195 protein-coding genes, 1 tRNA gene and 8 pseudogenes (1 of these 204 only partly in view) are annotated in these 226,823 nt (G+C 72.7%); 121 read left to right on the plus strand and 83 right to left on the minus strand.

Annotated elements, in window-relative coordinates:
- Window positions 1–332 precede the first annotated feature (332 nt).
- The gene (locus AB0I68_RS10025; RefSeq protein ID WP_363176742.1) at window positions 333–2,204 is read left to right on the plus strand and encodes a galactose oxidase-like domain-containing protein; all 1,872 of its coding nucleotides are present in this window, start codon (window positions 333–335) and stop codon (window positions 2,202–2,204) included.
- A gap of 24 nt (window positions 2,205–2,228) precedes the next feature.
- On the opposite strand, the gene AB0I68_RS10030 is transcribed toward AB0I68_RS10025, so the two are convergent.
- Entirely contained in the window at window positions 2,229–2,765 is a 537-nt protein-coding gene (locus AB0I68_RS10030; protein WP_363176743.1) for a MarR family transcriptional regulator, read from the minus strand.
- A gap of 39 nt (window positions 2,766–2,804) precedes the next feature.
- Between AB0I68_RS10030 and AB0I68_RS10035 the strand changes: the two genes are divergently transcribed.
- From AB0I68_RS10035 to AB0I68_RS10060, 6 genes are all read left to right on the plus strand, one after another.
- Window positions 2,805–3,692, plus strand: coding sequence for an EamA family transporter (locus AB0I68_RS10035; protein WP_363176744.1), 888 nt, complete (start codon window positions 2,805–2,807; stop codon window positions 3,690–3,692).
- 262 nt (window positions 3,693–3,954) lie between these two features.
- Window positions 3,955–6,024, plus strand: a complete 2,070-nt coding sequence (locus AB0I68_RS10040; protein WP_363176745.1) for an RICIN domain-containing protein — start codon at window positions 3,955–3,957, stop codon at window positions 6,022–6,024.
- A 120-nt stretch (window positions 6,025–6,144) separates the two neighbouring features.
- Window positions 6,145–6,786 (plus strand): hypothetical protein, encoded by a 642-nt coding sequence (locus tag AB0I68_RS10045; RefSeq protein ID WP_363176746.1) that lies wholly within the window; start codon window positions 6,145–6,147, stop codon window positions 6,784–6,786.
- A 130-nt stretch (window positions 6,787–6,916) separates the two neighbouring features.
- Window positions 6,917–7,798 (plus strand): pirin family protein, encoded by an 882-nt coding sequence (locus tag AB0I68_RS10050; RefSeq protein ID WP_363176747.1) that lies wholly within the window; start codon window positions 6,917–6,919, stop codon window positions 7,796–7,798.
- Between the two features lie 117 nt (window positions 7,799–7,915).
- Complete coding sequence (locus AB0I68_RS10055; protein ID WP_363176748.1) at window positions 7,916–8,215, plus strand: hypothetical protein; 300 nt, start codon at window positions 7,916–7,918, stop codon at window positions 8,213–8,215.
- Between the two features lie 286 nt (window positions 8,216–8,501).
- A complete protein-coding gene (locus AB0I68_RS10060; RefSeq protein WP_363176749.1) occupies window positions 8,502–8,861 on the plus strand; it encodes a DUF6204 family protein in 360 nt (119 codons plus the stop codon).
- 20 nt (window positions 8,862–8,881) lie between these two features.
- On the opposite strand, the gene AB0I68_RS10065 is transcribed toward AB0I68_RS10060, so the two are convergent.
- On the minus strand, window positions 8,882–9,703 hold the full coding sequence (locus AB0I68_RS10065; RefSeq protein ID WP_363176750.1) for a lipase family protein: 822 nt from the start codon (window positions 9,701–9,703) through the stop codon (window positions 8,882–8,884).
- Window positions 9,704–9,858: 155 nt separating this feature from the next.
- Here AB0I68_RS10065 and AB0I68_RS10070 point away from each other — a divergent pair, with 155 nt between their 5' ends.
- Together AB0I68_RS10070 and AB0I68_RS10075 are read left to right on the plus strand one after the other, a co-directional pair.
- Complete coding sequence (locus AB0I68_RS10070; protein ID WP_363176751.1) at window positions 9,859–10,149, plus strand: hypothetical protein; 291 nt, start codon at window positions 9,859–9,861, stop codon at window positions 10,147–10,149.
- A 59-nt stretch (window positions 10,150–10,208) separates the two neighbouring features.
- A complete protein-coding gene (locus AB0I68_RS10075; protein WP_363176752.1) occupies window positions 10,209–10,976 on the plus strand; it encodes a hypothetical protein in 768 nt (255 codons plus the stop codon).
- 131 nt (window positions 10,977–11,107) lie between these two features.
- On the opposite strand, the gene AB0I68_RS10080 is transcribed toward AB0I68_RS10075, so the two are convergent.
- Window positions 11,108–12,616: an MFS transporter gene (locus AB0I68_RS10080; protein WP_363176753.1), complete on the minus strand. Its 1,509-nt coding sequence runs from the start codon at window positions 12,614–12,616 to the stop codon at window positions 11,108–11,110.
- Between the two features lie 138 nt (window positions 12,617–12,754).
- On the opposite strand from AB0I68_RS10080, the gene AB0I68_RS10085 reads away from it, so the two are divergent.
- On the plus strand, window positions 12,755–13,195 hold the full coding sequence (locus AB0I68_RS10085) for a MarR family transcriptional regulator (protein ID WP_363176754.1): 441 nt from the start codon (window positions 12,755–12,757) through the stop codon (window positions 13,193–13,195).
- Between the two features lie 37 nt (window positions 13,196–13,232).
- Here AB0I68_RS10085 and galT (AB0I68_RS10090) read toward each other — a convergent pair whose 3' ends face one another.
- Both galT (AB0I68_RS10090) and AB0I68_RS10095 read right to left on the minus strand, forming a co-directional pair.
- Window positions 13,233–14,267 (minus strand): galactose-1-phosphate uridylyltransferase, encoded by a 1,035-nt coding sequence (gene galT, locus AB0I68_RS10090; protein ID WP_363176950.1) that lies wholly within the window; start codon window positions 14,265–14,267, stop codon window positions 13,233–13,235.
- On the minus strand, window positions 14,264–15,088 hold the full coding sequence (locus tag AB0I68_RS10095) for a DeoR/GlpR family DNA-binding transcription regulator (RefSeq protein WP_363176755.1): 825 nt from the start codon (window positions 15,086–15,088) through the stop codon (window positions 14,264–14,266). The genes galT (AB0I68_RS10090) and AB0I68_RS10095 overlap by 4 nt, the downstream gene beginning before the upstream one ends.
- A 464-nt stretch (window positions 15,089–15,552) precedes the next feature.
- Here AB0I68_RS10095 and AB0I68_RS10100 point away from each other — a divergent pair, with 464 nt between their 5' ends.
- From AB0I68_RS10100 to AB0I68_RS10150, 11 genes are all read left to right on the plus strand, one after another.
- On the plus strand, window positions 15,553–17,079 hold the full coding sequence (locus AB0I68_RS10100) for an NPCBM/NEW2 domain-containing protein (RefSeq protein ID WP_363176951.1): 1,527 nt from the start codon (window positions 15,553–15,555) through the stop codon (window positions 17,077–17,079).
- A 51-nt stretch (window positions 17,080–17,130) separates the two neighbouring features.
- Window positions 17,131–18,180, plus strand: coding sequence for a substrate-binding domain-containing protein (locus AB0I68_RS10105; RefSeq protein ID WP_363176757.1), 1,050 nt, complete (start codon window positions 17,131–17,133; stop codon window positions 18,178–18,180).
- Complete coding sequence (locus AB0I68_RS10110; protein WP_363176759.1) at window positions 18,180–19,751, plus strand: sugar ABC transporter ATP-binding protein; 1,572 nt, start codon at window positions 18,180–18,182, stop codon at window positions 19,749–19,751. Before AB0I68_RS10105 ends, AB0I68_RS10110 begins: the two co-directional genes overlap by 1 nt.
- Window positions 19,748–20,917: an ABC transporter permease gene (locus tag AB0I68_RS10115; RefSeq protein WP_363176760.1), complete on the plus strand. Its 1,170-nt coding sequence runs from the start codon at window positions 19,748–19,750 to the stop codon at window positions 20,915–20,917. Before AB0I68_RS10110 ends, AB0I68_RS10115 begins: the two co-directional genes overlap by 4 nt.
- 242 nt (window positions 20,918–21,159) lie before the next feature.
- On the plus strand, window positions 21,160–22,581 hold the full coding sequence (locus tag AB0I68_RS10120; RefSeq protein ID WP_363176761.1) for a glycoside hydrolase family 16 protein: 1,422 nt from the start codon (window positions 21,160–21,162) through the stop codon (window positions 22,579–22,581).
- Window positions 22,582–22,600: 19 nt separating this feature from the next.
- Window positions 22,601–22,981 (plus strand): hypothetical protein, encoded by a 381-nt coding sequence (locus tag AB0I68_RS10125; protein WP_363176762.1) that lies wholly within the window; start codon window positions 22,601–22,603, stop codon window positions 22,979–22,981.
- Between the two features lie 101 nt (window positions 22,982–23,082).
- The gene (locus AB0I68_RS10130) at window positions 23,083–24,126 is read left to right on the plus strand and encodes a LacI family DNA-binding transcriptional regulator (RefSeq protein WP_363176763.1); all 1,044 of its coding nucleotides are present in this window, start codon (window positions 23,083–23,085) and stop codon (window positions 24,124–24,126) included.
- A gap of 206 nt (window positions 24,127–24,332) precedes the next feature.
- The gene (locus AB0I68_RS10135; RefSeq protein ID WP_363176765.1) at window positions 24,333–25,643 is read left to right on the plus strand and encodes an extracellular solute-binding protein; all 1,311 of its coding nucleotides are present in this window, start codon (window positions 24,333–24,335) and stop codon (window positions 25,641–25,643) included.
- Window positions 25,630–26,553 (plus strand): sugar ABC transporter permease, encoded by a 924-nt coding sequence (locus AB0I68_RS10140; RefSeq protein WP_363176766.1) that lies wholly within the window; start codon window positions 25,630–25,632, stop codon window positions 26,551–26,553. The genes AB0I68_RS10135 and AB0I68_RS10140 overlap by 14 nt, the downstream gene beginning before the upstream one ends.
- Window positions 26,550–27,383, plus strand: a complete 834-nt coding sequence (locus AB0I68_RS10145; RefSeq protein WP_363176767.1) for a carbohydrate ABC transporter permease — start codon at window positions 26,550–26,552, stop codon at window positions 27,381–27,383. The genes AB0I68_RS10140 and AB0I68_RS10145 overlap by 4 nt, the downstream gene beginning before the upstream one ends.
- Before the next feature lie 43 nt (window positions 27,384–27,426).
- Complete coding sequence (locus AB0I68_RS10150; protein ID WP_363176768.1) at window positions 27,427–28,845, plus strand: GH1 family beta-glucosidase; 1,419 nt, start codon at window positions 27,427–27,429, stop codon at window positions 28,843–28,845.
- Here the strand turns inward: AB0I68_RS10150 and AB0I68_RS10155 are convergent.
- The 4 genes from AB0I68_RS10155 to AB0I68_RS10170 all read right to left on the minus strand — a co-directional run bounded on the left by AB0I68_RS10155 (window position 28,817) and on the right by AB0I68_RS10170 (window position 32,956).
- Complete coding sequence (locus AB0I68_RS10155) at window positions 28,817–29,455, minus strand: HutD family protein (protein ID WP_363176769.1); 639 nt, start codon at window positions 29,453–29,455, stop codon at window positions 28,817–28,819. The two genes, AB0I68_RS10150 and AB0I68_RS10155, sit on opposite strands and share 29 nt — an antisense overlap.
- A 76-nt stretch (window positions 29,456–29,531) precedes the next feature.
- Complete coding sequence (locus AB0I68_RS10160; RefSeq protein ID WP_363176770.1) at window positions 29,532–31,280, minus strand: glycosyl hydrolase family 18 protein; 1,749 nt, start codon at window positions 31,278–31,280, stop codon at window positions 29,532–29,534.
- 109 nt (window positions 31,281–31,389) lie between these two features.
- The gene (locus tag AB0I68_RS10165; protein WP_363176771.1) at window positions 31,390–32,136 is read right to left on the minus strand and encodes a hypothetical protein; all 747 of its coding nucleotides are present in this window, start codon (window positions 32,134–32,136) and stop codon (window positions 31,390–31,392) included.
- 157 nt (window positions 32,137–32,293) lie between these two features.
- A complete protein-coding gene (locus AB0I68_RS10170; RefSeq protein WP_363176772.1) occupies window positions 32,294–32,956 on the minus strand; it encodes an NAD(P)-binding domain-containing protein in 663 nt (220 codons plus the stop codon).
- Between the two features lie 446 nt (window positions 32,957–33,402).
- Here AB0I68_RS10170 and AB0I68_RS10175 point away from each other — a divergent pair.
- The 6 genes and pseudogenes from AB0I68_RS10175 to AB0I68_RS10200 all read left to right on the plus strand — a co-directional run.
- Window positions 33,403–33,642, plus strand: a pseudogene (locus tag AB0I68_RS10175) (AfsR family transcriptional regulator); the annotation flags it as partial.
- 483 nt (window positions 33,643–34,125) lie between these two features.
- Entirely contained in the window at window positions 34,126–35,604 is a 1,479-nt protein-coding gene (locus tag AB0I68_RS10180; protein ID WP_363176773.1) for a hypothetical protein, read from the plus strand.
- On the plus strand, window positions 35,604–37,544 hold the full coding sequence (locus AB0I68_RS10185) for a hypothetical protein (protein ID WP_363176774.1): 1,941 nt from the start codon (window positions 35,604–35,606) through the stop codon (window positions 37,542–37,544). The genes AB0I68_RS10180 and AB0I68_RS10185 overlap by 1 nt, the downstream gene beginning before the upstream one ends.
- 74 nt (window positions 37,545–37,618) lie before the next feature.
- Entirely contained in the window at window positions 37,619–39,649 is a 2,031-nt protein-coding gene (locus AB0I68_RS10190) for an integrase (RefSeq protein ID WP_363176775.1), read from the plus strand.
- A complete protein-coding gene (locus tag AB0I68_RS10195) occupies window positions 39,646–40,104 on the plus strand; it encodes a hypothetical protein (protein ID WP_363176776.1) in 459 nt (152 codons plus the stop codon). Before AB0I68_RS10190 ends, AB0I68_RS10195 begins: the two co-directional genes overlap by 4 nt.
- A gap of 64 nt (window positions 40,105–40,168) precedes the next feature.
- Window positions 40,169–40,489 (plus strand): thioredoxin family protein, encoded by a 321-nt coding sequence (locus AB0I68_RS10200; protein ID WP_363176777.1) that lies wholly within the window; start codon window positions 40,169–40,171, stop codon window positions 40,487–40,489.
- 322 nt (window positions 40,490–40,811) lie between these two features.
- Here the strand turns inward: AB0I68_RS10200 and AB0I68_RS10205 are convergent, their stop codons facing one another.
- The 7 genes from AB0I68_RS10205 to AB0I68_RS10235 form a co-directional block, all read right to left on the minus strand.
- Complete coding sequence (locus tag AB0I68_RS10205; protein WP_363176778.1) at window positions 40,812–41,687, minus strand: F510_1955 family glycosylhydrolase; 876 nt, start codon at window positions 41,685–41,687, stop codon at window positions 40,812–40,814.
- A 122-nt stretch (window positions 41,688–41,809) separates the two neighbouring features.
- Complete coding sequence (locus AB0I68_RS10210; RefSeq protein WP_363176779.1) at window positions 41,810–42,544, minus strand: hypothetical protein; 735 nt, start codon at window positions 42,542–42,544, stop codon at window positions 41,810–41,812.
- Window positions 42,545–42,671: 127 nt separating this feature from the next.
- A complete protein-coding gene (locus tag AB0I68_RS10215) occupies window positions 42,672–43,085 on the minus strand; it encodes a hypothetical protein (protein ID WP_363176780.1) in 414 nt (137 codons plus the stop codon).
- Window positions 43,086–43,181: 96 nt separating this feature from the next.
- Window positions 43,182–44,780, minus strand: coding sequence for a multicopper oxidase family protein (locus AB0I68_RS10220; RefSeq protein WP_363176782.1), 1,599 nt, complete (start codon window positions 44,778–44,780; stop codon window positions 43,182–43,184).
- A 72-nt stretch (window positions 44,781–44,852) separates the two neighbouring features.
- Window positions 44,853–45,296 (minus strand): hypothetical protein, encoded by a 444-nt coding sequence (locus AB0I68_RS10225; protein ID WP_363176783.1) that lies wholly within the window; start codon window positions 45,294–45,296, stop codon window positions 44,853–44,855.
- Window positions 45,297–45,397: 101 nt separating this feature from the next.
- Window positions 45,398–45,733, minus strand: a complete 336-nt coding sequence (locus tag AB0I68_RS10230) for a metal-sensitive transcriptional regulator (protein ID WP_363176784.1) — start codon at window positions 45,731–45,733, stop codon at window positions 45,398–45,400.
- Window positions 45,730–48,510 carry a heavy metal translocating P-type ATPase gene (locus tag AB0I68_RS10235; RefSeq protein ID WP_363176785.1) on the minus strand — a complete coding sequence of 927 codons (2,781 nt, stop codon included), beginning with the start codon at window positions 48,508–48,510 and terminating at the stop codon, window positions 45,730–45,732. Before AB0I68_RS10235 ends, AB0I68_RS10230 begins: the two co-directional genes overlap by 4 nt.
- A gap of 201 nt (window positions 48,511–48,711) precedes the next feature.
- Between AB0I68_RS10235 and AB0I68_RS10240 the strand changes: the two genes are divergently transcribed.
- From AB0I68_RS10240 to AB0I68_RS10340, 21 genes are all read left to right on the plus strand, one after another.
- Window positions 48,712–48,975 (plus strand): SHOCT domain-containing protein, encoded by a 264-nt coding sequence (locus AB0I68_RS10240; protein WP_363176786.1) that lies wholly within the window; start codon window positions 48,712–48,714, stop codon window positions 48,973–48,975.
- A gap of 27 nt (window positions 48,976–49,002) precedes the next feature.
- Window positions 49,003–49,236, plus strand: a complete 234-nt coding sequence (locus AB0I68_RS10245; protein ID WP_363176787.1) for a DUF2933 domain-containing protein — start codon at window positions 49,003–49,005, stop codon at window positions 49,234–49,236.
- A gap of 284 nt (window positions 49,237–49,520) precedes the next feature.
- Window positions 49,521–50,249 (plus strand): isoprenylcysteine carboxylmethyltransferase family protein, encoded by a 729-nt coding sequence (locus AB0I68_RS10250; RefSeq protein ID WP_363176788.1) that lies wholly within the window; start codon window positions 49,521–49,523, stop codon window positions 50,247–50,249.
- Window positions 50,249–50,380: a hypothetical protein gene (locus tag AB0I68_RS10255; RefSeq protein WP_363176789.1), complete on the plus strand. Its 132-nt coding sequence runs from the start codon at window positions 50,249–50,251 to the stop codon at window positions 50,378–50,380. Before AB0I68_RS10250 ends, AB0I68_RS10255 begins: the two co-directional genes overlap by 1 nt.
- A 2-nt stretch (window positions 50,381–50,382) precedes the next feature.
- The gene (locus tag AB0I68_RS10260) at window positions 50,383–50,700 is read left to right on the plus strand and encodes a hypothetical protein (RefSeq protein WP_363176790.1); all 318 of its coding nucleotides are present in this window, start codon (window positions 50,383–50,385) and stop codon (window positions 50,698–50,700) included.
- Window positions 50,701–50,875: 175 nt separating this feature from the next.
- Window positions 50,876–51,652, plus strand: coding sequence for a PspA/IM30 family protein (locus tag AB0I68_RS10265; protein WP_363176791.1), 777 nt, complete (start codon window positions 50,876–50,878; stop codon window positions 51,650–51,652).
- Window positions 51,649–51,927 (plus strand): hypothetical protein, encoded by a 279-nt coding sequence (locus AB0I68_RS10270; RefSeq protein WP_363176792.1) that lies wholly within the window; start codon window positions 51,649–51,651, stop codon window positions 51,925–51,927. The genes AB0I68_RS10265 and AB0I68_RS10270 overlap by 4 nt, the downstream gene beginning before the upstream one ends.
- A gap of 5 nt (window positions 51,928–51,932) precedes the next feature.
- Window positions 51,933–52,859 carry a zinc metalloprotease HtpX gene (gene htpX, locus AB0I68_RS10275; protein WP_363176952.1) on the plus strand — a complete coding sequence of 309 codons (927 nt, stop codon included), beginning with the start codon at window positions 51,933–51,935 and terminating at the stop codon, window positions 52,857–52,859.
- 28 nt (window positions 52,860–52,887) lie between these two features.
- Window positions 52,888–53,466 carry a hypothetical protein gene (locus AB0I68_RS10280; protein WP_363176793.1) on the plus strand — a complete coding sequence of 193 codons (579 nt, stop codon included), beginning with the start codon at window positions 52,888–52,890 and terminating at the stop codon, window positions 53,464–53,466.
- Window positions 53,467–53,502: 36 nt separating this feature from the next.
- The gene (locus AB0I68_RS10285; protein ID WP_363176794.1) at window positions 53,503–54,180 is read left to right on the plus strand and encodes an ABC transporter ATP-binding protein; all 678 of its coding nucleotides are present in this window, start codon (window positions 53,503–53,505) and stop codon (window positions 54,178–54,180) included.
- Window positions 54,177–55,676 carry an ABC transporter permease gene (locus tag AB0I68_RS10290; protein ID WP_363176795.1) on the plus strand — a complete coding sequence of 500 codons (1,500 nt, stop codon included), beginning with the start codon at window positions 54,177–54,179 and terminating at the stop codon, window positions 55,674–55,676. Before AB0I68_RS10285 ends, AB0I68_RS10290 begins: the two co-directional genes overlap by 4 nt.
- Window positions 55,677–55,843: 167 nt before the next feature.
- Window positions 55,844–56,254, plus strand: coding sequence for a cupredoxin domain-containing protein (locus tag AB0I68_RS10295; RefSeq protein ID WP_363176796.1), 411 nt, complete (start codon window positions 55,844–55,846; stop codon window positions 56,252–56,254).
- Window positions 56,255–56,363: 109 nt separating this feature from the next.
- Window positions 56,364–56,720 (plus strand): DUF6153 family protein, encoded by a 357-nt coding sequence (locus tag AB0I68_RS10300; protein ID WP_363176797.1) that lies wholly within the window; start codon window positions 56,364–56,366, stop codon window positions 56,718–56,720.
- 86 nt (window positions 56,721–56,806) lie between these two features.
- Window positions 56,807–57,448 (plus strand): DUF305 domain-containing protein, encoded by a 642-nt coding sequence (locus AB0I68_RS10305; RefSeq protein ID WP_363176798.1) that lies wholly within the window; start codon window positions 56,807–56,809, stop codon window positions 57,446–57,448.
- Between the two features lie 144 nt (window positions 57,449–57,592).
- Window positions 57,593–58,072: a general stress protein gene (locus AB0I68_RS10310; RefSeq protein ID WP_363176799.1), complete on the plus strand. Its 480-nt coding sequence runs from the start codon at window positions 57,593–57,595 to the stop codon at window positions 58,070–58,072.
- A 376-nt stretch (window positions 58,073–58,448) separates the two neighbouring features.
- Window positions 58,449–58,922 carry a hypothetical protein gene (locus tag AB0I68_RS10315; RefSeq protein WP_363176800.1) on the plus strand — a complete coding sequence of 158 codons (474 nt, stop codon included), beginning with the start codon at window positions 58,449–58,451 and terminating at the stop codon, window positions 58,920–58,922.
- Window positions 58,919–59,998 (plus strand): cytochrome b N-terminal domain-containing protein, encoded by a 1,080-nt coding sequence (locus tag AB0I68_RS10320; protein ID WP_363176801.1) that lies wholly within the window; start codon window positions 58,919–58,921, stop codon window positions 59,996–59,998. Before AB0I68_RS10315 ends, AB0I68_RS10320 begins: the two co-directional genes overlap by 4 nt.
- On the plus strand, window positions 59,998–60,291 hold the full coding sequence (locus tag AB0I68_RS10325; RefSeq protein WP_363176802.1) for a hypothetical protein: 294 nt from the start codon (window positions 59,998–60,000) through the stop codon (window positions 60,289–60,291). Before AB0I68_RS10320 ends, AB0I68_RS10325 begins: the two co-directional genes overlap by 1 nt.
- A complete protein-coding gene (locus AB0I68_RS10330) occupies window positions 60,272–62,824 on the plus strand; it encodes a heavy metal translocating P-type ATPase (protein WP_363176803.1) in 2,553 nt (850 codons plus the stop codon). Before AB0I68_RS10325 ends, AB0I68_RS10330 begins: the two co-directional genes overlap by 20 nt.
- A 46-nt stretch (window positions 62,825–62,870) precedes the next feature.
- Window positions 62,871–63,032, plus strand: coding sequence for a YHS domain-containing protein (locus AB0I68_RS10335; protein ID WP_363176804.1), 162 nt, complete (start codon window positions 62,871–62,873; stop codon window positions 63,030–63,032).
- A 61-nt stretch (window positions 63,033–63,093) separates the two neighbouring features.
- The gene (locus tag AB0I68_RS10340; RefSeq protein ID WP_363176805.1) at window positions 63,094–64,533 is read left to right on the plus strand and encodes an MFS transporter; all 1,440 of its coding nucleotides are present in this window, start codon (window positions 63,094–63,096) and stop codon (window positions 64,531–64,533) included.
- Window positions 64,534–64,845: 312 nt separating this feature from the next.
- Here the strand turns inward: AB0I68_RS10340 and AB0I68_RS10345 are convergent, their stop codons facing one another.
- A complete protein-coding gene (locus tag AB0I68_RS10345) occupies window positions 64,846–65,121 on the minus strand; it encodes an isoamylase early set domain-containing protein (RefSeq protein WP_363176806.1) in 276 nt (91 codons plus the stop codon).
- A gap of 516 nt (window positions 65,122–65,637) precedes the next feature.
- On the opposite strand from AB0I68_RS10345, the gene AB0I68_RS10350 reads away from it, so the two are divergent.
- Window positions 65,638–66,135, plus strand: coding sequence for a hypothetical protein (locus AB0I68_RS10350; RefSeq protein ID WP_363176807.1), 498 nt, complete (start codon window positions 65,638–65,640; stop codon window positions 66,133–66,135).
- An 85-nt stretch (window positions 66,136–66,220) separates the two neighbouring features.
- Here the strand turns inward: AB0I68_RS10350 and AB0I68_RS10355 are convergent, their stop codons facing one another.
- Window positions 66,221–67,582 carry an FAD-dependent oxidoreductase gene (locus tag AB0I68_RS10355; RefSeq protein ID WP_363176808.1) on the minus strand — a complete coding sequence of 454 codons (1,362 nt, stop codon included), beginning with the start codon at window positions 67,580–67,582 and terminating at the stop codon, window positions 66,221–66,223.
- A gap of 214 nt (window positions 67,583–67,796) precedes the next feature.
- Between AB0I68_RS10355 and AB0I68_RS10360 the strand changes: the two genes are divergently transcribed.
- Window positions 67,797–68,849, plus strand: a complete 1,053-nt coding sequence (locus AB0I68_RS10360) for a PHP domain-containing protein (protein WP_363176809.1) — start codon at window positions 67,797–67,799, stop codon at window positions 68,847–68,849.
- A gap of 27 nt (window positions 68,850–68,876) precedes the next feature.
- On the opposite strand, the gene AB0I68_RS10365 is transcribed toward AB0I68_RS10360, so the two are convergent.
- On the minus strand, window positions 68,877–69,821 hold the full coding sequence (locus tag AB0I68_RS10365; protein WP_363176810.1) for a UbiA family prenyltransferase: 945 nt from the start codon (window positions 69,819–69,821) through the stop codon (window positions 68,877–68,879).
- Between the two features lie 76 nt (window positions 69,822–69,897).
- On the opposite strand from AB0I68_RS10365, the gene AB0I68_RS10370 reads away from it, so the two are divergent.
- From AB0I68_RS10370 to AB0I68_RS10400, 7 genes and pseudogenes are all read left to right on the plus strand, one after another.
- Entirely contained in the window at window positions 69,898–70,959 is a 1,062-nt protein-coding gene (locus AB0I68_RS10370) for a 3-oxoacyl-[acyl-carrier-protein] synthase III C-terminal domain-containing protein (RefSeq protein WP_363176811.1), read from the plus strand.
- 4 nt (window positions 70,960–70,963) lie between these two features.
- A complete protein-coding gene (locus AB0I68_RS10375) occupies window positions 70,964–71,548 on the plus strand; it encodes an isoprenylcysteine carboxyl methyltransferase family protein (RefSeq protein ID WP_363176812.1) in 585 nt (194 codons plus the stop codon).
- Window positions 71,545–72,570 carry an NAD(P)/FAD-dependent oxidoreductase gene (locus AB0I68_RS10380; protein WP_363176813.1) on the plus strand — a complete coding sequence of 342 codons (1,026 nt, stop codon included), beginning with the start codon at window positions 71,545–71,547 and terminating at the stop codon, window positions 72,568–72,570. Before AB0I68_RS10375 ends, AB0I68_RS10380 begins: the two co-directional genes overlap by 4 nt.
- A gap of 508 nt (window positions 72,571–73,078) precedes the next feature.
- Window positions 73,079–73,264 carry a DUF6381 family protein gene (locus tag AB0I68_RS10385; RefSeq protein WP_363176814.1) on the plus strand — a complete coding sequence of 62 codons (186 nt, stop codon included), beginning with the start codon at window positions 73,079–73,081 and terminating at the stop codon, window positions 73,262–73,264.
- Window positions 73,265–73,380: 116 nt separating this feature from the next.
- On the plus strand, window positions 73,381–73,890 hold the full coding sequence (locus AB0I68_RS10390; protein WP_363176815.1) for a DinB family protein: 510 nt from the start codon (window positions 73,381–73,383) through the stop codon (window positions 73,888–73,890).
- Between the two features lie 259 nt (window positions 73,891–74,149).
- A pseudogene (locus AB0I68_RS10395) lies at window positions 74,150–74,251 on the plus strand (carboxylesterase family protein); the annotation flags it as partial.
- A gap of 41 nt (window positions 74,252–74,292) precedes the next feature.
- Window positions 74,293–74,706 carry a carboxylesterase family protein gene (locus tag AB0I68_RS10400; protein WP_363176953.1) on the plus strand — a complete coding sequence of 138 codons (414 nt, stop codon included), beginning with the start codon at window positions 74,293–74,295 and terminating at the stop codon, window positions 74,704–74,706.
- Here the strand turns inward: AB0I68_RS10400 and AB0I68_RS10405 are convergent.
- Entirely contained in the window at window positions 74,637–75,329 is a 693-nt protein-coding gene (locus AB0I68_RS10405; protein ID WP_363176816.1) for a hypothetical protein, read from the minus strand. The two genes, AB0I68_RS10400 and AB0I68_RS10405, sit on opposite strands and share 70 nt — an antisense overlap.
- A gap of 76 nt (window positions 75,330–75,405) precedes the next feature.
- Between AB0I68_RS10405 and AB0I68_RS10410 the strand changes: the two genes are divergently transcribed.
- The gene (locus AB0I68_RS10410) at window positions 75,406–75,948 is read left to right on the plus strand and encodes an HAD domain-containing protein (protein ID WP_363176817.1); all 543 of its coding nucleotides are present in this window, start codon (window positions 75,406–75,408) and stop codon (window positions 75,946–75,948) included.
- Complete coding sequence (locus AB0I68_RS10415) at window positions 75,945–76,370, plus strand: hypothetical protein (RefSeq protein WP_363176818.1); 426 nt, start codon at window positions 75,945–75,947, stop codon at window positions 76,368–76,370. Before AB0I68_RS10410 ends, AB0I68_RS10415 begins: the two co-directional genes overlap by 4 nt.
- 159 nt (window positions 76,371–76,529) lie before the next feature.
- Here AB0I68_RS10415 and AB0I68_RS10420 read toward each other — a convergent pair.
- From AB0I68_RS10420 to AB0I68_RS10445, 6 genes and pseudogenes are all read right to left on the minus strand, one after another.
- A pseudogene (locus tag AB0I68_RS10420) lies at window positions 76,530–76,712 on the minus strand (GNAT family protein); the annotation flags it as partial.
- 99 nt (window positions 76,713–76,811) lie between these two features.
- Complete coding sequence (locus AB0I68_RS10425; protein WP_363176819.1) at window positions 76,812–78,764, minus strand: hypothetical protein; 1,953 nt, start codon at window positions 78,762–78,764, stop codon at window positions 76,812–76,814.
- Window positions 78,761–82,411: a DUF5682 family protein gene (locus AB0I68_RS10430; protein WP_363176954.1), complete on the minus strand. Its 3,651-nt coding sequence runs from the start codon at window positions 82,409–82,411 to the stop codon at window positions 78,761–78,763. Before AB0I68_RS10430 ends, AB0I68_RS10425 begins: the two co-directional genes overlap by 4 nt.
- 401 nt (window positions 82,412–82,812) lie before the next feature.
- Entirely contained in the window at window positions 82,813–83,976 is a 1,164-nt protein-coding gene (locus AB0I68_RS10435) for an AAA family ATPase (protein WP_363176820.1), read from the minus strand.
- A gap of 153 nt (window positions 83,977–84,129) precedes the next feature.
- On the minus strand, window positions 84,130–89,103 hold the full coding sequence (locus tag AB0I68_RS10440; RefSeq protein ID WP_363176821.1) for a DNA-binding protein: 4,974 nt from the start codon (window positions 89,101–89,103) through the stop codon (window positions 84,130–84,132).
- Window positions 89,100–89,969, minus strand: a complete 870-nt coding sequence (locus tag AB0I68_RS10445) for a DUF4132 domain-containing protein (RefSeq protein WP_363176822.1) — start codon at window positions 89,967–89,969, stop codon at window positions 89,100–89,102. Before AB0I68_RS10445 ends, AB0I68_RS10440 begins: the two co-directional genes overlap by 4 nt.
- A gap of 231 nt (window positions 89,970–90,200) precedes the next feature.
- Here AB0I68_RS10445 and AB0I68_RS10450 point away from each other — a divergent pair, with 231 nt between their 5' ends.
- From AB0I68_RS10450 to AB0I68_RS10460, 3 genes are read left to right on the plus strand one after another with little or no spacing between them, the layout of a single operon-like run.
- On the plus strand, window positions 90,201–90,935 hold the full coding sequence (locus tag AB0I68_RS10450; RefSeq protein WP_363176823.1) for an HNH endonuclease family protein: 735 nt from the start codon (window positions 90,201–90,203) through the stop codon (window positions 90,933–90,935).
- Window positions 90,932–91,213, plus strand: a complete 282-nt coding sequence (locus AB0I68_RS10455; protein ID WP_363176824.1) for a hypothetical protein — start codon at window positions 90,932–90,934, stop codon at window positions 91,211–91,213. Before AB0I68_RS10450 ends, AB0I68_RS10455 begins: the two co-directional genes overlap by 4 nt.
- A gap of 43 nt (window positions 91,214–91,256) precedes the next feature.
- Complete coding sequence (locus AB0I68_RS10460) at window positions 91,257–91,904, plus strand: hypothetical protein (RefSeq protein ID WP_363176825.1); 648 nt, start codon at window positions 91,257–91,259, stop codon at window positions 91,902–91,904.
- Window positions 91,905–91,940: 36 nt separating this feature from the next.
- Here the strand turns inward: AB0I68_RS10460 and AB0I68_RS10465 are convergent, their stop codons facing one another.
- The 5 genes and pseudogenes from AB0I68_RS10465 to AB0I68_RS10485 form a co-directional block, all read right to left on the minus strand.
- Window positions 91,941–92,474, minus strand: coding sequence for a GNAT family N-acetyltransferase (locus AB0I68_RS10465; protein ID WP_363176826.1), 534 nt, complete (start codon window positions 92,472–92,474; stop codon window positions 91,941–91,943).
- 99 nt (window positions 92,475–92,573) lie between these two features.
- Entirely contained in the window at window positions 92,574–93,758 is a 1,185-nt protein-coding gene (locus tag AB0I68_RS10470; protein ID WP_363176827.1) for an alpha/beta hydrolase, read from the minus strand.
- Window positions 93,759–93,911: 153 nt separating this feature from the next.
- Window positions 93,912–94,856 carry a 2-oxoglutarate and iron-dependent oxygenase domain-containing protein gene (locus tag AB0I68_RS10475; RefSeq protein ID WP_363176828.1) on the minus strand — a complete coding sequence of 315 codons (945 nt, stop codon included), beginning with the start codon at window positions 94,854–94,856 and terminating at the stop codon, window positions 93,912–93,914.
- Window positions 94,857–95,068: 212 nt separating this feature from the next.
- Window positions 95,069–96,142 carry a GNAT family N-acetyltransferase gene (locus AB0I68_RS10480; RefSeq protein ID WP_363176829.1) on the minus strand — a complete coding sequence of 358 codons (1,074 nt, stop codon included), beginning with the start codon at window positions 96,140–96,142 and terminating at the stop codon, window positions 95,069–95,071.
- Between the two features lie 64 nt (window positions 96,143–96,206).
- Window positions 96,207–96,332: pseudogene (locus AB0I68_RS10485) on the minus strand (transcriptional regulator); the annotation flags it as partial.
- Window positions 96,333–96,718: 386 nt separating this feature from the next.
- Here AB0I68_RS10485 and AB0I68_RS10490 point away from each other — a divergent pair.
- Complete coding sequence (locus AB0I68_RS10490) at window positions 96,719–97,144, plus strand: HPP family protein (protein ID WP_363176830.1); 426 nt, start codon at window positions 96,719–96,721, stop codon at window positions 97,142–97,144.
- Between the two features lie 108 nt (window positions 97,145–97,252).
- Window positions 97,253–98,404: a serine hydrolase domain-containing protein gene (locus AB0I68_RS10495; protein WP_363176831.1), complete on the plus strand. Its 1,152-nt coding sequence runs from the start codon at window positions 97,253–97,255 to the stop codon at window positions 98,402–98,404.
- 236 nt (window positions 98,405–98,640) lie between these two features.
- Here AB0I68_RS10495 and AB0I68_RS10500 read toward each other — a convergent pair whose 3' ends face one another.
- Window positions 98,641–100,008 carry a M64 family metallopeptidase gene (locus AB0I68_RS10500; protein WP_363176832.1) on the minus strand — a complete coding sequence of 456 codons (1,368 nt, stop codon included), beginning with the start codon at window positions 100,006–100,008 and terminating at the stop codon, window positions 98,641–98,643.
- Between the two features lie 141 nt (window positions 100,009–100,149).
- Here AB0I68_RS10500 and AB0I68_RS10505 point away from each other — a divergent pair, with 141 nt between their 5' ends.
- Both AB0I68_RS10505 and AB0I68_RS10510 read left to right on the plus strand, forming a co-directional pair.
- Window positions 100,150–101,484 carry a helix-turn-helix transcriptional regulator gene (locus AB0I68_RS10505; protein WP_363176833.1) on the plus strand — a complete coding sequence of 445 codons (1,335 nt, stop codon included), beginning with the start codon at window positions 100,150–100,152 and terminating at the stop codon, window positions 101,482–101,484.
- Window positions 101,485–101,723: 239 nt separating this feature from the next.
- On the plus strand, window positions 101,724–101,885 hold the full coding sequence (locus tag AB0I68_RS10510) for a DUF6126 family protein (protein ID WP_363176834.1): 162 nt from the start codon (window positions 101,724–101,726) through the stop codon (window positions 101,883–101,885).
- Window positions 101,886–101,891: 6 nt separating this feature from the next.
- On the opposite strand, the gene AB0I68_RS10515 is transcribed toward AB0I68_RS10510, so the two are convergent.
- Window positions 101,892–102,134 carry a DUF6158 family protein gene (locus tag AB0I68_RS10515; protein WP_363176835.1) on the minus strand — a complete coding sequence of 81 codons (243 nt, stop codon included), beginning with the start codon at window positions 102,132–102,134 and terminating at the stop codon, window positions 101,892–101,894.
- Window positions 102,135–102,255: 121 nt separating this feature from the next.
- Between AB0I68_RS10515 and AB0I68_RS10520 the strand changes: the two genes are divergently transcribed.
- The 3 genes and pseudogenes from AB0I68_RS10520 to AB0I68_RS10530 all read left to right on the plus strand — a co-directional run.
- Window positions 102,256–103,374 (plus strand): M20 family metallopeptidase, encoded by a 1,119-nt coding sequence (locus AB0I68_RS10520; protein WP_363176836.1) that lies wholly within the window; start codon window positions 102,256–102,258, stop codon window positions 103,372–103,374.
- A 122-nt stretch (window positions 103,375–103,496) separates the two neighbouring features.
- Entirely contained in the window at window positions 103,497–104,144 is a 648-nt protein-coding gene (locus AB0I68_RS10525) for a TetR/AcrR family transcriptional regulator (RefSeq protein ID WP_363176837.1), read from the plus strand.
- Window positions 104,141–105,445 (plus strand): annotated as a pseudogene (locus AB0I68_RS10530) (MFS transporter); the annotation flags it as partial. The gene AB0I68_RS10525 and the pseudogene AB0I68_RS10530, both read left to right, overlap by 4 nt.
- On the opposite strand, the gene AB0I68_RS10535 reads toward AB0I68_RS10530, so the two are convergent.
- Complete coding sequence (locus tag AB0I68_RS10535) at window positions 105,428–106,336, minus strand: LysR family transcriptional regulator (RefSeq protein WP_363176838.1); 909 nt, start codon at window positions 106,334–106,336, stop codon at window positions 105,428–105,430. The pseudogene AB0I68_RS10530 and the gene AB0I68_RS10535 sit on opposite strands and share 18 nt — an antisense overlap.
- A 264-nt stretch (window positions 106,337–106,600) precedes the next feature.
- Between AB0I68_RS10535 and AB0I68_RS10540 the strand changes: the two genes are divergently transcribed.
- Entirely contained in the window at window positions 106,601–107,188 is a 588-nt protein-coding gene (locus tag AB0I68_RS10540) for a DUF6817 domain-containing protein (protein WP_363176839.1), read from the plus strand.
- Between the two features lie 15 nt (window positions 107,189–107,203).
- Here the strand turns inward: AB0I68_RS10540 and AB0I68_RS10545 are convergent, their stop codons facing one another.
- Together AB0I68_RS10545 and AB0I68_RS10550 are read right to left on the minus strand one after the other, a co-directional pair.
- Window positions 107,204–110,431: a TIM-barrel domain-containing protein gene (locus tag AB0I68_RS10545; RefSeq protein ID WP_363176840.1), complete on the minus strand. Its 3,228-nt coding sequence runs from the start codon at window positions 110,429–110,431 to the stop codon at window positions 107,204–107,206.
- A 145-nt stretch (window positions 110,432–110,576) separates the two neighbouring features.
- The gene (locus tag AB0I68_RS10550; RefSeq protein WP_363176841.1) at window positions 110,577–111,101 is read right to left on the minus strand and encodes a hypothetical protein; all 525 of its coding nucleotides are present in this window, start codon (window positions 111,099–111,101) and stop codon (window positions 110,577–110,579) included.
- Between the two features lie 112 nt (window positions 111,102–111,213).
- Here AB0I68_RS10550 and AB0I68_RS10555 point away from each other — a divergent pair, with 112 nt between their 5' ends.
- Window positions 111,214–112,431 (plus strand): hypothetical protein, encoded by a 1,218-nt coding sequence (locus tag AB0I68_RS10555; protein WP_363176842.1) that lies wholly within the window; start codon window positions 111,214–111,216, stop codon window positions 112,429–112,431.
- Between the two features lie 474 nt (window positions 112,432–112,905).
- Here the strand turns inward: AB0I68_RS10555 and AB0I68_RS10560 are convergent, their stop codons facing one another.
- Window positions 112,906–113,589, minus strand: a complete 684-nt coding sequence (locus tag AB0I68_RS10560; protein WP_363176843.1) for a response regulator transcription factor — start codon at window positions 113,587–113,589, stop codon at window positions 112,906–112,908.
- Window positions 113,586–114,896 carry a histidine kinase gene (locus tag AB0I68_RS10565; protein WP_363176844.1) on the minus strand — a complete coding sequence of 437 codons (1,311 nt, stop codon included), beginning with the start codon at window positions 114,894–114,896 and terminating at the stop codon, window positions 113,586–113,588. The genes AB0I68_RS10560 and AB0I68_RS10565 overlap by 4 nt, the downstream gene beginning before the upstream one ends.
- A gap of 209 nt (window positions 114,897–115,105) precedes the next feature.
- Here AB0I68_RS10565 and AB0I68_RS10570 point away from each other — a divergent pair, with 209 nt between their 5' ends.
- The 3 genes from AB0I68_RS10570 (at window position 115,106) to AB0I68_RS10580 (ending at window position 119,570) form a co-directional block, all read left to right on the plus strand.
- Window positions 115,106–115,795 (plus strand): ABC transporter ATP-binding protein, encoded by a 690-nt coding sequence (locus AB0I68_RS10570; RefSeq protein WP_363176845.1) that lies wholly within the window; start codon window positions 115,106–115,108, stop codon window positions 115,793–115,795.
- Entirely contained in the window at window positions 115,792–118,161 is a 2,370-nt protein-coding gene (locus AB0I68_RS10575) for an FtsX-like permease family protein (RefSeq protein WP_363176846.1), read from the plus strand. The genes AB0I68_RS10570 and AB0I68_RS10575 overlap by 4 nt, the downstream gene beginning before the upstream one ends.
- A 224-nt stretch (window positions 118,162–118,385) precedes the next feature.
- The gene (locus AB0I68_RS10580) at window positions 118,386–119,570 is read left to right on the plus strand and encodes an ISAs1 family transposase (protein ID WP_363176847.1); all 1,185 of its coding nucleotides are present in this window, start codon (window positions 118,386–118,388) and stop codon (window positions 119,568–119,570) included.
- Between the two features lie 306 nt (window positions 119,571–119,876).
- Here the strand turns inward: AB0I68_RS10580 and AB0I68_RS10585 are convergent, their stop codons facing one another.
- From AB0I68_RS10585 to AB0I68_RS10600, 4 genes are all read right to left on the minus strand, one after another.
- Complete coding sequence (locus AB0I68_RS10585; protein WP_363176848.1) at window positions 119,877–120,524, minus strand: hypothetical protein; 648 nt, start codon at window positions 120,522–120,524, stop codon at window positions 119,877–119,879.
- 1,321 nt (window positions 120,525–121,845) lie between these two features.
- Complete coding sequence (locus AB0I68_RS10590; protein WP_363176849.1) at window positions 121,846–122,388, minus strand: DUF6262 family protein; 543 nt, start codon at window positions 122,386–122,388, stop codon at window positions 121,846–121,848.
- 3 nt (window positions 122,389–122,391) lie between these two features.
- Entirely contained in the window at window positions 122,392–124,863 is a 2,472-nt protein-coding gene (locus AB0I68_RS10595; RefSeq protein ID WP_363176850.1) for a tyrosine-type recombinase/integrase, read from the minus strand.
- Complete coding sequence (locus tag AB0I68_RS10600; RefSeq protein WP_363176851.1) at window positions 124,863–125,999, minus strand: tyrosine-type recombinase/integrase; 1,137 nt, start codon at window positions 125,997–125,999, stop codon at window positions 124,863–124,865. The genes AB0I68_RS10595 and AB0I68_RS10600 overlap by 1 nt, the downstream gene beginning before the upstream one ends.
- Before the next feature lie 102 nt (window positions 126,000–126,101).
- On the opposite strand from AB0I68_RS10600, the gene AB0I68_RS10605 reads away from it, so the two are divergent.
- On the plus strand, window positions 126,102–127,133 hold the full coding sequence (locus AB0I68_RS10605) for a helix-hairpin-helix domain-containing protein (RefSeq protein ID WP_363176852.1): 1,032 nt from the start codon (window positions 126,102–126,104) through the stop codon (window positions 127,131–127,133).
- Here the strand turns inward: AB0I68_RS10605 and AB0I68_RS10610 are convergent.
- From AB0I68_RS10610 to AB0I68_RS10635, 6 genes are all read right to left on the minus strand, one after another.
- Window positions 127,123–127,356 carry a hypothetical protein gene (locus AB0I68_RS10610; protein ID WP_363176853.1) on the minus strand — a complete coding sequence of 78 codons (234 nt, stop codon included), beginning with the start codon at window positions 127,354–127,356 and terminating at the stop codon, window positions 127,123–127,125. The genes AB0I68_RS10605 and AB0I68_RS10610 overlap by 11 nt on opposite strands.
- Window positions 127,357–127,632: 276 nt before the next feature.
- Window positions 127,633–129,423 (minus strand): ABC transporter permease/substrate binding protein, encoded by a 1,791-nt coding sequence (locus AB0I68_RS10615; protein ID WP_363176854.1) that lies wholly within the window; start codon window positions 129,421–129,423, stop codon window positions 127,633–127,635.
- On the minus strand, window positions 129,423–130,484 hold the full coding sequence (locus AB0I68_RS10620; RefSeq protein ID WP_363176955.1) for a betaine/proline/choline family ABC transporter ATP-binding protein: 1,062 nt from the start codon (window positions 130,482–130,484) through the stop codon (window positions 129,423–129,425). The genes AB0I68_RS10615 and AB0I68_RS10620 overlap by 1 nt, the downstream gene beginning before the upstream one ends.
- Window positions 130,485–130,663: 179 nt before the next feature.
- Complete coding sequence (locus AB0I68_RS10625; RefSeq protein WP_363176855.1) at window positions 130,664–131,602, minus strand: SigB/SigF/SigG family RNA polymerase sigma factor; 939 nt, start codon at window positions 131,600–131,602, stop codon at window positions 130,664–130,666.
- A gap of 538 nt (window positions 131,603–132,140) precedes the next feature.
- Window positions 132,141–132,659 (minus strand): hypothetical protein, encoded by a 519-nt coding sequence (locus tag AB0I68_RS10630; protein ID WP_363176856.1) that lies wholly within the window; start codon window positions 132,657–132,659, stop codon window positions 132,141–132,143.
- A 41-nt stretch (window positions 132,660–132,700) separates the two neighbouring features.
- Window positions 132,701–134,314, minus strand: coding sequence for an IucA/IucC family protein (locus AB0I68_RS10635; RefSeq protein WP_363176956.1), 1,614 nt, complete (start codon window positions 134,312–134,314; stop codon window positions 132,701–132,703).
- Window positions 134,315–134,425: 111 nt separating this feature from the next.
- Between AB0I68_RS10635 and AB0I68_RS10640 the strand changes: the two genes are divergently transcribed.
- Window positions 134,426–135,973, plus strand: coding sequence for an IucA/IucC family protein (locus AB0I68_RS10640; protein WP_363176857.1), 1,548 nt, complete (start codon window positions 134,426–134,428; stop codon window positions 135,971–135,973).
- Window positions 135,974–135,984: 11 nt separating this feature from the next.
- On the plus strand, window positions 135,985–136,638 hold the full coding sequence (locus AB0I68_RS10645) for a class I SAM-dependent methyltransferase (RefSeq protein WP_363176858.1): 654 nt from the start codon (window positions 135,985–135,987) through the stop codon (window positions 136,636–136,638).
- A gap of 12 nt (window positions 136,639–136,650) precedes the next feature.
- Here the strand turns inward: AB0I68_RS10645 and AB0I68_RS10650 are convergent, their stop codons facing one another.
- A complete protein-coding gene (locus tag AB0I68_RS10650) occupies window positions 136,651–137,799 on the minus strand; it encodes a hypothetical protein (protein WP_363176859.1) in 1,149 nt (382 codons plus the stop codon).
- 486 nt (window positions 137,800–138,285) lie between these two features.
- Here AB0I68_RS10650 and AB0I68_RS10655 point away from each other — a divergent pair, with 486 nt between their 5' ends.
- Window positions 138,286–139,818 (plus strand): FAD-binding oxidoreductase, encoded by a 1,533-nt coding sequence (locus AB0I68_RS10655; RefSeq protein ID WP_363176860.1) that lies wholly within the window; start codon window positions 138,286–138,288, stop codon window positions 139,816–139,818.
- 11 nt (window positions 139,819–139,829) lie between these two features.
- Window positions 139,830–140,759 carry a serine protease gene (locus tag AB0I68_RS10660; RefSeq protein WP_363176861.1) on the plus strand — a complete coding sequence of 310 codons (930 nt, stop codon included), beginning with the start codon at window positions 139,830–139,832 and terminating at the stop codon, window positions 140,757–140,759.
- Between the two features lie 136 nt (window positions 140,760–140,895).
- On the opposite strand, the gene AB0I68_RS10665 is transcribed toward AB0I68_RS10660, so the two are convergent.
- Complete coding sequence (locus AB0I68_RS10665) at window positions 140,896–141,843, minus strand: AEC family transporter (protein WP_363176862.1); 948 nt, start codon at window positions 141,841–141,843, stop codon at window positions 140,896–140,898.
- Window positions 141,844–141,990: 147 nt separating this feature from the next.
- Here AB0I68_RS10665 and AB0I68_RS10670 point away from each other — a divergent pair, with 147 nt between their 5' ends.
- The 5 genes from AB0I68_RS10670 (at window position 141,991) to AB0I68_RS10690 (ending at window position 146,950) form a co-directional block, all read left to right on the plus strand.
- A complete protein-coding gene (locus AB0I68_RS10670; protein WP_363176957.1) occupies window positions 141,991–143,277 on the plus strand; it encodes a histidine kinase in 1,287 nt (428 codons plus the stop codon).
- Window positions 143,274–143,954 (plus strand): response regulator transcription factor, encoded by a 681-nt coding sequence (locus AB0I68_RS10675; RefSeq protein WP_363176863.1) that lies wholly within the window; start codon window positions 143,274–143,276, stop codon window positions 143,952–143,954. Before AB0I68_RS10670 ends, AB0I68_RS10675 begins: the two co-directional genes overlap by 4 nt.
- Before the next feature lie 167 nt (window positions 143,955–144,121).
- Window positions 144,122–145,165, plus strand: coding sequence for an alpha/beta hydrolase (locus AB0I68_RS10680; RefSeq protein ID WP_363176864.1), 1,044 nt, complete (start codon window positions 144,122–144,124; stop codon window positions 145,163–145,165).
- Window positions 145,162–146,373, plus strand: a complete 1,212-nt coding sequence (locus AB0I68_RS10685; RefSeq protein WP_363176865.1) for an acyltransferase — start codon at window positions 145,162–145,164, stop codon at window positions 146,371–146,373. The genes AB0I68_RS10680 and AB0I68_RS10685 overlap by 4 nt, the downstream gene beginning before the upstream one ends.
- A gap of 169 nt (window positions 146,374–146,542) precedes the next feature.
- Window positions 146,543–146,950: a hypothetical protein gene (locus AB0I68_RS10690; RefSeq protein WP_363176866.1), complete on the plus strand. Its 408-nt coding sequence runs from the start codon at window positions 146,543–146,545 to the stop codon at window positions 146,948–146,950.
- Window positions 146,951–147,021: 71 nt separating this feature from the next.
- Here AB0I68_RS10690 and AB0I68_RS10695 read toward each other — a convergent pair whose 3' ends face one another.
- On the minus strand, window positions 147,022–147,444 hold the full coding sequence (locus tag AB0I68_RS10695; protein WP_363176867.1) for a DUF350 domain-containing protein: 423 nt from the start codon (window positions 147,442–147,444) through the stop codon (window positions 147,022–147,024).
- 115 nt (window positions 147,445–147,559) lie between these two features.
- On the opposite strand from AB0I68_RS10695, the gene AB0I68_RS10700 reads away from it, so the two are divergent.
- Window positions 147,560–149,341, plus strand: coding sequence for a GNAT family N-acetyltransferase (locus tag AB0I68_RS10700; protein WP_363176868.1), 1,782 nt, complete (start codon window positions 147,560–147,562; stop codon window positions 149,339–149,341).
- 25 nt (window positions 149,342–149,366) lie between these two features.
- Here the strand turns inward: AB0I68_RS10700 and AB0I68_RS10705 are convergent, their stop codons facing one another.
- Window positions 149,367–151,379, minus strand: coding sequence for an AMP-binding protein (locus AB0I68_RS10705; RefSeq protein WP_363176869.1), 2,013 nt, complete (start codon window positions 151,377–151,379; stop codon window positions 149,367–149,369).
- A 188-nt stretch (window positions 151,380–151,567) separates the two neighbouring features.
- Between AB0I68_RS10705 and AB0I68_RS10710 the strand changes: the two genes are divergently transcribed.
- The 5 genes from AB0I68_RS10710 to AB0I68_RS10730 all read left to right on the plus strand — a co-directional run bounded on the left by AB0I68_RS10710 (window position 151,568) and on the right by AB0I68_RS10730 (window position 156,691).
- On the plus strand, window positions 151,568–153,469 hold the full coding sequence (locus AB0I68_RS10710) for an ABC transporter ATP-binding protein (protein WP_363176870.1): 1,902 nt from the start codon (window positions 151,568–151,570) through the stop codon (window positions 153,467–153,469).
- Between the two features lie 58 nt (window positions 153,470–153,527).
- Entirely contained in the window at window positions 153,528–153,956 is a 429-nt protein-coding gene (locus AB0I68_RS10715; RefSeq protein WP_363176958.1) for a VOC family protein, read from the plus strand.
- A gap of 34 nt (window positions 153,957–153,990) precedes the next feature.
- On the plus strand, window positions 153,991–155,109 hold the full coding sequence (locus tag AB0I68_RS10720) for a MerR family transcriptional regulator (protein ID WP_363176871.1): 1,119 nt from the start codon (window positions 153,991–153,993) through the stop codon (window positions 155,107–155,109).
- Window positions 155,106–155,765 (plus strand): hypothetical protein, encoded by a 660-nt coding sequence (locus AB0I68_RS10725; RefSeq protein ID WP_363176872.1) that lies wholly within the window; start codon window positions 155,106–155,108, stop codon window positions 155,763–155,765. Before AB0I68_RS10720 ends, AB0I68_RS10725 begins: the two co-directional genes overlap by 4 nt.
- A gap of 65 nt (window positions 155,766–155,830) precedes the next feature.
- The gene (locus tag AB0I68_RS10730) at window positions 155,831–156,691 is read left to right on the plus strand and encodes an NAD(P)-dependent oxidoreductase (protein WP_363176873.1); all 861 of its coding nucleotides are present in this window, start codon (window positions 155,831–155,833) and stop codon (window positions 156,689–156,691) included.
- Between the two features lie 31 nt (window positions 156,692–156,722).
- Here the strand turns inward: AB0I68_RS10730 and AB0I68_RS10735 are convergent, their stop codons facing one another.
- Together AB0I68_RS10735 and AB0I68_RS10740 are read right to left on the minus strand one after the other, a co-directional pair.
- A complete protein-coding gene (locus AB0I68_RS10735; RefSeq protein WP_363176874.1) occupies window positions 156,723–157,643 on the minus strand; it encodes a hypothetical protein in 921 nt (306 codons plus the stop codon).
- 69 nt (window positions 157,644–157,712) lie between these two features.
- Complete coding sequence (locus AB0I68_RS10740; protein WP_363176875.1) at window positions 157,713–158,429, minus strand: FCD domain-containing protein; 717 nt, start codon at window positions 158,427–158,429, stop codon at window positions 157,713–157,715.
- Between the two features lie 105 nt (window positions 158,430–158,534).
- Between AB0I68_RS10740 and AB0I68_RS10745 the strand changes: the two genes are divergently transcribed.
- Entirely contained in the window at window positions 158,535–159,125 is a 591-nt protein-coding gene (locus tag AB0I68_RS10745) for a gluconokinase (protein WP_363176876.1), read from the plus strand.
- Window positions 159,122–160,519, plus strand: a complete 1,398-nt coding sequence (locus tag AB0I68_RS10750) for a gluconate:H+ symporter (protein ID WP_363176877.1) — start codon at window positions 159,122–159,124, stop codon at window positions 160,517–160,519. Before AB0I68_RS10745 ends, AB0I68_RS10750 begins: the two co-directional genes overlap by 4 nt.
- Here the strand turns inward: AB0I68_RS10750 and AB0I68_RS10755 are convergent.
- The 5 genes from AB0I68_RS10755 to AB0I68_RS10775 all read right to left on the minus strand — a co-directional run bounded on the left by AB0I68_RS10755 (window position 160,505) and on the right by AB0I68_RS10775 (window position 164,358).
- Window positions 160,505–160,738 (minus strand): hypothetical protein, encoded by a 234-nt coding sequence (locus tag AB0I68_RS10755; RefSeq protein ID WP_363176878.1) that lies wholly within the window; start codon window positions 160,736–160,738, stop codon window positions 160,505–160,507. The genes AB0I68_RS10750 and AB0I68_RS10755 overlap by 15 nt on opposite strands.
- Window positions 160,735–161,529 (minus strand): hypothetical protein, encoded by a 795-nt coding sequence (locus AB0I68_RS10760; protein WP_363176879.1) that lies wholly within the window; start codon window positions 161,527–161,529, stop codon window positions 160,735–160,737. The genes AB0I68_RS10755 and AB0I68_RS10760 overlap by 4 nt, the downstream gene beginning before the upstream one ends.
- A gap of 35 nt (window positions 161,530–161,564) precedes the next feature.
- Window positions 161,565–162,695, minus strand: a complete 1,131-nt coding sequence (locus tag AB0I68_RS10765; RefSeq protein ID WP_363176880.1) for a cytochrome P450 — start codon at window positions 162,693–162,695, stop codon at window positions 161,565–161,567.
- Between the two features lie 238 nt (window positions 162,696–162,933).
- Window positions 162,934–163,449, minus strand: coding sequence for a protein phosphatase (locus AB0I68_RS10770; RefSeq protein WP_363176881.1), 516 nt, complete (start codon window positions 163,447–163,449; stop codon window positions 162,934–162,936).
- A 6-nt stretch (window positions 163,450–163,455) separates the two neighbouring features.
- Window positions 163,456–164,358 carry a hypothetical protein gene (locus AB0I68_RS10775; RefSeq protein ID WP_363176882.1) on the minus strand — a complete coding sequence of 301 codons (903 nt, stop codon included), beginning with the start codon at window positions 164,356–164,358 and terminating at the stop codon, window positions 163,456–163,458.
- Window positions 164,359–164,512: 154 nt separating this feature from the next.
- Between AB0I68_RS10775 and AB0I68_RS10780 the strand changes: the two genes are divergently transcribed.
- Window positions 164,513–165,244, plus strand: a complete 732-nt coding sequence (locus AB0I68_RS10780; RefSeq protein ID WP_363176883.1) for an ATP-grasp domain-containing protein — start codon at window positions 164,513–164,515, stop codon at window positions 165,242–165,244.
- Between the two features lie 61 nt (window positions 165,245–165,305).
- On the opposite strand, the gene AB0I68_RS10785 is transcribed toward AB0I68_RS10780, so the two are convergent.
- Entirely contained in the window at window positions 165,306–168,875 is a 3,570-nt protein-coding gene (locus AB0I68_RS10785) for a S8 family serine peptidase (RefSeq protein WP_363176884.1), read from the minus strand.
- A gap of 163 nt (window positions 168,876–169,038) precedes the next feature.
- Here AB0I68_RS10785 and AB0I68_RS10790 point away from each other — a divergent pair, with 163 nt between their 5' ends.
- From AB0I68_RS10790 to AB0I68_RS10800, 3 genes are all read left to right on the plus strand, one after another.
- A complete protein-coding gene (locus AB0I68_RS10790) occupies window positions 169,039–170,541 on the plus strand; it encodes an MFS transporter (protein ID WP_363176885.1) in 1,503 nt (500 codons plus the stop codon).
- Window positions 170,542–170,669: 128 nt separating this feature from the next.
- A complete protein-coding gene (locus AB0I68_RS10795) occupies window positions 170,670–171,296 on the plus strand; it encodes a DUF6629 family protein (RefSeq protein WP_363176886.1) in 627 nt (208 codons plus the stop codon).
- A gap of 90 nt (window positions 171,297–171,386) precedes the next feature.
- Window positions 171,387–173,042, plus strand: coding sequence for a GMC oxidoreductase (locus tag AB0I68_RS10800; RefSeq protein WP_363176887.1), 1,656 nt, complete (start codon window positions 171,387–171,389; stop codon window positions 173,040–173,042).
- A gap of 63 nt (window positions 173,043–173,105) precedes the next feature.
- Here AB0I68_RS10800 and AB0I68_RS10805 read toward each other — a convergent pair whose 3' ends face one another.
- From AB0I68_RS10805 to AB0I68_RS10825, 5 genes are all read right to left on the minus strand, one after another.
- Entirely contained in the window at window positions 173,106–173,585 is a 480-nt protein-coding gene (locus AB0I68_RS10805) for a carboxymuconolactone decarboxylase family protein (protein WP_363176888.1), read from the minus strand.
- Entirely contained in the window at window positions 173,582–174,664 is a 1,083-nt protein-coding gene (locus AB0I68_RS10810; RefSeq protein WP_363176889.1) for a dihydrodipicolinate reductase, read from the minus strand. Before AB0I68_RS10810 ends, AB0I68_RS10805 begins: the two co-directional genes overlap by 4 nt.
- Before the next feature lie 58 nt (window positions 174,665–174,722).
- Complete coding sequence (locus AB0I68_RS10815; protein ID WP_037635127.1) at window positions 174,723–174,845, minus strand: DUF6126 family protein; 123 nt, start codon at window positions 174,843–174,845, stop codon at window positions 174,723–174,725.
- Window positions 174,846–174,871: 26 nt separating this feature from the next.
- Window positions 174,872–175,585, minus strand: coding sequence for an XRE family transcriptional regulator (locus tag AB0I68_RS10820; protein ID WP_363176890.1), 714 nt, complete (start codon window positions 175,583–175,585; stop codon window positions 174,872–174,874).
- 108 nt (window positions 175,586–175,693) lie between these two features.
- The gene (locus AB0I68_RS10825) at window positions 175,694–177,229 is read right to left on the minus strand and encodes an ATP-dependent DNA ligase (protein ID WP_363176891.1); all 1,536 of its coding nucleotides are present in this window, start codon (window positions 177,227–177,229) and stop codon (window positions 175,694–175,696) included.
- 152 nt (window positions 177,230–177,381) lie between these two features.
- On the opposite strand from AB0I68_RS10825, the gene AB0I68_RS10830 reads away from it, so the two are divergent.
- From AB0I68_RS10830 to AB0I68_RS10840, 3 genes are all read left to right on the plus strand, one after another.
- A complete protein-coding gene (locus AB0I68_RS10830) occupies window positions 177,382–180,126 on the plus strand; it encodes an alpha/beta fold hydrolase (RefSeq protein ID WP_363176892.1) in 2,745 nt (914 codons plus the stop codon).
- The gene (locus AB0I68_RS10835; protein ID WP_363176893.1) at window positions 180,123–180,986 is read left to right on the plus strand and encodes an ABC transporter permease; all 864 of its coding nucleotides are present in this window, start codon (window positions 180,123–180,125) and stop codon (window positions 180,984–180,986) included. The genes AB0I68_RS10830 and AB0I68_RS10835 overlap by 4 nt, the downstream gene beginning before the upstream one ends.
- 269 nt (window positions 180,987–181,255) lie before the next feature.
- A complete protein-coding gene (locus AB0I68_RS10840) occupies window positions 181,256–181,990 on the plus strand; it encodes a carbonic anhydrase (RefSeq protein ID WP_363176894.1) in 735 nt (244 codons plus the stop codon).
- An 11-nt stretch (window positions 181,991–182,001) separates the two neighbouring features.
- Here the strand turns inward: AB0I68_RS10840 and AB0I68_RS10845 are convergent, their stop codons facing one another.
- From AB0I68_RS10845 to AB0I68_RS10860, 4 genes are all read right to left on the minus strand, one after another.
- Window positions 182,002–182,943, minus strand: a complete 942-nt coding sequence (locus AB0I68_RS10845; protein ID WP_363176895.1) for an aldo/keto reductase — start codon at window positions 182,941–182,943, stop codon at window positions 182,002–182,004.
- A gap of 187 nt (window positions 182,944–183,130) precedes the next feature.
- Window positions 183,131–184,288: a galactokinase gene (gene galK / locus AB0I68_RS10850; protein ID WP_363176896.1), complete on the minus strand. Its 1,158-nt coding sequence runs from the start codon at window positions 184,286–184,288 to the stop codon at window positions 183,131–183,133.
- Window positions 184,285–185,325 (minus strand): galactose-1-phosphate uridylyltransferase, encoded by a 1,041-nt coding sequence (galT, locus tag AB0I68_RS10855; protein ID WP_363176897.1) that lies wholly within the window; start codon window positions 185,323–185,325, stop codon window positions 184,285–184,287. Before galT (AB0I68_RS10855) ends, galK begins: the two co-directional genes overlap by 4 nt.
- A 46-nt stretch (window positions 185,326–185,371) precedes the next feature.
- Complete coding sequence (locus tag AB0I68_RS10860; protein ID WP_363176898.1) at window positions 185,372–187,288, minus strand: beta-galactosidase family protein; 1,917 nt, start codon at window positions 187,286–187,288, stop codon at window positions 185,372–185,374.
- Window positions 187,289–187,466: 178 nt separating this feature from the next.
- On the opposite strand from AB0I68_RS10860, the gene AB0I68_RS10865 reads away from it, so the two are divergent.
- The 3 genes and pseudogenes from AB0I68_RS10865 to AB0I68_RS10875 all read left to right on the plus strand — a co-directional run bounded on the left by AB0I68_RS10865 (window position 187,467) and on the right by AB0I68_RS10875 (window position 190,875).
- The gene (locus tag AB0I68_RS10865; protein WP_363176899.1) at window positions 187,467–188,588 is read left to right on the plus strand and encodes a substrate-binding domain-containing protein; all 1,122 of its coding nucleotides are present in this window, start codon (window positions 187,467–187,469) and stop codon (window positions 188,586–188,588) included.
- A 695-nt stretch (window positions 188,589–189,283) separates the two neighbouring features.
- A pseudogene (locus AB0I68_RS10870) lies at window positions 189,284–189,847 on the plus strand (ABC transporter permease subunit).
- A 44-nt stretch (window positions 189,848–189,891) separates the two neighbouring features.
- Complete coding sequence (locus AB0I68_RS10875; protein ID WP_363176959.1) at window positions 189,892–190,875, plus strand: hydroxyacid dehydrogenase; 984 nt, start codon at window positions 189,892–189,894, stop codon at window positions 190,873–190,875.
- On the opposite strand, the gene AB0I68_RS10880 is transcribed toward AB0I68_RS10875, so the two are convergent.
- Both AB0I68_RS10880 and AB0I68_RS10885 read right to left on the minus strand, forming a co-directional pair.
- Complete coding sequence (locus tag AB0I68_RS10880) at window positions 190,863–191,669, minus strand: sugar phosphate isomerase/epimerase family protein (protein WP_363176900.1); 807 nt, start codon at window positions 191,667–191,669, stop codon at window positions 190,863–190,865. The genes AB0I68_RS10875 and AB0I68_RS10880 overlap by 13 nt on opposite strands.
- Entirely contained in the window at window positions 191,666–192,742 is a 1,077-nt protein-coding gene (locus AB0I68_RS10885) for a LacI family DNA-binding transcriptional regulator (protein WP_363176901.1), read from the minus strand. The genes AB0I68_RS10880 and AB0I68_RS10885 overlap by 4 nt, the downstream gene beginning before the upstream one ends.
- Before the next feature lie 201 nt (window positions 192,743–192,943).
- Here AB0I68_RS10885 and AB0I68_RS10890 point away from each other — a divergent pair, with 201 nt between their 5' ends.
- From AB0I68_RS10890 to AB0I68_RS10905, 4 genes and pseudogenes are all read left to right on the plus strand, one after another.
- The gene (locus tag AB0I68_RS10890; protein WP_363176902.1) at window positions 192,944–194,095 is read left to right on the plus strand and encodes a Gfo/Idh/MocA family oxidoreductase; all 1,152 of its coding nucleotides are present in this window, start codon (window positions 192,944–192,946) and stop codon (window positions 194,093–194,095) included.
- On the plus strand, window positions 194,092–195,255 hold the full coding sequence (locus AB0I68_RS10895) for a dihydrodipicolinate synthase family protein (protein ID WP_363176903.1): 1,164 nt from the start codon (window positions 194,092–194,094) through the stop codon (window positions 195,253–195,255). Before AB0I68_RS10890 ends, AB0I68_RS10895 begins: the two co-directional genes overlap by 4 nt.
- On the plus strand, window positions 195,252–196,091 hold the full coding sequence (locus tag AB0I68_RS10900; protein ID WP_363176904.1) for a sugar phosphate isomerase/epimerase family protein: 840 nt from the start codon (window positions 195,252–195,254) through the stop codon (window positions 196,089–196,091). Before AB0I68_RS10895 ends, AB0I68_RS10900 begins: the two co-directional genes overlap by 4 nt.
- 77 nt (window positions 196,092–196,168) lie before the next feature.
- Window positions 196,169–198,562, plus strand: a pseudogene (locus AB0I68_RS10905) (polysaccharide lyase 8 family protein).
- Window positions 198,563–199,021: 459 nt separating this feature from the next.
- On the opposite strand, the gene AB0I68_RS10910 reads toward AB0I68_RS10905, so the two are convergent.
- A complete protein-coding gene (locus tag AB0I68_RS10910; RefSeq protein WP_363176905.1) occupies window positions 199,022–199,168 on the minus strand; it encodes a hypothetical protein in 147 nt (48 codons plus the stop codon).
- Window positions 199,169–199,281: 113 nt separating this feature from the next.
- Between AB0I68_RS10910 and AB0I68_RS10915 the strand changes: the two genes are divergently transcribed.
- Together AB0I68_RS10915 and AB0I68_RS10920 are read left to right on the plus strand one after the other, a co-directional pair.
- Window positions 199,282–200,922, plus strand: a complete 1,641-nt coding sequence (locus tag AB0I68_RS10915; RefSeq protein WP_363176906.1) for a N,N-dimethylformamidase beta subunit family domain-containing protein — start codon at window positions 199,282–199,284, stop codon at window positions 200,920–200,922.
- Window positions 200,923–201,045: 123 nt separating this feature from the next.
- Entirely contained in the window at window positions 201,046–201,444 is a 399-nt protein-coding gene (locus AB0I68_RS10920) for a VOC family protein (protein WP_363176907.1), read from the plus strand.
- Here AB0I68_RS10920 and AB0I68_RS10925 read toward each other — a convergent pair.
- On the minus strand, window positions 201,441–201,872 hold the full coding sequence (locus tag AB0I68_RS10925; RefSeq protein ID WP_363176908.1) for a hypothetical protein: 432 nt from the start codon (window positions 201,870–201,872) through the stop codon (window positions 201,441–201,443). The genes AB0I68_RS10920 and AB0I68_RS10925 overlap by 4 nt on opposite strands.
- A 1,045-nt stretch (window positions 201,873–202,917) precedes the next feature.
- On the opposite strand from AB0I68_RS10925, the gene AB0I68_RS10930 reads away from it, so the two are divergent.
- A complete protein-coding gene (locus AB0I68_RS10930; RefSeq protein ID WP_363176909.1) occupies window positions 202,918–203,079 on the plus strand; it encodes a hypothetical protein in 162 nt (53 codons plus the stop codon).
- A gap of 712 nt (window positions 203,080–203,791) precedes the next feature.
- On the opposite strand, the gene AB0I68_RS10935 is transcribed toward AB0I68_RS10930, so the two are convergent.
- Window positions 203,792–203,865: transfer RNA gene (locus tag AB0I68_RS10935), tRNA-Trp, on the minus strand.
- 253 nt (window positions 203,866–204,118) lie between these two features.
- Here AB0I68_RS10935 and AB0I68_RS10940 point away from each other — a divergent pair.
- The 4 genes from AB0I68_RS10940 to AB0I68_RS10955 all read left to right on the plus strand — a co-directional run bounded on the left by AB0I68_RS10940 (window position 204,119) and on the right by AB0I68_RS10955 (window position 207,992).
- On the plus strand, window positions 204,119–204,316 hold the full coding sequence (locus tag AB0I68_RS10940; protein ID WP_363176910.1) for a hypothetical protein: 198 nt from the start codon (window positions 204,119–204,121) through the stop codon (window positions 204,314–204,316).
- Between the two features lie 441 nt (window positions 204,317–204,757).
- Complete coding sequence (locus AB0I68_RS10945; RefSeq protein WP_363176911.1) at window positions 204,758–205,285, plus strand: DUF4352 domain-containing protein; 528 nt, start codon at window positions 204,758–204,760, stop codon at window positions 205,283–205,285.
- A 183-nt stretch (window positions 205,286–205,468) separates the two neighbouring features.
- A complete protein-coding gene (locus AB0I68_RS10950) occupies window positions 205,469–206,758 on the plus strand; it encodes a serpin family protein (protein WP_363176912.1) in 1,290 nt (429 codons plus the stop codon).
- A gap of 349 nt (window positions 206,759–207,107) precedes the next feature.
- Window positions 207,108–207,992 carry an aldo/keto reductase gene (locus AB0I68_RS10955; protein WP_363176913.1) on the plus strand — a complete coding sequence of 295 codons (885 nt, stop codon included), beginning with the start codon at window positions 207,108–207,110 and terminating at the stop codon, window positions 207,990–207,992.
- A 109-nt stretch (window positions 207,993–208,101) separates the two neighbouring features.
- Here AB0I68_RS10955 and AB0I68_RS10960 read toward each other — a convergent pair.
- Window positions 208,102–208,152, minus strand: a pseudogene (locus tag AB0I68_RS10960) (hypothetical protein); the annotation flags it as partial.
- A gap of 50 nt (window positions 208,153–208,202) precedes the next feature.
- On the opposite strand from AB0I68_RS10960, the gene AB0I68_RS10965 reads away from it, so the two are divergent.
- Entirely contained in the window at window positions 208,203–208,943 is a 741-nt protein-coding gene (locus AB0I68_RS10965; RefSeq protein WP_363176914.1) for an IclR family transcriptional regulator C-terminal domain-containing protein, read from the plus strand.
- A gap of 124 nt (window positions 208,944–209,067) precedes the next feature.
- On the opposite strand, the gene AB0I68_RS10970 is transcribed toward AB0I68_RS10965, so the two are convergent.
- Window positions 209,068–209,913, minus strand: a complete 846-nt coding sequence (locus tag AB0I68_RS10970) for a hypothetical protein (protein ID WP_363176915.1) — start codon at window positions 209,911–209,913, stop codon at window positions 209,068–209,070.
- Window positions 209,914–209,943: 30 nt separating this feature from the next.
- Window positions 209,944–210,072 carry a hypothetical protein gene (locus AB0I68_RS10975; RefSeq protein WP_363176916.1) on the minus strand — a complete coding sequence of 43 codons (129 nt, stop codon included), beginning with the start codon at window positions 210,070–210,072 and terminating at the stop codon, window positions 209,944–209,946.
- Between the two features lie 128 nt (window positions 210,073–210,200).
- Between AB0I68_RS10975 and AB0I68_RS10980 the strand changes: the two genes are divergently transcribed.
- The 3 genes from AB0I68_RS10980 to AB0I68_RS10990 all read left to right on the plus strand — a co-directional run bounded on the left by AB0I68_RS10980 (window position 210,201) and on the right by AB0I68_RS10990 (window position 215,487).
- The gene (locus AB0I68_RS10980) at window positions 210,201–210,857 is read left to right on the plus strand and encodes a MerR family transcriptional regulator (RefSeq protein WP_363176917.1); all 657 of its coding nucleotides are present in this window, start codon (window positions 210,201–210,203) and stop codon (window positions 210,855–210,857) included.
- A 77-nt stretch (window positions 210,858–210,934) separates the two neighbouring features.
- On the plus strand, window positions 210,935–212,671 hold the full coding sequence (locus AB0I68_RS10985) for a sigma-70 family RNA polymerase sigma factor (protein WP_363176918.1): 1,737 nt from the start codon (window positions 210,935–210,937) through the stop codon (window positions 212,669–212,671).
- Between the two features lie 290 nt (window positions 212,672–212,961).
- Window positions 212,962–215,487: a Helicase associated domain protein gene (locus AB0I68_RS10990; protein WP_363176920.1), complete on the plus strand. Its 2,526-nt coding sequence runs from the start codon at window positions 212,962–212,964 to the stop codon at window positions 215,485–215,487.
- Between the two features lie 195 nt (window positions 215,488–215,682).
- Here AB0I68_RS10990 and AB0I68_RS10995 read toward each other — a convergent pair whose 3' ends face one another.
- Complete coding sequence (locus AB0I68_RS10995) at window positions 215,683–217,074, minus strand: glutamate decarboxylase (RefSeq protein ID WP_363176921.1); 1,392 nt, start codon at window positions 217,072–217,074, stop codon at window positions 215,683–215,685.
- A 293-nt stretch (window positions 217,075–217,367) separates the two neighbouring features.
- On the opposite strand from AB0I68_RS10995, the gene AB0I68_RS11000 reads away from it, so the two are divergent.
- Entirely contained in the window at window positions 217,368–217,766 is a 399-nt protein-coding gene (locus tag AB0I68_RS11000; protein ID WP_363176922.1) for a tyrosinase family oxidase copper chaperone, read from the plus strand.
- Entirely contained in the window at window positions 217,763–218,614 is an 852-nt protein-coding gene (locus AB0I68_RS11005) for a tyrosinase family protein (RefSeq protein WP_363176923.1), read from the plus strand. The genes AB0I68_RS11000 and AB0I68_RS11005 overlap by 4 nt, the downstream gene beginning before the upstream one ends.
- On the opposite strand, the gene AB0I68_RS11010 is transcribed toward AB0I68_RS11005, so the two are convergent.
- Together AB0I68_RS11010 and AB0I68_RS11015 are read right to left on the minus strand one after the other, a co-directional pair.
- On the minus strand, window positions 218,566–219,294 hold the full coding sequence (locus tag AB0I68_RS11010; RefSeq protein ID WP_363176924.1) for a response regulator: 729 nt from the start codon (window positions 219,292–219,294) through the stop codon (window positions 218,566–218,568). The two genes, AB0I68_RS11005 and AB0I68_RS11010, sit on opposite strands and share 49 nt — an antisense overlap.
- Window positions 219,291–220,895, minus strand: a complete 1,605-nt coding sequence (locus AB0I68_RS11015; protein ID WP_363176925.1) for a sensor histidine kinase — start codon at window positions 220,893–220,895, stop codon at window positions 219,291–219,293. The genes AB0I68_RS11010 and AB0I68_RS11015 overlap by 4 nt, the downstream gene beginning before the upstream one ends.
- Before the next feature lie 108 nt (window positions 220,896–221,003).
- On the opposite strand from AB0I68_RS11015, the gene AB0I68_RS11020 reads away from it, so the two are divergent.
- Entirely contained in the window at window positions 221,004–222,362 is a 1,359-nt protein-coding gene (locus AB0I68_RS11020) for a cation:dicarboxylase symporter family transporter (RefSeq protein ID WP_363176926.1), read from the plus strand.
- A 451-nt stretch (window positions 222,363–222,813) separates the two neighbouring features.
- Complete coding sequence (locus AB0I68_RS11025; protein ID WP_363176927.1) at window positions 222,814–224,580, plus strand: S8 family serine peptidase; 1,767 nt, start codon at window positions 222,814–222,816, stop codon at window positions 224,578–224,580.
- A 43-nt stretch (window positions 224,581–224,623) separates the two neighbouring features.
- On the opposite strand, the gene AB0I68_RS11030 is transcribed toward AB0I68_RS11025, so the two are convergent.
- The 3 genes from AB0I68_RS11030 to AB0I68_RS11040 all read right to left on the minus strand — a co-directional run.
- Window positions 224,624–226,039: an alpha/beta hydrolase gene (locus tag AB0I68_RS11030; RefSeq protein WP_363176928.1), complete on the minus strand. Its 1,416-nt coding sequence runs from the start codon at window positions 226,037–226,039 to the stop codon at window positions 224,624–224,626.
- Window positions 226,040–226,115: 76 nt separating this feature from the next.
- On the minus strand, window positions 226,116–226,790 hold the full coding sequence (locus AB0I68_RS11035) for a (2Fe-2S)-binding protein (protein WP_363176929.1): 675 nt from the start codon (window positions 226,788–226,790) through the stop codon (window positions 226,116–226,118).
- Between the two features lies 1 nt (window position 226,791).
- Window positions 226,792–226,823, minus strand: partial view of a hypothetical protein gene (locus AB0I68_RS11040; protein ID WP_363176930.1) — the end only. It continues 517 nt past the right edge of the window; only the last 32 of its 549 coding nucleotides appear in the window; its start codon lies beyond the right edge, outside the window; the stop codon is at window positions 226,792–226,794.

Below are 226,823 nucleotides of genomic sequence, written 5' to 3' on the forward strand. Positions count from 1 at the left end.
GTGCGAGCGGTGCGAGCGGTGCGAGCGGTGCGAGCGGTGCGAGCGGTGCGAGCGGTGCGAGCGGTGCGAGCGGTGCGAGCGGTGCGAGCGGTGCGAGCGGTGCGAAGTGACTTGATCACGTCGCCATGGACAGCCGCCGCGGGCGGCCGCGGGGCCTCACCGGGTACGCCGCCTCACGCGGTAGGACGGCCCGGTTCGCCGGAGAAACGATTCGGCCGGATCGGGCAGCCGAATGGCCCATGTGACACACCCTCACCCACCTAAACCGTGTTATTTCGCACCTAATCCCCCATTTCTCATATGGTGGATACTTCGCCGACGGAGGAGAGCCCATGCCCGGTCCGCTCGCACGGCGCTCCGCCGTGCTGTCCGCATGCGTGGCCGTGGCCGCCGCTCTCACGTCCCTGGCCGTGACCGCTCCGCCCGCCGCCACCGCGGCGCCGGGACACGAATCCCCGCCGGGACACCACCACACCGACGCAGGCACCGACCGGGTCGAAGGGGACGCCGACGAAGCCGCCGTACTCGGCGAGGAGCACGCCCGCGCGCACGCACAGCGGCGGATCGCGGTCAAGGGCCCCAAGGAGTACCCGCAGTCGAAGCGGACCGAGAGCCTGGCCTCCCTCAAGGCCTCGCAGCAGCAGACCAACAGCGGCTTCTCCGCAGCGCAGTCCGGCCGGTTCACGGAGTTCTTCCCGTCCCCCGACTTCGGCGTCCACACCGCCCTGCTGCCCACTGGCAAGGTGCTGCTCTTCTCCTTCGAGCGCGTGGAGGTCAACCCCACCAAGGAGACGGGGCCCACCGACAGGATCGGCCGGACGAACGCGGGCCGCGCGTTCCTGTGGGACCCGGCCCGGGGCACCGGGGCGCGGGCGTTCAAGAAGGTGGAGCCCCCGACCGTCCTGATGCCCGACGGTACGTACGCACCGCGCCCGGCGCCGTTCTTCTGCGCGGGGCACGCCTTCCTGCCCAACGGCATGGTCGGGGTCTTCGGCGGCAACACCGGCGGCAAGGGCGGCAGCGGAGCCAAGCTGTCCTTCGTCTTCGACCCGTGGACCGAGACCTGGTTCCGCAACCAGGACATGTCCGTCGGCCGCTGGTACCCCTCCGTCGTGACGGGGGCGGACGGGCGGCAGATCATCATGTCCGGCCAGTCCGAACGGGGTACGGGCACGCCCACCCCGGTCGTGGAGCGCTTCCCCGCGCTGCGCCATCCCGTGCCCTGGCGGACGTACGACATCCCGGTCGACCTGACCTCCGAGCGGCTCCGGGCCGACGCCCCGTTCCGCAACGACTATCCGCACCTGTTCTCGCTGCGCGACGGCATGATCTACGGCCTCGGCCGGGACGCCGATCAGCAGTGGCTGTTCGACCCGGTCAAGGAGACCCGGACCGATCTGCCCCGGCGGCCGGCCGACTTCCGCGGCTACGGCTCGGCCGTGCCGCTGCCGGCCGGGTTCCGCGGCCCCGACTCCGTGCTGGTACTCGGCGGCGATCCGCACGACCCGAACACCTACCGGCTGTCCGGCGGCCGGTGGACCACCGAGCAGCCGCGGGCCTTCGGCCGCACCCAGGACGACACGCTGATCCTGCCGGACGGGACGCTGCTGACGGTCAACGGCGCCCTGGACACCCGGGATTACGGGCACGGGCCGTTCAATCCGCAGGCCGATCTCTCGTACCGGCAGATCGAACTGCGCGATGCACAGGGCCGCTGGCGGCTCGGACCGGCGCAGCGGCTCCCCCGCGGGTACCACTCCAACGCCCTGGTGCTGCCGGACGGCCGGATGATGGTCACCGGCGACGAGCTCCAGCAGATCGCCAACGACCCCGACATCGGGGACGAGATGGACGGCAGCATCGAGCTCTACGAACCCGCGTACCTGCACCGGGGCAGCCGGCCGGCCCTCGACCGGGCGCCGGGGGGCGAGCTGGGCTACGGGGCGGGCTTCGAGGTGCGCAGTTCCACGGCGGCCCGGGTCACCCGGGCCGTGCTCCTGGCGCCGACCACCGTCACCCATGCGGTGAACACCAGCCAGCGCCACCTGGAACTCCCGGTCACCGGCGTACGCGGTACGGCGATCGGGCTGCGGACACCGCCGAGCGCGGCCGACGCCCCGCCCGGGTACTACATGCTGTTCCTGCTCGACGGGAAAGGGGTCCCGAGCGCGGCGAAGTGGGTCAAGCTCGGCGGCCGCCGGTGACGTGCCGGTCCCCCGCTCGGCGGGTCAGGGCGCGGGCGGCGGCTCGACCCGGGCCAGCCAGGCGGTGAGGAGCGCCTCCAACTGCGCGGCCTCCTGCGGGGTCAGACCCGCGAGCAGGCTCCGCTCGTTCTCCATGTGCTCGGTGAACGCCCGGTCGATCAGCTCGCGCCCCGCCGGGGTGAGCGCGACCACGCGCCCACGGCCGTCGGCGGCCGAACGGCGGCGCGCGACGAGGCCGTCCCGTTCGAGCCGGTCGATCCGCTTGGTCATCGCGCCCGTCGTCACCATGGTGTGCGCGGCCAGTTCGCCGGGCGCCCGCTCGTACGGTTCGCCCGCGCGGCGCAGGGCGGCGAGTACGTCGAACTCCCCCTCGCTCAGGCCGTAGCGGCGGTAGACGAGGCAGAGGCGGTCCGTCAGCAGCAGCCCGAGCCGGTGCAGCCGCCCGATCACGCCCTGCGGGGCGACGTCCACGTCGGGGCGTTCGCGAGCCCACTCGGCCTGGATGCGGGCGACGTGGTCGGCGGGCGCTCCCGCTTGCGTTTCATACGGTTCCTGCTTCACCCCACCAGTATAGCTTCCACGGAAGGTATTATATCTTCCATGGAAGCTAATCTACGGTGGTCGCTGGTCACGGCGATCGCACCGATCGCGTGGGGCACGAACTACTACGTCACCCGGGAGTTCCTGCCCGCCGACCACCCGCTGTACGGAGCGGCCTTCCGGGCACTGCCCGCCGGGCTGCTCCTCCTGGCCATCCGCCGGAAGCTGCCCGCCGGATCCTGGTGGTGGAAGTCCCTGCTGCTCGGCTTCCTCAACATGGGCGGGTTCTTCGCGCTCGTCTACGTCTCCGCGCAGCGGCTGCCGACGAGCGCGGCCTCGACCGTCATGGCGACCGCGCCACTGGTGATGATGCTGTTCGCCTGGGCACTGATCGCCGAACGGCCGGGCCCGCGCCAGCTGGCCGGCGCCGGACTCGGCGTGGCCGGGGTGTCTCTGATGCTGCTCACCGGGACGGTGCCGATGGACACCCTCGGCGTGCTGGCTTCCGTGGCCGCCATGGCGATGTCCTCGCTCGGCTACATCCTCGCCAAGCGGTGGAGCACGGAGGTCGAGGTGCTCGCGTCGACGGCATGGCAGTTGCTGGGCGGCGGAATTCTGCTGCTGCCGTTCGCCGCCGCCGTGGAGGGTTCTCCGCCGGCCCTCGACGGTCCCGCGCTGCTCGGATTCGCCTATGTCACGGTCGTCGCAACGGCACTGGCCTTCGCGGCCTGGTTCGCGGGCCTGCGGCGACTGCCGGCCGCGACGGTCGGCCTGCTGGGGCTGCTGAATCCCGTCACGGGCGTCCTGTTGGGCACGGCGATCGCCGGGGAGACGCTCACCCTCCAGCAGACCTGCGGGCTCCTGCTGACCCTGACGGGCATCCTCCTCGGGCGGAGGGGAGGATTCCTCACCGCTCGTGACGAGGGGAATTCGGCAGGTAGCAATTAGGTGAATCCCTGACTGAATTACCGTCAACAAGGGTTCACCATATATCTCGATTTGATAACGACATCCCCGAAAAGGCCTGGACCATTAACGGCCTACGCGTGTAACTGGGCCAATTTTTAAGTGACTTGACGGTTCATCAAATCCAACCAGCAGGTAACAGTCTGATATCTCGAGGGCCATTCCCGTTTGTCCGAATTCTCCACCGCGCCGGTCTGGCAGGCTTCCGCGAACCCACTCCTCCGACCAAGGATTTGAGGTGCGCATGACTAGACATCGCAGGAAGCAGCGCGAACACCGACGCAAACCGCGCCGGTTGATACTCCTCACCGCCGCCATGGCCACGGCGGCGGTGATTGCGGGGGGCCTGGCCTACTCCGGGCTCGGGGACAACGCCCAGGCGGGGACGTCCGCAGAGGCCGAAGCGGCCGCGGACACCTTCGTGCAGGCCGCCGCACCGGCCCATGACGCGGAGCCGGCGCCCATCGTGGGCGAGCCCGCCAACGAGACCGCCAAGGGCATGGTCTTCGACGGCCTCAAGGCTGCGCCGAAGGGCGACCGTTGCGTCGGCGTCTACCGCACGGAGGCCGGGCTCTGCACGCACGGCCCTGACGCCCCGCCCAAGGACGTCGACATCAAGGCCGACATCGCCCCCGTCGTCAAGACGACTGCCCCGGCGGCCGACCCGGCGAAGCCCGAGGCCGGCGAAGCGGCCGCAGCCGAAGGCAGCGGGCGTCCTCAGGACGCGCCCGCCGCCGACGCCCAGTCCGCCAAGGCCGCCCCTTCCGCGGCGCCCAAGCCCGCTGCGTCCGGCAGCAGCCAGGCGGTCGCCGCCGGCCCCGCCGGCCAGACCGTCCAGTGCGACGGTGACGGCAGCACCGGAAACCGCGTCCAGGTCGTGTACGTCCACGGCTCCGACCGCGACCGGTACTCCGAGTACGTCGCCTCGTTCCACAAGTGGGCGGCCGACGCCGACCTCATCTACTCGACGAGCGCCCAGGAGACCGGCGGCATCCGCCACATCCGCTTCGTCACGGCCGCGGACTGCACGCCGACGGTGCTCAACATCGAGCTTTCGGCCTCCGAGCTCTCCGAGTTCAGCGCGACCAACAACGCGCTCGCCGGCAAGGGCCTCAACCGCCGCGACCGCAAGTACATGATCTTCGCGGACACCCAGGTCTACTGCGGCATCGGCACCTTCGCGGGTGACGAGCGGCCCGGCCAGGACAACCAGAGCAACTTCGGCCCCTCCTACGGCCGTACGGACTCCGGCTGCTGGGGCGGCCACACCGCGGCGCACGAACTCGGCCACAACCTCGGCGCGGTCAACAACAGCGCCCCCAACACCAGCCGCGGCGCGCACTGCACGGACGAGTACGACGTCATGTGCTACTCGGACACCCCGTACTACCCGCAGATGCGCATCATGTGCTCCAACCAGGCGGCCGAGAACATCCTGGACTGCAACCACGACGACTACTTCCACACCAATCCCAAGCCGGGCAGCTACCTGGCCACGCACTGGAACATCGCCAACAACCAGTTCCTGATGCGCGCCAACGGCAGCGACGGCACGGACCCCGGTCCGAACCCCAAGCCCACCCCCACGGCGAAGCCCACCCCGACCCCGACGAAGCAGCCCACCGGCGGCCCGAAGGTGACGGCCGGGCAGATCCAGTCGAACTCCGTCGTGGTGAGCTGGCCGAAGGTCGACGGCGCCGCCTGGTACCAGGTCCTGCTGAACGGCAAGCACCTGACCTGGGTCCAGTCCCAGGCACTGCGCATCTACAACCTCCAGCCCGGCACGGAGTACAAGGTCGCCGTCTCGGTCCGCGACGGCTCCGGCCGTGACAGCGGAGCCGGCACGGCCACGACCTTCCGTACGACCGGCGCGGGCGGCGGGACCACCACCCCCGGCACCCGCTATACGCTCGGCAACGGCAGCACCGGCATGGCCGCCGAGCTGTGGGGCGGCCGCAGCGCCGACGGCACGGTGCTCGTCGGAGGCCGCGCCAACGGCTACGCCCCGCAGCAGTGGCTCTTCGAGGACGCGGGCGGCGGGCTCGTCCGCATCAAGTCCGCCGTCTCCGGCAAGTGCCTGCAGACGGGCGGCGCCCCTGCCGCCGGCATGTGGATCGCGCAGCAGCCCTGCGGCGGCAGCTCCGCGCAGCAGTGGAAGTTGTCCGCCCGCGGCGGCGGTGTGACCGTCACGGACTCCAGCGGCGGCTACGCCCTGACCGTGAGCAACCGCCCGTACTACGGCGACTGGCTGCTCGACCTCCAGCGCGCGGACGGCCGCGCGGCCCAGGTGTGGACGGTCCAGAAGGTCGGCTGACCTTCCGGAGACCGAACCGCCTTCCGCCGGTGGACGGCCGCCCTGCGCGGCCGTCCACCGGCGCCCCTCATCTCCCGCACCACAGCTCATCGCATCCCACCGCACCAGGAGCACCCAACGATGCGTACACGCCACGCTTTCCCGGTCCGCACCGGACTCGGCTTCCTGTTCCTGTTCCTCGCCCAGGCCCTGGCCGTGCCCACCGCCGCCCACGCTCACGGCGACACCGTCAAGGTCGTGGTCACGGGGCAGCGGGAAGGCCACGTCACCACAGAGATCACCTGGGAGAACGACGGGGACGCCATCGAGGAGGCGGTCGCCGCCACGGTGAACTCGACCAGCCCCGACGGCTCCCGCTCCATGGGGCCCTGGCGGCTGGTCCGCGACGCCGGCACGCGCACCGGCTGGAGCACGGCCGAGGTACTGCCGCCGGGCACCTGGAAGGTCAGCGTCGACGTGGGGTTCCCGTCCCTCGGGCACGGGGAGAAGGAGATCGCCGTACCGGTGGTCGACCCGGCTCCGTCCGCTGCCACACCGAGCGCAGCCGCGCCGTCCGCCGCGTCCGCCGCGCCGGTGTCGTCCGCGTCGCCGGCCCCCGCGCAGGCGCAAGGCCCGTCGCCCGCGAGCGGCCCGTCCGCGGCCCCGGCCGGCGAAGACGAGGACCGGACCGTGTGGTGGACCACGGCGGGTGTGGTCGTGATCGCCCTGGCCGGCGCCGCCGCCGGTGTGCTGCTGCGCCGCGCCCGAGCCCGCAGGCGCTGACGCCGGCACCGGACTGACGGGAGCACGGCGGCCGGTGGCCGGCCCGCGGTTGGCCGAAGCCGTCGGTACGACCTGACAGCCAAACGGGTCGGCGTTGACAGTGGAATTCGCCGTGCCGTTCATTCGGTACATGGACATCACCACCGCCGCCGTGCGCTCCACCACCCGCGTCGTCCGCCCCTTCCACACCTTCGAGGGCGAGGGCTTTCCGGTCCGCCGCCCGTTCCCGCAGCCCGAACTGCCGCTGCTCGACCCGTTCCTGATGGTCGACCAGGTCGGCCCGCACGTGCTCGGCCCGGGTGAGGCCAAGGGCGCGCCGCCGCACCCCCACCGCGGATTCGAGACCATCCAGTACGTCATCGACGGCGCGATGGAGGACATCGACTCCGAGGGGCACAAGCGCGTCATGAACCCCGGCGAGGTGCAGTGGCTGACCGCCGGGTCGGGGCTCGTCCACCTCGCCCGTCCCACCCCCGGACTGCTCGCCGACGGCGGCCCGCAGCACCTGCTCCAGATCTGGGTGAACCTCCCGGCCCGGCTCAAGGCGACGCCGCCGCGCGTCCAGTACGGCTCCGCCCCCGGCGACATCCCCACGGTCGCCACCGAGGACGGCGGCGCCGAGCTCACCGTGATCACGGGCAGCACCCACGGCGTGACCGGACCGTTCGAGACCCACACCCCGGTGCTCGTCGTGCATGCCCGCCTCAGGGCGGGCGGCCGCGCCGAGTTCACCGTCCCGGCCGGGCACAACGCCATGCTGTACGTGCTGTCCGGGGCCGCCGCCACCCCCGACGCCCAGCTCCCCGACGGCCACCTCGCGATCCTCGGCCGGGATGCGGAGCGGTTCACGGTCGAGGCCCCCGGCGATGCGGCCGAGGTGCTGGTCCTGGCCGGCGAGCCGATCGGCGAGCCCGTGGCCCGCAGCGGTCCGTTCGTCATGAACACCGCCGCCGAGATCCGTCAGGCGCAGCTCGACTACCAGCGCGGCCTGATGGGACACATCGACATCTGAGACAGGGCCGCCCCCGACGGGGGCGGCCCCGCCGGGTTCAACGGCTAACGGCACTGGCCGAAGCGGACGTCGGCCGCGGACGTCGCCGCGAAGCTGCTGCCCCCGCCGGCCGGCGCCGTGCAAGGTGCCGGGGTTCCCGCCGCCGGAGCCGCCCGCGCCGCCGAAGTAGCCGCCGCCACCACCACCGGCGGCGCCCGGACCGCCCTGGGCGGAGTTGGGGCTGCCGGCGCCGTGGGCGCTCTGGGTGCCGCCGCCGGCGACACCCGAGCCGACGGGGCCGCCGCCCTGGCCGCCGCCTTCCGCCTCGAGGCCGCCGCCGCTGCCGCCGTGCAGCAGGGGGCCGCCGTTGCCCGCGCCTCCGGCGAAGTTCCTTGCCCCGCCCCGCGGCGGGGGCGGTCGGGGCAGACCGCCATGTGACTTTCCAGTAGCCCGGGGCGTGCGGCGGCGGTCCGCGGCACGGCGGACGACTCCCGCAGGTCACGGCCGCGCGGCCGGCCCGGCGACCGCTAAGCGGAACGCCCTGGGCGGGAGACCGGCCGGGCCGGAACGGCGCCTGCCCTCGCGGTGTCCGGCCACGGCCGCCGAGGGGCGCGAAGGCGCACGACGTCGGCTCGCCCGTCGGTATTCACGCCGGGCGCAGGCGCCCCCGCCGCCCGTGGAAATCCCGGTGCGCCGGCCGGTGCCTGCTGTCTAGGCTGCCGGGATGAGCACTCGCACCTTCCGGATCACCGTCCGCGGCTCCTTCGACGCCCTCACCGCCGATCAGCACGCCGAGCTGCTCGCCGCCGCGCCGGAGCACGACGTCCTGCACGCGGTGTACACCGCCGGGGGCCACCTCGCGTACGACCTGGCCTTCGGCCCGTTCTTCACCTTCCGCTTCCTCGACTCGGGCGAGGCCGAGGAGGACATCCTCGACGCGACGGCCCGCGCCGAGCTGGCGGCCGAGAGCTGGCTGACCGAGCGCGGCTACGGTTTCAAGCGCCTCACCTCCCGGGCCCAGGACCTCTCGCTGGCCCCGTTGAGCAAGCGCCAGCGCCAGGCGGCCGCCCGCGGCAACGCCTGACGCACGGCACCCGAGGACCGTCAGGGGAGGTTCTTCTCCAGTGCGCCGACGTAGCGGACGATCGAGTGGTCCCTGACCCCGTCGCTCGCGGGGGCGAACAGGTCCGCCGTCAGCCCCTTCGCCCGGTCGCCCAGCGACTGCAGCATCGGCATCGCCTCGCGCAGCCTGCCGTCCGCATCGATGTAGCGCAGGGCGTCGACGTGGTGGAACACCGGCTCCGGCGGGAGCTGCGGCACGATGTCGTTGTTGTTGACGAAGCGGTACATGCGCTTGGCGAACGCGGTGTTGTAGGCCTTCGCCAGCATCCGGTCGCAGGTGCGGGGCTGGCCGTACGTGTAGACACCGTCGGCGCGCAGCCGCGGGTCCTCCAGGTGGAGGCGGGCTCCGGTGAGCATGGCCAGCGCGCCGCCGAGGCTGTGGCCGCTGAGGAAAACGGTCTGGCCGCGGTCCCGGAGTTCGGTGATCCCCTTCGCGATCTCGGGGAAGACGGACTGCAGGGCCTCGGCGAAGCCGTAGTGGACGTACCCCGTCCCGGCCGGTCCCGGCCACGGCGGCGTGGTGACGTCGGAGAGCCAGTCCTTCAGCTGCACGGGTTCGGTACCGCGGAACGCGACGACGATCATGTGGTCACCGGCCATCGTGTAGGCCTGGGTGTCCTCGAGCGGGAAGGGCGGGGTGAACCGGGTGCGGTGGTGGCGCACCTGGTCGAAGCCCCACGCGCGCGCCTCGGCGTCGATACGGGCCTCGTCCTGGTAGGCCAGCGCCGCCGCCCGCGCCATCCAGTAGGCGAGCTGCGGGCTGTAGTCGCGGGCTTGGTGATCGAACGTGGTCGGAGCCGGCACTGTTCTCCCCTTTCACGCAGCGGCCGACGGCGCTGTGCCGGTCAACCGGGACTCCGTCGTACCGCCTACGCCCGCGCCCGGCGGCCTGACGCGCGCGGGGTTCGCCCGAACGGCGGGCCCGGCACCTGCCGGGCCCTCGGGTGTCGGATGCGTACGTGGCCTCCGTGGTGGAGCGCGGCCACGGGGCGACGGCGCGGGCGGGGGCGGCGATGGGAGATCTGGTGGCGGACCTGAACCTCGTACCGGAGCTGGTGAAGATCGACTGCCCGGTGCTGGTCGTCCACGGCTCGGACGACGCGTCCGCTCCGCTGGAGCTGACCGGCCGCCGCGCGGCCGAGCTGATCCCGGGCGCGCGACTGCACGTGTACGCGTACGCCGGCCACGGGCTGTTCGCGACCCGCGCGGGCCGCCTCAACGGGGACCTGCACGCCTTCGCCCGGGCCTGAGGCAGCCGCCGCGTCCTGCGAGAATCGCCTTTCGACACGATCTCGGGGGACGGCACCGCATGCACGGGGTGGGGAACAAGAAGCGGTTCCGGCGCGCGGCAGGGGTCGTCATCGGCACCGCCGCACTGCTGGCGGGCGCGGCCGGATGCAGCGGCCCGGGGAAGGCGGCCGGGGGCGCCGCGGCCGGTGCTCCGACCGGCAGCGCCGTGGCGAGCCCGGGCGGTACGCCGGGGCCGGGCGCGGAGCGGCTGAAGGAGCTCGCCGTCGCGACCGGCGAGAAGTTCGGCCCGTACGAGGTCGGTGAGCCGCTGCTCGACGAGCCGATGAGCGAGCTCTACGAGGCCCGGCCGGTGGCCTGCCAGCCGCTGACCAGTCTCGGCAAGGCCGGCCACACGGCTCAGGCCTACGCGAAGGTGAGCGGCCCGGGGCAGTTCCAGGGGTGGGTGGGCACCGAGATCCTGCTGCGCTCGTACCGGGACGCCGGCGCCGCGGCCGCCGCGGTGAAGTCGCTGGCGGAGGCGGGCGGCCGGTGCGCCGGCGGCTACACGGAGGACCGTGCGCTCGCCGAGGCGAAGGTCGTCAGGGTGGAGCCGGTCCGGGCTCCGGTGCTGGGCGACGAGGCGCGCGCGTACCGCATCGTGACGCAGGACGTGAAGGACCCGGGCATCTCGCTGTACAAGTACCTCACGCTGGTCCGCTCCGGGTCCGTGACGCTCGCCTTCCGGTCCGACGTCATCGACACGAAGGACTTCGGCGGGGTGCCGCAGGAGATCGTCACGGGCCAGTGGGAGAAGTTCGCCAAGGGCTCCTCGGCGCCGCCTTCGTAGCGGGTCACTCCTCGCGTGCTGGTCCAGGGCTCGCCGCACCACTGGGCGGCGGCCTCCGCTGTCCACGAACCGGACCGCACGCACGCGAGGGGACGGCATCCGCGAGCGGTGCCGTCCCCTCGAAGGGCCGGTCAGACGGTTTCGGCCGGCTCCGGCTCCGGCTCCGTCACCTTCGCGGCGGCGGGCGTGCTCACCTCGACGGTGCGCGGTCCGTGCGCTCCGCGCAGGCCGATCCAGCTGATGACCGCGACCAGGGCGAAGGCGACGGCCCCGATCCAGAAGGTGAGGGTGAAGCCGGACTCGGCGGGCAGGGCCGGGACGCCGGCGGGCAGGTGCTCGATGGTCTTCGAGGCCAGGATCGTGGTGACGATGGCGCTGCCGATCGCGCTGCCGGTGGAGCGGGAGATCGAGTTGATGCCGTTGGCGATGCCGCTCTGGTGGTGCGGGACGCTCGCCATGATGACGGCGGGCATGGCCGCGTAGCCGAAGCTGACGGCCGCGCCGACGACCAGGCCGGCGCCGATCACCGAGAAGCTGTGCTGGTGGTCGAGCGCGAGCCAGCCGAAGCCCACGGCGCCGAGTACGGCGGCCAGGCCGAGGGCCACGCGCGGGCCGCGGTGGCGGACCAGCTGGCCGCCGACGGGCGAGGCGAGCAGCGAGACGATCGCGCCGGGCAGCAGGAACTGCACGGAGGCACGCAGGATGGACGCGTCGAACCCGTAGCCGGTGAGCTTCTCCGGCATCTGGACGAGGTACGAGACGCCCAGGAAGTTCGCGAACATGCCGAAGCCGACGAGGATGCCGGCCAGGTTGGCCATGAGCACCGGGCGGTGGACGAACATCCGCATGTCCACGAGCGGCTCGCTGACCTTGAGCTCGGTGAAGACCCACACGGCGGTCATGACGGCGGCGCCGGCGAAGCTGCCCAGCGTACGGCCGGAGGTCCAGCCCCACTCGTGGCCCTGCGAGATGGGCAGCAGGAGCAGCAGGAGGGTGATGCCGAGGGTCAGCGCGCCGAGGAAGTCGGTGCGGCCGCCGGTCTTGTGCCGGGTCGCGGGGACCAGGAAGGCGACGGCGAGCAGGGCGAGGGTCGCGAAGCCGGTCGCCATCCAGAACGCGTTGCGGTAGTCGGCGTCGGAGCCGGAGGTGAGCAGGCCGGTGGCGACGAGCGCCAGGCCGCTGCCGAAGGCGAGGGTGCCGCTGACCAGGGCCATCGCCCCGGGGAGCTTCTGCGGGCGGACTTCCTCGCGCAGCACCGAGAGGGCGAGCGGGAAGATCGCGGTGGCGGCGCCCTGGAGGACGCGGCCCAGGATCAGCAGCGGAAGCGAGGTCGCGACGGCGGCGATGACGGAACCGACGACCATGACGCCGAGGACGGCCACCAGCGTGGGCTTCTTGCCATGCTGGTCGCCGAAGCGGCCGAGCAGCGGGGTGAAGACGGCGGCGGACAGCAGCGTGGCGGTGGTCACCCAGCTCACGTTGGCGGTCGAGGTGCCCAGGTCGGTGCGGATGAGGCCCAGGATCGGGACCGGCAGGGTCTGCATCATCGACACGACCATGGCGGCAAGGCTCAGGGCGAAGACGATGACCGTCTCGTTCCTGGTCTTGGCCTCGGCGGGGGTGGGGGCGGCGGTGCTCATGTCTGGCAGGACCTTCTTAAGTGCTTCAGATCGCAGATGTTTGATGTCGTCAAGTAACTCCGTAGACGGTAGACGTCAATAGTTAAAGTGGTCAAGTAAACAATTGATAATGTCAACCAACCTGAGTACGCTCGAGGCATGAGCGCCACCACCCCCCACGCCCCCACCAAGCTCCAGCTCCTGGAACTGCTCGCCGCCATCGGAACCGCCCAGTGGCGTGATTTCGCGGCCGCGGCGGCCCACTACGGGCTCACCTCCACGCAGGCCCGCGTCCTCGCGCAGCTCAACGGCCCGCTGCCGATGCGCGGCCTCGCCACCCTCCTGGTGTGCGACGCATCGAACGTCACCGGCATCGTGGACCGCCTGGAGGCCCGTGAGCTGGTGCGCCGCGAGCCCGACCCCGCCGACCGCCGCGTCAAGAACGTGGTGGCGACGGACGCGGGCCGCGAGATCATCCGGCGGGTCCGCGAGGAGATGCAGGCCACGCACAACGCACTCGACACCCTCGACGCGACCGAGAGCGCGACGCTCTACGCCCTGCTGGAGCGGCTGCGCCCGGCCATGGAGAAGGACGCCTGACGGACGGGCGGCTCGCGCCGCCGCCCGGTTCCGGCCGTCAGACCTCGCGCAGCGCCGCGGCCGCCCGCTCGGGGGTGATGTCGTTGATGAACTGGCCCATTCCGGACTCGGTTCCGGCCAGGTACTTGAGCTTGTCGGCGGCCCGCCGGGTGGTGAACAGCTCCAGGTGGAGTGCGTACAGGTCCCGGCCGGTCCGTACGGGGGCCTGGTGCCAGGCCGAGATGTACGGGGCCGGGGTGGGGAAGAGCCGGTCGAAGCGGCCCAGCAGATCCAGGTGGAGGCCGGCCAGCTCGGCCTGCTCGGCCTCGGTCAGGGCGGGCAGGTCGGGGACGCGCCGGTTCGGGTAGAGGTGCACCTCGTACGGCCAGCGCGCGGCCTCCGGTACGAAGGCGCTCCAGTGCTCCCCCGCGGCCACGACCCGGCGGCCGTCGGCCAGCGCCTCGTCGCGGACCTCGTCGAAGAGGTTGCGCCCGGTGGCCTCGTGGTGGCGGGAGACGGTGTCCAGCATGCGCCGGGTGCGCGGGGTGAGGACGGGCAGCGCGTAGACCTGGCCGTGCGGGTGGGCGAGCGTGACACCGATCTCGGGGCCGCGGTTCTCGAAGCAGTAGACCTGTTCCACGCCGGGGAGCCCGGCGAGTTCGGCGGTGCGGTCGGCCAGGGCCGCGAGGACCGTGCGGACCTGCGCCGGGCCGAGGTCGGCGTACGAGGCCTCGTGGTCGGGGCTGAAGCAGACGACCTCGCAGCGGCCGCCGCCCGGTCCGGACAGGGCGGGGAAGCGGTTCTCGAAGACGGCGACCTGGTAGTCGGGGGCCGGTATCTCGGTGGGGCGGCCCGGGGCCGACGGGCAGAGCGGGCACTGGTCCGCGGGCGGCAGATGGGTGCGGCCCTGGCGGTGCGAGGCGATCACCACCCACTCGTCGAGGAGCCGGTCGTGGCGCCGCTCGGCGGACATCGCGGTGGGCGGCAGGCCGCGGGAGTCGGCGTGGTCGCGCAGGGGTTCTGCGGCGGCGGCCTCGGCGTCGTAGTAGATCAGCGCCCGCCCGTCGGACAGGGTCGTACGGGTCTTCCTCACCACGGGCGCTCCTGCGCCGGAGCGGCGGCCAGCAGTACTTCGCCGACCCGCTCGGTGACCGAGGTGGCCTCCTCCTGCGGAACGGAGTCGGTGACCAGTACGTCGACCTCCTCGAGAGCCGCGAAGGTGGTGAGCCCCACGGTCGACCACTTGGTGCGGTCGGCGAGGAGCGCGGTACGCCGCGCGGAGCGGAGGAAGGCCCGGTTGGTCTCCGCTTCGGCGAGGTTGGGTGTGGTCAGCCCGGTGGTGGCGCCCAGGCCGTGGCAGCCGAGGAAGAGCAGATCGACGTGCAGGGACCGGATGGCCTGGTCGGCGATGGGCCCGACGAGGGCGTCCGACGGGGTCCGGATGCCGCCGGTGAGGATCACGGTGGCGGTGCTCCCGGCGCTGCCGGTCCGGCGGGCGGCCTCGAAGACCTCGGCCGTGCGGACCGAGTTGGTGACCACCGTCAGCTCGGCGACCTCGGTGAGCTCCCGGGCCAGCGCGTGCGTCGTGGTCCCGGCGGACAGGGCGATGGCCGAGCCCGGCGCCACGAGGGCGGCCGCCGCCTTGGCGATGGCGTGCTTCGCCGCAGTCTCCCACTCCGACTTGGCCTCGAACCCGGGCTCGTGGCTGCTGGCTTCGTCGCCGGGCACCGCGCCGCCGTGCACCTTGCGCAGCAGGCCCTCGCGGGCGAGGGCGTCCAGGTCGCGGCGGACGGTCATGTCGGAGACGTTCAGGGAGCGGGTCAGCTCGTTCACACGCACCCCGCCGCGCCGGCGGACCTCTTCGAGGATGAGGGCGCGGCGCTGATGGGCCAGCAGACTGCCGGGATCGGCCATGCGGCGGTTCCTCTCCTGGGGTACCCGTGTCCCCGGTCAGCAGAAGCATCCTGACGGAACGAACAGAAGTCAACAGACCTCAACAAAGGCGCAGCTGGGGGCGGGTGCCCGCTGAAACGACGGCGGATCGACGCAGTCCACTGTCTTGACATGTCCCTGCGGCTGCCGTGTGATGTGGGCCTTCCCGTTGAAGTCCGTTCGTTCCTGAGGACTTCTGCGGGAACCGACGCACCGTCAGGGCGCATTTCCGCACACGCTCTCCCGGATTCTCCGGGCCCCACTCCCCCCAGGAGCCGTCTGTGCACACGTTACGAAGCGCCGTCGCCCGCCGCCTGACCGCGGTGCTCGCGGCCCTGCCCCTGCTGGCCCCGGCGGCGGGGGCCGCCGCGCTGGCCGGTACGGCCGTGGTCGCGGGCGCCTCCCCCGCCGCGGCCGTGGCCGACGGCCAGGCGCTGACCCCGCCCATGGGGTTCAACAACTGGAACTCCACCCACTGCAGGGCCGAGTTCAACGAGGCGATGGTCAAGGGCATCGCCGACCTGTTCGTCGCCAAGGGACTCAAGGCCGCCGGCTACCAGTACGTCAACCTCGACGACTGCTGGGCCCTGCCGAACCGCAACGCCTCGGGCGACCTCGTCGCCGACCCGGTCCGCTTCCCCGGCGGGATCAAGGCGCTCGCGGACTACGTGCACTCCAAGGGGCTGAAGTTCGGCATCTACACCAGCGCCGGAACAAAGACCTGCGACACCGCGGGCTTCCCCGGCGGCCTCGGCCACGAGCAGCAGGACGCCGACCTCTTCGCCTCCTTCGGCGTCGACTACCTCAAGTACGACAACTGCAACAACCAGGGCGTGGACGCGAAGAAGCGGTACACGGACATGGCCAACGCGCTGAAGAAGACCGGCCGTCCCATCGTCTTCTCGCTGTGCGAGTGGGGCCAGAACCAGCCGTGGACATGGGCGTCGAGCGTCGGCCATCTGTGGCGCACCACCGGGGACATCGGCGACAGCTGGTCCTCGATGATCGGGATCGCGCACAAGAACCAGTCGCTCGCGCCGTACGCGGGTCCCGGCCAGTGGAACGACCCGGACATGCTCGAGGTCGGCAACGGCGGGATGACCGCCACCGAGTACCGCACCCACTTCACCCTCTGGTCCATGATGGCGGCGCCGCTGCTGATCGGCAGCGACCTGCGCAAGGCGACGGCCGAGACCTTCGACATCCTCTCCAACCCCGATGTCATCGCCCTGGACCAGGACAGCCTCGGCAAGCAGGGCACCGTGGTCAGCGACTCGGGCGGCCTGGTGGTGATGGCCAAGGAGCTGGCGAACGGCGACCGGGCGGTGTCCCTGACCAACGAGACCGGTTCCACCGCCACGATCTCCGTCGGGACGGACGCCCTCGGCATCGGCAACCGTGCCCCCTACGCCCTCAAGGAGCTGTGGACCAAGGCCGCCTCGACCAACACCGGCGGCATCATCAGCGCTTCGGTCGCGCCGCACGCCACCGTCGTCTACCGGATCACCCCGGGGCCGGCGCCGCTTCCGCCCGCCGGTACGTCCCACCTGTCCGACCTGCCCTGGACCGGTGTGAGCAGCGGCTGGGGCCCGGTGGAGAAGGACCGGAGCAACGGCGAGAAGGCGGCCGGCGACGGCAGGACGCTGACCGTGGGCGGCGCCACGTACGCCAAGGGCCTGGGCGTCCATGCGCCCAGCACCGTGACCTACCACCTCGGCGGCAGGTGCACCGGCCTGACCGTGGACGTCGGCGTCGACGACGAGAGCGCCTTCACCGGGGCGGTCGCCTTCCAGATCTACCGGGACACCACCAAGGTCGCGGACAGCGGTGTCGTCACCACGGCGGACGCGGCCAGGAAGCTCACCGCCGACCTGACCGGCGGCCAGACGCTGAGGCTCGTCGTCACCGACGGCGGCAACGGCATCGACTACGACCACGCGGACTGGGCAGCGCCCCGGCTCACCTGCAACTGACCCGCTGACCTGGCGACCTGCCGAACCGGCCCGATGAGGGAGCACTCGTACATGTCCATGATCCGGTATCGCCGCGGCGCCGCCGCGACCGGCGCCCTCGCGCTGGCGCTCACCCTGGGGGCCTGCTCCTCCGGCAAGCCCGCCCCGGGAGCGGGAACGGGAACGGGCAAGAAGGCGGACGGCCCGATATCCATCGCGTACCTGCAGAAGCAGGGCGACCAGGAGTACTTCGTCTCCGAGGCCGCGGGCGCCAGGAAGAAGGCCGACGAGCTGGGCATCAAGCTCACCGTCGTCAACCTCGGCAACGACGCCTCGAAGACCATCACCGAGGTCAAGTCGGCGATCGCGCAGAAGAACTCGGGCATCATCATCGTCGTGCCGGAGTCGGCCGTCGGCCCACAGGTCGCCGCCGAGGCCGGGAAGGCGGGGATCCCCCTGCTCACCTCCGACGACCAGGTGTGCGTCAGCGGGCCCAAGCCCGCGACGTGCGGCAAGGCCGATCTGGTGGCACGCGTGGGCTTCTCGGGGGTCCAGATGGGCGGCGAGGTCGGGAAGCGGGCCGCGGCCGAATTCGCGACGGCGGGCTGGAGCCCCGCGGACACCCGGATCGTCTACGCGTGGAAGCAGGACACCACCGTCTGCACGGACCGGATCAACGGGGCCAAGGCCGCGTGGAAGGAGGCCGGCGGCCCCGAGGTCCAGACGATCGAGCTCGGTACGGACAACACCCCGGCGGGCGCGCAGGCCAAGGTCGAGGCGACGGTGACGGCCAACCAGGGCGTCAAGCACTGGGTGGTCATGGGCTGCAACGACGAGAACGTCTCCGGCGCGGTCAAGGGACTGAACAACGCGGGCGTCAAGGGCGCGGACATCGTCGGTGTCGGCCTCGGCGCCTATCTGGCCTGCAAGGACTGGCAGGCGGGCGCCGACAACGGGATGAAGGCCGCGCTCTACATCCCCGGCGACGAGGTGGGCAAACTGGCCGTCCAGGCGATGTACGACCGGCTCAAGAACGGTACGGAGTTCGCCCCCGAGGCCTTCGCCCCGACCCGGATGGTCGATGCGGGCACCTGGCGGGACGCCGGATTCGGCTGCAAGTGATGGCCCCCGCCGCCGCCCCGGCAACCGGGGTCCCGCCTGCCGCCGGACTGCGCGTGGCCCGCGTCGCCAAGAGCTTCGCCGGGGTCCCGGCCCTGCGCGACATCAGTCTGGACTTCCCGGCGGGCTCGGTCACCGCGCTGATGGGCGAGAACGGCGCCGGCAAGTCCACCCTGCTGAAGATCGTCTGCGGTGACCACCCGGCCGACTCCGGCACGGTCCACGTCGACGGCAGCGAGGTACGGCTCCGCTCCCCGGCCGACGCCCGGGCGGCCGGCGTCCGGCTCATCCCCCAGGAGCCGGAGATCGTCCCGCACCTCACGGTCGCCGAGAACGTCTACCTCGGCGCCCTGCCGACCCGCGCCGGCCGCCGCTTCGACCGGGCGGCCCTGCGCCACCGGCTCCGGGAGGACCTGGTCCGGATCGGCTTCGCACACGTCCTCGACGCGGACACCCCGGGCATCCTCCTCACTCCGGCCCAGCGCCAACTGGTCGAGATCCTGCGGGCGTTGACCGGGAAGGCGAAGGTGGTGGCCTTCGACGAGCCCACCTCCTCCCTCTCCGAGCACGAGGTGGAGGCCCTGTTCGCACTGATCCGCAGACTGCGCGGGCAGGGCCTCGCCGTCATCTACGTGTCCCACCGCATGCAGGAGATCTTCCGGCTGGCCGACCGGGTGGCCGTCCTGCGCGACGGGGCACTCGTCGGCGTCAAGGACGCCGCTGTCACGGACGAGGGGGACATCGTACGGATGATGGTCGGCCGGGACCTGTCCGTCACCCGGAGGGGTCTCGCCCGCCCGCACGTGGCCACCGACCGGGTCGTCCTGGACGTACGCGAGGTCACCACCGACGACGTGCGCGGAATCAGCCTCCAGGTCCGGGCGGGTGAGGTGGTGGCCCTGGCCGGGCTGGTCGGCGCCGGGCGCTCCGAACTGGCCCGCGCGCTGATCGGCGACCTCCCGCTGCGCCGTGGAACGGTCTCGGTGCGGGGCGAGGAGCTGCGGCTGCGCCGGCCGTCCGACGCCATCCGCGCGGGCATCGGCCTCGCCCCCGAGGAGCGCAAGGCGCAGGCGCTGTTCCTCGACCGGTCGGTCCGCGACAACATCGCGCTCGTCGTGCTGGACCGGCTGCGCCGCCTGCGCTTCGTGCGCCGGGCGGCCGAACAGGAGCTCGCCCGGGAGTACACCGGCCGGCTGAGGGTGCGCACCCCGTCCGTGGAGCGGGAGGTACGCACGCTCTCCGGCGGCAACCAGCAGAAGGTGGTGCTCGCCCGCTGGCTGGCCCGGCGGCCGGCCGTGCTGATCCTCGACGAACCCACCCGTGGCATCGACGTCGGTGCGAAGGCCGAGATCTACCGGATCATCGCGGACCTCGCCGAAGCCGGGGTGGCGCTCCTGGTCATCTCCTCCGAGCTGCCGGAGGTGTTGGGGCTGGCCGACCGGGTGCTGGTGATGCAGGGCGGCAGGATCACCGGCGAGCTCGACCGGGCCGAGGCCACCGAGGAGGCCGTCCTCGCCCTGGCGATGGCCGACGACCTGACCACGACGGCGACGGGCAACGGAGGAGCCAAGTGAACGCGAACACGGCGACCGCGGGAGGCGGCATGCCCGACGGCGCTGCCGGCGGGATGTCCGACGGCACGACCGACAGCACGCCTGACGGCACGGCCGGCGGCACGGCCGGCGCGAAGTCTGCCGAGGCGTCCGATCCGCGCGGCACCCCGGGCGCCGCCGGCCAAGGCGGGCCGGCGGCGGGCCCCGGGCAGCGGATCGGCTCGCTCCTCGGCGCCGTCGGCGGCCAGAACCTCAGCCTGATCGGCGCCCTGGTGCTGGTGCTGGCCCTCTTCGGCTGGCTCAACCCCGCCTATCTCACGTGGGCCAACATCAAGGTCATCGGCGACGCGGTGACCATCTCCGGGCTGCTCGCCCTCGTCCAGACCGTGGTGATCATCTGCGGCGCGCTGGACATCTCCGTCGGCTCCCAGGTCGGCGTGGCCTCCGTGGTCTCCGCCATGGTCTTCACCTCCACCGGCGGGAGCGCCCTGCTCGCCGTCGCCGCCGCGCTCGGCGCGGGGCTGCTGGCCGGACTCCTCAACGGCGCGGTCATCGTCTTCGGCCGGGTCAACCCGGTCATCGCGACGCTGGCGACCCTTGCCGCGTACAAGGGGGTCGCCCAGCTGCTGTCCAAGGGCGCGGCGCAGGGGTACGTCAGCAACGACGACGTCTTCGTCTTCCTCGCGAACGGTGCGATCGCGGGAATCCCCGTGCTGCTGTGGGTGCTCGCCGTGGTCACCCTCGCCATCCACCTGCTGCTCAAGTCGACCGACATCGGCCGCAACATCTACGCCATCGGCGGCAACGACACCGCCGCCCGGCTGGCCGGGATCGACATCAACAAGTACCTGATCGCCGTCTACGGCCTGGCAGGGGTGGTCGCCGCGGTCGCCGGCGTCCTGCTGACCGCCCGGACCGGGTTCGGCCACCCCGTTTCCGGCAGCGAGGGCCTCGAGCTGAAGGCGATCACGGCCGCCGCCCTCGGCGGCTGCCTCCTGGCGGGCGGCAAGGGCGGGGTCGGCGGCACCCTGCTCGCCATCACCCTGCTCGGCGCACTGGACAACGGCCTGACCGTGCAGGGCGTCAACCCGTTCTGGCAGAACGTCGCCCAGGGCGCCCTGCTCGTGGTCGCCGTGGTGATCCAGAAGCGGCGTGCCGGGGAGCGGGCCGTGGGGCTGCCCACCTGACGGCGAGTCATGCGACGGCGGGCCGCGTCCCCACGGCCCGCCGTCCACCTCGTTCAACCAATGAACTCCCGGCGCGTGGACGCCCTTTCCCGGTTCAAAGTCTTGACGCCCGCAGAGGCGGGGAGCACAGTGTCCAGCGGCGCTGCCTGAGAGCGCTCTCACGGAGCGGCTCCCGACCCCACCGAAGCTCCGGCCGCGCCTCCCCCCGCACTGCGCCTCACGGCGCCTCAGAGAGGGCATCCATGCGTCACTCATCCAGTGGAAAGCGGTCGTCCGTCCGGCGGGCCGTCATCGCCGCGCTCAGCACGATGGCCGTGGCCGCAGCGGCCGCGGCCGTGGTCACCCTGCCCGCCAGCGCCGCCGCTCCCCCGCCCCCGGCGGGCTGGTCCCAGGTGTTCCTGGACGATTTCAACGGGGCCGCCGGCTCCGGCGTGAACACCGCCGACTGGCAGTACACCACCGGCACCGGCTACCCCGGCGGACCCGCCAACTTCGGTACGGGCGAGGTCGAGACGATGACCGCGAGCACCGACAACGTCTCCCTCGACGGCGCCGGGAACCTGCGGATCACCCCGCGCAGGGACGCCGCCGGCAACTGGACCTCCGGCCGCATCGAGACCCGGCGTGCCGATTTCCAGCCCGAGGCGGGCGGGAAGCTGCGCACCGAGGCCCGGATCCAGATGCCGAACGTCACGGGAGCGGCCGCGAAGGGCTACTGGCCGGCGTTCTGGATGCTCGGCGCGCCCTACCGCGGCAACTGGTGGAACTGGCCCGGCATCGGTGAGCTCGACATCATGGAGAACGTCCAGGGCATCAACAACGAGTGGGCCACGATGCACTGCGGCACGAGCCCGGGCGGCCCGTGCAACGAGACGTCCGGCATCGGCGGTCAGCGCGTCTGCACCGGCACCACCTGCCAGGGCGGCTTCCACACGTACGCGGTGGAGTGGGACCGGTCCACCGCCGTGGAGGAGATGCGCTTCTACCTCGACGGGGTCAACTTCCACACCGTGCGGGCGAATCAGGTGGACACCGCCACCTGGACCAACGCCACGAACCACGGCTACTTCATCATCCTGAACGTCGCCATGGGCGGCGGCTTCCCGGACGCCTTCGGCGGCGGTCCCGACGCGGGCACCCAGCCCGGCAACGCGATGGTCGTCGACTACGTGTCCGTACTCCGGTCGACGGGCGGCACGACCCCGCCGACCACGCCCCCGACCACGCCGCCCACCACACCCCCGTCCGGCAGCCGCGACGCGTACAGCGCCATCGAGGCCGAGTCGTACGACGGCCAGGCCGGGCTGGCCACGGAGACCACCACCGACACCGGCGGCGGCCGGAACGTGAGCACGATCGCCAACGGCGACTGGGCCCTGTACAAGGGGGTCGACTTCGGCTCCAGTGCGGCGAGGCAGTTCTACGGACGGGTCGCCTGCGGGGCGGCCGGCGGGGTCAGCGGGCTCGTCGAGGTCCGGCTGGACAGCCGCACCGGCCCGCCGATCGGCAGTTTCTCGGTCGCGAACACCGGCGGCTGGCAGAGCTGGAGGACCGTTCCGGCGAACATCAGCGCCGTCACCGGCACGCACGACGTCTACCTGACCTTCACCAGCGGCCAGAGCGCCGACTACGTGAACGTCAACTGGTTCGACTTCGGCCACTGACGGGACCGAGGAGGCGTTCATGAACACACGGCAACCGCTCCCGCCGCGCCACCGCAGCCTCCTCCCGCTGACCGTGCTGGCCGCGCTGATCGCCCTGGTGGGGGCCGTCCTGTTCGCGCCGGCCCCGACCCGGGCCGCCGCCGGCGCGGCCGACTACAAGCAGGGCGTCACCGCCCAGGGCGCCGGCCCGGCGCAGATCCGGTTCACGCCGGCCACCCCGGCCGCGCCGGTGGACGTCCACTACCTGCCGGGCGGGGGGCCGGGCCGGCAGAACTTCCGGATGGCGGACAACGGCCCGGCAGCAGACCGTCGGCGGTCTGGCCTGCGGCTTCACCCTCGAGTACTGGTCCACGTACGAGAAGGACGGACCGCTCCACGACACACCGCACTTCACCGGTGACCGCCGACCGTACCGCCGGGAGCGCTCTCAGGCCCCCGGCGGTACGGGTTACCCTGCTGTCCGGCGAGCCAACAGCCCCCGGACACGCAGGAGGAGCGCCCGTGCCCGAACAGCTTCCCGGTCACCGCCCCACGCTGGAGGCCGTGGCGGAGCGCGCCGGGGTCTCCCGGGCCACCGCGTCCCGTGTCGTCAACGGCGGCGAGGGCGTCCGCGCGCATCTGGTGGAGAAGGTCCGCGAGGCCGTCCGTGAGCTCGGGTACGTGCCGAATCCCGCGGCCCGCACCCTGGTCACGCGGCGCACCGGGGCCGTCGCGGTGATCATCGCCGAGCCGGAGATCCGGATCTTCTCCGACCCGTTCTTCTCCCGCCAGGTCCGCGGCATCAGCAAGGAGCTGACCGCGCACGACACGCAGCTGGTCCTGCTGCTGGTGGAGGACCGGGGGGACTACGACCGCATCGAGCGCTACCTGGCCGGCGGCCATGTCGACGGGGCGCTCGCCTTCTCGCTGCACACCGACGACCCGCTGCCCGCGATCACCCGCCGCATCGGCATGCCCACGGTCTACGGCGGCCGGCCGGGCTGGACCGCCGGGCCGGGGGAGCACGGCGGTGTCGCGTACGTCGACGCGGACAACCGCGGCGGCGCCCGCGAGGCCGTGCGGTACCTGCTGGAACAGGGCCGGCGGCGGATCGCGCACATCGCGGGCCCGCTGGACCAGACCTCGGCGGTGGACCGGCTCGACGGCTACCGGGACGTGCTGCTCGACGCCGATCCGGCGCTGATCGCGGAGGGGGACTTCACCGCGGCGGGCGGGGCCCGTGCGATGGCCGGGCTGCTGGAGCGCTGCCCGGATCTCGACGCGGTGTTCGCCTCGAACGACCTGATGGCGACGGGCGCCCTGCGGGTACTGCGGGAGCGCTGCCTCGCCGTGCCCGGGGACGTGGCGCTCGTCGGCTTCGACGATACCGAACTGGTGGCGGAGACCGCCGATCCGCCGCTGACGACCGTGCGCCAGGACATCGAGGGCATGGGGCGCCTGATGGCCCGGCTGCTGCTGCGCACCCTCGACACGGCGCAGGGCGAGCGCACCGTGCCCGCCTCGGTGGTCACTCCGACGGCGCTGGTGCGCCGTGCGTCCGCCTGATCCGCCGGGCCGGGGTGGGGCGGGGCGGGGCGGCGTGAACTCGCCGTGCAGGGCGGGTGATTGCGGACGAAAGCGCGCTGTTGCGCGTACAACTCTTGACGGGGCCCGGGCTGCGGGTGCACGCTCCAGTCGCGTTCTGAGAGCGCTCTCAATCTGGCGTAGTCCCACCCCCGCACCCTGCCTGTCCAGGCCAAGGAGGCCGCCCCATGTCCATCCCCAGAACCGCCCCGAGAGCCGTGATCCGCCTCGGCGCCGTCGCGCTCACCGGAGTGCTCCTGGCCGCCTGCGGATCCGGGTCCGGGTCGGGCGCCGCGTCCTCCGACGCGGCGGGCGGCGCCGTCACGCTCACCGTCGACCTGTTCGGCGCGTTCGGCTACCAGGAAGCCGGGCTGTACGCCGAGTACGAGCAGCTCCACCCGGGCATCAAGATCAAGCAGACGGACACCGAGGACGAGAAGGACTACTGGAAGTCCCTCCAGACCCGCCTCGCGGGCGGCGGCGGCCTGGCCGACGTCCAGGGCATCGAGGTCGGCCGGATCGCGTCGGTCACCCAGCAGCAGGCCGGCAAGTTCGTGGACCTGAACCAGTACGGGGCCGGGGCGCTCAAGGACGAGTTCGCCCCCGCCAAGTGGTCGGCCGCGACCACCAAGGACGGCAAGGTGCTGGGCCTGGGCACGGACGTCGGCCCCGAGGCCATGTGCTACCGCAGCGACCTGTTCCGGGCCGCAGGACTGCCCACGGACCGCACCGAGCTGGCAGCGCGGTGGGCCACGTGGGACGGCTACCTCGAACTCGGCCGCCAGTACAAGGAGAAGGCGCCGGCCGGCAGCGCCTGGCTCGACAGCGTGGGCAGCCTGAACGCGGTCATGGTCGGCCAGCAGAAGGAGCGCTACTACGACGCCTCGGGCGCCCTGGTCTACGAGAACAGCCCCGCCGTGAAGACCGCGTGGGACGCCTCGGTCAAGGCGGCCGGCGACGGGCTCAGCGCCAAGCTGGACCAGTGGTCGCCGCCGTGGAACCAGGCGTTCTCCTCGGGGTCCTTCGCCACCATGCCCTGCCCCGCCTGGATGCTCGGCTACATCAAGGGCCAGGCCGGGGACGCGGGCAAGGGCAAGTGGGACGTCGCGAAGCTGCCAGGCGGCGCGGGCAACTGGGGCGGCTCCTACCTGGCGGTCCCGGGCGCCGCCCGGCACAAGAAGGAGGCGTACGAGCTGATCAAGTGGCTCACCGCGCCCGAGCAGCAGACCAAGGTCTTCCGCAAGCAGGGCAACTTCCCGTCGGCCACCAAGTCCATCACCGGGATAGCCGACGCCAGGGACCCCTACTTCTCCGATGCGCCGATCGGCCAGATCTTCGGCGACGCCGCCGAGAAGGCCCCGGTCCAGGTGCTCGGCCTGCACGACAAGGACATCGCCGACCAGATCGACAACGCGCTGAGCGAGGTCGAGCGCAAGGGCACGGCTCCCGAGACGGCGTGGTCGAACGCGAAGAGAGCCATCAAGAATGCCCTCGGCTGAGCCGCTGCCCCGACGGCGCGGCCGGCGGGCCGCGCTGTCCCCGTACGCCTTCCTCGCTCCCTTCTTCACCCTGTTCGCCGCGTTCGGGATCTTCCCCCTGCTCTACACGGCGTACGTCTCCCTCTACCGCGCCGAACTGCAGACCCCCGGCGAGCTGGAGTGGCGCGGCCTCGGCAACTACACGGCGCTGTTCACCGACCCGTTCTTCTGGACGGCGCTGCGCAACACGTTCACCATCGGCGTCCTGTCCACGGTGCCCCAACTGCTGATGGCGCTGGGCCTGGCCCACCTCCTCAACTACCGGCTGCGTGCACGGACCTTCTTCCGTACGGCACTGCTGCTGCCGTACGCGACCTCGGTCGCCGCCGCGTCGCTGATCTTCGCGCAGCTCTTCGGGCGCGATTTCGGACTCGTCAACCACCTGCTGGACCTGGCCGGTTTCCATCCGGTCGACTGGCAGACCGGTACGACGGCCTCCCAGATCGCCGTCTCGTCCATCGTCGTCTGGCGCTGGACCGGCTACAACGCGCTGATCTACCTGGCGGGCATGCAGACGATCCCGACCGAGCTGTACGAGGCGGCCGAGGTCGACGGGGCCTCCCGCCGACGGCAGTTCTTCCATGTGACACTGCCCGGGCTGCGCCCCACGATCGTGTTCACCTCGATCGTCTCGACGATCGGCGCCACCCAGCTCTTCGGCGAGCCGCTGCTGTTCGAGGGCTCGATGTCCGGCGGCATCTCGCACCAGTACCAGACCCTCGGCCTGTACATGTACGAGCAGGGCTGGGGCTTCTTCCACCTGGGCCGGGCGGCGGCCATCGCCTGGGTGATGTTCCTGCTGATCGTGGTGCTGGTCGGGGTCAACGCCCTGGCCGTGCGCCGCCGTTCCCGTAAGGAGGCCGGCCGATGAGCGCACACGTCTCCGCCCGGCGTGGCGGAAGGCTCACGTACGCGGTCCTGATCTGCGCGGTGCTGGTCTCGGGATTCCCGCTGTACTGGACCCTCGTCGCCGCGAGCCGCTCCAACGCCGAGCTGGCGCGCCCGATGCCGGCGCTGCTGCCCGGTCCGCGCCTCCTGGACAATCTGCAGGCCGTCCTGGACGAGGCGGCGATCGGCAAGGCGCTGCTCAACTCGCTCATCGTCTCGGGGGCGATCACCGTCGGCACGGTGCTGTGCTCCACGCTGGCCGGGTTCGCCTTCGCCAAACTGCGCTTCCGGGGCCGCGGGGCGCTGCTCGGTGCCGTCGTCGCCTCGATGATGATCCCGCCGCAGCTCGGGGTGATCCCGCTCTTCATGCTGATCGTCAAGCTGCACTGGGTGAACCAGCTGCAGGCCGTCGTCCTGCCCGGGCTCGTCTCGGCCTTCGGCGTGTTCTTCATGCGCCAGTTCCTGGCGCAGTCGCTGCCGGACGAGCTGATCGAGGCGGCCCGGGTGGACGGGGCCTCGCACGCCCGGATCTTCTGGTCGGTCGTCGTGCCGATCGCCCGCCCGGCCATGGCGGTCCTGGGCCTGCTCACCTTCATGACGGCCTGGAACGACTTCTTCTGGCCGATCGTCGCTCTCTCTTCGCAGGAGCCGACCGTCCAGGTCGCCCTGCGCCAGCTGGGCGGCGGCTACGTCCACGACCAGTCCGTGATCATGGCGGGCACCCTGCTCGGCACCCTGCCCGTGCTGCTGGTCTTCGGACTGCTCGGCCGGCAGATCGTCGGCGGCATCATGCAGGGCGCGGTCAAGGGCTGACGCAGCCGCCCCGGCCTTCCCCTCACCTCCCTGGAGTCTCCCCATGACCACGCTCGACGCGTCTCCCGTCACGAAGACGGGCCTCACCTTCCCGGCCGGCTTCCGCTGGGGCACGGCCACCGCCGCGTACCAGATCGAGGGCGCGGCCGCCCTGTACGGCCGGACGCCCTCCATCTGGGACACCTTCAGCCGCACCCCCGGCAAGGTCCTGGGCGGCGATACCGGGGACACGGCCGCCGACCACTACCACCGCATGTCCGAGGACGTGGCCCTGCTCCGACGGCTCGGCGTGAGCGACTACCGCTTCTCGGTGGCCTGGCCGCGGGTCCAGCCCACCGGTCGGGGGCCCGCCGTCCAGCAGGGCCTGGACTTCTACCGGCGGCTCGTCGACGAGCTGCTGGCCGCCGGGATCCGGCCGGTCGCCACCCTCTACCACTGGGACCTGCCACAGGAACTCGAAGACCTGGGGGGCTGGCCGCGGCGGGAGACCGCCGAGCGCTTCGCCGAGTACGCGGGGCTCGTGGCCGGGGCGCTCGGCGACCGGGTGGCCAGCTGGACCACCCTCAACGAGCCCTGGTGCGCGGCCTTCCTCGGCTACGCGTCCGGGGTGCACGCCCCGGGCCGCACCGAGCCGGAGTCCGCGCTGCGGGCCGCGCACCACCTGAACCTGGCCCACGGCCTGGGCGTGGCGGCGCTGCGCGCGGTCCTCCCCCGGTCGGCCGAGGTCTCGCTGACGCTGAACCTGCACGCGCTGCGGCCGCTGACACGCTCCGCCGCGGACCTGGACGCGGTGCGCCGGATCGACGCGGTGGGCAACAGGCTCTTCCTCGACCCGGTGTTCCACGGGCGCCTGCCGCAGGACCTGGTCCGCGACACCGCCGGGGTGACCGACTGGTCCTTCGTACGGGACGGCGATCTGGCCGCCGCCGCAGCGCCGATCGACTGGCTGGGCATCAACTACTACTCCCCGACGGTGGTCGCGGCCGCCGAGCCGGGGAACCGGGTCCCGTCCGCCGGGCCGTCGCCGTGGGTGGGCGCCGAGGGGCACGTTCGCTTCCTGCCCGCGCCGGGGCCGCGGACGGCCATGGACTGGCCCGTGGACGCGGGTGGCCTGCACGAGCTGCTGATCCGGCTGCGCGACGAACTGCCTGGCGTACCGCTGCTGATCACGGAGAACGGCGCGGCGTACGTCGACTACACCGACCCGGAGGGCGATGTGCACGATCCGGAGCGGATCGACTACCTGCACGGCCACCTGGCTTCTGTGCACCGGGCGATCGCCGACGGGGCCGATGTGCGCGGGTACTTCGTGTGGTCGCTGCTGGACAACTTCGAGTGGGCATACGGCTACAGCAAGCGGTTCGGCCTCGTCCACGTCGACTTCGCGACCCAGCGGCGCACGCTGAAGGACAGCGCCCGCTGGTACGCCGACGTCATCGCCCGGGGCGGTCTGCCAGCCTGACCACCGCCGCGTGCCCCCGGGTGCGCAGGCACCAGGTGCCGGCTCCGGTGATCAGGACCGCGTCGTACGGGCCGAGGGCGACGGGCCCTGTTGCGGCTCCTGCTCCGGCTCCTGCTCCGGCTTCGGCTCCGGCTCCGGCTCCGGCTCCGAGTTCCGCCGGGCCCTGGAGCGCGACCACCAGCAGGGTCTCCCCCGGGGCGGCGGTGAGCACGAGGGCGCCCCGTACGACCGCGGTGTCCGCCTGCACGCGGTCCCGGCGGTACATTACGTTGAAGTTCACGACGGGGCCGTCGAGGAGCCGGCAGCCGGTGGGGACGTCGCCGGGGAAGTCCTGCGGCGCGTAGCGCTCGTCGACGAGGCGGCGGGCGCCGGACACGGTGAGGTCCATGCCCGCGCCCTCGGCCAGCGTCAGCGTGCGGTCGACGCCGGGGAAGGCCGAGAAGGGCCCGTCGGCGGCCACCTCCGCGAGGCTGACCCGCCACCCGAAGTCGGCCATGCCGGCGCCCTCGGGCCGGGCCGCGATCTCCCGGGTCACCCCGCCGCCGTTCTTCCATGCGACGGCCGCGCGGTCGCCCGCACGCAGGATCCGGACCTCGTTGCCGCCCGTCATGGCGCTGTTCCTTCCGTCGGGTACGCACCGCCCCGTGCGGGGCGGTGCGTACCCCGGGCGGCCGGGGCGAGCCTATCTACCCCACCGAGAGGTCGTCGCCGTACACCGGGCCCTGGCCGTACCAGCCGTGGAGGTAGACGGTGACCGTCCCGGAGGCGCCCGTCGTGAAGGGCACCGTCAGCTTCGACCAGCCGGTCGAGCTGGTCCACGTACTGGCGCCCGCGCCGCCGCGGACGCCCAGGTAGGCGTAGCTGCCCTGGACCCAGCCGCCGAGCGTGTACGTGGTGTTCGGGGCGAGGGTCAGGGTCTGGGTGCACTCCCCGGTCTGTGAGGAAGCGGGCGCGGTCTTCAGCGCGTACGAGCCCCCGTGGGCCGGGGCGACCACCACCGCGCCGCCGCTCTCGCACGTCCACGGGGCGAGCGCGCCGCTTTCGAATCCGCCGTTGGCCAGCGCCCCGCTGCCGCCGCCCGGCCCGGAGACCGTGAGGGTGAAGGCGGCCGTGTGCGTGAGCCCGCCCGCCGTACCGGTGACGGTGATCGGGTAGGTGCCCGGTGCTGCCGAGGCCGAGGCGGCGACCGTGAGCCGGGCCGAGCCACCTGCCGTCACCGAGGCCGGGTCGAGGGTGGCCGTCACTCCGGCGGGCGCGCCGGAGGCAGTCAGCGCGACGGTGTGCGCGGTGCCGGAGACGACCGCCGTGTTCACGGTGGCGGAGGTGGAGCCGCCGGGGGTGACGGAGGCCGAGCCGGGCGCGACGGCGAGTGAGAAGTCGTCGGCGACGGGACCTCCGCCGCCGGTGAAGGGCGCGAAGGCGTGGCTGAAGTACCAGGGGTCCTGGACGATGCCCGAGCAGGTGTCGGAGCCGCCGGTACCGGGGCAGCCGCCGTTGTCGCGCTGCAGCGCCCAGAAGGACAGGGTGCTGATGCCCTTGCCGGCGGCCCAGTTGTAGACGGCGGTGGCGTCGGCGGTGGTGAAGGTCTCGGCGGGGCCGTAGTCGTCGATGCCCGGCATCTCGGTGACACCGATCATGCTCCAGAGCTGCGCGGGGGTCTTGGCCGGATACAGGCCGGCGAGCTGGTCGTGGAGCCCGGTGGCGGCGGTCCGGGTGTCGTCGGCCATGTCGTGGGTGGCGCCGTCGTAGTAGTCGAAGGTCATCAGGTTCACGACGTCGACCTGCGCGCCCGCCGTCTCGGCGCTCTTGAGGACCGCCAGTCCGCTGCTCGCGAGGCCGGCCGTGGTGGTGGGCAGGGTGTACGAGACCTGCAGCGGGCGGCCGTTCGCGGCGGCCCAGCCCTGGACCTTCTTGATGGCCTGGTTGCGCCGGTCGACACCCGCCTTGTCGGTCAGCGAGTTGTCCTCGATGTCCATGTCGAGCCGGGAGACCTCGTAGGTGGTGATCACCTTCTCGTACGCGGCGGCGATCGCGTCCACGCTGGTGCAGCTGTCGGCGATCTCGGTGCCTCCGTTGTCGGCCGCGTATCCGCCGAAGGAGGGGATCACGTCGCCGCCGCGGGAGCGGATCGTGGCGAAGTCGGCGCCGAAGACGGAGGCGGAGACGGGCTGTCCCTTGTCGCCGTTCCAGTACGGGGTGCAGGAGCCCTTGGCCTCGGTCTGCACGAACGCCATGGTCAGGTACTTCGCGCCGGATTTCTGGGCGAGGTCGGCGGGGCTGCCGGAGGAGTACGCCTCGAAGTACGGGGCGAAGACGTGCGCGGGCAGCGGGGTCGCGGCGTGGGCGGCGCCGCCGGTCCCGAGGACGAGGCCGGCGGACGCGAGGACCGTGGTCAGGGCCGCGGATAAGGCATGCAGGGGCCTGGGACGTCTCATCGGTGCTCCCGGTGGGGCGTGAGCGAACGGGCGGACGCCCTATGATTGGTCTGGACCAAGCACGGGTCAAGGGTCCAGACCTTTTCGGTTGCCGCGGCGGGAAGGGGAGTTACAGCGGGCGCCGGGTGGTGTGGGGCAGCGAGAAGTATCCGGGGCGCCCGAAGCCGGGCGGGGTGCCCTCGGCGGCGTCCGTGTCGATCGCGTAGATCATGAGGGGGCTGCTGCCGCTGGGGCCCGTGACGGTGGCGCGGAGCCGGTAGCGCTCGGTGCGGACGGCGTCGCGGGCCAGGGCGGCGCCGCCCTCGTAGAGGTGGGCCGGCTGGGCGTCGGTGGCCAGGCGCAGGTCCACGGCGCGCCAGGCTCCGGTGGCCGGGTCCCGCCGTTCCAGGACGAACGGGGCGGCGGGTCCGGGCAGATCGCCGGGCTCGCCGGTCAGGGGCTCCATCTGGAAGGCGACCAGCAGGTGCCGGTAGGCCTGGGAGTTGCCGCCCCGGACGGTGACCGTGAACTCCTGCGCCGGGCCGCCGCGGACCAGGTTCAGCCCGCCGCCCGCGGCGGCCGCGGTCAGGGACAGCCGGGTCGCGGGGGCGGGGACCGCCGCCGCGGCCGGTGTCTTCGCGGGTGCCGCCGAGGACGTGGGCGTGGAGGCGGGCGTGGAGGCGGGCGTGGGCGCCGGTGAGGACACGGCCGGGGTCCCCGCCCCGGTCGCGGTCGGCGACGGGGAGCCCGAGGGCGGGGCGCCCGACGACCGGACGGGAGCGGCCGGGATGTCCGGGTGGCCGGTGCATGCCGTCAGGACGGCCGACAGTGCCGCCAGTACCGCCGAGGCGATCAGCAGACGGGGGCTGACGTGCATGGTGGCCCTCCTACGGCTCCCGTGAGGGCAGGACCGTAGCAAGGGCGGCTCACCGGTGCGCAGATGCGGCGCATGACGCTTCGGTCACGGTTGCCGGCCGGGGCCGGGGCCTCGGCCGGCGCCGGAGCCCCCGTACTCCCGCGCCCGCCGTGGACGGTCAGCCCTTGAACTCCTCCTGACGGACCGGCGAGGCCTCGGCGAGGGCCTTCACGACGGCGTCGGCCCCCGCCCGCAGCCCGTACACGGGCGTGCCGGGCTGCTGGCGCCAGGAATCGTCGAGGCCGCCCGCGTCGACGGAGTCGAAGCCCAGTTCGTCGATGAGCGCCCGGACGGCCTGCTTCGCCGCCTCGTCGTCGCCGGCGACCGGGAGGGCCATCCGGTCCGGGTCCCCGGCCGGGCGGTGCCGGTCCAGGATGTCCTGGGCGTACGTCCCGTTGAAGGCCTTGACCACCGGGTGCCCGAGGTGGCGTTCGCTCCAGCGGCTCTCGGTCAGGCCCTCGTCCTCGATCTCGGCAATGCGTCCGTCGCGCCGCTTCGGGTAGTAGTTCCCGGTCTCGATGACGACGACGTCCTTCGCCGCCTGGTCGAAGAGTCCGGCGGGCAGGTTCGGCACGTTCTTCAGGGGGATGGTGACCACGACGACTTCCGCGTCCCGGGCCGCCTCCGCGACCGTGACCGGCGTGGCTCCGGTCTCCTTGGCGAGGTCGGCCAGGGTCTCGGGGCCGCGGGAGTTCGCCAAGGACACCTCGTGTCCGAGGGCGGTCAGGCGGCGGGTGAGGTTGCCGCCGATGTTGCCTGCGCCGATGATGCCGATCTTCATGAGCTCTCCAGTGCGTGCAGGGTGGTCGGGTTCTGCGAGGAGTCCGAACCACGGGGATTCGCCGCGCATTCCGCGTACGGGCCCCCGCCCTCGGATCCCGGTACGAGTGGCCGGTTCCCAGCCGTACGGAACCGGCCATGGATTTCAGCCATGCCCGCGCCCTGAAATCACCTTCGGATGCCGCACGTTGACATCCGGGCACGGAATTCGTTTACGCGTGAACATTCCAGTGAACCGGATGCGACTTCACGGAACTCCAGAGTGACGACGGGAAAGAGAAATGCTGGAGGGGGCCGGAAACAAGCCGGCCACGACTCGACTTTCACAAGATCCTTTATGTAGGGTTTCCTTCATTCGCCGCCCACCAGGTCGGCGAGCAGGCGCGGCCGACCACCGCCTCCGTCCTGCTCGTTCGCGAAATACGTGACCCGACACGAGGGACCATCATGCGGTTCCGGCATTCGGGGCCGCCGAGTATTGGGCACGGCCCGGAAACCGTAGTTCTCAGACCGTCCAAACCCACCGGCCTGCTTGCCGCTCCTCTGCTGCGTGCGGTGCGGGACGAGGAACCGCCCGCCACCGCACGCGCCGCGTTGCAGACGTGCGTCCTGCGGCTGCGCAGGCCATTCACGAAGTACGGCATATCCACGACCGCCACCGAGGCCGTGCCCAGCGGATACCGGATGCACCACGACAGCGAGACCTTCGACCGCGCGCTCTTCCGCACCCCGACCGCGCCGGCGCCGGCCGGTCCCGTGTCGGACAGCGGCTGGCGCGGGGTGCCCACGACCCGCCCGGGCCGCCAGGGCCTGGCGCCCGCGCCCGGGTTCGCCGGGCGCGAGACCGACCGCGCGGCCATGGCCGCACAGCCGAGGGCGGCGCCCCTGGCCCGCCTGGGTTCGCCCCGATAGGCGGCTGTACGCCATCTCCGTCGCATTCAGGCCATTTCGCACGTTCCGAGAACCGTCCGCCGGGGTGGCGGCGTCGGTGGGTTCAGTGCGGCCGACCGCACTGGCACGTACGCGGCACCGAGCACTCGGCAACGCGTAACTTCTTGGGGCACTTCAGTTCTGTCTCATCACTCGTCCCTCGGACCGGTGAAGGGTGTCCGCGTCGCCCTCTGCTGACTGCTATCTCTCGTCTCTCAGATGTCTCGGGAGGCAACAGGCATGCAGCTGTACGCGGTTGACACGGCGGTGGTGCGCCGGTATTTGGACAGCCCGGTCTTGACGGGTGACCAGGCGGCTCGGCTGCTGGAGCTTCGAGGGATCTCGAACGGCACACCGATCTATCTGGACGTCGAGACGATGATGCCGGTGGAGCCGCTGTGTTCGTGGGGCAGGAACATGTCGTACGCCGATCTGGCCGACAGCACCTTGAAGGACTACGGGCGGATCATGGCCCGGTTCAGCGCTCACCAGGCCACGCGTGTGAGCGACGCGCTGTCGGCCACGGAGTCCGATCTCGTGGCCTACAAGAAGCAGCGCACTCAGTTGCAGGAGAAGCCGGTCGGCACCTCGGTGTGGTCGAAGGAGTCGTCGGTGCTGGACCAGTTCTTCACCTTCGCGGTCGAGCAGCGGTACCTGCGGCGCCGGCCGATGCGGGTGGCGGCGCGAGGGCGTAATGCGCTGAGTCCGCGGACGCGGCGGGGAATGGACATCCGGCATCTGAGTCTGGGGCAGTACCGCTACTTCAGGGATGTCGGTCTTGGCGGGCAGTGCCCGGACTCGTCGCTCAGCCGGTCCTATCGGGGCAGCTCCCCGCACCGCGACCGGGCGGGCGCGGATCTGGCCTTGTGCAGCGGCATGCGGTGGCAGGAGTGGGCCACGGTTCTTCTGCCCGAGCTGGGCCTGGGCGTGGACCGGTGCGCAGAGGAGGCGGAGTTCACGGTCCAGGCGTGCGCGAAGTACGGGAAGGAGCGTGGAATCTTCGTTCCCGAGCAGGCCGTGCGGACGGTCGAGACCTACTGCTTGCTGGAGCGGAAGGAGTTCACTGCGGCGGCTGCCAGGCGGCTGGAGCGCCAGCATCGGGAGCTGTTCGTCGTCTCCCGCGTGGATGCGGAGACGGGTCGGATCCACGGCATGCTCGACGGTATGGCGCAGGTGTTCTCGATGCAGGCGATGCCGCCGCGCCTTCGCCGGATCACGGTCTGGGAGGGCGAGTTCGGGCTGGAGGCGATGGCGGTGTTCCTGTGTCGGGGCGGGCTGATGCCGGGAGCGGACTCCTGGAAGCGGTACCGGCACGCGGCCTGGCGCCGGATGGTGGCCCTGGCTGATGAGACGACGCCGCGGCTGCCCGCGAAGAGGTGGCGCTGGCACGATCTGCGTCACACGTACGCGCTGCAGCTGCTCACCTATCTGGAGCAGCAGATGGACGGAGTCGAGCCTGACATGGTTGCGCGGCGTCGGCGTCACCGCTCGTATTTGAGTGGGCATATCCGCTACAACCCGTTGTTGATCGTGAGTCGGCGGCTTGGTCATTCCAGTCCGGAAACCACGTACGCGTATCTGGAGTACACCGACGATCTGGTGCAGGAGTATGAGGCGGCGTTCGCCGGGTGGGTCGATGACCCGGGTGAGGAGGCCACGTACGCGCAGATCGCCGCCAGGGCCTTCCGTGTGGAGAAGTCGCCGGTGGGGGTGGGCTGATGGCGCGCGTGAAGTGGCAGAGGTCGGCTGAGTGGACAGCGTTTCTGCGTCAGGCGCTGGGGGCTCCGGGCGGGGACGACCGCCTGGGCGTTCGCGTGGTGGCGGTCAATGACCAGGGTCGCGAGCGCCTGCACTATGTCGATCCGGCGGATTACCGATGTTCACGGCTGGCTGCTCAGCTCGCCGATGAATGGGTCGATTACGTCGCGGTCACCGGTCTGTCGGCCTCGGCGTCCCGTGACTACGTGCGCGCGGTCGACCTGGTGTGCTCCGCGATGGACGGTGCGTGCGAGGAGGCGGCATCCCTGTCGCTGGAGTCGGCGGATCTGCTGCCTTTGCTGGCTCGGTGGGAGCGCACCCTGCCGGCCTCTTACCAGGAAGGGTCGCGTCAGGCGGGGGTAACGGCGTCGTGCCTGAGGGTCCTCATCGTGCGGCGGGAGGACCATCCCGAGCGGAGGCTGGATCAATCCCTCGCCAGGTTCGCCCGCGGCCGTTGCTTGACGCCGTGGGGTGATACCTCGGAGCGGGACGAGTTCAGCCGGGCCGACAAGCGGGCGTTGGTCAGGGCCGCGTGGCAGGAGGTGCACGCCCTGGAGAAGCGGCTCGCCGATGGCTGGTCTCTGGCGGCGCAGGGCCGGCATCCGGATGAAGGGGACTGGCTCCATGTGCCGGATCTGCTGTGGGGACTGTCGCGAGGAGTGATCGCGCCACGGCAGATCGGAGATACGCTCCCCACGCTCACCGCGCAGTGGCCCGACGCGTTGCGCGAGATGGTGCTCAGAGCGGACGGAACGGTAGCGAAGCGTCGGGCCAGACGGGATGTGATTCTGCGGCTGCTCGCGCGCCTGTATCCCACGAATCTCGATCTTCACGCCTTCCGGGTCCTGCTGATGGACGCCACCGGGCACGCCTCGGAGGAGGTCACAGGCTTCGGCGCGCAGGACATCGAGTTCCTCCCCAAGGGTGTACGCCTGACACTGGTCAAGGACCGCGCTTCGCGGGTACGCCATCGCGCCTTCCGGGACGCCTCAGAGCCCCTGAACACCGATCAAGGTGAGGTGACGGCGAGCGAGTTGCTTGATGGGCCGCGCCGAGAGGTGAGCGCGATCGTGCGCCGGCTGCTGGCGGTCACGGAGAAGGTCCGGGAGCGGTGCCCGGAGGTGAGCGACACCCTGTTCGTCCGTCCTTCACTTGTGTATTACGACCTGCGCTTCGGCCGCTGGAACTCCAATATGCAGGGCCAACGTTTCACCGACTGGCTTCACGCGGTCGGCGTCACGGTCGACGGGGAGGCCCATATCGGGCGGCTGCGGAAGTCCACCAAGGTCGAGAAGGCCATCGTCTCCGGCGGCCGGATCAGCGTCGCCGCCGACGACCACCTCGAGGAGACCTTCGCCGGGCACTACGCCCAGGGCACCACGCTGCGGATCCTGTCCGGCAAGGTGATCACCACAGCCCAGGACCACTGGTTCCAGCAGGCGGTGGAGGGGCCGACCCTGATCTCGTCCGACGCGGCCGAGATCACCGAAGACAGCAAACGGCTGCAGGCACTTGGGCTGGACAAGGAGCAGGCGGACGCCATTGTCCAGGGCGAACTCGACATGGGCGTCTCACACTGCAAGAACCCGTGGGATTCACCCTTCAGCCCGCCCGGCGAGCTGTGCGCTGTGGCGCCGCTACGCTGCCTGGAGTGCCGCAACGCGTGGCTGCTGCCCAGCCAGCTGCCGCAGCTGATGCTGTTCGCCGAGCACCTGGAGACGGTGCGCCAGCGGCTTGACCCGAAGACGTTCACCCGGCTGTGGGGCCAGTCCTACATCAACCTGCGAGCCGCCCTGGACGAGCGCACCGAGGAAGAGAAGGACCTCGCCCGGAAGCACATCACCGCTGGTGAGGTCTCACTCGACCTCCCGCTGGCCGCACATGTGGAGTTCGACGCATGATCATCCCGAGTTCCGGGGAGAGCGCCCGGTCCCTGTTCCGCCCGGACGAACCCGTTGTCCAGAGTCGCCCTCTGATGCCTGCGGCACGCCGATCGCAGGTCCGCATGCCGCTGTTCGGCGACACGGAGTTCATGGACTTCAACGGTGTCGTGCGCCGGCCCGCCAACCGCAACCGCTCGTGGTGGAAGATCCGGCTGGTCGGCGTACTGGCCGATGAGCCCTGGAATCTTCTCGCCCGCGAAATGATCATAATTCTGGCGAACCCCGGCCACGAGGCACTCCAGGCGGCAGGGCTTCACCTCGGCTTCGACCCATGGGACATCGGCAGCATCAACCTGGAGATCAGCTGCCTGCGAGGCGTGATCACCTGGGCCCGCGAGGACGGCCTTCCCGAGGACCCCTCCGGCTGGAGTGAGGCCGATCTGCGCCGGCGCGTCAAGGCACTGAAGAGGGAAGTGAAACCGAGGACGTTGACAAGGCATGTGAGCTTCGTCCAGCGGATGGCGACGCTCTCCCCGGCGCTCAGCTGCGGCTGGCCGGCCGTCAACCCGTGGCCGGGCAAACCTCCGGGACAGGTGGCCAAGGACGTGCGCGATGGCACCCTGTCCACGAAGGCGATCCCCCCCGACATGTGGTTTCCGCTGGTCCGTGCCGCATGGACGTACATCCACGTCTTCGCCCCGGACATCTTCCGCGCACTGGACATGCTCAAGGAGCTGCGCCGTGCCGCAAGGCTCTCGGCCGATGTCCGCGACAAGGACGGGGAAATGGACGCCTGGCTCGCCGACCCCGCGAACAAGGTGCCCTGCCACCACGACCCGCACGCGGCCGAGGGACAACCGCCCGAGGTCTACTGGGTGATGCTGACACTGCTGCTGGGAATGAAGGAGAAGCAGAGCAGCTCGATCTTCGGGACGTACTGCGCGGCGGGCCGACGGCGGAGAGAGAAGATCCAGCAGGCGGTGGCCGACGGCCGGTACGCCTACGGCCTGCCCGTGGAACTGACCCAGGTGACCCGCCCGGACGGCAGCCGCGGCCCCTGGCACCCCGGTTTCGACCTCTACGAGCTGTCCCGTCTGCCAACGATCCTGCGTGATGCCGCCTTCGTGCTGGTGGCCGCCTTGTCGATGATGCGAAGCTCTGAACTGCAAGAGATCGTCCGGGGCAGCGTCGTCGAGCACTACAACGCACCCGCCGTCGCCTCCACCCTCGTCAAGGGGCGTCCCGGGCGACCGCGCAAGCACTGGTGGATCAGCGAGCCGGTCGCCGAGGCCATCGCGGTCGCCGAGGCCGTATCCCCCCACCCCGTGCGGGTCTTCGCCCCGTTGACATCCAAGGCTGTCAACGAAGAACTCGACGGCGGTGCCATGGTCGACTCGTTCATCGCGTTCGTCAACGCCGGCTTCACCTGGTCCGGGCTGGCTGCGATCCCCGACGGCAAGGCCCGGCCCCACATGTTCCGCAGAACGATGGCCATGCTCACCGACCAGTTCGCCGGCTCCGAGATCGCGCTGGGCATGCAGCTCAAGCACATCGCCACCCGCGCCCTGGCCAACCGCGCCACCCGCGGCTATGCAGCCCCCGACTCCGCATGGGCCAAGCACCTTCAAGACGCGGTCCACGCCGCCCGGTTCCGCCGGCTCAAGGACCTGTACGGGGCCCACTCCCAGGGACAGGAGATCGGCTTCGGCCCCGGAGCCGAACGCCTCAAGGGCGTCTTCGAACAGATCGCAGCCACCGTCAAGGCCCGCCACGGAGACGCCCGCGTCCAAGACGACCTCCTGCGCAAAGCCCGGATCACCATCCGCTTCGGAGCACTCAACAACTGCCTGTTCGACGAACGCAGCCCGGCCGGCGCCGTGTGCCTGGAGAACGCGATCGTCCCCGAAGGGCACATCGGCCCGCTGGAAGACCGCTGCCGACCGGACCGCTGCCCCAACAGCATGATCGGCACCGAGCACGCCCCGTTCTACGACGCACACCACCGCACCCAGCTCAAGCTCCTCAAGACCCCGGGCCTGCCCGCCTGCCGCCAAGCCCTGATCGCCAGGGAAGCCGAACGCGCCGAAGCGGTTCTCGACAAGATCCGGGGTACCTCCGCATGACCGCTCACAGCCGTATGACCTGCGACGGTGTCGCGCCCGACACCGCGAAGGCACTGAGGGCCGCCATGCAGCGGCTGTTCGCCGGAAGGCCACAGCGCACCGACGGGCGGCTCACCAAGGAGAACCTCTGGAGAGAAGCCCAGGTCAGCCGGGCCACCATGAACCGCGCTCAGCCGATCCTCACCGAATGGGATGCCCGCATCGCCGAGCAGGGCAAGACCACCGCCGGAGAGGCCCGCAGAGACGAGGAGATCAGCAAGCTGCGCAAGAAACTGGCCGACAAGACCCGAACATGCGCGCTCCTGGAGAAACAGCTCAAGGCCGCAGCCACCGCTATCGCCGCCTTGCACCACGACAACTGTGCCCTGCGCGATGAGATCGGCCGACAGCAGGGCACCAACATCGTCGCGCTCGACGGACGCCGCACCAGACCCGACAGCCATCCCCTCGCGTGACGTCGCTGCCGGGTACAGGGGCTTCTCGCCGTGCTGCGAGGGGCTAACGTCGAAGGCATACCTGATGAACCGGGAGGACGAGATGCGGATCACGGTGCTGGCGGTTCCGGCCTGCCCGAACTCCCCGGTCGTGCTCAAGCGGATCACGGCAGTGCTGGCCGGGCGGGCGGCCGATGTGGATCTGGTCGAGGTGCGGGACGAGGCAGAGGCCGTGCGGTGGCGCATGACCGGCTCGCCGACGGTGCTGATTGATGGTGTCGACCCGTTCGCCTGGGACGGGGCGGAGCCGAGTGTGTCGTGCCGGCTCTATCGAGGTGTGGACGGCAGGGCTGGTGGGGCGCCCAGTGAGGAAGCGCTGCGGCAGGCGCTCGAGGCGGCGGGTTAGCCGGGCTGGTACGGAAAGGCGTCCTCGGTCGGCTGCTGAAGTGCACCCGGCCGACGTGACGCTGTTTCCTGCCGTACTGCGGGTGTCGGCCGTGCAGAGCCTGTTGGTGGCGGGCGAAGGCCACGCCCGGTCGATGGACCGGCCGCACCCACGGGCCTCCTCCTGGGCGCCGGCCGTCCCGCCGGGGGCAACAGCGTCCTGAACGTGCCCCCGGCCAAGACGCCAAGACCGGCAGGGCTTGGACGATGACCGCCTCGTGATGCCGGACCGGATGCTCGCGGCCCGCCCAGGACGCCGGTGAATCCCGCAGTGGTGGTGTGGATCAGTGGCCGCTGCCGGATACGGCCATGCGTTTCGTGAAGGTCTTGCCGCTGTCCTGGGACTCGTAGATGCCCTCCTGGGTCGCGGCCAGGACGTGTCCGGCGTCGACGGCGGTCAGGGCTTGCGGCTGGCCGCCGGAGACGACCGCTATCTGCTGCCAGGTGGTCCCGCCGTCGGTGCTCCGCTTGAGGCCACCGGAGGTGTCGATTCCGTACAGTGCGTCGGGCTTCGCCCATGAGACGAAGGCCATCACCGGCTGCTTGCCGGCGGCGAAGGTCTTGCCGCCGTCGGTGCTCTTCGCGACCCCGTCGGCGGTGGTGGCCAGTACGGTGTCCGGGTCGTCAGGGCTGACGGCGATGTCCAGGGCCTTCAGCTGGCCGCGGTCCTCCCAGCTGACGCCATCCTTGCTGACGCGGACCAGGCCGTTGGTGCTGTCGTAGCCGTAGATGGTGCCGTGGGCGTACTCGAGGGCGTGGAAGTCGGCCTCACCGGCCAGGGAACGGGTCTTCCACGTCTTGCCGGAATCGGTGCTCTCGATCAGGCCCCGATGGCCGGGGCCACCGGTGCCGGGGGCGGGGTGGCCACTGGCCAGGAAGGTCCTCCCTTCCGCCACCGTGAAGCCCATGAAGTCGTCCCTGCTGCCTCCGACGAGCTGGGGGGCACCGTCCACGCCGGGGGTGTAGAGCCCTTCGTGGGTGGCGACGTAGAGCTGGTTGTCGGCTGGGTCGATGCCGAGGCCGTGAACGTGGCTGAGCGCCGGGACGGACGGCTCCGTGGCGGCGGTGCCGACGCCGGGGTCGCTGGAGCAGGCGGTCATCACGAGCGTGAGCGCCAGTACCGCGGTAGCTGTGAGAGGCCACTTCCGTGAGTTGTTCATGTTCCTTCTTCTACTGCGTTCTGCCGAGGGTGGTCTCGAACGACGTGTCCCGGGCCTTCGCGTAGGAGGCCCGAAGCAGCGGTGAGAATCGGCGGCATGCGTGGGACGTCGCGCCGGTCCGGTCAGTGGCTGTGGCCGTCGTTGTGGCTGGGCTCTGCGGAGGTGCCGCTGCCTGCCGCCGGGGACGTGCTCGGAGCCGGTCCGCCCGTCGCGTGAGGGGCTTGTGCCGGGCTGTGCGTGTCCCGGGCGGGCTCTTCGGCGTTTCCGTGGCTGTGCCCGCCGCCCTCCGGCGGCTCGTCCATGGAGGCCGCCACCTGCCGCAGGCCGACGAAGCTGACGGCCGCGGCCAGGAGTACCGCCAGCCCCAGCAGGCTGAAGATGCGCTGCCAGGGGGTGTCCTCGTCCTTGATGACGTACGCGACGAACGACACAGTGATTCCCAGGGGTACCAGGACGGCACCGCGCTCCGGGAAGTCGTCGAAGTGCTGCAGGCCGCCACTGAGCATACCGATGCCGAACGAGAGCAGCAGGGAGGCGCCGATGACCACGAGCATGCGGGGCAGGCGGGGCCGGTGCTGGGCGAGGACGAGCTCGTTGAGGATGGTGGCGGCCAGGAAGACCAGGACGCCGTAGAGGGCGATCCGCGTGTAGCGGGCCGGATCGAGCGGATGGTGGACGACGGCTCCGCTGATCAGACCTGCGCCGACGAAGTAGCCGACGTATCCGAGGTAACGCGCGGGCAGGGAGCTTGTGCGGGCGCGGCGGGCCCGGGCTTTGCGCAGGGCGGCCCGCCCGCGCTCGGGGGCGGGCCGCTCCTCGATGAGGACGGGTCGGTCGAAGAGTTGCGACGAGGACAAGAGCTTTGTTCCTTTACGGCTCCGGGAAGTGGCCGGCCGCAGGCGACGCCAGGCGTCGCGGGGCGCATTGCAGCGCCCAGAAAGTGGTGCGGGCGGCGGGGGCAGGTGAATCCGGGAACGCCGGAATCTAGACCTGCTGGATCACGGAGCCCGTTGCACTTTGCAACGGGGGCAGGGCCGAGGCGTTCGCGGGCGGTCCCGACTTCCCCGCCACGACCCGGTAGCAGGGCAACTGCCCGTCGAGCGGAGTGAGCCAGGGCCCGACAGGTCCCGATGCCTGCTGGGGCTGTCCGGACGCGCACTCCGCAGCCGGGTGGGAAGACTCCCGGCTGTCGTCGTGGTGCTGCTCTCCGGCCGTTTCGCCGGGCGTATGCGCTGAGGTTGTCACCGCGCTGGCTGCCGGCTGAGCTGAGGCGCTGTGCGCGCTCGCGTCGTGCGTGAACAGGAAGCCGAACAGCAGGGCCGCCAGCCACAGCACACGCAGCGGACCCGCCGAGAAGCGGGCCCGCGATATGCCGGACGACGACCAGGCCGTAACCATGCCGTGATCCTAGCCGCCCATCGCCGGCCCCCGGCGTCCCGCCCCCTCATGGTGGCCGGACGGCACGCGAGCGACGTGTGCCGTCCGGCTGCGAGGTCATGACCGGTAGGCGACGTTCGTCATCATCCCGGCCTCGCCGTGGTAGGCGTTGTGGCAGTGCAGCATCCACTGGCCGGGGTTGTCGGCGTCGAAGAAGACGGACAGCGTCTTCTTGGGCAGGACGATCGCGGTGTCCTTGCGCGGGCCCGAGTCGCCGAGCTGGTAGGTGTGGCCGTGCAGGTGCATCGGGTGCCACATGGTGGTGTCGTTGACGAAGTCCAGCCGCACCCGCTGGCCCTCCTCGATGAGGATCGGGTTGGCGTCCGGGGCGGTCATGTCGAACGGCTTGCCGTTGATGGCCCAGTTGTAGTGCATCATGCCGCCGGTGAGCTTGATCTGGTGCGTGACGTCGGCCTGGGCGGACTTCAGGCGTACGTCGTCGGCTGCGCGGAGCTGGGACGCGGTCATGATCATCCCGTCGAGTTCCTTCGGCCGTACCGTCGCCGACGGTGCGCTGCCCGAGCCGGTACGGATCAGGGCCAGGCCGTTCGCGTTCTTGCCTTCGGCCGCGGCGACCAGGGGGAAGACGCCATCGCCAAGGGTGACCAGGACGTCGTAGCGTTCGCCCATGCCGATGAGCAGGGCGTCCACCTGCTGGTGCTGGACCGGGTAGCCGTCGGTGTGGGTGATGGTCAGCTGGTGGCCGCCGAGCGCGACCCGGTAGGCGGTGTCGGAGCCGGCGTTGATGATCCGCAGCCGCACCTTGCGGCCGGGCTTGCCGGTGTAGACGTCGGGGTCGGCCGGGATCCGGCCGTTGATGAGGTGGTACGGGTACTTCACGTCGCCGGCGTCGCCGCCGAGCAGGTCGCTCTCGGCACCCATGAGCATGAACCTGCCCGCCATGCCACCCGACGAGGAGGATGGGGACGGGGACGCCGCGTCGCCCTCCGTGTTCCCCATGTTGTGCATGTCGTGGCCCTCCATGCCCGAGCCGGAGCCGTCGCCCATGTCCATGCCGCCCATGCCCTGCCTGAGCTCGGCGAAGACCTCCTCGGGGGTGCCGATGACGCCGTCGACCCAGTCGTCGAGGACGACCACCCACTCGTCGTCGTACGCCAAAGGCTCGCGCGGGTCCTCGACGATCAGCGGGGCGTACAGGCCGCGGTCGAGCTGGACGCCGACGTGCGGGTGGAAGAAGTACGTGCCGGGGGTGTCGGCGATGAACCGGTACGTGAAGTTGGCACCGGCCCGTACGGGGGTCTGAGTAGCGGTCGGCACGCCGTCCATGTCGTTGCGCAGCCTGGTGCCGTGCCAGTGGATCGAGGTGGTGGTCCTGCCGGGCAGCTGGTTGGCCAGCTCGGCGGCCAGGGTGTCCCCGGCCGGCAGCCGGACTTCCTTGCCCGGGGTCCGGCCGTCGAAGGCCCAGGTCCTGGCCCTGACGCCGCCGCCCAAGTCAAGCACGGCGGGCGCCGCGGTCAGGATGATCTTCTGCTCCCTGCCCGTGCCGACGCGCTTCTTCTCCACGCGGGCGACCTGGGAGCCGGACGGGCTGACCAGGCCGGGGGTGCCGGCGGAGTTGCTGCAGGCGGCGAGCGCGCCCGCGCCGACGACGCCGAGTCCGGCGAGCAGGACGGAGCGGCGGTTGATGCTGTTCACGATGTGAGTCCTCTTGTTCGAGCTGCATACGGGGTCGCTGGCTTAACGGCACACGGGTGCCGTGGGCGCGGCCTAAATACGCAGCTGGGAGAGAACCGACAGGTCGGGCGGGGCGCGGCCGATCGCCGTGGCGGACACCGGCCGGGCGTTGGTCTGGTGCGGGTTCGCCGGCACCGCGGCGGGCTCCTGCGGCGGTGCGGGGAGCTTGACCGTCTCGGCGCTCGCGGTGGCGCAGTGCTGCATGCCCGGGTCGGCGCAGGTACCGTGCCGAGCGCTGTGCGCGGACAGACTCGCGCCGAGCATGTTCGTGTGCTCGGCGGCGGAGCTCATCGGCATCGTGCCGGCGGACGAGGAGCCCATGTCCGGCATGGTGTGCCCGGGGTGCGTGGCCGCCACGGAGGTGACTGCGATCGCGGCGGTCTCATGGTGGACGAGTACCGCCAGGGCGGCGCACAGGGCGATGACGGTGCCGCGCGTCCAGCGCATGGCGCCCTCGAGGGCCTTCTGTGTCGCCATCGCCTCCACCCGGGCTTCTACTCTCCGAGCCCCGTGGGTGGGAGCTCGCCGCGCTCAATATACCCCCACGGGGTTTTCCTGGCCGTGGGTCGGGGAGGCGGTCACAGGCGCAGCGTGCGGCGCAGGGCGAGGGCGAGTTCGTCGAGCTTGGCCTCGGCCGCTTCCGGATCCGAGCGTGCGGCGTCGGTGACGCAGTGCCGCGCGTGGTCGTCGAGTAGGCCGAGCGCGACTTCCTGGAGGGCTCGGTTGACGGCGCTGATCTGGGTGAGGACGTCGATGCAGTAGCGGTCGTCGTTGACCATGCGGGTGATCCCGCGAACCTGGCCCTCGACCTTGTGCAAGCGGGCGAGGTGGTCGCCCTTATGGTCGGCGTAGCCGTGCCGGGCCGCGCCCGGTGCCGGGTCCGGAGCGTCTGCGTGGCCGGGGAAGGTGGTCATCTGATCTCACCTCCTTCGTGTGCCCCCTCCGCCGTTGTAGTGCGGTAGCGGACCGGGTCGGCGTCGAAGGCTGCCGCGCAGTGCGCAGAGCAGAAGAAGTAGCTGCCGCCGGGGGTGTCGCGCCGTTCGGCGGCGGCAGCCGGGTCCACGCGCATGCCGCACACCGGGTCCACCGTGACCGCCTCGGTGCCCTGCGCATGGTCTTCCCCGCCCCCGGGCTGGTGGTGCGGTTGTCGGTCGGCAGCCGATTCGACCCGGGGCTCGACGGGCTTCACCGTGGCCGCCGGCAGTGGCGTCGCGTGCCAGCGGCGCAGGCGGGATGCGTTGGTGACCACCGACAGGGAGGACAGGGCCATCGCGGCGGCGGCGATGATCGGGCTCAGGCGGATGCCCCAGACGGGGTAAAGGGCTCCGGCCGCGAGGGGGACGCCGACGGCGTTGTAGACGAGGGCGAAGAACAGGTTCTGCCGGATGTTGCGCATGGTGGCGCGGGAGAGGCGGACGGCGGTGACGACGCCGGTCAGGGAGCCGGAGATGAGGGTGATGTCGGCCGCTTCGATCGCGACGTCGGTACCGGTGCCGATCGCGAGGCCGACGTCAGCGGCGGCGAGGGCGGGGGCGTCGTTGATGCCGTCGCCGACCATGCCCACGGTGCGGCCCTCCCCCTGAAGGCGGCGGATCTCGTCCGCCTTGTGCTCGGGCAGCACCTCGGCCAGGACCCGGTCCACGCCGACCTGGGCGGCGATTGCGGCGGCAGTGCGGGCGTTGTCACCGGTGATCATGACCACGTCGATACCGAGCCGCTGCAGGGCGGCGATGGCCTGGGCGGAGTCGTCCTTGACGGTGTCGGCGACGGCGAGGACACCGGCCGACCGGCCGTCGACGGCGGCGAGGACGGGGGTCTTGCCCTGGGCGGACATCTCGGCCGCGACCGGGGTGAGGGCGCTGGTGTCGATGCCAGCGTCGCCGAGCAGCCGGGCGGTGCCGACCAGCACGGCGTGGCCGTCCACGGTGGCCCGTACCCCCTTGCCGGTGGCGGAGTCGAAGCCCCTCGCCGCAGGCAGGGTGAGACCGCGCCGGCGGGCTCCGGTGACGATCGCGCCGGCGAGCGGGTGCTCGCTGTCCGCCTCGGCCGCCGCGACCAGGGCCAGCAGTTCGCTGTCCCCGAATCCGTCGGCAGGATGTACGTCGGTGAGGACCGGCTTGCCCGCGGTGACGGTGCCGGTCTTGTCCAGGACGACGGTGTCGAGCTTGTGCGCGGTCTCCAGCGCCTCCGCGGAACGGATCAAGATGCCCGCCTGAGCGCCCTTCCCCGTGCCGACCATGACCGACAGCGGGGTGGCAAGGCCCAGGGCGCAGGGGCAGGCGATGATCAGCACCGCGACCGCGGAGACCAGGGCGAGCGTCAGAGCCGGGGCGGGTCCAAGGGTGTACCAGAGCGCGAAGGCGGCGATGGCGATGGCGATGACGGCGGGCACGAAGTAGGCGGATACCGCGTCGGCGAGCCGCTGGATGGGGGCCTTGGACGCCTGGGCCTGCCGCACCAGGCGGATGATCTGCGCGAGCATGGTGTCGGCGCCGACCTTGCTCGCGCGTACCCGCAGGGAGCCGGTGCCGTTGACGGTCGCGCCGATCACCGTGTCCCCGGCCCGTTTGGTGACCGGCATCGGCTCGCCGGTCACCATCGACTCGTCCACCGCAGAGGACCCCGACAGCACCTCGGAGTCGACCGGGATCTTCTCCCCGGGCCGGATCACCACCTCGTCACCGACCGCCACGTCCTCCACCGGGATCTCGGTCTCGGTGCCGTCGCGGATCACCCGGGCCGTGCGGGCCTGCAGGCCCAGCAGTGCGCGGATGGCCTCGCCGGTGCCGGCCTTGGCGCGTGCCTCCAGCAGGCGGCCGAGCAGGATCAGGGTGAGGATCACCCCGACCGCCTCGAAGTACACCTCGCGTACGTCCTCGGGCAGCAGGGAAGGGGCGAGCGTGACGATCAGGCTGTATCCGTACGCGGCCGTGGTGCCCAGCGTGATGAGGGAGTTCATGTCCGCGCCGCGGTGGCGCAAGGTGAGCCAGCCGGTCGAGTGGATGGGCCAGCCGGTGTAGAGCATCACCGGCGTGATCAGGGCCAGTTGCAGCCAATGGCCCAGCATCCACTCGGGCACCCAGCCGGCGCCGAACAGCTCATGGGCCATGACTGCGAAGAGCACCGGGGCGGTGAGCACGGCGCCGACGGCGACCCGGCGCGTCAGGTCCGTGATCTCCGCCCGCCGCTCAGCGGCCTCCGCCGCCTCTGCCTCGGCCCCGGTCTCCAGGCCGCTCGTATGTTCCGCTTCGGTGGCGGCGGCACCCGTTTCCTCACCGTCTCCGTCCGGGGTGACTTCCGTGGTGTCGGAACCATCCGCGGGTTCGACCAGCAGCGTGCCGTGGATCATGTTCATTCCGCAGGCGAACCCGAAGGATCCGGCCTGATCCGGGCTGACGCGCACGGTGGTTCGGGTGAAGGCCGGCAGCCCGGCGCTGACGCGCAGGCCGGGGAAGACGACCCGGTTGGTGCACTCGCCACTCTCCTGCCGGTCGAAGACCAGCTCCACCGGAATCCCCTGGCGGACCCGGATGACATCGGGGCTGTAGCCGCCCCGCACCATCACATCGACCCGCTGCACCCCGCCCTCCAGATGCGCGGCACGGGCCCGGCGCGGACCGAAGAAGAACCACACCAGGCCGGCGATGAGCACGGCCGCGGAAACCACCACGACTACATCGGCAACACCCATGGCGATGGCCTCCCTGCAAGGTCGCTCCCCTCCAGCCTCGCCCCTGGCTACCCCAACCAGGTAGGGGCTGAACGGTCCCGATACAGGGGACCGGGTGGCCCCTGCGCATACGGCCTGGCGGGGCGACATTGGTAGCAGGAGTCACTGGCCGGACCGCGGGCCCCGCGCCCGCAGCCCCCGAATCCGGGGAAGGGAAACACGATGATGTTCTGGTTCGACCACGACGTCAGCGGCTGGGGCTGGTTCGCCATGTCTGCCAGCATGATCCTCTTCTGGGCCCTGATCATCACTGTTGCCGTCCTGCTCTTCCGGGCGTTGAACCGCGCCCCCGAGCACACGCACGTCTCCGCCCGTCCCTCGGCCGAGCAGTTGCTCGCCGAACGCTTCGCCCGCGGCGACATCGACGAAGAGGACTACCAGCGGCGCCTGGCCGCCCTGCGCTCCTCCGGCCCCGCCAAACCCTGATGCCCCTCCCAAGGAGGAGGACCGGCCATGAAGAACAACAGGAACTACGGCCTCTACGCGATCGCGATCGCCATCGCCCTGGTCGGCGCGCTGGCGCTCGGCGTGCCCGTGGGCACCCTCGCCATCCTCGCCATCGTTGCCGTCTGCCCGCTGATGATGTTCTTCATGATGCGCGGCATGCACGGCGACGACATGCACGGCCACGGTCACGATGACGCGCCCAAGGACCGCGACCCCCACGACCACAAGCCCTTCCGCTGAAACCAGCGGCGAGGTCAGGTGACGCGGCATGCAAGCCTTGATCGCAATCTTGATCGGCGCTCTGATTCTCGGGGCCCTGGCCTACAGCATCGGTCGCCTGGTCACACCCCGCGAGAGCCGCTGGCCCCCTTTGGCCCGACTGAGGGGCCGCCGTGCCGCTCTGGAGGCCGCCGAACGCTGGTGTGTGGGCCTGCGAACGCACGACCAGATCGATGCGGCTGCCTACCAGCGGCGCATGAGTGGCCTGGCCCGCGGACAGCGGACGCTACCGCGAGGAGGACGTGATGTCTGACGCCGCATACGGCTTGTGGCCGCTGGTGGTGCTCAACACGCTGCTGTTCATCGTCTTCGCCGCCAGCTTCTTCCACCCGAAATCGAAACGGGACTGGCGGGCGATGGGCGCCTACAGCGCGTTCCTGGTGGCGCTGTTCACCGAGATGTACGGCACCCCGCTGACCGTCTACCTGCTGGGCAGCTGGCTCGGCAACCAGTTCCCGCTCCTCAAGGACACCCACGCCGGCGGGCACCTGTGGAACGACCTGACCGGCTGGTCGGGCGATCCGCACCTGAGCCCCTTCCACCTCGCCAGCTACGTCGCCATCGGCGTCGGCTTCTGGCTCATCGCCGCCGCCTGGAAGATCCTGCACGACGCCGCCCAGCACGACAGGCTCGCCACCACCGGCCTCTACGCCTGGGTGCGCCACCCGCAGTACGACGGCTTCCTGCTCATCATGATCGGATTCCTGCTGCAGTGGCCCACCCTCCCCACCCTGATCATGTTCCCGGTCCTGGTCTACGTGTACGCACGCCTGGCCCGCAGCGAGGAACGCGAGGTCGCGGCCCGGTTCGGTGAGCAGTGGACCGCCTACGCCGCGCGCACCCCCCGCTTCTGGCCACGGCGGCCCCACCGGCCCGGCAGCCCCGCGTCGCCGGGCAATGACACCCCGGCCGGACACGAGCCAGGGCCGCCGCCCGAGGCGGCCTCCCGTCCCTCCGCCCCCGGGAGGAGCTGATGACCGGACTCCCCGTCCTCGTCCAGGCGGCGATCGTGGCCGGCGTGCTCGCCGGGATCGTGCTGGTGATCCTCGTGCTCGCCCGCGCGGAGCGCCACCGCCGGCCCCGCGGCCCCGACAGGAGGCGATAGATATGGCTGCCGCCCTTGTCCTGGTCTGGATCCTGATCACCGTCCAGGTTCTGACCATCGCGGCGTGCTCGATCCTTCTCGCCCGGAGCCACCGTCGGGACGCCTCGCTCCTGGCCCGCACCCTCCACCGCACCACCCCCGCCCTCGTGGCTGCGGGCGTGCTGCCCGTTCCCGCCCTGCTCGTCGCCGACGCGCCCGCAGCTGCCTGGGGCCTGTGGGGCGCCGACGCCATCGCCGCCGCCCTGGCCTATGCCGTCGGCGACACCTTGCGCGACATTCCCAGCCCGCACGCGGCGACCCAGGCGGGGAGCGGGCCATGACGAGCCACAGCCCGCACGGAACACGATCAAACTGCCGGGAGGGGAAAGCGCCCGGACAATGGAAGAGACGCGTTTCCGGCGGTGACCTGCGGCGGGGCCGGTGTCGCCGCTGGATGCGGTACTTCTTGGCCGATCGCTCCGGTCCGACGCCGATACTGAGAGGAAGGCGGTCGCCATGACCAGCATCACCCAACGCATCGCAACCCTGTTCCGGATCAAGGCGAACAAGGCGCTGGACAAGGCCGAGGATCCGCGCGAGGTCCTGGACTACTCCTACGAACAGCAGCGGGAGATGCTGCAACGGGTGCGGCGCGGGGTGGCCGATGTGGCGACCAGCCGTAAGCGGGTCGAGCTGCAGGTGAACCAGTTGCGGCAGTCCGAGGGCAAGCTGCAGGGACAGGCGGAGCAGGCGCTCGCTGTGGGGCGTGAGGATCTGGCCCGCGAGGCGCTCACCCGCCGTACGGCCGTGGCCTCGCAGATCACCGATCTCGAGGGCCAGCAGGCATCCCTGAAGGAGCAGGAGGAGAAGCTCACCCTGGCCGCGCAGCGCCTGGAGGCGAAGGTGGACGCGTTCCGCACCCGCAAGGAGACGATCAAGGCGAGCTATACCGCGGCCGAGGCGCAGACCCGTATCACCGAGGCCGTGACCGGCATCGGCGAGGAGATGGGCGATGTGGGCCTGGCCATGCAGCGGGCCCAGGACAAGACCGAGCAGTTGCAGGCACGCGCCGGTGCGCTGGACGAGCTGATCGCCTCCGGCGCGCTGGACGACGCGACCCTGCCGGCCGGACGTGACGACATCCAGGCTGAACTGGAGCGCGTCACCGCCGGCAGCGACGTGGAACTCGAGCTTGCCCGGATGAAGGCCCGGCTCCCGGCGTCCGCGACTGCGCCGGCTGTCGAAGCGGGTGGGACCAGGCAGGCACCGCCGGACCAGGAGGCGACGTCATGATCATGCGGGTTCTCGGTGAGGGCCAGTACGAGATTACCGAAGGGCACCTCGACCACCTCAACGAACTGGACTCCGCCCTGCAGACGGCCGCCGACACGGGCGACGAAGCAGCTTTCACCTCCGCCCTGTCAGCCCTGCTGGACGCGGTGCGCAGCCTCGGCACACAGCTCCCGGACGAGCGGATCACCCCATCCGACCTGGTGCTTCCCGACGAGGCAACCAGCCTCGCCCAAGTGCGCGAGCTGCTCTCCGACGAGGGCCTGATCCCAGGGTGATGATGATGCGCAGCCGTTTTGAACCCGACCGGCAGCTGACCGCCCGCATGGTGGTCACGATGTTCCTGCTCGGTCTGCTGTACGTGGCGTTCATCGCCGCGCTCATCGCGCTGCTCAAGTCCGTCGTCCTGGTCGTCGTCATCGCCGCAGCCATGCTGGGCGCCCAGTACTGGTACTCCGACCGGATCGCCCTGTACGCCATGCACGGCCGCCTCGTCACACCCGAGGAACAGCCACAGCTGCACGGGGTCATCGACCGGCTGTGCGCCACCGCCGACATGCCAAAACCGCGGGTGGCCATCTCCGAGATGGACCTGCCCAACGCGTTCGCCACCGGCCGCAACGCAGACCACGCCGTGGTCTGCGTGACCACCGGGCTGCTGCGTCGCCTGGAGACGGAGGAGCTCGAAGGCGTCCTGGCCCACGAGCTCTCCCACGTCGCGCACCGCGACGTGGCCGTGATCACGATCGCCTCGTTCCTTGGCGTGATCGCGGGGCTCGTCGTCCGCTTCGCCTTCTACTCCCAGCTGTTCGGCGGACGCGACCAGCGCGACCAGAACACCGCCGTCGTCTTCATGGCCGTCATGGTGGTCTCCGCCGTGGTCTACGCGGTCAGCTTCCTGCTCATCCGGGCGCTGTCCCGCTACCGGGAGCTGGCCGCCGACCGGGCCGCGGCCATGCTGACCGGGAAGCCGTCCGTACTCGCGTCGGCGCTGACCAAGGTCAGCGGCGACATCGCCCGCATTCCCACCCGGGATCTGCGCACGGCCCAGGCGTTCAACGCGTTCTTCTTCACCCCTGCCCTCGGGCCCGGTACCGCGGTGGCGAACATGTTCTCCACCCACCCCACCCTGGAACGCCGCATCGAGGCGCTCGCGGAGATCTCCGCGCAGCTGGGCGAGGCAGGCGGCGAACCGCGTGCCGGGACCTGACCGGACAACCAAAAAGGAGCTGGTGTCCATGGGATTCCTGGACGTCCTGTTCGGCCGGTCCAAGCCGGTCAGGCCCGACCTGGACCAGCTCTTCGGCCTGCCCTCGGCGGCGATCACCCTCCAGGCCGCCATCGGCTTCACCCCGACCGGAGCGGGCTCGGTGTGCTTCGCCGCCATCGAGGGCGGAGCCTTCGCCCAGATCCAGCGGGAGGTGCGCGACCTCCTCGACGCGGACAGCGAACGCGGTGGCGCGCCGGTGGAGTTCAGCCGCGACTCCTACGGATACTCATGGCTTCTCTCCCGCCGCGACCCGGATGATCTGCCCGCCCTCGTGGGCGACCTACACGCGGTGAACACCGCCCTGCAGGACAGCGGCTTCGGCCCTCAACTGCTCTGCTCCCTGGTCACCTTCCATGACGCCGAGTTGCGCCCCCTCGCCCTGGTCTACCTCTACAAGCGCGGCACCTTCTACCCCTTCGCGCCGCTGCCCGGAGACAAACGCGATAACCCGCTGGAACTCCAGGTCAAAGCCGTACTCAAGGACGACCTGCGCATCGAGCAGGACCTGACCCGCTGGTTCCCGCTGTGGGGCGCTCCCGCCCTGTGACAGGGGCTGGCCCGCCCGATCCGGAGAGGTGACCACGTGCCAGAAACCGGTGCCCGCCCCGAGGACGGGCCGCACGCCGACCGTGCGTTGCTGACGGCGGCCGGGATCGAGAAGGCGTACCGGCGCGGCGTGTGGCCGGCCCGCCGCCGGGCGCCCGTGCTGCGCGGCGTGGACCTGAGGCTGGCCCCGGGTGAGGTGGTGGGCCTGGTCGGCGAGAACGGCTCGGGCAAGAGCACCCTGATGAAGATCCTGGTCGGGGCCCTGGCCGCCGACGCCGGCACCGTGCAGTTCGGCGGGCGGCTGGGATACTGTCCGCAGGAACCGGTCGTCTACGAACGCCTCACCTGCGACGAGCACTTCGAGCTGTTCGGCCACGCCGGCGGCCTGTCCCAGGAGGCGGAGCGACGCTCACGCAGGGAGATCTACGCGGCGCTCGGCTTCGAACGCTACGCCACCACGCGCACGGACCAGCTCTCCGGCGGGACCCTGGCCAAGCTGAACCTGGGCCTGGCGCTGCTGGCCGACCCCGAGGTGCTGCTGCTCGACGAGCCGTACGCCGGCTTCGACTTCGACACCTACCTCAAGTTCTGGGACCTGGTGGCGAAGCGGCGTCATGCGGGACGGTCGGTGCTGATCATCAGTCACTTCGTGACCGACCAGGAACGTTTCGACCGGATCGTGGAGCTTCGGGACGGACGGACGGTCCCGCGATGACGGCTCCGACGGCTCTGCCCTTCGCCCGCCGGTTCCTGACTGAAGCGGCCCGCACCCCGGTCAACCTGCTCACCCTCGTCCTGGTGCCGGTGGTGTTCGTGGTGGTGGCCGCAGGCCCCATGGCGGATGCGGCCGAGTTGCTCGGCGGCCCCGGAGGGCCGGCGGTGCAGACCGCCACCGCCGGATGGGCCGCCGCCTTCATCGCCGCCGTCGCCATGTACTTCCAGATGCGAGCGGCCCGGGCCGCCGACCGCCGCCTGGTCCTGGCCGGGCTCGCACCCCACCGGCTGGTCGCCGCCCGTATGGCCACCGGGCTCGCCCTCGCGCTGCTGGCCGCCGCCGCAGCCCTGGTGGCCCTTCAACTGCGCACCGGCATCAGCCATCCGGGACGTGTGGCGGCTGGGACACTGATGTTCGCGGTGATCTACCTGGCCATCGGCGCCGTGATCGGTGTCCTGGTCGCGAACCCGGTCAACGGCACCGTCCTGGTGCTGTTCGTATGGATCCTGGACGTGTTCTTCGGACCCGCGATCGGCGCGGCCGACCGGCCGGTGACCCGCATCCTGCCGACCCACTTCGTCACCCTGTGGATGATCGACCTGCCCTCCCACCACGCCGGCCGGATCGGCGACCTCGGCTGGGCCCTGGCCTGGGTCCTCGCCGCGACCGTGACCGGCTGGACGGTGATCACCGCCAGCAGCCGCATCGCCCACTCACGCCGCCGCACCAGACCCGGCTCCGCCGCCGACCAGATCGCGGCAGGAGTACGCATGGGCCTGCGGGAAACCGGGCGCAACCATGTGCTGTGGGTTCTGCTCGTCACCGTTCCTGTGGTCTTCGTCCTCCTTGCCGTGGCCACCACCCCCGAGGAGTCCACGTCCCTGAGCGTCCGCGAAAACGGCCAGGCCCTCTCCCAGCAGGTCTGGCTCCCCGACGTCCACGGCGGCACCATGGCCCCCATCGCCATCGCCTCCCTGGCCACACTCGCCGGGCTGTTCACCGTCCTGGACGCCCGCTCCGCCGACCAGCGCCTGGCATTGGCAGGCTTCCGCCCCGGCAGCCTGCTCGTCTCCCGCCTGGCCGTCGTCACCCTGCTGGCGGTGCTCGCGACCGCCGCCTCCCTCGCGATCACCGCGACCGTCTTCGACGCCCGCCAATGGGGCCTCTACATCGCGGCCAGCATCCTCATCGCCCTCACGTACGGGCTCATCGGCGTCCTGATCGGCCCGCTGTTCGGCCGCGTCGGCGGGGTCCTCATCGCCTTCCTGGTGCCTTTCCTCGACCTCGGCATCGAACAGAGTCCGATGCTGCATCCCCAACCCCCGGCCTGGGCCCACGCCCTGCCCGGCTACGGCCCCGGCCGCGTCCTCATCGACACCGCCATCACCCCCACCTTCGACGAAACGGGCGCCCTGCTCCTCGGCCTCGGCTGGCTGGCTGCCCTCACCACCGCAGCGGCCGTCATGTTCCGCCGCACTGCCACCGCGGCCCGGTGACACCCGCACCCGCATGACGCACAGCCCCATGGCGGCTTTCAGGCGAGCCGATGCGGCGGATGGCGGTACTGCCCTGGCGGGCGCCACCCTGGTCAGCGACCCTGAGTGCGCGGCTGATCACCAACCGCACCCAGAGCAAGCAGCCCACGCCCGAAAGGCCGCCCCGCATGTCACTCACCTCTCCGCGGCGGGGCCGCACCGCCCTGGCGGGGGCAGCCTGCCTGCTGCTCGCCCTGACCGGCTGCTCGAACGACGGCAACGGCTACGGCACAGCCCCCGCCTCCACCAGCGCCGCCCCCACCACATCGCCCAGTGCCGTACCCGGCGCGGTGCGCATCGTGATCGAGAACTTCACCTTCAGCCCGGCCGATCTTCAGGTGCGCCCCGGAGCGAAGATCACCGTCGTCAACCGGGACTCGGCCTCACACACCGTGACCGCCACCGGGGACAAGGCGTTCGACACCGGCACCATCAGGGCCGGTGCGACGGCCACCTTCACCGCGCCGTCCACGCCCGGCAGCTACGCCTACCTGTGCACCATCCACCCGAACATGAAAGGCACCCTCACCGTGACCTGACACCACGACCAGGGCTCCACGCCCGCGCGCCACCTGCCGACCGCGCCTACGCTGAATCCGTGAGCGAGGCGAGCCGAGCGCGTCGCCGCAGCCGGTACTGCGGCTCACGATGCTGCTGGTTATCGCCGTACTGACCGGGCTGGTGGCCATGCACGGCCTGGGCTCTGCCGGCCCCCTGCCAGCGGGCGCTGCTTCGCCGCATTCGGCGCACCAGACGGTGACGGCGGCAGCCACGCAGCCATGCGCGTGTCACGACGATGACGGCAGCACCGACCGGCACGCCGGCCACGCCGACCAGATGTGCGCGTCGGGAGCCGTTGCCGGCGCCGTGTTCGTCCCCACACTGACCACCTGCGCCCCGGGCGGCATCGACACGACAGCATCGACTCCTCTGTCGGTGTCGTACGAGCCGTCCGGCGGGCGCGCCCCGCCTACACCCGCCCAGCTCCAGCTCCTGCGGATCTAGGAAACGCCCCCGCGGTGCGGGGCCCGCTGGGCTCGCCGCCGCGCACCGGCATTCCCCGATCCCCCCACGTCCAGGAGCTGTGAACCATGAACACAACCCCCTCCCGCCTTCGCCGCCGTGCCGCTCTGGCCACCGCCGCAGCGGCGGTCGCCGCACTCACACTGGCCGCCTGCGGAAACAACAGCAACAGCGGCGCGACCAGCGCCCCACCGCCCGCCACCGCCTCCGCCCCGGCCACCGTCCCCGCAGGCGAGCACAACCAGGCCGACGTCGCCTTCGCCCAGGGCATGATCCCGCACCACCGCCAGGCCATCCTCATGTCCGAGATGGTCCAGACCAATGGCGCCTCCGGCGAGGTGAAGGCCCTCGCCGTGAAGATCAAGAAGGCGCAGGACCCGGAGATCGCCACCATGTCCGCCTGGCTGAAAGCCTGGGGCGAGAAGGTCCCCACAGGCATGGACGGCATGGACGGTGGGGACCACGACGGCTCCGGCATGCCCGGCATGATGGACAACCAGCGCATGGACATGCTGCGTGGCGCCTCCGGCACGGCCTTCGACACCATGTTCCTGACCATGATGATCGAGCACCACGAGGGCGCCATCGAGATGGCCAAGACCGAGAAGGCCGAAGGCGCCTACGGTCCCGCCAAGACGCTCGCCGACGACATCATCACCGCCCAGACCGCCGAGATCGCCCAGATGAAGACGATGCTGGGCAAGAGCTGACCCCCTGGGGAGTGGGGCGGCGCCGTGTCGCCCCACCCCAGCCGGCCGCGTGCGCCCGCCCGGGCAATCCGTGCCCAGGTCCCGGCGGCCAAAAGAGACAAAGGCGGCGGGGCCAGCCACCTGCGAGCGGAGGGAGTTTCTTCGATGACCGAGCAGCCTCCGACCGCGGCGGTGGACCGCCCTGTTGTCGGCTCGTACCCGACCTACGCCGGTGCCCAGCGCGCGGTCGACTTCCTGTCCGACAGCAAGTACCCGGTGGAGCGCGCCGCGATCATCGGCAGCGACCTGCGCATGGTTGAGACGGTCCTTGGCCGTCTCACCCGCGGCCGGGCCACCCTGGCCGGCGCAGGCAGCGGCGCCTGGTTCGGGCTGCTGATCGGGCTGCTGCTTTCGCTGTTCGCCGCCGGCAGCCACCACGTCCTGGTGCTGATCGCGAGCGGGCTCCTGTACGGCGCGGCGTTCGGCGCGGTCTTCGGTTTCGCCGGCCATTCGCTCGGCGGTGGCCACCGCGACTTCGCCTCCCGCAGCCAGATCGTGGCCGCCCGCTACGACGTGGTCGCCGACGCGGAGGTCGCCGAGGAGGCCAAGAACCTGCTCATCAAACTCGGCTGGCGCGAGGACTAACCCAGGACTAACCGCCGTGCTGCGGCCGGGCAGCGGCGGGGAACAAACAGGGCAGGGTCCTCCGGCATCGAACAGCCGTGCGCCATGTCGGTGTCCGTGCGGAGGCGTGCTCGCCTGGGTGAACAGTCCGCAGCTCGGCGGGTCTGTGACTGGGAACCCTCTGCGTATCACCCAGACTCGGCTCGTGCTGGTCAAGCGGCGGCTGTGTCCCTGACGCCACGAAAGGCGATCGTCATGCGCAAGGATTCGTCCGCCCGGAGGGCAAACGTACGGCAGCAGACAGGTTCCCTCGTCCCCGCCCGGCGTCTTGCCGGGCTCGCCGGCGTGGCGGTTGCTCTGCTCTTCCTCACGCTGCCCGGCGTCGCCCCGGGCGGACATGGAGGAGAGCGATCAGGCGCCGGTGCTGGTCGAGCAGGCCATCGCCCTGATCGCGAACGACGCCGGCCAGGCACGCGTGGCCGAACGGATCGAAGACGCCCTGGAAGCGCCGCGCAAGGAGAGTGCCGACCTGGGCCTGGTGAGCCGGGCCCTTGAAGCAGTTGAGCGTCCGGGCCAGGACGAGGCCACCCTTGGGGAGGCCCGCGCACTACTTTTGAAGTCGCTGGGCGGCAAGCTGCCCTCCGCGCCGCAGCCCGGGCGGTTCGCGACGGGCACCGAGACCGGGACGAGCGTGGTGCTGGATGAGTTCCGGCCCGCACGGGGCATCGCTGATGCCGGGGACGCGGCCCTTCTCGCGCTGGCCCTGGTCGCGGTCGCGCTCGGGCTATGGCTGTCGGTACGGCTGCGCCCCCCTCACAGCATCCGGGAACTCGAGCGCCGCTCCACCAAGAAGGAGGGCGGACAACGATGACCGCCGACCCGACCCCACCAGACCCCGCGAACCCGGCGGGGACGGCCCACCGCGGCCGGTTCCATCGCGCCGTCGACGCGATCGACGAACGTATGGGCATCAAGGCACTGACGTATCCGGTGCCCGAGCACGCCAACAACCTGGCCTGGAGCCTGGGCGGCATCACCGCCGTGGCGTTCGTGATCCTGCTGGCCACCGGGATCTACATCGCGCAGTTCTACTCTCCGATCCCGGAGGACGCGAACCAGTCGGTGCGTGACCTGGTGACCGACGTGTGGCTTGGCGGTTTCGCCCGGGCCTTGCACTACTGGGCGGCGCAGGCCATGTTCGTCACGGCGCTGCTGCACCTGCTGCGGGTGTTCTTCCACGCCTCCTACAAGAAGCCGCGCGAGGGCAACTGGATCGTCGGCGCCGCGATGTTCCTCCTCACCTTCCTCGCCGTGTTCACCGGCACCGTCCTGAAGTGGGACCAGGAAGGATACGAGGCCCTGATCCACAACCTGGACGTGGCCGAACTGCTCGGCGGGGCAGGCATCTGGTTCACCGAGGAGCTGACCGACCGGGTGCCCATCCTGCTGCGTCTCTACAGCGCACACGCGGTGATCATCCCCGGTCTGGTCCTGCTGCTGTTCGTGTGGCACGCGCTCCTGGTCAAGCGGCACAAGATCTCCTCCCATCCCGAGATCGAGCTGCCCGAGGTCGAGTCACCTGAGCCGTTCACCGCACACCTGAAGCGGGTCGCCGCGTTCGGGCTGGTACTGCTGGGCCTGCTGTCGGTCCTCGGCGTGCTGGTGCCTCCCGTGGTCGGCCCGACCCCGGTCGACGGGATCGAAGTCACCCGCCCGCTGTGGATGTTCTGGTGGTTCTTCCCGATGGAGCAATGGTTCGGCGTCGCCTCCATCGCCTACGTCATCGCGGGCGTCTTCGGACTGATCTTCCTCGTGCCGTTCCTCGACCGCGGTCCCAAGCGGCACTGGCGCGAACGCAAACTCGCCCTCGCCGCCGCCCTCGTGCTGCTGCTCGCGCTCGCCGCGATCACGATCCAGGTCTGGATCGCCAACCCCAAGGGCCACTGATGACCGCCGCAGCCCTGCGACGTGCGCGACGCTGGTTCTGGGCGCTCACCACCACCGCAGTCCTCGCAGCAGGCGTGCTGTATCAGGGGCTCCGCTCGGCCCCCGGCCCCGGCACCGGGCCGCTCGTACTCGCCAGCGCCTTGCTGCTGGCCGCGTCCGCCGTCCAGGCGGCGCGGATCCTGGCCGTGCTCGCCGGCCCGCCCCGCCTCCCGAAAGGGCGGCGCACAGCAGGCTCCCAGCCGACGGACACGAACGCGGAAGGGAGGGATGACCATGCCTGGCTCCGCAGATGAACACGGCCACCATGCGCATCCCCCGGCCCGCCCGCGCAAGGAGCGCAGCACCGCCGTACTGGACGTACGCGGCCTGGTGTGGGCGTCGCAGCAGAGCACGGTCTCCGCCGTGCTGGGGCGGCGCCCCGGTGTGCTGGACGTCGAGGTCAACCCGGTCGCGCAGTCGGCCACGGTCGTCTTCGACCCGCGCCGTACCTCGCTGGCCGAGCTGCGCGGCTGGGTGACCGAATGCGGCTACCACTGCGCCGGCCAGTCCGTGCCCGCCCATGTCTGTGACCCGATGGCCGAACCCGACCCGCCCGCCGACAAGCTGCCCGGCGGGCACACCGGGCACGAGCACGCCCACGGCGCGGGCGCTGCCGCCGTACTGCACGAGCCCCCAGCACACGCGGAACACGCCAAGGCCCCGGCCGCGCCGGAGGGGATGCCCACGCCGCACGAGGCCATGGGTCACGGCGGGCACGGCGAGATGTCGATGGCGGCCATGGTCGCCGACATGCGCAACCGCTTCCTGGTGGCGCTGCTGTTCTCCATCCCGATCGTGGTCTGGTCCCCGATCGGCGAGGACGTCTTCGGCTGGCACGTCCCCGTACCGTTCGGGCTCCGTCAGGATGTGTGGGCGCTGCTGCTGAGCCTGCCGGTGATCTTCTACTCGTGCTCGATCTTCTTCGACGGCGCCGTACGCGCCCTGCGTGCCCGGACCCTGGACATGATGGTGCTGGTCGCGGTCGCCGTCGGCTCCGGCTGGCTGTACTCCTTGATCGTCACCCTCACCGGCGGCGGCGACGTCTTCTACGAAGCCGCCACCGTCCTGGCCTCCTTCGTCCTGCTCGGCCACTGGTTCGAGATGCGCGCCCGCGGCGGCGCCAACGACGCGATCCGTACCCTGCTCGACCTCGCCCCGCCCAAGGCACTCGTCGTGCGCGACGGCGAGTCGGTAGAGGTGCCCACCGCCGAGGTCGTGGCCGGCGACCTGCTGTTGGTCCGCCCCGGAGCCAAGATCGCTGTCGACGGAACCGTGGAGGAGGGCGAGAGCGACGTCGACGAGTCGATGGTCACCGGCGAGAGCCTGCCGGTCCACAAAGCCCCCGGCTCGCAGGTCGTCGGCGCGACCATCAACGCCAACGGCACACTCCGCGTACGCGCCACCAAGGTCGGCGCCGACACGGCGCTGGCCCAGATCGTCAAACTCGTCCAGGAAGCCCAGAACTCCAAGGCCCCCGGCCAGCGGCTCGCGGACCGGGCGGCGCTCTGGCTGGTCTTCGTCGCCCTGCTCGGCGGAGCCGCGACGCTGGCCGTCTGGCTGCTGGCCACCGACCGCTCGCTGGGCACCGCGATGCTGTTCGCGATCACCGTCGTGGTCATCACCTGCCCGGACGCCCTGGGCCTGGCGACCCCCACCGCGATCATGGTGGGCACCGGCCTCGGCGCGAAGCGCGGCGTGCTGTTCAAGAACGCCATCGCCCTGGAGGCATCCGCCGGCATCCGCACCGTCGTCATGGACAAGACCGGCACCCTGACCAAGGGCGAACCGGAAGTCACCGACGTGATCACCGCCCCGGGAACCGACGAGGCCGATCTGCTGCGGCTGGTCGCGGCGGTCGAGCGCGAGTCCGAGCACCCGCTGGCCGAAGCTGTCGTCCGCCACGCCCAGGCACGCTCCGTTCAGGCTGCCAGCGCCCGGCACTTCGAGAACGTCCCCGGTCACGGCGCGACCGCCGTCGTCGACGGCCACCGCGTCGCGGTCGGCAACCGACGCCTGGCCGAACGCGAAGGCGTCTACCTCGGCCCACTGGCTGCCCGACGCGAGGAACTGGCCGCCACCGGCCGCACCGTCGTCATCGCCTCCATCGACGGCCGGGCGGCGGGCCTGATCGGCATCGCCGACGCACCCAGGGAAACCTCAGCCGCCGCAGTGGCCGAACTGCACGCCCTCGGCGTCGAAGTCGTCATGCTCACCGGCGACAACCAGGCAACCGCCCAACGGATCGCCGAGCGCCTCGGCATCGACACCGTCATCGCCGAAGTCCTCCCCGGCGACAAGGCCGCCAAGATCGCCGAACTCCAGCGCGGCGGGCGCAAGATCGCCATGGTCGGCGACGGCGTCAACGACGCCCCGGCACTTGCCCAGGCCGACCTCGGCATCGCCATCGGCGCCGGCACCGACGTCGCCATCGAGACGGCCGACCTCGTCCTGATGCGCTCCGACCCCCTCGACGTGCCCACCGCCCTGCGCATCGGCCGGGGCACCCTGCGCAAGATGCGTCAGAACCTCGGCTGGGCCATCGGCTACAACGCCATCGCGCTGCCGATCGCCGCCGGCGTCTTCGAGCCCGCCTTCGGCCTGGTGCTCCGCCCGGAGATCGCCGCGCTGTCCATGTCCGGCTCCAGCATCATCGTCGCCGTCAACGCCCTCGCCCTCAAACGCCTCCGTCTGCCACGCGCAGCAGCATCCCCCTCCCAACCACCGCCAGGCACCCCCGCGATCCCCGGCACCGGCGAAGGCCATGCCGGCGGCCACCCCGGCGTCTGACCTCGGCTTGCCCACGGACTCACCACACCGCACCAAGGAGAAGGACATGGCGGAAGCAACGACCGACCCGGTCTGCGGCATGACGGTCGAGGACTCGCCCACCACACCCCGCATCACCTACCAGGGGCGCACCTACCTGTTCTGCGGCACCGCCTGCAAAGACCGCTTCACCACCGACCCTGATCAGTACACGGAACAAGAACGATGAGGGGCCCGGCCTCCACGCAGGTGACGCCTCAGCGGGTCGATGCGATGCCGGTGCCGTCCCGGTGAAAGAGGACGTGACCACCGGCGCCCGAGGCGGCCCACCCGAGGCTGCACGAGGGGGCCCCAGCCAATGGCTCCTCCTCGGGACCGTCGCTCTCGCCTGGTTCCTGGTGCTGCTCGACGACACCGCGGTCGCCATCGCTCTGCCCTCACTCGGACGTGACCTCGGCCTCGGCCTGGCAGGGCTGGAATGGGTCGTCAACATCTACACGCTCGCCTTCGCCGTACTCACACTGTGGGGCGGCATGCTCGCCGACCGGCACGGCGCAAGGCCGGTCTTCCTCACCGGGCTGGCCATCTTCGTGGGCCTCTCCCTCGGGGCCGCCCTGTCTCCGGCCGGCAGCGTCCTGATCGGCATGCGTGCCGGTCAAGGGGCCGGGGCGGCACTGATGGGACCGGCCGCCCTCGCCCTGTTGTGCACGTCCTTCACAGGACCGCGCCGCGCGGTGGCCCTGGGCGTATGGTCCGGGGTCGGCGCCACCGCACTGGCCATCGGCCCCCTGCTCGGTGCGATCCTCACTGATGCCTTCGGCTGGCGCTCGATCTTCTTCCTCAACGTTCCGCTCGGCGTCCTCATGCTGATCGCCACCCGCGCGGTGCTGCCGCGAACCCAACCCGCCGGTCACCCGGGGCGGATGGACATCGCCGGAGGCATCGCCTCGGGACTCGGCCTGTCGGCCTTGGTCTTCGGCCTCACCCAGGCCAACACCTACGGATGGGGATCTGCCACGCTGTGGAGCGTGATGGGCCTCGCCGTGGCCGGCTTCACCGTCTTCACCCTGATCGAACGACGCGTCACCACACCGCTGTTGGACCGGACCCTGCTGCGGCTGCCCAACTTCGTGGCCGCCAATGTCCTGGGCCTGACCAGCCTCGCCGTCATGTGCAGCCTATTCTTCTTCCTCTCCCTCTACCTCCAGTTCGCCACCGGGTTCTCGCCCGTGCAGGCTGGGGTGGCACTGCTGCCGTTGAGCCTCCTCGTCGCCGTGGTGGCGCCGGTCGCCGGCTGGCTGGTCTCGCGAGCGGGCGCCCGCATCCTGATCGGCGCGGGAATGACATTGACGGCGGCCGGGCTCTTCGCACTGGCCGGAATCACCCCTGGATGGGGAACGCGGCAGCTGCTGCCCGGACTTGTGATCGCCGGCGTCGGAATCGGGCTGGCCACCACGCCGATCACCACGGCAGCGATGGGCGCAGTGCCGGCGGAGCGTACGGGCATCGCCGGCGGCACCCTGAACGCCTCCAGGATGATCGGACTGTCGCTGGGGATCGCGATCATGGGCGCCATCGTCGCGGCCCAGTGGCCGGGCGACCTGGCCGACTCCGGTGTCGACCCTCAGGCGTTCACCGAAGGCATCGCCACTGGATTCCAGGTCAACGCCGCGATCGCGCTCGCAGCCGCCCTCCTGGCGTTCACGGCCATCCGCACCCCGCATCAGTAGCCACCGCAGGACTCCCCGCCCGGCAAAGCCCCGCAGCCGCGCGTGGCCTGAACCCATCGCGCCCAGGAACCCTCCGACAAACGCGGCTCGCGGCCGGGCGCTGGCACGGCTGGTCACGGTGGAGGCGCCGGACATGCCGCCGTACCGCCGCCCGGGCTCGTCGTATCCAAAGATCCCCGCCGCGGCCCGGGAGCCCGTCACACGGGCACAGGCTCGCGGGACGGCCAGGCCCGTCAGCACTGGCCGTGGTGACCCGCTCGTGCCGGCGCTGGGCTGGGGATCCGCACTGCCAAGCCGCTGCGCTGTGCGCTATCAGGTGTGCAGGCAGCTGTTGGGGCCGTCGTGCCCGTCAGCGTGGTCGTCGTTGAACCAGTAGTCCCCGGCAGCCAGATAGCGGAACGCATGCACTTGGTTACCGGGCAGCGCGAGGGTGACGGCGCGCGTGCCGTTCTTGCGTGCGCTGAGGGGGTGGGCACCGGGTCGCCAGTTGTTGAAATCGCCGACCACGCTGACCGGTCCGGGCGGGTCGTCGACGGGCAGGACGAAGGTGATTTCGGTGCGGTCCTTGCGCTGCCTTCGCTCCAGCATGGGTGGGTTCCTTCCAACGGTCCAGGGGGTGTTCGTATGCCGCCCATCCTGAAGCGCGAACCCGCCACCTGCCCGCCGACGCGGCCGCCGTCCCGCCAAGTGGCCGCTACCCGGACGGACCACCGTCACTGATGCTCACTTCGCACGCCAACCTTGGTGACGCCTTCTCCACGGTCCAGCCCTCGCGCACTCGATACGGTGGCGAGTCCACCTCCCAGAGAGGCCCAACACAATGCCGGACACTCTCGATTCGCCCCCAACGCAGCGCGCAGCTGGTCATGCGCACCAACCTCGACCGTCGCCCGAACGGGTGATTCTCCCGTCCGGCGTACTCAGGGCTCCGCTGTCTCAGACTTCAGCAAAGCAGACCCGAAGTGGTGCCACCATCAGTCGATGTCCAGCCCAGGGAATGTGGCTTTGTGAATGTCTCATGAGACATCTGCATCGCGGAGAATTCGATTCGGCAACTCGGCAACTCGGCAACTCGGCAACTCGGCACGGGGAAAGGTCCGAACGATGTTCAAGCTTCCGGCCAAGCGCACCGCTTCCCTCGCCCTCGCGGCCACCGCCGCGGCGGCCGCACTCTCCCTCGCCCTCGTCACCGGCGCCTCCGCGACCGCCGACGCCGGCGCGCCGCAGGACGGCCGGGCGGCCGCCGACGCCGCCCCGTCCGTGTCCGGCAGCCCGGAGGGCGCGTTCACCCGGATCGCCGACTTCTACGGCGCGTACATCGACGCGGTGTACGACGACGACGGCACACGGGCGGACCGGCTGCGGGCCGCCTACCTCTCCGTACCGCTCCAGCGCGAGCTGAGGACGTGGGAGGACGCCCATCACGCGAACGGCGTGCTGCGCGCCCAGAACGTGCCGCTGCAGTGGAAGGTCGCCTCCACCGGCAGCGGCATGGGCAAGACCAATGCCACCGTGACCCTGACCTGGGGCGGCGGAGACACGACCCGGATCCTCGTCCAGGCCGATCTGAAGACCCGGAAGATCGTCTCCATCGAGGGCTGACCCCGGGCCACAGGCCACGCGGCCACGGGCCGGACACACGGGTGGGGGCCACCGTCGGCGGCCCCCACCCGTGAACGCGTGGCGGTTACGCCCCGCTCGCGTCCAGCATGTCCTCGCGCTCGACGATCTTCACGCGCTCGCGGCCCTGGGGCTCGCCCAGCGCCTTCTCGGCCGCGTCGAGGCGGTACCAGCCCTCCCACGTCGTGAAGCGGACGTTCCGCTCGGCCAGGAAGGCCTCGACGGCCTCCGGCGCGGGCGTGGCGGGCGTCTGCAGGCGGCCGCCCGCGTGGTCGTCCAGGAGGTTCGCGACCGTCTCGTTCGCATCGCCCTTGGTGTGGCCGATGAGGCCGATCGGTCCGCGCCGGATCCAGCCGGTGACGTACGTCGACTGCAGGTGCTCGCCGGCTTCGATCACTCGGCCGCCCTCGTCCGGGACCGTACCGCTGTCGATGTCCCACGGCAGCTTGGGCAGTTCGTCGGAGAGGTAGCCCACGGCGCGGTAGACGGACTGGACGTCCCAGTCGGTGAACCGGCCGGTGCCCTTGACGTTGCCCGTGCCGTCGAGCTCGGTGCGCTCGGTGCGCAGGCCGACGACCTTGCCGTCCTCGCCGAGGATCTCGGCGGGCGACTCGAAGAAGTGCAGGAACAGCTTGTGCGGGCGCTCGCCGATGTCGCGGATGGCCCAGTTCTCCAGGGTCTTGGCGACCATGTCCGCCTGCTTGTTGGAGCGGCGGGTGGCGATCGAGCCCTCGTCGTAGTCGATGTCCTCGGGGTTGACGATGACCTCGATGTTGGGCGAGTGGTCGAGCTCGCGCAGCTCCATCGGGCTGAACTTGGCCTGTGCCGGGCCGCGGCGGCCGAAGACGTGCACCTCGAGCGCCTTGTTGGCCTTGAGGCCGTCGTGGACGTTCGCCGGGATCTCGGTCGGCAGCAGCTCGTCGGCGGTCTTCGCCAGGATGCGCGCGACGTCGAGGGCGACGTTGCCGACGCCGAGTACGGCGACCTTCTCGGCCTCCAGCGGCCAGGTGCGCGGGACGTCGGGGTGGCCGTCGTACCAGGAGACGAAGTCGGCGGCGCCGTAGGAGCCGTCGAGTTCGACGCCCGGTATGGCGAGCGCGCGGTCGGCGGTCGCGCCGGTGGAGAAGATCACCGCGTCGTAGAACGAGTGGAGCTCGTCGAGGCCGATGTCGTTCGGGTAGTCCACGTTGCCGAACAGGCGGACCTGCGGCTTGTCGAGCACCTGGTGGAGGGCGGTGATGATGCCCTTGATCCGCGGGTGGTCGGGGGCGACGCCGTACCGGATCAGGCCGAAGGGGGCGGGCATCCGCTCGAACAGGTCGATGGAGACACCCGGCTCGGCGGCCGCCTCGGACTTCAGCAGCGCATCGGCGGCGTAGATTCCGGCGGGGCCGGCACCGACGATTGCTACCCGCAGGGGGCGAGGCATGACAGGTTCCCTTCGACCGACAAAAGACTGGATCAAGAGAACCCTAAGCTAAGGGGACCCTAACCCGGCACCCACCCCCCGCTTATGACCCTATAAACAAAACTTATGACCTTCCCAAGACATCCTTGGGGTTGCCCGTCACACTGGGCTCAGGGGCAGCCGGAGTCATCGGAGTCATCAGGGAGACCCGGCGGGGAGACCAGGAGGTACGCCCATGGATCCGGTCGCGGCGCTGGAGCGGATCGCCTTCCTGCTGGAGCGCGGGCAGGCTCCCGCCTACCGGGTCCAGGCCTTCCGGACGGCGGCTGCCGCGCTCACCCGTATGGGCGAGCGCGAGGTGCGTCAACGCGTCGGGGCCGGAACCCTCGAAGCGGTCAAGGGCATCGGGCCGAAGACCGCCCAGGTGGTGCGGGAGGCTGTCGGCGGGGCGATCCCCGCGTACCTGCAAAACCTCGAGGACGAGGTCGCCGCGCACCCCGAAGGCCCCCCGGCGAGCCCTGCCGCCGTCGCGCTGCGCGCGGCCCTGCGCGGGGACTGCCATCTGCACTCCGAGTGGTCCGACGGCGGCAGCCCGATCGAGGCCATGGGGCGGGCGGCGGGCGAGCTGGGCCACGAGTGGGCCGTACTCACCGACCACTCGCCGAGCCTGACCGTCGCCCGGGGGCTCTCCCCGGAGCGGCTGCGCGAGCAGCTCGAGGTGGTGGCGGAGCTGAACGAGGAGTGGGCGCCGTTCCGGCTGCTCACCGGTATCGAGTGCGACATCCTGCTCGACGGCTCCCTGGACCAGGAGCCGGAACTGCTGGACCGGCTGGACGTCGTGGTCGGGTCCGTCCACTCGAAGCTGCGGATGGAGCCGCCCGCCATGACACGGCGGCTGCTGGCGGCCGTGCGCAACCCCCTGATGGACGTCCTGGGTCACTGCACGGGACGGCTGGTGACGGGCCGGACCCGCCCCGAGTCGCAGTTCGACGCCGAGGCGGTCTTCGCCGCCTGCGCGGAGTCCGGGACCGCCGTGGAGATCAACAGCCGGCCCGAGCGGCTGGACCCGCCGCGCCGGCTGCTGCGGCTGGCCGTGGAGGCCGGCACCCTGTTCGCGATCGACACGGACGCGCACGCCCCGGGCCAGCTGGACTGGCAGCTGCTCGGCTGCGAACGGGCCGCGGAGTGCGGGGTGCCGGCCGAGCGCGTCGTGAACACCTGGCCGCGGGAGCAGCTGCTGGAGTGGACCCGGACCCGGCGGCCGCCCACCGCCGCGGCCGCCGCCTGAGCGCGGGCCGGCCAGTCGGGGGCCGGGTCAGCGGAGCCCGGTCAGGGCGGCTCCGCGCACCAGCAGCAGGACCACATCGGCCCCGGCGACCGCCATCGTGGCCAGGAACGGGATCCGGCTCCGCCCGGGCCGCCGCCCGGCCCCGAGGAGCGCCGCCCCGGCCGTCACCGCGAGCAGCCCCCAGCCGTACGGGGGCACCCGCCCCGGCGGTCCGGCGACGAGGGCCACGGCCGAGCCGAGGACCAGGAGCCCCCCGACGGTCGCCGACCGCCGTGCGCCGAGCCGGTGCGGCAGGCCCACCACGCCCGTGGCCAGGTCGTCGTCGATGTCGGGCAGCACGTTGGCGAAATGCGCGCCCGCGCCCAGCAGGGCCGCCGCGGCCGTCAGCCACCACGGCGGCCAGGGCGTACCGGGCAGCCCGAGGGTGACGAAGGCGGGGAGCAGCCCGAAGGCGAGGGCGTACGGGAGCCAGGAGGCGGCGGTGCCCTTCAGTCGCAGGTTGTACGCCCAGGCGGCGGCCACCCCGCACAGGTGCGCGCAGCCGGCGAGCCCACCGGTGGCCAGCGACAGCGGGACGCAGAGCAGCAGGGCCGTGAGCGCCGCGGCCGTCACCGCGGCGGGCCGAACCGCGCCGGAGACCAGGGGCTTGGCGCGGCGGCCCGTCGCGAGGTCCCGGCCGAGGTCCACCCGGTCGTTGCTCCAGCCGACGGACAGCTGGCCCGCGGCCACCGCGGCCACGGTGAGCGTCGCCCCGGGGAGGCTGCGCCCCACGGCCGCGGCGAGGGCCGCGGCGAAGAGCGTCACGGCGGCGGCGGGCACCGGGTGGCAGGCCCTGAGCAGGCCGGACACGGCGGGCGGTGACGGGCCGACGGCGGGCGCGGGCCGTGCGGTCTCCGGGTTTGCGGCGGCCGGGTTTGCGGCGGCCGGGTTTGCGGCGGCCGGGTTTCCGTCTGCGGCTCGGGCGGGGGGCACGCGATCACACTAGGCCGCGCCGCGCCCGGTATACGGGATTCCTCACGAAATGTCAGTTATTGCCTATGTTGAATCAATGACGCGTGTCCTGGCAGTGAGCAGTGTGTTCCCGCCCCACCGCTATCGCCAGTCCGAGATCGCCACGGCGCTCGCCCGCTTCCTGCCTCCGGGGGCGGACACCGCCCTGCTCCACCGGCTCCACGCCTCGGCGGGCGTCGATTCCCGCCATCTCGCGCTCCCGCTGGAGCGCTACGGTCCGTCGAACGACTTCGGCGGTACGAACGCCGTGTTCGTGGAGACGGCCGAGGAGCTCGGCGTCCGCGCCGTCGAAGCCGTCCTGACACCGGCCCACCTGACGGCGCGCGAGGTCGACCTCGTGATGTCGACCACGGTGACCGGGCTCGCGACGCCCTCCCTCGAGGCCCGCCTCGCCACCCGTACCGGTCTGCGCCCCGATGTGAGGCGGCTGCCCCTCTTCGGCCTCGGCTGCGCGGCGGGCGCGGCGGGGCTCGGCCACCTCCACGACCATCTGACGGGCCACCCGGACCACGCGGCCCTGCTGCTGTCCACCGAGCTCTGCTCGCTCACCCTGCAGCCCTCGGACACCTCGATGGCGAATCTGGTGGCCGGCGCCCTCTTCGGCGACGGGGCCGGAGCCCTCCTCGCGGTGGGCCGCGGCCATCCGCTGCACGGCACGAGGCCGGGGCCCTCGGTGGTGGCCTCGCGCAGCCGCCTGTACCCCGGCACCGAGGGGCTCCTCGGCTGGGACATCGGCCACTGGGGTTTCCGGATGGTGCTGGGCCGTGAAGTGCCCGCCCTGGTCAGGCTGCACGTGGCCGAGGAGATCGAGACCTTCCTCGCCGGGCACGACCTCAAGCCGCCGGACGTCGACGCGTGGATCGTCCACCCCGGCGGGCCGAAGGTCCTCGACGTGCTGGCGGATGCGCTGGCGCTGCCGGACTCCGCCTTCGCGGCGAGCAGACGCTCGCTGGCGGAAGCGGGCAACCTCTCCTCGGCCTCGGTCCTGCACATCCTGAACACGATCCAGGCGGCCGGACCACCGGCACCGGGCTCGGTCGGGCTGATGATCGCCTTCGGACCGGGCTTCGCCTCCGAACTCGTCCTACTGCGCTGGTGACCCCATGTCGATGAACCCGATGGATCCGATGAACCCGATCGACCTGTACCTGCTGCTCGTGGGCCTCGTCGCGGCCGAGCGGCTCGCCGAACTCGCCACGTCCCGCCGCAACACGCGCTGGAGCCTGTCCCGTGGCGCCACCGAATACGGCCGCGGCCACTATCCCGCCATGGTCGCCCTGCACACCGCGCTGCTGCTGGGCTGTGTGGTGGAACCGCTCGTCGCCGACCGACCGTTCCTGCCCGCACTGGGCTGGCCCGCGCTCGCCCTCGCGCTGGCGGCCCAGGGCCTGCGCTGGTGGTGCGTCGTCACCCTCGGCCCGCGCTGGAACACCCGGGTGCTGGTGGTCCCGGGGCTGCCGCCGGTGGCGGCGGGGCCGTACCGGCTGCTGCGCCACCCGAACTACGTCGCGGTCGTCGTGGAGGGCGCGGCGCTGCCGCTGGTGCACACCGCCTGGATGACGGCGGCCGGCTTCACCCTGCTCAACCTCCTGCTGCTGGGCGTACGCATCCGCTGCGAGGAGGACGCACTGGCCCATGCCGCGCCGGTCTACCGCAGTGCCGCACCGGCGGAGGACAGGGCCCGGTGATCGACCTGCTGGTCGCGGGCGGCGGCCCGGCCGGGCTGGCCACGGCCATCCACGGGGCGCTGGCCGGGATGGAGGTCGTGGTCCTGGAGCCGCGCCCCACCCCGATCGACAAGGCCTGCGGCGAGGGCCTGATGCCGGGTGCCGTGCGCGGGCTCCAGGAGCTCGGCGTCTGCGTGCCCGGCCGGCCGTTCCGCGGCATCCGCTACCTGGACGGGGTGAGCGGCCTGCACGCGGAGGGGCTGTTCCGGACCGGGCCGGGGCTCGGCGCCCGCCGGACCGTCCTCCAGGCGGCGCTGGCCGAACGCGCCGGCCGGCTCGGCGTCCGGGTGCTCGCGCGGCGCGTCGGCGAAGTCCGCCAGGACGACGACCGCGTCGGCGCGGCCGGTCTGACGGCCCGCCACCTCGTGGCGGCGGACGGCCTGCACTCCCCCGTCCGGCGCGGCCTGGGCCTGGCGGCGCCGCCCGCCCCCGGCCGGCCGGCCCGCTACGGGCTGCGCCGCCACTACGCCGTGGAGCCCTGGAGCGACCTGGTCGAGGTCCACTGGTCGGCGCACTGCGAGGCGTACGTGACCCCGCTGGGGCCCGACCGGGTCGGCGTGGCGGTCCTCACCACCGAGCGCGCCCCCTTCGACGTACAGCTGGCCCGGTTCCCGCTGCTGTGCTCGCGGCTGGCCGGGTGCGCCGGTTCGGCGGTGCGCGGTGCCGGGCCGCTGCGCCAGCAGGCCCGGGTACGGGTCGCGGGACGCGTGCTGTTCGTCGGGGACGCCGCGGGGTACGTGGACGCGCTGACCGGCGAGGGGCTCACCCTGGCCGTGACCGCCGCGGGCGAACTCGTCCGGTGCGTGCGGGAGGGCCGCCCGCAGGCGTACGAACGGGCCTGGCGGGAGCTGTCGCGCAGCTACCGCACGCTCACCGCGTCCCTGCTCTGGGCACGCCGGCAGCCCCGGCTCGCGGGGCGCATCGTCCCGTTGGCTGCCCGGCTGCCCCGGGTGTTCACGCACGGGGTCAACCTGCTCGCGTAGACGGCGGTACGCATGCCGCGGGGACGGGACCGGCACGTACCGCCGGTCCCGCCCCCGTGGCGCGGTCAGCCGCCGGCGCCCGCCCGGGCCTGCGGCGACCGGTTCACGGGCGCCGGGCCGGCCGGGACGGCGGCGGCCGCGGCGCAGAGCACCGCCGTCACGCCCGCCCAGGCCGGGGGGGGCGCTCACCGCGCCCTCCAGCGGGTCGCACCCCGCGACTGCGCCCACCACGTACCGGCTCGGCACTCGTCGCGGTCGCTGCGCCGGTGGTGCCGGGGAGGTCGCCGGGGTCATGGTCCTGCGTCGCCGCGAGCCTGACGGGGTCGTTCGTGGGAAGCGCGCGCTTGGTCACATTCAGCGGCACCCCGCTCCGCTGCGCCATTCGGCGCGGGCAAACGGGGGAGCCGCCCGCCGGCGGTCACCCGGAGGTGACGGTCGAGATGCGCCCGCGCGGCGCTGCTGGTTCGCTGAATCCGGCCTCCTTACCCCCCACACCCGAGGAGTGATCATGAGCGCAGGCGAATCCCACGGCCGGTCCCGGCAGTTGCGCGAGAAGGCGCAGGAGCTGAGCAAGGCGGCCGAACGCTCCACCGATCCGGAAGAGCGCCGAAGGCTGCAGGAGAAAGCCCGCAGGCTCCGGGACCAGAGCGAGCAGGAGGGCAAGATCGACGACCGGGGCATGGATCCCATGTAGCCCCGCGTCGGCTTCACACATCGGCCGGTGGCCACGGGGCACCGGCCGATGCCTACGTCACGTCAGGTCAGGTCAGGTCACGTCGGCGGTTTCGCGGATACGTCTGGGGACGGTGCATGAAGGCTACGGAGGTACTGGCCGACGCGTACGGGCGCATCCGGGAGGTGGTGCACGACGCGGTCGAGGGGCTCTCGGCCGAGGAGTTGAACGCGCGGATCGACCCGAAGGCGAACTCGATCACCTGGCTGGTGTGGCATCTGACCCGGGTGCAGGACGACCACCTGGCGGACGCGTCGGGTCTGGAGCAGGTCTGGACGGCGCAGGACTGGTTCACCCGGTTCGCCCTGCCGCTGCCGGTCGCGGCCACCGGCTTCGGGCACACCGCCCAGCAGGTCGGGAAGGTCGTGGTCGAGTCGGGCGAACTGCTGCTCGGGTACTTCGACGCCGTCCACGAGCAGAGCACCGGGTTCATCCGCGGACTCGCCGCCGCCGATCTGAACCGGGTGGTCGACGAGCGCTGGGACCCGCCGGTCACCCTGGGGGTACGGCTGGTCAGCGTCGTCGCCGACGACCTCCAGCACGCCGGCCAGGCGGCCTACGTACGGGGCGCGCTACAGCGGCGATAGCAGCCGGCACCGAACGCTCCGGCACCGCAGCTGCGTTGACCGGGTTGCCCGCCGGCTCCGCGGAAAGCATGGCAGTGGCGAAAGGCGGTCGACCGTGTCCCGTGCCCGCTTCCCACGACGCTGGAGCGCCGTGTGGTGCGCGGCGTGGTACCCCGTGTGGTGCGCCCTCCTGCTGCTCGCCGCCGGAGCCGGACCGGCGTCCGCCGCGGCGGGCGCGCCTGCCACGGACCGGCCCGTGGTGGACACCGACCGGGGGTCGGTGCGCGGCCGGGCGCACTGCGCGTACAGCACCTTCGAGGGGATCCCGTTCGCGGCGCCGCCGACCGGCCCGCCGCGCTGGCGGCTTCCGCAGCCCGCGGCGCGCTGGACGGGCGTACGCGACGCCGGGGCTCCGGGGGCGGGCTGCGTGCAGCTGCCGCCGGTGGGCCCGGCGGGCCGAGCGGCTCCGAGGACTGCCTCCACCTCAATGTCACCGCGCCGAGCGCATCGCCCTCGGGCGGGCAGCGGCGGCCCGTCATGGTCTGGTTCCACGGCGGCGGCTTCGTCAACGGGGCCGGTGACCTGTACCGGCCGGAGCGGCTACTGGACGGGGTTCGCCCGCACGGGCACTGCGCCTGCGTGGCCGCGGTTCGGCTCCGCCGGATCCGTGCTGTCCTTCGCACCGGGGGCGGACGGGATCCACACGGTGGACGGGCCCGCGGAACACCACTGCGCGTTCTGGGACGCGCAGTGGCCCTGAGCTCCTCTCACCAGGGCATGCTGGTGACCACGTACCCGTCCGGTGTCCGGACGGACACCGTGCCCTTGTCCCCGTAGACCTGCTGCCGCCACGACACGAACATCTGCGCCACCCGGCGGCCGTCCTCCCCGACGCCCTTGCCGACGGAGCGGGTCGTGAAGGTGACGAGCGCCTCGCCGGCATCCCGCCCCTTGCGGACCCGGGCCTCCTCGACGGCCTGCTCGGGCAGGAAGTGGTCGGTGTCGGTGCGGCGCTGGGCGTAGTAGGCGTTGAAGTCCCAGGTCATGTCGAACCACCCCGCACCACCGCAGGGGCCCGCGCCATCGGTGACGTCCCCGCCGGTGGGTGGATCGGGGAGCCCGGTGTCCTGATCGGTGGGCGGACCGGCGTACCCACCGGTGTCCTGATCGGTGGGCGGACCGGCATACCCGCCCGTCTCCTGATCGGTGGGCGGACCGGCGTAGCCGCCCGTCTCCTGATCCGTCGGCGGACCGGCGTAGCCGCCGCCTTCCTCCTCCGTCGGCGGGTCCGGCAGGCCGATGCCGCCGCCCGTCGTCCGGTCGAGGCCGCACGTCTCCTTCACCGGTGCGGGCCGCGCGGCGGCCTCCCCGGCATGCCGCGTGCCGCAGGCCGCCAGCACGGCGCACAGGAGCCCCGCCACCGCCGCTCTCCCGGCCACGGACACAGCTGTCGTCGTCATGGTCGTCCCCCCTTGCCCGGGGAGAGGGGATCTCACCGCCCGCGGTTCCACGTCCGGGGGCGGCTATCGTGCCGCCATGACCGGCCCCGGGCAGCGCCCCCTCCTCTTCCTCGACATCGACGGACCACTCATCCCGTTCGGGGCCACGCCCCACGACCTGCCGGACGGATATCCGACGTACGGGACGCGGTCCGACGCGAATCCCCTGCTGGCCAGGCTCGATCCCGCCCTCGGACCCCGCCTCCTCGCGCTGCCGGGCGAACTGGTGTGGGCGACGACCTGGATGGCCGACGCGAACACCTGGGTCGCACCGCGGATCGGACTGCCGCAACTGCCCGTGGTGGCCTGGCCGGACCCGTCCGAGGAGGAGGAACGGGAGCGGACCCACTGGAAGACCCGCGCCCTCGTCGACCGCGCCGCCGGCCGGCCGTTCGCCTGGGTCGACGACGAGATCACCGACGCCGACCGGACCTGGGTCGCGGCGCACCACCCGGGCCCGGCCCTGCTCCACCGCGTGGACCCCCGCTTCGGCCTCCGGCCCGCGGACTTCGCGGCGCTCGACGCATGGCTGCGCGGGCCCCGACCGCAGCACAACCGTCCCCCGGAGGTCGTGGAATGAAGCCGATCCCTGCCCCGCCCGCGCAGTTCGCCTGGCACGACACGGGCACCCGTGTCTTCCGCTGGGCGGCCCGTACGGAAGGACGCTGGTGGGTCCTTCGGCTCAACGACTTTCCCGAGCATCCCCTCTGCACGTCGTTCATCGATGCGCGGGTCATGGGCGACATCGACGACGCCCCGGACGCCTGGCGGTTGTGGCCCGGCACCGGCGCCGCACTCCCGGCTCTCTCCGCGTCGGAACGCGCCGAGGTACTCGACCTCATGACCGGCCTCGGTCCCTACGGAGCCGAGGCCGGCACCCCGTGCACGGGCGACTGGTGCACCTGCGACATCCTCACCGACGCGTACGCGGCCCGGCGCAGCACCCAGTGCCGTGACCGGAAGGGTTCACCGGCCCGCACACCCTTCCGGCCACGGCACTAGGGGGTGTCCGGCGGATCAGGGCCGGATAGCCCAGGTCGTCTGGTGCCGTGGATTGCAAGGCGGAGGAGGGAGTCAACGCGGAGCGTTGGCGACCGACGACAACGCGGCAAGGCGCGGTGCCAGACGGCCCGGGCCCGGCCATGATCCGCCGGACACCCCCTAGGCCGTCGAGTCCTGCTTCCAGTCCTGGACGAGGAGCCCGAGCAGCACCTCGTCCAGGAACTCGCCCATCACCCAGGCCGAGGAGCGCAGCACGCCCTCGCGGACGAAGCCGTCGCGCTCGGCGGAGCGCAGCATCGCGGCGTTGTCCGACAGCGTCTCGATCTGCAGCCGCTGCAGGCCGCGCGAGTTGACCACGTCGTCGTAGAGCCCCTTGGCATGCAAGCTTCCTGTCCGACCGGTCCGGCCGGCCGCAAACCGATGGGACATGTCAGCGGCCGGTCAGAGTGACGGCGCCTGGGACCAGGACGCGGCCACCAGGGAGCGTTCCGCCGCGGCCAAGTGGGTGGATGCGGCCAGCCAGGCCCAGGCGTAGGCGTCGGGTGAGGGGTCAGTCAGGCGGCCGAAGGGGTCGCGGGGGCGGCGGTCCGCCTCGGCGGCGAGGGCCGTGGCGAGCTCCGCCGCCGCGGTGAAGCCGGCCCGGCGCAGCGGGCCGTACGAGGTGGGGGGCTCGGCGGTGCGGGCCGCCTCGGCGACGGCGCGCCGGCCGCCCGCGACCCCGCTTTCGAGCAGTCGGCGTACCCGCCACAGCGGCGAGTCGGCCAGCAGGTCCGGACCCTCGACCGCGGCGGGGGCCGGCTCCGCGGCGGCGGCGGTGCGGGGCGGGAAGTGGCTGCCCTGGAGCAGGTCGTAGCCGAGGTCGGCGCGGCCCAGCCATTCCTCGGGCAGGCGCAGGGTGTACTCCGCCCCGGGGACGGGCCCGACGGCGAGCGGGCGCAGGGTGGCCGCGCGGTCCAGGTCGGGGCGGCCCAGGACGCGGAGCACCAGCCCCGGATGGGCCGCGATGCGGCGCAGGTTGGCCGTGTGCGGCAGTTCCGGGTGGGGGTGGGCGGCGCGCAGCCGCAGCAGGGGCGCGTCCGCTCGTACCTCGCGGACCAGGAGGTCCTCGCCGGCCGGGCCCACGACCGTGACCTCGCAGCCGAGGAGCGCGGGCCCGGCCCCGTCCGGGTCGGTGTCCCGGTCGGCGAGCCGGGCAGCCACGGCCTCGGCGGCCGGTCGGGCGAAGAGCGCGGCGGCCGGCTCCTCGGTCCACGGGACTCCGCGCAGCGGGGTCGCCTGGACCCCGCGTCCGGCGCCGAGGCGGCCGTCGGCGGAGACGGTGGCCCCGGCGATACGGAGTCCCCCGCGCGCGAGGCCCGCGTGGTCGAGGGCGGCGCCGCCGAGGGCCACGGAGGCGGAGCCGGCGCCGCGCGCGCGGGCCAGGCCGCCGGGGCGGACGTCGGAGACCGAGTAGCGGGAGCCGTCGGGGGCGAGCAGGTGGGTGACCACTCCCCCGTACCCGGTGGCCGAGAGGACCGGCTCCCGGCACAGGCCGTACACCCGCAGGCTGCCGCCCGGCTGGTAGGCGCGGCGTACCGTGCCGGTGAGCGCCGGGCCGGCCGTGCCGGAGGCCAGCAGTCCGGCGGTGTGGAGGAGTTCGCGGAAGGCTCCCGTGAGGTCGGCGAGCCGGTGGGCGCCGCTGCGCTCCCGGGCGGCCCGCAGGCCCCGTACGACCCGCAGGGTGGCGGCCTCCGCCCGGGGCAGCCCGGCGAGACGCGCGGTGTGGGCCGCCCGCAGCAGCTCGGCCTGGACCACTGCGCCGCCGGCCGTGACGCCGGCCGCGAGGGCCTCGGCGACCGCCTGCCAGAGCGCGGCGGCCGCGCTGAGCTGGGCGGCGGTGAGGGCTTCCGGGACGGCCTCGGTCGGGCCCGCAGGGGTGGCGGGCGCAGACTCCGGCGCCGAGCCCGGGCCTGGTGGACCGGGCGCAGACCCGGGCGCGGAATCCGGCCCGGACGCGGACGCGGGCCCCGGCCGGGACCCCGACGTGGACGCGAGACCCGGCACGGACGCGGTCGCGAGATCCGGCTCGGGCTCGGGCCCCGGCTCCGGCAGGTGCGCCGCGTCGGCGAGCGGCGCCGCGCCGAGCACCGCGGCCCGGTGCAGGCAGCGCGGCGCCAGCAGGCAGGTGCAGAGGGCCTGTTCGGCCGCGGTGACCGCGCCCGCCGGGCCCGGCCGGAGGGTGACCAGGGCGTCCTCACCGAAGCGGACGGTGACGCTCCCGTCGTCTGCCCGGGCGGCGCCCGCGGCGCAGCCCTCGATGGCTGCGTCGAGCTTCTTGCGCAGCCGGGCGGTGAGGTTCTCGACGGCCTCGGCGAGGACCTCGGGGGCGACGGGCGGAAGGAGGTCGGTACTCAACGGGATTCTCCACGGAGGCGGTCGCCCACCCAGCGGGCGAGGGCGAGCGGGCTGAGGGCGGCCACCGGCATGCCGGCCGCGACGAGCTGCCGGGCGACGGGGACCGAGTACCGGGGCGCGCCGGCGTCGTCGAGCGCGGCGCAGCCCAGCAGATGGGCTCCGGATGCGGCCAGCGCGCGGACCTCTCCGAGGAGTCCGCCGATCGGCGCGCCCTCCTCGAAGTCGCTGACCACGACGACGAGGGTGCGGCTCGGCACGGTGATCAGGGAGCGTGCGTGGGCCAGGCCCGCCGCGATGTGCGTACCGCCGCCGACGCGGACCTCGAGCAGCAGCGAGAGCGGGTCCTCGACCCGGTCGGTGAGGTCCACGACCTGGGTGGAGAAGGCCAGGAAGTGGGTGGACAGGGTCGGCACACCGCCGAGGACGGCGGCCGTGAGGGCCGACCAGATGACCGAGGCCTCCATGGAACCGGAGACGTCGACCACGAGGATCAGCCGCCAGTCCGCCTCGCGGCTCGCCCGGGTGCTGAACACGGGCCGTTCCGGGACGACCACCACCCGGCCGTCGTCGAGGCGGCGGGTGCGCGCGAGGTTGGCCCGCAGGGTCCGGGCCAGGTCGAGCCTGCCGCCGGGGCGGCGCGTGGGGCGGGGGGTGGCGAGGCCGGAGAGCGCGGGGCGCAACCGGGTGGCGAGCTCCTTGGCGAGCTCGTCGACCAGCCGCCTGACCAGGGGGCGCAGGTGGGCGAGTTGGGCCTCCGGCATGCCGCCGGCCAGCGACAGCACGGAGCTGAGCAGTTCCACGGAGGGGCGGACGGCCGACGGGTCGAGCTGGCTCAGCACGTCGGCGCGGCCCGCGTCGGCGGCGTCGGCGAGCACCTCCTCCCGTACGTCGGCGCCGAAGAGCGATTCGAGCTCCTGCGACCATTCGCGGGCCGTGGGGAACGAGGGCTCCTGCCCGCCGCCGTTGCCCCGGCCGCCTTCGAGGTCGCCGGCGCCTTCGCCGCGGCCGGAGCCGTACAGCTCGTCGAGGGCCTGGGCGTAGCGGCGGGCGCCGGCGGGGAGCCGGTCGCGCTGGCGGCCGAGCAGCAGGCGCCAGCGGTCGGCGGGCGCCAGCCGGTGTTCCCCGGCGAGGGGCGCCGGTACGGGTGGTACGGGAACGTCCGGCTCGGGGCCGGGCTCCGGAGCCGGGGTGTCCCGGGCCGGCAGCGGAAGGGCCCCCAGCGCGGCGGCCCCGGCGGCGTCCGCCGCGGCCCAGAGAGCGAGCAGGGCGGGCGGGGCGTCGAGGGACAGGTCGATGTGGTCGCCGAGCCGCTCGGTGACGGTGTCCAGCAGCCGGTCGCGGGCGGCCGGGGCGAGTACGTCGAAGCCGCCGCGCAGGGCGGGGAGCCGGTCCAGGAACTCCTGGTCGGCGAGGCCGTCGATCCGGTCGAGGACCGGGGTGAGGGCGGCCGCTGAGGACTGGAGCAGCGGTCCGGCGGCGGCCAGGACGCCGCCGAGACGGCGGGTGAGGGAGCGCCTGCCGTCGGGGGTGCCGGCGCCGTCGATCCATCCGGCGGCCCGGTCGCCGAGACCGGTGGCCGGGTCGAGATCGAGGAGGACCCGTACGGCCAGTGCCGCGCCCTGCATCAACGGGGATGCGGTGGCGGTCAGTTCCGTCAGGGCGGTGTCCATCCGCATGCCCAGGTGCAGGGTGGCGGCCCGGTCGGCGAGCGCCACGAGGGCGCGCGCGTCGGCGTGGTCCTCGCTGCCCGCGAGACCGGGCAGGGACCGTACGGCGGCTTCGAGCAGCCGGCCGGTGAGCGCGGCCGCGGCGGTGCGGGAGCCGTCGGAGGTACCGGGGAAATGCCCGCGCGAGATTCCCTCCAAGAGGTCGAGCGACTCGAGGAGTTCCGGCAGGGTCGCAGTCTGCGGAAGGGTTTCTGCCGTCTCGTCCAGCCGTACGCCGACCAGCTCGGGCAGGTCGCAGCGCGCGGCGGCGGCCAGGCCGCTGAGGACCTGGGCCGGGGTCGGACCGCCGTCGGCGGCGGCCCGGCGGGCGATGTCGCGCAGGGTCCCGGCGGCGGCCTGGGCGGCGGTGACGCCGCGGACGCCGGCCAGGTCGAGGCGGGCCGGGACGGAAGGCGTCCAGGTCAGCCGCCACTTGGTGCCGAGGGCGGTGCCGTCGCCGGTGGCGGCCACGGCGAGGGGCTCCCCGTAGGCGGCCCCGCAGACGGCCAGCCGCTGGAGCAGGACCTCGCGGCGCCGGTCGAGCGGGGACCGGAGCGGGTCGAGGCGGACCTCGCGGGAGGTGGGGTCCTCGGGCCCCGGCAGCCGCAGCTCCGCCAGCTCGGCCTCGACGGAGGGGCCGAGTCCGGAGCGCGGGGCGTGCGGGGTGGTCCGGCCGCGGCCGGTGCCGACGAGCACGGCCTCGAGTGCCCGGGCCAACGCCCGGCCCCGGCCCAGCGGTTCGCCCTGGCCGAGCACGGTGGTGACGGCCTCGAGGAGTTCGCCCCGGCCGGGTGCGGGGAGCCCGCGCAGGACGGCCAGGTCACAGGCGAGCCGCAGCGTCTCGGCGGCCTCGCCGGTCCCGGCGGTGTGCCCGGCGCGGCGCAGCTCCCGGCAGATGCCGGTGACGGCGACGGAGGCGGCGTCACGCACCCGCAGGGGGTCGCCGCCGGCCTGGAGAACAGCCTGCTGCCAGAGCGGATCCCGGATGCCGGCGGGGTAGCCGGAGCGGGAGTCGAGCAGATCGAAGGAGTAGGGCACGAAGGAGGTCACGGCGCCGGCGGGGAGCTCCGTGGCGCAGGGGTGGCCCTCCGGGCCCGTTGCGGCACCGAGGAGGGCCGGGGCGTGGAAGGCGCCGATGAGGGCGGCGACCTTCCGGCCCCCGGAGCCGGCGGCGTTGATGACGCCGCGCATGTGGGCCTCGCGGGCCAGGTCGGTAGCGAGGACGGGGCCGTCCTCGCGCAGGGCCCAGCCGACGCCGAGGGCGGCCCGCCGGACGGCTTCCGGGGCGCAGCCGGGGGCCAGTACCTCCACGGCCCGGTCCCACAGGTCGTCGCCGTCGCGTCCGGTACCGGACGCGGTCAGCGCATCCGCGAAGGACCGGCGGCCCGGGGCGGATACCGCCGCCGCGGACGAAGCCCGGCCCGGTGCCGGATCCGCGGGCACCGAATCGACAGCACGGACCGGGGTCGCACCCGGGGCGGATGCCGTCGCCGCGGACGAAGCCCCGCCGGGTGTCCGGTCCGCGGGTACCGGGGCCGGGGCCGAGTTCCCGGACGGGGGCTGGGCCGGAGACGGCGACGTCCAGCCGGGGTCGGTCAGCGGGAGGTCGCAGCAGCGCACCTCAGCGCCGCGCGCACGCGCCCAGCGGATCGCGGCCAGCTCCGGGGAGAAGTCCGCGAACGGGTAGAACGCCAGCCCGCCGTCCGGGCCCGGGCCCGCCAGGGCGACCGGGGCCACGGTCTCCGGGTCCGCCAAGTGCTCCAGCCACGGCTGGAAGTCGGCCGGCAGCTCGACGCACACCACCTCCGCCTCCGAGGCGTCCAGCAGCGCCGGTACCACCGCCGCCAGCGCGGGGCTGTGGTGGCGTACACCCAGCAGGTACGGCGCGCGGGACGCGGCGAGCGCGTCCACGGCGATCCGCGGATCGGAGCCCGCGGACAGGGACGCGGCGGTCCCCGGGTCAGCCGGCGCCGACACGGCCACACCGCTGCGCAGGCCGACCGCGATGCCCGGCTCCTGCGGCAGACCGGCCTGCACCGCCGGCGCGTCCGCATCCGGCCGCCCGCCGCCGGCAGGAGCCGCCTCCCTGTGCAGGCCGGCAGCCGGCGCCGTCCCCGCAGCCGGATCTGCAGGCACGGCCGTCCCCGCCTCCGGGTCGGCGGACACGGCCCGACGCCGATCGGCCGCGACCGCGAGCCCCGTACACGGACCGGCGGGCACGGCCCCCTCCGCGCTCGGGTCGGCGGACACGGCCCGACGCCGATCGGCCGCGACCGCGAGCCCCGTACACGGACCGGCGGGCACGGCCCCATCGGCAGCCGGGTCGCGCGGCTTCGGCGGGGTCATCGGAGGTTCCCGCGGAGGTCCCACAGACGGCGCCACATCGCCGAGCCGTCTTCCGCGCGGCGGCGGACCGGGCCGTCCCAGTAGCCGAGCAGGCGGCCGTGGTCGGCCGGGTCGTCCTTGCGGACCACGCCGAGCAGGTGTCCCGGCAGCAGGTCCAGTACGTCGCCGCCCGGCAGGTACGCCGCGGCGACGCCCAGCGAGGCCGCCACCTGGACCGCCTCGGCGGTGGACATGACCGTACCGGGCCGTTCCACGTCCCAGCCCTCCGCCGAGCGCCCGGAGCGCAGGTCGCGGAATACCGTGACCAGCGCGTCCAGGACCGCGTCGTCCACTCCGAACGCCGCGCCCGCCCGCTGCACCGCGGCCACCGCCTGGCGGCGGATCAGCGTGGCTTCGGCGTCCGCGTCCGCGATCGGTGCGACCGTCTCGAAGTTGAAGCGCCGCTTGAGGGCGGCGGACATCTCGGAGACTCCGCGGTCCCGCAGGTTCGCGGTGGCGATGACCGTGAACCCGGGGGCCGCGGAGACCACCGCGTCCTCGGTGGCGGTCAGTTCGGGCACGCTGACCCGCCGGTCGGACAGGATCGACACCAGCGCGTCCTGCACCTCGGGCAGGCAGCGGGTGATCTCCTCGACGCGTACCACCCGTCCGGTCCGCATGGCGCAGAGCACCGGGGAGTCGACGAGCGCCTGGGAGGTGGGGCCCTGGGCGAGCAGCAGGGCGTAGTTCCAGCCGTAGCGGAAGGCGTCTTCCGTGGTGCCGGCGGTGCCCTGCACGGTGAGGGCGCTGGTGCCGCAGACGGCGGCGGCCAGCAGCTCGGAGAGCATCGACTTCGCGGTGCCGGGCTCGCCGGTGAGCAGCAGGCCGCGTTCGCCGGCGAGGGTGACGACACAGCGTTCGACCAGGGCGCGTTCGCCGACGAACTTCGGGGCGATGGCCAGCTTGGCCGGGAGCCCGGCGCGGCGGCGTCCCGGCAGGGCCAGCTCCACGCCCTCGCTGCCGCACACGAAGGTGACGACGGCGCGCGGGGTGAGCGCCCAGCCGGGCGGGCGGGGGCCGGTGTCCTGGGCGGCGAGGAAGGCGAGTTCGGCGGCGTACCGCTCCTCGGCGGGCAGGGCTTGCCGGGGGGCGGCCGGAACGGGTGTTTCGGTCACGGTCATGAGGTGTCGTGTCCTTCGGGGATCTGCGAAGCCAGTGGATGTGTACGGGGACCGGCCGGCCGGCGCGGCGCACCCTCGAACGGGTGCGCCGCGCCGGTCCCGGCTCAGCGGCCGGCGGTCGGCGGTCAGCGGTCGGCCGCCGGCGGTCGGTCGTCAGCGGCGGCGCGAGCGGGTGCGCTTGACCTTCAGTGCCTCGAAGCGCGGCACGTCGCCCCCGCGGACCCGCTGCCAGGCCCGCCGGTAGAGGTCCGCGGCCGGCTCGTCCGGCACCAGCACGCCCAGCACCGGCCTCCCGCCGGGCGCCAGCCCGTACATCGGGAGCTTCCACAGCTCCACCGGCAGCACCGGCGAGGACATCTCCGCCCAGCCGCCCGGCAGGAACAGCGAGCGCCCGGCGCGGGTCCGGGAGGCCGTCACCACCAGCTCGGTGGCGGCCAGTTCGGCGCGGGCGGCCTTCAGCCGGGCCGGCTTCCAGCCCGTCCAGCGCGCCACGTTGCGGTCGGTGGGATCGGGCATGGCGAGCAGCACCAGGTAGACGGTGGCCGCGTCCGCGCCCAGGCCGTGGGTCTCGCAGACCTCCGCCACCAGCTCGGGCACCGAGCGGCTCGGGTCCTGCGGCCACCACGTGCCGTGCTCGTCGACGGCGCCGGCCGCCGGGGCGCCCGGATCCGCGAGCAGCTCGGCGAAGCGCGGGTCGTGGACGGCCCGCAGCGCCGTCTCCACCGGGGACGGCTGCTGGTCGTCGCCGCGCAGCGCCGGCAGGTACGGGTCGGAGCCGGTGGAGTCGAGCAGGGCCGGGCGCAGCGCCGGCTTGGGCTGGTCGTCCTGGGTGGCCATGACCACCGCGCCGTACCGCTCGTATCCCTCGCCCGTCTCGGTCGGCGTGCCCGCCGCCTTCCGGAATCCGGGGAGGTTGGTGTAGTGCCCGATGCTGAGCAGCAGTTCGGGCGCGGCGAGCCGCTGCCGTACAGCCGTGAGCGCGGGCGGCAGGGCGGTCCGCAGGGGGTCGCCTGCGGGCAGCCGGTGGGCCAGCCAGGCCGTCAGGGCCAGGGCGCCGGTCAGGACGGTCGAGGTGAAGGGCTCGGTGGCCGGTTCACGGGGCTCGACGTGGTCTCCCTTCACCTCCCAGGCGACGTCGACGCCGAGCGGCCGCGACGCCGCCGGGTCGAGGACCGCGGCCAGGGCCTGGTACGCGGTCCAGCCGGTGTTCACCGCGCGGGTGGCCTCGGCGAGCAGCCACTCGGGCACGGGCGTACGGCGGCCCACGCGACGGTTCCACTCCTGTGCGGCGGCGGCCACGTCCGGGCCCTCGGTCCACAGCAGGGCCGGGTCGGCGGGCAGCAGCGCGCCGACGACCGCGCGCCGCACCTCGAGGTCGAGGCCGTTGAGCTCGGTCCGGGCGTTCTTCGCGTCGGCCGCCTTGACGCCCAGGGCGGTGCGCAGTTCGGCGGGCAGGAAGTGGTGCTGGTAGCTGTCGATGTTCGGCAGGCCGGCCAGCAGCAGTCGTGCCAGCGTTCCGGACACGCCGGTCAGGCGGGCGAACTCCTCGGCGGCTTCGGGGAGGAACGGCGCCGGGCCGCGGTCGGCGGCCTCGGCCAGGAAGGCTGTCAGCCAGCCGGCGCCGCGCTCCCGGTCGCCGAGCGGGGCCTCGCCGCGCATGGTGTAGGGGCCGGGCACGGCGAAGCGGCCGGCGGGGTCGTACAGCAGCGCCCCGAACTCGTGGCCGTCGGGCACGGATGCGCTGTGCTCGGTGAGACCGAGGACGGCTCCGCCGCCGAGCGGGAGCAGGCTGCGGTGCGAGGTGTCCCGCCCGATGCCGTCCGGGGTGCGCAGATGGCGCTGGTCGAGGTGGACCAGGACCCGGCGCCAGTGGTCGGCGGAGCCCTCGGCGGAAGCCAGCCCGAGCGCGTCCAGCCGGCCGAGCAGGGCGCACAGGGCGGTGCGCTGTGCGTCGGTGGTCCCGACGGCGACGGCGCGGTACGCGACGGCAGCCGGCTGGTCGAGCAGCGGCGTGAACGGGAGGCCGGAGTAGGGCACTGCGGGCACGTCGAAGTGGAGCCGGCCGGGAACCTCCGCGGCGCCGGTGTCGGCGGCGGCCCGGGCCAGTCCGCCCAGGTAGCGGTGGGTGGCGTCGGTCTGGGCGCCCCAGCGGTAGTAGCCGCTGCCGATCAGCCCGCGCAGTCCGTCGGCGATCAGTTCGTCGGCGGGGCCTTCCGGCGCATCGTCGGCCACGGCACCCGTGTCGGGGTCGATCCGGGCGGCGACCCCGTCGAGCGCCTCCTGCTGGGTGAGGGCGAAGCGCAGCACCTCGACGATGCCCCCGATCAGCTTCGGGGCGGTGACCTTCGGCAGCGCGGCGCGCACCACGTCGGGCAGGTCGGTGGCCGCCTCGGCCGCGGCGGCCGCCTTGAGCAGGGCGCCGATCGTGTCCCGGTCGGCCGTGCGCAGGGCGGCCGAGCCCTCGGGGTCGCGCGGGCGCAGGGCGTACCAGAAGGGCAGCGGCGGGAGTTCGACGCTGCCGGTGGCGAAGGCCGCGGTGCGGTAGTCGCCGCGCGACTGGGCGGTGACCACGCCGTCCGGGTCGCTGATGCTCAGCTCGCGCCAGCGGTGCGTCAGTGCGCGCGGCCGCTCGTCGCCGGGGAAGGTGAGCGCCGCGACGGGCATCTCGGTGCCCTCGGGCACGCTGACGGTGCGGCCGCCGGTGTCGGAGGCCTGCCAGCCCTGGCCGGGGACGCGTACGGCACGCCAGCCGAGCAGGCCGTCCACGGGTGCGCCGAGGACCGAGCCCTCGACGGTCGGCGCGGGCCGCAGCCAGCAGGACTGGGCGGGCACGGTGCCGTTGCCGGGGTGCGCGCGCAGTGCGTCGGCGAGGAAGCCGGGCTGCGAGAGCCGGCCGAAGGTTCCGCTGACGGGGTCGTATTCGCGCCAGCCGCCCTCGTTCTCCTGGTCGCGGCGCTGCCACACCCAGTACGAGGACCCGTCGCAGAGCAGGCTCCGCTCGCTCGGCAGCCTGGTGTCTCCCGCGTGCAGGACGCCGCCGCCGGTGGTGCGGCCGCCGCCGGGCAGGGGCAGGCTGATGTCGTCGGAGCGCAGGTTCCAGTGGTTGCCCGCGAAGTCCAGGGTGAAGACGGTGCCGGGCGCGGTGTGCCAGTAGCCCTCGACGCCCCCGCCGCCCCAGTGGGCGGACCAGAAGACGAGCAGTTCGCCGTCGACGTAGTGGAATCCGTACCGGTGTGCATTGCTGCTCGGCGCCCGCAGGTCGTGGGTGAGCACGGTGGAGTCGGCGTCGATGACGCGCACCTGGGTGGAGTTGGCGACGATCAGGTGGGGCCAGGCCTCGACGACGGTCAGCCCGTGACCGTGACCGTGCTGGGCGGCGGGCGTCAGCTCGGCGACCGCGGTCTCCCAGGCGGGCCAGGAGAGTTCCTCGAAGAGGCCGGCGCGCAGGGTGCGGGCGAGGGTCTCGCCGAGGTCGGCGGCGGCCGCGGCGGCCACCTCCTCGCGGGCGAGTTCGAGGGCCTCGGCGGGCAGCCAGGTCAGCCGGCGGATGGCGTCGGGCAGGCCGGGCAGGCCGGCGGCGGTGGAGGCGCCGGCCACGTCGTGCATCCACTCGGTGAGCATCGGGCGGCCGCCGGGCGAGGCGGCGAGCAGGCGTACGAGGTCCACCGCGGAGCTGTCACCGCCGAGGCCGTACGCGGCGCGCCGGAAGGCGGGCCGGAAGCGCTGGTCGGCCGCGATGGCGAGCAGGTCCCGCCGCTGGTCGGAGCGCGCCCAGTCGGCGAGGTTCAGCTGGTCGTGGCGCCGCCGGGACGCGGGGTCGGGCTCGGGGTCGGTGACCGGGATGTCCAGGGAGAGCAGCAGGTCCAGCAGGTCGGCGTCCTCGACGCCCACCTTCAGGCCTGCTTCGCGGCCGGGCCGTGCGAGTTCGGCGCGCAGCCGGTCGGCCGCGCGGGCGACGAGGTCGAGCAGGGCGGGCAGCGTGGGGCGCGAGCCCCAGCCGCTGTGGCGGGCGGCGTGGAAGCGCTCGAGCCAGCCGGCGGCGCCGTCGGAGCAGCGCTGCTCGGCGGGCAGGTCGTCGCGGACCAGCCCGGCGGTGGCGCCGGATTCCTCGAGGAGGTCCAGCCACAGGGCGGAGAGCTCGCCGTCGCCGCCGGGCGGCATCAGAGCGAGCAGGGTGCCCCGTACGGCCGGCACCCGGCGGGCCAGTGCGACGAGGGCGGCGCGGTGGGCCTTCCACCAGCCGTACGCGGCGCGCAGCGTGGCGGGCAGCGGGAGCAGCTCGGCGAGGTACTCCTGCTCGGCCTCGGTGCCGGTCAGGCCGGCGGCCCGGGCGAGGCGGCGCAACTCGGTCGCGGCCTGCGCGGAGGGCGGCAGGCCGCCCGCGGTGCGGCGTACGCACAGGCGGCGGAAGCGCTCGTGGGCCTCGGCGGGACTGACGCGGGCGGACAGCTCCTTGGCGTAGCCGGTGAGCACCTTCACCGGGAGGGCGCCGACCAGGGCGAATTCGAGGAAGACGCCGTCGAGTCGGTCCTCGTCGACGGCGAGGCCGTGCTGGGCTTCGCTGGTGCGGGCACGGCCGAACAGCTGGGCGGCGTACGTGGTGTTCTCGACGGCGAGGAAGATGCGGGCGGCCTGCTCGTAGAAGACGGGCAGGAAGTGCGGGACGGCGGCGGCGAGCCGGCCGGCGAGTTCGTGGCAGGCGTCGAGGGCGGCCTTGGGCTTGGTCTTGGCCTGGCGGGCGAGCCGGTCGAGTTCGGGGACCACGGCGAGGGCGTGGTGTCCGTCCTCCGGGTGGTGCACGAGGACCCATTCGGGGAAGCCGAGGGCCTGGCGCTGGCCGAGGCCGACCACGGGCGGCTCGCCCGCGTCGCGTACGAGCCCCAGGAAACCGGCGGCCAGGTCCTCGGCCGGCCCCAGTTCGGCGGCGGACAGCCGGACGACGACGCGGTCGTCGGCGAGGGCGGGGTGGCGGTAGCTGCGCGCGGTCAGGTCGACGGCCGAGGGGCCTGCGCCCTCGGTGCCGTGGGGCAGCACGGCACCGGCCTTGAGCAGCAGTTCGGCCTCGTGCGCGGCAGCGGCGGCCGTCGCGGTGCCGGCTGCCTTCGTGGTGGTGATGGTGGTGCTCATCGCGCGTCCCCGCCCTCTTCGATCTTGCGCCCGGCGTACAGCGCCGCGGCCATCCGCATTCCCTCGGACCAGGCGACGGGTCCGACCTCCGTCAGGCGCACCGCCCGGCCGTTCTCGTCGTGCCAGCTCAGGGCGCCGGTGGTCGTCTCGTCCTCGTAGTAGGGCTCGCCGATCCAGACCGCCGCCTCCGTGCCCCGGCCCGTGTCGCGGACCTTGCAGGTGGCGTAGCCGCCGGAGACCCGGTAGCCGAGGCCCGTCGCCCGGGCGGCCAGGCCGAACCGGTTCGGGAAGACGCCGCCCGCGTAGTCCCGTACCTCGGTGGCGGTGGCCGCGAGCCCCTCCGGCTTCTCCCAGGTCGGCCGGTGGATCTGCTCGACGCGCTGGACGATGCCGAGTTCGGCCGCGAAGTCCCGTACGTCGTCCAGGTCGGGCAGCAGCACCGGGTGCGGCAGGGTCACCGTGCGCGGGGAGAGCCGTACGGTCTCGCCATCGAGGTTGACGACCTTCAGCTCACCGGAGGCGGTGGCGTCCCGCAGGAAGCCCACCTCGTCCGGGTCCTCGCCGACGACGGCCATGTCGCGCAGCGCGTTCTGCCAGGCCTCGTCCGGCCAGACCCGGGCGAGCAGTGCCGTCGGCACGGGCAGCGAGGACACCATCCAGGTGTCCACCTGGGCGATGCAGGCGGCCTCGTGCCGCTCCAGCCATTCGGCGAGCCGGCGCAGCCGGTCCACCTCGGGATGGTCGCGCAGCGCCTTGGGCAGCGTCTTCAACTGCCGTCCCGCCGCACGGCCGGTGGCGGACCGTGCCGCCACCTTCCCTTCCACCAGGGCGATCTCGTACCCCTCGCCCGCCGCCAGCCATGCCATCAGTACGTGCCCCTCCGCCTGCCCGATCCGGATCCGCGCAGCGTCGACCAGGGGGAAAAGACCCCCTGAGCTGCGGTATGCCGGGAGACTAGCGAGGGCCACTGACAACACCCACCGAGGGGGGCCGCCCCGGCGGCCGGGCTCGACGTCGGCGTGGGCGCGGTCGGTTGAATGTCCGGTTCTGGGTAGTCTTTCCGCGACAGGGTGCGGAGCCGGCTCGGGGTGGGGTTCATGGGACGTCAGATACGTGTACGCGGTGCGGTCCTGGCGGCCTCGGTACTGCTGGCGGTGGCCGGGTGCTCGGGAACCGGCACGACGGGCAAGGACGCGAAGCCCTCGGCGCCTGCGGCCCCGGGCGGCAGGTCGCCCTCCGCTCCGGCAGCCGGGGACGCCAAGCCGGCCGCCGGGGACGTACTGCCCGGCCTGGTCGGCGCCCAGGAGGCCCGCACCCGGCTGGCCGCGCTGAAGGTCGCGCCGCCCGGCACCATGGCCGGCTACAGCCGGGCGAAGTTCACGCACTGGGCCGAGCAGGGCGACAAGTGCGACACCCGCGAGGTCGTCCTCAAGCGCGACGGCACGAACGTCACCCAGGACTCCGAGTGCAAGGCGGTGTCCGGCACCTGGAAGAGCCTGTACGACGGGGTGGTGGTCACCGACGCGTCGAAGATGGACATCGACCACGTGGTGCCGCTCGCCGAAGGCTGGCGCTCGGGTGCGGCCGGCTGGGACGCCGCGCAGCGCAAGGCCTTCGCGAACGACCTGACCCACCCTCAGCTGCTGTCGGTGACCGCGGCCACGAACCGGTCGAAGGGCGACCAGAGCCCCGACCTGTGGCAGCCGCCGGACAAGTCGAGCTGGTGCCAGTACGGGCGGGCCTGGACCACCGTGAAATCGACGTACGGCCTGACCGTGACGGAACCGGAGAAGAAGATGCTCGGGGCGATGCTGGACACCTGCGCGGCATGACCGGACTGCAGCAGTGGGACGACCGGGTCGTCGCCGGGCCCGGCGGGGCGATGACCGACGAAGTCGGTGTCATCACGGGTCCGCTGACCGTGCGGACGACGGCGGTGGCGGGCGGCCTCGTCCGGATCGGGATCCAGTACACGGACGCGGAGGAGTGGTACACCCTGACCGGCAGCCCGGTGCCCCACCACGGCGACCCGGCCGCCGTCCACGCCGCCGCGCTCGCCGCGGTCCGCGCGGGCCACGCCGCCGAGGCCCCGGGACCGGCCCCCGCCTGACCCGGTGCGGCCGGCCCGGCCGATGATCAGCATCATGGTCGCCATGACACCGATATCGACACCGACACCGTTCACGGGCATGGACCTCACCGGCTTCACCGAGCGCGAGCAGGGCGTCTGGACCGACGAGCGGGGGCTCGTCCTCTCGGTCCACTTCTTCCCGCTGGTCCCGGACCTGCCGGCGCCGCTGCACGAGACCGACCGGCTCCGGCACGGCCTCGCCCGGTCCGTCGCCCGAGCGGGCGGAGGCCTGATCGAGGCCGTGCCGGGCGAGGTGGACTCCGTCCCGGCCGTCCGGCAGCTGGTGAAGGTCCGTCGGCCGAACGCCGAGCACGGGCTGGTCTTCCTCGGCTCCTGGACGATCCCGAAGGAGAGCTGCAGCACGGTGGTCAAGGTGCAGGCGGGCGAGCGGGGCGCGACCGGGATGCGGGAGGCCTTCATCGGCGCCCGCGTGGGCCACGAGAACTACTTCCGCCCGCACCCGTACGGTCCGGACGTCCAGGGCGGACTGCCGTACCACGTCGCCGACCTCGAGGAGTGGGACGCGGAGTTCCCCGGCCACCCGCTGACACTGGTCCGCGGCGCGCTGCGGCGGATCGTCCCGACGGTGGTGCTGGAGGACCGCTTCAAGGCCCTCCCGCCGTTCGGCCCGCCGGCCGCCCCGCGCCGCCGCTGGTTCCGCCGGCCCTGACCCGGACCCCGGCAGGAGCCGAGGTCGGGGCGGCGGTCAGCTCTCGTATTCCGTCAGGTCGATGCTGTGGACCTGGAGCAGGTGGCCCTGGTCCGGATCCGTCGTGTCGAGGTCCAGCACCATGCCGAGCTTGCGGATCACGTTCTCGGATTCCTCGTGGCCCGACCGGTTCACCGCGATCACCCGGTCGAGGCCGCGGTCCTGGAGGGCGAACTCCAGGGTGGCCTGCGCGGCCTCGGAGGCGTAGCCCTGGCCCCAGTACTGCCGGCCGAGCCGCCAGCTGATCGCCACGAAGTCCTGCACCTCCCGCGGGAACCGCGCCACGGACAGGCCGACCGCCCCGATCAGCTCCCCCGACGCCAGCAGTTCGACGGCGAAGAGGCCGAAGCCCTCCTCGTCCCACTCGTCCTCCCAGCGCTCGATCTCCTCGGCGGTCTGCTCCAGGTCGAGGGTGGAGCCGTCGCCGATCCAGCGCATCACGTCCGGGTCGGCGTTGATCTCCGACAGGGGGACGAGGTCGTCGTCGGTCCAGCGGCGGAGGAGGAGTCGGGGGGTGCGGATCTCGGTCATGCCCCCATCCTGCCGAACACCGCCGACCAGCGGTAATCGGGTCGCCCTCCGGAACCTGACCCCACCTGCCCCGGCCACGCCCCCGCCCCGGGCCGCGGGTCACGGAGTGTGGAAGCGGACCTCCGGCGCCCCGGGGCTCGGGCCGTCGAGCAGCGGCTGCGGCACGCCCTTCAGGTGCTGGTCGAAGAACGCGCCGACGTAGCGCCGGGTCAGGTCGACCGAACGGGCGCCGGGCAGCGGTGACAGCGGGGGCAGCCCCAGCTGGTCGCTCATGGTGGGCCAGTCGGTGAAGGTGAAGTGGTTCGAGTCGTCGAGGGTGATCCAGCGCTTCCAGCCGTCGAGCTGCTTCCAGTTGCGGTCCCAGCTCTCCTCTCCGGTCCCCGTCTGGCCCGGCCGGGAGTCCTTCGCGCCGAGCAGCATGACGGGGCGGCCGCCGAGTCCGCCCGCCGGGACCGGCGAGAACAGCCCGCCGTCCATGTCGATCCCGGCGCGGATCCGCGGGTCGGTAGCCATGGCGGCGACCGTGGCGGAGCCGCCGATGGAGTGCCCGGCCATCGCGATCCGGCTCTGGTCGATGAGGCCGGCGTTGTGCCAGGCCGGATGACGGCCGGTGAGCCGGTCCAGCAGGAAGGACACGTCACGGGCGCGGTTGTCGGCGACCTGCTTGCGGCCCGCCTCGTTGTCGGCCTTCTCACAGGCCAGGCAGGTCAGGATGCGCCCGCCGGGGAAGGCCGTCCCGGAGGTCTCGTACGCGTGGTCCACGGCGGCGACCACATAGCCGCGGGAGGCGAGCTCCTCGGCGAGGGAGGTGAGGGTGGCGCGCGGGACGGTGAATCCGGGCGACAGGACGATCAGCGGGTACCGGCCGGCCACGGGGCGGGCGTCGGACCGGGCGTAGGCCGAGGTGCCGACCAGGCTCTCGACCGCGACGGCCTGGTCCAGCTTCCGGTCGGCCAGCAGCAGCCGGGCCTCCTCCCGGGTGAGCCACGGGCGGACCGGTCCGCCGGTGCCGCGGTGGGCCGGGTAGCGCATGGTCACCATCAGCTCGCGCGGGCCGGACCCCGCCCAGGGGTCGGTCCGGCTGCGGTCCACCAGGTGCAGGGTCTCCTGGCCGACCGCGAACCCACCGGTGGGGCGCGGGAGTTCCGGCAGCACCACGCGGCTGTCCGGGGCCGCGGAGGCGGTCACCGGCTGGGCGGCCGCGGCCGTGCCCGCGGCGCCGAGCGGCAGTGGCAGGAGGAGGGCGAGTAAGGCGATGGATGCGGCGGTTCGGCTTCGGTTCATGCCGTCGAACCTATGCGGGTGCCGATGCTTGATCGTCACCTCGCGGGAGGAGCGGGGCATCCTCCGGACGGAGGGGGGCCGCCTCCCCCTCCGGACGGAGACGGCGTTCTCCCTCCCCCGCGCGTGCCGGGCCCGGCCCGGCCCGGCCCGGCTTCAGGACACGCTGATCGCGTCGAGCTTCGCCCGCAGGTACGTGTGGGAGTCCACGGGGTCGTGCACCACCCGGCCGACCGGCGCCGGGAGGGACTCCACGCGGGTGTGCGGGTCGCATTCGTAGAAGTAGACCAGCGAGATGAGCTCCTCGGCCGGTGCGTCGGCGGGCGGCGGCAGCACCCGGTGGCGGCCCGCGCGCCAGCGGTCCCCGGTCCAGCGGGCCATCAGGTCGCCGATGTTCACGGTGAGCGCGGCCGGGTCGTACGGGGCGTCCTGCCAGCCGTCGGCGTCGGTGTGGATCTGGAGCCCGCCCGAGCCCGGCTGGCGGTCGAGGACCGTGACGGTCCCGAAGTCCGTGTGTGCCCCGATGCGGAACTGGCCGGGCAGCGGCTCGCCGAGCACCTCGGTGCCCGGGTACCAGTTGAGGTTGAACCCCCAGGTGGGGTGCCCGGTGTGGCGGGTGAAGTGGTCCGCGGCGAGGCCGAGTGCGGTGGCGAGGAGCTCCAGCAGTTCGTCGGACAGGGCGCGCATCCGGGCGAGGTACTCGACGACCAGCGGCTGCAGCGCGGGCACCTCGGCCGGCCAGGCGTTCGGGCGGAACCACTCGGCGTCCACGGCCGGGTTCCCGGTGGGCTCGTCCGCCGCGAAGGACCAGGACTCCTTGAGGTCGGGGGGCGAGGCGGCACCCTCCGCGTAGCTGTTGGCCTCGGCGCCCGGGCCGAGCCAGCCGCGGCCGCCGACCGCGACCGCGTACGGCTCCTTCGCCTTCGGCGGCAGCCGGAAGAACTCCTTGGCGGCCTCCCGGATCCGCGCGGGCAGCTCCGGCTCCACGCCGTGCCCGGTGATCAGCAGGAACCCGGCGGCCTGGAGGGCCGCGTCGACGCGGGCGGAGATCCGCTCGCGCGCGCCGGGTTCACCGGACCGCCACGGCCCGAGGTCGATCACGGGGACCCGGGAACGGGCGGAAGCGGAATGCGGGGAACTCGACGGGTTCGCCGGATTGACGGAACTCGGTGGATTCGCGGAACTCGGTGGATTCGCGGAACTCGCCATCGGGACCTGCCTTCCGAGCCGGTGTCGGGCGTCCGCTCCCGAGGCTATCGCCCGGTGCGCCCGCCGGGGCCGAAGGACGCTCAGGCTCCGCCTCCCGGGCGCCGTCAGCCCCGGGGGGCGCGCAGGGTGTAGCGGACGCCGCCGTTCTCGGCGGAGCCCGTCCGCTCGAAGCCCGCCCGGCCGACCACGCCGTGGGAGGGCGCGTTGTCCGCGTCGACCGAGGCGTGCAGCGCGGTCAGGCCGGGCTGCGCGAAGGCCCAGGCGGCCAGGCCGTTCAGCGCGTCGGTGGCGTAGCCGTTGCCGCGGGCCGACGGTACGAGGTCGTAGCCGATCTCCGCATGCCCGTCTGCGTCGGGGGCGGCGTGGAAGCCGATCCCGCCGATGGCGCGCCGGTCCTGCGTACGGACGATGGCGTACGCGCCCCACCCCGGGCGGTGCGTGCCCTCTTCCCGTGCCTTGGCCACCATCCCGGATGCGAACCGGGTGCCTTCGCCGGGGCCGTCCTCGGCCCAGGCGAAACCGCCGGTGCCGCCCGTGTGGAGATCGGCCGCGACCTGCGGGGAGATCTCGCAGAGCACGACGCGGCCCGCGGCGACGGGCTCGGCGTACCAGCGCCAGGCCGTGCGGCGGGGCAGGCCCGGGAGTGCGGCCCGTCCCGTCACCCACAGGAGGGTCGGCCAAGGGGCGGCGGTGTCGCGCGGCGCCTGCGGGAAGAGCCGGTCGAGGACCTGCTCGCAGAGGTCCGCGTCGGGTTCCCAGTCCTGGACGCCGAGACCGCCCAGGATGTCGTGGGTGTGCAGCAGCGTCTCGACGACGCCCATCGCGGCGAAGCCGTCCGCGCCCGCCATGCCGTACGGGTGCCAGGCCCGGTCCCCGGGACGGGCCGCGGCCACGGCGGCGGACAGCAGGCCGCCGGTGGCCTCGATGATCTCGATCAGGCCTGCGGGGGCGGTGCCGGGGTCGGCACTGATCTCGAAGGGGACGTAGCCGCCGGTGGCGCGCCCGGTGAGCTGGGCCGCGTACGCGGTGAAATCGCTTCCCACGTGGACGGCGGTGTCGTAACAGCTCCACTCCAGGCGGGCGGCCGGGGCGGACCAGTCGAGGTGTGACACGCCTCGGAGTGCCTGCGCGGTGAGGAACACGGCTTTGTCTACGGCGTGGGAGCCCATGATCGTCATGGGCCGAACCCTAGGGCGGCCGCCCGCGCACGGGCCAGCGGTTATCCGGCCGCGCGGCCGCCCGTCAGCGGCCGGGGTCCGCAAGCGGTCCGCCGCAGCGTGAGCAGGACCGGGCGCCTCGTTCGGTGGCGAGCCGTCCGCAGTCGGGACAGACCAGGTGGAGCAGGCAGGCCGGCTCTCCGCCCTCGGCAGGGGCGGGGGCAGCCACCGGACCGTGATCCGCCGGTGCCCCCGCATCGTGGGCGTGCTTCGTCATGGCCGTCCTTCCCGTATCCGTATCCCTCCCCCGAGGCGGCCGTCGCACACCTGCCGGATAAGGTCGTGGCCGGTCTGCGTCGGCCGTACCAGGGACAGGCGCGAGGCCGAGGCGGCGGTTGATCACCCTGCTTCGTGCCGCCTCGACCGCATTCGACCTGCCGTCCTGCCCGGAAATCCCATATGAGTACCGCCTTGCAGCCCCCGTCCGCCACCGCCCCTGCCTCCGCGTCGGCCCCCGGTCCCGGCCGGCCCCGGATCACCGCCGGCCGGGCTCCCGCGCGCCCCACGCCGGCAGCCGCCTTCCACAGCATCAGCGCCGTGACATCGGTCCTGCTGGGGCTCGTCGGGATCGGCGCGCTGCTCCACGAGCCGGTGCTCATACCGCCGCTGGCCGCCAGCGCCGCCCTCGTGCACAGCGCCCCCACCCTGCCCCTGGCCCAGCCGCGCGGCGTGGTCGTCGGCCATCTGCTGGGCACCGTCGTCGGCTACGGCGTCCTCGCCGCCGCCGGCAGCAGCGCCTGGGCGGCGGCCGTCGCGGCCGGCGTCACGCTCGCGCTGCTCATGGCCGCCCGTACCCCGCACTCGCCCGCCTGTGCCACCTCCGTCGTGATCGTGCTCCAGAACCCGGCCCCGGCCCGCTTCGTCCCCTTGCTGTTCGGCGCGACGGTGCTGCTCGTCCTGACCGGGTACGCCGCTTCGCGCATCCGGCGCAAGGCACCGAGGTACCCCGCCTACTGGTGGTGACAGGTCCGGTGGTGCGCCGCGCGTCCGGCCGGTGAATGCACGCCGCTGCGGGAGTCTTTGTCCCCGAGGGGCCGGACCGGTCGGCCGCACATCGGGAGAGGTGGAGTGATGACCAGCCTGCGCGACATCCTGGAACCGCACGTGAGCAGCGGATCGCTGCCCGGGGCGGTGGGCCTGGTGGCCCGTGGCGACCGGGTGGAGGTGGAGGCCGTCGGTTCGGCCGACATCGAGGGCACGGCTCCGATGGTCCGGGATTCGATCTTCCGTATCGCCTCGCTCACCAAGCCCGTCACGGCCGCGGCGGTCATGATGCTGGTCGAGGAGGGCCGGTTCGCACTGGACGACCCGGTCGCGCCGTGGCTGCCGGAGCTGGCCTCGCCCGTCGTCGTCCGTACGCCCTCGAGCCCGGTCGGCGACGTGGTGCCCGCGGCCCGCCCGATCACCGTGTCCGACCTGCTCACGTCCCGCGCCGGGTACGGGTTCCCGTCCGACTTCTCGCTGCCCGCGGTCGGCCTGCTGTTCAGCGAGCTGAAGCAGGGACCGCCGCAGCCGCAGCAGATCGCGGCTCCGGACGCGTGGATGAAGGCGCTGTCGCGTGTTCCGCTGCTGTACCAGCCGGGCGAGGCCTGGCTGTACAACACCTGCTCCGACATCCTGGGCGTGCTGGTCGCCCGGGCCTCGAGGCAGTCCCTGCCCGAGTTCCTGGCCGAGCGGATCTTCGAGCCGCTGGGCATGGCGGACACCGGGTTCGCGGTCCCGCCCGCGGACCTGGGCCGGTTCACGGGCTGCTACCGGGCGGGCGACGGCGGCCTCGAGCTGGTCGACGCCCCCCACGGGCAGTGGAGCAGCGTCCCGGCCTTCCCCTCCGGCGCCGGCGGCCTGGTCTCGACCGCCGACGACTGGTACGCCTTCGGCCGGATGATGCTCGCGGAGGGGGCGCTGGACGGGGACCGGGGCCGGCTCCTCTCGGCCGGGTCGGTGCGGCAGATGACCACCGACTGGCTGACCCCGGCCCAGCGCGCCGGCGGCGAACTGTTCCTGGAGGGCCAGGGCTGGGGGTTCGGCGGTTCGGTGGACATCACGGCCCGCGATCCGTGGAACGTGCCGGGGCGGTACGGCTGGGTCGGCGGCACCGGAACCGCGGCCCACATCACCCCGGCCACCGGCACCGTCTCCGTCCTGCTCACCCAGCGGGAGATGATCGGCCCGACCCCGCCCGCCGTGATGCGCGAGTTCTGGACGTACGCGGCCGGGGTCTGAGCCTGCGGGGCGCCGCCTGCTAGGGGGTGTCCGGCGGATCAGGGTCGGTTAGCCCGGGTCGTCTGGTGCCGTGGATTGCAAGGCGGAGGAGGGAGCCACTGCGGTGGGGGCACCTCCCAGCGGTAGCTGGGGGATATTGGCGACCGACGACAACGCGGCAAGGCGCGGTGCCTGGGGGTCCCCCCGGACGGAGTCTGGGGGAGGCCCGGGCCCGGCCATGATCCGCCGGACACCCCCTAGAGGCGGACGCTCCATTCGACCGTGGACTGCAGGCTGCGGGCGATCTTCGGGTCGCGGACCGAGGGCGTGCGGTCCTCGGCCGTGACCGAGAGCTTGTGCGTGCGCAGGTCGAACAGCCACAGCTCGGACACCGCCACCTCGGTCCGGCCCGCGAACCGCTTCAGCTCCCGGCCGTCGAGGTACCAGCGGACGTCGAGCTGTCGGCCGTCCGCGCCGGCCAGCCGGGGTACGGAGACCTTGGCCGTGTTGCGGATCCGCAGGGTGCGGCCGGTCGGGGTGAGCGGAGCGGCCGGCTTCGCGTGCTGGTAGAAGCCGGCGATCATCGCCTCGATGCCGGGCAGGTTGAAGGGTTTGCCGAGCACGCGCATGATCGAGCTGTCGGTGGGCCGGTACAGGCCGGTGACGTAGTAGCCGCCGCCCTCGTACGCGCCGACCGTGCCGCCGTCGGGCGACTGGGCGCCGAGCCAGCGGTACCACTTGGCCCGCTCGGCGGCCATCCGGTCGGCGGGCAGCGTGGAGGTGTTGGATTCGGCGGGCTCGGAGCCCTCGTACTTCTCGTAGCCCGGGGTGCCGGGGTAGAAGTACTCGTCGGCGAGCTTGCCCAGGGAGTGGCCGGTCTCGTGGATGGCGACCTGGCCGGACTTCGCGTTGCCCGCCGAGGCGGTCGATATCCCCGCGTAGCCGAGGGTGGCGCTGGGCTCGTTGTAGCCGGCCCCGCCGTACTTGGCGCTGTTGGCGAGGACGAGGACCAGGTCGGCCTCGGGCGCCTTCGCCACGTACGCGTCCACCTTCGGCTGGTCGATGCAGAGCAGCCGTTCGACGTCCTCGCACCAGAAGTACGCGCCGAGCGCGGTGTCGCGGACGGTGGCGGGCGTGGGATCGCCGGATACGCCGGAGTCGTGGGAGACGGCGTCGACCGTCCAGACGTTGAAGAGGTTCCGGTACGTGGAGTACGGCTCGACGGCGGTGATCTCGGCCCATTTGGCCCGGGCGTCGGCGTGGAACCGGTCCTGCTCGGCGGCGGTGTAGCCGTCGCCGATGACGACGATGTCGAGGCGGTCGGCGGTCGGGCCGTTGTCGACCATCTTGGCGACCTCGCCGTCGGCCGCCCGTTCGGCTTCGGACAGCTGCGGGGTCTTCTTCGCCTGCCCGGCGACCGGGACACGGGCGTGGCCGGATCCGGCGACCGTGCCGTCCTCCGGCCCCGGTATCTCCACCTCGGTCCCGGTCCTCGCCGGTGTCGGTGACGGTATCGGCGCCGGTGGGGCGGCTGCCGCACCGGCGGGACCGGCGGCCAGCAGCAGGGCCGTCGTACAGACTGCGGCGAAGGCTGCGCGCAGCGTTGAGCGGAGGGACGCGTCCATGAAGGTTCTCCCCGGGAAGCCGGAACTTAAGCGCCTTGATAACTACGCTGAATCGGTTGCTTAAATTAGGGGGCGCGCGGGACGTGCGCAATGGCCTGCCGCCCCTGCACCATGGGGAGTTGGAACAACGTGGGGGTTTTCATGGACGAACCGGCCGAGATCGGCCGCAGGGTTCAGCGCATGCGCGCCGAACGCGGGCTGACACAGCGGGCATTGGCGGAGCCCTCGTACACCTCCGCCTACATCTCGACCCTGGAGTCGGGCAAGGTCCGGCCCTCCGAGACGGCGCTTCGATTCCTCGCCGAGCGGCTCGGCACCTCGTACGAGGAACTGGCCACCGGGCGCCCCGCCCACCTGGCCACCGAGCTGCGCCTCGCCCTCACCGACGCCCAGCAGACGCTGGCCACCGGCGCCGCCGCCGAGGCCGCCGTCCACTACCGGCAGCTGCTGGCCGACTCCGAACGGCTCGGCCTCGACGCCGAGCGGGCGGAGGCGCTGCTCGGCCTCGGCGACTGCGCCCTGGAATCGGGGGAACTGTCGGACGCCATCGACCACTTCGAGGCGGCCGAGCGGCTGCTGGCCGACGAGCCGCTCCCCCGCCGGGCCCGCCCGATCCGCGGCCGCGCCGTCGCGCATCTGCTCGCCGGGGAGCTCCGCTACGCCTGCTATCTGCTGGAATCCACCATCGACGAGCTGGGCGCGAGTGGGCTGGCCGATCCGGAGGCGCTGGTGCTGCTCTACGCCGCCGTGATCGGCCCGTACATCGACATGGGCGCGCACGCCCGGGCCGCGCACGCCGCCGAACTGGCCCTGGCGCTGGCTCCGCAGGTGGACGACCCGGCGCTGGTGGCGGGGATGCACCGGCAGGTGGCGCGCACCTTCCTCACCGCGGGGCGCCCGGCCGACGCCGACGCCTCCCTCGCCAAGGCGCAGGCGATCTACCGGCAGCTGCGGCTGCGGACCGATCTGGCGCACTGCCACTGGATGCGCGGCTACGTACAGGCGCAGAACGGCGATCTCGTGGCGGCGGAGGCGGAGTTGCGCACGGCCCGGGACATGCTCTCCGCCCGGCGGGCCGCCCTGTACACGGCGCAGGTCGAGGTCGAACTCGCGGATGTACTGCGTCGGCTCGGCCGGCACGAGGAGGCCGCCGGGCTGCTCTCCGCACTGCTGGAGCTGGGCGACAGCCACGGCGCCGTGCACGCGGGCGGCGCGCACCGGCTCCTCGGCCTGATGGCCGAGGAGCGCGGGGAGACCGAGTCCGCCGAGGAGCACTACGTCCAGGCGCTGACCCTGCTGGAGCGCAGCGGGGCCAGCGGGGATCTCGCGGACCTGTGCCGGCTGCTGGGTGACCTGCTGCGGCGTACCGGTCGGATCGAGGCCGCGCTGGACGCCTACCGCACGGGTCTGGGCCACCGTGCGGCGCCGGGCACCACGACGCTGGGCCCGGCGCCCGCGTCACCGCTGCGACGGTGACGCGGGCGCCGATGCGATCGGTGCCGCACCGGTGCAGCGAGGAGCACCGGTCCGGCTCCCAGCAACGAGATAATTTTGTCTTATTCGGTGCAAAAAAGACTCAAAATCGGCATACGGAACGATGGAGGCCGCCTGCGGAAAGCAGGCGGCCTTGAGATGTGCGGTCCGTTCCGCACCGGGTGCCGGGGCACCACGTACGCTGTTCCCTCGCCCCCATCCACCCCGAACGGAGATCCGCTGTGCCGGACGAGACCGAGGATCCCGCCTCCGCGGCGGCGAAGCACGAGAAGTGGAAGGAGAACGGCGTCGCGCTGCGCGCGTTCTTCTACATCTTCGGGACGCACGTGTTCGCCGGGTTCGTCTGGCTGCTGTTCTACCTGGGCGAGCACGCCAAGAAGTGAGCCCCCTCAGCTCTCGCCGGTCCGGGCGCGCGCGCCCGACCGGGTCCGCCCCGGCGTCTGGGCGCGCTGCGGGTGCCGGCGCACGTACTCGTGCTCCAGCTCGTTCATCCGCTGCGTGTGGGTGACCAGCGCCTCGTCCGACCCGTACAGCAGGGTCTCGTGGCGGGTCCGGTGGATGGCCTCCAGCTCCTTGAGCAGCCTGCCTTCCTCCAGTTTCCCCGCCGATGGACCGCCGTCATGCTCCGCCATGGCCCGTACACCTCCTTCCCTCCATCATCCCCTCCACCGCCCCGTTCGTCCCGGCCGCCGCGCGTTCCGCCGCGCCTTCCGCCACGGCATGCCTGCCGGGCACGGCGGCTACCCTTGCGCCATGACGATGCGCACGACCGTCAACGTGAGTGTTGACGCGATGATCGAGGACCTCAGGACACTCGTCGAGATCGAGTCCCCATCGCGCGATCTCGAGGCCCTGACCGCATCGGCCAAGACCGTCGCCTCCGTCATCGAGAGCCGCCTCGGCGGACGGGCCGTCCTCATCGAGAGCGAAGCCGGGCCGCACGTCCACTGGTCGGCCGGCGGCGATCCCAAGGTGCTGATCCTCGGTCACCACGACACGGTGTTTCCGCTCGGCACCCTCGAACGCCGCCCGTTCACGGTCGAAGACGGGCATGCGACCGGACCCGGGGTCTTCGACATGCTCGCCGGCCTGGTGCAGGCCGTTCACGGTCTGGCGACGCTCGAAGACCGGTCGGGCGTCGAGATCCTGGTGACCGCCGACGAGGAGGTCGGCTCCCACTCCTCCCGAGCCCTCATCGAGGAACGAGCCCTCGCCTGCGGCGCCGTGCTGGTATGCGAAGGCTCTGCCGATGGCGGAGCCCTGAAGACCGGCCGCAAGGGCTGCGGCACGTTCCAAGTCTGCGTCGCGGGCCGGGCCTCGCACGCAGGCCTCGAGCCCGAGGCCGGGGTCAACGCCCTGATCGAGGCGTCGCACCAGGTACTGGACATCGCGGCGCTGGGCCGAGCCGAGATCGGTACGACCGTCACCCCGACCGTCGCGTCCGCGGGAACCCTCGACAACGTCGTTCCCGCAGAGGCGACCGTCATCGTCGACGTCCGCGTCGAGTCGGCCGGCGAGAAGGAACGCATCGAATCCGCGTTCGCGGCGCTCGCTCCGCATCTCGCGGACGCGGAGATCACGGTCCACGGATCCATCGGCCGGCCCCCGATGCCCGAGTCGGCGTCGGCCGGTCTCTTCGCGCTGGCACAGCAGCTGCTTCCCGGCCTCGAAGGCAGGTCGGTCGGCGGCGGAAGCGACGGCAACTTCACAGCCGCACTGGGGGTGCCGACACTTGACGGCCTCGGAGCGGTCGGCGGCGGCGCCCACGCCGACCACGAGTACGTGGTGATCGAAGCCATGACCGAACGGGCGAACCTCGTAGCCGGTCTGGTGCACGCGATCCAGCACATGCAGGAGAACAAGAACGCGTAGCGCCGCCGAGCGGCCGGTGTTCGCGGCCGGCACCCTCGGCGGTCCGGGCCCGGAGCGGCAGCACACCCGCACACCCGCACACCCGAGTAGACAGTGTCTACGCCACCTGGTAGACACTGTCCATGGAACAGGACAGCCCGCTGCGGGAACGACTGATCGACGTCGGCGTCGACCTCGTACTGACCGAGGGCACCACCGCCCTCGGCCTGCGTGAGATCGCCCGCCGGGCCGGGGTGTCGCACGGCGCACCCCGGCGCTACTTCCCCACCCACCACTCCCTGCTCTCGGCGATCGCCCGGCGCGGATTCGCGGAGCTCGGCGGCCGGTTCGCGGCCGCGACCGCTCGCGCGTCCTCGCCGCGCGAGCAGGTGCGGGCGCTCGGGTGCGCGTACGTCGGCTACGCGCTGGAGCACCGCGGGATGTTCGAGCTGATGTTCCGCCACGACCTGCTCGACAGCGAGGGGCAGGAGGACACCGGGCAGGAGGACGCCGGGCAGCGGCAGCCGAAGCTGCGCGAGTCCACTCTCCCCCTGTTCCACCTGCTCGTCGGGCTCGTCTCCCGCTGCCGGGCCACCGCGGACCCCGAGGTCACCGCCGCCGCCCTGTGGGCCAATCTGCACGGCGTGGCCCAACTGTGGGCCTGGGGCAGCCTGCCCCTCGTCCTCGGCGCCGACGGCCCCGAAGGCGAAGGCGAAGAAGCCCGCGCAGCCGTCGTCGGACGGCTCGTCGACGCCGCCCTCGACGCACACCTCGGGGCGGCCCCCGCATGAGCCGCCCCAGGCAGCGCATCGCGCTCCTCGTCAGCGTCGGCGGCGCGATGCTCGTCGCCCTCGACGGCACCGTCCTCAGCGTGGCGCAGCCCAGCCTGCGCCACGATCTCGGGGCGAGCGTGGCCCAGGTCCAGTGGACCAGCACCGCCTATCTCCTCGCCGTGGCCGCGTTCCTCGTCATCGCCGGCCGGCTCGGCGACCGGTACGGGCATCCGCGGCTGCTCCTCATCGGCGTGCTCGGCTTCGCCGCGGCCTCAGCCGGGATCGCGCTCGCGCCCGGGGTCGGCTGGGTCATCGCGCTGCGCGCCGCCCAGGGGGTGTTCGGGGCCCTGCTGCAACCGGCGACGCTCGCACTGCTGCGGCTCGCGTACCCGCCCGACCGGCTCTCCACCCCGGTGGCCGTCCGGACCAGCGCCATCGGGGTGGCCGCCGCGGCCGGTCCGCTGCTCGGGGGCGTACTGGTCGCGCAGTCGGGCTGGCGGTCCGTGTTCGTGCTCAACGTGCCGATCGCCCTCGGGATCGCCGCACTCGCCCTCGCCGTACGGGTGCCCGCGCCGCCCCGGCCCGGATCGGACCGGCCCGCGCTGACCGGCGCGGCACTGCTCGCCACAGCCCTCGCCGTACTCGTGCACGCGCTGGCCGGCGTACCCGCCCACGGCTGGACCGCTGCGCCGACGCTGCTCGGGCTCGGCGGGGCCGCCGCCCTCGCGGTGGCGCTCGTACGGTACGAACGGCGGGCCGCGCAGCCCCTCGTACCTGCCGCCGTGGCGCGGTCCCGGCCGGTCGCGGCCTCGATGGCGCTGCTGCTGGCCGTCTCCGGCGGCATGTTCGGGGCGCTGTTCACGGCGACCTTCCTGCTCCAGGACGTACGGGGGCTCGACCCGCTCGCCACCGGCCTGCTGGTGCTCCCGCTGACCGGGTGCATGGTCGCCGGCGCACCGCTGGCCGGGATGGCACTGCGCCGCCACGGGCCGCGCCGGACCGCGCTCACCGGTACGGGCCTGGTCGTCCTCGGGGTCGGCGGGCTGGGCGCGTGGTCCGGCCCGGCGGTCACGGCGGCCTTCGCGGTGCTCGGGGCCGGGTTCGCCGCCGTCATGGTCACCGCGACCGGCACGGTGGTCGGGGACGCCCCGCCCGGGTACGCCGGGGTGGTCGGCGGGCTCAAGCAGACGGCGATGAACGTCGGTCCGGCCCTCGGCATCGCCGTCGCCGCGGGCGCGGGGGCGTCGCCGACGGCCCTGTTCGCACTGGCGGCGCTGGCCGCCGCGGGACTGCTGCCGGCCTCACTGCTGCCGCGCGGCGCGCGCCGTGCAGCTGCGGGCGACGTCGTCGGCGAAGACCCGGGCCAGCGGGGACAGGGCCTCCCAGCGGCGGACGGCCCAGCCGACCGCGAGCGGCGGCAGGGCCGGGACCGGGACGAGGCGCAGCGGGCCGTCTGATCCGGGGACCCGCCAGCCGGGCAGGGCGGGCACGACGGCGTGGCCGAGGCCCAGTTCGGCCAGCAGCAGGGCGGTGTCCCAGTCGGCCACGCTGGTGTCGGACCGGATCCGGATGCCCGATTCCGCGAAGGCGGCGTCGAGATGGGCGCGGGAAGCGGAGCGCTCCGGGAGCCGGATGTGGCGGATGCCGGCGAGGTCGGCCGGCTCGATCCGGGTCCGGGCGGCGAGGGGGTCGCCGGCGCAGACCGCGAGCACCCAGGGCAGTTCCATCACCGGGCGCTGCTCGATGCCGCGCACGGGCCTGCCGATGGTGATCCAGGCGAGGTCCAGGTCGTCGGCGGCGAGCGCGTCGAAGCAGCTGCGGCTGGAGTTCTCGGTCTGGAACTCCAGGCTGACCTGGGGGTGGCGGCGGCGGAAGTCGACGACCGCCTCGGACATGAAGTGCCGTACGGTCGTCGCGCCCGTGGTGATGCGCACCGAGCCGGTGTCGCCGCGGACGAGGTCGTCCAGGCGGCGCAGCGCGCCGTCGAGGCCGGCGATGCCGTCGGCGGCGGCCGCCTGGAGGATGCGCCCGGCCTCGGTGGGGACGACGCCGCGGGCGTGCCGCTCGAGCAGGCCGGTGCCGGTCTGCTTCTCGAGGCGGCGGATGTGCTGGCTGACGGCCGACTGGGTGCAGCCGAGGTCGCGGGCGACGGCGCTGAGACTGCCGGCCCGGCAGACGGCCACGAAGACACGGAGATCGTCGAGAGTCATGAGATCCAAGCTACAGCTTGGGCCTTGATAGGAAATCAGAGGATTGACTTGGGTTTACGCGTGGACAACGATCAATGCAGGGCCCCGGGCGGCAACCCGTCCCCGCCTGCGCCACGGTCCGGACCCCGGCGCGGGCGGGGACGGGTGTCGACCCACTCGTGCACGTCGCGTTTCCATGCTCTTCGTCCCTGCACGTCACCCGTGCACGTCACCGTGCGCGTCATCCCTGCACGTCATCCATGCGTCCGAGGAAGGACCACCTCCATGCCGGTACCGACGCGGGCCGACGGACCGCAGGCGCGTGCCCGTGTGCTGCTGCGCGAGCTCGGCGCCGGACACATCGGCCATCCCGGCGGCACTCTGCTCGCGCATCTGGAGCGCGTACAGGCGCAGCTCGGGGCGTGGGGAGCCCGGCCCGCGCTCCGACTCGCGGGTCTGTGCCACGCGTTCTACGGTACGGACGGCTTCGCCACTGTCCTGCTGCCGGTCGGCCGGCGGGCCGGGCTGGCGGCGGTGATCGGGGCGGAAGCCGAGGAGATCGTCTACTTCTACGCCAGTTGCGACCGCACGGCCTCCTATCCGACGCTCGCCGCCGACGAAGCAGAAGCAGGCACGGCAGACACGGCGGCGTTCCGCGACCGGTTCACCGGTCACGTCCACTCCCCCGACCGGCAGTCGCGGCGGGATTTCGCCGAGCTGTCCGCTGCGAACGAACTGGACCTCGCCCGGATCGACCCCTCGTTCCGCACGGCCCACGGGCCCGGCCTCCTCGCGCTGTTCGCCAGCCTTCGGGGTCTGCTGAGCGAGCCGGCCTGGCGGGACTGCCAGGCCGTGCTCGGCGGCGCGCCCTGAGCGCCGCGACCGGGGTCAGGGCGTGAAGGTCCAGCGCTGGGCAGGGCTGCTGTCGCAGGCGGCGCGGGTGAGTTTCGTGCCGTTCGCGGTGCCGGCGCCGACCGGGGCCAGGCACTGGCCGAGCGTACGGAGGCTGCCGTCCGGCCCCGGCTGCCAGGTCTGGCCGGCGGCTCCGCTGCACGTCTGGACGGTGACGCGGGAGGCGCTCGTACCGTCGAGGCAGACTCCGCCCAGGCCGGTGACCCGGCCGTCGGCCTGGAGGCTCCAGCGCTGGTTGGGGCCGCCGTGGCAGGTGTAAAGGGTGGGTTCGGTGCCCGGCGTCGTGGCGCTGTACGGCAGGTCGACGCACCGGGCGGAGGCCGCGCCCACGAGGGTGGCGTCGGCCGGGAGCGGGGCGGCGCGCCCGGTGAGGGTGAACTCGGCGGCGCTGGTCCAGGGGCCCCGGCCGCCGGCTTCGGTCAGGGCCCTGAGGCGCAGGTAGCGGCCCGTCTTCGCGGACAGGGACACGGACTTGGCGGCGGCGGTGTCGGCGAAGGTGCCGGTCGCCACCGGGGAGCCCCAGTCCGTGGTGGTGTCGGAGACGTACACCTCGTAGCCGCCGATCCGGCCGTTGACGCCGCCGTCCTGGCGGGGCAGGTAGCCGAGGCCGTCGACCGCGTAGCGGGCGCCGAGGTCGATCCGGATCTCGTGCGGCAGCGCGGCCGGCGTGCCCGAGGACCAGGCGGTGTGCCAGATCGTGGCCGGGTTGCCGTCGAAGGCGTTCGCGGCTGCGCCGTTCTCCGCCGCGGTCTCCTGGCTGTCGGCGGAGACCAGGGTCCACGCCGCCTGCGGGATGGGGGCGGAGGTGACCGGGACGGGGTCGGCGGCCGGGACGGAGGTGCCAGTGGCCGTGATGGCGAACGCGCCCGACTTTGTACCGGACTTGACCCACAGGATGCCGCCGCGGTCGGCGGAGTCGAAGTACCAGCCGGACGCGGCCGCGTCGTAGGCGGCCTTGGACGTCTGGCGAGCCAGGTCGCTGCCGTCCGCCGTGACCGCGCCCCGTGCGGAGGCCACGTGGAGGGTGAACTCGTAGTCGCGCGCGGCCGGTTTGCCGGTGTAGCTGCCGGTCGGGGCGCCGACGGAGACGGTGACCGTGCCGGAGCCGGCGGCCGGGGCCGTCACGTCCACCTGCTGGCGGGCGTACGCGCCGGACTGGTAGGCGCGGGTGAGCCCGTCGTCCTCGTAGAGGCTGAACGAGGAGTTGCCGCGGGGGTGGATGTCGTAGGTGAGGGTGGAGACGGGCTTCTCGCCCGTGTGGTTCATCTGCGGCCACATCGGCACGATCGCGCCGCCCTTGACGAAGAGGGGCAGGGTGTCGAGGGGTGCCTGGTAGTTGTTCAGCCAGCCCGGGCCCGCGTACGTCTTCCCGGTCCAGTAGTCCGTCCAGGTCCCGGCGGGCAGGTAGATGCCGTCGCGGACGGAGGTGTCGGAGACGACCGGCGCGACGAGGAAGGAGTCGCCGGCCATGAACTGGCCGCTGGTGAGGTTGCCGCGGGCCACCGGGTCGTCCGGGTACTCCAGGACCAGGGCGCGGGTGCTCGGCACACCGCTCTCGTGCGCGGTGCGGCTCATGGTGTACAGGTACGGCATCAGCCGCATCTTGAGCTGGAGGTACTTGCGGTTGATGGAGAGGTACGGCTCCGCGAAGCGCCAGGGCTGCTTGTCCTGGTAGCCGGCGGACGGGTTGGTCGCGCCCCAGCCCGACATGGTCATGAAGGCGGGGGTGAAGGCCTTCCACTGGAGGTCGCGGGTGTACGTCTTGGGGCTGCCGCCGAAGATGCCGTCGACGTCGCCGGAGGCGTAGTTGAGGGCGGACAGGCCGGCGCCGGCGATGGCGGGGACGTGCCAGCGCATGTCGTCCCAGGTTCCGTTGGTGTCGCCGGTCCAGACGACGGCGTTGCGCTGGGTGCCGGCCCAGCCGTCGACGGTCCACACGTAGCGGCGGGCGTCGGAGTTCTTCTCGATGCCGTCGACGGCCTGCTGCACGCCGGTGAAGGCGGTCTTGTAGCCGCCGCCGATCCAGGCCACGTCCGTCTTCACGCCGCGGGTGCCGGCGACGCCGACCTCGTCGGCGATGGAGCCGAGACCGGTGGAGGTCCACAGTCCGGTCTGGAAGCCCTTCGCCTTCAGGGCGTCGACCGTGGACTTGAGGGGCGCGGTGTAGCCGCAGCCGTAGCCGTCGTTCGGCAGGAACCAGCCCGAGGGCATGTCGGCGGCGCGGGCGTCGGCGGCGTACCCGACCACGTCGGGGGTGGTCTGGTGGCGCAGGCGGTTGTGATCGCCCTGATATGCCGGATTGGAGGCGTTGAAACAGTCGGCGTTGCCGAGTTCCAGGCCCCACATCGGGGCCATGAACGGCTTCCCGCTCACATCGGTGTAGGCATCGAGTACGGATTTCAGCGAGTCACCGGTGAAGTACCAGGCGTCGAAGCGCTTCTCGTCGTGGGTGAGGGTGGTGGGCGCGTTGAAGCCGTACGAGCCGGGGGCCCAGGTGTTGCGCATGACGCCGTAGCCGTTGGTGGACATGTAGAAGGGGGCCGGGCTGGCATTGTTGTTCTCGCGCCATTTGTTGTCGACGGCCACGGGGACGGTCTTGCCGCGCAGCGCCCATTCGCCGAGGCGCAGGCCGGTGCCGTAGAACTGCTCGTCGGCGCCGCGGGCCAGGTACTGGGTGGTCTGGGTGCCGGTCCAAGAGGTCGGCTGGGTCTCCTGCCAGACGAGGGTGGAGTTGTCGGCGCGGTAGACGGAGAACTGCAGGGGCGTCTTGTTGACGCGGATGCTCAGGGCTCCGGTGGTGATCCGGTAGTACGTGCCCGCGTCGGTGTACGCGGTGTCGACGGAGCCGAAGTCGGTGGTCGGGGCGAGGTCGGAGCCGGCCGGGTCGTCGGTGAAGGCGCCGTCGGGCGAGAGCCAGAGCCGGAAGATGTCGGCGCGGGCGACGACCACGCGGGCCTTGGCGCCGCCGGTGGTGGTGACGGTGAAGGTGTTCCCGGACTGGGTGAGGCCGGTGGCGTTGCCTGCCGTGGCGGGGGCCGGAGCCGCGGCGGCCGGTGAGGTCATCGGCCCGGCGGCCGCCGGACCCGCCACGGCGAGGGCGCCGGCGAGCAGCGCGGCCAGGTGGACGCGCTGCCGCTTCGGCTTCTTGCGGATGCGGCCGGGTATGCGGATGCGGCTGGGGCTGGGGACGCGGGTGAGTCTCATGGGGCAGCTCCTCGTGCGGTCCGGATTGCGGACACACCGCTTTGGCATGCGCCTGGCAAGATAGCGGCCCATGGAGATCACTTGAAGGATTCTGCTCGAACCAGTCTTCAATCAAGCATCTTTGAGCATCCCTCAGATGCCCGCATCATCCCGCCGCGTCGAAGATCTCCTCCATGAGAGCCGGGTCCAGCGCCGGGTCGGCGGCCGCGGCATGGGCCGGCTCCCCGTCGCCGGGGAGCTCCCGCAGCCGGGCCGGGGGCAGGTTCGGATGCCGGGCGAGAGCCTCGCGTACGGCCGGGTCCGCGTGGTCGGCGTACACCGGGAGGCCGCCGGTCGGGAACTGCGGCCGGGTGAGCAGCTCGGCGCGGTAGCGGCCCGTGCATGCGAGGAAGCTGCGCAGCAGGTGCTCCGGTGAGGCGTCCGGGTGGTTCTGCGCGAGGAGCACCCGTACGCCGAGGTCCTCGTCGGCGCAGAGGCGGGACAGCAGGTCGGGCGGCAGGCGGCGGTCCCGTGCCGCACCGCGACGCAGCAGCGGGTGGGCGCAGAGCGCGTCGCGGCGGACTACTTCGAGGCTCCGCTGGGTGTCCAGTGGCGGGCAGAAGCCGAAGCCGCCGCCCGCCGGGACCTCGTTCTCTTCGTCGATCCGGCCCCGACCGGGCCGGTACCGCACTGACGGAGCCGCCCTCGCCCATGGGACGGCGCGCGGGAGTGACGCCCGCCATGCGGCCCGCCGCCTGCGGCGGCCCGGGGCCGTTGTCAGACCCCTGCGCGAGGATCGGATCATGACGATCACCACCGCTCCTGCCGGTCCCGCCCTCACCAGCCGCGACGAGTACGCCGATGCGATCGGTACGGCCATCAGGGCCTCCGCCGCGTACTACGGGTCCGGCGATTCGCCGCTCGACGACGCGTCGTTCGATCTCCTCGTCTCCCTGATACAGGCGTACGAGGAGCGGTATCCGCAGCACACCGACCCGGCCTCGCCGACCGGGAAGGTGGCCGGGGGCGCGGTGCCGGCCGGGGAGGTCGCGCACACGGCGGCGATGCTCTCGCTGGCGAACGCGTTCGGCCCGCAGGACCTGCTCGACTGGGAGGCCTCGGTGGTACGCCGGCTGGGGGCGCCGGTCTCGGGCGGTTACGTGGTCGAGCCGAAGCTCGACGGGGCCTCGCTGGCGGCCCGGTACCGCGACGGCCGGCTGGTCCAGCTCGTCACCCGGGGCAACGGGACGAGCGGCGAGGACGTGTCCCATGCGATCGGGACGATCGTCGGGCTGCCGGAGCGGCTGGCCTCGGACGTCTCCTTCGAGGTGCGCGGCGAAGTCCTGCTGACCACGGCCCAGTTCGAGCGGGCCAATGAGATACGCGCCGCGCACGGCGCCGGGGCGTTCTCCAATGCGCGCAACGGCGCTGCCGGCACACTGCGGGCCAAGGGCCGTCCGTACACGGTGGAGATGACGTTCTGGGCGTTCGGGGCGGTCGGGCTCGACGGCGCGGTACTGCCGGGGAGCACGCACGCACAGGTGATGGCCTCCGTCGCCGCGACGGGTGTCCAGACGGCCGCGGCCACCCCCGCGGGGCTGTCGGTGGTGGCCACGGCCGCCGAGGTGCAGGAGCACGTCGACCGGATCTCCGCCCTGCGCGCCCGGCTGCCCTTCGGGATCGACGGGGTCGTCGTCAAGCTGGACTCGCTGGCCGAGCAGGCCGCGGCCGGGACCGGCTCGCGCCACCCGCACTGGGCGACCGCGTACAAGCTGGCGGCCGTGGAGCGGCGCACCCGGCTCCTGGACGTGACCTGGGCGGTGGGCCGCACCGGCGTGCTGGCGCCGACCGCCGTGCTGGAGCCGGTGGAGATAGACGGCTCGGTGGTGCGGCACGCCACGCTCCTTCTGTGGGGGAAGCGTGGCTCGGTGAGGCTTATTGACCCTCAAAGGATGCAGCTCAGATGCCTTGTGAGGCCGAGGCTATCGAGCACAACAGCTGTGGTGCAAGTGGGCTGTTGATCGGCTACACCATCACGCGGGACGTCATCCGTCGGCTCGTGCCGTCGCCGTCGTGGTACGCGCCCCACCGAGGTGCGCCACCTGGCGTCCCGTCTGCCTTGGGGTACTGCGGAGGCGGTCGGCGTGGCCAGGAACTCGGGGCAGGCGGCTGCAGCGCCAGCAGCTGCCGTGGCTGGGACTCGGGGTACCGAGCAACGATCGTGACGCTGCGTACGGGCTGCGGCGGATGCGGATCTCGGTGAGCACGGAGAAGACCGAGCCGAGAGGGAATGCGGCAGCTGGTCACGATGACATGGGTCGAATGGAAGATTGCCGGATCGGCGTCATGACTCCCTCATGGTCCACAGCCACGTCCCCACGCGCCAGGGCTCCGTCACTCTCGCGTTATGTCTGGGTTGATGCCTGATTGGCGGGTTGCCGCTTGCGCCTTGGCTACGCATGGGCAGGCCAGGACGGAGCTGCGAGGCACCAACGTCAGTGGCTGCTCCCGTTGGAGGACCCGGGTCTGACCAGCCCGGACTCGTAGGCGAACACGATGGCCTGGGCGCGGTCCCGCAACTGCAGTTTGAACAGGATCCGGCCCACATGGGTCTTCACAGTTGTCTCGCTCAGCTGGAGTCTCGCTGCGAGTTCGGAGTTGCTCAGTCCCTTGGCCAGGATTCGCAGCACGTCGAGCTCGCGGGGGCTGAGCACGGCGAGATCGCGATGAAGGGTCGTGCTCGGGCCGTCGACATGCGCGAAACGCTCGATGAGGCGGTGGGTGATGCTCGGGGCGAGCAGCGCGTCGCCGGCGCGTACCAGGCGCACGGCGGCGACCAACTGCTCGGGAGTGACGTCCTTGAGGAGGAAGCCGCTGGCGCCCGCACTCAGCGCGGCGTACACATACCGGTCGAGATCGAAGGTGGTCAGGATGATGATCCTGGGTGGTGTGGCAGCCTCGGCCATGATGCGCCGGGTGGCTTCCAGCCCGTCGATCGCTGGCATCCGGATGTCCATGAGCACCACGTCGGGTTGGGTGCTGCGGACCATCTCGATGGCTTCGGCGCCGTTGGACGCCTCACCGACGACCTCGATTCCGTCTGCGGTGAGAATCATCGTGAAGCCGGTCCGGAGTAGATCTTGATCGTCGGCGACCACCATGCGCAGCGGCTCGGTCACGGCGCCTCCGTCGGGATCACGCCGCGCACCCGGTAGCCGCCGGAAGGGAGGAATCCGGCCTCGAAGGTACCGCCGTAGACGGCGATCCGCTCCTGAAGGCCGATCAGTCCGCGGCTGGTGCCCGTACGGGGCGACGGTGCGGACGATCCACCGGTGTCGGTCACCTCCACCTGCAGGGTGGCGGGACCGTAGTCGATGGCGATCCGCACCTGGGAGCCGACCGCGTGCTTCATGGTGTTGGTCAGCGCTTCCTGGACCACACGGTAGACTGCCAGGTCCATGCCGGCCGACAGCGGGACCGGTCTGCCGGTCACGGTCAGCTCGACGGGAACGCCGGTGTCCCGGACCCGGGCGGCCAGTGCATCTACCTGGCGCATGCCCGGGGCCGGAGTGAGGTCTTTCTCGACCGAGAGATCGGGGTCATCGCTGTTCATGGTGAGCAGGCCCATGGTGTGTCGCAGTTCGGTCATCGCGGCCCGTCCGCCGGACTCGACGGCCAGCAGAGCGTCATGAGCCTTCGTCGGCGCAGCCTCCATCACCTTGCGCGCCGCACCGGCCTGCACCACCATCACGCTGATGTTGTGCGTGACCACGTCGTGCAGTTCCTGCGCGATCCGAGAGCGTTCCTGATCCACTGCGCGCCGCGCCGCGGCCTCCTTCTCCGCCTCCGCGGCCCGCACCCGCTGCTTCCAGGTGTAGATCGTGTTGGCCACGAGTGCGACCGGGATCAGGATGAGGAAGAGGAACGTCACCGGGCCTGACCCGATCGAGGGCACGGTCTCCTTGTGAGTCCCCACCAGCAGCCCGATGCCCGCCAAGGCGCTCACGATCGCGAGTACCTGGTACGTGCTGTACATCGCCACGCTGTAGGCCGCGATCACGCAGACGGTGAAGGTGAACGTGGGGTTGAAGCCCGGGCTGAGGTGGTACAGCTCGCTCGCGCCGATCAAGACCCAAAACGCCGTGAGGGGATACCTCCTTCGTGCGACCAGCGGAAGCGTGGCCAGAACGGCAAGGATCAGCTGCCAGGGATGGACCGCGCCGTAGTGGTGGGTGATCAGCCCGACAGGGGGATCGGGCGGGACCGGCACACCGGGCGGCGTCGCCGGCAGGCTCGGCGACGTCAGCAAGTCGGTGCTGCCGCTGTCCCTGTGCAGGGCACCGTCGACGGCGCCGACGGCCAGAGTGAGAGCGAGAACCGCATCGGCTGTCCACGCCCAACGGGACAGGCTGGGCGGCGGGATCGTGGCTCGCCTCAGCGCGGCGACGCCGGCGTTCCACCGGTCCGTGATCTCTGATCTGTTCACCCGAGCATTCTGGCAAGCGGCCGGCTCTCGCCACATCATCCCCGACGGCTAGCGACGCTCCTCAACTTGGCCTCCTCCTCAAGGATGACCCGCAGCGCTCGTCGTACCTGTGGAGGAACAGGTCTCGTAGCCGGAGGCGATGTGACGCATAGCGCAGCGCACCTAGCGTCAGGATCACTCCGAAAACCCCATTCCCGTGGAGGAATCCCGTGACGGCGCCGCTCATTCAGATCCGCGACGTGAGCAAGAATTACGAAGGAGGGAGACCGGCGCTGGCCGACCTGACCCTTGACGTGCAGGCAGGTGAGGCGCTGGCCGTGCTCGGCAGGTCAGGCAGCGGCAAGTCGACTCTGCTCAATATGATCGCCGGCCTGGACAAGCCGAGTCAGGGCAACGTCACCGTGGGCAGCCTTCGCGTCGACGAGATGACCGAGGCCGCCTCGGCGAAGTACCGGCGAGAACGGATCGGCATGGTCTTCCAGTTCTTCAACCTCCTGGACGACCTGACCGTCGACGACAATGTGCTGCTGCCGGCCCAGCTGGCCGGGATGCCGCACGGGGAGGCCCGCCGGCGTGCGGCCGACCTGCTGGAGTCCCTCGGCGTCGCCCGGCATGCCCGCGCCTTCCCGGGTCGTCTGTCCGGCGGTGAGCGCCAGCGCGTCGCGGTCGCCCGGGCGCTGATGAACCGCCCCTCGCTGCTGCTGGCCGACGAGCCGACCGGTGCGCTGGACAGCGCCTCCGCAGCGGACGTCAGGGCCCTGCTGACCGAGCTCAACCGGGCCGGGCAGACCATCCTGTTGGTGACCCACGATGTCGCGCTCGCCGAGGCGTGCGCGACCAGGACGATCGAGCTGCTCGACGGCAGGGTCTTCCGGGATCAGCGGATGGTGGTCCGATGAGCGCGCTGAGCAAGGTCGTGCGCGCCGGTGTCGGGCGGCGACGGGTCCAGACCGTGGTGATGATTCTGACTACGATGATGGCGGTCACCGCGTCGGTGCTGGCCGCCGGCCTCCTCGTGGCGTCACAGGCGTCGTTCGACCAGAGCTTCGACGGACAGCGCGGCGCCCATGTGACGGCTAGGTTCGACGGGGGCAAGGCCACCACCGCGCAGATCGCGGCCACCGCGCATGTGTCCGGCGTGACGGCCAGCGCCGGCCCGTACCCCGTCCTGTCGCTGCAGCCACACGTCGGCGCGAACAACAGCGACATGCCGGTCGGCGACCGGCTGGCGCCCATGAGGATCGTCGGCCGCGCCACCACAGGGGGGCCGGTCGACGACCTCAGGATCACTGACGGCAGGTGGGCCTCCGGGACCGGTGAGGTCGTGCTGACCTCCATCAACGCGCCGTTCGGCGTAGGCGACAAGATGACCTTCCCCGATCTTCCGGGCAAGCCGACGCTGACCGTCGTCGGACTGGCCAGGTCGGCGGCCAACAGCTCCGAGGCATGGGTGTCGCCGGCCCAGCTCACGGCGCTGACCGCGCCGGGCACCGCGCCCAACTACCAGATGCTCTACCGCTTCGGCAGCGCGGCCACGAACGCTGAGATCACCGCTGACCGTGCCGCGATCTCCGCTGCCGTGCCGCCGGGCTCGATGACCGAGGCGGCGTCCTATCTGAAGATCAAGATGTCCGCGGACAAGACCGCCGCGACGTTCGTCCCGTTCGTGGTCTCCTTCGGCGTGCTCGGCCTGTGCATGTCGATCCTGATCATCGGCATCGTGGTCAGCGGCGCGGTGGCGGCCGCGACTCGGCGTATCGGCATCCTGAAATCACTGGGCTTCACCCCGGAGCAGGTCGTGCGCGCCTACGTCGGGCAGGCGCTGATCCCGGCGTCGATCGGCACCGGCCTGGGCGTCGTGTTCGGCAACCTGCTGGCGATCCCGGTCTTGGGCGATGCGGGCGGCGCCCTGGGCACAGGGACTCCGACGGTTGAGCCGTGGATCGACATCGCGGTTCCCGCAGTCGCACTCGGTGCGGTGGTTGCCACGGCCTTGGCGCCCGCCCTGCGGGCCGGGCGGTTGCGGACCATCGAGGCCATTGCCGTGGGTCACACCCCGCGCGCCGGGCGCGGACGCGTGATCCGGCACCTGCTCGGCCGGCTGCCACTGCCCCGCGCGGTGAGCCTGGGCCTGGCCAATCCGTTCAGCCGGCCTTCGCGGTCGGCGACGATGGCCGCGGCCGTGGTCCTAGGGACGATCGGCGTCACCTTCGGCGTCGGCCTGGCCATCTCGCTGAGCGCGATCCAGAACGACATGAACCGCAGGTCGCCCGGCGCGGCCGTGGTCCAGGTCTACGGACCGCCTGCACCCCCCGCCCCTGGACAGAGCAGCGGGCCGACGAAGAAGGCCGATGCCACCAGGATCGCAGCGCTGATCCGAGCCCAACAGGGCACCCGGAGGTACTTCAGCACAGGCCAGACCAGGGTCGGGGTCGCCGGGCTGGCCGGCGAGACGAATGTGATCGCCTATCAGGGCGACTCGTCCTGGGGCTCATACCGGATGCTCGCCGGGTCCTGGTTCCACCGGGCCAGCGAGGCGGTCGTTCCGTCCGGCTTCCTGACCGCCACCGGGACCCGTATCGGCGACACCATCACCCTGACCAACAACGGCCACAGTGCGCCCGTGCGTATCGTCGGCGAAGTCTTCGCCATGAACCAGGTCCTGCTGACCGACCAGGCGTCCCTCGACGGCCTCAACGCCTACATCCTGCCGCAGTCGGTCCAGTTCAACATCGACCTCACACCGGGAACCAGCAGGCAGAACTATGTTGACTCGCTTGACGAGGCTCTGCTGCCCTACGGCATCACCGCCCAGCCCAACACCGCGCAGGTGAGCAGCACGCTCATCTCCATGGACTCGCTGGCCGCGATGCTCACAGTGATGCTGGTTATCGTGGCCGGGCTCGGGGTGCTGAACACGGTCGTCCTCGACACCCGAGAACGCGTCCACGACCTGGGCGTGTTCAAGGCACTGGGCATGTCGCCGAAGCAGACCACCGCCATGGTCATCACGTCGGTCGCCGGCATCGGCCTGCTCGCCGGCGCGATCGGAGTCCCGATCGGCATCCGCCTGCACAACGCCGTAGTGCCGGTCATGGGCCAGGCCGCCGGCACCAACATCCCGGCCGACGACATCGCGATCTACCACCTGCCGGTGCTCGTGCCTTTGGTCCTGGGCGGACTCGTCATCGCGACGGTGGGCGCCATGCTCCCCGCCGGATGGGCTGCCCGGACCGGCACCGCGACCGCCCTGCGGACCGAATAACCGCCTCTTCGGCCGGGCCGGCCGAGGGCTGTGGCGGGACTGCCACCGCGCCGCAGCCTGCTTATCCGTGCAGCCGTAGCACGATCTTCGCGTCTCTTCGCGAGGGCCACACCCTGGGAGGAAAAGATGTAGGAGTTCGACAAGACGAACGGTGTGCGGATTGTGAACGAGACCCCGGACGCCGATCGCTCAGATGCCGCCCCTGACCACCACGACGGAAGACCGTGCCTGCGCACTCCTCATCGCCCATCCCTACCGGTCTGGGGCAGCTCGCCGGTGCGGCATCGCCCTCGGCAACCGACCGCCCCGGCCTCCTGGCCTGCCTGGCAACCGTGCCCGACCCGCGCCGCAGCCGCGGCCGACGCCACCCTCTGGTCTTCGTCCTTGCGCTGGCAACTTGCGCGGTCCTGGCCGGGGCCCGCTCCCTCGCGGCGATCGCGGAGTGGGCCGCCGACGCCCCGCCCAACCTGCTGGTCCGACTCGGAGGCACGGTCCGCGAACCGGACACCGGGCTCACCGCGCCAGCCGAGGTCACCATACGGCGCGTCCTCCAACGCGTCGACGGCGACGCGCTGGACGCCGCGGTCGGAGCCTGGCTCGCCGACCGCAACCGCGCCCCCGGGACAACCCGGCCAGCCCTGGCAGTGGACGGCAAGACGGTCCGCGGCGCAGTCCGCGCCGACGGCACCCGTGTCCACCTACTCTCCGCGATGAGCGGGACCGGCCTGGTCCTGGGCCAGCGCGAAGTGGACGCGAAAACCAACGAGATCACTGTCTTCCGGCCCCTGCTGACCCCGCTCGACCTGGCAGGGGCGGTGGTCACCTTCGATGCCCTGCACAGCCAGGTCGAACACGCCCGCTTCCTCGTCGAAGACAAGAACGCGCACTACATCGCGCTGATCAAGGGCAACCATCCCACCCTCCACAAGCTGCTGAAGGCCCTGCCCTGGCGGGAGGTGCCCCTGCTGGGCAAGACCCGGGCCACCGCCCACGGTCGCGACGAGATTCGCCGCATCAAAACCGCCACCGTCGCGAAACTGCCCTTCCCTCACGCTGCCCAGGCCCTGCAGATCGTGCGGCGCCGTCGCACCGTGACCTCCGGCAAGGTCTCCCTCGAACGCGTCTACGCTGTCACCAGCCTGACTGCGGAGCAGGCCGACCCCACCGAGACCGCCCACCGCGTCCGGCAGCACTGGGGCATCGAGAACAAGATCCACCACGTCAGGGACGTCACCTACGGCGAGGACGCCTCCCGCGTGCGGACCGGCACTGCACCTCGGGCCATGGCCGCCCTGCGGAACCTCGCCATCGGCGCGCTCCGGCTCACCGGCCACACCAATATCGCCGCCAGCCTTCGCCACCACGCCCGCGACACCACCCGCCCGCTCACCACCCTGGGCATCACGTGATCAAACCCGACACCCCACGAGAACGACGGAGCCCTGCCCCACGCGCCCCTCTCTCCTTTGTGATTGCATCATCAGCGGCTAGCTCATTCAATAGCTTTCTCGCGGTAGGGGGAGAACACTTGAGAATATTGGAAATTTCCTGAGATGCCATCGAGCGATTCTTCAAATGTGCGAGTAGCAGCATCTTGTACGGATCCGACGAATAGCCACAGATCTTCGAGTTCGTGACAGCTCCCTGCCGCACTCCAAGGTAGTGACCGCTTCCGACCCTATGCGATCGACTGCCCAGGAAGTGAGGGTGTAATACTAAGCTGGCACTATTAGCGGCATCCAGCCAACACCGGGAGTACCCGGATATAGCCAGGTGTGACGGTCAGGCTGAACCTCCGGCTCATTCGGGTCCGGTCTGCTTGGATTGTCGATCGGTCTCGTCCAATCCAGGTAGCCCCCAAGGCTCTCCAGTCGCCAATACGGAATCCAAGGCGCAACGTCTTGCGGCATAGGCGCCAACGCTCGGAGCAGATCGGTCATGGGTTCATGCCCGGGTGAAATCGTGGGCCGCGGCACCGCGGAAACAGTTCCCGGAGCTGAGGTGACGCGCCATGGTCCCTTTTCATGTGAAATCTCTTCGAGATGTTCTCGCAAATACCGAGAGGCATCCTCTAGTTCATCCTCCATGGCCTCGATTTTCGCGACGTTTTCCCACTTAAGGTCGTCGCTCAACAGAGACTTCTTTAGCGATCTTTGCAGCGGCCTCACCCATTCTGCCGTCTCATCGAGAACAGCCGCAAGATCGGCAAGTCCGATTCCGTCAATGAATGGGACGGTAATAGTGTCGAGATCGAGCACCCTCTGGGAGGCCCGTTGCTGCTCACCGCTCGGGAGATCCTTTCTGGCGACGGCGACGATACCGGACAAGAAGTTATTGACAAGTAGATCATCTGTCCATGCCATAGCGTTCTGGGTACATCCAACCAGTGGGGCCGGTAGTATGATCAGTCGGCCGGCTCGAAATAGCCCGAGCGCCTCCGTGGAGAGAAACTTTGCGACCTCCCCTGGTAGAGGGTTTGCCCAACCCGTCGCTACAGCCCACCTTTCGCGTACCTTCGTGCTCGTCCAAATGTATCCGTGCCCCCCGGTAATAACTTCGTCAATCGGTAGTGGTGCAAGCACCATTCCACTTTCCAGGTTTCCCTTCCACTTTATGATGACAGTTTCGAAGAGAGGGCAGAACATTCGTGCCCACTGCCGGACTTCATCGATCGACCGAGCGTCGACTGCTATGGCGTGATGCGGCTTAGTTCGAATTGCAGCTGCTACTCTGAGGAAGCCGCCGCGACCCCACACGTCCAGGAGTTCGGACTGTGGTCCAGAACCATTGTCATGCCAACTTTCCCACCAGGACACAAGGGGAGCTACCTGCACAGCCACGGCTTGGGACAGCGACTTCTCCCGGACTAGGCTGGCGATTTCCCTTGCTTGGGACGACTGCAGCCATTGAATTGTTGGTAGTTCACGATTTTCGAGATACTCGCTGAAAGCGTGAGCTCGTGCGGAAATGGGCTTTGGCCTTCCTTGGGAACGACTGCTGCTCCACGAGAGACTCAACATCTTCCACGAACGTTTGAACATCTCTGTCTGAAACCTCGCTCGCGTGGAGAAGCAGGGTGAGCCATGTTGCTTCGAGGACAAGCCGTTGATCGCCTGCTACAAGGGAACGCATTCGCTCTACTTCGCCCCGCAGTGCGAGCATTTCTGGTTTGCGCCCCAAGCGCGACAAAGCTTCCATCCGGCCACATCCCGAATCGGCCTGCGGGGAAAGCCGCGTTAGCAGCGTTGCTTCGGGAAGAGGTGGCCTCTTCCTTGCTCCTCGGACTGCCGGTAAATGGCTGATCGCTCATTTCCATCGCCGTGATTAGTTAATCGCACCGGTTGCACTCCACTACAAATTAGTGTCGCACTGGAGGGCGTTTGCGCAACTGGTAGCTGTGTTCTCGCTGGTCACGGATTATTTACTCACAGGCATCGTTGATCCACACGTTGCTGCGGATCTCCCGTGAGTAGGCCGCCGCCCCGGTCTGGTCCAGCGCTCTCTCCTGTGCGGGAGATAGCCCAGCTGGTTTCGGCACGTTGTGTGATCGATTGCATCGCCGTAGCCGGGAAGATCTCACCGGATACATGGGTAGGGCGGCGAGGAGTCGGGGGGAGGCTCGTACTGCAGCCGCAGATCAGCGATGGCGCCTCCCCGAGTCTGGGGAGGCGCCATCATCTTTGGTTAGTCGGCCTGGTTGAGGGCCCTGGTCAGCTCGCGATTTGCCGCTCGCGAGGCCTCCAGATCCTCCAGGGCCTCCTCGAACTTGAGCTTGAGGTCGCCCTTTTCTTGTTCAAGTTGGACGACTCTCTTCTGGATCTGTTCGACGCTGTCGGGGGCGCCGAGACCGGAATCCCTCCAGGTCTGCTCGCCCATCAACTGCGACAGGCGTTGTTCCAGGAGAGTGATCCGACCCGTCAGCCGCGCATTGCGCTCATGGGCGGCGGCCAAGTCGGCCATCAACGAGGCCCGCGAGACCGCCGCGCCCACTGCGGCACCTCCAGCCGGCATCTGCTCGGCCGTGTGGATCTGCGTCAGTAGGTCGCGGTGGCGGTAGAGGAACGTGCGGTCCACGCCCGCTCGCCTGGCCACTGCGGTCACCGACACCTCCTCGCCTGAAGCCTGGAGATCGCGAAGCGCCTGGGCAACCCGAGCGCGACGGCGCTCAGTGTCGGCCTGGCGGCCAAGGACCATCGCTTCCGTGCGACGGGAGCCGGTCTTACTCATCGATCAGGGCCTCTCTGGTCGAACGTCTGGCACCGGCTGGCCGACGCGAGGCATGCCGAGCATGACAGCCCGGCTCTTGCGGATGGTCACCATCGCCTCCTGCACTTGGTCCTGCTCGTCCATCTCGAGCTCAGCGAGTGACTCCTTCACGTTGGCGATCAGCCGGCGCACTCTTTGGATCTCGTGCTCCGACGGCGTCGCCTCGGCCTTGGCCCACTCGTCAGCGGTAGTAAGAGCCGCGATCCGCTCGCGCGTCTGAAGCAGATCGGACAGGTATCGCTCCAGATCCGGAAGGTAGGACACGTCGGTGTTGAAGTGGTCGCAGCCCACGCACCGGAACCGGATCGGACACTCGCCCCCACCAGCCTGGACGTTGGACGGCTCCCCACACCCACCGAACGCCACCGGGACCGACTCCAGGCCCCGTCGCACATGCTCGGATTCCATCAACTGCCTGGCCTCGCGCCAGATCCGGTTCCCGTGCCGGTCGAAGTGGAACCGCGCGACGGTGTCAACCGCCCTGCGAGTTCGCTCCTCCGTCACCCTGTAATACCGGCGGGTCGACTCCAGAAGATCATGATCCATCAGCTTGCGGAGCTGGTCGATCGGCACGCCCGCGTCAGCGTGTCGCTGGGCATAACTGTGCCGGTAGGCATACATCACAACCTTGGACCGGTCGAACTCCGTCTTGCCGTCCTCCATCAGCAGCGGGGACATCTCCGCAACCCAGTCCGAGTGCCGTTCCCCCACCGTGCCCATCGCGACCGACCGGGTGCCACGCGGGTTGCGAATCGGGGCCGGCAACAGCACCAGCTCCGACAGCGGCGTGTCCGGGAACCACGTACGAACTCGATGTTGCTGATCCCGGATCACATCGACGGTGGCCTGGGCAATCGGCAGACGGATGCCCAGCCGGTTGCACTTGATGTTTGTCCAGATCAGCTCGTGCTTGCCCTTGGAGTCAGTGGCCAGACAGTCCCACTCCAGCGTGCAGATCTCATCGGGCCGGCGTCCGGTGTCGATCATCAGGTCGATGGCCACCCGGACCTCACGCGAGGCCATCTCCTCCAGTCTGTCCAGCTGCCCGCAGACCTGCCGCATCACCACCGTCGGCAGGTCTCGGGGCTTCTTGCGCTTGTCTTCCTTCGGGATGTCCGACTCCCGCAGCGCGAAGTCCTCCGAGACGCCCGCCATCGGGCCGCCCGGACGTGACGCGCCGAGCGCGCGGGTGCGGTTGAGGAGTTTCCGCAGCATCCGAAGGGTGTTCCACCGAAGGTTGTCGGTCATGTCGGAATCGTGCTGGCTGACTTGGAAGGTCAACCGGCCGAGGAAGTTCTCGATGTCTGCCCGGTCAACGGAGGTCGGGATTTCACCACGGTCCTCGCGGAAGGCCCGCAAACTCTTCGACAGCCGACCGACCGCGCCGATATGGGCCTGCAGGAACCGGGTCGCGCTCTTGCCATAGTGACGCGGCAACTCCTCGACAATCCACATCATCACCGCCTCACGCAGCCACTTCTGGGTGATACCCGTGAAGTCCAGCACTCCACGGTGACCCCACGCCCGAGCGTCCCAGCGGTCCGGCTTGCGCCGCTCCACCTCCGGGTCCAAGAGCGCCTGGACCACGTGATCCCGCAGCAGCCGGGCATTAATAGCCGCCGTGTTCTTCTTGCCCGTCCGCTCGCCATCGGGCACGTCCATCAAGGACAAAAACTCGTGCCGACGAAGCCAGTTGACCGTCGATCGCAGCTTCTGCGGTGACACCTTCACCTCCTGCCCGATCCGCTCCTGCAACGCGAACAGCACCTCGACGACCAGCAGCGGAGACAGCCCCAGCAGCGGCACCACCCCCGGACTCGTCAGCGTCGGCGCCTCCGTCCGGGCCCAGCGCGCCTCATCCGAGGCCTCCGGCTCACCGTCCCGCACCAGGCGCTTCCACTTCGTTTTGTGCGCCTGGCAGTACGGGCTCGTGGTCAGTTCCCGCTCGCGCGAGCACGCCAGCACGCCGCAGATCCCCAACGGGGGCATCGGTTTGACCTGCGGGTGCGCGAAGAACTCCTCCATCGGCAGACCCAGCTTGCGAAACCGCGATCGGTGTGGCCCGCACAGCTTGGACACCGAACTGCTCCACATCCGCGCGCAGTTCAGAACCGAACAGCGCTCCCGCGGCTTCTTCTTCTCTGCCTCCGCGCTGCCCACGAACTCCTCCAGCGGGAGCTTGGAGCGGTTCCACTTGCTCTGGCAGAGACTGCACAACCCTGACGTCAAGATTGCCTCGGCAGAGCAGATGGCATTGATACAAGGTGTCCACGCCAGCAGCGGGTGCCCCGGCTGAATCGTCAGCGTTCGGCTGTCCTCATCCCAGCCCGCAGCCTCCACCAAAAACTGCGGATCCAGGCGAGCTTTGAACCGCTCCACCTTCGGATCAGCACCGATGGACCGCTCACTCTCACGTACTTCTGCGAGCGTTGTCATCACTGGCCCGCTCCGTCCGTGGTCAGCACCCTCGGTGAGGGGACCCGCTCGACGACGTTCCGCAGGGCTTGTGAGTCGGGATGCAAATAGGGGAGCAACGACTCAGGGGATTCGTGGCCCATCAGCTCCGACAACTCATCCCAGTCCGCCCCTGCCGCTCGCGCGTTACTGGCAAAAGCGTGACGGAGCTGATGTGGTCGGACCCTGCGTGCCAAGCTGGCCCGCTCGCTGAGCGCGGTCATCAACTCGTTCACTGCTCGCGGCGGCATCGGCGTACCCAGTGGCTCCCGCTGCAGGTTCACCAACACGAAGTCGCACGCATCCGCCGCGCGGCAGGCGATCCGCTCCATCACATACCGGTCGTGCGCTTGCACCAGCAGCCGATCGACAGGGACCACCCGCTCGCGGCGGGACTTGGCCCACGCTCCGTTCGGGTTCAGCTCGCGCCGCACCACGTGCAAGTGCGGTCCGGCCACCGCGCAACCCAGAGACACGGAACTGAGCAGGAAATGGATGTCCTCCCGCCGCAGCCCGACCAGTTCCCCCCGGCGCAGACCGCCCCTGCCCATAAAGAGGAGCATCATCCGGTCCCGCGCCGTCCGGCAGGCCCGCAGCAGCGCGAGGATCTCCTCATCGCTGGCCCGGTCCACCGGTCGCTTCGGCTCCTTCATCCGGTGCCGTACTCCCAGACGCACCCCCGCCGTCGAGCCCTCGCCCCTTGCTGCGGCTGGCAGATCCGCCGTTGAAGCCAAGTCGAACAGGACTGGCAGCACCCACTGCGGCGCGTCACCATGTGTCACCGCATGCGCGACCATCCCACGCACCGCTGTCAGTACCCCGTTGACCCGTTTCTCACCGCGCGCTGGCTTGCGCCCCGGACCGACCATCAGCGCCGCCCCCGGCGACGGATCGATGCCCGACATGCCTTTCGGCGCGTGCCGCAGCCACGTCATGAACAGGCCCAAGTCCGGTGCCGCAGTGCGCCAGTCCCGGTCCGTGCGCAAACACCAGCGCAGGAACAACGCGAGCGCGTACGCGTAAGTCTCCGTAGTCGACTCGGCCTTGCCCTTGCCGAACCGGACGTGTTGCAGGAACCGATCCGCAGCCGCCACTGGAACGAACAAGTGGTCCAACACCGTCCAGTACCTCTGCCCTGAAGGCAAGGTCACAGGAAACGCTCTCAACCTGGTGCTCTCTCAACTGATGTACGCCATGCAACGTGAGCTACACCCCAACAGGTGTGTTGCACACCGAGTTTCGAGAGACTGTCATGCCACGTCACACCACAGAATATCGCCCCCTACAAAACGCTGCACAATCCCGCGGACATCGAGCGCCGCGGCCTGCGGCTCGGCGACACCGTGACCGTGTACAAGGCGGGCGACATCATCCCGCGGATCGAGGCTCCGGTGGTGGAGCTGCGCACCGGCGAGGAACGGGCCGTCGAGCTGCCGGCCGTCTGCCCCGGCTGCCAGGGGGAGATCGACCGGAGCCAGGAGCGGTGGCGGTGCGCGCAGCCGGCCGACTGCGGGCGGATCGCCGCGATCCTGTACGCCGCCGGGCGCGACCAGCTGGACATCGACGGCCTGGGCGAGACGTACGTACGGGCGCTGGTCGAGGCCGGCCGGGTCAGGGACGTGGCCGACCTGTTCGGGCTGGACCACGTGGCGCTCGCGGAGGCAGCGGGGAGCGAGAAGCGGGCCGTGAAGCTGCTGGAGCAGCTCGAGGCCGCGAAGGGCAGGCCGCTGGCCCGGGTGTTCTGCGCGCTCGGGGTCGTCGGCACCGGGCGGGGCATGTCCCGGCGCATCGCCCGCCACTTCGGGACGATGGAGGCGATCCGGGCCGCCGATGCCGCCGCGATGACGGAGGTCGAACTGGTCGGGGACACCAAGGCGGCCGGGATCGTCGCCCAGGTCGCATCGCTTGGACCGGTCATCGACAAGCTGGCCGCGGCCGGGGTCAACCTCACCGAGCCGCAGGTGGAGCGCCCCGCCGGCGGAGCGGGCGCGGACGGTCCGCTCGCCGGTCAGAGCGTGGTGGTCACGGGGAAGATGACGGGTGCGCTGGCGGCGTACGACACGCGCGACAAGGTGCGCGAGCTGATCGAGCGGGCGGGCGGGAAGTCCGCGAGCGGCATATCGGGGCGCACGACGCTGCTCGTGGCGGGAGCCAAGGCCGGCAGCAAGGTGGCCAAGGCCGAGGAGGCCGGCATCGAGATCGTCGGTGAGGAGGCGTTCGCCGAGCGGATCGCCGCGTTCCTCACCTGCTGAGCGGTTCGGGCGGCGGCGGGGTGACGGCCAGGACCGGCGGGGCCGGCGAGGTGTACCGGTGGCCGCAGGGGTCGAAGACCAGCATCACCGGCCGGCCCGGACGCTGGCGCCAGGAGATGCGTTCCGGTGCGCTCGCGCACACGGGGCAGTACGGCAGCGGGCTCGGCTCCGCCGGACCCTCGGGGGCGGCCTCGAGCCGGGGCATGGGGTGCGGTGCGCGCATGGGGGCTCCCTGGACCGGCGGTTGTGCTCCTGGCACTGTGCCATGGACCGGCCCCTGGACGCACGGGCCGATCGTCCAAGGTTCCGGCAGGTCAGAGGTGCGCTCCCGCGGGCCCGCCCCCGGGGTGGCCGCTGGGGCCGCGCCGCGTCCCGGGGCGGCCGAGAGCGGGACACCGGATCGTGTCCCGTCGGCTGGGCCGCCGACCGGCGGACGAAGGCGCCGGGGTGCGCAGGACGTACTCCTGCGCACCCCGGCGCCTTCACGTCCTTCCGGCGATCACGCGGCCTTCGCGATCTCCGGGTGCTCCTTCAGCCAGGCGCGGACCGCCTGCTGCTCCTTGCCCTTGCCCGCCTCCTGGATCTTCGCCTCCAGGCCGGTCAGCTGGGTTTCGGACAGCTTGAACGAGCGCAGCCAGGAGGCCACTTCCGGCTCATCGGCGGCGAAGCCCTTGCGGGCCAGGGTGTGGATGCCGTCGCCCTGGCCCCAGGCCCCCTTGGGGTCCTCGAGCTTCTTCAGGTCGTACGAGGCGTACGCCCAGTGCGGCGACCAGAGGACGACCGCCACCGGCTCCTGCTTCTCGTAGGACCGCTTGAGCTCGGCGAGCATGCCGGGGGTCGATCCGTCGACGACCTGGTACTCGCCGTCGAGGCCGTACTCCTTGAGCAGTTTGCCCTTCAGGATCCCCATCGCGCCGGCGCTGGGCTCGATGCCGATGATCCGGCCCTTGAACTCGCTGCCCTTGCCCTTGAGGTCGGCGAGGGAGGTGACGTCCTTCACATAGGAGGGGACGGACAGTTCGATGGAGGTCGGGCCGTACCAGGAGCCGAGGTCGTCCAGCTTGTTCCCGTACTTCTCCCAGTACTGGGCCTGCGTGACCGGCAGCCAGGCGTCGGTCTGGAAGTCGACCTGGCCACCCGCCAGCCCGGTGAACAGGGCGCCGAGCTCCAACTGCCGTGCCTCCACCCGGAAGCCGCGGCGCTCCAGGAGCTCCTTCCACAGGTAGGTCGAGGCGATGCCCTCGTCCCACGGGATGTAGCCGATGCTGATCTTGCGGCCCTTGCCGATGCCGTCGGCCCCGGCGGCGGCCGGCTGCCCCGAGCCGCCGAAGGTGTTCAGGCCGCCCGCGACGAGGGCGAGGAGCACGGCGCCGGTGACGGCGAAGGCCGGCTGGGGGCGGTGGTTCCACATCTTGGCGGCGCCGCTCGCGGCGGCCTGCGCCTTGGCCAGCGCGCGCCGGCCGAGCGGGGAGACCTGGCGGCCCAGCGCCCCGGTCATCCGGTCCAGGTACATGGCGAGGATGACGATGGAGATGCCCGCCTCGAAGCCGAGGCCGATGTCGACGTTGCCGATGGCCCGGTAGACGGCTCCGCCGAGCCCGCCTCCGCCGACCATGCCGGCGATGACGACCATGGACAGGCCGAGCATGATGACCTGGTTGATGCCCGCCATGATGGTGGGCAGGGCCAGAGGCAGCTGGACGCGCACGAGGGTGTCGCGCGGGGTCGTCCCGAAGGCGTCGGCCGCCTCGACCAGTTCCGCGTCGACCTGGCGGATGCCGAGCTCGGTCATCCGTACGCCGGGCGGCAGCGAGAAGATGATGGTCGCGATGATGCCGGGCACCACGCCCACCCCGAAGAAGATGATGCCGGGGATCAGGTAGACCATGGCCGGCATGGTCTGCATGAAGTCGAGGACGGGCCGCAGGACGGCGCTGACCCGGTCGGACCGGGAGGCCCAGATGCCGAGCGGGACCGCGAACACCAGCGTGACGAGGGTCGCGACCAGGACCAGGGAGAGCGTGGACATCGCGTCGGCCCACAGGCCGACGGAGTCGACGAGTGCGAAGCCTGCGAAGGCGAGGAGCGCGGCGAGCAGCCCGCGCAGCCACCACGCGGCGATGGCGAGGATGCCGGCGAACAGCAGCGGGGCGGGCGCGTCCAGCACGGCGTGGATGCCGTCGTACAGGCCGGTGACGAGCGCGCTGACGGCGTCGAACAACCAGGACAGGTGGCGCTGGAGGAAGTCGACTCCGCTGTCGACCCAGGCGCCGAGGTGCAGGCGGGGCATCAGGCGGCCACCTCCGTGCAGCGCACCGGTGCGCGCTGTTCGTCGCCGATGACGGCGACGAGGCGGTCCTGCGTTACGGAGCCCACGACGACCCCGGCGTCGTCGGTGACGGCGACGGGGTGCGGGACCCGGGCGCTGACCGCGCACAGGTCGGCGAGCGGGGTGTCGGCGGTGACGCTGGGGCAGCCGCAGGCGCAGCTCCCGGCGGCGGGAGCGGTCATCACGGCGTCGGCGGTGAGCACCCGGGAGCGGTCGACGTCCTGGATGAAGGAGGCGACGTAGTCGTCGGCGGGGCGGGTCAGGATGTCCTCGGCGGTGCCCTGCTGGACGATGCGGCCGTCGCGCATGACGGCGATGCCGTCACCGAGGCGCATGGCCTCGCCCAGGTCGTGTGTGATGAACACGATGGTCTTCTTGAGCCGCTGCTGGAGCTCCAGCAGCTGGTCCTGCATGTCGCGGCGGATCAGCGGGTCCAGCGCGCTGAAGGACTCGTCCATCAGCAGCAGGTCGGCGTCCGTGGCCAGGGCGCGGGCGAGGCCGACGCGCTGCTGCATGCCGCCGGACAGCTCGTCGGGCCAGGACGCCTCCCAGCCGGCGAGCCCGCACAGCTCCAACGCCTCGGCGGCGCGGCGCTCGCGCTCGTCGCGGGCGACGCCCTGCACCTCCAGCCCGTAGGCGGCGTTCTCGAGCACGCTGCGGTGCGGGAACAGCGCGAAGTGCTGGAAGACCATGCTGATCTTGGTGGAGCGTACGTGGCGCAGCTCACGCCGGGAGAGCGAGGTGAGGTCCTGGCCGTCGAAGAGAATGCGCCCCTCGGTGGGTTCGAGCAGTCCGTTCAGCATGCGCAGCAGCGTGGACTTGCCGGATCCCGACAGACCCATGACGACGAATATCTCGCCGGGCTCGACGCGGAACGAGGCGTCGATCACAGCGGCCGTCGTGCCGTCGGCGCGCAGCTCGTCGCGGCCGGCGCCGCCCCGGAGCGCGCGGACCGCGGCAGCGGCGTCGCCGGGTCGCCTTCCGAACACCTTGTAGACGTGCTCGGCCTGGAGCGTGGACACATACACCTCGCGGGTCGTACCGGAGACGGCCTGCGCCCGGCCGGTGGGGCCGGGCGGGGCCGTGGAGCGGTGCGGGATCCGCCCGCCCCCGCGCCGGCCGTGTCACGGCCGGCGGAGGGGTCCGCTCCGGATCCGCGGGTGCCCACGTCGCTCCGGGGTAAACGCCGAGGTGATCCACCTCACGCGTGTGCGGCCTGCGGCTCGGGATCCGGGTCCTCCAGCATGGAGGCGCGCAGGTGGGCGAGGAGGCGGGTCAGCAGGCGCGAGACCTGCATCTGCGAAATGCCGAGCGCGGCGCCGATCTGGGCCTGGGTCAGCTCCTCGCCGAAGCGCATCTGCAGCATGCGGCGCTCGCGGTCGCTGAGCTGTTCGAGCAGCGGCGCGAGGGTCTGGATGTCCTCGACGAGCTCCAGGGCCGGCTCCTCCTCGCCCATGACGTCCGCGAGGGTGTGGCCGTCGGCCGAGCCGTCGCCGCCCTCCGCGTGCGCGGTGTGCGGGGCGTCCAGGGAGCCGCTGGTGTGTCCGTTGGCGGCGACGAGACCCTCTATGACCTCCTCCTCCGCCAGGCAGAGGTGGCCGGCGAGATCCGCGACCGTGGGCGAGCGGTCGAGCGTGGTGGTCAGCTCCTCCTTCGCCTTGGCGATGTCGATGCGCAGCTCCTGGAGCCGGCGCGGGACGCGGACGGCCCAGGACGTGTCCCGGAAGTGCCGTTTGATCTCGCCTGTGATGTACGGCATGGCGAGGGTGGCGAACTCGTTCTCGCGGGCCGGGTCGAACCGGTCGATCGCCTTGATCAGGCCGATGGTGCCGACCTGGACGATGTCCTCGATGTCGCCTCCGTCACCCCGGCCGCGGAAGCGGCGGACGGCGTACTGGACGAGTGAGGCGTTCATCTCTATGAGTGCGTTGCGGACGTACTGGTGCTCCGGCGTGCCTTCGGGCAGTTCTCGTAGCCGCCGGAAGAACACCCGTGAGAGCTCCCTCGCGTCCGCGGGGGCCACCTCCCTTGGCTCCTCGATCCGCGGCAGGTCCGCGATCCGGGCGGCCTGGATGCCGCGGCGCGGACCGGGGACGACAGCGGCGGTTTCGGAAGTGGAGGACGGGGCAGGGGCGGGCATGGGGTTCGCTCCTTGGGCTTGTCGGCTTGCGGCGCGGGACCTTGACTGCCGTAGATGGTGGTCTCTTTCAGCTTATACGTCAAGAATTGCCGGAAATGCGGCCGTCCACTTACTCGCGCGCGCACGCGAGGGCACACAGCCGCACACACGACCGGCGGGTCGGATTCCTCGTGCATACGGCCGTTCGCCAGACGGCCGTTCGGGCTACGGCGGTGCGGAGCCGTCCTCGCCCTCGCCCCGGCGCTCGCACTCGGGGCGGACACCGGGGCCTCGGCCGCGGGCCCGCGGCAGGCCCGGCGGCTCGCCGCGGACCCGTCCGTCGCCGAGGTCGCGCAGAACCGGAAGGTGCGGCCCGACGCCACCCGGCCGGACCCGCCGTCCTGGGGCATCGACCGGACCGACCGGCGCAGGCTCCCGCTCGACGGGAGCTGCACGTCGTGTCCGTCCGCGCGCTCGACCGGTCGGGCGAGGGCACCACGGAGCAGGTGGTCGCCGGAATCGCGCCGCCGGCCCGCCGGTCGGCCCCGGTCGGCCCGTCTCAGGTGATGCGGAATCCGGTCACCGCGCGGTCCCGGTGGAAGGTCAGCCGGTCCCAGATGGGGAAGGCGAGGTCGGTGACGGCGAGCAGCCGGCCGGTGTCGTCGTGCAGGGTGCGGCGCACGGTCAGGCCGCAGACCGGGACGGCGGCCGGCGGGTGGCTGCTGCGGGTCATGGTGAGGGTCTCGGCGACCCGGCCCTGCTCGGCGGCCCGGTCGAGCCACCGGTGCAGCGGCCCGAGGTCCTCGTCGCGGACGGCCGAGCGGTCGCGGTAGCCGGCGAGTCCGGGGCTCTCTGCGATCACGCGCGGGCAGAGGTACGTGACGGCGTGCCGGAGGGTCTGCCCCGACGGGTCGCGCTCGCGGCGGTGGTGGACCAGGGTGCGGTCCCCGCCGCGCATCCCGAGCAGCGCGGCGAGCGAGGGCGGCACGGTGACCGGGGTCAGCCAGCTCCGGGCGGGCGGCGCGGCGGCGGGTACGGCGGCCGGTGCGGCCGCTCCGCGCGGAGCAGCCGGGCCCACCTTGGCCGGATCCTGACGGCCCGGCACCGGGCCCGGCGAAGCTACCCCAGCAGCGGGTTCGGGAGCGGAATGTAGCGCGCGTCCGCGCCGTCCGCACGCGTCCAGCGCAGCAGCAGGTTCGTCTTGGCCGGGAGGGCCGGGGCCGAGAGCAGCTCCGCGATCTCGGGAAGGCCGCGTTCGGCGTCGTAGCGCAGGAACTCCTCGCGTACCGCCGGCCACACCGTGGCGGCGGCGTCCGGGTGCTCCTCGGCAAGCGCCCCCGCGACCTCGGTCAGGTGATTGACCACCAGGCAGTAGACCAGCCGCTGCCAGGCGTCCGCACGCTCCACGTCCGGCAGGAGCTTCACCCCCTCCGCATCCCGGAACAGGGCCTGTACCGGCATGCCGTGGGCATCGACCGCGACGAGGGTGTTCTGCAGGTGCGCCTCCAGGACGACGCCGTGCCGGGCGAACAAGTCCAGTACGGGCGGCACGACATGGCGCAGATACGCCCGCCACCAGCCGGCCGGATCGGCCGTCGCGGCCAGCGGGCTGCCCGCGAAGCCCTCGGCGAGCGCCGCGGCCGCCAGCGGCGTGGCCCCGGGCTCCACCTGTGCACGCAGGCCGTCGCGGACCAGGACGGCGAGTTCCTCGAAGGCGAAGGACGCGGTCCGGTAGCCGCGGTCGGAGAGCCAGACCGCATTCGAGCCGGAGCTGCGCAGATCGGCGAATCCGGCCTCGACCGCGGCGTCCGCGCGGCGCAGTTTCAGCAGGTCGTGCCGCCACAGCCGGCGCACGTCGTTGGTGATCCGGACGTCGAGGCTGAACTTCACGAAGAGATCACCGTCGTCCTCGCCTTCACCCTCGCCCTCACCCTCGCCCTCGCCCTCGCCGGGCACGTACAGGGTCCGGATCGAGGCGGTCGGCCAGGCCGGGACCCGCCCCGGGCCGAGCCGCAGCAGCCGCCCGTCGGCGAAGGCCTCGCGTACGGCCTCTGAGCCGCCCACCAGGTCCAGCTGCCACGGATGCGCGGGCAGCAGCCGGTATCCGGCAGGCGGGCGCGGGCCGTCGAGCAGCCCGGCCAGCGAGTCGATCGCATCGGCCGCGGCCGGCCCGCCCTCCTCGGCCACCTGGTCCTCGCGCAGCCCCAGGAAGACCAGCGGGAACCGGGCGTACGCCTCCGGCGCGTACGGCAGCCAGCTCGCGGCGGGCGCGCCGCCCCGGGCCTTGGGAGCGGGGTGGTACGGGTGTCCCATGACCAGGGACTGCTCGGAGAGGACGTACGGGTCCTGCGGGGTCGCGGCCGAGGCGCGGGCGGCCAGCAGCGCGGCGACGGCCTCGCGGCTGTCGGAGATCTCGACCGGGAGCTCGTCGTTCACCGCGCCCGTGTACCGGTGCAGCTCGTCGGCGGTCAGTTTGACCAGCTCGGCGTGACCGAGCGGACGCCAGCCGTCCGCCGTGCGCAGTTCGGGGCGTACCGGCCTGCGCCCGCCCCGCACCCGCAACAGCCGCCCGCTGCCGCGCAGTCGGTGGACTCGCGCCGCGGGGGCGTCGTCCCCCGCGGCGGCGAACTCGTCGGCGGGATCGGCCGCTTCCCGCAGCAGGCAGTTCAGCAGCGGGCTGGCGGCGTACGCGTCGGCTGCGGTGTTGAGGTCCACGGATTCCATTCGGTCCATCCAGTGCGCCGGGGGTTCGCGGGGCGTACCCCCGGCCGTGATCTTCAGTATCCGCGATGATGAAGTGATCATCGCGTCACCCGTGAGAGGAACAGGGCCCTGGATCCCAGCATGAACCCCCCCGCCTCCCCGGCCGAAGAGGCCGTGTCCGCCGAACTGGCCGAGGTGCGCCCCGCCCTCGGTTCCGCCTACGAAGCCGCGCTCGGCGGCGCCCGGGCCGCCGTACTGACCCGGCTGTGGCGGGCGCTGGCCTTCGAACCGCTGCCGTGGGTGGAGCGCCGGGAGCGGGGGCCCGGCGGCCTGACGCTCCTGCTGTCCGGGGGCAGGCGGCTGGAGGGCCCGCTGCCGGACCCGTACGCGACCGGCCCGTACGTGTCCGAGGTGCTGCTCGACGGCACCCCGCACCGGCAGGCCGGGCGGCTGGTGGCGGCGCTCGGGGTGCCGCACGCGGACGCGTTCGCCGCCGAGCTGGACGACAGCACGGCCTCCCTCGCGCTGTCCCGGGCCGGACAGCCGACCGGGGAGGAAGCGGCTCCGCACACCACCTGGGAGTGGGAGCAGCGGGTGGTGGACGGGCATCCGTACCACCCCAACTGCCGCTCCCGGCCCGGATTCTCGGTGGCCGAGCAGCTGGCGTACGCACCGGAGCACCGGCCGGTGGCCGAGCTCGGGCTGGTCGCCGTACCGGCCGGGGAATGCCTGGTCACGGGCGCCTGGCCGGCCGAGCTGAGGGAGGGCGGCCGGCTCCTGCTGCCGGTGCACCCGTGGCAGGCGGAACACGTCCTGAAACAGACGGGCCGGGGGCCGGGTGCGCTGCGCCCCGGCTTTGCGGCGCATCCTCTGATGGCCCTGCGCACCCTCTCCCCCGTGGCAGGCGGTGCCCACGTCAAGACGGCGCTGAGCACCCGGCTGACCTCCTCCGTACGGGACATTTCCGAGTACTCCATCGAGATGGCGGCCGCGGTGTCCGCCTTCGCACAGGCCCTGTCCGAGCGGCTCGACGGGCAGCTGCACATCACCCGCACCCTGGGCGCCGCGACCGCGCACAGCCCGGACCTGGCGGCGGTGCTGCGCGAGCCCCCCGAGGTGTACGCGGACGCCGCGGCGGGCGAGTGGGTCGCGCCGGTGGCGGCCCTGGCCCTGTCGCCGTTCGCGCGCTCGGCGTCCTGGCGGGCCGAGTTCGCCCGGCTCGCGCTCTCGGTGTGCCTGCGGGTGCTGGACCTCGGGGTGGCCCTCGAGGCCCACGGCCAGAACCTCCTCGTCGTCCTGTCCTCGACCGGGGCCCCGCTGCGGCTGGTCTACCGCGACCTCGCCGACATCCGGATCAGCCCGGACCGGCTCGCCCGGACCGGCCTGGCGGCGCCGCCCCTCTCGGGCCGGCTGGTCACCGACGACGTGACCCTGCTGCGGCGCAAACTGTTCGGTTCCCTGCTGACCGGGGCCCTGGGGGCCACCGCAGGTTCGGCGGCGGCCTTCGGCGAGGCGCTGGCCCAGACCGCCGGCCTCCCGGCCACCGCCGACGCCGAGGCCCTGCTGACCGCGCCGCTGCCGACCAAGGCCCTGACGCTGATGCGGCTGAGCCCCGGAATCCCGGGCGACCAGTGGGCGGAGCTGGACAATCCGCTGGCCGAGGCCGCCCGGCAGGGCCGGGCGGGCTAGTGTCACAGGGCATGAAGGAGACCTCGTACCTGAACTCCGTACGGGCGTCCTACGACGCCGTCGCGGTCGACTACGCCCGGCTCCTCGGTGCGGAGCTGGCGAACAAGCCCCTGGACCGGGCCATGCTGGCGGCCTTCGCCGAGTGCGTGCGCGGCGACGAGGGCGGCGCGGCCCGGGCGGTCGCGGACCTGGGCTGCGGTCCGGGGCGCGTGACGGCCCATCTGGACGTGCTGGGCGTACGGACGTTCGGCGTCGACCTGTCCCCCGCAATGGTGGCGGTGGCCCGGCGGACGTATCCGGGCCTGCGCTTCGAGGTGGGCTCGATGGCGGCGCTGGACATCGCGGACGGGGTGCTCGGCGGGGTCCTGGCGTGGTACTCCACGGTGCACACCCCGCCGGGGGAACTTCCCCCGCTGTTCGCGGAGTTCGCCCGGGTGCTCGCGCCGGGCGGTCATCTGCTGATCGCGTTCAAGGCCGGCGACGAGAAGGTCCGGCTGGAGCACGCGTACGGGCACCCCGTCGACCTCGACGTGTACTGGACCCCGCCGGAGCTGATCGCCGGCCTGCTCGCCGGCGCCGGCCTGGAAGAGGTGGCCCGCCTGGTCCGCCGGCCCGCGGACTACGAGAAGTCCCCCCAGGGCTTTCTCCTGGCCCGCAAGGCCTGAGGCGCCGGAGGTCTAACGGCTGCCCTCCAGCACCTCCAGCCGCTGCTGGGTCAGCCGCAGGAGCCTCGGCTCGAGGCTCGGCAGGGCCCGCAGCAGGCGGACGAGTTCGGGGCCGGCGTCGCGGGCCGCCGCCTGGTCCTTGAGCTGGGTCCAGCAGTAGAGGGCGCCCGCCGCGGCCGCGAGGACCTCGGGAGCGTCAGGCGGCTGGTGCTCCAGGCGGGTGCGCCCGGCATTGATCCACAGTTGGGTCGCCGACCGGTAGTTTCCGGCCATCCGGGCGAGGTCGGCGCGGATCTCCGCCCAGTGGGTGGCCTCGGGCGAGGTGTGCCCGTGGGTCTGCAGCACGTGCTGCTCCCAGGCCTGGGCGAGCGTGGCCGCCTCCTGGTGCCGCCCGCCGGCGGCAAGGGCGTGGATGTGCGGCCGAGGGTCCGGAACCCGCTCCGGCCGCTCCGGCTGCTCCGGCCTCTCCTGGGCACCGGGCGCGGTCAGCTCGCGCGTCGCCGGCAGGACGAGGGTGCCGGGCGGCAGGGCGGCGGCTCCGACGGCGAAGGCGTGCAGCTGCAGGTTGGTGGGGCGGGTGGGGCTGCGGCGCAACTGGGCGATCCAGTGGCGGGTGTACGAGCTGACCCGCTCCTCTCCGCCGGCGAAGGCAGGCGGGACGACCACCCCGTACACGTCGGCGGAGGGTGAGGCGGGCAGGCTCCCGTACTCCTGGAGCACCGGCCAGGCGGACTTGTCGGCGACGAGGTCGAGCACCACCGTGGTCGGCCCGGCGGACCGGGCCCCGAGCTCGGTCCCCAGCCAGTCCCAAGGGAGCGCCGTGTAGCGGACGGTGGAGGCCGTGGTCCCCGCCAGCGCGAGATGGAGGCGGTGCCCGCGGCGGTCGAGGGTGAGCCTCCCCGACAGGTAGACCAGGAGCGGCCCCGGCGTGGCCGCGGCGGCGCGCAGCCGCATCAGCACGGTGTTCGGATCCCGGGCCCCGTCGAGGTACGTGGTGTCGCTGGGGACCTGGCTGTTCAGCAGCGCCGGCACGGGCAGTACCCCGAGCGCGGCCAGGTTCGCGCTGGGCGCGACCTGAACGGCCCGCCGCCGCACGGCGGCGTCGCCCGCTATGAGAAGAACATGCCCCCGCTGCTGCCTGCCGGCTCCGTCGATCTGCATGGGCAGACCGTACTCACCTCACGAGCCGGTCGCAGCACCGGTGATCGGATTCCCCCTGACGGCGGCGGCGCCTGCGCTGCCGAAATGCGCTGTTCCGCTGCGCCGCTCGCAGTGCCTCGGCCCCGCCGGCACACCGGACGCCCCCGGAATCCGCGGAGTTGAGGTGTGCCCGGTCGAGTGGGATTCCTCCACGGCCGGTTTGCGCGCAAGCCGGCCCGGAGCTTCTCCGACGCCCGGATGATCCACGGCTGCCGATCTGCGCGTGACGGCGCTGACGGTGGAGCCCTGCCGGCCGGACTCGGCGCAGACCCGCACGTGCGGTGGTCAGAATAGGTTCGACCGTGGCCTCGCCACGCTGTTGCTTCACCATGCGGCCGGCGTGGACGGCCTGTCGCCGGCCGGAGGCCGTGGGCCGTTCGGGGGGCAACACGGTCGCCGTGGGCCCGCCTTCGCTCCGATCGGCCCGGGCGATGGCAGGAAGGAGGGATGAGCCTCCATCGCCGCCAGCTCCTGGGCAGCGCCCCCGCGGCCGTCCTCGCCGCCGTAGGGGCGGTCGGGGCCCTCGGGGCGGGAACGCCTGCCCGCGGTCCGGACTGGGCGGCGCTCGCCCGCGGGATCGACGGGCGGCTGGTGCTGGCGGGCGACCGCGACTACCCCGAGGCCCGGCAGGTGTTCCAGCCCCGGTACGACACGGTCGCGCCGGGCGCGGTGGCCTATCCCGCGCACGCCGCCGACGTGGCCGTCTGCCTGGACTTCGCCCGCCGCTCCGCCGTCCCCGTGGTGCCGCGCGGCGGCGGCCACAGCTACGCCGGCTGGTCCACCTGCGCCGGCGGACTCGTCGTCGACCTCGGCGCCATGGACCGGCTGACCGTCGAGGGGGCCGGCGTGCGGATCGGCGCCGGAGCCCGGCTCGGCGACGTCAACCGGACCCTCGCCGGGCAGGGCCTGGGCATCCCCACCGGGCTGTGCCCCACCGTCGGGATCGCCGGGCTCACCCTGGGCGGCGGGCTGGGCCTGGCCTCCCGGGCGTACGGGACCACCTCGGACCGGCTGACCGGCGTCACCGTCGTCACCCCCGACGGGGTCGTGCGCGAGGCCGACGCCACCCGGGATCCGGGGCTGTTCTGGGCCCTGCGCGGCGGCGGGGGCGGCAACTTCGGGGTGGTCACCGAGTTCCGCTTCCGCACCCACCCGGCCGCCGACTGCGCCTACGCCGAACTCCACTGGGCCGAAGCCGACTCCGCCGCCGTACTGCGCGGCTGGCAGCGCTGGCTGGCCGCCCTGCCGGACCCCTTCTGGAGCCAGGTCGAGTTCCTCCTCGACGGCGGTCCCGCGCAGGCCCCCGCCGTCCGCGTGCTGTGCCTCGACGGGCGCGGCGAGCTCGACCGGGAGCTGACCCGGCTGTCCGGCCTGGTCGGCAGGCCGCTCCGGGACAGCTGGATCGCCGTACGTACGTACGAGGAGACACTGCGCGCCATGTCGGGCTGCTCGGAGCAGAGCGCCGCGCAGTGCCATCTGCCGGGCACCCTGCCCGGCCGGACCCCCGAGGGGCGGACCGGCCGGGAATCGTACGGCGGGCGCTGCGACTTCTGGGGCGGCGCCGGGCTGCCGGACGCGGGGGTCGCCGCGGTGCTGGCCGCCGTGCGGCGGTACGGGCGGACCGCGCCGGGCGGCGGGCTCGGCGTCGTGCAGTTCACCGGCGAGTGCGGCGGGGCGGTGAACCGGCCGGCGCCGGCCGACACCGCGTTCGTGCACCGCGACAGTGCCTTCCTCACCCAGTACCTGGCCTACTGGCCGGCGGCCGCGACACCCGCGGAGGTGGCCGTGCACCAGGGCTGGCTCGACGGGCTGTGGCGGGACCTGCGCCCCTGGGCGAGCGGGCGCGCGTACCAGAACTACATCGATCCGAAACTGCCCGCCTGGCGCGAGGCCTACTACGGGCCGAACCTCGCACGTCTCGAAGAGGTCCGGCGCGCCTACGACCCGGACCGGCTGTTCCGCTTCCCGCAGGCCATCTAGAGGAGCTCGACATGCGACGTACGTTGACCGTGGCGGCGGCGACGGCCGCCCTGCTGCTGCCCGCCGGCCCGCTGCCGGTGGCCGAGGCCGGGAGCGCCCTGCCGCCGCCCGGCAAGTGGTCCGCCCGTGAGGCGCAGAACTTCTGGACGGCCGACCGGATGGCGTCCGCGGCCCCCATGACGCCCGCTGCGGCGGCTCCGGCCACCGACCCCGGCACCGGGCAGGACTTCGACGGGATCCCGGTCGTCGGCCGGATGTTCGTGATGAAGGACGGCGGCGCGTACTTCTGCACCGCGAGCGTGGTCGCCTCCCCCGGCCGGAACCTGGTGCTCAGCGCGGCCCACTGCCTGCTCGGCACCGACGCCCGGCAGGTGGCCTTCGTACCCCTGTACACGGCGGACAACCCGCAGCCGTACGGGATGTTCCCGGTGGTGCGCGCCGCCGACGGGCGTTCGAGGGTGTGGATCGACCCCCGTTACAAGAGCCTGGGCGCCGACAAGGGGGCCGCCCTCGACGTGGCCTTCGCGCAGGTGGGGCCGGATGCCGACGGGTTCCCCGTCGAGGACGTGGTCGGCGGGAACCGCCTGGTCACCGGCGCCGGATACGAGCACGCGAAGGTGTCGCTGATCGGCTACCCGGCGTCGGCTGCGCGCCCGCGGCTGTGCGTGAACCGTACGACCAAGTTCACCAGCAAGGATCCGGGGATCCCCGGATCGTTCCTGCGGATCGACTGCACCGGGTACCCCGGCGGGACCAGCGGCGGCCCCTTCCTGAAGAACTACGACACGGTGACCGAGACCGGGGACGTCGTGGGGGTCATCGGCGGCTGGAAGACGGGCGGGGACACCCCCGACACCTCGTACAGCTCGTACTTCGGCCCGGACGTCAAGAAGTTGTACGAGCAGGCGGTTGCCGGGGCAGCGGCGAAGTCGACACCCTGACCCGGCGGGTGCGCGCGCCGCGGGTTGCCCACCGTGCGCGGGGTCGCCGGGAGCCCGTCGGCGGTCAGCCGGTCGGCGGGCGGGATCCCGAGGCCGGGGCCGGCCCCTGAAACAGGGGCGGTTCGTGTCGGTGCGCTCATGAGGCCACGGTCTGCAGCCAGACGGGGAGCAGCAGCAGGGAGACCACCGAACTCTTGATCACGAGCGAGGCGGAGAGGTCCACGCCGACGTCGTAGCGCTGGGCGAAGACGAACAGGTTCTGCGGGGTCGGCATCGCGGCGATCAGGACGAGGTACGTCAGCCACTCCCCCCGCACGCCGAACAACAGCCCGCACACCGCCCAGGCCAGCAGGGGGAAGGCGAGGCACTTGAAGGCGATGAGGGCCAGCTCCTCGCGGGAGGTGCCCCGGATGTCCAGCCCGAGGCCGCCGAGGTGGAGCCCGAGGGCGAACAGGGCGATCGGCGAGGCGCTGTCGCCGACGAAGGCGGCTCCGTCCAGGACCACCTTCGGGAGGTGCACCGAAAGGAGGTTGAGCAGGATACCGGCGTTGCAGGCGAGGACCAGCGGGGTGGCGAGCGAGGCGCCGACGGCCCGCAAGAGCCGTTGTCCGGGACCGCCCGCGGCCGGGCCGGCGCGGCCCAGCTCCATGATGGAGATGACCACCAGGGACAGTACGCAGACCTGGAAGAGGAGTACGGGGAAGATCGGCGCGGCCGTCCCGAAGAAGGTGATGAACACCGGGACGGCGAAGTAGGCGGTGTTCACCTGGACTCCGGCCATCACGCGCAGCGCCACGTCGCGGGGCTCCCGTATGCCGTGGGCACCCGAGGCGAAGGCGATGGCGAGCACCGCGAGGGCGGCGGCCGCGGCGTAGGCGCCGATGGCCCGCCAGTTGAAGAGGGCGCCGAGGTCGCTGCCGTAGATGTTGCCGAAGAGGTAGCAGGGGACGGCGAAGAGGAAGGCGTAGTCGGCGAAGGCCTTGGAGGCCTCGACAGGGACGATCTTGCGGCGGGCGAGCAGCACGCCGCCGCCGAAGGCCAGCAGCACCGGTACGAGCTTCTCGAGTGCGGCTGCCGTGCCCATGCGTACCGGCTCCCCCTGTGGTCGACGGCGAGCAGCCTACCCCTGCCCGCCGGGAGGGCCTGCGGCACATAGGCTGGTCCGATCATGAGCGATCGCGATGAAGCCCGCCGCCGTACGCCGGCATCCGCGAAGGCGGCCGGGGCGCCGATGCGGTTCACGGTGGTGCTGCGCACGCCCGCCCGGGCGGCGGAGCCCCTGTTCGCGCAGGCTCCGAAGGCCTGGCAGCGGATGCTGCCGTACGTCGTCGTCGGCATCTTCGTCGTGTCGCTGCTGCCGTCGACGATCGCCGTGCTGACCAACGACTACAAGGCGGGCGGCGGCTGGGCGGGGGCGCTGGGCGTGGCGCAGACCGTGCCGCTGCTGCTCGCGGTGACGCGGCCGGTGCCCGCGTGGGCCCTGATCCTGCTCGCGGACACGGTCGGGGCGGTGGTGCTGACCCACGCCGACAAGGTCTCCGGGCACGCGTGGCCGTGGACCCCGACGGGCATCGTCGGCTACCTGCTGCTGATGATCTGCCTGGGTCTGCGCGAGTCGATCCGGACGCTGGTCGGGGTGTGGCTGGTGACGGGCGCCGTCGGGGTGGTGCTGGGCTTCTTCCCGCCCGACGGGGTGATCACCACGGTCGCCCTCCTCTTCGTGCTCAGCGGGGCCTTCCTCGCCGTGACCGGGGCGCTGCGCGGGATCGGCGACGCCCAGCAGCGGATCGCCGAGCAGGAGAGCATCAGCGAGGCCGAGCGGGCCCGGCGGACCCTGCTGGAGGAACGGGCGCGGATCGCCCGGGAGCTGCACGACGTGGTGGCCCATCACATGTCGGTGATCACCGTGCAGGCGGACTCCGCGCCGTACCGGCTGCCCGGCATGCCGGAGCCGGTGCAGGAGGAGTTCGCGGCGATCGCGGCCAGTGCGCGCGAGTCGCTGGGCGAGATGCGGCGGCTGCTGACGGTACTGCGCGGCGACCGGGCGAACGGCGGGAACGGCGGTGACGGTCCGCCCGGCAGCGCGGGCGAGCTGGCCCCGCAGCCGGGGATCGGCCGGATCCAGCAGCTGGTCGAGGCGACCGTACGGGCCGGGCAGCCGGTGGAGTTGTCGCTCGCCGCCGGTGCGGCGCAGGCGGCGCCTCCGGCCGTGGACCTGTCGGCGTACCGGATCGTGCAGGAGGCCCTGGCGAACGTGGTGCGGCACGCGCCGGGTGCCGAGACCCGGGTGTCGGTGACGCACGACTCCGAGGAGGTCCTCGTGCTCGTGGTCAACGGACCGGCGGCCCGGGATGCCGTGGCGGCGCTGGAGAGTTCGGGCACCGGGCACGGTCTGGTGGGGATGCAGGAGCGCGTACGGTTGACGGGCGGGACGCTGGACACCGGTCCGCTGCCCGACGGCGGCTTCCGGGTCGCGGCCCGGCTGCCCCTGAACGACCCGACCGAGGACGCCAGTTGACCATCCGCGTGATCATCGTCGACGACCAGGCCATGGTGCGGGCGGGGTTCGCCGCCCTGCTGTCGGCGCAGGCCGACATCGACGTGGTGGGCGAGGCCCCCGACGGGCGGCAGGGGGTGCAGGTCTCCCGCACCGTGCATCCCGACGTGGTGCTGATGGACGTACGCATGCCGGAGATGGACGGGCTGACGGCGGCCCGGGAGCTGCTCAGCCCGCCTCCGGGGGTCGTCCACCGGCCGAAGGTGCTGATGCTGACCACCTTCGACATCGACGACTACGTGTACGAGGCGCTGCGCGCGGGCGCGTCCGGGTTCCTGCTGAAGGACGCGCCGCCGGCCGATCTGATCGCGGCGGTCCGGGTGGTCGCGTCGGGCGAGGCGCTGCTGGCGCCCTCGGTGACCCGCCGGCTGATCGCGGACTTCGTCCAGCAGCGGCCGGCGCCGCGCAGGGACCCGGCGCTGCGGCTGAACGGGCTGACCCCGCGCGAGACCGAGGTGCTCCAGCTGATCGCGCGCGGGCTCTCGAACCAGGAGATCGCCGGGCACCTGGTGCTGGCGGAGCAGACGGTGAAGACCCACATCGGACGGGTGCTGGCCAAGCTGGACCTGCGGGACCGCGCCCAAGCGGTGATCTTCGCGTACGAGGCGGGCCTGGTCCGCCCGGGCGACTCCGACTGACGCCCCGGCCGACGCCCGCCCCGGCGGCCCGGCCCGACGTGGGGGATCTCCAGGGATCTCCTCCACCCCCTACCGGGGTATGACATGCGACTTGGCTCCACGGTCCGACGTCCCGGCCGGCACCTTCTTCCTACCTTCCTCCCCGTCACGAGGAGAGGAGAAGGGGCATGCGCCGCTTCGGAAGGACCCTGGCCACCGCCGCATTGGCCGTGGCCGTGGTCGGGGGGAACGCGGGATGGGCCTCCGGCGACAGCCAGCAGGCGGTCACCGGGCCGCCGCCCGGCACCGCCGCCTGGCGGGCCGACACCGCGTCCGGCCGGCCGCTCCCCGACCCCGCGAGCGCCTCGCCGCACGACGTGGCCCGGTTCTTCGCCGGGCTGGACGACGCGGAGCGCCGGGAGCTCGTACGGCACCACCCGCTGGTGGTGGGCAATCTCGACGGAGCCCCGGTCACCCTCCGGTACGAGGCCAACCGGCTGGCCGTCCTCGCGACGGGCGAGGTGCGCTACGCCTCGCTCGCCTCACCGGGGCGGCAGATCCTCGCGTTCGATCCGCGCGGGCGCGGCCAGGTCGTCGAGGTGTTCGGGGATCTGGGGCGGGCCGCGCACGTATCGGTGATCGTGCCGGGTTCGGACAGCGACGCCACCACATACGACGCGAAGCGCGCGCCGAACACCGGTCCGGCCGGGATGGCCCGGTCGCTGCGCGCCGCGGCCGGCGAGAACACCGCGGTGGTGGCGTGGACCGGCTACACCACCCCCGTCGGGGTCGGTCTGGACGCGGCCTCCGGGCGGCTCGCGAAGGCGGGAGCGGAACGGCTGGCCCGGTTCACCACGGGCCTCGACGCGGTCGGCGCACCCGACCCGGTGCTGTTCTGCCACAGCTACGGCTCGGTGGTGGGAGGCCTTGCCGCCCGGCACACGGACGCCACCGACATCGTGGTGTTCGGCTCCCCCGGCATGCGCGCCGACACCGCCGCCGGCCTGCACACCCGGGCCCGCGTCTGGGCGGCCCGGGGGCCCTCCGACTGGATCGCCGACGTACCGAACGTGGAGATCGCCGGGATCGGCCACGGCGCCGATCCGGCCTCCGCCGCCTTCGGCGCCCGCCGGGTGCCCGCCGCCGACGCAAAGGGCCACACCGGCTATTTCGCACCGGGCACCCAGTCCCTGGCGGCCTTCGCCGCGATCGCGAACGGAGAGGCCCGATGAGCACCCTGACCCGGCTCTTGGGGGCGGCCGACCGGATCGAGCGGCAGACCCCCGCCCACCGCGACCGGGCCGTCGACGGGCTGCGCGCCCTCGCGCTGCTGGCCGTGCCGACCGGACACTGGCTGCTCGGCGGGTTCACCCTCGACGCGGAGGGCGGCCTGCACAACGCCAGCCCGCTGTCCGCGTTCGGCGGTCTCGCCCCGGCCGGCTGGGTGCTCCAGATGCTCGGCATCTTCTTCCTGGTCGGCGGCTACGCCTCGGTGCTCTCCTACCACCGCCGCCCGGGGTCCGCCGTGGCCTGGCTGAAGGGCCGGATCGCCCGGCTGGGGCGGCCGGTGCTCGGGGTCACGGCGGTGTGGGCGCTGGCCGCGCCGGTGCTGTACGCGATGGGGGTGCCGGAGGCCACGCTGCGGACGGGGGCCACGCTGGTGATCCAGCCGCTGTGGTTCGTCGGGGTGTACGTGGTGGTCACCGCACTGACCCCGTACTGCGTACGGGCGGCGCACCGGCTCGGCGGATGGGCGGCGGCCCCCCTGCTCGCCTCGGTCGCGGTGGTGGACTTCCTGCGCTACGGGCCGCTCGCCGGTTCCGTGCCCTCCTGGCTGGCGCTGGTGAACATCGCGCCGGGCTGGCTGTTCGCGTACCAGCTGGGCGTGTCCTGGGGCGAGCGGCGGATCGGGCGGCGCGGGGCCTGGCTGCTGCTGGCGGGCGGGACCGTGCTGTTCGCGGCGCTGCTGACGGTGTTCCACTACCCGGCGTCGATGGTCGGCGTACCGGGCGAGGCGCGGACCAACTCGCACCCGCCCTCGCTGCTGGTGCCGGCCCTGGCGGCGGCGCAGTCGGGGGCGGCGATGCTGTTGCGGGACCGGCTGACGAAGCTGCTCGCCCGGCCGGCGCTGTGGGCCCCGGTGGTCGTGATCAATTTGTGCGCGATGACGATCCTGTGCTGGCACCAGACGGCGATGCTGGCGGCGGCCGTGCCCGGTTCGTTCGCGGGAGGGCTGGCGGGCCTGACGACGGCGCCGGAGAGCCTGGGCTGGATCGCGGCGCGGCTGGCGTGGATGCCGGTGTTCGCGGCGCTGCTGGTGGGCATCGCCCGGTACGCGCGCCGGTTCGAAGAGCCGTGGACCCGTGCCACGGCGGTGCGGCGGACGCTCGCGGGACTGCTGGCGGCTGGGTTCGCGGTATTCGCGCTGGGGCTGGCCTGATGATCCGGACCGGACGGACGTGAGCACGGGGATTTACCCGGACTGTTGCCGTCCGTCAAGCCACGGGATTCAGGGGCGTGACGCGATGCGGTGGCCGGGCCCTACTGGACATGGGTCCACGTACCGAAGTGGCCCAGCGCATCGGCCCACCCACTGAAGGAGCATTCCCATGACTCACCCCTTTCGGACTCGGCATTTTCTCGTCTTCGCCGCCTCGACCGCCGCGGCCGCAGGAGCCGTGCTGTTGCCCACCGGGGCATTCGCCGCCACTCCGGCGACGCCGCACACCGTCGTAGCCGAGAGCCGGCCCGGCAATCCCGGGCAGAACGACAACTCCAGCCTCCTCTGGGTCGTTCCCGAGGGGAGTGACGAGGGCAGGATCATCGTCTTGCCCGACGCCAAGGATGTCCATGACAACACGGGTCACAGCAAGCCGGGCCAAGGCAAGATCCACCCCGGCAAGGGCGACCGTCACGACAGCACGGGGGTACAGGCTCCCGGCAAGAGTTACGAGTGGGAGTGCGTCGCAGCCCCCTGCGGTCCCCCGTCGCAGCCCCCGACCGTGGTGGTCACGTAGGCGGACCGGTGACCCGGACGAGAGCGCCGCTCCCCGGAGGGAGCGGTGCTCTCGGCATGGCGGGAAGCGGGTCAGGCGATCGAGGCCGCGACGATGGCGGCCACCGCCAGGTTGCAGGAGGCCGTGACCCAGACCGCCGGGTGCGGCTCCGGGTCGACGACGATCGCGCCGAGCTTGCCGGGAGTCACCCAGTCCAGCACCAGGAAGGCCACGCCCATCAGGACCAGGCCGAGCAGGCCGAAGGCGGCGGTGGACAGCATCCCCTTGCCGAAGTCGTCGTACGTGGTCCAGATCGACGTGAAGACGATCCCGCCGACGCCGAGGAGCGCGGAGCTCAGCATGACGGCCGCATTCCGGTTGCGCTCCTCCCAGATCTGCTTCGGGAGCTTCCCGGGCGTCAGCACGTCCACCAGGACGATGCCGAGGATCAGCAGCACCAGGCCGAGGGCGCCGAAAGCGCTGGTGCGGCCAAGTCCGTTGATGATGTCGCTCATTGGGAAGCCGTTCTCCGCGGGGGTAGGAAGGTCCTGCCGTGCCTGACGCGCACCTGCCGTCGGGGTGGCCGAATCTATCGCACGGCCATGCGGCAGACCATGGAGAGTTCAGGAAATGGTAAAGCTCAGGGCGGCAGGGGCCGGTGAGGCGGAGGTGCTGACCGGGCTGGTGCTGCGTTCCAAGGCGTACTGGGGGTACGAGGCGGAGTTCCTGGCCTCCTGCGCGCACGAACTGCGGATCCGGGCCGGGGAGGTGGCGGCCCGCCGGATCGTGGTGGCCGAAGACGCGCCCGGCGGCCGGGTGCTGGGGCTCGCCTCCCTCGAGGGCGAGCCGCCGGTGGCCCGGCTGGGGCTGCTGTTCGTGGAGCCGGAGGCCATCGGGCGGGGTGTCGGGCGGCGACTGTACCGGGATGTGCTGGGCCGGGCCGCCGAACTGGGGTTCCGCAGGCTGCTGATCGACGCCGATCCGCATGCGGCGGGGTTCTACCGGGCGATGGGGGCGCTGACTTCGCCGGAGCCCCGCCGGCCGGACGACGGCGACGTGCCCGCCGGCCTGCTGCGGTTCGAGGCGGCGCCCGCGCCGCTCGCCGACTGGGCGCAGGCCTGGACCGGCGGCGGACCGGCCGTGCACGTGGGCAATGTCGCCGAGTACAACGCCCAGTTCGCCGATGCCTCCCTGGACCGCGAGCAGCGGGCCGCGCACCACTACGCCTGCCTGGCCGCCTTCTACAGCCCGCGGGCGGGTGCGCTGGTGCTGCCCGGGACGGTGCCGCAGGGCTGGATCGAGCGGGTCCGCCACGTCCTCGAGTGGGAGGAGGTGGAGGTGTACGACGGCCTGGTGGACCGGGGTTCCGGGCTGTCGGACGCCGTACGGGCCCGCCCGGCACTGGCCGGGCGGCTGACCGGGGCCGGGCTGCCCCTCGTACCGTGGGGGCGGACGGAGCCCTTCGCGCGACTGGCCGGGCGGCCGTGGCGGCCCGGCGAGCTGCGGTACGAGTCGAAGTCGGCGGCGCACGGCCTGTTCGAGCGGATCCTGGCGGGCGGCGGGCATCCCCGGATCGTGCTCCCCGCCCAGTGGCCGGCCGCCACCCGGCGGGCGGCGGCCAGGCTGCTGGCCGCCCGGGCCGAGGCGGACGAGAGCACCGTTCTCAAATCGGAGCACGGTGTCGGCGGTTCGGGCACCACCGTGGTGACACCCGACCGGGTCCGGGCGGCGGGCGGCGCCCGCGCGGTGCTGCGCGGTCTCCCGCGCGGGCCCCTGCTGGTGGAGGAGTACGTGTCCGGCCCGGCCGGGCCCGGCGGACCGCGCGACCTGACGTACGACGGGTTCGTGGACGAGGCGGGCCGGGTGCACGAGGCGGGCGGTGCGGTGATGGACGTGGCGGGCGCCGGGTACCGCGGCGCGACGGTGGGCCCCGGGGTGGTGCCGGCGTGGGCGGAGAAGCCGCTGCTCGCCTTCGGGGAGGCGGTGGGCCGGGAACTGGCGGCGGCCGGCTACCGGGGCTGGTTCGACGTGGACTTCGTCGCCGACGGCGCGGGCCGGCTGGCGCCGACCGAGACGAACCTGCGGCTCACCGGGCCGTCCATCGCCTTCATGGTGGCGGCCCGGCTCGACGCGCTGCGGGGCGCGGGGCATTTCGTACGGATCGCCGACCGGGTGGAGCTCGGGGCCAGGCTGCCCGAGGCCCCGCTCGACGAGCTGTGCGAGACGCTGGCCCGGGGCTGCGCGGAACTCGGGGCGGTGTTCCTCCCCGCGATCCCGACCGGCGCCTTCGACCCGGCGCCCTGGCTGGGTGTGCTGGTGGCGGCGCACAGCGGGGAGGTGCTGGACGCCGCCGAGGCGCTGGTGCGGGCGGAGGCGCTCGCCGTGGGGGCGGCGTTCGCCGAAGGCCGGTGATCCGGGTCGGCGGAGCCGTCTCAGTTCAGTCGTCCGAGCCGTCGAAGCCGTAGGGCGACGGCGGTTTCCGGGTGACGTAGACGGCGACGATGCCGGCCGCGATCATCAAGGGGATGTTGAAGACGTAGACGAGGGCGGCCTGGAGCGGCCAGTCCTGCTTGGCCGCGAGCCGGTAGAAGTTGTCCTGCGGCCACCAGGCGACGAGCAGGTAGACCACCGCGAGATGCGCTTCCGTGGTGAGACGCCGGTCGCGGCCCTGGCGGCGCATCCGGGCGCGGCCTCGGAAGAGGAACAGCAGCCCGGCGGCGAAGGCGGCTCCCTCGAACAGGTAGAGCACGAAGAAGAGGGACGCCCACGGGTTGGGCACACCGCGCAGGTCGGTCGCGCCCGGCCAGAAGATCTTGGAGAGGGCGAAGAAGAACATTCCGGTGACCACCGCCGCAAGGACGCCCCAGCCGAGGAGGCCGAGTGGTCCGGCGAGTGTGCCGCGGCCGGCGGCCTCGTACTTCCCGGCGCCCCGCACGGCGTTCTCCTGGCCCGGCTTCGCCAGGAGAACGGGCTGGGTCAGGGCGTCCCGGTCCTCCTGGCCCGCGCGGTTGCGGGGCAAGGTGCGCAGCCGGACCACGGAGTGCGGGGTCTGCGCCCGGAGCACCTTCCCCTCGAGGTGGGCGCGGAGCCGCCCGCTGTCCGGCAGGTCGGCGCCCGGGGACCGGGACGGTGCGTCGGCCGGCGGGGCCACGTAGGCGACCAGCCGGTGCGTGCCGGTCCCGCCGTCCGGGACCTCGGCCACGAGCGCGGCGCCGATGTCCGGGTGGCTGCGGATGACGGATTCGACGGCGTGCGGGTCGAACACGCCGTCGGCCGCGGTGATCCGTTCCCGGATCCGGCCCCCGAACTCCAGCAGCCCGTCCGGGCGCAGCTCCGCGAGGTCGCCGGTGGGGATCGCGTCGCCGCCGTCGGGCGGGGTGAGACGGATCTGCCCGTCGCGGAGGTCCACGCGGCATCCGGGGAACGGGACGCCGATCAAGGAGAGCTGCTCGGGGTCGTCCACCGGACGGGGCAGCTGCGGCAGTTCGAACCAGGTGCCGGTGCCCGCGGCCTCGGTGGGTCCGTACACGTTGAGCAGCCGGGCGCCGGTCCGGAGCCTGCTCTGCAAGGCGGCCTGCTCGTCGAGGAAGAGCCGGTCCCCTGTGACCGTGACCATCCGCAGCGACCGCAGGGCCGGGTCGGGGCCGCGGCGGCTGTGGGCGCCCGCGGTGGATCCCGGGCCGGCGGCGGTCGCGTCGCGCAGAAGCAGCCGGGTCGCGCCGGCCGGGTCGGTGTGCACCACACTGACCTGCTCGGCCTCGACCGCCCGGCGGATCCCCTCGGGCGTCCAGGGCGCGCGCTGGGGCAGGACGAGGGCGCCGCCCGAGCACAGGGCCCGGGTCCAGCCGGCGGCGAAGGCGGTGATGTCCGGTCCGGGGGTGATCAGGTGGCGGTCCCCGGGGACCGGCCGGATGACCTCGGCCCAGCCCGCGTGGGCGGCGAGCAGGCGGGTGTGGCCGACGGGCACGGCGCGGGGAAGCGCCGCGCCGGTGAACAGGACGGCGGCCGTCGTGCCGGGCGCGGGGCGCTCCGGCGGTTCGGCGGGCCGGCCGGTGATCGCGGCCGCGTCCGCGTCGAGGCGGATCACCGGCAGGCCGCTGCCGTCGTCCAGCCGGGCGTGGTGCGCGGCACGGGTGAGCAGGACGTACGGGGTGGCCGCGGAGAGCTGCCGCTGCCCGGTGAGCGGGACTTCGACGTCGATGACCGCGTAGGTCCCGCCGGCCTTGAGGACAGCGAGGAGAGCGACGACGAGTTCGGGCCGGCGGTCGGTCGCGATGGCCGCGACGGCGCCGGGCGGCAGACCGCCGGCTATGAGATGGTGCGCCAACCGGTTGGCACGGGCGTCGAGTTGTCCGTAGGTGAGGCGATCCGCGCCGGCGATGACGGCATACGCCAGCGGGGTGTCCCGTGCCTGCTGCTCGAAGAGGTGCAGGACGGTGTCGGCGGTCATCCGGCCGGCGTGATCGGAGCCTGGTTCCTGCGTCGGTCCCTGTGTCGGTCCCTGCGTCATCTCCCGATGATGACACCCCTCGCCGCCAGTCGGCATGGGCGTGAACATCCCCCGCCCGAGCGGGAGTTCGATACCGATCCGGCCAAGAGGTTGACCTCGAGTTTGGTTGAGGTCATACCGTTCCCCGCATGGACATGGAAGTAACCGCCTGGACATCGCTGCACAGCGCGATGAACGCCCAGCAGGACCGGCGCCCGCTCTCCCGGGCGAGCCTGCGCCGGGTCGCCGCATTCGCCCGCCCGCATCGCCGCGGACTCACCCTGTTCCTGCTGCTCAGCGTGGTGACCGCGCTGCTCGCGGTGGCCACCCCGGTCCTCGCGAGCAGGGTGGTCACCGCCATCGTGGACGGCCGGGACAGCGGTACGGTCACCCGGCTCGCCCTGCTCATCGCGCTGATCGCGGTCGCCGAGGCGGGACTCGGGCTGCTCACCCGCAAGCTGTCGGCCACGCTCGGGGAGGGGCTGATCCTGGACCTGCGGACGGCCGTCTTCGACCACGTGCAGCGGATGCCGGTGGCCTTCTTCACCCGGACCCGGACCGGTGCGCTGGTCAGCAGGCTCAACAACGATGTGATCGGCGCCCAGCGGGCGTTCAGCAACACCCTGTCCGGGGTGGTCGCCAACACGGTGACCCTGCTGCTGACGCTGGCCGTGATGCTGAGCATCTCCTGGCAGATCACCCTGCTGGCGCTCGTCCTGCTGCCGGTGTTCGTCCTCCCGGCGCGCCGGATGGGGGCCCGGATGGCCGCCATGCAGCGGGAGGCGTCGACACTGAACGCGGCGATGGGCACGCAGATGACGGAGCGTTTCTCCGCGCCGGGCGCCACCCTCGTCAAACTGTTCGGGCGGCCCGCCGACGAATCCGCGGAGTTCGCGGCGCGGGCGGCGCGCGTGCGGGACATCGGGATCCGTACGGCGATGGCCCAGTCGGCGTTCATCACCGCCCTCACGCTGGTCTCGGCCCTCGCGCTCGCGCTCGTCTACGGGCTCGGCGGGTACTACGCCCTGCACGGGGCCCTGGATGCCGGGAACGTCGTCGCCCTCGCCCTCCTCCTGACCCGCCTGTACGCCCCGCTGACCTCGCTCGCCGGGGCCCGCGTCGAGGTGATGAGCGCCCTGGTGAGCTTCGAGCGGGTCTTCGAGATCCTCGACCTGAAGCCGCTGATCGCCCAGAAGGCGGACGCCGGCCGGGTGCCGGACGGGCCGGTGGCCGTGGAGTTCGACCGGGTCTCCTTCGGCTACCCCTCCCCCGACAAGGTCTCGCTCGCCTCGCTGGAGGAGGTCGCGGTCCTCGACGCCCGGGGCGGCACGCAGGTCCTGCACGAGGTGTCGTTCCGCGCCGAGCCGGGGCAGATGATCGCCCTGGTCGGTTCGTCCGGCGCCGGCAAGTCGACCATCGCGCAGCTGCTGCCGCGGCTGTACGACGCCGATGCGGGCGCCGTCCGCCTGGGCGGGGTCGACGTACGGGACCTCACGGCCGACTCCATCCGGGAGACGCTCGGCATGGTCACCCAGGACGGGCACCTGTTCCACGAGTCGGTGCGCTCCAACCTACTGCTGGCCCGGCCCGGTGCGGGCGAGGAGGAGATCTGGGAGGCCCTGCGGCGCTCGCGGCTGGACGGGCTGGTCGCCTCGCTCCCGGACGGCCTGGACACGGTGGTCGGCGAGCGCGGCTACCGCCTCTCGGGCGGTGAGCGGCAGCGGCTGACGATCGCGCGGCTGCTGCTGGCCCGGCAGCGGGTGGTGATCCTGGACGAGGCCACGGCGCACCTGGACTCCACGTCGGAGGCGGCGGTGCAGGAGGCCCTGGGCGAGGCCCTCGCGGGCCGGACCGCGGTGGTGATCGCGCACCGGCTGTCGACCGTACAGGCGGCCGACCTGATCCTGGTGGTCGAGGACGGCCGGATCGTGGAGCGCGGGACGCACGCGGAGCTGCTGGCCGCGGGCGGACGGTACGAGGAGCTGTACCGGACCCAGTTCGCCGCGGCCGATGCCGCTCCGGGCGGCGCCGTACCGGCTGCGGGAGCATGATGCCGGGAGGCCCTCATGCGGCGGGCCGCTGCCGACCGTGGAGCACGTGGAGCAACTGATGGACATCAAGCTGGAGCTGGTCGCCGTCCCCGTCACCGACGTCGACCGGGCCAAGGCTTTCTACGAGCGGATCGGCTTCCGTGCCGATCACGATGTCACCGTGAGCGAGGACATCCGGTTCGTGCAGCTGACCCCGCCGGGGTCGGCCTGCTCGATCGCCCTGGGCAAGGGCCTCACCCGGATGGCCCCGGGGTCGCTGGACAACCTGCAGGTCGTCGTCACCGACATCGAGGAGGCGTACGAGGACCTGCGCGGGCGGGGCATCGAGGTGACGGAGATCCAGGACATGCCGTGGGGCTCGTTCGTCTACTTCTCCGACCCCGACGGCAACGGCTGGGCGGTGCAGCAGACGACGCCGCGCGCGGCGGGCGCCGAAAACCGGGCCGGTTCTCCGGGACGGGCGGGCGGCCCTCCGGCGGCGAGTTGACCTTCAAGCGGGATGAAAGTCGACAATCGCCGTCATGGACGACACCCCGCCCGACCTGATGACCATCAGCGCGTTCGCCCGAAGGGCCGGGCTCGCACCCAGCGCCCTTCGCTTCTACGACGACTGCCGCGTGCTGCTGCCCGCCCACGTGGACCCCGCGACCGGCTACCGCCACTACACCGCCGCGCAGGAGCCCCGGGCCGCGCTGCTGCGCGATCTGCGCGCCGCCGGGCTGGCGCTGGCCGACGTGGTCGCCGTACTCGACGGGCCGCCCGAAGGGGCCCGGGAGGTGCTGGAGCGGCACCGGACGGCGGTCCGGGAGCGCGGGCGGGCGGCCGACGCGGCGATCGGAGCGGTGCTGGGCGGGCTGCCCGGCGGGCCGGCGGTCACCGAGTTCGGGCTCGGCGGGGCCGAGTTGGCGAGCGCGGCCCGGCAGGTGGCACCGGCCGCGGGGCGGGACCCCGGCCATCCCGTCCTGGGCCGTGTCCTGGTGGAGTTCGAGGAGGACGAGGTCCGCTTCGTGGCCACCGACCGCTACCGGTTCGCCCTGCGTACGCTGCGGCCCTCGGCCCTGACCGGGCCGCCCGGCCGGTTCCTGATCGGCGCGGACGACCTGGTCGCTCTGGGGGCGTGGGCAGCCCGGGCCGCCGAGGTGACGGTGTCGGCGGGCCCCGCGGGGGCCGGGACCCCGCTCACGGTCCGGCATCCGGGCGGCTCCCGCGAGGCGGCCCCGGCCGAGGGCGAGTTCCCCGCGTACCGGGAGATGCTGGCTGCCCTCGACGGCCCTGCTCACCGGGTGGTCGTGGACCGGGCCGCGCTGATCGCCGCCCTCGACGCGTGCGGCGACGCCGTCTCGGCCGTCGCGGTGGAACTGGGCCGCGACCGGCTGGTCGTATCCCGGCCGGACACCGGCGCCTGCGCCGTCGGGCTGGCCGCCGTACGCGAGGAGGCCGAGCCGGTGCGGATCGGCTTCGACCCGGCGGTGCTGGCGCCAGCCCTGGAGGCCGCCGTCGGGCCGGACGTCCTGCTGGAGATCTCCGCGGCGCCCGCCCGGCCGGTCCGGGTCCGATCGGCCGACCAGGGCAGCTTCACGACGCTGGTGATGCCCGTCGCCCTGCCCGCCCGCCCGGCCGGCGGAGGTCGGGCGTCGTGAATCCGGAATCGGAGGTCGTCCGGCTGTGCGTCCGGGGCATGGGCGCCGAGGCCGAGGGAAGGGACTCCGACGCGCGGGAGCTGTTCCACCGCGCGTGGGAGGCCGCCGACGACGACTACGAGGCCTGTATCGCCGCGCACTACCTGGCCCGGCACCAGCCGAAGCCCGAGGACACCCTGCACTGGAACCGGACCTGCCTCGAACTGGCCGGCCGGGTCGGCGGCGAGCGCGTACGGGCCTTCTACCCGTCCCTGCACGCCGCGATGGGCCGCGCCCACCTGGACCTGGGGCAACCGGGCGAGGCACGCGCCCACTTCGAGGCCGCTGCCGACCGGCTGGCCGACCTGCCGCCCGGTCCGTACGCCGACTGGCTGCGGCTGTGCATCGCCCGCGGGCTGCGCGCCACGGCCCCGGCGGCGGGGCAGCCGGACCCGCTGCGGGTGCTGCTGACGGGCTTGTGCGAACGCGCCGACCTGGAGTCGCTCGGCCTCCTGCTGCCCGCGTACCTCGGCAATCTCCACCGCCCCGAGGACGAGGATCGGCTCACCACCACCCTGGGCATGCTCCATGCCGAGCGCCGCCTCGCAGAACGCGATCAGGCGGCCTTGGGCGAGGTGATCGCGCTCCGCGTCCGGGCGGCGCCGGGCGTGGGATGAGGCTCCGGGCAGGGCGCGGCACCGAGACTGGGCGAACTGGACGTTTCCGGAAGGGAAGTGACGCTGTGGAGACTGTCGCGCTGCTGGGCACCGGGATCATGGGCTCGGGAATGGCCCGGAACCTGCTGCGGGCCGGGCTCGGGCTGCGGGTGTGGAACCGGACCCGGGAGAAGGCCGAGCCGCTGGCCGCGGAGGGCGCGGTCGTTGCGGACAGCCCGGCCGGGGCGGTCGCCGGGGCCGATGTGGTGCTGACCATGCTGACGGACGGCGCGGCCGTGGCGCAGGCGATGGCCGCCGCCGTGCCGGGGCTGCGCGCGGGGCAGGTGTGGGCGCAGATGAGCACGGTCGGCGTGGTCGCCCTCGAGGAACTGGCCGGCTTCGCCCGGGAGCACGGCCTGGTGTTCGTGGACGCCCCGGTGCAGGGGACCCGGCAGCCCGCGGAGTCCGGGACGCTGGTGGTGCTGGCAGCCGGACCGGCGGATCCGCGGCTGGACCCGGTGTTCGCCGCGGTGGGGGCCAAGACGCTCCGGGCCGGGGAGGAAGCGAGGGCGGCCACCCGCCTGAAGCTGACCACGGTCGGGTACGCGATCACCTTGACGGCGGCGGTCGGCGAGGCCCTTGCGCTGGCGGAGGGCCTGGGGGTGGACCCGGGCCTGTTCGCGCAGGCGGTGACCGGCGGCCCGATGGACAACCCGTACCTCCAGGCGAAGATGAAGGCGGTCCTGGAACGGGACTTCGCCCCCAGCTTCACGGTGCACGGCGCCGAGAAGGACACCTCCCTGATCGCCGAGGCGGCGGACCGGGCGGACGTGGCGGTCGACCTGGCGCGGGCCACCGCCGCCCGCCTCCACCGCGCCGCGGCCCGCGGCCACGGCGCGCAGGACATGGCGGCCGCCTACTTCGCGGGCTTCGAGGACGCGCCTTAGGGGTGTCCGGCGGATCACGGCCGGACACCCCCTAGGCGTTCGCTGCGTGCAGGCGGCGCATGACCGCCATCAGCTCGTCGGGCGGGACCACGGAGAAGGACCGGGTCGCGTCGTCGATCTGCGTCAGGCTGGTCACGGCGCCCTGGTGCCACCAGTACAGCCGCGGCGACAGGGGGCCCGGGTTGTTGTCCTGGTAGGCGCCGAGGCCGAAGGCGGCCAGGTCGTTGACGGCGGCGACCACGTGGTGGTCCGCCAGCGGGTGGAAGACCAGGTGGTGGCGGCTGGGCACGGTGAACAGGGCGCCGTCCGCGGGCAGATCACGCCCCGTCACGGAGCGGACCAGCTCGTCGAGGACCAGCGCCTTGCTCGCCACGAACATGGACTCGCCCGAGACGATGTGGAGCAGGCCGCCGCTCTGCGTCGGGGTGGTCTCGTACTCGACGGGTTCGTCGACCAGGTTGGCGCGACCGGCGGTGCGCAGCGCGTCGAGGCCGATGCGGGCGACGTCCTGGTCGTCGAGGATCCGGACGGCGTCGGGGAGGTCGAGCGCCAGCGTCTCCAGCAGTCCGGGCGCTATGCGGCGGGTGTAGCTGAAGGAGGGGGCGGCCTGCGGCGGGATGGAATCCTCGGGTACGAGCCGCAGGTACGCGCTGCGCAGCGTCCGGTCGGGGGCGTCCGCCGTCGACCGGGAGGCGTGGTCGAGGGCGGCGAAGTGCCGGTCCACGATCCGGGGCCAGTCCCGCGGGTCGGCGCCGCGCACGAACTCGGCGAGATTGTGCAGGGCCCGGGTGCCCTGGGGGGCGTGGACGGAGTCGCCGGCGACGGTGACCTGCGCGCCCTGGTCGGCGTGGTGACGGCGCACCAGCTCCCGGAGGTGCTCGGCCTGGCTGGTCGTCAGGGCGGGCAGGTGGGGATCGTACGAGGTGGCGGACTTGGACTTGAAGAACTTCACGACCCGACTCTATTGAACGACTTGTCCCGTTCCGTCGGCCGGTAGCCCGTCACGCGGACGTGGGCGCCTTCACGGGGAGGTGGGCGCCGGCGCGAGGACGTCGAGCTCCTCCAGGGCGCCCACCGCGATCCGCCGGGTCAGCGCCTCGGCGCGGGCCGCGTCGCCCTCCCGTACGGCCTCGGCGACCTGGACGTGCAGGGTGACGGCGGCCGGGTCGGGGTCGTGGAACATCACCGCGTGCTGCGTGCGGCCGGTCAGGACCTCGGCGACGACATCGCCGAGCCGGGCGAACATCTCGTTGCCGGAGGCTTTCAGCACGATCCGGTGGAAGGCGATGTCGTGGTGCAGGTAGCCGTCGAGCTGGTGGCCGCGCGAGGTGCGGACCATGCCGAGGGCGGCCTCGGTGAGCGCGGCGCACTGGTCGGGGGTGGCCCGGGCGGCGGCGAGGCCGGCCGCGACCGGCTCGATCGCGGAGCGCAGCACGGTCAGGGAGCGCAGCTGGCGGGGGCGGTCGGTGCCGGCGAGGCGCCAGCGGATGACGCGCGGGTCGTAGACGTTCCACTCCTCGGTGGGGCGCACGGTGACACCGACCCGGCGACGGGACTCGACCAGTTGCATGGACTCCAGGACGCGTACGACCTCGCGCACCACGGTGCGCGAGGCGTCGAAGCGCTCGGCGATCTCGTCGGTGCGCAGGACGCTGCCCGGCTGGTGCTCGCCCGCGGTGATCGCCAGGCCGAGGGTGTCCAGCACGTGGGAGTGGAGTCCCTGGCCTTCAGTGGTCATGGCGTAAGCGTACGGTGACCCCCCATCAAGCAAATGATGTGACGTTTGCCGCCAGGCTCTTGAATAAGTACTACTTAACGGGCTTCAGTGAGGGCGCACGAACCGATGTCGACGAAGACAGCGAGGTACGACGTGAGCGGCACCCAGCGCGTGCTGGTGGTGATGGGCGTGGCCGGCACGGGCAAGACGACCGTGGGCAGGCTGATCGCGGACGCGCTCGGCCTTCCGTATGTGGAGGGCGACGCGTTCCACCCGGCGGCCAACGTCGCCAAGATGTCCGCCGGCATTCCGCTGGACGACGCCGACCGGCGGCCCTGGCTGGACGCCATCGGCGCGTGGATCCGCGCCCGGCCCGCGGACCGGGGCGCGGTGGTGGCCTCGTCGGCCCTCAAGCGCGCCTATCGCGACCGGCTGCGCAGGGCCGCGCCCGACGCGGTGTTCGTGCACCTGACCGGAGAGCGCCCGCTGATCGAGCGGCGGATGGCGGCCCGCACGGGCCATTTCATGCCGGCCGCCCTGCTGGATTCGCAGTTCGCCACGCTGGAGCCGCTCCAGCCCGACGAACTCGGCGTCGTCGTCGACGTGTCCGGATCACCCGAGGAGATCACCGAACGATCCCTGGCAGCGCTGGCCGCGCTGCCCGGCGTCCGCCGGCCGGCCTCCCCCTCCCGAGAAAGCGAAGGAACCCCACCGTGACAGGTCTCAGCGTCGAGATACTGGCAGCGGCCGCGCCCGCCCCCATCACCTCGGCCGGGAACACCCGGCTGGGCGTGGCCGTCCTCGCAGGTATCGCGGTCATCGTCCTGCTCATCACCCGCCTCAGGCTGCACGCCTTCCTGGCGCTGACGGTCGGCTCGCTCGCCCTCGGGGTGTTCGCGGGCGCCCCGTTGGACAAGACCATCGCCAGTTTCACGGCCGGACTCGGCGCCACGGTCGCGGGGGTCGGCGTACTGATCGCACTCGGCGCGATCCTCGGCAGGCTGCTCGCGGACTCGGGCGGCGCGGACGAGATCGTCGACACCATCCTCGCCAAGGCCAAGGGCCGGGCCATGCCCTGGGCCATGGTGCTGATCGCGTCGGTGATCGGGCTGCCGCTCTTCTTCGAGGTCGGCATCGTGCTGCTGATCCCGGTGGTGCTCCTGGTGGCCAGGCGCGGCAACTACTCGCTGATGCGGATCGGCATCCCGGCACTGGCCGGCCTGTCCGTGATGCACGGGCTGATCCCGCCCCACCCCGGCCCGCTCGTCGCCATCGACGCGCTGCACGCGAACCTCGGTGTCACCCTCGCCCTCGGCGTGCTGGTCGCGATCCCGACGGTGGTCATCGCCGGGCCGCTGTTCTCGAGGTACGCGGCCCGCTGGGTGGACATCCCGGCGCCCGAGCACATGATCCCGCAGCGGCCCTCGGCGGAGCTCGAGCACCGCCCCCGGTTCGGGGCGACGGTGTTCACCGTGCTGCTGCCGGTGGCGCTGATGCTGGTCAAGGCCCTGGTCGACATCGCGGTCGACGACCCGAAGAACCCCGTGCAGCGGGTCACGGACGTCGCGGGATCCTCGCTGATCGCGCTGCTCACAGCAGTGTTGGTGGGCATGTTCACCCTCGGCCGGGCGGCCGGGTTCAGCCGGGCGCGGCTCTCGACGACGGTGGAGAAGTCGCTGGCCCCGATCGCGGGCATCCTGCTGATCGTGGGCGCGGGCGGGGGCTTCAAGCAGACCCTGATCGACGCGGGCGTGGGCGGGATGGTCCTGGACCTGTCGAAAGACTGGTCCATCCCGGCCCTGCTGCTGGCCTGGCTGATCGCGGTGGCCATCCGCCTGGCCACCGGCTCGGCGACGGTCGCCACGATCTCGGCAGCCGGCCTGGTGGCTCCGCTCGCCGCCGGCATGTCGACCACGGAGACGGCCTTGCTGGTGCTGGCGATCGGGGCGGGCTCGCTGTTCTTCAGCCACGTCAACGACGCCGGGTTCTGGCTGGTCAAGGAGTACTTCGGGATGACGGTCGGGCAGACGCTCAAGACCTGGTCCGTGATGGAGACCGTCATCTCGGTGGCCGGCCTGGGCTTCGTCCTCCTGCTGTCACTCGTCCTCTAGCTGCTCCGCGGCCACGGCGAGTCCGTTCGCGGCGGTGGCGCAGCGGTCGGCCAGGGCGGCGACCTCGGCGCGGAACGCGTCGGCCTGCGGGCCCTGCCAGTCCAGCGCTTCGGCAGCCGCGCGCAGCCGGTGCGCGTGGCCGCGCAGGGCGGCGGAGTGACTGCGCAGGCCGTCGGCCGGGTCCGGCGGACCGGGCCGCAGCCGGGGGCCGGGGCTCACCGGCTGCGCCAGGGCTGGACGAGGAGGACGCCGCCGGTGCCGATGAGGCCGATCGTGTGGACGCAGCCCTTGTGCCGGGCGGGCGGGGCGGGGGCGGGGCGTTGGCCCGCCCCCGGCCCGCGGTCCCGGTCCCGGTCGAAGAACGCCCGGACGGCGGCGCCGAGTCCGAGCAGCGGTTCGGCGGGCACGGCCCGGCCGGTGGCCACCTGCCAGCCGGCGTGGTCGTTGAAGGGGTTCACGTCGGTCAGGGCGTTCCACGCGAGCAGGTCGGCGAAGGACGGGGACAGCAGCGCGAACGCCCGCTCGGCGCCCCGGTCCCGCATCAGCCGGCGGAACACACGGACGGCCGCGGCCTGCCGGTCCTCGTCCACGGCCCGGAGGATCGCCGCGCAGTCGGGGTCGTCCAGCAGATCGGGACGGCCCGCGCTCGCCGCCCGGATCCGGGCCTTGAGACCGCAGACGGCGAGGCTGACGGCGAGGCTCTCCCGGCCGGTGAGGATCCCGGCGAACCAGCCGGCCCGCGCGACACCCCGGCCGCGCGGAGCCCAGCCCAGGCCCGCCGGGTCGGTGAGGGTGTGCAGCAGGGTGCGCCAGCCGAGCCGGTACCGGGCACGGCTGCGGGTGCGGCGGCGGCCGAGGGCGGCGGCCGGGAGACGGGTGCCGAGGGCCAGTTCGGAGGCGTGCCGGGCGGCTTCGCCGACGGCGTCGGCGGCCTCGGCGAGCTCGCGGCACAGGGCGTCGAGCAGATCGGCGTCCGGGCCGGTGGGCGCGGAGGTCGCGGCGTCGGACATGGAATCCTCGCGGGATGTCGGTGGGGAGGGTGGCGTCAGCGGCGGGTGAGGGTGAGCCGGATGCCGCGCGGGTCCAGCGCCACGGGCAGTGGTCCCGGCGGGTCGAGCACCGGCCGGGTGGCCGTGATGCGGCGGCGGCGCAGGACCTCGGCGCACAGCGCGGTGGTGATCAGCAGACCCAGCCGGTCGCCCGGGCAGCGGCCCGGGCCGTGGCCGAACGGGGCCATCCGGATGTCCTCGTCCGCGCCGGGGGTCTTCCAGCGGCCCGGTACGAAGACGTGCGCGGCGGGGACGTGTTCCGGGTCGCGCTGATGGAAGTGGGCGGGCAGCAGGACGGTGGTGCCGGCCGGGTGCCGCACCCCCCGCCACGCCGTCTCGGTGCGGGTGACACGGATCAGGTCGGGCACCGCCGGGTACAGGCGCAGGCACTCCCGTACGCAGGCGCGCAGCCGGGGCAGTTCCCCCGGCGCTCCGGATCCGGCGGCTTCGGCGGCCGCCGCGTCCTGCTCGGCGGGATGGGTGCCGAGCAGGAGCAGGGTGCGCAGCAGGGTCGCGGGGATGCCGTCCATGGCCCGCAGGGCCCGGTCCTCGCGGTCGGCGTATGCGGCGGCCCGGCCGAGCAGGGTGTGCCCGTCGGCCGTCCCGGCACGCTCCCGGCCGTGGCGGCGCAGCCGGCCGAGCAGGCCGGTGAGTTGCCCGTCTCCCGCGGCCGCGGCGTCGCCGAGCACGATCCGCCGGGCGGCGCGGGCCACGGTGTGCCGGACGCGGACCAGGTCGAGGGTCGCGGCGGCGGTCAGGTGCCGGGCCTCCTCGGCGATGATGCTGCGCACCGCGCCGCACGAGCGGATTTCGCCGGTGCCCGGCGGGGCCGGTGCAGCGGGCGGCAGGGCGCCGGCGGGTTCGGCGTCGTAGAACTGCCGCAGTTCCTGCCGGTCCAGCAGGACGAGGACGGCCCCGGACAGCCCGCGGACGAGGACGGGCGCCCCGCCGTGGCGGGCCCGCAGGGCGCGCAGCGTGTCGGCGGAGAAGGCGGGGCGGGCGCCGCCGGGGCCGCGGACGAAGAGCGGGAGGGCGCGGCCTGCGACGAACCGGACGGACTCGGAGCGCCCGGCCCGCGCCTGCTGTCCGCGTGAGACGGCCGACTGGGTCGTACCGGGACCGGTCATGGCTGCACCACCTCCCTGGGATCGGGCCGCCGGAGGCCTCGCCGGACGGCCGGTCCGGGCGGTCCGGGCGGTCCGGGCGGTCGGGTCCTCCGGCGGGCGCCGACGCCGTACGCGCAGCACGTCGAGGGCGGCCTCGTGAAGCGTGCGCATCCGGGTACCTCCGCGCGCGGCCGGAAACCAACGGTCGGTGACATCGAGCTCACCGTACGTCGGCCTCGCGGGGACCGCGCCCCGAGCGCTACCCGAGCGGATCCGGCCCCGCGAGCAGCACGGCCACGTCGAGACCGGCGGAGAGGCAGGAGGTGAAGGCGTCGTTGTTCAGCGCCCAGGGCGACCGGCGGCGCCGCACGAGCGCCACGGCCTCGGCGGCCGGCAGACCCCGCTCGACGAGCACCTGGGCGATGACGAGCCCCGACCGGTTGCACCCGGACCGGCAGCGCACGAGGGTGCTGAGCCCCGTGTCGAGCGCCGACACGGCCGAACGGGCGAGCCCCTGCACCGGTCGCGGCTCCGCGGCGGTCAGCGGCCCGTCGGGCATCTCCGCGACCAGGTGTTCCACCCGGGGGTCGGGGCCGTGCCCGGACCGGGCGTAGAGGCCGATCACCAGATCGAACTCGGAGCCGACCACGACGGGACGCAGCTCCCCGGCGGGATCGGTCCAGGGGTGCCCGCCCATCCAGAGGCCGGGCACGACCTCGCCCCAGGGGGACTGGGGGCCGGACCGGTCGCGGTCCTTGAGCCGAGTACTCCGCATCTCGGCTCAGGGAAGGGGAGTTGACGCGAAGGCAGCTTCGCGGAAGGCCTGCCGGAGGGGGCCCGGCGGGCGGGCCGGGAGGAAGGCCGCCCAGCGGTGGAGGCGGGGGGAGACCCACACCGTCGGGGTTTCGCCGTAGGACCAGGTGCCGTGCGGGGCCGGGTGCCAGAGGAGGCCCCGGGCGGGGGTGAGCTCGCCCGTGCGGATGCGGAGGGACTCGGTGATCCAGGCGCGGGTGAGGGGGTGGTCCGCCGGGGAGAGGAGGTGGCTCAGGAAGCGGACGAGGTCGGCCAGGGGTGCGTGCAGGGTGCCGTCGGCGAAGCGGGTGCCGGTCATCCCGAGGGGGTGCCAGATGCGGGTGGCGGCGAGCTCGGCGAGGGGGCTGCCGGTGAGGTGCTCGGCGAGGCGCGTGAGGGCGGTGTGGGCCGCGGGGCCGGTGGAGTGGCTGAGCAGGTGGTGTGCGGTGGTGCCGACCGGGGTGTCGGCGGCGGCGCCCTCGCCGTACGCAGTGAGGGGGGTGTGCAGCCGCAGTGCCTCTTCGGCGACGAGGCTCCCGATCACGGGCCATACGGCGAGTACGGGGATCAGGCCGCCGACGTCGTGGAGCGTGCCGTCGTCCGCCGACCCGGCGTGCAGTCCCTCCGGTCCCCCGACGGCCCACCCGGCATCGGAATCAGCCGACTGCAACACGCCCCGAACCCGATCGGCCACCTCGGCCGCGTCGGCCGGGCAGGACCGGTCGGCCGCGTCGACTACCCCGGCCACGCCGGTCGGCTCGGCCGCGTCCACCCGATCGGCAATCCCTGCCGCATCGACCCGGCCGGCCCCTCCGGCCGCGTCGGCCGCGTCGGCCGCGTCGGCCGCGTCGGCCGCGTCGGCCGCGTCGGCTCGGTCGCTCTGGAGCGTCATGGTCCCCCACGCTAACCACCGTCGGACCGCCCTCGCAGCCTCGCCGCCCCGAGTCGGCTTGGATTCGCCCCTGGCCACCCGAATGCCAGCCGCGTGCCGCCGGGCCCCGGATATCCGCGTGCCCTGCGCCCGGGCGCCTGGCAGGGTCTCCCGGGTGACCCTGATCCTTCCGCCCCGCATCACCGACTCCGCCGCCCGGCTCCGGGACGCCGCCCACGCGCGCGGGCTGGACACCGTACGGCTGGACACCTTCGCCGTGCCCGAAGGGCTGCGGGCCGGGCATCTGCATGCCGGACCGGGGTTCGCGGACGCCGTGGCTCCGCGCCTCGGGATAGGCCTGCTGGAGGCTCCGGCGGACTGGCTGGCGGGGCTGCCGCGGGAGTTCACCGGCCGGGAGATCCGGCTGGTCCCGATCCGCGAGGCCTACGCGCTGCGCCGGCCCGTCTTCGTGAAGTCGCCCAACGACAAGTCGATCCCGGCCCTGGTCTACGCCGACGGCTCCCGCCTACCCGGCCCCGACGCGGTGGATCCCGAGACCGAGGTGCTGGTCAGCGACGTCGCGCGCTTCACTGCCGAGTACCGGATGTACCTCCTCGACGGCGCCGTGCACACCGCGAGCCGGTACGCAGCGGACGGCCGACTGAGCCTCGGCCCGGCGGCCGGCGAGGCGGTGGCCTTCACCGAACGGCTGCCGTTCGCCACCCTGCCGTCCGCGATCGTCGTCGACGTCGGTGTCGCGGACGGCCGCTGGTCGGTGATCGAGGCCAACGCCGCCTGGGCCAGCGGCACGTACGCGTGCGATCCGCAGCGCGCCCTCGACGTCGTCCTGCGCGCCGCCGCCCCCGTGCACTCCGTCGCGGACCGGGACCAGGCGTTCCTGCGCTGATCGCACCGGAAGGGGGCGGGGCGCCCGCGGCGCCCCGCCCCCTGTTGCCCGCCGGCCCCGGCTACGGCTGGCTCTTGTCGGGCCGGTCCGTCACCCGCAGGGAGTTCAGCAACGGCTTGCCGTAGCCCCCGTGCGCGACGAAGCGGACATTGAGCACTCCGTCCGTGACCGTGACCGTGTACGTCCGGGTCAGGGCCGTGTACGTGCCCGCCTCCAGCGAGATGTCCAGCGAGGGCAGGACCTGTACGCCCTCGGCCAGGACGTCGAAGACGCGCTTGTTCGGCTTCGTCGAGGACAGCTCCGCGAAGCCGAGCTCCACGGTGTACGTGCCGTTCGGGACGTTGTCGAAGCGGTATTCGTACATGCCCTCGCGGGCGTTGCGGAACAGCCTCTGCTCGGGCGTGCCGGCGATCGTGCGGCCGGTGGCGTGCACCGAGGAGTTGCCCTGGTAGCCGTACGAGCCGGCCGTGTACGTGCGGTCCGGGGACCAGCTGTCCCCCAGGGTGTCCGTGCCCGCGTAGTCGGAGCCCGCGTCCAGGGCGACCTGGTAGCGCGGGACCACGACCTTGACCGGCACCGTGAGCACCGGCGCCCGGCCGCTGGCCGAGGCGATCTTCAGGTCGGCCGTCAGGACCGTCCCGGCGGCCAGGCCCGTGGTGTCCACGGCCAGGGTGACCGCGGTCTTGCCTCCCGTCGGGAGGTTCCCCGTTCCCGGGGTGGCCGTCAGCCAGGCCGCGTCCTCGGTCACCGCGAAGTCCGTGCCGAGGCCCGGGTTGGTGAGGTCGAGGGTGCGGGTCCGCTTCTGGTCCGCGGGGAGGACGACCTCCACCGCCGGTGTGGAGGCGGTGACCCGGCCCGTGCGCAGGGACTGCGTCACCGTCGTGACATCGGCCGCCTTGACGTCCACGGTCGCCGCCGCGGATTCGTACGACGGGGCGGCGAGGGACACCGCCCGCGAACCGGCCGGGCTCTGGACGGCGTATCCGCCGTCCGCCGCCGTGGTCGCCGACACGGCCGTGTCGCCGCTGCCGACCGTCACCGTGGCTCCCGCGACACCGTTGCCGTCGTTCGCGTCGAGCACCCGGCCCGCGACCACGCCGCTCTTGGTGGTCTTGAACGCGATGGCCAGGCCGTCGGTGATGACCGCCTGGTTGAAGGAGTACTTGAAGGCGTCCGTGCCCGCCGCGTTCTCCACTCCGACGGTGGCCGTGGAGCCGCCCTTGATGCCGGTACCGCCCGTCCCCTTGTACGTGTACGCGACGGTGCCGTCCTCGCCGATCGCCGCCGAGAACGAGAACGTGTCGGTCTGCGCCGACCAGTGGGCCACCTCGCGCCACTCGATCACGTACGTCCGGTGCGGGGCGGTGCCGGTGACGGCGGTGAAGACGCCCGAGCCGCTGCCGGCCGCGCCGACGACCAGGTCGTCCCAGAACGGGTACAGCGCCGCGTTGGGCGTGGCCGTGCTCGGGATGTCCCCGTTGACGTCGCCGGTGTTGTTGCCGCCGAAGCTGACCGTGCCGTTCGTGCCGATCCAGGCCTGGCCGTACGTCGTGCCGTACAGCGGGACCGGGAAGGGGAGGTCGACGCGCTCGGTGGTGTTGTCGCCGGTCAGCGCGAGCTGCCGGTCCCCCGCCGCGTACGGGCGGCTGCCCGCGGTGGAGCAGGCGTAGCCGTAGCCGTCGGTGCGCTCGGGCAGGGTGACCGCCACCGTGGTGTCGCCGGCGACGGTGGCCTGGGCGCTGCCGCCGGTGACGCACCGGGAGGAGTGCGTGGCCCGTACCTCGTACGTGCCGTGCGGCAGGGTGACCTCGAAGCGGCCCTGCGCGTCGGCGGTTGCGGTCACGGGGGTGTCGGTGACGGTGACGGTGGCGCCCGCGGCGGGTCCGGCGGCCGAGGTGACGGTGCCGGTGAGCTTGCCGGAGGGAGCCTGGGTGAGGGTGAAGTCGCCGGTGGCGGTGGCGTTCTCGGTCACCGTCGCCGTCGCGGTCTCCTGGCCGTAGCCGAATTTGGAGGCCGTCAGCGTGTAGGCGCCCACCGACAGGGAGCGGAAGGTGTAGGTGCCGTCGGCCGCGGTGGTCGTCGTACGGCCGATCGGTCCGGCTGCGCTGACCTTGGCGCCCGCGACCGGCGCGCCGCCGGAGCGGACGGTGCCAAAGACGGCGCCGATGGCGCCGCGCGGGGCGCCCGAGACGGCGGCGAACGCGTCGAGTTTGCCCTCGCCGAAGACGTTGTTGTCGGCGGCGTTGCCGCCGCACTGGCCGTTGTCGGTGTCCTGGGCGGTGCCGCCCAGCAGCTGCTCGGTCTGTGCGATGTCGCCTTCGAGGGCGGGTGCGGCGGACCAGAGCAGGGCCACGGTGGCCGCGGTGTGCGGTGAGGCCATGGAGGTGCCGGAGAAGGCCTCGTACCCGCCGCCGGGGACGGAGGAGCGGACGTTCACGCCGGGGGCCGCGATGTTCGGCTTGACGATGCCGCCGGGGCCCGCGCCGCGCGAGGAGAACGGCGCGATCGCCCCGTTGATGTCGAAGGCGCCGGAGCTGTAGGAGCTCGCGTAGTCGCCGGGCGAGCCGCTGGTGGCGCAGCCGGGGCCGGAGTTCCCGTTGGAGAAGGCGGGGAAGATGCCGGCGGCGCGCCAGGTGTCGACGATCTGCTGGTACCAGTCGTCGTGCGCCGCGCTGCCCCAGGAGTTGTTGACGACGTGCGGGGCGAGGTCGGGGCGCGGGTTCTGGCCGTTCAGGTCGGTCGGGGCGACGATCCACTGGCCTGCGGCGAGGAGGGAGGCCTCGGAGCAGGAGTTGCTCTCGCAGCCCTTCGCGGCGATCCATTTGGCGCCGGGGGCCACGCCGATCTTGTTGGCGCCGCCGTCGTCGCCGACCATGGTGCCCATGGTGTGGGTGCCGTGGTCGTTGTTGTCGCAGGGGGCCGCGGTGGGGCAGACGCCGGCCGGATCGAACCAGTTGTAGTTGTGGTCGTACGACCCGTCGGCGCTCTTGCCGCGGTACTGGCCGTTCACGGCCGGGTGGGTGTAGTCGACGCCGCTGTCGATGTTGGCGACGACGATGCCCTCGCCGCGCACTCCGAGCTGGTCCCACACCTGCGGGGCCTTGATGCGGTCGATGTTCCACTCGACGGCGTCGGCGGCGGCCTTCTCCCGCTTGCCTTCGGCGGGTTTGGGGAGGGTGACCTTGTCGTCGGCGTCGATGCGGGAGACCTCGGGGCGCTGCGCGAGGGTGCCGGCGAGTTTCCGGCTGCCGACGACGCGGACGGCGTTCACGATCCAGTACGACGTGTACTCGGCCTTGGCGCCGTCCAGGGCCTTGATCACCTCGGCCTGGCTGCGCGCGGCGTGTTCCCGCTTGGCGCGCAGAACCGTTTCGGCTTTGGCGGCGCGGGTCTTCTGGCCGCCCGCCGCCGTGAGGTCGGCGGCGCTGTCCAGGTAGACCCAGAAGACGGCTTTGGCGGAGTCGTCGAGCTGGCCGCGGAGCTTCGGCTCGATCTTGCGCTCGGCCGCTCCGGGGGTGGGGCCGGGTTCCGGCGCGGCCGCCGCGACGCCCGCGCCGACAGGCAGGAGCAGGGCTGCGGTGAGAGCGGCGAGCGCCGCGCGTAAGGATCGCCGTCTGTTGCGTTGGGCCACGTGTGGTCCTCCTCGGACGCCGTGTGCAGGTTGTGCGGGAAGGGCGTGCGTGACGTGCGCGGTCATGGTGAAGGAGGCGTCATGCCCATTACAAGAGGGCCTAATGAGCCGTATGATGCGCGCCCGGGTGGCCCTTCCGGGCCCGGCGAGCCAGCCTGAAGGCATGACCGATCCAGCGCCGGGCGCGGCGGCGAACGTTCCGGCCGGGCCCGGTGTCGCGCTCGCGTCCGCCCAGGGCCGGTGGATCGTGCTGGCCACCGTCCTCGGGTCGACCATGGCCCTGCTCGACTCCACCGTCGTCAACGTCGCCCTCCCCCATATCGGGGTGGCCCTCGGCGCCGACATGGCCGTGCTCCAGTGGACCGTCAACGCGTACCTGCTCACCCTGGCCGGGCTGATCCTCGTCGGCGGGGCGCTGGGCGACCGGTACGGGCGGCGCCGGGTCTTCGTGCTCGGCGTGGTGTGGTTCGCAGCCGCCTCTCTGCTGTGCGGGATCGCGCCGAACGCCGGGGTCCTGGTGGCCGCCCGGGCCCTTCAGGGCGTCGGCGGGGCACTGCTGACGCCCGGTTCGCTCGCGCTGATCCAGGGCTCGATCGCCGCCGGGGACCGGGCCCGGGCCGTCGGGCTGTGGTCGGGGTTCGGCGGAGTGGGCGCGGCCGTGGGGCCGTTCCTCGGCGGCTGGCTGGTGGACGGGCCCGGCTGGCGCTGGGTGTTCCTGCTGAACGTGCCGGTGGCCGCGCTGTGCGTGCCCGTCGCCCTGCGGCACGTACCGGAATCGCGGGACCCGCAGGCACACGGACGGTTCGACGTGCTCGGCGCCGTCCTGGGGGCCGCGGCCCTCGCCCTGCTGACGTACGCGCTGATCGAGGCCCGGTCCGGGTCGCCCCTGGTGATCGCGGCGGCGGTCGGGGGCGTGCTGCTGTCCTTCGCGTTCGTGTACGTCGAGCGGCACCGGGCCGATCCGATGATGCCGCCCGACATCTTCGCCTCCCGGCAGTTCACCGCCGTCAACCTGGTCACGCTGTGCGTGTACGCGGCCTTCGGCGGGTTCTTCTTCCTCGTCGTGCTCCAGCTCCAGGTCGTCTCCGGCTACTCGGCGATGGCCGCCGGGGCCGCACTGCTCCCGACGACAGCGCTGATGCTGCTGCTGTCGGCCCGGTCGGGAGCGCTCGGGGAGCGGATCGGGCCGCGGATCCCGCTCACGGTGGGGCCGCTGCTGTGCGCGGCCGGAATGCTGCTGATGCTGCGGGTGGGGCCGGACGCCTCGTACGTACAGGACGTGCTGCCCGCGCTGGTCGTGATGGGCCTGGGCATGGTGGCCCTGGTGGCACCGCTGACAGCGACCGTGCTGTCCTCGGTGGACCCCGGCCGGGCGGGCCTGGCCAGCGGCATCAACAACGCGGCCGCGCGTGCGGCCGGGCTGCTGGCGGTGGCGGCGCTGCCGCTGCTGTCGGGCATGGGGCCGGACGCGTACCGATCGGCGTCCGAGTTCGACGCCGCCTTCGGCCGGGCCATGCTGTGGTGCGCGGGGGTGCTGGTGCTGGGCGCCGCCGTGGCCTGGACGACGGTACGCACACCCGCACCGGGGGCGTGCCACCCGCAGTGCCACACGTACTGCGCGATGTCCGCTCCGCCCCTCGAACCCCCGAGGACGGCCGAGACGTGACCGGTGCGGCCCGGGGCCCGCGATGGGCCCGGGCGGCGATCCGCTGCGGCGGTTCCGGGGGATGGCGGTCGCCGTGCGCAGGTGCGGAGGCTGACCGTACGGTGGGAAGGGGCGTCCGCGGAGGCGCCATGTGCTGGAACGCCACGGCCGACCTGACGGCGGGTACGGTCGTCACCGCCGTCGGGATCGTGTGCGTGGCGCGCGTACGGCGGGCCCGCGATCTGCCCGTCGCCGCACTGCCGTTGCTGCTGGGCGCCCACCAGCTGGCGGAGGCCGCCGTGTGGCACGCGGGCGGCGGCCGCGGCCCGGCCACCACCGCCTGGGCGGTGATCGCCCTGCCGGTGCTGCCCGTGTGGGTGCCGCTCGGGGTCCTGCTCGCGGCCGCTCCGGCGGACCGCCGCCGCCTGTGGGGGCCGGCCGCCGTCGGCCTCGCCACCGCCGCGGTGCTCTCGTACTGCCTGGCGACCCGGCCGGCCGTCGCCGAGATCCGGGGCCACACCGTTGGCTACGGCGTGAATGTTCCGTGGATGCCGCTCGTCCTCGCGGGCTACCTCTTCGCCACGCTGGGCGCCCTGCTGCTGTCCGGCGACCGGCGGCTGCGGCTCCTCGGCGCGGTGCTCGGCGCCGGGGCATTGGCCTGCTCAGCGCTGTGGAGGCTGGAATTCGCCTCCCCCTGGTGCGCCTTCGCGGCGGTCGCGTCCCTGCTGGTGCCGGGTTGGGTCCGGCGGCCCGGGCCGGGCGCCGCTGTGACATGACGGCCGAAAGTTACCTAGACGTATGTAGTGACTTCACATGCGACCAGCAGTAGAACTCGTTTCCATTCTGCCGAGAGTGAGGAACGTCACATGAGCGACAAGGCCGTGCACGGAAACGGCTCCAATGGGGTCTCGCGTCGTGGATTCATCGCTAGAACAAGTTCCATTCTCGGAGCCGTGGCCCTCGCCGGTCAGATCACCCCGGCCCATGCGCGGTCAGCCGCCTCAGCGGCAGTGGCCGCCGGCCCCATCGACAACGGCGCGCACGTACCGGCCCTGGTGGTCGGCACCGGCTACGGAGGATCCGTCGCCGCCCTGCGGCTCGCCCAGGCCGGCGTCGGCGTCCACATGATCGAGATGGGCATGGCCTGGGACACCCCGGGCCCGGACGGCAAGATCTTCTGCAACACGACCAGTCCGGACCAGCGCTCGTACTGGCTGCGGACCAAGACCAAGCAGCCCCTGAGCAACTTCCTCGGTTTCCCGATCGACAGGGACATCCCCCGCTACACCGGGATCCTGGACGCCGAGGAGATGGGCGGCATCATCGTCTACCAGGGCCGCGGCGTCGGCGGCGGTTCGCTGGTCAACGGCGGCATGGCGGTCACCCCGAAGCGCGCGAACTTCGGCGCCATCCTCCCGTCGGTGGACGCCGACGAGATGTACACCACCTACTACCCGCGCGCCAACGCCGGGCTCGGGGTCGGACTGGTCGACCCGGCCTGGTTCGACACGGTCGACTGCTACCAGTTCGCCCGCGTCGGCCGCAAGCACGCCCAGCGCTCCGGCTTCCCGTTCGTCTTCGTCCCCGACGTGTACGACTGGGACTACATGGAGCAGGAGGCCGCCGGGACAGCCCCCAAGTCCGCGGTCGCCGGAGAGATCCTCTACGGCAACAACTACGGCAAGAAGTCGCTGCAGAAGACCTACCTCGCCCAGGCCACGGCCACCGGCAAGGTCACCGTCTCCCCGCTGCACAAGGTCACTTCCGTCTCCCCCGCGGCCGGCGGCGGCTACACCGTCGTCATCGACCAGATCACCACCACGGGCGACACCACCGCCACCAAGACCGTGGTCGCCGACAAGGTGTTCTTCGCCGCCGGCAGCGTGGGCACCAGCAAGCTGCTCGTGAGGCTCAAGGCCACCGGCGCGCTGCCGGCCCTGAACGGCGAGATCGGCAAGGGCTGGGGCGACAACGGCAACGTCATGTGCGGCCGGGCCAACCACCTGTGGGACCCGACCGGCAAGGTCCAGGCGTCCATCCCCTGCGGCGGCATCGACAACTGGGACGCGGGCGGGGCGTTCGCCGAGGTGGCGCCACTGCCGACCGGGATCGAGACGTACGCCTCGTTCTACCTGTCGATCACCAAGAACCCGAACCGCGCCGAGTTCACGTACAACGCGGCGTCGGGCGCGGTCGAGCTGAACTGGCAGACGGCGTGGAAGCAGCCGTCCATCGACATGGCCAAGAGCATCTTCGACAAGATCAACTCCAAGGAGGGGACGATCTACCGGACGGACCTGTTCGGCACCGACAAGATCTGGGGCGACCACCTCACCTACCACCCGCTGGGCGGCGCGGTGCTCAACAAGGCCACCGACAACTACGGCCGCCTGCACGGCTACACCGGCCTGTACGTGATCGACGGCGCGCTGATCCCCGGCAACACCAGCGTCAACCCGTTCGTCACCATCACGGCGCTCGCCGAGCGCAACATCGAGAAGATCATCGCCACCGACCTGTAGGCGATCCGCTCGCAGACCCGGGGCCGCCGGACGTACCGGCCGGCCCCGGACCCCTTGCCGTTCTCAGTGCCCCGGCAGTACGCACGCGCTATCGAGGCCGAGCACGTGGTTGAGCCGGCCGAAGGCCAGCCAGGACCCGATGCTCATCGTCAGCTCCACGATCTCGAGCTGGCTGTAGTGCGCCGTCATCCGCTCCCAGAACTCCTCGTCGAGGTTGTGGTGGTCGAGCGTGTACCGCTCCGCGTACTCCGCGGCCAGCCGGGTCCGCTCGTCGATCCGGTCCGTGGTGCGCCACTCGGTGACGGCGTCGGAGAACTCCTCCTCGACCTTCTCCCCGTCCCGCTCGGTCCGCCAGTCGAGGCAGAACACGCACCCGTTGATCTGCGCGACGCGCAGCCGCGCGGCCTCGAACTCGCGCAGCCTCAGGGTGGTGTGGGCGTACACGGACAGCGAGAAGTTCGCGGCGGCCATCCCGATCCCGGGGACCATGTCGCCCCACACGTACTCGATCGGGTGCCGGCCTTCGGGTATGTCGATCCTCATGGCTGTTTCCTTCCGAGCTTGCCGACGGCGGGGCGCAGGGGGACGTCGAGGGCGTCGTAGAGGCCCGGTTCGGCCTCCACCAGCCAGTCGATGGCGCCGACCAGGCGGCCGACGGCGGTGGCGTTGCCACCCGCCGAGCGGTTCTCGCCCTCGTCGGTGGCCTCGATGGTGACCTCGATGTGCGGGCGGCCCTCGATGATCACCCGGTGGACGCCGTCACCGCCGTCGGGCGGCGTCGGCCAGTCGGGGGCGCAGGAGGCGTGGATGCGGGTGACGTGCTCGATGACGATGCGGGGTTCGCCCTCGACGATGCCCTGCACTTCGAAGCGGATGGCCCCCTGGGTGCCGGCCTCGAACTCGCCCATGGTGCGGGTGGTCACGGTGGCGTCGAGGGCGCGGCGGTCGACGCTCTCGCGGATCTCGTCGAGTTCGACGCCCAGGGCCCGGGCCATCATGCGGATCTGCCCGCCCCACACCATGGTCGGGACGGACGGCATCAGCATCATGGGCTCGAAGTCCATGGGATGGCCCATGCCGACGAGGTGGCGGACGGAGTCCGGCTGGTCGTAGGTGGAGTAGTCGAATATCTCCTGGCAGCGGACGGCGTCGATGGTGGTGCCGAGTCCGCTGAGCAGGAGCGGGAGTACGTCGTTGCCCCAGCCGGGGTCGACGCCGGAGGCGAACAGCGAGCCGCCGCCCTCCGCGACCGCGGCGGCCACCGGATCGCGGAACTCGGGCGGGGCGTTGCGGTGGTCGTAGAGCGGGTAGAGGGCGGGGCTGACGACGACCGCACCGGCCCGGACGGCCCGGGTGATGTCGGCGAGGGCGTCGTCGGGGCGGGTGTCGCCGGAGGCCGCGTAGACGACGGCCCGCGGCCCGGCGGCGAGGACCGCCTCGATGTCGTCGGTGGCCACGATCCCGGTGTCGTGGTCGAGTTCGCCGAGCCTGCCCGCGTCGCGGCCGATTTTGTCGGGATGGTGGACGATGACGGCGGCCAGTTTCAGCGCCGGATGGGCTTCTACGGCACGGATGGCCAAACGGCCGACGTTGCCGGTACCCCAGACAACCGTGGAAATCATGCGCGGAGGGTAGCGACAGGACCTGCACGTTTCCAGAGTCGCGAGCCCCGGCCTTCCGTCACTGGTTCTGACCGCCCAGGACGAAGAGGAGGTAGACGAAGAAGGCGAAGAGGTGGCCGACGAACAAGTAGGCGATCAGCCGAATCACCAGACCGCGCGGGAACTTGGACTGGATGTTCATGGTGGGGCTCCTGGGCTGGGGGAGGGCTAGGGGTGGTGTGCGGTCGCGCTGCCGGCACCGCCGCCGCCGAGGCACAGCCCGGCGAGGCTGCTCTGCAGCAAGGTGTGGACGAACAGCAGGTCGGCTCCGCCCGGGGCGGCCGCGCCGATCCGGTGCGGGGTGAGCGAGTCGAAGTGCGCGCTGTCCCCGGGCTCCAGCAGGTACTCGGCCTCCGCCAGGTGCAGCCGCAGCCGCCCCTTGAGGACGTACAGCCACTCCTCGCCGGGGTGGACGCGGACCAGCTCGCCCTGGCTGCGGCCACGGGGGTCCCCCCGGACCGAGTCTGCGGGCGGGACGTGCACGCGCAGGGCCTGCATCCCGCGGCCGGAGCCGCCGGCCTGCCAGTACGTCCACCCGTCGGCCTCGCGGGCACCCGGACCGCCCGCCCGTACGATGGGATCGGCGACGGCGGGGGTCTCGCCCAGCAGTTCCGAGACCGTCGTACCGTAGGTGCGGGCGAGTCCGAGCAGCAGCGGCAGCGAGGGCTGGCGCCGCCCGGTCTCCAGCCGGGACAGGTGCGCGGGCGAGAGCCGGGCCCGTGCGGCGGCGGCCTCCAGGGTGAGCCCGGCACGACGCCGCAGCTCACGCAGCTGCGGCGCCACGGAGGGCAGCTCTTCGGCGCCGGCACCCAGATCGGGGCCGAGGTCGGGGCCGACCGGTTCGTGGGAACCTTCGGGGCCGGGGGCAGGACCGGATGTCATGCCCCGATTGAGCCAGAATCCTGCCTGCATGGCAATTTCCCTTGCCTCTGAGGCAAAAGGACTCGAGGCCCCGGCCCCGCGACCCGCCTGCCCGCCCAACCCACGAATTCAGCCGGGGTGGTGTGCGCCGAGCACCGTCTCCACCGTGTCCGCCTGGTCCGCGGTCTTGTCCGGGCGGTGCCGCAGCACCCGTGCGAAGCGCAGGGCGACCCCCGCCGGGTAGCGGGGGGAGCGCTGGAGGCCGTCGTACGCGATCTCCACCACCAGTTCGGGCCGCACACGCACGGTGAAGCCGTCGTCCTCCACCGCCAGCTCGCGCAGCCGGTCGGTCTGCCAGCGCAGCATCGCGTCGGTGAGCCCCTTGAAGGTCTTGCCGAGCATGGCGTACGTGCCGTCGGCGGCCCGGGCCCCGAGGTGCAGGTTCGAGAGCAGTCCGGTGCGCCGGCCGTGGCCCCATTCGACGGCGAGCACCACCAGGTCGAGGGTGTGCACCGGCTTCACCTTGAGCCAGTATCTGCCGCGCCGCCCGGCCGCGTAGGCGGAGTCGAGGGCCTTGACCATCACCCCCTCGTGACCGCGGCGCAGGGTCTCGGCCCAGAACTCCTCGGCGGCGGCCCCCTGCCCCGCCGGGTCCTCGACGACGAGCCGGCGGACCCGGGAGTCCTCCGGCACGAGGGCGGCGAGCGCCGCGTAGCGCTCGCGCACCGGGAGGTCGAGGAGCACCTCGTCCCCGGCCGCCAGCACGTCGAAGAAGTACGGGACGACGGGCAGCGTCCGCCGGGCGGTCTCGACGTCGACCCGCGATCCGACCCGGCTCGCGACCTCCTGGAAGGGCACCGGCCGGCCGTCCGCCGCCTGCCCGATCACCTCTCCGTCGAGGATGAACCGCTCCCCCGGCAGCGCCCGCGCCCGCTGCGCCACCTCCGGCAGCCGGTCGGTGATCTCGTCCAGGGAGCGCGTGTACACCCGTACGTCGTCCCCGTCGCGGTGCACCTGCACCCGGATCCCGTCGAGTTTCTCCTCCACCGCGCACGGCCCGAGCGCGGCCAGGGCCTCGGCCACCGACTTCGCGGTGTTCGCCAGCATCGGCTGTACGGGCTGCCCGACGCGGAGCGTGACCTCGCGCAGGGCCGCCGCGCCGTCGGCCAGCACCGCCGCGGCCACCCGGGGCAGCGAGCCGTCGAGCATCGCGGCGCGGCGCAGCTCGGCGGCCGGCACCCCGGCGGCCGCGGCGACTCCTTCCAGCGCGACCGCGTCGAGGGCGCCCTGGCGGACCTCTCCGGAGAGCAGGCTGCGCAGGAACCGCTGCTCGGGCCCGGTGGCCGCGCCGAGCAGGGCGTCGAGGATCCGGCGCCGTTCGGCCTGCGCGCCCGTGCCCGCCACGCCGGCGAGCTCCGTCACCGCCGCGTCGACGGCGGTGACGGTCAGGGTGGGCTCGGCGGCGGGTTCGGCCTCCCGCCCGAGCACGCGCCACCCGATGCCCGGCCGGCCCTGCGGAAGGCGCCCCGCGAGGTACGAGATGACCAGGCCGGCCTCCTCGGGGGGCGCGGCGGCGAACAGCTCCGCGAGCAGGGCGGTCTTCCGTGACCGGGCGGAGGTCTCGGCGACCTCCCGGGACACGCGCGCGACCTCGGCGAGCAGCATGCCGTCATCCTCCCGCCGCTCGGCGTACGGCGCAGGTCGGGTCCGGGTACCGCGGGTGCGGTATGCCGGGCTGCCCGTGTAGTCCTTGAGGAGGTGGGCGGTTCCGCCTGGGGGCGCTCAGGGGTCGATGGCCTGGCGTCTAGGGTTCCCGTATGAAGCTCCGACAGCCGAAGCTCCGACTGCCGCGGCGCCGCCGAAGCCGCCTGCTCGCGGGCGCAGCCGCGCTCGCCGTCGTGGCGGGGGCCGGTACGTGGACCGCCGCCGCGTCCGGCGAGGCGCCCCCGGTGCACCGCCTGGACCGCAGGGTGGAGATGCCCGGGGCCGGGATCGACACCTCGTACTTCACGGCCGGCGGCACGGGGAAGCGGCCCGCGGTGCTCCTCGGGCACGGTTTCGGCGGCAGCAAGGACGATGTCCGCGCGCAGGCCGAGCGGTTGGCCCGGGACGGGTACGCCGTCCTGACCTGGTCGGCGCGCGGCTTCGGCCGCTCCGGCGGGCAGATCGGGCTCAACGACCCCGAGTACGAGGTCAAGGACGTGTCGCGGCTCGTCGACTGGCTCGCACAGCAGCCCGAGGTGCGGCTCGACGGGGACGGCGATCCGCGCGTCGGCGTCGCGGGGGCCTCGTACGGAGGGGCGATCTCGCTGCTCGCCGCCGGATACGACCGGCGGATCGACGCGATCGCCCCGCAGATCACCTACTGGAACCTCGCGGACGCCCTCTTCCCGCAGGGCGTGTTCAAGAAGCTGTGGGCAGGGCTGTTCTTCACCACCGGTTCGGCCGGCGGGATGCAGCCGGCGGGCAGCCCGGGCGCGGCGGCCGCCCCCGCCTCCGGTGGTGCCGGCCCCTCCGACGGCGCCGCCACCGCCTGCGGGCGGTTCCAGCCGGAGCTGTGCGCCATGTACGAGCGGGTCGCGGTGGCCGGGAAGCCCGACGCCGAGGCCCGCGCCCTCCTGGAGCGGCGCAGCCCGTCGGCGGTCGGGGACCGGATCAAGGTGGCGACCCTCGTGGTGCAGGGCCAGGACGACTCCCTCTTCCCGCTGGACCAGGCCGACGCCATGGCGAAGGCGATCGCGGCGAACGGCGCGCCCGTCTCCGTGGACTGGGCGGCCGGCGGGCACGACGGCGGCATGCGCGAGTCCGGCCGGGTCGAGGCCCGGGTGGCCGCCTGGTTCGACCGCTACCTCAAGGACGATCAGGGCGCGGACACCGGCCCGGCCTTCCGGGTCTCGCGCTCCGGCGGCATCGACTCCACCGACGGGGCCGTCCGGCTGCGTGGTGCGAGCGGCGAGCGCTACCCGGGGCTGGTGGCCGGGCCCCGGGAGTTCGCCCTGAGCGGCCGGGAGCAGAGCTTCGCCAATCCGGCGGGCGGCGCCCCGCCCGCGCTGTCCGCCCTGCCGGGGATCGGCGGGCAGCTCGCCGCGTTCGGGGCCGGGCTCTCGCTGGACTTCCCGGGGCAGAACGCCCGGTTCGAGTCGGAGCCGCTGGCCGAAGGGGTGCGGATCACCGGGACGCCGGCCGTCACCCTGAACGTGAGGTCGACGGCCGCGGACGGTTCGGCCGTCCTGTTCGGCAAGGTGTACGACGTCGGTCCCGACGGGCGCCAGGCTGTGCTGCCGAGCCAGCTGGTCGCCCCGCTGCGCGTGGAGAACGCGCAGCAGGGGGCGACGGTGGAGCTGCGGCTCCCCGCCGTCGACCACGCCGTGGAGGCCGGGCACCGGCTGCGGCTCGTCGTCGCCGCGACCGACCTCGGCTACGCGTCCCCCGCCGCACCGGCCACCTACACGGTCACGGCGCAGGGCGCCCTGGCCGTTCCGGTGGCCGACGGGGTACGGACGGCCTCGGCGGGGCTGCCCGCGTGGACCTGGGGGCTGCCGCTGGGTGCCGCGCTGCTGGCCGCGGCGCTGCTGGGGATCCGCAGGACCGGCCGGGGGAGTGCGGGGGCGCGGGCCGGCGCACCGCAGCCCGACCCCGCGCTGGCCGACGTACCCCTGGAAATCACCGGTCTGACGAAGCGGTACGCGAAGGCACAGGACCGGTACGCGGTGCGGGACCTGTCGTTCCGGGTGGAGAAGGGGCAGGTCCTGGGCCTGCTCGGGCCCAACGGCGCCGGCAAGACCACCACGCTGCGGATGCTGATGGGGCTGATCTCCCCGGATGCCGGGGAGATCCGGGTGTTCGGGCACGCGGTACGGGCCGGGGCGCCGGTGCTGTCGCGGGTCGGGGCGTTCGTCGAAGGGGCCGGCTTCCTGCCGCACCTGTCGGGGCGGGCCAACCTGGATCTGTACTGGCAGGCCACCGGGCGCCCGGCCGAGGACGCGCACATGGCGGAGGCCCTGGAGATCGCCGGACTCGGCGATGCCCTGGAGCGAGCGGTGCGCACGTACTCGCAGGGCATGCGGCAGCGGCTCGCGATCGCGCAGGCCATGCTCGGGATGCCGGATCTGCTGATCCTCGACGAGCCGACGAACGGTCTGGACCCGCCGCAGATCCGGGAGATGCGGGACGTGATGATCCGGTACGCGGCGGGCGGGCGGACGGTCATCGTCTCCAGCCACCTGCTGTCGGAGGTCGAGCAGTCGTGCACCCACCTGGTGGTCATGGACCGCGGACGGCTCGTGCAGACGGGCGAGGTCGCGGAGATCACGGGCGGCGGGGACACCCTGCTGGTGACGCTGGCCGAGCCGGTCGACGAAGGGAGCGTGGGGAAGGTGGCCGCGCTGGAGGGAGTGGGTTCCGTGGCGGCGGCCGCGGACGGACTGCTGGTGCGGCTGGAGGGTGCGACGGCCGCCGGGCTGATCGCCGAGCTGGTACGGCTGGAGGTCCCGGTGTCCGCAGTGGGGCCGCACCGCCGGCTCGAGGACGCTTTCCTCACCCTGATCGGAGGTGCGGCGTGAGCGCCGTGACAGAGGTGGCCGCCGGCTACCGGGCGAGCCGTACGCTGCCGCTGCGCGTGGAGGCGCTGCGGCAGTGGCGCAGGCGGCGGACGCTGGTGATGGGCGGGGTACTGGCCGCGCTCCCCTTCGTCATGATCATCGCGTTCGCGGTGGGCGGCGGGCAGGACGGCCGCCGGGGCGGCGACGGCCGGATCACGCTCATCGACACGGCGACGGCCTCGGGTGCGAACTTCGCGGCCACCTGCCTGTTCGTGTCGGCCGGCTTCCTGTTGGTCGTGCCGGTGGCGCTGTTCTGCGGGGACACGGTGGCGTCGGAGGCGAGCTGGTCCTCGCTGCGCTACCTGCTGGCCTCGCCGGTGCCGAGGGCCCGGCTGCTGTGGAGCAAGCTGGTGGTGGCGCTGGGCTTCAGCCTGGCGGCGATGGTGCTGCTGCCGGTGGTGGCGCTGGCGGCGGGCACGGCGGCGTACGGGTGGGGACCCCTGAAGCTGCCCACGGGCGGCTCGTTGGCGGCCGCGGACACCGTGCCGCGCCTCGCCCTCGTGGTGGCGTTCGTCTTCGTGTCGCAGCTGGTCACGGCCGGGCTGGCGTTCTGGCTGTCGACGCGGACGGACGCGCCGCTGGGCGCGGTGGGCGGGGCGGTCGGGCTGACGATCGTGGGCAACGTGCTGGACGCGGTGACGGCGCTCGGATCGTGGCGGGAGTTCCTGCCCGCGCACTGGCAGTTCGCGTGGGCGGATGCGCTGCAGCCGCAGCTGGAGTGGGGCGGGATGGTCAAGGGGACGGCGGTGTCGGTGTCGTACGCGCTGGTGCTGTTCGCGCTCGCGTTCCGCGGGTTCTCCCGCAAGGACATCGTGTCCTGAGCGCCGCACGCCGGGCGGACCGTCGGCTTTCGCGCGGCGCCCGCCCGGTGTGCGGGCCGTCGGCCCGCGTGCAGGCCGTCGGCCCGGCGTGTGGGCCGTCGGCTCGCGTGTAGGCCGCCCGCCCGGGTGCAGGCCGTCGGTGTGTGGGCCGTCCGCGGCAATGGGGGCCGCGCCCACGTGCGCCTGCCGTGCGGTCGCCCCGACGCGCTGGACAATCGCGGTCGTCACGACGTACGGACGCGTCTGCGCGGCACCGAGGGGTACCTCCCATGCACACAGAAGGACATCCGGCTCGCAGGGCCGTACTGACCGGCGGCCTCGCGGCGGCGGCCGCCGTCGTGCTCTCGGGATGCTCGTCCCCGCGTGCGCCGAAGGTGACGACCGCAGCTCCGCAGCCGCGGCCGGCCACGCCCCAGGCCGCGTTCGTGCGCCTGATGGAAGGCAACAAGCGCTGGGTGAGCGGGAACCTCGAACACCCCGACCGGGATCCCGAGCGGCGCGAGCTGGTCGCCGAGGCGCAGGACCCCTTCGGGGTGGTCCTCGCCTGCATCGACTCCCGGGTGGCGCCCGAGCTGATCTTCGACACCGGTCTGGGCGACCTGTACGTCCTGCGCACGGGCGGGCAGGCGGTCGGCCCGGTGGTGACCGGTTCCGTCGAGTACGGGCCCCTGACGGGCGGCACTCCGCTGATCGTCGTGCTCGGCCACCAGCGCTGCGGCGCCATCGAGGCCGCGTACAAGTCGCTGAAGGACGGTACGCCCCTGCCCGGCAACCTCCAGGCGATCGTCAAGGCCGTGGAGCCGGCGTACCGGCTGACGGTCAAGAACCCCGGCGCCGACCCCGTCGACACCATGACCCACCACCAGATCAAGGTGACCGCGGCCGATCTGCGCGCCAACGCCGACCTGGGGCCCCTCGTGAAGAAGGGCGCCCTGGCCGTCGTCGGCGCCTACTACTCGCTGGACACCGGCAAGGTGGAGGTCCTGACGGGCTCGCCCGTCTGAACCTCCGGGGCTCACGCCCCCGCGATCGCGTCGATCTCCGCCAGCAGTTCGGGCTCCAGCGGGCGGTCGGCGACGGCCGCGTTGGCCCGTACCTGCTCGGGGGAGGTGGCACCCGCGATGACGGAGGAGCAGCCCGGCTGGGCGCAGAGCCAGCCGATGGCGAGTTCGAGGACGCTGCGGCCGTACTTGTCGGCGAGGGCGGCCAGCGCCTCGACCGTGTCGAGCCGCTCCTCGGTGAGGTAGGCGTCGCGGCCCTCGAGGCGGGAGCCGGCCGGGACGGGGGCGCCCCGGCGGATCTTGCCGGTGAGCAGGCCGTTGGCGAGCGGGAAGTACGGGAGCACGCCGAGTCCGTAGTGCACGGCGGCCGGGACCAGTTCCCGCTCCGCATTCCGCTGGAGCAGCGACCATTCGTTCTGCGCCGACACGAAGGGGGCCGCGCCCGTTTCGCGGGCGACATGGGCGGCTTCGGCGAGCTGCCAGCCGCTGAAGTTGGAGTGCCCGATGTAGCGGATCTTGCCCTCGGTGACGAGCTCCGTGAGCGCGGCCAGGGTCTCCGCGAGGGGGGTCGCCGGGTCGGGGCTGTGCAGCTGGTAGAGGTCGATGTGGTCGGTGTCCAGGCGGCGCAGGGACTCCTCGACGGCCCGCCGGATGTACGCCCGGCCGCCGCGGGATCCGGCGGCGGGCCCGTACTCCATGTCCATGCCCGCGTAACCGAACTTGGTGGCCAGGACGACCTGGTCGCGGCGGCCCTTGATGGCCTGGCCGAGGTGGCGCTCGGAGCCGCCGCGGCCGCCGTAGATGTCGGCGGTGTCGAGGAGGGTGATCCCCGCCTCGAGCGCGGCGTCGACGACGGCGCGGGTGGCCTGGGCGTCGAGGCGGCCGCCGAAGTTGTTGCAGCCGAGTCCGACGGCGGAGACCTGAAGACCTGAACTGCCCAGCGAGATGTAGCGCATGCGGTGGGTTCCTCCACACTCGTCCGGCCGATGATCGACTAAGCGGCCAGTCTAGGCACGCCGGTTCTGCGGAAGCCGCCCTTCCTCACGCCGCCTTCGCCACGCGGTCCTTCCTCACGCCGCCTTCGCCACGCGGTCCTTCCTCACGCCGCCTTCGCCACGCGGTCCTTCCTCACGCCGCCCTTCCTCACACCGTCCGGCCCGCGCCGGCGGAGGGTTCCGCCGCCGTGATGCGCGGCGGCTTGTGGCCCGCCCGGACGAAGGCCTCCGTCACGGCCTCGGCGACCAGCGGTTCGGCGTCCGCGTCGATCAGGGCCAGGGCGGATCCGCCGAAGCCGCCGCCGGTCATCCGGGCTCCGTACGCGCCCGCCGCACAGGCGGTGGCGACCGCCAGGTCGAGCTCCGCGCAGGACACCTCGTAGTCGTCCCGCAGCGAGGCGTGGCCCTCGGTCAGCAGCGGGCCCGCCTCGCGCAACCGGCCGGCGCGGAGCAGCTCCTCCACCCGTACGACCCGTTCGTTCTCGGTGACGACGTGCCGGACCCGTCTGCGCCGGACCGGGTCGCCGAGGCGGGCCAGGGCCTGGTCCAGCTCCTCGTACGGGAGGTCGCGCAGGGCGGGCAGCCCGAGCGCGGCGGCCGCCCCGTGGCAGGAGGCGCGGCGCTCGGCGTAGGCCCCGTCGGCCAGGTCGTGCTTGACCCGGGTGTCGATGACCAGGAGGCGCAGTCCGGCCGCCGCGCAGTCGAAGGGGATGTGCCGTTGTTCGAGGGTGCGGGTGTCGAGGTGGAGGGCGTGGCCTGCGGTGGCGCAGGCCGAGGCCGTCTGGTCCATCACCCCGCAGGGAACGCCGACGTAGGCGTTCTCGGCACGGCGGGCGAGCGCGGCCAGTTCGGGCCGGGTGAGCGGGATCCCGTACAGGTCGGTGAGCGCCAGGGCGGTGGCCACCTCCAGGGCGGCGGAGGAGGACAGGCCGGCCCCGGCCGGCACATCGGACCGCACGTGCAGATCGGCGCCCCGGACGGGAAGGCCCGCGTCCAGCAGGGCCCACAGCACCCCGGCCGGGTACGCGGCCCAGCCCGCGGAGCCGGTGGGCGGGCGGGCCGGGTCGAGGTCGCCGGGGCGGAGGGTGACCACGCCGGACGGGACGTCGGCGGAGTGGAGCCGGAGGATCCCGTCGGCGCGCCGCGCGGCGGCGACCTCCGTGCGCTGCGGCAGCGCGAAGGGCAGGGCGAAGCCGTCGTTGTAGTCGGTGTGTTCGCCGATCAGATTGACCCGGCCCGGAGCCGCCCAGACGCCCTCGGGCGGGGACCCGTACAACCGGCGGAACCCGTCCGCTGCCTGGTTCATCGGCTCGCCACCTCCCGCAGCCGCGCGGCCGCGTCCTCGGGCCGGACGTCGTTCATGTAGGCCTCCATCCCGGATTCGGTTCCTGCCAGGTACTTGAGCTTGTCAGCGGTGCGGCGGACCGTGAAGAGCTCCAGGTGGAGCGCGAAGTCGGCCCGGTCCTCCCCGGATGCCGGCGCCTGGTGCCAGGCGGAGATGTACGGGGTGGGCCCGGGCGCCCCGAACAGCCGGTCGAAGCGGCGCAGCAGCTCCAGGTAGAGGCGGGGGAACTCGGCGCGGGCCGCGTCGTCCAGAGTGGTCAGGTCGGCGGTGCGGCGGTGCGGATAGAGGTGGACCTCGTACGGCCAGCGCGCGGCGTAGGGCACGAAGGCGGTCCAGTGGTCCCCTTCGAGGACGACCCGGGTCCCCTCGGCGCGTTCGGCGGCGAGCACCTCCTCGAAGAGGTTGCCGCCGGTGCGGGCGCGGTGGGCGGCGACGGTGGCGAGCATACGGGTGGTGCGCGGGGTGATGAAGGGGAAGGCGTAGATCTGGCCGTGCGGGTGCGCGAGGGTCACGCCGATCTCGGTGCCGCGGTTCTCGAAGCAGTAGACCTGCCGGACCCCCGCGTGGGCGGAGAGTTCGGCGGTGCGGTCGGTCCAGGCTGCCAGGACCAGTGCGGCGCGCTCCTCGTCGAGCTCGGCGAAGGAGGTCCGGTGGTCGGGGGTGAAGCAGATGACCTCGCAGCGGCCGGTGTCGCCGGCGAGGGAGGGGAAGCGGTTCTCGAAGACGACCACGTCGTAGTCGGGGGCCGGGATCTCGCTCGCGCGCCCCTCGGTGGAGGGGCACAGCGGGCAGGCGTCGGCGGGCGGGAGGTAGGTGCGCCCCTGGCGGTGGGAGGCGATGACCACGGCGTCGCCGAGCAGCGGGTCGCGGCGTATCTCGGAGGAGGTGGCGGACGCGTCGAGGGGGCGGGTGTCGGGGACGGCGCGGGCGGCGCCGTCGTCGGCGTCGTAGTACAGGATCTCGCGGCCGTCGGCCAGGTGGGTGCTCGTTCGCTTCACGGGAAGAGCTTCTCTCACGGGAAGGTCACCGGAGTTCGCCGGGGGGTCACTGGAGGGTGACGACGGTGGGGCGGCCGAGGTCGGGGCGGTCGCGCAGCGGCAGGTCGGCGCCGGAGCGCTCCAGCTCGAGGAGGACGATCTCGTTCCGGCCGGTCCGCCACAGGGGTGCGGGGGCGTAGAGGGTGCGCTGCGGTCCGCGCGGCGTGTCGTAGTGGCCGAGGAGGAAGCCGTTCAGCCAGACGAGGCCGGTGCCCCAGCCGGAGACGTCGACGAATCCGTCGGCGGGGGCGCCCGGGAGGGCGTGGGTGAAGCGGTGGAAGGCCGGGCGTCCCGTGCCGGGGGTGTCCGTCGACCAGTCCAGGCCGGTCAGGGCGGTGCGACCAGTCGGGTCGGCCGGGGTGACGCAACCGGCCGCGTCGGGGCAACCGGCCACGTCGGGGCAACCAGCCACGTCGGGGCCAGCGGCCGCGTCGGCCGTGTCGGGGCCGGCGTCGGCCGTGTCGGTGAGCGGGAGCGGCCTGATCTCCCATTCGAACAGCTGCTGGTGGCCGTGGCGGACGCCGCGCCAGATGCCCTTGCGGTCGTCGAGCAGCGGGCCGTAGTTCACCCGCCCCTGGGCACGGACGAGGAGGTCGAGGACGACCCCGGCCTCGCCGACGGGCAGGTCGAGCCCCTCGTCGGGCCGGTTGCGGTCGAGGATGCCCAGGGGCTCCCCGTCGGCGAAGACGTACGCGCGGTCGCCGAGGCCGTCGATGCGGACGGGCATGGCCGGGCGCGGCCCGGTGACGGTGGTGCGGTAGTGGATCAGGCCGTGGGCCTGGCCGAGCTTCTCCATGGACTCGGGCGCGGGGCGCAGCACGGGCTCCCCGCACAGCAGGTCGAGGTGGTCCAGGAGCGGGGCGGTGCCGGCCGCGACGGCGAGGGCCGGGGTGATGCGGGGCGGTGGCTGCGGCAGCGGGCCGTCGGGCAGTGGCACGTACTTGCCGATGACCTCGCGGAACGCGTGGAACTTGGGGGTGAGTTCGCCGGCCTCCCCGATGGGGGCGTCGTAGTCGTAGCTGGTGATCGTGGGCTGGTAGCCGGGGTCGCCGGGACGGGACCCGGTGTGGTTGGCGCCCGCCCAGAAGCCGAAGTTGGTGCCGCCGTGGGCCATGTAGAGGTTGACGGAGGCGCCGGTGGCGAGGAGTTCGTCGAGGGACTGCGCCGCGTCCTCGACGGCGCGGACGTGGTGGTCCTCGCCCCAGTGGTCGAACCAGCCGATCCAGAACTCCATGGCGGCGAGCGGGCCGGTCTGCTGGTAGCGGCGCAAGTGGGCGAGGCGTTCGGCGGGCCGGGCGCCGAAGGTGGCGGTGGCGAGCCGGCCCGGGAGCATGCCGCCCTGGAGCATGGCGTCCTCGGGTCCGTCGGCGGTGAACAGGAGGCAGTCCACGCCGCGATCGACCAGGGCCCGTTCCACATGGGCGCGGTAGGGGGTGTCGTTGCCGTACGAGCCGTACTCGTTCTCGATCTGTACGGCGACGACCGGACCGCCGCGGCTCGCCAGCAGGGGCAGCAGCTCGGGGACGACGAGGTCGAACCAGCCGTCGGCCTCGGCCTCGAAGCGGGGGTCGGAACAGCGCAGGTGGAGGCCGTCGACGGCGAGGAGCCGGGCGGGCAGGCCGCCGAAGTCCCATTCGGCGCAGATGTACGGGCCGGGGCGGACGATGGCGTCCAGGCCGAGGCCCTGGGCGGTGCGCAGGAAGCGGCCGAGGTCGCGCCGGCCGGTGAAGTCGGCCTTGCCGGGGGCGCTCTCGTGAAAGTTCCAGGGGACGTAGGTGTCCACGGTGTTGACGCCCAGGGCGCGCAGCCGGCGCAGCCGGTCCTCCCACAGGCCGGGATGGACCCGGAAGTAGTGCAGCGCTCCCGAGATGATGCGGTGGGGGCGCCCTGCGCGCCGGAATCCGTCCTGGTCGTACGTGAGCATGCGCTGACTCCCGAAAGAGGTCGAGATGCCGTGAGGTGCCGGATGCCGCCGAATATACGAACGCACCGTCCACGCCGTCAATGAACAGTTGATCGGAAACGATCGAATCGATCGGTTCGATTCTCTATGATGGCGGAGTGCCCGGAACACGCCGGAGCTCACCACGGCAGGGGGAATCTTGAGACCACACGTGGACCAGCGCCAGGCGCGGGTGCTCGCGCTCGTCCGGGCGCGGGGCAGTGTGCGCGTGGCGGACCTGGCCCAGGAGCTGGGCGTATCGCCGGTCACCCTGCGGCGCGACATCGAGGCGATGGCGGCCCGGGGCGAGATCCACCGGATGCACGGGGTGATCAGCCGGGTGGAGTCCGGGCGGCCGGGCGCTCCGGCGGCTCAGGCGTCGCCGCCGGCGCCCGCCGGGGGCGGGGCGGCAGCCTCGGCGGGTGCCGCGGGGCTGGTGATCGGGATGGTGGTGCCGACCACGGAGTACTACTACGCGGACGTCGTACGCGGAGCCCGCGAGGTGGTCGAGGCGCGGGGCGCGCGGCTGACCGTGGGCCTGACGCGGTACCTGCCGGGCGAGGACCGGACGCAGGCGGACCGCCTGCTGTCCACCGGGGCGGACGGACTGCTGCTCACCCCGAACTGGGATGCCGGTTCACCCGGGCCCGGGGAGGGGGCGTGGACGGCGGAGCTGCCGGTTCCGACGGTGCTGGTGGAGCGGTGGGCCCCGCCCGGGCATCCGGCCGCGGCTCTGGACCGGGTGGCTTCCGACCATGCGCACGGCGCCGCGACAGCGGTGCAGCACCTGGCGGAACGGGGCCACCGGCGGATCGCGCTGGCCAGCCGTGCGACGCCGACGACGCCGCGGCTGCGGGCCGGGTACGAGACGGCGGTGGCCGCGCTCGGACTGGAGCCGGCGCCGCAGTGGCCCGCGGCCGGGCCGGCCCCGCTCTCGGACGCGGACCTGTTCGCGCGGACGCTGGACTACCTGTACGAGGCAGTGACGGCGGGCGGGGTGACCGCGGCTCTGATCCACAGCGACACCGACGCGATCATGTTGATCCCGAGGCTCCAGGCGCGCGGCGTACGGGTGCCGGAGGACCTCGCGGTGATCACGTACGACGACGAGGTGGCGGGGCTGGCCGACGTGCCGCTCTCGGCGGTGGCGCCGGCCAAGCGCGAGGTGGGGGCGCGGGCGGCGGGGCTGCTGCTGGACCGGCTGACGGCAGCGGGCGAGGGGGCGGACGAGGGGGCGCGGCAGCATCTGGAACTGCTCCCCCGACTGACGATCCGTTCATAAAGGGCAGAAGTCACCTTCCGAACTGATTGTTTCGATCGAGTTGCGCATTCGCTCTTGACGGTGGGCTAGTTCGCACAAAAGATGGGCCGCGTTCTCCCCTCCGCCGCCGTCCGTGGTCGTCCGCAGGAGCCACTCCATGTCGCGCAGCTTCCGTTCCTTCCGCACGCCCCGCCCGTCCGGCCTGCCCCGCCAGCCCTGCCCGCCCGGTCTGCCACGCCCGCCCTGCCCGTCCGGTCTGCCCCGCCTGCCCCGCATGGCCCGCCTGCCCCGCCCGTCCGGTCTGCCACGCCCGCCCCGCATGGCCCGCCTGCCCCGCCCGTCCGGTCTGCCACGCCCGCCCCGCCTTGCGTTGACCGTCTCGGCCCCCTCCCTCGCACTGTTCGCCACCCCGTGCGGCGGGGGGTCGGAGCCGGGCGCGGCCGGGGCGGCCGGGCCTTGCCGGAGCAGCTGGTCAGCCTCACCTACTGGTCTTCGTCCGCGGGTGCGCAGCAGACGGCGGACGCGTTCAACACGACGCACCCGAACGTCCAGGTGAAGTTCTCGGCGGTGCCGGGCGGGCCCGACGGGGCGGCCGAGCCGGCCAATGCGGGGCCCCGGCTCCGGCCTCGGCCCCGGCTCGCCTCGCGCGGGGCCGCGCCCTGCTCTCCCGTACCGCCGTCAAAGCCGCCCTCCTCCTCGTCTCCGGCCACACCCTCATGCCCCTCGCCTGGCTGGTCCTGGCCGCCACCAGAACCGCCGCGACCGCTTCGCCACCGATCCGTACGCCCTGGGGGACCTCAGCCTCCTCACCAACCTCGGCGAGGGCCTCGGCGGCCGGCGCCGTGAACACGTACGGGGCCTACCTGGTGCCCGCCCTGGTCAACCCCTTCGGGGTCTACCTGGCGCTGGCCCGGGTGTTCGCCGAAGGCTACGTGCCCGACGAGGTGCCGGCCGCCGCCCGCGTCGACGGCGCGGGTGAACTGCGGCTCTTCGCGCACGTGTCGTTCCCGATGCCGTGGCCGGGGTTTGTGACCATCTTCCTGTTCACCTTCACGGCCATCTGGAACAACGTCTACGGCGCGCTGACCATGCTGAACGACGAGCGGCTCCACCCCGTCAGTCTGGGCCTGTTCATGCGGAACCGCAGCGTCTCCCAGCAGCCCGAGCTCTATCCCCTGGTGATCACCGGTTCACTCGTCGCCGTCGTCCCGCTCGCGCTGGCCTTCCTCGGCCCGCAGCGGTTCTGGCGCTCGGGTCTCACCGCAGGAGCCGTCAAGTGACTCACCGTCTCCTCCCCCGGCGCCGCCCGGCCACGGTGCTCGCCATGAGCCCGGGCACCCGGGCAGCCGTCCTCAGCGGCCGGATGCTGCCCGAGCTCGTCCGGGTCGCCGATGTGGACGCCGACCTGCTGCTGACCGGCTTCGATCACGACGAGCCCGAGCTCCACCGCCGCCTCGCAGACGCCGAGGTGCTGTTCACCGGCTGGGGCTGCCCGCCGCTCGATGCCGAGGCGCTGGACCGGATGCCGCGGCTGCGCGCCGTGGTGCATGCCGCGGGCAGCGTCAAACACCATGTCACGGAGGCCTGCTGGGAGCGCGGGCTGCTGGTCTCCAGCGCCGCCGCCGCGAATGCCGTACCGGTCGCCGAGTACACGCTCGCCGCGATCCTGTTCGCCAACAAGCGGGTCCTGGAATCCGCCCACGCCTACCGGGCGGCGCGCGGCCCGATCGACCTGCTGCGCCGCTACCCGGCCGTCGGCAACTACCACCGCACCGTCGGCATCGTCGGCGCCTCGCTCATCGGCCGGCGCGTCATGGAGCTGCTGCGCCCCTTCGACCTGCGGGTGCTCGTCCACGATCCGTACGCCGACCCGGGCGAGCTCGCCGCGCTGGGCGAGTCCTGCGGGCTCGACGAACTGCTGCGCCGCAGCGACGTGGTGAGCCTGCACGCCCCCGCACTCCCCCAGACCCGTCATCTGCTGGACGGCTCCCGGCTGGCGCTGATGCCGGACGGCGCCACGCTCGTCAACACCGCGCGGGGCTCGCTCGTCGACACCGTGGCGCTGACCGAGGAGCTGGTCGCGGGGCGGCTGCACGCCGTACTCGACCACACCGAGCCCGAGGTGCTGCCCTCCGGCTCCCCGCTGTACGACCTCCCGAACGTGCTGCTCACCCCGCATGTGGCGGGTTCGCTGGGCGGGGAGCTGGATCGGCTGGCGGCGACGGCGGTCGAGGAGCTGGAGCGGTACGCCATGGGTCTGGACTTCCGCTACGCCGTCGACCGCGGGCGGCTCGCCTACTCGGCCTGAGGCGCCGTCGCCGCCCTCGCCGCCAGGTGCGCCAGGTGCTCCCGGCCCCGCGCGAGCTGCCCCGGCAGCTCGGCGGCGCCGGGATACCAGCGCTTCTCGTACTCCCAGCAGAGCCAGCCGTCCGGCGGTACGGCGGCCACCGCCTCGGCGAGCGGCAGCACTCCGGCGCCGAGCCCGAGGGGGGTGAGCTCCTGCGCCGACGCCACGTCCTTCACCTGTACGTAGCCCAGATGCCGGGCCAGGACCCGCCGCGACTCGGCCGGGGACTCACCCCCGAGCCAGGTGTGCAGTACGTCCCACAGCGCGCCCGCGCCGGAATGCGCGACCCGGTCCAGCACGCGCGCGGCGGCGGCTCCGGTCCGGTGCGAGTCGTGCGTCTCGAGCAGGATCCGCACCCCGTGCCGCCCGGCGAAGGGCGCCGCCGCCGCCAGCCGGCGTACGGCGTGGGCATCGGCGACGGCCGCGGGCTGTTCGGCTCCGCCGGGGAACACCCGGACGTAGGGGGCTTCGAGGTCGGCGGCGAGCCGGACCAGGTCGTGCAGTTCGGCGAGGACCGGCTCGTCCGCGCCGGGGGCGGCCACCCGGGCGTAGCCCGCGACCCCGAGGACGGCGACGCCGGCGGCGGCGAGGGTGCGCAGGCCCGCCGCGCGGTCGGCCGGCGGGCTGTCGGGGTGCAGCGGCTCCTCGGGGTGGGCGCGCAGCTCGAGGCCGTCGTAGCCGTGGGCGGCGGCGAGGGAGGCGCTCCGGTCGAGCGGTGTGCCGGGCAGGCCGAGCGTGGAGAAGGCGTACCTCACGGATGGCTCCCGTCGGCCGGGGGCGGCGCGGTGGAGCCGCGCACCATGAGCTCGGTGGGCAGGGTGGTGATGCCGCCCGGGGGCAGCGGCTTGCGGCCGGTGACGAGCTGGGCGGCGAGTACGCCGGCCTCACGCAGCGGCACCCGGACGGTGGTGAGCGCGGGAGCGGTGTCCACGCAGAAGGGGAGGTCGTCGAAGCCGGCGACGGAGACGTCCTCCGGGATGCGCAGGCCGGCCTCGCGCAGGGCTGCGGCCACTCCGGTGGCGACGGTGTCGTTGGCCGCGGCGACGGCGGTGAAGGGTGTCCCGCGGCGCAGCAGTTCGCGGGTGGCGTCGTATCCGGCGGAGCGTTCGAAGCCGGCGTGCACGGTGAGCGGGTCGCAGGCTTCGGGCAGGGCGGGATCGTGCCGTCGCAGGGCCTCGCGGTGTCCGCCGAGCCGCTCCCGGGTGGTGCTCAGTCCCGGGGGGCCGGCGACGTACGCGATGCGCCGGTGGCCGAGCGTCAGCAGGTGCTCGGCCAGGCGGAAGGCGCCGCCGCGGTCGTCGAACATGACGGTGGCCACGGGCAGGGCGGGGGGGACGGGCAGCGGGGGCCGACCGCACAGGACGACGGGGGCGCCGGTGTCCGCCATCCGGGTGACGCGGGCGGTGAGCGCGGCGGTGTGCCCCGGCTCCTCGACGGCGCCGCCGGTCAGGACGACCCCGCCGGCGCGCTGGCCCTCCAGCAGGGTGAGGTAGGCGAGTTCGGCCGCGGGGGCGCCCTCGGTGTTGCAGACGACGGCCAGTCGGCGGGCGCCCCCCCGGCCGGTCGGCGCGAGGGCGCTCTGCAGGGATCCGGCGAGGATGCCGAAGAAGTTGTCGGCGACGTCGTGGACGAGGACGCCTACCAGGTCGGAGGTGGCGGCCGCGAGGGCGCGGGCGGGTCCGTTGGCCACGTAGCCGAGCTCATCGACGGCCTGTTCCACGCGGGTCCGGGTGCCGCCGGCCACCGGGTATCCGCCGTTGAGCACCCGCGAGACCGTCGCGGGCGACACGCCGGCGTGCGCCGCGACCTCGGCGAGAGTCACCGCCATCCTGCACCCCTCCTGCTCGTCCCGGGTCATCGTCTCATCCGGTGTGTGGATCTCCATACTGGCCGACGGAGAAAGCGCTTTCTATCACTCGAACGAGTGTTGCGCGGCTGAGATTCCCGACCCTAGCCTGATGAGGGTGAAAGCGCTTTCTATCGCGGCTTTCCAGTTGAGACCGCGAACGAGCACGAAGGAGGGGACACCGTGGAGCGCAGGACGATCAAGATCGCCATGAACGGCGTGACCGGGCGGATGGGATACCGCCAGCATCTGGTCCGCTCGCTGCTGGCCCTGCGCGAGCAGGGCGGGCTGGATCTGGGCGACGGCAGGATGCTGTGGCCCGAGCCGGTGCTGGTGGGGCGCCGGGAGCCTGCGCTGCGGGCCATCGCCGAGGAGCACGGGCTGGAGCACGTCAGCACGGACCTGGCGGCCGTGCTGGCCGACCCCGAGGTCGAGATCTACTTCGACGCGCAGGTCACCGGCGCCCGCGAGGCCGCGGTCCGGCAGGCCGTGGCGGCGGGCAAGCACGTGTACTGCGAGAAGCCGACGGCCCTGACCTTCGCGTCCTCGCTCGAGCTGGCCCGGCTCGCCGCGGCAGCCGGGGTCAGGCACGGCGTGGTCCAGGACAAGCTGTTCCTGCCGGGTCTGCTGAAGCTGAAACGGCTGATCGAGGGCGGCTTCTTCGGCGAGATCCTGTCCGTGCGCGGGGAGTTCGGATACTGGGTGTTCGAGGGTGACTGGCAGCCGGCCCAGCGGCCGTCCTGGAACTACCGGGCGCAGGACGGCGGGGGCATCGTCGCCGACATGTTCCCGCACTGGGAGTACCTGCTGCACGAGTTGTTCGGCCGGGTCCGCACGGTGCAGGCCCTCGCCCGTACGCACATCGGCCGCCGCTGGGACGAGGAGGGCAAACCGTACGAGGCGACGGCGGACGACGCCGCGTACGGCGTCTTCGAACTGGAGGGCGGTGCCGTCGCGCAGATCAACTCCTCCTGGGCGGTGCGGGTCCACCGTGACGAGCTGGTGGAGTTCCAGGTGGACGGGACGCACGGGTCGGCGGTCGCCGGGCTGCGCGGCTGCCGCATCCAGCACCGCGGGGCGACGCCCAAACCGGTCTGGAATCCGGATCTGCCGCAGACCGAGGGGTTCCGCGCCCAGTGGCAGGAGGTCCCGGACAACGCCCCGTTCGACAACGGCTTCAAGGCGCAGTGGGAGCTCTTCCTGCGCCATGTCGTGCTCGACGAGCCCTGGCGGTGGGACCTGCTGGCCGGGGCGCGCGGGGTGCAGCTCGCCGAGCTGGGTCTGCGGTCCTCGGAGGAGGGCCGGAGGCTGCCGGTGCCGGAGGTGGTCCTGTGAGCATCCGGCTCCCTGCGGCGGACGGCGGACACCGCCTGCACCGGCCCTGTACCGATCCGCTCGCGCCGCTGGTCTGCGGTCCGGCGCGCAGCCGCAGGTTCTATGCGGCGGCGCATGTGGTCTCCGATCCGCTCGCCGCCTCGGCGCAGGCCGGTCCGGTGGTGGACTGGGAGTCGACGATGGCGTTCCGGCACCGGCTGTGGGCACAGGGCCTCGGGGTCGCGGAGGCCATGGACACGGCGCAGCGCGGGATGGGCTTGGACTGGCCGGCCGCGGCGGAGCTGATCCGCCGTTCGGCCGCCGAGGCCCGGGCGGTGGGCGGCCGGATCGTGTGCGGCGCGGGCACCGACCAGCTCGCCCCGGGCTGCGGGCACTCACTGACCGCGATCGTCGCCGCGTACGAGGACCAGCTCGCGCACATTGAGGCCTGCGGGGCGGGCGCCGTTCTGATGGCCTCCCGCACGCTGGCCGCGGCGGCGCGCGGCCCGGAGGACTACCTGGAGGTGTACGGGAGGCTGCTGCGGCAGAGTGCCCGGCCGGTCGTACTGCACTGGCTGGGCCCGATGTTCGACCCGGGGCTGGCCGGGTACTGGGGCCACGCCGAGCTCGACGCGGCCACCGAGGTGCTCCTGAAGATCATCGCCGACTGCCCGGAGAAGGTGGACGGGATCAAGCTCTCGCTGCTGGACGCGGAGCGGGAGAGGGACATCCGGCGCAGGCTCCCGCCGGGCGTGCGCTGCTACACGGGCGACGACCACCACTATCCGGAACTGATCGCCGGGGACGGGGCCGGGGAGCCGGCGAGCGACGCGCTGCTGGGCGTCTTCGACCCGATCGCCCCACTGGCCGCCCGGGCGGCGCTCGCCCTCGACCGGGACGATCCCGCGGGGTTCCGGGAGCTGCTGGATCCGACGGTGGCGCTGTCCCGGCACCTGTTCGCCCCGCCGACCCGCTACTACAAGACGGGGGTGGTGCTGCTGGCCTGGCTGGCGGGGTACCAGGAGCACTTCACGATGGTGGGCGGGCTGCAGTCGGCCCGGCCGCTCCCCCATCTGGCCGCCGCGTACGAACAGGCCGACCTGCTGGGTCTGTTCCCCGATCCGGAGCTCGCCGAGGCACGGATGCGGCAGCTCCTCGCGGTGTACGGGGTGGCGGCATGAGCCGGGAGCCGGCCCCGGCCCGGTTCAGCCTCAACCAGGCGACGGTCCGGCAGTGGTCGATGCCCGAGCTGGTCGCCGGGTGCGCGGCGGCCGGGGTGGGCGCGGTCGGGCTGTGGCGGGATCCGGTCCGGGAGTTCGGGCTGCGCGAGACGGCGAAGCTGATCGCCGGGGCCGGGTTGCGGGTCAGCTCGCTGTGCCGCGGCGGGTTCTTCACCGCCGCCGATCCGGCGGGGCGGGCGGCAGCCCTCGAGGACAACCGCCGGGCCGTGGAGGAGGCGGCCGAACTGGGCGCCGACACGCTGGTCCTGGTCTCGGGGGGCCTGCCCGACGGCGATCGGGACCTGGTGGGAGCGCGCCGGCGGATCGTCGACGTCCTGGGCGAGCTCGCCCCGTGGGCCGCCGCGCACGGGATACGGCTGGGGCTCGAGCCCCTGCATCCGATGTTCGCCTCGGACCGCTGTGTGGTCTCCACCCTCGGCCAGGCACTGGACATCGCCGAGCAGTTCCCGGCGCGGCAGGTGGGGGTGGTCGCCGACGCCTACCACCTGTGGTGGGACGAGCGGCTGCCGGCCGACCTGCGCCGGGCCGGTGCGGGCGGGCGGATCGTGTCGCTCCAGGTGGCCGACTGGGTGACCCCGCTCCCCGAGGGGGTGCTGCTCGGCCGGGGACAGCTGGGGGACGGCTGCATCGATCTGCGGGCGTTCCGGCAGTCGGCTGACTCGGCCGGCTATCGGGGCCCGGTGGAGGTGGAGATCTTCCATCCGGGGCTGTGGGCGCGGGACGGCTCCGAGGTGCTGCGGGAGGTGATCGACCGCTACCGCGAGCACGTGGCGTGAGGCTTTCCGAGTGGGGCGAGTGACGGGCCGTCGGGGCCCGGTACGGGATCGGTACGGGATCGGACAAGGAGCAAGCGATGACGGACGTGTGGAGTCGGCGCGCCTTCCTCTCCGCCGCGGGCGGGGGTGCACTCCTGCTGGGGGCGCCCGGCGCACGGGCGGGAGCCACGCCGGCGGACGAGGTCCACGACACCATGAGGGCGGTGTGGCGCGAGCTCTTCCTGGGCGGTGACATCCCGGCCGCGGCCGAGCCGTTCCGCTCGAGACTCGCCGATCTCGGCGCCCTGGCCGGCGGATGGCGGTCCGCCATGGCTCCGGCGCCCGGCTCGCTGTGGCCGGACCTGGGGTACGGCAGAGACCCCGAGATGATGATGCAGAGCTACTACCGGCTGCGGACGATGGCGGAGGCCTGTGTCCGGCCCGGGACCGGGCTCACCGGGGACGGCGCTCTGCGCTCTGCCCTACTGGCCGGGCTGGACCATCTGCACACGGACGTCTACCACACCGGCCAGGTGCGGTACGGCAACTGGTACTGCTGGCAGATCGGCGCCCCGCAGGCCCTCCTGGACCTGTGCGTGCTGCTGTACGAGGAGTTGCCGGCCGCCCGGCTCACCGATTTCTGCGCGGCCGTGGACCACTTCGTCCCGGACTCGGCCGTCGGCTCGTACACCGGGACGAGTACGGGCGCGAACCGGGTCGACTTGTGCCGGGTGCTGGCGCTGCGCGGGGTGGTCGGCGGGGACTCGGCGAAGATCGCCCTGGCCCGGGACGCGCTCGCGCCGGTGTTCCCGTACGTCACCGCGGGCGACGGGCTCTACCGGGACGGGTCGTTCGTCCAGCACACCTGGGTGCCCTACACCGGGACGTACGGGGCGGTGCTGCTCGGCGGGCTGGGGATGCTGTTCGCTCTGCTGAAGGGCACTCCCTGGCAGGTGACGGACCCCGGGGCGCAGATCGCCTTCGACGCGGTGGAGCGGGCCTGGGCGCCGTTCCTGTTCAACGGGCTGGTCATGGATGCCGTGTCGGGGCGGGCCGTGAGCCGGGGTCTGATGACTGCCGACCCGCGGCAGGTCCAGCAGGACGACCACGCCCGGGGGCATGCCGTGCTCGCCGCGATCCTGCTCCTCGCGGAAGGCGCGAGCACCGCCGAGCGGGCACGCTGGCGGGGGCTGGTGAAGGGGTGGACGGCCCGGGACTACTACAGCCCGCCCCTCGCGGACACGGCGCTCGCGCTGTCCTCCCTCGCCCGGCTGGCGGAGGTCGAATCCGACACGTCGGTCACGGCGCTGCCCGAGCCGGTCGGGCACCGGCTGTTCGCGTCCATGGACCGGGCCACGCACCGGCGGCCCGGCTGGGCGGCCTCACTGTCCATGGCCTCGAAGCGGATCGCCCACTAAGAGACGGGCAACGGGGAGAACCTGCGCGGCTGGCACACCGGGAGCGGGATGCTCTCCTGGTGGGGGGCCACGTACGGCAACGGCCAGTACTCGGACGCCTTCTGGCCCACGGTGGACCCGTACCGGCTGCCGGGGACCACCGTGTCGCGGAAGGTACTCGCCGACGGGGCGGGCGGTGACTGGGGGGCGTCCCGGCCCGACGCCGCCTGGGTGGGCGGTACGACCGACGGGGAGTTCGCCTCGGTGGGCCAGCACCTGCGGGGCCTGGGCAGCACGCTCACGGCCCGGACGTCCTGGTTCTTCCTCGCCGACACGATCGTCTGCCTGGGCGCCGGGATCCGCTGCACGGACGGGGCCGCGGTCGAAACGGTGGTCGACAACCGCAATCTGGGCGCCTCCGGCACCCATGCGCTGACCGTGGGCGGCACGGTCCAGCCGACCGCCCTCGGCTGGTCGGCGGCCTTCCCCTCCCCCGGCTGGGCACACCTGGCGGGCTTCGGCGGGTACGTGATGTCGGGCCCGGGGTCGTTCCAGGCCCTGCGGGAGGCGCGCACCGGCCGGTGGAGCGATGTCAACCGGGGCGGGTCCACCACGGCCCTGACCCGGCGCTACCTCACCCTCTGGTACGACCACGGCACGGCCCCGGCCGGCGCCGGTTACGTCCACCAGCTGCTGCCGGGGGCGACGGCGGCCCAGACCGCCGCCCGGGCCGCCGCCACGGGGTGGTTCTCCGTGCTCGCCAACTCGGAGACGGCCCAGGGCGTCTCGGTACCCTCGCTGGGCTTCACCGGGGTCAACTTCTGGCAGGCCGGATCGGCCGGTCCGCTGGAGGCGGGAGCACCCTGTTCGGTGACGGTCCGGGAAAGACCGGACGGTACGGCCGCCGTCTGCGTCTCGGACCCGGCGCGAGTGCTGACCTCGCTGACCGTGGTGTGGAACCGGCCCGTCGCCGCCGTGCTGTCCCGGCCGCCGAGTCTGGTCTCGGAGGCCACCGGAGCGCAGTTGCGGCTCGGCTTCGGGGATCTCACCGCGGCGGCGGGGGCCGGCCGGCAGGTGGTGGTGCGGCTGGGGTGAGCCGGGGAGAGCCGCGGGCGTGCGGCACCAGCGACTCGACCGGGTCGAGGCGGTGGGCCTGGAGGACGGCGAGGTGGCCGTCCCCGTCGAGTTCGCGCAGGATCGTGGCCGCCGGCCAGAGCACGGCGTTGGGGCCTCGGGCCAGGCCAGGGCGGCGTTCACGGCGGCCGGCGGGCGCCCGGCGCCGGCCGTTGCGGCCTCGGCGGCTCGGCGGGCCGGCTCGGCCGCCTCGGGCAGGTCCGGGGAGGCGGCGCGCTCGCCGAGGAGAGTGCGCAGCGCCCGCGTCCACGGCGGAGGCGCGCTTCGAGGACCCGGACCGGCGGGGCGGTGAGCCAGGCCCGGGAGACGTACTGCTCCACCATGTGCGGGCTGAAGCTGTAGAAGAGGAGCCCACGAGCTCGGCCCGGCCCGGCCGGGCCGAGCGGGGCGGCGCGGAAGGCGGAGTGCATCGGCCGGCGCTCATCGGTGGCGTCGCCGAGGGGCTCCGGCCTCCTCGTAGGACTCGGGGGTGTGGGAGACGACGGGGTGGACGGGTTCGAGCAGCTGCCACAGCTGCCGGACCGTACCGAGTCCGGGTATCCCGCTGTGCGGGGTGTCGCCCGTCATGTTGCCTTCCCTCGCGATCGGTTGCCGACGGGGCTACGGGCCGCAGCGTAGACCACGAGGAGGACGGCGGGCCGGTATCAGAGGGGCGTCAAGGGTGACATAACGTGCCCTCCATGGATCAGGAACACATGGACGGGGCCGGGGACGGCGGCGGCGACGGCAGACGGCGGTTCCTCACGATCGCGACGGGCGCGGCTACCGCCGCCGGGCTCGGGGCCGTGGCCGGCTGCGCGAACGGAAGCGCCGAGGGGGCTGACGGCGGGGCAGCGGGCGGGGTGACCGGCAGATCCACGGGGCCGACGCCCGGCGGCCGGGCCGGGAAGAGCGGACCGGCCGGTTTCGACGTCGAGGCCGAGAACGCCAAGCCCGGGCATGCCGACTGGCACGTGACCAAGGCCGGCCCGGCCCGGGCCATCGAGGGCTTCGCCGACAAGGTCAGCGTCCTGCCCGGCGAGCCCTTCGGCCTGCACGTGTCCACCACCGCGCCCCGGTTCACCGTCTCCGCCTACCGGATGGGCTGGTACGGCGGCGCCCGGGCCCGGCTGGTGTGGCGGTCCGAGGCCCTGCCCGGCGTACGGCAGCCGGAACACACGGTGGATTCCGCGACGCGGATGGTCCGCACCCGGTGGCCCCGTACGGCCACCGTCGACACCAAGGACTGGCCGGAGGGCTGCTACCTGCTGCGGCTCGACGCGCAGGGCGGCGAGGGCCAGCGCTTCGTCCCGGTCACCGTCCGCTCGGCGGCGACGGCGGGCCGTACGGTCGTGGTGAACGCGGTGGCGACCTGGCAGGCGTACAACCGGTGGGGCGGCTACGGCAGCTACGACGGCCCCAGCGGCGGCTACGCCTCGCGCTCCCTCTCCGTCACGTTCGACCGGCCGTACGAGTACGACGACGGCGCGGGGCTGTTCCTGGTGTACGAGGCTCCGCTGCTCGCCCTCGCCGAGCGCCTCGGCATACCCCTGGCCTACACGACGACCACCGACGTGGCGCGGGAGAAGCGGCTGCTGGACGGGGCCGCGGCGGTGCTCTCGCTCGGCCACGACGAGTACTGGTCACCCGAGCAGCGGGCCCGCTTCACCGCCGCCCGGGACGCCGGGACCAACATCGCGATCCTGGGAGCGAACTGCTGCTTCCGCCGGATCCGGCTGGAGCCCTCGGATCTCGGGCCGGACCGCACGGTGGCCTGCTACAAGTCCTCCTACGACCAGGACCCCGGGTTCAAGCGGGGCCACCCGGCCACGGTCGACTTCCGCTCGGCGCCCGGCGCCGACCCGGAGAGCTCGCTGCTCGGCGTGATCTACGACGGCTACCCGGTGGACGCCCCGTACGTGGTGACCAACCCGGGCCACTGGCTCTTCGAGGGCACCGGCGTGAAGGCGGGCGACGGCTTCGCGCACCTGGTGGGGGTGGAGTACGACAAGGTCAACACAGGTTTCCCGACGCCCCGGCCGATCGAGATCCTGGCCCACTCCCCCGTGGTGTGCGAGGGCCGGCCCAGCCACCAGGACACGGCGTACTACACGGTGCCGAGCGGCGCGGGGGTGTTCGCGACCGGGACCATGCGGTGGGTGGAGGCCCTGGACGCGACGGGCGACGGCCGCAGCGGGGCCAACCACGGCCTGGACGCGAGGGCCGGGGCGCTGACCACCCGGGTGACGGAGAACCTGCTGCGGGCGTTCGCGGCGGGCCCGGCGGGGCGCACGCACCCCGCGCAGGACAACGTCAAGGCGGTGTACGGGGGTTCGCCGTGACCGGAATGCGGTGGACTGGGCCCGGAAGGGGTGTTTAGGATCGTGATCACGGCATCGCGTGTCGGTCACCGACCGGGTGAGGCATGGAGGTGCCCGTGATGTGCCTTGCGGAGGCATTCACTCATGTCAGTACAGCTGAACCACACGATCATCCACTCCCGGAACAACCGGGAGGCCGCCGAGTTCCTCGCGGACATCCTCGGCCTCGAGGTCGGGACCGAGTGGGGGCCGTTCGTCCCCGTCGACACCGGTAACGGCGTCACCCTGGACTTCGCGACCGTCCCGGCCGAGTCCATCACCTCCCAGCACTACGCGTTCCTCCTCTCCGAGGAGGAGTTCGACGTGTCGTTCGGGAAGATCCGGGCGGGCGGGGTCCCGTACTTCGCCGACCCGTACATGAAGCAGCCCGGCGAGATCAACCACAACGACGGCGGCCGCGGCGTCTACTTCCTGGACCCGTCGGGCCACGGAATGGAGATCATCACCCGCCCGTACGGCTACGCGGAGCCCACGGCCGGCTAAATCGCCTTTCGGATCTCGCGGACCTGGGGCACCCCCCCCCAGCGGTAGCGGGGGGGTGAGATCCGGAAGAGACGGCCTGGCCGGCTGCTCAGGCGGTCATGCGCCGCATGACCGCCACCGGCAGCGCGGGTTCCGGGCCGCGGCCCCGGCCGTCCGCTCGTCGCCGAGGAGCGCGACCGCGACGAGCGCCGGCAGCCCGGGATGCCGGGCTGCCATCGCCCGTACGCCGTCGTCCGGATCCGCGAGGAGCCGGACAGGCGGGGATCGGTCGCTGCGCGGAGCCGGACCTCCGCGTCCTCGTCCCGGGCCAGCCGCTCCACCACGTCCGGCGGCAGCCGCCGGGCCGTGGCCACGCTGCTGCGCAGCAGGACGTGCGCCGATGCGGCCAGGCGCCGCATGGCCTCCGGGTCCTCGTGCAGGGCCACCACGCAGGGGACAGCCCGACGGCCTAGGGGGAGATCCACAGTTGTGTGGCAGGCACCTGCCTACCGATCTCCGGAGGGTGCGCGATGAGGGCTTTGCCGCAGAACAGCGCCGCCACGAGGAACGCCTTGCCGCCAGGATTCCTGCGTACTGGTCCCGGGAGGTCACACCTCTGGCTAGCCTGGAAGACGGAGCCACGCGGACGGCGTTCGCCTGTGCCGGAGCTGCAATGGTCAAGAGTCGCACGGTGACGGGCTCTTCCGAAAGTACCGTGAACGGCCGCCCGAAGTGATGCTCGGCGTGCGGCTGCGGTATCGGGATCCGTTCCACGGCTGGGCGGAACCGCGGAACCCCGACCGCGGAGCCTCGACGACCACCCCGTCTACGGGCTCGCCGCGAGGCTGGAAGACCAGGAGACCGCATGACACACCGCGCCCGACCACGCGTCCATCTGTTCACCGGCGGTCCGACATGGGAGGAACGACGGTCGCTGAAGCAGGCCGTGACGGCGTAGGAGAAACAGCGGAAGAAGAAGCTCGCGAAGAAGCATCGCAAGATCCTCGACCAGCTTGAAGCAAGCATCAAGGGCTTGCGGGCCGCCCTAGAGCACGGCGAGTTGGGGCGTGCTCCGATCGCTTCGCAGCGTCGCCTGGGATCAGGTGGAACAGCTACCGAGCGAGCTGACCGGATCCCAGCGGCGCACCCTCTTCGAGTGCAAGCTCCACATCCAGGCAATGGCCGCCGTCCGTCGCCTCACCTACCAAGACGTCAAGCGCTAGCCCGCCATCGAGGAGGTCTCGTGTACCGCGTGTACGGCACGACGAAGTCCCACCCGCAGGCTGCCGACCGGAATCTGCTGCCGGAAACCCCGGACGCCGTGGAGGCACACCACCGCGCATGAGTCCGAGGACAGCTTCTGGCGCCGGCTCACCGAGGACGGGCAAGTGGTCGACTGTGTGTGACGACCGGAGTGAATCCGTCCGCAAGGGTTGACGTAGTCGCGTCGCGGGCGGATCGTGATCGCCTCAGCCGCACGACGCTGGAGGTCCCGTGACCGAGTTCCACACCAGAGCGATGACGCTGTCGAACGGCACCGCCGTCCGCACGGTCCTGACGGGAGCCGATGCAGACCTGAGTGATGCCGAGTTCCTTGAGCGGTATCCGCGCGTCGCCGAGCTCCTGGCGCGCTGGGAGGGCGAGCAAGCGAGCTGAGCCGGTTCGCCTACGCCTACCGCCCGCCGGATTTCGCGTGCGTATGGTGTGGTTCCGGATCATCCCGGGCCTGTCGCCCTCCCGGCTCCCCACGGGAGGGCCGCCGCGCGCCTACGGCGCCGGCCACGTCCCGGACCCGTCTCCCCGCCATTCGATCGGCGGCGAGGCGGCAACTTGCTCCGTCCCCCGGTCCGGGCCAGCCCGCCGCAAGAACTCGACGAGTTCCCGCAGGCTGCGGGCGAGGCCGAGGATCTCCGAGTCGACGTGCCCGCACCGGCCGCCGGATACGTCGGGCGGGTGGACCGCGATCACTCTGCTTGCGCCCCTTTCCGCCGTTCATGATCTGTCTGTGCCCACAGAACAGCAGACTGGAGGGGGCCATGAGCACGGAACCGCCCACGCCGCCGACTCCCGTCGAGGGCGACGTCGCCACCACCCTGTACGCGGCCGGCACGGTCACCCTGCCCGGCGGGTAGGAGTGGGAGATCCGCAAGTGCATCAATCACCGGCCCCTCACCGACCTGCAGGAGCGAGTCCAGGCCTGCGTCCACTGCGGGTGATCCTCGACAATCGGTGCGCCATCGACCTCGGCGCGCGCCTGGTTCGTGAGGGCGTGGCCCCAACGTAGTCGGAGCGTAGGGCGACACGCCAAGGGCCCGGGCAGACATCGTCTGGCCCGGGCCCTTGGCGGTGAACCAGCAGTTCACGCAAGCAGGGGCGGCAGGATTCGAACCTGCGACATCTGGTTTTGGAGACCAGCGCTCTGACCAGCTGAGCTACACCCCTTCGGTGGGACCAACTCTGACACGGAGCGGCGCGGAGATCCAATGAATTCATGGGTCAAGTGGGTGGAAGTTCGGCTCGAGCATGTGCGCCGAGGGCCCGAAGCCAGTCGGTCAGGGACTCGTTTCCGCTGGTGAGAGCGATGTCCAGCGAGGTCGGGCCGTCGCGCCCGATCCCGTCGACGTCCACCCGAATAGACAGGAGGTAGTGCGCGGCGGACAGTTGACCTCCGCGGCAAGCGGACGGGAAGGCGCTGGTGAGCTCGGTCGGCGGGCGGGGCGCCGGCAGCGCGGAACTCCGTGACGAGGGCGAGCAGTCCGAGGGCGGCGGCCTCGTGGAGCTTGGAGCGGGCGCCGAGTTCGAGCAGTCGGCGGGCGGGGCGCCACTGGCCGAAGGCTCACGCGTCCGCGAGCGGGGTGCCGCCGCCGATGGCTGCGCCGGGCGCGACGGGTGAGTCGACGGCCTCCACGTCGGCGGCGGCCCAGTGCAGCGGGGTCTCGGCGTGCGACCCGACGAACCGGGCCGCGGGGCGGCTCCGGCGGCGACCAGGATGCCGATCGCCGCCGCCGTCTCCGGGCGATGTCCGAGCCGGTCGGTCGCGATGTGCAGCGGGCGGCGCTCGCCCGGCCGCTCCCTCCCCGTATGACGATGCGGGCCGCCGCGAGCCCGGGGTGCACGGCCGTCGGCCGCGGCGATGACGGCGATGGCAATGGCGACGGCGATGGCGACGACGTCCAGCGAATCGCCGGACTCGCGGAACAGGGGCGGGGACTCTGACGGGGTCTGCAGAGGCGGGAGCTCCCTGCGCGGGCAGCAGCCGGTCGTGGCTCCCGCAGGTGCGGGAACGGGGGGCGCGGTGGATCGTGGGCAGGGGAATCCGGGAGGAGGTTCCGCCATGCGCCGACCGCCCCGACCGCCCCGGCCACGCCTGCCGCGCCGCCTCCGAAGCCCCCTGGCGACCCTCGCCGTCCTCACCCCCGCCCTGCTCGGCGCCGCCCTCGGCCCGGGCGGCTCCGGCGAGACGATCCCGCTCTCCGGCAATGAGCCCGGCCGGCACCTCGACGTCACCCTCACCCGGGTCGTCGACCCGGCGGATCCCGCGCCCCCAGGCTCCGACTCCGACTCCGACCCGGATCGACTGGTCGCCGTACAGCTCCGGCTGGAGAACACCGGGACCGCCGCGTACAAGGACTCCCCCGCGAAGGCCTCGCACCTGCTGGACTCCGACGGGCAGCGGTTCACCGGCTCCAACACCACGACCACCGCCGGTCCCGCCTTCCCCGACACCGTCACCCTCGCCCCCGGCGACTCGGCGCTCGGCTTCGTCACCTTCCGCCTGCCGAACGACGCCGGCCTCGCCGCGGTCCAGTTCGCCCTGAACGCCGGCCTCGCCGATGACGTCGGGCACTGGAGCCTCTCCTAGCGGAGCGACGAGAACGGCCTGGGCGGCGCGATGTTGTGGTCCCTGGACGCGGACACCGCCGACGGCGAGCTGATGACGGCCGTCGACCGGGGCCCGCACGGCCGCTGACCGGCCACGAGACCGGCGCCGCGGGCCGCGGAAATCGAACCGGCCCGGCGGCGTCCCACCCGTACGCTGCCCGCCATGAGGAACACGACGGTACGGGCGGTCAACCGACTCACCACGCGCTGGGTCCGACAGGCGGTCACACAGGACAAAGGCACCATCCTCACGGCAGCCGGAGTCTGGCCCCTGCTGGCCTTCCTCGCGGACGGTGCGGGCGGCCCGGCCCGCACCGAACTCGCCGAAGCCCTCGGCATACCCGCCGACGCCGCGACCGAGACGGCCCGGGAGCTCCTGACCGACCTGGCCGGCGTACGAGGCCTCCAGGCGGCCACCGGACTGTGGACCAGACCGGAACTCCCTCTGCACGCACCATGGCTGACCGCCCTCCCCGGCGGCACCCACGGCACCCTGACCGGCGACGAGGCCACCGACCGCAAGGCACTCGACGGGTGGGCCGAGCAGCAGACCGGCGGGCTGATCGAGCGGATGCCTGTCGATCTGACGAACGACACTCTGATGGTCCTCGCCTCGGCGCTCGCGTTGCGGCTGAAGTGGATCCAGCCCTTCTGGCCCGGAATCGTCGAACCGTCCGAAGGGCCGTGGGCCGGGCGCTCGGCACTCGGGCTGCGCCGCAGCACCTCCCTGCTGGACCGTGCTCGGGTGGCGCAGACGCCGGCCGGCCCCGTCACGCTGCTCGAAGTGGTCGGCGACGGCGGGGTGGACGTCCACCTTGTGCTGGGCGAGTCCACCACCTGCCCGGGCCAGGTACTCGCCGCCGGCATCGCTGCCGTCACCCGGGCCGTCCCCTCGACGGGCGCGAGTCTGCTCCCCGGGGGAACCCCGGGGCCGGGCCTGCGCATCGGGACGGTCCGGTCGGCGGATCCCGAAGCCTCTCTGTTCATCAAGACGGTGGCCTTCGATGTCAGGGCGGACCACGATCTCCTCGACCACGCCCTGCTGTTCGGCCTGCACACCGCGACGAACACCGGCTCCGGGCACTTCCCCGGGATCAGTTCCGAGCCCCTGGCCATCGGCTCGGCCCGGCAGTCCGCGATGGCCCGTTTCCGCGCCGAGGGCTTCGATGCCGCGGCCGTGACCGCCGTCGCTGCGGTCGCGGGCTGCGCCCTCCCCCGCCTCCGGTACCGGGTCCGCCAGGCCGCGGTCTCCTTCGACCGCCCGTTCGGCTTCCTCGCCGTCCACCGCACGTCCCGCCTGGTGCTGGCCGCAGGCTGGGTCGCGGACCCCCTCCCGTACGAGGAGGAGCAGAAGGAGGAGAAGACGGACGAGGAGAAGCGGGCCGAGGAGGAGCAGGACGAGGACGAGCAGGACGAGGACGAGCCCGAGGTGGATCCGGCGACCGGCCGCTGAGCCCGTACGCTGCCCGCCATGAGAGCCGGGCCCCATCGACCGCCCGTTCGGCTTCCTCGCCGTGCACCGCACCACCCGCCTGGTGCTCGCCACCGGCCGGGGCACGGATCCGGATCCGCTGATCGCCCCCGGGCGTCGCGTGTCCGGCGTGGGCTCCCGGCCATGGAGCAGGCAACGGTAGGGGCGATCGACCGCCGGCCCGCCGCACGCCGACCGGGCAGGCGGTGACCGGCGACGAGGGAACCGCCCTGAGGACGGCCGGGATCCGGCTCCTGCCGGCCTTTCGACGGCTTCGGGGCGGCCGCCGTCCACCGCACCTCCCGCCCGACCACCCGGTTACCCTCACGCCATGACCTCCGAAACGATCACCGCGGCAGCATCCGGCACATGGCGGCTCGGCGACCTCACCGTCCGCCGCATCGGCTTCGGCGCCATGCGCCTGACGCACCTCGCCGACGGCTCCCCCAGCGACCGCGAGCGGGTGACCTCCGTACTGCGGCGGGCCGTCGAGCTCGGCGTGAACCACATCGACACCGCTGCCTTCTACTTCTCCCCGTCACGTTCCGCCAACGAGCTGATCAACCGGGCCTTGGCCCCGTACGCCGACGACCTCGTCATCACGACCAAGGTCGGGCCGGGCCGGGACTGCGCCGGGGAGTGGTGGTGGGCCACGCCCGAGCAGCTGCGCGGGCAGGTCGAGGAGAACCTGCGCCAGCTGGGCCGGGACCACCTGGACGTGGTCAACCTGCGCATACCGCGCCGCGAGACCACCGGTTCGATCGCCGAGCACTTCGGTGCGCTCGCCGAGTTGCGTACGGCCGGGCTCATCCGCCACCTCGGCGTGTCCAACGTACGGCCCGATCACCTCGCCGAGGCCCAGGCCATCGCGCCCGTCGTGTGCGTGCAGAACCCGTACGGGATCGGCGCCCCGGCCGAGGACCACGCCTTCCTCGACGCGTGCGGGCAACAGGGCATCGCCTTCGTGCCGTTCTACGCGATCGCCGGCTCGGGCAAGGAGGCCGGGGTGATCACGGAGGACTCCGAGCAGGTACAGGCCGTCGCCAGGGCCCACGGCGTGTCGGCGGCGCAGCTGCGGCTCGCCTGGACCCTGAACCGCGGCCCGCACGTCCTGGCCATCCCGGGCACCGGGAACCCCGACCACCTGGTCGAGAACATCGCCACCGGCGCGCTCCGGCTGCCCCCGGAGGAGATCGCACTCCTCGAAGGCGCCTAAGGGGGTGGGCGGCGGCCAGCGCCGCCGTCTCGGGGAACGCGGGGACGCGTCCGGTGCCTCCGCGCCCGGACACCGAGAGGGAGGCGGCCGCCATGCCGTACGCGACGGCGTCGGCGAGGCGGTCGCCCAGGGCGAGCCGGGCCGTGGCCGTTCCGGTGAAGCAGTCCCCGGCTCCGGTCGCGTCGACCGGAGCCGGGTGACGGGTACGGGGTGGTGGTCCGCCCGCGTGCCGTCGTCGAGCAGCAGCCGGTCGGCGCCTGCGGTGACGACGACGGTACGGGCGCCGAGGGCCCGATAGCGGGCGGCGGCGGTGCGCGGGTCGCGGGCTGCGACCAGGGCCTGCGCGTCGGCCGGGCAGGAGGTCTTGAGCAGACCGGTCAGCGGGGCGATCCGGGCCAGCAGTTCCCGGGCCTCGGTCCGACCGGTCAGGCGGGAGCGGTAGTTGGGGTCGTACGAGACGTGCCCGCCGGCGTCGTGCACGGTCTCGGCGGCGGCCACCACCGCATCGCGGCCGGTCGGGGACAGTGCGCCGGTGATCCCGCTGGTGATGAGGGCCTTCGTGCCGGTCAGCAGTCCCGCCAGGACTCGATGTGCCGGAGGGAGAGGGTGGAACCGGCGCTGCGGGTGCGCCAGCAGACGAAGGCCCGGTCGCCCTCGGTGTCGGAGCTGATCGCGAGCGCGGGGCTGCCGCGCCGCACGCCGAAGACACTGACCAGCCCCGAGGCGCTGCTGGCGGAGCTGGAGGCGGTCCGCGCCAGGGGCTTCGCCGTGGACGACGAGGAGAACGGGCCGACGATCCGGTGCATCGGCGCCGCGATCCTGGGCCCGGCCGGCCGGCCGATCGGCGGGGTCAGCGTCACCACGGTCACCTTGATCGTCTCCCGCGAGGAGATCGAGGCGTACGCGCCTGCCCTGCGCGCGGCCACGGAGGCACTGGCTCCGCTGCTGTGAGCCGCCGGGAGCCGGTGTGAATCGCCGTGCGCTGCCGCAATCTGCCGTGCGCTGCTCTGATACGAAAGGGGTCCCGCGTCCGGATGTGGACGCGGGACCCCTCACCGATCGGCCCGGTATCCGCTCAGCCCCGGGGCGCGGCACCGGCCAGGGCGCCGGCCCGGCCGTCCGGGCCGACGGCTGCGCCCGGACCGGCCGAACCGCCCCGGCCCCGCGCGGCCCCGACCAGCAGAACCACCACGGCCGCGAGGGCCACCACCGCGGCCAGCGCCCCGGCGACCCCCAGCGTCAGCCCGTCGGGCGAGGTCAGCGCCTGCCCGCGCAGGGCCTGCCAGACGGTCAGCCCGACCAGCCCTGCGTACCCGAGCCCGGCCACCAGTACGAGGCGCGGCCGCACCCCCGCGTCGGCCGCCCATCCGTACCGCCGGGCCGCGAAGGCGAGCGCCAGCGCCACCAGCGGCAGCACCTGGAGCGCGTGCATGCCGACGAAGTGGGCGATCCGCAGGTCGCCCCCGGTGGACTCCCAGCCGGTGACCGGCATGTGCGGCCCGCCGTCCGTGATCCCGACGCTGTGCGCGCCGGCCGTGCCGGTGATCCGCCCCGACGACTGGGCGCTGGTGGGCTGGGTCATCAGGAACCCGACGGACAGCCCCGCCAGCCCGATCACCGAGCCGAGCCGGATCGCCCACTGGGTGGCCCGGTCGGCGAGCGGCTGGCGCCACAGCACCACCGCCATGAGCAGGGTGGCCAGCCACAGCACCACCACCGTCATGCCCATCAGGCCGTACAGGGCCGCATCCGTTGAGGTCTCGGTGTTGAAGTGGCTGCGCTTGCCGCGCACCACCTGCCCCACGATGATCACCATCTCCACCACGCTCGCCGCCACGACGACGATCCCGGCCCACCAGCTGGTGCGCTGCCATCGGGTGAGCAGCGAGTGCATCCAGGCCAGGGTCAGCCCGTACAGCACGAACGAGAGGGAGAACTTGAGGGGTCTGTGTCAGATCGGCGATCCGACGAGCATCCGGTCGTCCACGAGCAGCCCGACCCCCGAGACCAGGGTCATCACCCCCATGGCCGCCGTGAAGAGCAGCAGCGGCCGATGCCATCCTGCGCTATGGATCCGCATCCTACGATTCCCCCATAATGGATAGTCACACTGTCCATTTTCCGATAGCTTCACTATCCATAACGTGGTCCGCCACCGCAAGGCCCCGGCCCGTTCGAAAGAGAGAATTCACTTTGCGCATAGGAGAGTTGAGTCGCGCGAGCGGCGTTCCGGTGCCCACGATCAAGTTCTATCTCCGGGAAGGACTGCTCCCCGCCGGGGAGTTGACCAGCCCCAACCAGGCCCATTACGGCGAAGCCCACCTGCGCCGCCTGCACTTGATCCGCGCCCTCACCGACATCGGCGGACTGCCGCTGGCCTCCGTCGGCAAAGTGGTCGAGGCGGTGGAGGACCACGAGCGCCCGGTGCACCAGCTCCTGGGCGCGGCCGCCAGGACCGTGGACCTCGCCCTCCCCGACCCGGTCGACTCCGACGGCGCCGTACGGGTCCAGGCCCGGGCCATGGCCGACGAGCTGATCGCGCGGCGCGGCTGGGAGGTCAAACCGGGGCACCCGGCGGTCGAGGCCCTCACCGCCGCGATGGCCTCCGTCCTGTCGGTCGGACACGGGGACTATCTCGACTACCTCGACGAGTTCGCTGCCGCCGGGGAGCGGATCGCCGCCGCCGACCTCGCCTTCGTGGCCCGCCGGCAGCGGCCGGAGGACCTCGTCGAGCGCGTGGTGGTGGCCACCGTCCTGGGGGATGCCGTGCTGGCGGCGCTGCGGCGCCTCGCCCAGGTGGACGCCTCTGCGCGGCGCTACCCTCCACAGGCCCCGGAAAGTTCTTCAGATTCTTCTTCCGGATAACCGTTATCCGGGCCGCGCTCGACGGTCTCCCATGTATCGGGCATCATCGACCGCCGGTACGGACAGGGAAACCTCACATGACTACACAGCACACGGCAGCGCTGGTGGCAGCGGCCCGCGCGGGCGATCCCCGCGCGCAGGACGAGCTGGTCGGCACCTATCTGCCGCTCGTCTACAACATCGTCGGGCGCGCACTGAACGGCTCCTGCGACGTGGACGACGTGGTGCAGGACACGATGCTGCGGGCCCTCGACGGGCTGGGCACGCTGCGGTCGGACGACAGTTTCCGGTCCTGGCTGGTGGCGATCGCCATGAACCGGGTCCGGGCGCACTGGCAGGCCCGGCACAGCGCTCCCGGCGAGAGCGGACTCGAAGCCGCCTGGGAGCTGGCCGACCCGGGCGCCGACTTCGTGGACCTGACCGTCCTGCGGCTCCAGCTCGAAGGCCAGCAGCGGGAGACGGCCCGCGCCACCCGCTGGCTGGAGACCGACGACCGGGCGCTGCTGTCGCTGTGGTGGCTGGAGTGCGCCGGTGAGCTGACCCGTGCCGAGGTGGCCGCGGCCCTCGAACTGTCCCCGCAGCACACGGCGGTACGGGTGCAGCGCATGAAGGCGCAGCTGGAGTCGGCCCGGGTGGTGGAGCGGGCGCTCGGCGCACAGCCCCCGTGCGAGGGACTGCGGACGGTGACGGCCGGCTGGGACGGGCTGCCGTCGACGCTGTGGCGCAAGCGAATAGCCCGGCACGCCCGCGAGTGCGTGCGGTGCGCGGGACTGTGGAGCGGACTGCTCCCGGCGGAGGGGCTGCTGGCGGGTCTGGCCCTGGTACCGGTCTCGGCCGCCCTGCTGGCCGGCGTACGGTCGGCCGCGGCCGGCGGCTTCGCCTCGGCCGGCGCGCACTTCGCCCCGGCGGACGCGGCGTACGCCTCGGACGGCGGCGCGGCCGCCCAGGCGGGCGGCCTCGGCGGCACGGGAACAGGAACGGGAACGGGCTTCGACGGCACGGACTTCTCCGACGCCGCGACGCAGCTCACCCCCACCGTCTCCGGCCAGGGCGGCATACCGGACACCGCCCCCGGCGGCGGCCGCGGCGGCCGCCGCAAGCGCAGGCAGAGCCGCCGCCGCGCGGTCGGCGGCGCGGTGCTCGCCGCGTGTGTCGCGGGCGGCGGTCTCGCGTACCTCAGCGGGTTCCCCGGCTCGGGCGACAAGGACACGGGCGCCGCACCCGCCGCCCCTCTCTCCGCGCTGTCGGCGACCGACTCCGCCTCCGCGTCCCCCTCGGACCCGGCCTCGCCCTCCGCGTCCGCCTCCCCCTCCCCGTCGGCCTCCGCCTCGCCGAGCCCGTCCGCCGAGAGCCCGAGTCCGAGCCCGACGCCGACCAAGTCCAAGGCTCCGGCGCCGCGCCCGTCCGCGCCCGCTCCGGCGCCCGCCCCGGCTGGGGTCGCGGGCCAGGTCATCGCGCTGGTGAACTCCGAGCGCGCGAAGGCCGGCTGCGGCCCGCTGAAGGAAGACTCGCAGCTGCGGACCGCCGCACAGGGGCACTCCGACGACATGGCGGCCCGGAACTACTTCGACCACACCGATCCCGACGGCGCCGACCCGGGGAAGCGGACGACGGACGCCGGGTACCGCTGGTCGACGTACGGGGAGAACATCGCGCGGGGCCAGCAGACTGCGGCCTCGGTCATGGACTCCTGGATGAACAGCGCGGGCCACCGCGCCAACATCCTCAACTGCTCCTTCAAGGACATCGGCGTGGGCATCCACACGGGCCCGGGCGGCCCCTGGTGGACGCAGAACTTCGGCGCCCGGATGTGACCCCGGTGACGGATGCCGGCTGCGTGTTCTGCACGCTGATCGCCAAGGACGGCGCCCGCCGGGTGGCCCGCACCTCGACCCGGCTCGGAGCAGTCCGTTCCGCACTTGCACTTCCACGTGGTGCCGCCCCGGCCGGGCGTCGGCCTCTCCACCTGGCCGGCAAAACGGTCGCGCCGTCGCGTCGAGGGTGACCCGAACGCTCTGCTCGTACAGGCCCCACATGCTTCAAACTCCGTGCAGGATGGAGACTGGATCCGAAAGGGCTGATCAGAGCGGACGGAGAACGGCACATGGCGAAGAAGGAACTCCGTCCGCACCAGCGCGAGGCCGTCGACGCCGTGCTGCGGGCGCTCGAGCTGCCCGCCGGCGGCCGGGTGCCCGAGGCCGGGCTGCGGACCCAGGTGATCATGGCCACCGGCTCCGGGAAGTCCCTGGTCGCCGTGCGCTCCGCCGAGGAACTGCGGGCCGGGCGGGTGCTGGTCCTCGTGCCCTCGCTGGACCTGCTCGTACAGACGGCGACGGCCTGGCGGGAGGGCGGCCGGACCGGGCGGGCCCTCGCCGTGTGCTCGCTGCGCGGCGAGGACGCGGGGATGCCGACCACCACCGATCCGGCCGAACTGGCCCGCCGGGCCGGCCGGCCGGCGGACCGGGTGACGGTGTTCGCCACGTACGCCTCGCTGGGCCTCGGCACGATCGAGCGCGCCCATCTCGCCGGGCTGCCGGGCTGGGACCTGATCGTGGTCGACGAGGCGCACCGTACGTCCGGGCGGATGGGCAAACCGTGGGCCGTGGTGCACGACAACACCCGGATCCCCGCCGTACGGCGGCTGTACATGACGGCCACGCCCCGGGTCTGGCAGGACGGCGAGGAGCCGGAGGAGGGCGAGGAGGCAGAGGCAGGCGGCCCGCGGGGGCAGGGCGACCTCGTCGCGTCCATGGAGGACGACGCGGACGGCCCGTTCGGCGCGCGCTGCCACACCCTGTCCCTCGCGGAGGCCATCGACCGGGGGATCTGCGCCCCGTACCGGGTGGTGTGCGTGGACGTCAGCGATCCGGGGTTCCAGGCGGCCGTGCTGCTGGGCGCCGACGGGCGCTCGGACGCCGTGCGCGGGGCGCGGCTGGCGGCCCTGCAGGCGGCGCTGGTGAAGGCCGCGGCCGACCAGGGGTTCCGGCGGACCCTCGTCTTCCATCACCTGACCAGGGAGGCCGAGGCCTTCGCGGCCGGGCTGCCGGCGGTGGCGGAGCGGCTGCGGGCCGCGAGTGACACGCCGGAGCCGGTGTATCCCCGTACCGTCTGGGCGGACTGGCTGTGCGGACAGCACACGGCGGCGCACCGGCGCCGGGTGCTGGACGCGTTCGCGGCGGACCGGGTCGCCGACAAGGCCTTCCTCGGCAGTGTCCGGGTGCTGGGCGAGGGCGTGGACACCAAGGAGTGCGACTCGGTCTTCTGGGCCGACGTCCGGGGTTCCATGCCCGACCTGGTCCAGGCCGTCGGGCGGGCGCTGCGCATCCGGCCCGGGGAGGGCAAGGTCGCCTCGCTGGTGGTCCCGGTGCTGCTGGGGCCGGGCGAGACGCCCGAGTCGATGCTGACCTCGCGCTCGTACGGTGACCTCGCGCGGCTGCTGGAGGCGCTGCGGGCGCACGACACCCGGCTCGTCGAGGCGCTGGCCCAGCCGCAGGCGCCGAGCCGCAGGCGGGCGGAATCCGCGACCGACGCCGTGACGGGCGCCGGCATGCGGACCGGGGCGCAGGCCCTGCTGAGCTTCTCCACCCCGCGGGATCCGGCGCTGCTGGCGGCGTTCATCCGGCTGCGCGTCCTGCACCCGGAGCGCGAGCACTGGCGGCGCGGGGTGGAGGCCTCCCGGATCTACGCCGCCAGGGCCGGGGATCTGCGGGTGCCGTTCGCCTTCAAGGTGCCGAAGGCTCCGCAGGCCCCACCGGGTACGCAGGCCCCGCCCGGTACGCAGGCCCCACCGGGTACGCAGGCCCTGCCGGGTCCGCCGCCGGTCGCCGAGGCCTGGCCGCCCGGGCTGGCCCGGTTCCCGCTGGGCCAGTGGATCGCGGACGTACGGCGCACCCACCGCCGGGGCGCCCTCGGCCGGGAGCGGGTCGCGCAGCTGGACGCACTCGGCATGGTCTGGAGCCACTTCGACGTGGCCTTCGACGAGGGCCTCGCGGCGGCCCGCGGCTGGGCGGCGGAACACGGCCACCTGCTGCCGCCGGTGGAGGCCACCTGGCGCGGCGCACCGGTCGGGGTATGGGTCAAGAACCAGCGGGCCGCCGCCCGCCGCGAGGGCCCCGGGTCCCTGCCGGAGGAGCGCCGGGAGGCCCTGGAGGCCATCGACGCGTCCTGGTGCCCGGCCTGGGAGATCTCCTGGCAGCGCGCCTTCCACCTGACCCGCGTCCACCTCGACGCGGGCGGCCGGCTGCCGCTCGCCCCCGGCGAGGTGGTCGTCCAGGGCGAGGACCTGGGCCGGTGGGCCCGCGCCCAGCGGCTCGCCTGGGAGCAGCTGGCCTGGTCGCAGCGCTGGCTGCTGGAGCACACGCTCGGCGTGACCGAGGCGACCGCGGCCGAGCGCCCGCAGCCGCGGCGCACCCAGGCCGAGAAATGGGCGGACCACCTGGCTGCGGCCCGCCAGTTCCACGCCCGCGAGCACCACCTCCGGGTTCCCCGCAAGCACGTGGAGCGGGTCGGCGGCCGGGAGTTGCGCCTGGGTGCCTGGATGGCCAACCAGCGCTCCCGCGCGTCGGCCCTCGCCCCGGACCGGGTCGCGGCCCTCGATGCGCTCGGCATGCGCTGGTCGGCGTCCGCCTGAGCGGCGCCGGCCGGCGGCCGGCCCGCGTCCCGTCGACGAGGGAGCGCCGACGCGATCCGAAAGAGACGGCGGTACGGCGGTGCGCGATCCCCGCGCGCACGATGCGGACCCGCGGCGGCGGCCGCGACCGCCCGGCGGCGGACCGCGACCGCCCGATGGCGGGCCCGGGCGACCGGCGGCGGGACCGGGCGACCGTCAGTGATGGAACCCCGAGCGGGGCTCGGCCGCCCGGACCGGCGGGGGTGCGGCGGTGAGGTGTTCCACCGCCTGGTGCATGTCTGCGACGAGCAGGGCGATCTGGTCGCGGGTCACGCCGTGCCGGATCAGCACGCGCTGGATCACGGTGTCGTCGCGGTCGGCCGGCAGCGGGTACGAGGGCACCTGCCAGCCGCGCATCCGCAGCCGGTCGGAGAGGTCGTACAGGCTGAAGCCGGACGCGGCCTGGTCGGTGAGCCGGTAGGAGACGGCGGGGAGCCCGCCGAGGCCGTCGTAGAGCAGGGTGAACGGGCCCATGGCGGCGATCTCCCCGGCCAGGTACTGGGCGGTGGCGACGCAGGCCTCGTGGACGCGTTTGTAACCGGCGCGGCCGAGCCGTAGGAACAGGTAGTACTGGGCGATGACCTCGCCGCCGGGGCGGGAGAAGTTGAGGGCGAAGGTCGGCATGTCGCCGCCGAGGTAGTCCACGTCGAAGACGAGCTCCGCCGGCAGCAGGTCGGCGGTGCGCCACACGATCCAGCCGACGCCGAGGGGCGCGAGCCCGTACTTGTGCCCGGAGGTGTTGACGGAGGCGACGCGCGGCAGCCGGAAGTCCCACACCACGTCGGGGTGGAGGAAGGGCGCGATGAAGCCGCCGCTGGCCCCGTCCACGTGGATCGGGACGTCCCAGCCGTGCTCGGCCTGGATCCGGTCGAGTTCGGCGGCGATCTCGGCGACGGGCTCGTAGTCGCAAGTGTAGGTGACGCCGAGGATGGCGACGACGCCGATGGTGTTCTCGTCGATGTACTCGGCGAGCTGATGGGGGCGCAGCCCGGTGGCGTCGGGCTCGATCGGAACCTGGCGCAGTTCGACGTCGAAGTAGCGGGCGAACTTCTCCCAGCAGATCTGGACGGGTCCGCACACCAGGTTGGGCCGGTCGGCGGGGAGTCCCTGGGCCTGGCGGCGGGTGCGCCAGCGAAATTTGAGGGCGAGGCCGCCGAGCATGGCGGCCTCGCTGGATCCGGTGGTGGAGCAGCCGGTGGCCGCGCCGCCGGCCGGGGCGTTCCACAGGTCGGCCAGGATGTTGACGCAGCGGGCCTCGATCTCGGCCGTCTGCGGGTACTCGTCCTTGTCGATCATGTTCTTGTCAAGGCACTGGTTCATCAGGCGGTGCACGCCGTCGTCGGACCAGGTGGTGCAGAAGGTGGCCAGGTTCTGGGCCGCGTTGCCGTCGAGGAGGAGCTCGTTGCTGAGCAGCTCGTAGACCACCTCGGTGGGCGAGTGGTCGTCGGGGATCCGGTACTTGGGGAGGATCTGGCCGCTCAGCGCGGACGCGAACACGTCCGTGTCGGAGTCACCGGCGTTCGCGTCTTTCGTCTCATGAAGAGCCATATCCGGACTATAGGTGACCGATCATGAGAAAGGCGCCTCCTATCGCCTTGAGGGAGGATTTCGGACGCGCCACCGAGAGCTTCCGGTCGACTCCGCGGTGTGACGGTCCCCATAGGAGTCACATATGACCGGACAACTTACTGTCGAGTAGGCTTTTACTCGAAAATCTTCCCGTCCGGGCCACTGGAGCCGGCGCGGACGGGAAGATCGACCAACTGGTTCTATGCGCAACTTATCCACGCATGTCCGGATACCGGTCAACGGCCTTTGTCGTCCTGATACTTCTTCGGCCCATGAACAGGATCACCCGCCGGCAGGCCTTGGGCACCACCGCCGGCGCACTCACCGTCCTCGGCATCGCCGGCGCCACCGCGCACGCAGCCGCCACCGATTCCCGCGCCTCCATACCCACCGGCACGGTCGACGAGGTGTACCAGGGCCGCCGTATCCAGATCACCCCGGGCGGGGGCGGCCACCACGGCGGCCACCACGGGGGTGGCCACGACGATCTGCCGACCGTCCGGATAGACGGCCGCGAACTGCACGTCATGCGCAACGCCGACGGCACCTGGATCAGCGTGGTCAACCACTACGAGACCTTCGCCGATCCGGCCTCGCTCGCCCGCGCCGCCGTACGCGAACTGCAGGGCGCCGTCCTCGCCCCGTTCGCGCCCATGGGAGGCACGGCATGACCGTCCGCAAGAACCAGGCCGCCCTCACCGCCGAGGAGAAGCGCGCCTTCACGAATACGCTGCTCGAACTGAAGCGGACGGGCGTCTACGACCGGTTCGTGACCACGCACAACGGCTTCATCATGAACGACAGCGACTCCGGCGACCGGGTCGGCCACCGCTCGCCCTCCTTCCTTCCCTGGCACCGCCGCTTCCTGCTGGAGTTCGAGGCCGAACTGCAGAAAGTGGACCCGAAGGTTTCGCTCCCGTACTGGGACTGGACGGCGGACCGCACCTCCCGCTCCCCCCTCTGGGCCGCCGACTTCCTCGGCGGCACCGGCCGGGCCCGGGACGGACAGGTCCTCGACGGGCCGTTCGCGTACGCCAACGGCAAGTGGCCGGTGAACGTCCGGGTGGACGGCCGCACGTACCTGCGCCGCGCGCTCGGCTCGGGGGTGGCCGAGCTGCCGACCAAGGCCGAGGTGGACGCCGTCCTCGCCATGCCGGTGTACGACATGGCCCCCTGGAACAGCTCCTCGAACGGCTTCCGCAACCATCTGGAGGGCTGGCGCGGCGCCAACCTCCACAACCGGGTGCACGTGTGGGTCGGCGGCCAGATGGCCACCGGGGTCTCCCCCAACGACCCGGTGTTCTGGATGCACCACGCCTTCATCGACAAGCTGTGGGCGCAGTGGCAGACCCGCAATCCGAAGTCCGCGTACCTGCCGGCCGCCGGCACCGCGAACGTCGTCGACCTGCACGACACCATGCGGCCGTGGAACGACGTGACCCCGGCCGACATGCTGGACCACCGCAAGTTCTACACCTTCGACACGGAACCGGTCCCGGCCGCCGCCAGCCAGCGGTAGTGCAGTTCGGGGCGGCCGACCTGGCCGTACCGGGGGGTGCGGTCCGCCCGCCCGGTGTCCACCAGGTGCTCCAGGTAACGGCGGGCCGTGATCCGGGAGATCCCGGCCGCCCCGGCCGCCCCCGCGGCGGTCAGCCCCTCGGGCGCCGCCCGCAGCAGCGCGCCGACCCGGTCCAGGGTCGGCGCGCTGAGCCCTTTCGGGAGCTCGGCGGGGCCGGGCGCGCGCAGGGCGGCGAGCGCCCGGTCCACATCGTCTTGGCCGGCCGCCTCCCCCGCCGTCTCGCGGAACTCGGCGTAGCGCAGCAGCCGTTCGCGCAGCGTCGGGAAGGCGAACGGCTTCAGTACGTACTGGACCACGCCGAGCGAGACGCTCTCGCGGACCACGGCAAGGTCCCGCGCCGAGGTCACCACGATCACGTCCACGGGATGTCCGGACGCCCGCAGCCGGCGTGCGAAGCGCAGCCCGTGGCCGTCGGGCAGGGTGAGGTCGAGCAGCAGCAGGTCGACCCGGGTCCGCTCCAGGACGCGGGTGGCCTCGGCGAGTGAGTGGACGGCCCCGACGGCGGTGAAGCCGGGCACCCGGCCGACGTACAGCGCGTGCGCGTCGGCGGCGACGGGGTCGTCCTCGATCACCAGCACCCGGACCCCGGGCGCCTCGCGTATCTCGCGTGCCTCGCTCATGGCGTCGGCTCCCTTCGCATGGGCAGTCGTACGGTGAACTCGGCTCCCCCGCCCGGCACTTCGGCGGCCACCGCGCTGCCCCCGTGCCGGTGGGCCACCTGCCGGACCAGGGCGAGGCCGAGACCGCGCCCCTCCCCCTTGCCCGACCAGCCGCGCAGGAACACATCGGCCGCGGCACCCGCGGGCAGCCCGGGGCCGTTGTCGGTGACGCGGAGCAGCAGGCCGTCGCCCTCGGGCCGGACGGTGACCGCGATCCGGGCCCCGGGGACGCCGGTGAGGGCGTCGACGGCGTTGTCGAGGAGGTTGCCGAGCACGGTGACGAGGTCCCTGGCCGGCACGGTACCGGTCCGGCCGTCGACGGCGCGGCTGTCGGGGGTGACGACCAGCTCGACGCCCCGCTCGTGCGCCTGGGCGGCCTTGCCCAGCAGCAGCGCCACCAGGACCGGTTCTCCGACGCCGGTGACCACCTCGTCGGTGAGGGCCTGGGCCAGCTCCAGTTCGGCGGTGGCGAATTCCACCGCCTCGTCGGCGCGGCCGAGTTCGATGAGGGAGACCACGGTGTGCAGCCGGTTGGCCGCCTCGTGGGCCTGGGAGCGCAGCGCCTCGGTGAATCCGCGCTCCTGATCCAGCTCGCCGGTGAGCGACTGGAGTTCGGTGTGGTCGCGCAGGGTGACCACGGTGCCGCGGCGGCCGCCGCCCGCGACGGGCGAGCTGTTGAGGACCAGCACCCGCTCCGCGGTCAGGTGCACCTCGTCCACCCGGGGCCGGTCGGCGAGCAGGGCGCCGGTGAGCGGCGCGGGCAGCCCGAGGTCGGCGGCGCCGGTGCCCCTGATGTCCCCCTGCAGCCCGAGCAGTTCGCGTCCGGCGTCGTTGATCAGCGTGATGCGGCGCTGGCCGTCGAGCATCAGCAGGCCTTCGCGGACGCCGTGCAGGGCCGCCTGGTGGTAGTCGTACATCCGGCTGAGCTCGGCCGCGTTCATCCCGTGCGTGTGTCGGCGCAGCCGGGCGTTGACGACGTACGTGCCGACTCCGCCGAGGGCGAGCGCCCCGGCCGCGACCCAGGCGAGGACGGAGAGCTGCTGCGCGAGCCGGGCGCTGATCGCGCGGACGGTGATGCCGGCGCTGACCATGCCGACGACCCGGCCGTCGTCGAGGAGAGGGGTGACCACGCGGATGGAGGGCCCGAGGGTGCCGGTGTAGGTCTCGCTGAAGGTCTCGCCGCGCAGGGCGCGGGCGGTGTTCCCCATGAAGGGCTCGCCGATGCGGCGGGGGTCGGGATGGGTCCAGCGCCGCCCGTCCGGGGCCATGATCGTCACGAAGTCCACCCCGGAGTCGATGCGGACCCGCTCGGCGTAGGGCTGGAGCGCGACCGAGGGGTCGCTGCCGTGCGCCGCCGCGCGTACGGCCTCGTGGACGGACGGGGAGTCGGCGACCGCCCGGGCCACGGCCCCCGCCTGGCGCCGGGCGGCCTCCTCGGCCTGCCCGCGGGCGGTGGCGTACGCGAAGACCGCGCAGCCGGCGACGACCACGGCGACCACCAGCACCTGCATGGCGAAGAGCTGGCCGGCGAGGCTGCGGGGCGGACGGGGGAACCGGAACATGACGTTCAGTGTGCACCCGGCCGTGAACTCAATGAACGCAAGGGTGACCGGGGTCACAGCCTCGGGCGATGGTCCTCCCGGGACGTATTCACCACCAGGAGGCGAGCCGTGGCCGGCAGACGCGACAAGACCCATTATCTCTACATCGCGGTGATCGCCGCGGTGCTCCTCGGCATCGCCGTCGGCTTCGCCGCACCGGGCACGGCCGTGGAGCTCAAGCCGCTGGGCACCGGCTTCGTGAACCTCATCAAGATGATGATCTCGCCCGTGATCTTCTGCACCATCGTGCTGGGCATCGGGTCGGTGCGCAAGGCCGCGAAGGTCGGCGCCGTGGGCGGCCTCGCCCTCGGCTATTTCATGATCATGTCCACGGTGGCGCTGGCCATCGGACTTCTCGTCGGGAACCTGCTGGAGCCGGGCAGCGGACTGCACCTGACCGAGGCCGTGAAGCACGCCGGAGAGGCGCAGGCCAAGGCGGGCGGGGCGCAGAGCACGCCCGAGTTCCTGCTGGGGATCATCCCGACCACCCTGGTCTCCGCGTTCACCGGGGGCCAGGTGCTCCAGACGCTGCTCGTGGCGCTGCTGTGCGGGTTCGCGCTCCAGGCCATGGGCACGGCGGGCGAGCCGGTACTGCGCGGGATCGGACACGTGCAGAAGCTGGTCTTCCGGGTACTGGCGATGATCATGTGGGCGGCGCCGGTGGGCGCGTTCGGCGCGATCGCGGCGGTGGTCGGCGCGACGGGGATGGACGCGCTGAAGTCACTCGCCGTCATCATGATCGGCTTCTACACGACCTGTCTGCTGTTCGTGGTCGTGGTCCTCGGCACCCTGCTGCGGGTGTGCACCGGGATCAACGTGTTCTCGCTGCTGCGCTACCTGGGCCGCGAGTTCCTGCTGATCCTCTCCACCTCCTCCTCGGAGTCGGCGCTGCCCCGGCTGATCGCGAAGATGGAGCACCTGGGCGTCTCCAGGCCGGTGGTCGGCATCACGGTGCCGACGGGCTACTCGTTCAACCTGGACGGGACCGCGATCTACCTGACGATGTCCTCGCTGTTCATCGCGGAGGCGACGGGCAAGCCGCTCGCCTTGGGCGAGCAGATCTCGCTGCTGCTGTTCATGATCGTGGCCTCGAAGGGCGCCGCCGGTGTGACCGGCGCGGGGCTCGCGACGCTGGCCGGCGGGCTCCAGTCGCACCGGCCGGAACTCGTCGACGGCGTCGGGCTGATCGTGGGCATCGACCGCTTCATGAGCGAGGCCCGGGCGCTGACGAACTTCGCGGGCAACGCGGTGGCAACGGTGCTCATCGGCACCTGGACCAAGGGGTTCGACCGCGAGCGGGCCGCCGAAGTCCTCGCGGGCCGCCTGGAGTTCGACGAGACCACGCTGGTCGACGACGGCCACGGCACGAAGACCCTCACCGTGCCCGGCCAGTCGCCGGCCCGCGCCAGGGACGGCGTACCGGTATAACCGGCACGCCCGTCACGGGCCGACCGGGCAGGGCTCGCCCCCACGGTGCCCAGCCCGGTCGGCCCCACACTCGTGTCCGGGCTGCGCGCGTCCTTTCGACCGGTCCGGTCCGCGTGGCGCGGCGGATTGCCTCCGCGGGGGCGCCGGCCCGACGATGGCGGTGTCCGCACGGGGGGGGCGTGCGCGCCGTGCGAGAACACGACGACGGGCAGTCCGGCCGGCGGAGTGCGTCCGGTTCCGGATCGCTCAGATCGCGGCCACATGGGCGTTTTTCAGCCACCCGGCCGCGAAGTGTCCTGCGGTAAAAGGTACTTCCATACCGGGGCACGTGTCTGACATCTTGCGTCCACCACTCGTTTCGTACGGCCCGGTAGGTGCCACCAGCACCACCGGGCCGTCTTCGGAGGACGCATTGATACCCCACATATCCAGCCGACCGAGACGTACTCTCGTGCTGGCCGCCACCCTCGGCGCCGCACTCGCGTTCGGGGCCCCCGCCGCGCTCGCCGGCACCGCCCCGGTTTCCCCTTCCGGCCACTCCGCCCCGTCCGCCCCCGCCAAGGCCTCGGCCGCGGCGCCGACTTCCCAGAGTGCGACCTGGGTTGCCGGCACCCGCGCCTACCTGGTGATCACCGCCCCCGGTGACAGCTCCGCGGTGCGCTCGGCCATCGCCGCGAACGGCGGCACCGTCTTCTCGAACTTCGACGCCATCGGCGTGATCGTCGCCCACTCCTCCTCGGCCGGCTTCGCCGCGACCATGCGCGGGGTCAGCGGGGTCCAGCAGGTCGGGGCCACCCGTACCTCGGACGTTCCGGCCGACGCCTACAACCCGGCGCTGCCCGCCAACCCGGCGCAGGCGACGACTCCGGCCGGCGAGCCCGTCCGCGCCGACATGAGCCAGATCAAGGCGGACCAGGCCTGGGCCGTCACCACCGGCTCCGCCTCCGTCAAGGTCGGCATCCTGGACACCGGTGTGGACGACCAGCACCAGGACCTGGCGCCGAACTTCAACGCGGCCGACTCCGTCTCCTGCGCCTATGGCAAGCCCGACACCCGTACGGGCGCCTGGCGGGACGTGGACACCCACGGCACCCACGTCGCGGGCACCATCGCGGCCGCCAAGAACGGCAAGGGCGTCGTCGGCGTGGCCCCGGGCGTGAAGATCTCCGCGGTCCGCGTCGCCGAGCCGGGCAACGCGTTCTTCTTCGCCGAGAACACCATCTGCGGCTTCGTGTGGGCCGGTGACCACGGCTTCAAGGTCACCAACAACAGCTACTACACGGACCCGTGGCAGTTCAACTGCCCGGACAACATCGACCAGGCCGCCATCATCGAGGGCGTCAAGCGCGCCCAGGAGTACGCGGAGAGCAAGGGCTCCCTCCAGGTCGCCGCGGCGGGCAACGAGAACTACGACCTCGCCCACAAGACGACCGACTCCGCGAGCCCGAACGACTCGACGCCGGTCACCCGCACCATCACCAACGCCTGCCTCGACATCCCGACCGAGCTCCCGGGCGTGGTCACGGTCGCGGCGAACGGCACCGGCACCACGAAGGCCTCGTTCTCGAACTTCGGCTCGGGCGTCATCGACGTGGCGGCCCCGGGCAGCGACGTCTACTCCACCCTGCCGGGCGGCACGTACGGCACCAAGAGCGGCACGTCGATGGCCACCCCGCACGTGGTGGGCGTCGCGGCGCTGCTCGCCAGCACCAACCCCGGCATCACCCCGGCGCAGCTGCGCGACAAGCTGGCCACGCAGGCCAACGACATCGCCTGCCCGTCGGACAACCGCTGCACCGGGACCGCGGCCAACAACTCGTTCTTCGGCGAGGGCCAGGTCGACGCGCTGAAGGCGGTCGGGTCCACCCCGCCGCCCGGGAAGTACTTCGAGAACCTCGACGACTTCGCGATCAACGACAACGCCACCGTGGAGAGCCCCATCACCGTCAGCGGGGTGAGCGGCAACGCGCCGGCCACCCTCAAGGTGGGCGTGGACATCAAGCACACCTACATCGGGGACCTGAAGGTCGACCTCGTGGCCCCGGACGGCTCCGTCTACACGCTGAGCAACCGGGCCGGCGGCGGCACCGACAACATCGTCCAGAGCTTCACCGTCAACGCGTCCTCCGAGGTCGCCAACGGTGTCTGGAAGCTCCGCGTGAACGACAACGCCAACGCGGACACCGGCAAGATCGACGCCTGGAACCTCACCTTCTGAGGCACTGAGGCGCTGAGGCGCCGGAGGCGCCACTGCCGCACTACTAACGCCGCAGGACGTCGGCGAGCCAGTCGAAGACGACGTCGCAGTGCTGCTGCGGGGCCATCGGGGAGCAGTGCAACTGCGCCCCGGTGGCCTCCGTCAGTTTCACGTACTCGCGCTTCGAGCGCAGCAGGTCGTACATCTGCCGGGGCTGGCCCGGATAGAACTGCTCGAAGTCGTAGTCGAGGACCAGCGTCGGCGCCTTGATCCGCGGCACGACCTTGGTGATGTCGAGGCCGATCGCGACCTGGGCGGGGGTCCAGAGGTCCTTGAACACCCGGCCGGCGCGGGCTTCGCGCAGTGCCTCCCTCGAGAAGATCTCGAAGCGCTTCTTGACCGTGGTGGCGAGCTCCGGCGTGAGTTCGGGGACGACGTCCTCGTTCCAGACGCGGTTGGTCTCCGCCTTGTCGGCGGTGACGATGTCGCGGATCTCCTTGTCGAAGCCGAGCCAGGGGTTGGGCGCGCCGGGCATGCACACCACGGCCGCGAGCCGGCGCTCGAAGGCCGCGGCGCGGGCGACGAGGTTGCCGCCCATGCTGAGGCCGGTGATCGCGATCCGGCCGCTGTCCACGTCCTCGCGGGCGTCGAGCCAGTCGACGAGCGGGGCCACCACCTGCTCCCACCGGGTGGTGAAGGGGATCTCCTCGACGAACAGCAGCCGGCCCTGGCCCGGACCGTCGTAGACGAGGGCGTTCCAGCCCCGGTCGAGGGCGGCCGAGACGCCGTAGGTCCACATGTCGAGGTTCTGGCCGTCGCTGCCGTTGGTGAGGATGACGGTGGGGCGGGGCTCGTCCGGGCCGTCGGGCCGGAAGAACCAGACCGGGAGGCGGGTCGTTCCGTACGGGACCCCGGCGCGGACGGCGGGCGGGGAGCAGAGCCCGGTGAAGGCGTCCCAGGCCTTGCGGCCGGCCAGGTAGACCGCTTCCTCGTCGCCGGGGCTGCGGGTGCCGAGGACGTAGAACAGCGCCTGGGCGTAGTACTGCGCGGCCCGCAGCGACCGGAACCGGCGGGTCTGCGAGGGGGCTTCGCCGCCGTGCCGGCCGGCGGCCGGGGGCGCGGCGAGCCGGTCGCCCCAGGCGCGGAAGGTGTCGGTGAAGGTCTGCGCGGACAGGCCGGCGGTGTTGATGGCGTTGACGGCGGTGAGCACCTCGCCCACCTCGGAAGCGCGCATGCCGGCCGCGCCGAGCGCGAGGAGCCCGGCGAAGTTGAAGCCGGGGTCGTCGAACAGCTTCATGGCTCCCGGCGAGGGGTCGGGGGCCGCCGCGGCGGCCCGGGGCGTGGCGGCCGCACAGCCGGCGGCCCCGCCGACGGCGACGGCTCCGGCGCCGGCTGCGAGTCCGGTCAGGGCGGCGCGCCGGGACAGCCCCGACGGGCCCCCCGACCGGGGCTGCGGCTGCGGTGTGCGAGCGTGCGTCATGGCAGGGACCGTAGGAGGCGGCCCGGGCGGATCGGCGCCCGCCACACCCTCGACTGCTCCGAACGGCCCTGCCCGGCTACCTGGTCCGCAGCACGCAGTCCCCGCAGAGTCCGCCGCCGGGCACCTGGTAGTAGAGGCAGCAGCTGCGCCGTACGAAGGCCACCCCGAGGCCCTCTTCGTGGACGAAGCTGCCGGTCCCGCCGAGCGCCCCGCCCTCGGCCAGCAGCTCCGCGGCCAGGGACACCGCCGGGCCGCCCGGGACCCGGTCGATCAGCACCCGCAGCGCCCCGACCAGCCCCGACGCGGTGTTCCCGCGCAGCACCTTGGGCGACACCCCGTACCGCCCCCGCAGCCGCGCGTCCAGGACCGCGAGGTTGCCCAGCACGCTCTCCCCGAGCGCCTCGGCCGGCAGGTCCCCCTGGCCGGGCCCGGGCAGCCACAGCTCCAGCGATCCCGCCGCGGGCAGCCGCCACCACACCCGGTCGGCTCCGAGGTCCGGGACCCGCCCGCCCAGCGCGGCGCAGCCCAGCCCGAGCGACCACAGCCGCGAGGCGATCCCGAACTGCGCGGTCGACGCCGCGACCCGCCCGGGGCCGCTCCCGATCCGCCGGCCCACCTCGGCGACGTACGGCTCGAGTTGCGCCCCGTACAGCGCGCTCAGCGGCCGGTAGCCGTCCCCGGGCGGCTCCGTGCCGTACGGCACGGTGAAGAAGGGGCCGACGGCCGCCAGCCGGCGCAGTACGTCCTCCACCTCAGGCTCCGTATCCGTCGTCGGGCAGACCGG

The sequence above is a fragment of the Streptomyces sp. NPDC050448 genome, assembly GCF_040655295.1.
GTDB lineage: Bacteria > Actinomycetota > Actinomycetes > Streptomycetales > Streptomycetaceae > Streptomyces.

What these genes read in the sequence shown, in the direction of transcription:
- AB0I68_RS10100 (WP_363176951.1), top strand. Translation starts at nt 15,553, where the DNA reads ATGGGGTTCAACAACTGGAACTCCACCCACTGCAGGGCCGAGTTCAAC.
- AB0I68_RS10555 (WP_363176842.1), top strand. Translation starts at nt 111,214, where the DNA reads ATGACGATCACCACCGCTCCTGCCGGTCCCGCCCTCACCAGCCGCGAC.
- AB0I68_RS10235 (WP_363176785.1), bottom strand. Translation starts at nt 48,510, where the DNA reads ATGGGTGTTGCCGATGTAGTCGTGGTGGTTTCCGCGGCCGTGCTCATC.
- AB0I68_RS10445 (WP_363176822.1), bottom strand. Translation starts at nt 89,969, where the DNA reads ATGGCATGGCTGGCGGCGGGCGAGGGGTACGAGATCGCCCTGGTGGAA.
- AB0I68_RS10885 (WP_363176901.1), bottom strand. Translation starts at nt 192,742, where the DNA reads ATGGCGGTGACTCTCGCCGAGGTCGCGGCGCACGCCGGCGTGTCGCCC.
- AB0I68_RS10650 (WP_363176859.1), bottom strand. Translation starts at nt 137,799, where the DNA reads ATGCAGATCGACGGAGCCGGCAGGCAGCAGCGGGGGCATGTTCTTCTC.
- AB0I68_RS10525 (WP_363176837.1), top strand. Translation starts at nt 103,497, where the DNA reads ATGGAACAGGACAGCCCGCTGCGGGAACGACTGATCGACGTCGGCGTC.
- AB0I68_RS10280 (WP_363176793.1), top strand. Translation starts at nt 52,888, where the DNA reads ATGGGATTCCTGGACGTCCTGTTCGGCCGGTCCAAGCCGGTCAGGCCC.
- AB0I68_RS10320 (WP_363176801.1), top strand. Translation starts at nt 58,919, where the DNA reads ATGACCGCCGACCCGACCCCACCAGACCCCGCGAACCCGGCGGGGACG.
- AB0I68_RS10330 (WP_363176803.1), top strand. Translation starts at nt 60,272, where the DNA reads ATGCCTGGCTCCGCAGATGAACACGGCCACCATGCGCATCCCCCGGCC.
- AB0I68_RS10455 (WP_363176824.1), top strand. Translation starts at nt 90,932, where the DNA reads ATGACCGGACTGCAGCAGTGGGACGACCGGGTCGTCGCCGGGCCCGGC.
- AB0I68_RS10795 (WP_363176886.1), top strand. Translation starts at nt 170,670, where the DNA reads ATGTGCTGGAACGCCACGGCCGACCTGACGGCGGGTACGGTCGTCACC.
- AB0I68_RS10910 (WP_363176905.1), bottom strand. Translation starts at nt 199,168, where the DNA reads ATGACGGGCGACACCCCGCACAGCGGGATACCCGGACTCGGTACGGTC.
- AB0I68_RS10820 (WP_363176890.1), bottom strand. Translation starts at nt 175,585, where the DNA reads ATGACATCCGGTCCTGCCCCCGGCCCCGAAGGTTCCCACGAACCGGTC.
- AB0I68_RS10225 (WP_363176783.1), bottom strand. Translation starts at nt 45,296, where the DNA reads ATGGCGACACAGAAGGCCCTCGAGGGCGCCATGCGCTGGACGCGCGGC.
- AB0I68_RS10290 (WP_363176795.1), top strand. Translation starts at nt 54,177, where the DNA reads ATGACGGCTCCGACGGCTCTGCCCTTCGCCCGCCGGTTCCTGACTGAA.
- AB0I68_RS10155 (WP_363176769.1), bottom strand. Translation starts at nt 29,455, where the DNA reads ATGACGGGCGGCAACGAGGTCCGGATCCTGCGTGCGGGCGACCGCGCG.
- AB0I68_RS10845 (WP_363176895.1), bottom strand. Translation starts at nt 182,943, where the DNA reads ATGCGCTACATCTCGCTGGGCAGTTCAGGTCTTCAGGTCTCCGCCGTC.
- AB0I68_RS10080 (WP_363176753.1), bottom strand. Translation starts at nt 12,616, where the DNA reads ATGAGCACCGCCGCCCCCACCCCCGCCGAGGCCAAGACCAGGAACGAG.
- AB0I68_RS10295 (WP_363176796.1), top strand. Translation starts at nt 55,844, where the DNA reads ATGTCACTCACCTCTCCGCGGCGGGGCCGCACCGCCCTGGCGGGGGCA.
- AB0I68_RS10860 (WP_363176898.1), bottom strand. Translation starts at nt 187,288, where the DNA reads ATGCTCACGTACGACCAGGACGGATTCCGGCGCGCAGGGCGCCCCCAC.
- AB0I68_RS10045 (WP_363176746.1), top strand. Translation starts at nt 6,145, where the DNA reads ATGCGTACACGCCACGCTTTCCCGGTCCGCACCGGACTCGGCTTCCTG.
- AB0I68_RS10315 (WP_363176800.1), top strand. Translation starts at nt 58,449, where the DNA reads ATGGAGGAGAGCGATCAGGCGCCGGTGCTGGTCGAGCAGGCCATCGCC.
- AB0I68_RS11010 (WP_363176924.1), bottom strand. Translation starts at nt 219,294, where the DNA reads ATGAGCGAGGCACGCGAGATACGCGAGGCGCCCGGGGTCCGGGTGCTG.
- AB0I68_RS10690 (WP_363176866.1), top strand. Translation starts at nt 146,543, where the DNA reads ATGACTCACCCCTTTCGGACTCGGCATTTTCTCGTCTTCGCCGCCTCG.
- AB0I68_RS10715 (WP_363176958.1), top strand. Translation starts at nt 153,528, where the DNA reads ATGGACATCAAGCTGGAGCTGGTCGCCGTCCCCGTCACCGACGTCGAC.
- AB0I68_RS10590 (WP_363176849.1), bottom strand. Translation starts at nt 122,388, where the DNA reads ATGAGTAAGACCGGCTCCCGTCGCACGGAAGCGATGGTCCTTGGCCGC.
- AB0I68_RS10170 (WP_363176772.1), bottom strand. Translation starts at nt 32,956, where the DNA reads ATGAAGATCGGCATCATCGGCGCAGGCAACATCGGCGGCAACCTCACC.
- AB0I68_RS10255 (WP_363176789.1), top strand. Translation starts at nt 50,249, where the DNA reads ATGACCGGACTCCCCGTCCTCGTCCAGGCGGCGATCGTGGCCGGCGTG.
- AB0I68_RS10680 (WP_363176864.1), top strand. Translation starts at nt 144,122, where the DNA reads ATGCGCCGCTTCGGAAGGACCCTGGCCACCGCCGCATTGGCCGTGGCC.
- AB0I68_RS10825 (WP_363176891.1), bottom strand. Translation starts at nt 177,229, where the DNA reads ATGCTGCTCGCCGAGGTCGCGCGCGTGTCCCGGGAGGTCGCCGAGACC.
- AB0I68_RS10105 (WP_363176757.1), top strand. Translation starts at nt 17,131, where the DNA reads ATGTCCATGATCCGGTATCGCCGCGGCGCCGCCGCGACCGGCGCCCTC.
- AB0I68_RS11005 (WP_363176923.1), top strand. Translation starts at nt 217,763, where the DNA reads ATGACCGTCCGCAAGAACCAGGCCGCCCTCACCGCCGAGGAGAAGCGC.
- AB0I68_RS10760 (WP_363176879.1), bottom strand. Translation starts at nt 161,529, where the DNA reads ATGTCCGACGCCGCGACCTCCGCGCCCACCGGCCCGGACGCCGATCTG.
- AB0I68_RS10815 (WP_037635127.1), bottom strand. Translation starts at nt 174,845, where the DNA reads ATGAACATCCAGTCCAAGTTCCCGCGCGGTCTGGTGATTCGGCTGATC.
- AB0I68_RS10810 (WP_363176889.1), bottom strand. Translation starts at nt 174,664, where the DNA reads ATGATTTCCACGGTTGTCTGGGGTACCGGCAACGTCGGCCGTTTGGCC.
- AB0I68_RS10500 (WP_363176832.1), bottom strand. Translation starts at nt 100,008, where the DNA reads ATGGACGCGTCCCTCCGCTCAACGCTGCGCGCAGCCTTCGCCGCAGTC.
- AB0I68_RS10240 (WP_363176786.1), top strand. Translation starts at nt 48,712, where the DNA reads ATGATGTTCTGGTTCGACCACGACGTCAGCGGCTGGGGCTGGTTCGCC.
- AB0I68_RS10050 (WP_363176747.1), top strand. Translation starts at nt 6,917, where the DNA reads ATGGACATCACCACCGCCGCCGTGCGCTCCACCACCCGCGTCGTCCGC.
- AB0I68_RS10950 (WP_363176912.1), top strand. Translation starts at nt 205,469, where the DNA reads ATGAGGAACACGACGGTACGGGCGGTCAACCGACTCACCACGCGCTGG.
- AB0I68_RS10150 (WP_363176768.1), top strand. Translation starts at nt 27,427, where the DNA reads ATGACCACGCTCGACGCGTCTCCCGTCACGAAGACGGGCCTCACCTTC.
- AB0I68_RS10160 (WP_363176770.1), bottom strand. Translation starts at nt 31,280, where the DNA reads ATGAGACGTCCCAGGCCCCTGCATGCCTTATCCGCGGCCCTGACCACG.
- AB0I68_RS11030 (WP_363176928.1), bottom strand. Translation starts at nt 226,039, where the DNA reads ATGACGCACGCTCGCACACCGCAGCCGCAGCCCCGGTCGGGGGGCCCG.
- AB0I68_RS10770 (WP_363176881.1), bottom strand. Translation starts at nt 163,449, where the DNA reads ATGCGGAGTACTCGGCTCAAGGACCGCGACCGGTCCGGCCCCCAGTCC.
- AB0I68_RS10720 (WP_363176871.1), top strand. Translation starts at nt 153,991, where the DNA reads ATGGACGACACCCCGCCCGACCTGATGACCATCAGCGCGTTCGCCCGA.
- AB0I68_RS10460 (WP_363176825.1), top strand. Translation starts at nt 91,257, where the DNA reads ATGACACCGATATCGACACCGACACCGTTCACGGGCATGGACCTCACC.
- AB0I68_RS10325 (WP_363176802.1), top strand. Translation starts at nt 59,998, where the DNA reads ATGACCGCCGCAGCCCTGCGACGTGCGCGACGCTGGTTCTGGGCGCTC.
- AB0I68_RS10335 (WP_363176804.1), top strand. Translation starts at nt 62,871, where the DNA reads ATGGCGGAAGCAACGACCGACCCGGTCTGCGGCATGACGGTCGAGGAC.
- AB0I68_RS10920 (WP_363176907.1), top strand. Translation starts at nt 201,046, where the DNA reads ATGTCAGTACAGCTGAACCACACGATCATCCACTCCCGGAACAACCGG.
- AB0I68_RS10390 (WP_363176815.1), top strand. Translation starts at nt 73,381, where the DNA reads ATGAAGGCTACGGAGGTACTGGCCGACGCGTACGGGCGCATCCGGGAG.
- AB0I68_RS10615 (WP_363176854.1), bottom strand. Translation starts at nt 129,423, where the DNA reads ATGCCCCGCCTGCACCTCGGCGCCTGGGTCGACAGCGGAGTCGACTTC.
- AB0I68_RS10655 (WP_363176860.1), top strand. Translation starts at nt 138,286, where the DNA reads ATGAGCCTCCATCGCCGCCAGCTCCTGGGCAGCGCCCCCGCGGCCGTC.
- AB0I68_RS10095 (WP_363176755.1), bottom strand. Translation starts at nt 15,088, where the DNA reads ATGGCCGATCCCGGCAGTCTGCTGGCCCATCAGCGCCGCGCCCTCATC.
- AB0I68_RS10700 (WP_363176868.1), top strand. Translation starts at nt 147,560, where the DNA reads ATGGTAAAGCTCAGGGCGGCAGGGGCCGGTGAGGCGGAGGTGCTGACC.
- AB0I68_RS10625 (WP_363176855.1), bottom strand. Translation starts at nt 131,602, where the DNA reads ATGCCCGCCCCTGCCCCGTCCTCCACTTCCGAAACCGCCGCTGTCGTC.
- galK (WP_363176896.1), bottom strand. Translation starts at nt 184,288, where the DNA reads ATGAACCAGGCAGCGGACGGGTTCCGCCGGTTGTACGGGTCCCCGCCC.
- AB0I68_RS10595 (WP_363176850.1), bottom strand. Translation starts at nt 124,863, where the DNA reads ATGACAACGCTCGCAGAAGTACGTGAGAGTGAGCGGTCCATCGGTGCT.
- AB0I68_RS10670 (WP_363176957.1), top strand. Translation starts at nt 141,991, where the DNA reads ATGCGGTTCACGGTGGTGCTGCGCACGCCCGCCCGGGCGGCGGAGCCC.
- AB0I68_RS10410 (WP_363176817.1), top strand. Translation starts at nt 75,406, where the DNA reads ATGACCGGCCCCGGGCAGCGCCCCCTCCTCTTCCTCGACATCGACGGA.
- AB0I68_RS10995 (WP_363176921.1), bottom strand. Translation starts at nt 217,074, where the DNA reads ATGGCTCTTCATGAGACGAAAGACGCGAACGCCGGTGACTCCGACACG.
- AB0I68_RS10640 (WP_363176857.1), top strand. Translation starts at nt 134,426, where the DNA reads ATGAACCCCCCCGCCTCCCCGGCCGAAGAGGCCGTGTCCGCCGAACTG.
- AB0I68_RS10745 (WP_363176876.1), top strand. Translation starts at nt 158,535, where the DNA reads ATGTCGACGAAGACAGCGAGGTACGACGTGAGCGGCACCCAGCGCGTG.
- AB0I68_RS10350 (WP_363176807.1), top strand. Translation starts at nt 65,638, where the DNA reads ATGTTCAAGCTTCCGGCCAAGCGCACCGCTTCCCTCGCCCTCGCGGCC.
- AB0I68_RS10710 (WP_363176870.1), top strand. Translation starts at nt 151,568, where the DNA reads ATGGACATGGAAGTAACCGCCTGGACATCGCTGCACAGCGCGATGAAC.
- AB0I68_RS10575 (WP_363176846.1), top strand. Translation starts at nt 115,792, where the DNA reads ATGAGCGCGCTGAGCAAGGTCGTGCGCGCCGGTGTCGGGCGGCGACGG.
- AB0I68_RS10355 (WP_363176808.1), bottom strand. Translation starts at nt 67,582, where the DNA reads ATGCCTCGCCCCCTGCGGGTAGCAATCGTCGGTGCCGGCCCCGCCGGA.
- AB0I68_RS10435 (WP_363176820.1), bottom strand. Translation starts at nt 83,976, where the DNA reads ATGACCGTGACCGAAACACCCGTTCCGGCCGCCCCCCGGCAAGCCCTG.
- AB0I68_RS10775 (WP_363176882.1), bottom strand. Translation starts at nt 164,358, where the DNA reads ATGACGCTCCAGAGCGACCGAGCCGACGCGGCCGACGCGGCCGACGCG.
- AB0I68_RS10215 (WP_363176780.1), bottom strand. Translation starts at nt 43,085, where the DNA reads ATGGTTACGGCCTGGTCGTCGTCCGGCATATCGCGGGCCCGCTTCTCG.
- AB0I68_RS10360 (WP_363176809.1), top strand. Translation starts at nt 67,797, where the DNA reads ATGGATCCGGTCGCGGCGCTGGAGCGGATCGCCTTCCTGCTGGAGCGC.
- AB0I68_RS10110 (WP_363176759.1), top strand. Translation starts at nt 18,180, where the DNA reads ATGGCCCCCGCCGCCGCCCCGGCAACCGGGGTCCCGCCTGCCGCCGGA.
- AB0I68_RS10085 (WP_363176754.1), top strand. Translation starts at nt 12,755, where the DNA reads ATGAGCGCCACCACCCCCCACGCCCCCACCAAGCTCCAGCTCCTGGAA.
- AB0I68_RS10635 (WP_363176956.1), bottom strand. Translation starts at nt 134,314, where the DNA reads ATGGACCGAATGGAATCCGTGGACCTCAACACCGCAGCCGACGCGTAC.
- AB0I68_RS10405 (WP_363176816.1), bottom strand. Translation starts at nt 75,329, where the DNA reads ATGACGACGACAGCTGTGTCCGTGGCCGGGAGAGCGGCGGTGGCGGGG.
- AB0I68_RS10125 (WP_363176762.1), top strand. Translation starts at nt 22,601, where the DNA reads ATGAACACACGGCAACCGCTCCCGCCGCGCCACCGCAGCCTCCTCCCG.
- AB0I68_RS10140 (WP_363176766.1), top strand. Translation starts at nt 25,630, where the DNA reads ATGCCCTCGGCTGAGCCGCTGCCCCGACGGCGCGGCCGGCGGGCCGCG.
- AB0I68_RS10185 (WP_363176774.1), top strand. Translation starts at nt 35,604, where the DNA reads ATGGCGCGCGTGAAGTGGCAGAGGTCGGCTGAGTGGACAGCGTTTCTG.
- AB0I68_RS10075 (WP_363176752.1), top strand. Translation starts at nt 10,209, where the DNA reads ATGCACGGGGTGGGGAACAAGAAGCGGTTCCGGCGCGCGGCAGGGGTC.
- AB0I68_RS10025 (WP_363176742.1), top strand. Translation starts at nt 333, where the DNA reads ATGCCCGGTCCGCTCGCACGGCGCTCCGCCGTGCTGTCCGCATGCGTG.
- AB0I68_RS10120 (WP_363176761.1), top strand. Translation starts at nt 21,160, where the DNA reads ATGCGTCACTCATCCAGTGGAAAGCGGTCGTCCGTCCGGCGGGCCGTC.
- AB0I68_RS10440 (WP_363176821.1), bottom strand. Translation starts at nt 89,103, where the DNA reads ATGAGCACCACCATCACCACCACGAAGGCAGCCGGCACCGCGACGGCC.
- AB0I68_RS10345 (WP_363176806.1), bottom strand. Translation starts at nt 65,121, where the DNA reads ATGCTGGAGCGAAGGCAGCGCAAGGACCGCACCGAAATCACCTTCGTC.
- AB0I68_RS10705 (WP_363176869.1), bottom strand. Translation starts at nt 151,379, where the DNA reads ATGACCGCCGACACCGTCCTGCACCTCTTCGAGCAGCAGGCACGGGAC.
- AB0I68_RS10610 (WP_363176853.1), bottom strand. Translation starts at nt 127,356, where the DNA reads ATGCGCGCACCGCACCCCATGCCCCGGCTCGAGGCCGCCCCCGAGGGT.
- AB0I68_RS10305 (WP_363176798.1), top strand. Translation starts at nt 56,807, where the DNA reads ATGAACACAACCCCCTCCCGCCTTCGCCGCCGTGCCGCTCTGGCCACC.
- AB0I68_RS10310 (WP_363176799.1), top strand. Translation starts at nt 57,593, where the DNA reads ATGACCGAGCAGCCTCCGACCGCGGCGGTGGACCGCCCTGTTGTCGGC.
- AB0I68_RS10800 (WP_363176887.1), top strand. Translation starts at nt 171,387, where the DNA reads ATGAGCGACAAGGCCGTGCACGGAAACGGCTCCAATGGGGTCTCGCGT.
- AB0I68_RS10875 (WP_363176959.1), top strand. Translation starts at nt 189,892, where the DNA reads ATGAGCCCGGGCACCCGGGCAGCCGTCCTCAGCGGCCGGATGCTGCCC.
- AB0I68_RS10205 (WP_363176778.1), bottom strand. Translation starts at nt 41,687, where the DNA reads ATGAACAACTCACGGAAGTGGCCTCTCACAGCTACCGCGGTACTGGCG.
- AB0I68_RS10385 (WP_363176814.1), top strand. Translation starts at nt 73,079, where the DNA reads ATGAGCGCAGGCGAATCCCACGGCCGGTCCCGGCAGTTGCGCGAGAAG.
- AB0I68_RS10520 (WP_363176836.1), top strand. Translation starts at nt 102,256, where the DNA reads ATGACGATGCGCACGACCGTCAACGTGAGTGTTGACGCGATGATCGAG.
- AB0I68_RS10540 (WP_363176839.1), top strand. Translation starts at nt 106,601, where the DNA reads ATGCCGGTACCGACGCGGGCCGACGGACCGCAGGCGCGTGCCCGTGTG.
- AB0I68_RS10415 (WP_363176818.1), top strand. Translation starts at nt 75,945, where the DNA reads ATGAAGCCGATCCCTGCCCCGCCCGCGCAGTTCGCCTGGCACGACACG.
- AB0I68_RS10375 (WP_363176812.1), top strand. Translation starts at nt 70,964, where the DNA reads ATGTCGATGAACCCGATGGATCCGATGAACCCGATCGACCTGTACCTG.
- AB0I68_RS10695 (WP_363176867.1), bottom strand. Translation starts at nt 147,444, where the DNA reads ATGAGCGACATCATCAACGGACTTGGCCGCACCAGCGCTTTCGGCGCC.
- AB0I68_RS10840 (WP_363176894.1), top strand. Translation starts at nt 181,256, where the DNA reads ATGCACACAGAAGGACATCCGGCTCGCAGGGCCGTACTGACCGGCGGC.
- AB0I68_RS10300 (WP_363176797.1), top strand. Translation starts at nt 56,364, where the DNA reads ATGCTGCTGGTTATCGCCGTACTGACCGGGCTGGTGGCCATGCACGGC.
- AB0I68_RS11000 (WP_363176922.1), top strand. Translation starts at nt 217,368, where the DNA reads ATGAACAGGATCACCCGCCGGCAGGCCTTGGGCACCACCGCCGGCGCA.
- AB0I68_RS10740 (WP_363176875.1), bottom strand. Translation starts at nt 158,429, where the DNA reads ATGACCACTGAAGGCCAGGGACTCCACTCCCACGTGCTGGACACCCTC.
- AB0I68_RS10645 (WP_363176858.1), top strand. Translation starts at nt 135,985, where the DNA reads ATGAAGGAGACCTCGTACCTGAACTCCGTACGGGCGTCCTACGACGCC.
- AB0I68_RS10200 (WP_363176777.1), top strand. Translation starts at nt 40,169, where the DNA reads ATGAACCGGGAGGACGAGATGCGGATCACGGTGCTGGCGGTTCCGGCC.
- AB0I68_RS10660 (WP_363176861.1), top strand. Translation starts at nt 139,830, where the DNA reads ATGCGACGTACGTTGACCGTGGCGGCGGCGACGGCCGCCCTGCTGCTG.
- AB0I68_RS10915 (WP_363176906.1), top strand. Translation starts at nt 199,282, where the DNA reads ATGGATCAGGAACACATGGACGGGGCCGGGGACGGCGGCGGCGACGGC.
- AB0I68_RS10370 (WP_363176811.1), top strand. Translation starts at nt 69,898, where the DNA reads ATGACGCGTGTCCTGGCAGTGAGCAGTGTGTTCCCGCCCCACCGCTAT.
- AB0I68_RS10805 (WP_363176888.1), bottom strand. Translation starts at nt 173,585, where the DNA reads ATGAGGATCGACATACCCGAAGGCCGGCACCCGATCGAGTACGTGTGG.
- AB0I68_RS10470 (WP_363176827.1), bottom strand. Translation starts at nt 93,758, where the DNA reads ATGAACCGAAGCCGAACCGCCGCATCCATCGCCTTACTCGCCCTCCTC.
- AB0I68_RS10040 (WP_363176745.1), top strand. Translation starts at nt 3,955, where the DNA reads ATGACTAGACATCGCAGGAAGCAGCGCGAACACCGACGCAAACCGCGC.
- AB0I68_RS10515 (WP_363176835.1), bottom strand. Translation starts at nt 102,134, where the DNA reads ATGGCGGAGCATGACGGCGGTCCATCGGCGGGGAAACTGGAGGAAGGC.
- AB0I68_RS10545 (WP_363176840.1), bottom strand. Translation starts at nt 110,431, where the DNA reads ATGAGACTCACCCGCGTCCCCAGCCCCAGCCGCATCCGCATACCCGGC.
- AB0I68_RS10060 (WP_363176749.1), top strand. Translation starts at nt 8,502, where the DNA reads ATGAGCACTCGCACCTTCCGGATCACCGTCCGCGGCTCCTTCGACGCC.
- AB0I68_RS11015 (WP_363176925.1), bottom strand. Translation starts at nt 220,895, where the DNA reads ATGTTCCGGTTCCCCCGTCCGCCCCGCAGCCTCGCCGGCCAGCTCTTC.
- AB0I68_RS10135 (WP_363176765.1), top strand. Translation starts at nt 24,333, where the DNA reads ATGTCCATCCCCAGAACCGCCCCGAGAGCCGTGATCCGCCTCGGCGCC.
- AB0I68_RS10685 (WP_363176865.1), top strand. Translation starts at nt 145,162, where the DNA reads ATGAGCACCCTGACCCGGCTCTTGGGGGCGGCCGACCGGATCGAGCGG.
- AB0I68_RS10465 (WP_363176826.1), bottom strand. Translation starts at nt 92,474, where the DNA reads ATGACCGAGATCCGCACCCCCCGACTCCTCCTCCGCCGCTGGACCGAC.
- AB0I68_RS10990 (WP_363176920.1), top strand. Translation starts at nt 212,962, where the DNA reads ATGGCGAAGAAGGAACTCCGTCCGCACCAGCGCGAGGCCGTCGACGCC.
- AB0I68_RS10505 (WP_363176833.1), top strand. Translation starts at nt 100,150, where the DNA reads ATGGACGAACCGGCCGAGATCGGCCGCAGGGTTCAGCGCATGCGCGCC.
- AB0I68_RS10195 (WP_363176776.1), top strand. Translation starts at nt 39,646, where the DNA reads ATGACCGCTCACAGCCGTATGACCTGCGACGGTGTCGCGCCCGACACC.
- AB0I68_RS10900 (WP_363176904.1), top strand. Translation starts at nt 195,252, where the DNA reads ATGAGCCGGGAGCCGGCCCCGGCCCGGTTCAGCCTCAACCAGGCGACG.
- AB0I68_RS10535 (WP_363176838.1), bottom strand. Translation starts at nt 106,336, where the DNA reads ATGACTCTCGACGATCTCCGTGTCTTCGTGGCCGTCTGCCGGGCCGGC.
- AB0I68_RS10245 (WP_363176787.1), top strand. Translation starts at nt 49,003, where the DNA reads ATGAAGAACAACAGGAACTACGGCCTCTACGCGATCGCGATCGCCATC.
- AB0I68_RS10955 (WP_363176913.1), top strand. Translation starts at nt 207,108, where the DNA reads ATGACCTCCGAAACGATCACCGCGGCAGCATCCGGCACATGGCGGCTC.
- AB0I68_RS10480 (WP_363176829.1), bottom strand. Translation starts at nt 96,142, where the DNA reads ATGACGATCATGGGCTCCCACGCCGTAGACAAAGCCGTGTTCCTCACC.
- AB0I68_RS10665 (WP_363176862.1), bottom strand. Translation starts at nt 141,843, where the DNA reads ATGGGCACGGCAGCCGCACTCGAGAAGCTCGTACCGGTGCTGCTGGCC.
- htpX (WP_363176952.1), top strand. Translation starts at nt 51,933, where the DNA reads ATGCGCAGCCGTTTTGAACCCGACCGGCAGCTGACCGCCCGCATGGTG.
- AB0I68_RS10585 (WP_363176848.1), bottom strand. Translation starts at nt 120,524, where the DNA reads ATGGCATGGACAGATGATCTACTTGTCAATAACTTCTTGTCCGGTATC.
- AB0I68_RS10260 (WP_363176790.1), top strand. Translation starts at nt 50,383, where the DNA reads ATGGCTGCCGCCCTTGTCCTGGTCTGGATCCTGATCACCGTCCAGGTT.
- AB0I68_RS10180 (WP_363176773.1), top strand. Translation starts at nt 34,126, where the DNA reads ATGCAGCTGTACGCGGTTGACACGGCGGTGGTGCGCCGGTATTTGGAC.
- AB0I68_RS10035 (WP_363176744.1), top strand. Translation starts at nt 2,805, where the DNA reads ATGGAAGCTAATCTACGGTGGTCGCTGGTCACGGCGATCGCACCGATC.
- AB0I68_RS10975 (WP_363176916.1), bottom strand. Translation starts at nt 210,072, where the DNA reads ATGCGGATCCATAGCGCAGGATGGCATCGGCCGCTGCTGCTCTTCACG.
- AB0I68_RS10985 (WP_363176918.1), top strand. Translation starts at nt 210,935, where the DNA reads ATGACTACACAGCACACGGCAGCGCTGGTGGCAGCGGCCCGCGCGGGC.
- AB0I68_RS10230 (WP_363176784.1), bottom strand. Translation starts at nt 45,733, where the DNA reads ATGACCACCTTCCCCGGCCACGCAGACGCTCCGGACCCGGCACCGGGC.
- AB0I68_RS10270 (WP_363176792.1), top strand. Translation starts at nt 51,649, where the DNA reads ATGATCATGCGGGTTCTCGGTGAGGGCCAGTACGAGATTACCGAAGGG.
- AB0I68_RS10495 (WP_363176831.1), top strand. Translation starts at nt 97,253, where the DNA reads ATGACCAGCCTGCGCGACATCCTGGAACCGCACGTGAGCAGCGGATCG.
- AB0I68_RS10190 (WP_363176775.1), top strand. Translation starts at nt 37,619, where the DNA reads ATGCCTGCGGCACGCCGATCGCAGGTCCGCATGCCGCTGTTCGGCGAC.
- AB0I68_RS10790 (WP_363176885.1), top strand. Translation starts at nt 169,039, where the DNA reads ATGACCGATCCAGCGCCGGGCGCGGCGGCGAACGTTCCGGCCGGGCCC.
- AB0I68_RS10265 (WP_363176791.1), top strand. Translation starts at nt 50,876, where the DNA reads ATGACCAGCATCACCCAACGCATCGCAACCCTGTTCCGGATCAAGGCG.
- AB0I68_RS10945 (WP_363176911.1), top strand. Translation starts at nt 204,758, where the DNA reads ATGCGCCGACCGCCCCGACCGCCCCGGCCACGCCTGCCGCGCCGCCTC.
- AB0I68_RS10165 (WP_363176771.1), bottom strand. Translation starts at nt 32,136, where the DNA reads ATGCACGTCAGCCCCCGTCTGCTGATCGCCTCGGCGGTACTGGCGGCA.
- AB0I68_RS10830 (WP_363176892.1), top strand. Translation starts at nt 177,382, where the DNA reads ATGAAGCTCCGACAGCCGAAGCTCCGACTGCCGCGGCGCCGCCGAAGC.
- AB0I68_RS10765 (WP_363176880.1), bottom strand. Translation starts at nt 162,695, where the DNA reads ATGACCGGTCCCGGTACGACCCAGTCGGCCGTCTCACGCGGACAGCAG.
- AB0I68_RS10250 (WP_363176788.1), top strand. Translation starts at nt 49,521, where the DNA reads ATGTCTGACGCCGCATACGGCTTGTGGCCGCTGGTGGTGCTCAACACG.
- AB0I68_RS10450 (WP_363176823.1), top strand. Translation starts at nt 90,201, where the DNA reads ATGGGACGTCAGATACGTGTACGCGGTGCGGTCCTGGCGGCCTCGGTA.
- AB0I68_RS10145 (WP_363176767.1), top strand. Translation starts at nt 26,550, where the DNA reads ATGAGCGCACACGTCTCCGCCCGGCGTGGCGGAAGGCTCACGTACGCG.